196 protein-coding genes, 15 tRNA genes, 2 pseudogenes, 2 riboswitches and 2 other annotated features (2 of these 217 cut by a window edge) are annotated in these 230686 nt (G+C 27.1%); of the genes and pseudogenes, 193 read left to right on the top strand and 20 right to left on the bottom strand.

The window, feature by feature from the left end:
- The 13 genes from cls to CK556_RS03475 form a co-directional block, all read left to right on the top strand.
- Positions 1-338, top strand: partial view of a cardiolipin synthase gene (gene cls, locus CK556_RS03535; RefSeq protein ID WP_027875533.1) — the 3' end only. It extends 1222 nt beyond the left edge of the window; the window shows 338 of its 1560 coding nt (coding positions 1223-1560); its start codon lies beyond the left edge, outside the window; it ends in the stop codon at positions 336-338.
- Between the two features lie 9 nt (positions 339-347).
- The gene (locus tag CK556_RS03530) at positions 348-899 is read left to right on the top strand and encodes a hypothetical protein (protein ID WP_036246650.1); all 552 of its coding nucleotides are present in this window, start codon (positions 348-350) and stop codon (positions 897-899) included.
- Between the two features lie 100 nt (positions 900-999).
- Complete coding sequence (rpsL, locus tag CK556_RS03525) at positions 1000-1413, top strand: 30S ribosomal protein S12 (protein ID WP_011183521.1); 414 nt, start codon at positions 1000-1002, stop codon at positions 1411-1413.
- Between the two features lie 81 nt (positions 1414-1494).
- Positions 1495-1962 (top strand): 30S ribosomal protein S7, encoded by a 468-nt coding sequence (rpsG, locus tag CK556_RS03520; protein ID WP_027875534.1) that lies wholly within the window; start codon positions 1495-1497, stop codon positions 1960-1962.
- Between the two features lie 37 nt (positions 1963-1999).
- Positions 2000-4069, top strand: a complete 2070-nt coding sequence (fusA, locus tag CK556_RS03515) for an elongation factor G (protein WP_036246653.1) — start codon at positions 2000-2002, stop codon at positions 4067-4069.
- A gap of 138 nt (positions 4070-4207) precedes the next feature.
- A complete protein-coding gene (gene tuf, locus CK556_RS03510; protein WP_027875536.1) occupies positions 4208-5392 on the top strand; it encodes an elongation factor Tu in 1185 nt (394 codons plus the stop codon).
- 188 nt (positions 5393-5580) lie between these two features.
- A complete protein-coding gene (locus tag CK556_RS03505; protein ID WP_027875537.1) occupies positions 5581-6213 on the top strand; it encodes a PTS glucose transporter subunit IIA in 633 nt (210 codons plus the stop codon).
- Positions 6214-6672: 459 nt separating this feature from the next.
- Positions 6673-7416, top strand: coding sequence for a MurR/RpiR family transcriptional regulator (locus CK556_RS03500; protein WP_027875538.1), 744 nt, complete (start codon positions 6673-6675; stop codon positions 7414-7416).
- Between the two features lie 99 nt (positions 7417-7515).
- On the top strand, positions 7516-10104 hold the full coding sequence (locus tag CK556_RS03495; protein WP_027875539.1) for a glucose PTS transporter subunit IIA: 2589 nt from the start codon (positions 7516-7518) through the stop codon (positions 10102-10104).
- 25 nt (positions 10105-10129) lie between these two features.
- Positions 10130-11611 carry a sulfatase family protein gene (locus CK556_RS03490; RefSeq protein ID WP_027875540.1) on the top strand — a complete coding sequence of 494 codons (1482 nt, stop codon included), beginning with the start codon at positions 10130-10132 and terminating at the stop codon, positions 11609-11611.
- Positions 11612-11613: 2 nt separating this feature from the next.
- Entirely contained in the window at positions 11614-12417 is an 804-nt protein-coding gene (locus CK556_RS03485; protein WP_027875541.1) for an SUMF1/EgtB/PvdO family nonheme iron enzyme, read from the top strand.
- A gap of 3 nt (positions 12418-12420) precedes the next feature.
- Positions 12421-13239, top strand: coding sequence for a sulfite exporter TauE/SafE family protein (locus CK556_RS03480; protein WP_027875542.1), 819 nt, complete (start codon positions 12421-12423; stop codon positions 13237-13239).
- Between the two features lie 115 nt (positions 13240-13354).
- A complete protein-coding gene (locus tag CK556_RS03475; RefSeq protein ID WP_027875543.1) occupies positions 13355-14806 on the top strand; it encodes a glycoside hydrolase family 1 protein in 1452 nt (483 codons plus the stop codon).
- 1342 nt (positions 14807-16148) lie between these two features.
- On the opposite strand, the gene glpK is transcribed toward CK556_RS03475, so the two are convergent.
- From glpK to CK556_RS03460, 3 genes are read right to left on the bottom strand one after another with little or no spacing between them, the layout of a single operon-like run.
- Positions 16149-17657 (bottom strand): glycerol kinase GlpK, encoded by a 1509-nt coding sequence (gene glpK / locus CK556_RS03470; protein ID WP_027875544.1) that lies wholly within the window; start codon positions 17655-17657, stop codon positions 16149-16151.
- Positions 17658-17671: 14 nt separating this feature from the next.
- Positions 17672-18829, bottom strand: a complete 1158-nt coding sequence (glpO, locus tag CK556_RS03465; protein ID WP_027875545.1) for a type 2 glycerol-3-phosphate oxidase — start codon at positions 18827-18829, stop codon at positions 17672-17674.
- A 17-nt stretch (positions 18830-18846) separates the two neighbouring features.
- Positions 18847-19623 (bottom strand): MIP/aquaporin family protein, encoded by a 777-nt coding sequence (locus CK556_RS03460; protein ID WP_027875546.1) that lies wholly within the window; start codon positions 19621-19623, stop codon positions 18847-18849.
- 172 nt (positions 19624-19795) lie between these two features.
- Here CK556_RS03460 and CK556_RS03455 point away from each other — a divergent pair, with 172 nt between their 5' ends.
- From CK556_RS03455 to CK556_RS03445, 3 genes are read left to right on the top strand one after another with little or no spacing between them, the layout of a single operon-like run.
- Complete coding sequence (locus tag CK556_RS03455) at positions 19796-20509, top strand: glycerophosphodiester phosphodiesterase (protein WP_027875547.1); 714 nt, start codon at positions 19796-19798, stop codon at positions 20507-20509.
- 40 nt (positions 20510-20549) lie between these two features.
- The gene (locus CK556_RS03450; RefSeq protein WP_240504648.1) at positions 20550-21917 is read left to right on the top strand and encodes an MFS transporter; all 1368 of its coding nucleotides are present in this window, start codon (positions 20550-20552) and stop codon (positions 21915-21917) included.
- Positions 21883-23325 (top strand): MFS transporter, encoded by a 1443-nt coding sequence (locus CK556_RS03445; protein WP_206072620.1) that lies wholly within the window; start codon positions 21883-21885, stop codon positions 23323-23325. The genes CK556_RS03450 and CK556_RS03445 overlap by 35 nt, the downstream gene beginning before the upstream one ends.
- Before the next feature lie 57 nt (positions 23326-23382).
- On the opposite strand, the gene CK556_RS03440 is transcribed toward CK556_RS03445, so the two are convergent.
- Positions 23383-24237, bottom strand: a complete 855-nt coding sequence (locus CK556_RS03440; RefSeq protein ID WP_027875549.1) for a Cof-type HAD-IIB family hydrolase — start codon at positions 24235-24237, stop codon at positions 23383-23385.
- A 121-nt stretch (positions 24238-24358) separates the two neighbouring features.
- On the opposite strand from CK556_RS03440, the gene alaS reads away from it, so the two are divergent.
- The 3 genes from alaS (at position 24359) to CK556_RS03425 (ending at position 28413) form a co-directional block, all read left to right on the top strand.
- Positions 24359-27037 carry an alanine--tRNA ligase gene (alaS, locus tag CK556_RS03435; RefSeq protein ID WP_027875550.1) on the top strand — a complete coding sequence of 893 codons (2679 nt, stop codon included), beginning with the start codon at positions 24359-24361 and terminating at the stop codon, positions 27035-27037.
- Between the two features lie 80 nt (positions 27038-27117).
- Entirely contained in the window at positions 27118-27420 is a 303-nt protein-coding gene (locus CK556_RS03430) for a hypothetical protein (protein ID WP_027875551.1), read from the top strand.
- A gap of 81 nt (positions 27421-27501) precedes the next feature.
- Entirely contained in the window at positions 27502-28413 is a 912-nt protein-coding gene (locus CK556_RS03425) for a hypothetical protein (protein ID WP_156923128.1), read from the top strand.
- Positions 28414-29154: 741 nt separating this feature from the next.
- Here the strand turns inward: CK556_RS03425 and CK556_RS03420 are convergent.
- A complete protein-coding gene (locus CK556_RS03420) occupies positions 29155-29355 on the bottom strand; it encodes a hypothetical protein (protein ID WP_095761533.1) in 201 nt (66 codons plus the stop codon).
- A gap of 28 nt (positions 29356-29383) precedes the next feature.
- Here CK556_RS03420 and CK556_RS03415 point away from each other — a divergent pair, with 28 nt between their 5' ends.
- Complete coding sequence (locus CK556_RS03415) at positions 29384-32647, top strand: hypothetical protein (RefSeq protein WP_095761532.1); 3264 nt, start codon at positions 29384-29386, stop codon at positions 32645-32647.
- Positions 32648-33388: 741 nt separating this feature from the next.
- Here the strand turns inward: CK556_RS03415 and CK556_RS03905 are convergent.
- On the bottom strand, positions 33389-33544 hold the full coding sequence (locus CK556_RS03905; protein ID WP_156923126.1) for a hypothetical protein: 156 nt from the start codon (positions 33542-33544) through the stop codon (positions 33389-33391).
- A gap of 957 nt (positions 33545-34501) precedes the next feature.
- Here CK556_RS03905 and rplK point away from each other — a divergent pair.
- The 8 genes from rplK to rplL all read left to right on the top strand — a co-directional run bounded on the left by rplK (position 34502) and on the right by rplL (position 42361).
- Complete coding sequence (gene rplK, locus CK556_RS03410; RefSeq protein ID WP_027875493.1) at positions 34502-34930, top strand: 50S ribosomal protein L11; 429 nt, start codon at positions 34502-34504, stop codon at positions 34928-34930.
- Positions 34930-35613, top strand: a complete 684-nt coding sequence (gene rplA, locus CK556_RS03405; RefSeq protein ID WP_027875492.1) for a 50S ribosomal protein L1 — start codon at positions 34930-34932, stop codon at positions 35611-35613. Before rplK ends, rplA begins: the two co-directional genes overlap by 1 nt.
- 61 nt (positions 35614-35674) lie before the next feature.
- A complete protein-coding gene (locus CK556_RS03400) occupies positions 35675-36118 on the top strand; it encodes a GNAT family N-acetyltransferase (protein WP_027875491.1) in 444 nt (147 codons plus the stop codon).
- A 171-nt stretch (positions 36119-36289) separates the two neighbouring features.
- Entirely contained in the window at positions 36290-37219 is a 930-nt protein-coding gene (locus CK556_RS03395; RefSeq protein WP_169728207.1) for an alpha/beta hydrolase, read from the top strand.
- On the top strand, positions 37209-38579 hold the full coding sequence (locus tag CK556_RS03390; RefSeq protein WP_027875489.1) for an amino acid permease: 1371 nt from the start codon (positions 37209-37211) through the stop codon (positions 38577-38579). The genes CK556_RS03395 and CK556_RS03390 overlap by 11 nt, the downstream gene beginning before the upstream one ends.
- A gap of 90 nt (positions 38580-38669) precedes the next feature.
- Complete coding sequence (locus CK556_RS03385; protein WP_027875488.1) at positions 38670-41213, top strand: hypothetical protein; 2544 nt, start codon at positions 38670-38672, stop codon at positions 41211-41213.
- 37 nt (positions 41214-41250) lie between these two features.
- Positions 41251-41415 (top strand) — a sequence feature (ribosomal protein L10 leader region).
- Between the two features lie 20 nt (positions 41416-41435).
- On the top strand, positions 41436-41936 hold the full coding sequence (rplJ, locus tag CK556_RS03380) for a 50S ribosomal protein L10 (protein WP_027875487.1): 501 nt from the start codon (positions 41436-41438) through the stop codon (positions 41934-41936).
- A 56-nt stretch (positions 41937-41992) separates the two neighbouring features.
- On the top strand, positions 41993-42361 hold the full coding sequence (rplL, locus tag CK556_RS03375; protein WP_027875486.1) for a 50S ribosomal protein L7/L12: 369 nt from the start codon (positions 41993-41995) through the stop codon (positions 42359-42361).
- A gap of 58 nt (positions 42362-42419) precedes the next feature.
- Here rplL and CK556_RS03370 read toward each other — a convergent pair whose 3' ends face one another.
- The gene (locus CK556_RS03370; protein WP_027875485.1) at positions 42420-43532 is read right to left on the bottom strand and encodes a serine hydrolase domain-containing protein; all 1113 of its coding nucleotides are present in this window, start codon (positions 43530-43532) and stop codon (positions 42420-42422) included.
- A gap of 215 nt (positions 43533-43747) precedes the next feature.
- Here CK556_RS03370 and CK556_RS03365 point away from each other — a divergent pair, with 215 nt between their 5' ends.
- From CK556_RS03365 to CK556_RS03350, 4 genes are all read left to right on the top strand, one after another.
- On the top strand, positions 43748-44905 hold the full coding sequence (locus tag CK556_RS03365; protein WP_027875484.1) for a hypothetical protein: 1158 nt from the start codon (positions 43748-43750) through the stop codon (positions 44903-44905).
- Between the two features lie 16 nt (positions 44906-44921).
- Positions 44922-48776, top strand: coding sequence for a DNA-directed RNA polymerase subunit beta (gene rpoB / locus CK556_RS03360; RefSeq protein WP_095761531.1), 3855 nt, complete (start codon positions 44922-44924; stop codon positions 48774-48776).
- 9 nt (positions 48777-48785) lie between these two features.
- Complete coding sequence (gene rpoC, locus CK556_RS03355) at positions 48786-52550, top strand: DNA-directed RNA polymerase subunit beta' (RefSeq protein ID WP_027875482.1); 3765 nt, start codon at positions 48786-48788, stop codon at positions 52548-52550.
- 152 nt (positions 52551-52702) lie between these two features.
- A complete protein-coding gene (locus CK556_RS03350; RefSeq protein ID WP_027875481.1) occupies positions 52703-53656 on the top strand; it encodes an L-lactate dehydrogenase in 954 nt (317 codons plus the stop codon).
- Positions 53657-53896: 240 nt separating this feature from the next.
- Here the strand turns inward: CK556_RS03350 and CK556_RS03345 are convergent, their stop codons facing one another.
- Positions 53897-54352 (bottom strand): ASCH domain-containing protein, encoded by a 456-nt coding sequence (locus CK556_RS03345; RefSeq protein ID WP_027875480.1) that lies wholly within the window; start codon positions 54350-54352, stop codon positions 53897-53899.
- A 554-nt stretch (positions 54353-54906) separates the two neighbouring features.
- On the opposite strand from CK556_RS03345, the gene CK556_RS03340 reads away from it, so the two are divergent.
- From CK556_RS03340 to CK556_RS03315, 6 genes are all read left to right on the top strand, one after another.
- The gene (locus CK556_RS03340) at positions 54907-56034 is read left to right on the top strand and encodes a hypothetical protein (RefSeq protein ID WP_027875479.1); all 1128 of its coding nucleotides are present in this window, start codon (positions 54907-54909) and stop codon (positions 56032-56034) included.
- Complete coding sequence (locus tag CK556_RS03335) at positions 56021-56353, top strand: hypothetical protein (protein WP_027875478.1); 333 nt, start codon at positions 56021-56023, stop codon at positions 56351-56353. Before CK556_RS03340 ends, CK556_RS03335 begins: the two co-directional genes overlap by 14 nt.
- Before the next feature lie 31 nt (positions 56354-56384).
- Entirely contained in the window at positions 56385-56609 is a 225-nt protein-coding gene (locus CK556_RS03330) for an acyl carrier protein (protein ID WP_027875477.1), read from the top strand.
- A gap of 5 nt (positions 56610-56614) precedes the next feature.
- A complete protein-coding gene (locus CK556_RS03325; RefSeq protein ID WP_027875476.1) occupies positions 56615-57076 on the top strand; it encodes a Fur family transcriptional regulator in 462 nt (153 codons plus the stop codon).
- Positions 57077-57137: 61 nt separating this feature from the next.
- A tRNA-Trp gene (locus CK556_RS03320) sits at positions 57138-57213 on the top strand.
- A 31-nt stretch (positions 57214-57244) separates the two neighbouring features.
- Positions 57245-57320, top strand: a tRNA-Trp gene (locus tag CK556_RS03315).
- An 18-nt stretch (positions 57321-57338) separates the two neighbouring features.
- Here CK556_RS03315 and CK556_RS03310 read toward each other — a convergent pair.
- On the bottom strand, positions 57339-58193 hold the full coding sequence (locus CK556_RS03310; RefSeq protein ID WP_027875475.1) for a DegV family protein: 855 nt from the start codon (positions 58191-58193) through the stop codon (positions 57339-57341).
- Between the two features lie 8 nt (positions 58194-58201).
- Positions 58202-59041 (bottom strand): DegV family protein, encoded by an 840-nt coding sequence (locus tag CK556_RS03305; protein WP_027875474.1) that lies wholly within the window; start codon positions 59039-59041, stop codon positions 58202-58204.
- A 71-nt stretch (positions 59042-59112) separates the two neighbouring features.
- On the opposite strand from CK556_RS03305, the gene ytpR reads away from it, so the two are divergent.
- The 3 genes from ytpR to tyrS are packed head-to-tail and all read left to right on the top strand — an operon-like array spanning position 59113 to position 62009.
- Positions 59113-59694 (top strand): YtpR family tRNA-binding protein, encoded by a 582-nt coding sequence (gene ytpR / locus CK556_RS03300; RefSeq protein ID WP_027875473.1) that lies wholly within the window; start codon positions 59113-59115, stop codon positions 59692-59694.
- A 6-nt stretch (positions 59695-59700) separates the two neighbouring features.
- Positions 59701-60756, top strand: coding sequence for a nicotinate phosphoribosyltransferase (locus tag CK556_RS03295; protein ID WP_027875472.1), 1056 nt, complete (start codon positions 59701-59703; stop codon positions 60754-60756).
- 11 nt (positions 60757-60767) lie between these two features.
- On the top strand, positions 60768-62009 hold the full coding sequence (gene tyrS / locus CK556_RS03290; RefSeq protein ID WP_027875471.1) for a tyrosine--tRNA ligase: 1242 nt from the start codon (positions 60768-60770) through the stop codon (positions 62007-62009).
- A 259-nt stretch (positions 62010-62268) separates the two neighbouring features.
- Here tyrS and rpsD read toward each other — a convergent pair whose 3' ends face one another.
- Positions 62269-62895 (bottom strand): 30S ribosomal protein S4, encoded by a 627-nt coding sequence (rpsD, locus tag CK556_RS03280; protein ID WP_027875469.1) that lies wholly within the window; start codon positions 62893-62895, stop codon positions 62269-62271.
- 249 nt (positions 62896-63144) lie between these two features.
- On the opposite strand from rpsD, the gene CK556_RS03275 reads away from it, so the two are divergent.
- The 9 genes from CK556_RS03275 (at position 63145) to CK556_RS03235 (ending at position 77378) form a co-directional block, all read left to right on the top strand.
- Positions 63145-64932, top strand: a complete 1788-nt coding sequence (locus CK556_RS03275; RefSeq protein WP_027875468.1) for a hypothetical protein — start codon at positions 63145-63147, stop codon at positions 64930-64932.
- A gap of 19 nt (positions 64933-64951) precedes the next feature.
- Positions 64952-66154 (top strand): tRNA uracil 4-sulfurtransferase ThiI, encoded by a 1203-nt coding sequence (gene thiI / locus CK556_RS03270; protein WP_027875467.1) that lies wholly within the window; start codon positions 64952-64954, stop codon positions 66152-66154.
- Positions 66154-69108, top strand: a complete 2955-nt coding sequence (dnaE, locus tag CK556_RS03265) for a DNA polymerase III subunit alpha (RefSeq protein WP_036246609.1) — start codon at positions 66154-66156, stop codon at positions 69106-69108. The genes thiI and dnaE overlap by 1 nt, the downstream gene beginning before the upstream one ends.
- A 14-nt stretch (positions 69109-69122) precedes the next feature.
- Positions 69123-71807: a DNA polymerase I gene (gene polA / locus CK556_RS03260; RefSeq protein ID WP_027875465.1), complete on the top strand. Its 2685-nt coding sequence runs from the start codon at positions 69123-69125 to the stop codon at positions 71805-71807.
- A gap of 16 nt (positions 71808-71823) precedes the next feature.
- Entirely contained in the window at positions 71824-72651 is an 828-nt protein-coding gene (mutM, locus tag CK556_RS03255) for a DNA-formamidopyrimidine glycosylase (protein WP_027875464.1), read from the top strand.
- A gap of 163 nt (positions 72652-72814) precedes the next feature.
- A complete protein-coding gene (locus tag CK556_RS03250; protein ID WP_027875463.1) occupies positions 72815-74008 on the top strand; it encodes a DnaD domain protein in 1194 nt (397 codons plus the stop codon).
- A gap of 8 nt (positions 74009-74016) precedes the next feature.
- A complete protein-coding gene (locus CK556_RS03245) occupies positions 74017-74952 on the top strand; it encodes a DnaA ATPase domain-containing protein (RefSeq protein WP_027875462.1) in 936 nt (311 codons plus the stop codon).
- Between the two features lie 88 nt (positions 74953-75040).
- Positions 75041-76054 carry a type I glyceraldehyde-3-phosphate dehydrogenase gene (gap, locus tag CK556_RS03240; protein WP_027875461.1) on the top strand — a complete coding sequence of 338 codons (1014 nt, stop codon included), beginning with the start codon at positions 75041-75043 and terminating at the stop codon, positions 76052-76054.
- A 109-nt stretch (positions 76055-76163) separates the two neighbouring features.
- The gene (locus CK556_RS03235; RefSeq protein WP_027875460.1) at positions 76164-77378 is read left to right on the top strand and encodes a phosphoglycerate kinase; all 1215 of its coding nucleotides are present in this window, start codon (positions 76164-76166) and stop codon (positions 77376-77378) included.
- Between the two features lie 44 nt (positions 77379-77422).
- Here CK556_RS03235 and CK556_RS03230 read toward each other — a convergent pair whose 3' ends face one another.
- The gene (locus CK556_RS03230; protein WP_027875459.1) at positions 77423-78109 is read right to left on the bottom strand and encodes an ECF transporter S component; all 687 of its coding nucleotides are present in this window, start codon (positions 78107-78109) and stop codon (positions 77423-77425) included.
- Between the two features lie 81 nt (positions 78110-78190).
- Positions 78191-78304, bottom strand: a riboswitch (FMN riboswitch).
- 96 nt (positions 78305-78400) lie between these two features.
- On the opposite strand from CK556_RS03230, the gene CK556_RS03225 reads away from it, so the two are divergent.
- Positions 78401-78937: a hypothetical protein gene (locus tag CK556_RS03225; RefSeq protein ID WP_027875458.1), complete on the top strand. Its 537-nt coding sequence runs from the start codon at positions 78401-78403 to the stop codon at positions 78935-78937.
- Positions 78918-79172 carry a hypothetical protein gene (locus tag CK556_RS03220; protein WP_027875457.1) on the top strand — a complete coding sequence of 85 codons (255 nt, stop codon included), beginning with the start codon at positions 78918-78920 and terminating at the stop codon, positions 79170-79172. Before CK556_RS03225 ends, CK556_RS03220 begins: the two co-directional genes overlap by 20 nt.
- A gap of 25 nt (positions 79173-79197) precedes the next feature.
- Here the strand turns inward: CK556_RS03220 and CK556_RS03215 are convergent, their stop codons facing one another.
- The 3 genes from CK556_RS03215 to def form a co-directional block, all read right to left on the bottom strand.
- Positions 79198-80166, bottom strand: coding sequence for a hypothetical protein (locus CK556_RS03215; RefSeq protein ID WP_027875456.1), 969 nt, complete (start codon positions 80164-80166; stop codon positions 79198-79200).
- Positions 80167-80263: 97 nt separating this feature from the next.
- Positions 80264-82030, bottom strand: a complete 1767-nt coding sequence (locus CK556_RS03210) for a ribonuclease J (RefSeq protein ID WP_095761530.1) — start codon at positions 82028-82030, stop codon at positions 80264-80266.
- A 140-nt stretch (positions 82031-82170) separates the two neighbouring features.
- Complete coding sequence (gene def / locus CK556_RS03205) at positions 82171-82773, bottom strand: peptide deformylase (protein WP_036246604.1); 603 nt, start codon at positions 82771-82773, stop codon at positions 82171-82173.
- A 166-nt stretch (positions 82774-82939) separates the two neighbouring features.
- On the opposite strand from def, the gene CK556_RS03200 reads away from it, so the two are divergent.
- From CK556_RS03200 to CK556_RS03090, 23 genes are all read left to right on the top strand, one after another.
- The gene (locus CK556_RS03200) at positions 82940-83896 is read left to right on the top strand and encodes a glycosyltransferase family 2 protein (protein WP_027875453.1); all 957 of its coding nucleotides are present in this window, start codon (positions 82940-82942) and stop codon (positions 83894-83896) included.
- Positions 83897-83904: 8 nt separating this feature from the next.
- Complete coding sequence (locus CK556_RS03195; protein WP_027875452.1) at positions 83905-84738, top strand: RDD family protein; 834 nt, start codon at positions 83905-83907, stop codon at positions 84736-84738.
- A complete protein-coding gene (locus tag CK556_RS03190) occupies positions 84731-86899 on the top strand; it encodes an ATP-dependent helicase (RefSeq protein WP_027875451.1) in 2169 nt (722 codons plus the stop codon). Before CK556_RS03195 ends, CK556_RS03190 begins: the two co-directional genes overlap by 8 nt.
- 72 nt (positions 86900-86971) lie before the next feature.
- The gene (locus CK556_RS03185) at positions 86972-87241 is read left to right on the top strand and encodes an HPr family phosphocarrier protein (RefSeq protein ID WP_027875450.1); all 270 of its coding nucleotides are present in this window, start codon (positions 86972-86974) and stop codon (positions 87239-87241) included.
- Positions 87242-87322: 81 nt separating this feature from the next.
- Positions 87323-88273, top strand: coding sequence for a CPBP family intramembrane glutamic endopeptidase (locus CK556_RS03180; protein ID WP_027875449.1), 951 nt, complete (start codon positions 87323-87325; stop codon positions 88271-88273).
- Positions 88273-89181 carry a pseudouridine synthase gene (locus CK556_RS03175; RefSeq protein WP_027875448.1) on the top strand — a complete coding sequence of 303 codons (909 nt, stop codon included), beginning with the start codon at positions 88273-88275 and terminating at the stop codon, positions 89179-89181. The genes CK556_RS03180 and CK556_RS03175 overlap by 1 nt, the downstream gene beginning before the upstream one ends.
- Before the next feature lie 11 nt (positions 89182-89192).
- Positions 89193-91208 (top strand): hypothetical protein, encoded by a 2016-nt coding sequence (locus CK556_RS03170; protein WP_027875447.1) that lies wholly within the window; start codon positions 89193-89195, stop codon positions 91206-91208.
- Between the two features lie 205 nt (positions 91209-91413).
- The gene (gene rpsB / locus CK556_RS03165) at positions 91414-92214 is read left to right on the top strand and encodes a 30S ribosomal protein S2 (protein WP_027875446.1); all 801 of its coding nucleotides are present in this window, start codon (positions 91414-91416) and stop codon (positions 92212-92214) included.
- 19 nt (positions 92215-92233) lie between these two features.
- Entirely contained in the window at positions 92234-93127 is an 894-nt protein-coding gene (gene tsf, locus CK556_RS03160) for a translation elongation factor Ts (RefSeq protein WP_027875445.1), read from the top strand.
- Between the two features lie 2 nt (positions 93128-93129).
- Positions 93130-93690 carry an EI24 domain-containing protein gene (locus CK556_RS03155; RefSeq protein ID WP_027875444.1) on the top strand — a complete coding sequence of 187 codons (561 nt, stop codon included), beginning with the start codon at positions 93130-93132 and terminating at the stop codon, positions 93688-93690.
- A 70-nt stretch (positions 93691-93760) separates the two neighbouring features.
- A complete protein-coding gene (pyrH, locus tag CK556_RS03150) occupies positions 93761-94477 on the top strand; it encodes a UMP kinase (RefSeq protein WP_027875443.1) in 717 nt (238 codons plus the stop codon).
- A gap of 10 nt (positions 94478-94487) precedes the next feature.
- Positions 94488-95033 carry a ribosome recycling factor gene (gene frr / locus CK556_RS03145; RefSeq protein WP_036246599.1) on the top strand — a complete coding sequence of 182 codons (546 nt, stop codon included), beginning with the start codon at positions 94488-94490 and terminating at the stop codon, positions 95031-95033.
- Positions 95034-95087: 54 nt separating this feature from the next.
- Positions 95088-96749, top strand: coding sequence for an arginine--tRNA ligase (gene argS, locus CK556_RS03140; RefSeq protein ID WP_027875441.1), 1662 nt, complete (start codon positions 95088-95090; stop codon positions 96747-96749).
- Between the two features lie 2 nt (positions 96750-96751).
- Complete coding sequence (locus CK556_RS03135; protein WP_027875440.1) at positions 96752-98236, top strand: MFS cation transporter; 1485 nt, start codon at positions 96752-96754, stop codon at positions 98234-98236.
- Between the two features lie 8 nt (positions 98237-98244).
- The gene (locus CK556_RS03130; protein WP_027875439.1) at positions 98245-98814 is read left to right on the top strand and encodes a hypothetical protein; all 570 of its coding nucleotides are present in this window, start codon (positions 98245-98247) and stop codon (positions 98812-98814) included.
- Between the two features lie 15 nt (positions 98815-98829).
- The gene (locus tag CK556_RS03125; protein WP_027875438.1) at positions 98830-99669 is read left to right on the top strand and encodes a hypothetical protein; all 840 of its coding nucleotides are present in this window, start codon (positions 98830-98832) and stop codon (positions 99667-99669) included.
- 51 nt (positions 99670-99720) lie between these two features.
- Positions 99721-100554 carry a segregation and condensation protein A gene (locus tag CK556_RS03120; protein WP_027875437.1) on the top strand — a complete coding sequence of 278 codons (834 nt, stop codon included), beginning with the start codon at positions 99721-99723 and terminating at the stop codon, positions 100552-100554.
- Positions 100547-101170: an SMC-Scp complex subunit ScpB gene (scpB, locus tag CK556_RS03115; protein WP_027875436.1), complete on the top strand. Its 624-nt coding sequence runs from the start codon at positions 100547-100549 to the stop codon at positions 101168-101170. Before CK556_RS03120 ends, scpB begins: the two co-directional genes overlap by 8 nt.
- Positions 101170-101925, top strand: coding sequence for a pseudouridine synthase (locus CK556_RS03110; protein ID WP_027875435.1), 756 nt, complete (start codon positions 101170-101172; stop codon positions 101923-101925). The genes scpB and CK556_RS03110 overlap by 1 nt, the downstream gene beginning before the upstream one ends.
- A 12-nt stretch (positions 101926-101937) precedes the next feature.
- Complete coding sequence (locus CK556_RS03105) at positions 101938-102561, top strand: deoxynucleoside kinase (RefSeq protein ID WP_027875434.1); 624 nt, start codon at positions 101938-101940, stop codon at positions 102559-102561.
- Entirely contained in the window at positions 102552-103172 is a 621-nt protein-coding gene (locus CK556_RS03100) for a deoxynucleoside kinase (protein WP_036246595.1), read from the top strand. The genes CK556_RS03105 and CK556_RS03100 overlap by 10 nt, the downstream gene beginning before the upstream one ends.
- A 1-nt stretch (position 103173) precedes the next feature.
- Positions 103174-103887, top strand: coding sequence for a YebC/PmpR family DNA-binding transcriptional regulator (locus CK556_RS03095; protein ID WP_027875433.1), 714 nt, complete (start codon positions 103174-103176; stop codon positions 103885-103887).
- Positions 103888-103949: 62 nt separating this feature from the next.
- Complete coding sequence (locus CK556_RS03090) at positions 103950-104744, top strand: hypothetical protein (protein WP_027875432.1); 795 nt, start codon at positions 103950-103952, stop codon at positions 104742-104744.
- Positions 104745-104807: 63 nt separating this feature from the next.
- Here CK556_RS03090 and CK556_RS03085 read toward each other — a convergent pair whose 3' ends face one another.
- The gene (locus tag CK556_RS03085) at positions 104808-105371 is read right to left on the bottom strand and encodes an inorganic diphosphatase (RefSeq protein ID WP_027875431.1); all 564 of its coding nucleotides are present in this window, start codon (positions 105369-105371) and stop codon (positions 104808-104810) included.
- 111 nt (positions 105372-105482) lie between these two features.
- Between CK556_RS03085 and CK556_RS03080 the strand changes: the two genes are divergently transcribed.
- The 81 genes from CK556_RS03080 to CK556_RS02685 all read left to right on the top strand — a co-directional run bounded on the left by CK556_RS03080 (position 105483) and on the right by CK556_RS02685 (position 189077).
- Positions 105483-106340, top strand: a complete 858-nt coding sequence (locus tag CK556_RS03080) for a hypothetical protein (RefSeq protein WP_027875430.1) — start codon at positions 105483-105485, stop codon at positions 106338-106340.
- Between the two features lie 86 nt (positions 106341-106426).
- Positions 106427-106696 carry a 30S ribosomal protein S16 gene (gene rpsP, locus CK556_RS03075; protein WP_027875429.1) on the top strand — a complete coding sequence of 90 codons (270 nt, stop codon included), beginning with the start codon at positions 106427-106429 and terminating at the stop codon, positions 106694-106696.
- Positions 106697-106752: 56 nt separating this feature from the next.
- On the top strand, positions 106753-107253 hold the full coding sequence (locus tag CK556_RS03070; RefSeq protein ID WP_027875428.1) for a ribosome maturation factor RimM: 501 nt from the start codon (positions 106753-106755) through the stop codon (positions 107251-107253).
- Positions 107253-107984 (top strand): tRNA (guanosine(37)-N1)-methyltransferase TrmD, encoded by a 732-nt coding sequence (trmD, locus tag CK556_RS03065; protein WP_027875427.1) that lies wholly within the window; start codon positions 107253-107255, stop codon positions 107982-107984. Before CK556_RS03070 ends, trmD begins: the two co-directional genes overlap by 1 nt.
- 1 nt (position 107985) lies before the next feature.
- Positions 107986-108372, top strand: a complete 387-nt coding sequence (gene rplS / locus CK556_RS03060; RefSeq protein ID WP_027875426.1) for a 50S ribosomal protein L19 — start codon at positions 107986-107988, stop codon at positions 108370-108372.
- A gap of 86 nt (positions 108373-108458) precedes the next feature.
- Positions 108459-109406: a ribosome biogenesis GTPase YlqF gene (ylqF, locus tag CK556_RS03055; RefSeq protein WP_027875425.1), complete on the top strand. Its 948-nt coding sequence runs from the start codon at positions 108459-108461 to the stop codon at positions 109404-109406.
- Positions 109400-110026: a ribonuclease HII gene (locus tag CK556_RS03050; RefSeq protein ID WP_027875424.1), complete on the top strand. Its 627-nt coding sequence runs from the start codon at positions 109400-109402 to the stop codon at positions 110024-110026. Before ylqF ends, CK556_RS03050 begins: the two co-directional genes overlap by 7 nt.
- A gap of 70 nt (positions 110027-110096) precedes the next feature.
- On the top strand, positions 110097-110402 hold the full coding sequence (locus CK556_RS03045; RefSeq protein ID WP_027875423.1) for a single-stranded DNA-binding protein: 306 nt from the start codon (positions 110097-110099) through the stop codon (positions 110400-110402).
- 1 nt (position 110403) lies between these two features.
- Positions 110404-111183, top strand: a complete 780-nt coding sequence (locus tag CK556_RS03040; RefSeq protein ID WP_027875422.1) for a DNA-processing protein DprA — start codon at positions 110404-110406, stop codon at positions 111181-111183.
- Between the two features lie 88 nt (positions 111184-111271).
- Positions 111272-113242: an ABC transporter ATP-binding protein gene (locus CK556_RS03035; RefSeq protein WP_027875421.1), complete on the top strand. Its 1971-nt coding sequence runs from the start codon at positions 111272-111274 to the stop codon at positions 113240-113242.
- Positions 113229-115136, top strand: coding sequence for an ABC transporter ATP-binding protein (locus CK556_RS03030; RefSeq protein WP_051412748.1), 1908 nt, complete (start codon positions 113229-113231; stop codon positions 115134-115136). Before CK556_RS03035 ends, CK556_RS03030 begins: the two co-directional genes overlap by 14 nt.
- Positions 115136-116476, top strand: a complete 1341-nt coding sequence (trmFO, locus tag CK556_RS03025) for a methylenetetrahydrofolate--tRNA-(uracil(54)-C(5))-methyltransferase (FADH(2)-oxidizing) TrmFO (RefSeq protein WP_027875419.1) — start codon at positions 115136-115138, stop codon at positions 116474-116476. The genes CK556_RS03030 and trmFO overlap by 1 nt, the downstream gene beginning before the upstream one ends.
- A gap of 17 nt (positions 116477-116493) precedes the next feature.
- Entirely contained in the window at positions 116494-118080 is a 1587-nt protein-coding gene (locus CK556_RS03020; protein ID WP_027875418.1) for a hypothetical protein, read from the top strand.
- 83 nt (positions 118081-118163) lie between these two features.
- Positions 118164-118227, top strand: a riboswitch (nucleoside riboswitch).
- A gap of 122 nt (positions 118228-118349) precedes the next feature.
- Positions 118350-119372: a class 1b ribonucleoside-diphosphate reductase subunit beta gene (nrdF, locus tag CK556_RS03015; RefSeq protein ID WP_084545410.1), complete on the top strand. Its 1023-nt coding sequence runs from the start codon at positions 118350-118352 to the stop codon at positions 119370-119372.
- 3 nt (positions 119373-119375) lie between these two features.
- The gene (gene nrdI / locus CK556_RS03010) at positions 119376-119831 is read left to right on the top strand and encodes a class Ib ribonucleoside-diphosphate reductase assembly flavoprotein NrdI (RefSeq protein WP_027875416.1); all 456 of its coding nucleotides are present in this window, start codon (positions 119376-119378) and stop codon (positions 119829-119831) included.
- Positions 119832-119833: 2 nt separating this feature from the next.
- Positions 119834-121999 carry a class 1b ribonucleoside-diphosphate reductase subunit alpha gene (nrdE, locus tag CK556_RS03005; RefSeq protein ID WP_027875415.1) on the top strand — a complete coding sequence of 722 codons (2166 nt, stop codon included), beginning with the start codon at positions 119834-119836 and terminating at the stop codon, positions 121997-121999.
- Between the two features lie 180 nt (positions 122000-122179).
- Positions 122180-123748 (top strand): PTS transporter subunit EIIB, encoded by a 1569-nt coding sequence (locus CK556_RS03000; RefSeq protein ID WP_027875414.1) that lies wholly within the window; start codon positions 122180-122182, stop codon positions 123746-123748.
- 1 nt (position 123749) lies between these two features.
- Positions 123750-125192 carry a glycoside hydrolase family 32 protein gene (locus CK556_RS02995; protein ID WP_027875413.1) on the top strand — a complete coding sequence of 481 codons (1443 nt, stop codon included), beginning with the start codon at positions 123750-123752 and terminating at the stop codon, positions 125190-125192.
- Between the two features lie 145 nt (positions 125193-125337).
- Complete coding sequence (locus CK556_RS02990; protein ID WP_051412747.1) at positions 125338-127200, top strand: DEAD/DEAH box helicase; 1863 nt, start codon at positions 125338-125340, stop codon at positions 127198-127200.
- 127 nt (positions 127201-127327) lie between these two features.
- Positions 127328-127404, top strand: a tRNA-Arg gene (locus tag CK556_RS02985).
- 56 nt (positions 127405-127460) lie between these two features.
- Positions 127461-128195, top strand: coding sequence for a hypothetical protein (locus CK556_RS02980; RefSeq protein ID WP_027875412.1), 735 nt, complete (start codon positions 127461-127463; stop codon positions 128193-128195).
- Complete coding sequence (locus CK556_RS02975; RefSeq protein ID WP_036246590.1) at positions 128188-128490, top strand: hypothetical protein; 303 nt, start codon at positions 128188-128190, stop codon at positions 128488-128490. The genes CK556_RS02980 and CK556_RS02975 overlap by 8 nt, the downstream gene beginning before the upstream one ends.
- Positions 128491-128517: 27 nt before the next feature.
- Positions 128518-129816: a GTPase ObgE gene (obgE, locus tag CK556_RS02970; protein WP_027875410.1), complete on the top strand. Its 1299-nt coding sequence runs from the start codon at positions 128518-128520 to the stop codon at positions 129814-129816.
- Between the two features lie 18 nt (positions 129817-129834).
- The gene (gene nadE, locus CK556_RS02965) at positions 129835-130569 is read left to right on the top strand and encodes an NAD(+) synthase (protein ID WP_027875409.1); all 735 of its coding nucleotides are present in this window, start codon (positions 129835-129837) and stop codon (positions 130567-130569) included.
- A gap of 21 nt (positions 130570-130590) precedes the next feature.
- The gene (locus CK556_RS03900; protein WP_156923125.1) at positions 130591-130731 is read left to right on the top strand and encodes a hypothetical protein; all 141 of its coding nucleotides are present in this window, start codon (positions 130591-130593) and stop codon (positions 130729-130731) included.
- Between the two features lie 129 nt (positions 130732-130860).
- Entirely contained in the window at positions 130861-132582 is a 1722-nt protein-coding gene (gene ptsP, locus CK556_RS02960) for a phosphoenolpyruvate--protein phosphotransferase (RefSeq protein ID WP_027875408.1), read from the top strand.
- Positions 132583-132674: 92 nt separating this feature from the next.
- Entirely contained in the window at positions 132675-133427 is a 753-nt protein-coding gene (locus CK556_RS02955) for a hypothetical protein (RefSeq protein WP_027875407.1), read from the top strand.
- A 36-nt stretch (positions 133428-133463) separates the two neighbouring features.
- Positions 133464-133928 carry a hypothetical protein gene (locus tag CK556_RS02950; RefSeq protein WP_027875406.1) on the top strand — a complete coding sequence of 155 codons (465 nt, stop codon included), beginning with the start codon at positions 133464-133466 and terminating at the stop codon, positions 133926-133928.
- A gap of 169 nt (positions 133929-134097) precedes the next feature.
- Complete coding sequence (locus CK556_RS02945) at positions 134098-137433, top strand: glycosyl hydrolase family 18 protein (protein ID WP_095761527.1); 3336 nt, start codon at positions 134098-134100, stop codon at positions 137431-137433.
- 129 nt (positions 137434-137562) lie between these two features.
- Positions 137563-139242, top strand: coding sequence for a PTS transporter subunit EIIC (locus CK556_RS02940; RefSeq protein ID WP_027875609.1), 1680 nt, complete (start codon positions 137563-137565; stop codon positions 139240-139242).
- A 31-nt stretch (positions 139243-139273) separates the two neighbouring features.
- Positions 139274-139972: a GntR family transcriptional regulator gene (locus tag CK556_RS02935; RefSeq protein ID WP_027875608.1), complete on the top strand. Its 699-nt coding sequence runs from the start codon at positions 139274-139276 to the stop codon at positions 139970-139972.
- A 12-nt stretch (positions 139973-139984) separates the two neighbouring features.
- Positions 139985-141700 (top strand): PTS transporter subunit EIIC, encoded by a 1716-nt coding sequence (locus CK556_RS02930; protein WP_027875607.1) that lies wholly within the window; start codon positions 139985-139987, stop codon positions 141698-141700.
- A 3-nt stretch (positions 141701-141703) separates the two neighbouring features.
- On the top strand, positions 141704-143155 hold the full coding sequence (locus CK556_RS02925; RefSeq protein ID WP_027875606.1) for a glycoside hydrolase family 32 protein: 1452 nt from the start codon (positions 141704-141706) through the stop codon (positions 143153-143155).
- A 1-nt stretch (position 143156) separates the two neighbouring features.
- Positions 143157-144077: a carbohydrate kinase family protein gene (locus CK556_RS02920; RefSeq protein ID WP_027875605.1), complete on the top strand. Its 921-nt coding sequence runs from the start codon at positions 143157-143159 to the stop codon at positions 144075-144077.
- A gap of 85 nt (positions 144078-144162) precedes the next feature.
- Positions 144163-145008, top strand: a complete 846-nt coding sequence (locus tag CK556_RS02915) for a Cof-type HAD-IIB family hydrolase (protein WP_027875604.1) — start codon at positions 144163-144165, stop codon at positions 145006-145008.
- A 338-nt stretch (positions 145009-145346) separates the two neighbouring features.
- Positions 145347-146399, top strand: a complete 1053-nt coding sequence (gene potA, locus CK556_RS02910) for a spermidine/putrescine ABC transporter ATP-binding protein (RefSeq protein ID WP_027875603.1) — start codon at positions 145347-145349, stop codon at positions 146397-146399.
- A 5-nt stretch (positions 146400-146404) separates the two neighbouring features.
- Positions 146405-147400, top strand: a complete 996-nt coding sequence (potB, locus tag CK556_RS02905) for a spermidine/putrescine ABC transporter permease (protein ID WP_027875602.1) — start codon at positions 146405-146407, stop codon at positions 147398-147400.
- Positions 147364-150675 carry a spermidine/putrescine ABC transporter permease/substrate-binding protein gene (gene potCD / locus CK556_RS02900; RefSeq protein ID WP_027875601.1) on the top strand — a complete coding sequence of 1104 codons (3312 nt, stop codon included), beginning with the start codon at positions 147364-147366 and terminating at the stop codon, positions 150673-150675. Before potB ends, potCD begins: the two co-directional genes overlap by 37 nt.
- 60 nt (positions 150676-150735) lie before the next feature.
- Positions 150736-151713, top strand: a complete 978-nt coding sequence (locus CK556_RS02895; protein ID WP_027875600.1) for a hypothetical protein — start codon at positions 150736-150738, stop codon at positions 151711-151713.
- A 2-nt stretch (positions 151714-151715) separates the two neighbouring features.
- Complete coding sequence (locus CK556_RS02890) at positions 151716-152726, top strand: hypothetical protein (RefSeq protein ID WP_027875599.1); 1011 nt, start codon at positions 151716-151718, stop codon at positions 152724-152726.
- Positions 152727-152808: 82 nt separating this feature from the next.
- Positions 152809-152883 (top strand) — tRNA-Cys (locus tag CK556_RS02885).
- A gap of 141 nt (positions 152884-153024) precedes the next feature.
- Positions 153025-153101: transfer RNA gene (locus CK556_RS02880), tRNA-Arg, on the top strand.
- Positions 153102-153149: 48 nt separating this feature from the next.
- A tRNA-Pro gene (locus CK556_RS02875) sits at positions 153150-153226 on the top strand.
- 12 nt (positions 153227-153238) lie between these two features.
- A tRNA-Ala gene (locus CK556_RS02870) sits at positions 153239-153314 on the top strand.
- A gap of 10 nt (positions 153315-153324) precedes the next feature.
- Positions 153325-153401 (top strand) — tRNA-Met (locus CK556_RS02865).
- Between the two features lie 7 nt (positions 153402-153408).
- Positions 153409-153485 (top strand) — tRNA-Ile (locus CK556_RS02860).
- 36 nt (positions 153486-153521) lie between these two features.
- Positions 153522-153614: transfer RNA gene (locus CK556_RS02855), tRNA-Ser, on the top strand.
- Between the two features lie 9 nt (positions 153615-153623).
- Positions 153624-153699 (top strand) — tRNA-Met (locus CK556_RS02850).
- Positions 153700-153706: 7 nt separating this feature from the next.
- A tRNA-Asp gene (locus tag CK556_RS02845) sits at positions 153707-153783 on the top strand.
- A gap of 3 nt (positions 153784-153786) precedes the next feature.
- Positions 153787-153862, top strand: a tRNA-Phe gene (locus CK556_RS02840).
- Between the two features lie 102 nt (positions 153863-153964).
- Positions 153965-154663, top strand: a complete 699-nt coding sequence (locus tag CK556_RS02835; protein ID WP_027875598.1) for a hypothetical protein — start codon at positions 153965-153967, stop codon at positions 154661-154663.
- Between the two features lie 37 nt (positions 154664-154700).
- Entirely contained in the window at positions 154701-157268 is a 2568-nt protein-coding gene (locus tag CK556_RS02830; RefSeq protein ID WP_027875597.1) for a hypothetical protein, read from the top strand.
- A 106-nt stretch (positions 157269-157374) separates the two neighbouring features.
- Positions 157375-158121 carry a triose-phosphate isomerase gene (tpiA, locus tag CK556_RS02825; RefSeq protein ID WP_027875596.1) on the top strand — a complete coding sequence of 249 codons (747 nt, stop codon included), beginning with the start codon at positions 157375-157377 and terminating at the stop codon, positions 158119-158121.
- Positions 158122-158127: 6 nt separating this feature from the next.
- Positions 158128-158961: a Cof-type HAD-IIB family hydrolase gene (locus CK556_RS02820; protein WP_027875595.1), complete on the top strand. Its 834-nt coding sequence runs from the start codon at positions 158128-158130 to the stop codon at positions 158959-158961.
- Entirely contained in the window at positions 158962-160560 is a 1599-nt protein-coding gene (gene gpmI, locus CK556_RS02815; protein WP_027875594.1) for a 2,3-bisphosphoglycerate-independent phosphoglycerate mutase, read from the top strand.
- A 252-nt stretch (positions 160561-160812) separates the two neighbouring features.
- The gene (gene mgtA, locus CK556_RS02810; RefSeq protein WP_027875593.1) at positions 160813-163470 is read left to right on the top strand and encodes a magnesium-translocating P-type ATPase; all 2658 of its coding nucleotides are present in this window, start codon (positions 160813-160815) and stop codon (positions 163468-163470) included.
- A 57-nt stretch (positions 163471-163527) separates the two neighbouring features.
- Positions 163528-163944, top strand: a complete 417-nt coding sequence (gene tsaE / locus CK556_RS02805) for a tRNA (adenosine(37)-N6)-threonylcarbamoyltransferase complex ATPase subunit type 1 TsaE (protein WP_051412759.1) — start codon at positions 163528-163530, stop codon at positions 163942-163944.
- 1 nt (position 163945) lies between these two features.
- Entirely contained in the window at positions 163946-164515 is a 570-nt protein-coding gene (tsaB, locus tag CK556_RS02800) for a tRNA (adenosine(37)-N6)-threonylcarbamoyltransferase complex dimerization subunit type 1 TsaB (RefSeq protein ID WP_027875591.1), read from the top strand.
- 91 nt (positions 164516-164606) lie between these two features.
- Complete coding sequence (rplM, locus tag CK556_RS02795) at positions 164607-165059, top strand: 50S ribosomal protein L13 (RefSeq protein WP_027875590.1); 453 nt, start codon at positions 164607-164609, stop codon at positions 165057-165059.
- Positions 165059-165454, top strand: coding sequence for a 30S ribosomal protein S9 (rpsI, locus tag CK556_RS02790; RefSeq protein WP_027875589.1), 396 nt, complete (start codon positions 165059-165061; stop codon positions 165452-165454). Before rplM ends, rpsI begins: the two co-directional genes overlap by 1 nt.
- 98 nt (positions 165455-165552) lie before the next feature.
- Positions 165553-169014 carry an AAA domain-containing protein gene (locus CK556_RS02785; RefSeq protein WP_027875588.1) on the top strand — a complete coding sequence of 1154 codons (3462 nt, stop codon included), beginning with the start codon at positions 165553-165555 and terminating at the stop codon, positions 169012-169014.
- A complete protein-coding gene (locus CK556_RS02780; protein ID WP_027875587.1) occupies positions 168998-169498 on the top strand; it encodes a hypothetical protein in 501 nt (166 codons plus the stop codon). The genes CK556_RS02785 and CK556_RS02780 overlap by 17 nt, the downstream gene beginning before the upstream one ends.
- Before the next feature lie 76 nt (positions 169499-169574).
- Positions 169575-169651 (top strand) — tRNA-Ile (locus CK556_RS02775).
- Positions 169652-169746: 95 nt separating this feature from the next.
- Positions 169747-172152, top strand: a complete 2406-nt coding sequence (gene leuS / locus CK556_RS02770; protein ID WP_027875586.1) for a leucine--tRNA ligase — start codon at positions 169747-169749, stop codon at positions 172150-172152.
- A gap of 67 nt (positions 172153-172219) precedes the next feature.
- Complete coding sequence (locus tag CK556_RS02765; RefSeq protein ID WP_027875585.1) at positions 172220-173908, top strand: hypothetical protein; 1689 nt, start codon at positions 172220-172222, stop codon at positions 173906-173908.
- Positions 173909-174027: 119 nt separating this feature from the next.
- Positions 174028-174978 (top strand): DHH family phosphoesterase, encoded by a 951-nt coding sequence (locus tag CK556_RS02760; RefSeq protein ID WP_036246685.1) that lies wholly within the window; start codon positions 174028-174030, stop codon positions 174976-174978.
- A gap of 97 nt (positions 174979-175075) precedes the next feature.
- Positions 175076-175480, top strand: coding sequence for a PH domain-containing protein (locus tag CK556_RS02755; RefSeq protein WP_027875583.1), 405 nt, complete (start codon positions 175076-175078; stop codon positions 175478-175480).
- Between the two features lie 13 nt (positions 175481-175493).
- Positions 175494-176447: a tRNA (adenosine(37)-N6)-threonylcarbamoyltransferase complex transferase subunit TsaD gene (gene tsaD / locus CK556_RS02750; RefSeq protein WP_027875582.1), complete on the top strand. Its 954-nt coding sequence runs from the start codon at positions 175494-175496 to the stop codon at positions 176445-176447.
- 65 nt (positions 176448-176512) lie between these two features.
- On the top strand, positions 176513-177295 hold the full coding sequence (locus CK556_RS02745; protein ID WP_027875581.1) for a MurR/RpiR family transcriptional regulator: 783 nt from the start codon (positions 176513-176515) through the stop codon (positions 177293-177295).
- 12 nt (positions 177296-177307) lie between these two features.
- A complete protein-coding gene (locus tag CK556_RS02740) occupies positions 177308-178447 on the top strand; it encodes an alpha/beta hydrolase family protein (RefSeq protein WP_027875580.1) in 1140 nt (379 codons plus the stop codon).
- Positions 178448-178451: 4 nt separating this feature from the next.
- The gene (locus CK556_RS02735) at positions 178452-179297 is read left to right on the top strand and encodes an HAD-IIB family hydrolase (RefSeq protein ID WP_027875579.1); all 846 of its coding nucleotides are present in this window, start codon (positions 178452-178454) and stop codon (positions 179295-179297) included.
- Positions 179298-179306: 9 nt separating this feature from the next.
- Positions 179307-180671, top strand: a complete 1365-nt coding sequence (gene asnS / locus CK556_RS02730; RefSeq protein ID WP_027875578.1) for an asparagine--tRNA ligase — start codon at positions 179307-179309, stop codon at positions 180669-180671.
- Between the two features lie 89 nt (positions 180672-180760).
- The gene (gene ffh, locus CK556_RS02725; protein WP_027875577.1) at positions 180761-182104 is read left to right on the top strand and encodes a signal recognition particle protein; all 1344 of its coding nucleotides are present in this window, start codon (positions 180761-180763) and stop codon (positions 182102-182104) included.
- 18 nt (positions 182105-182122) lie between these two features.
- Positions 182123-182590 carry a 23S rRNA (pseudouridine(1915)-N(3))-methyltransferase RlmH gene (locus CK556_RS02720; RefSeq protein WP_027875576.1) on the top strand — a complete coding sequence of 156 codons (468 nt, stop codon included), beginning with the start codon at positions 182123-182125 and terminating at the stop codon, positions 182588-182590.
- Positions 182591-182640: 50 nt separating this feature from the next.
- Positions 182641-182730, top strand: a tRNA-Ser gene (locus tag CK556_RS02715).
- Positions 182731-182822: 92 nt separating this feature from the next.
- Positions 182823-183437 carry a hypothetical protein gene (locus tag CK556_RS02710; RefSeq protein ID WP_084545414.1) on the top strand — a complete coding sequence of 205 codons (615 nt, stop codon included), beginning with the start codon at positions 182823-182825 and terminating at the stop codon, positions 183435-183437.
- Between the two features lie 3 nt (positions 183438-183440).
- On the top strand, positions 183441-184862 hold the full coding sequence (gene proS, locus CK556_RS02705) for a proline--tRNA ligase (RefSeq protein WP_027875574.1): 1422 nt from the start codon (positions 183441-183443) through the stop codon (positions 184860-184862).
- Between the two features lie 18 nt (positions 184863-184880).
- On the top strand, positions 184881-185492 hold the full coding sequence (locus CK556_RS02700; protein WP_036246681.1) for a ribonuclease H1 domain-containing protein: 612 nt from the start codon (positions 184881-184883) through the stop codon (positions 185490-185492).
- Positions 185493-185497: 5 nt separating this feature from the next.
- Entirely contained in the window at positions 185498-186427 is a 930-nt protein-coding gene (locus CK556_RS02695; protein ID WP_027875572.1) for an alpha/beta fold hydrolase, read from the top strand.
- Positions 186428-186444: 17 nt separating this feature from the next.
- Positions 186445-188247: a translation elongation factor 4 gene (gene lepA, locus CK556_RS02690; RefSeq protein ID WP_027875571.1), complete on the top strand. Its 1803-nt coding sequence runs from the start codon at positions 186445-186447 to the stop codon at positions 188245-188247.
- 17 nt (positions 188248-188264) lie between these two features.
- Complete coding sequence (locus CK556_RS02685; RefSeq protein WP_027875570.1) at positions 188265-189077, top strand: hypothetical protein; 813 nt, start codon at positions 188265-188267, stop codon at positions 189075-189077.
- Positions 189078-189299: 222 nt separating this feature from the next.
- Here the strand turns inward: CK556_RS02685 and typA are convergent, their stop codons facing one another.
- Positions 189300-191138, bottom strand: coding sequence for a translational GTPase TypA (typA, locus tag CK556_RS02680; RefSeq protein ID WP_027875569.1), 1839 nt, complete (start codon positions 191136-191138; stop codon positions 189300-189302).
- A gap of 129 nt (positions 191139-191267) precedes the next feature.
- Here typA and eno point away from each other — a divergent pair, with 129 nt between their 5' ends.
- The 9 genes from eno to CK556_RS02635 all read left to right on the top strand — a co-directional run bounded on the left by eno (position 191268) and on the right by CK556_RS02635 (position 199962).
- Positions 191268-192629 (top strand): phosphopyruvate hydratase, encoded by a 1362-nt coding sequence (gene eno, locus CK556_RS02675; protein WP_027875568.1) that lies wholly within the window; start codon positions 191268-191270, stop codon positions 192627-192629.
- 81 nt (positions 192630-192710) lie between these two features.
- Positions 192711-193607 (top strand): phosphatase PAP2 family protein, encoded by an 897-nt coding sequence (locus CK556_RS02670; RefSeq protein ID WP_027875567.1) that lies wholly within the window; start codon positions 192711-192713, stop codon positions 193605-193607.
- Complete coding sequence (gene ruvX / locus CK556_RS02665; protein WP_027875566.1) at positions 193600-194034, top strand: Holliday junction resolvase RuvX; 435 nt, start codon at positions 193600-193602, stop codon at positions 194032-194034. Before CK556_RS02670 ends, ruvX begins: the two co-directional genes overlap by 8 nt.
- 67 nt (positions 194035-194101) lie before the next feature.
- Positions 194102-194674 carry a hypoxanthine phosphoribosyltransferase gene (gene hpt / locus CK556_RS02660; RefSeq protein ID WP_027875565.1) on the top strand — a complete coding sequence of 191 codons (573 nt, stop codon included), beginning with the start codon at positions 194102-194104 and terminating at the stop codon, positions 194672-194674.
- A gap of 236 nt (positions 194675-194910) precedes the next feature.
- A complete protein-coding gene (locus CK556_RS02655; RefSeq protein ID WP_027875564.1) occupies positions 194911-196383 on the top strand; it encodes a hypothetical protein in 1473 nt (490 codons plus the stop codon).
- Positions 196384-196639: 256 nt separating this feature from the next.
- Positions 196640-197392 (top strand): hypothetical protein, encoded by a 753-nt coding sequence (locus CK556_RS02650; RefSeq protein ID WP_027875563.1) that lies wholly within the window; start codon positions 196640-196642, stop codon positions 197390-197392.
- Positions 197393-197790: 398 nt separating this feature from the next.
- The gene (locus CK556_RS02645; protein WP_027875562.1) at positions 197791-198165 is read left to right on the top strand and encodes a hypothetical protein; all 375 of its coding nucleotides are present in this window, start codon (positions 197791-197793) and stop codon (positions 198163-198165) included.
- A 24-nt stretch (positions 198166-198189) separates the two neighbouring features.
- On the top strand, positions 198190-199098 hold the full coding sequence (locus CK556_RS02640; RefSeq protein ID WP_095761525.1) for a hypothetical protein: 909 nt from the start codon (positions 198190-198192) through the stop codon (positions 199096-199098).
- 21 nt (positions 199099-199119) lie between these two features.
- Entirely contained in the window at positions 199120-199962 is an 843-nt protein-coding gene (locus CK556_RS02635; RefSeq protein WP_027875560.1) for a hypothetical protein, read from the top strand.
- 59 nt (positions 199963-200021) lie between these two features.
- On the opposite strand, the gene CK556_RS02630 is transcribed toward CK556_RS02635, so the two are convergent.
- The gene (locus CK556_RS02630) at positions 200022-201095 is read right to left on the bottom strand and encodes a hypothetical protein (RefSeq protein ID WP_027875559.1); all 1074 of its coding nucleotides are present in this window, start codon (positions 201093-201095) and stop codon (positions 200022-200024) included.
- 572 nt (positions 201096-201667) lie between these two features.
- On the opposite strand from CK556_RS02630, the gene CK556_RS02625 reads away from it, so the two are divergent.
- Genes CK556_RS02625 through CK556_RS02610 form a run of 4 tightly spaced genes read left to right on the top strand, consistent with a single transcriptional unit; the run spans position 201668 to position 204611 of the window.
- Positions 201668-202618 (top strand): IS3 family transposase, encoded by a 951-nt coding sequence (locus CK556_RS02625; RefSeq protein ID WP_027875558.1) that lies wholly within the window; start codon positions 201668-201670, stop codon positions 202616-202618.
- Between the two features lie 50 nt (positions 202619-202668).
- Entirely contained in the window at positions 202669-202926 is a 258-nt protein-coding gene (locus CK556_RS02620) for a transposase (RefSeq protein WP_027875557.1), read from the top strand.
- Positions 202905-203873, top strand: coding sequence for an IS3 family transposase (locus tag CK556_RS02615; protein WP_051412757.1), 969 nt, complete (start codon positions 202905-202907; stop codon positions 203871-203873). The genes CK556_RS02620 and CK556_RS02615 overlap by 22 nt, the downstream gene beginning before the upstream one ends.
- A 9-nt stretch (positions 203874-203882) precedes the next feature.
- Positions 203883-204611: a Fic family protein gene (locus tag CK556_RS02610; protein ID WP_027875556.1), complete on the top strand. Its 729-nt coding sequence runs from the start codon at positions 203883-203885 to the stop codon at positions 204609-204611.
- A gap of 171 nt (positions 204612-204782) precedes the next feature.
- On the opposite strand, the gene CK556_RS02605 is transcribed toward CK556_RS02610, so the two are convergent.
- Both CK556_RS02605 and CK556_RS02600 read right to left on the bottom strand, forming a co-directional pair.
- Positions 204783-205319 carry a dihydrofolate reductase family protein gene (locus CK556_RS02605; RefSeq protein ID WP_027875555.1) on the bottom strand — a complete coding sequence of 179 codons (537 nt, stop codon included), beginning with the start codon at positions 205317-205319 and terminating at the stop codon, positions 204783-204785.
- 468 nt (positions 205320-205787) lie between these two features.
- Positions 205788-206294, bottom strand: a pseudogene (locus tag CK556_RS02600) (ClbS/DfsB family four-helix bundle protein).
- Positions 206295-206631: 337 nt separating this feature from the next.
- Between CK556_RS02600 and CK556_RS02590 the strand changes: the two are divergent.
- The 24 genes and pseudogenes from CK556_RS02590 to CK556_RS02475 all read left to right on the top strand — a co-directional run.
- Positions 206632-206964 carry a GNAT family N-acetyltransferase gene (locus CK556_RS02590; protein WP_051412756.1) on the top strand — a complete coding sequence of 111 codons (333 nt, stop codon included), beginning with the start codon at positions 206632-206634 and terminating at the stop codon, positions 206962-206964.
- Positions 206965-207072: 108 nt separating this feature from the next.
- Positions 207073-209922, top strand: coding sequence for a BspA family leucine-rich repeat surface protein (locus CK556_RS03995; protein ID WP_206072619.1), 2850 nt, complete (start codon positions 207073-207075; stop codon positions 209920-209922).
- Between the two features lie 388 nt (positions 209923-210310).
- Positions 210311-213418, top strand: coding sequence for a lipoprotein (locus tag CK556_RS02580; RefSeq protein WP_095761523.1), 3108 nt, complete (start codon positions 210311-210313; stop codon positions 213416-213418).
- Positions 213419-213494: 76 nt separating this feature from the next.
- Positions 213495-214247 carry a hypothetical protein gene (locus tag CK556_RS02575; RefSeq protein WP_027875698.1) on the top strand — a complete coding sequence of 251 codons (753 nt, stop codon included), beginning with the start codon at positions 213495-213497 and terminating at the stop codon, positions 214245-214247.
- A 131-nt stretch (positions 214248-214378) separates the two neighbouring features.
- Positions 214379-215119: a lipoprotein gene (locus CK556_RS03890; protein ID WP_027875697.1), complete on the top strand. Its 741-nt coding sequence runs from the start codon at positions 214379-214381 to the stop codon at positions 215117-215119.
- Positions 215120-215445: 326 nt separating this feature from the next.
- The gene (locus CK556_RS02565) at positions 215446-215718 is read left to right on the top strand and encodes a hypothetical protein (RefSeq protein ID WP_027875696.1); all 273 of its coding nucleotides are present in this window, start codon (positions 215446-215448) and stop codon (positions 215716-215718) included.
- Between the two features lie 56 nt (positions 215719-215774).
- Positions 215775-216062, top strand: a complete 288-nt coding sequence (locus CK556_RS02560; RefSeq protein ID WP_027875695.1) for a GNAT family N-acetyltransferase — start codon at positions 215775-215777, stop codon at positions 216060-216062.
- A 62-nt stretch (positions 216063-216124) separates the two neighbouring features.
- Positions 216125-216589, top strand: coding sequence for a lipoprotein (locus CK556_RS02555; RefSeq protein ID WP_027875694.1), 465 nt, complete (start codon positions 216125-216127; stop codon positions 216587-216589).
- A gap of 105 nt (positions 216590-216694) precedes the next feature.
- Positions 216695-217402 (top strand): ATP-binding cassette domain-containing protein, encoded by a 708-nt coding sequence (locus CK556_RS02550; protein ID WP_027875693.1) that lies wholly within the window; start codon positions 216695-216697, stop codon positions 217400-217402.
- A gap of 2 nt (positions 217403-217404) precedes the next feature.
- Positions 217405-218256, top strand: coding sequence for a hypothetical protein (locus CK556_RS02545; protein ID WP_027875692.1), 852 nt, complete (start codon positions 217405-217407; stop codon positions 218254-218256).
- Positions 218257-218396: 140 nt separating this feature from the next.
- Positions 218397-218543, top strand: a complete 147-nt coding sequence (locus CK556_RS03965) for a hypothetical protein (protein WP_169835743.1) — start codon at positions 218397-218399, stop codon at positions 218541-218543.
- Between the two features lie 422 nt (positions 218544-218965).
- On the top strand, positions 218966-220609 hold the full coding sequence (locus CK556_RS02535) for an ATP-dependent nuclease (protein ID WP_051412772.1): 1644 nt from the start codon (positions 218966-218968) through the stop codon (positions 220607-220609).
- Positions 220591-221673 carry a UvrD-helicase domain-containing protein gene (locus CK556_RS02530; RefSeq protein WP_027875690.1) on the top strand — a complete coding sequence of 361 codons (1083 nt, stop codon included), beginning with the start codon at positions 220591-220593 and terminating at the stop codon, positions 221671-221673. Before CK556_RS02535 ends, CK556_RS02530 begins: the two co-directional genes overlap by 19 nt.
- 155 nt (positions 221674-221828) lie before the next feature.
- On the top strand, positions 221829-225269 hold the full coding sequence (locus CK556_RS03960) for a hypothetical protein (protein ID WP_169835742.1): 3441 nt from the start codon (positions 221829-221831) through the stop codon (positions 225267-225269).
- Between the two features lie 96 nt (positions 225270-225365).
- The gene (locus CK556_RS02520; protein WP_095761522.1) at positions 225366-225551 is read left to right on the top strand and encodes a hypothetical protein; all 186 of its coding nucleotides are present in this window, start codon (positions 225366-225368) and stop codon (positions 225549-225551) included.
- A 96-nt stretch (positions 225552-225647) separates the two neighbouring features.
- Positions 225648-225833, top strand: a complete 186-nt coding sequence (locus CK556_RS02515; RefSeq protein ID WP_095761522.1) for a hypothetical protein — start codon at positions 225648-225650, stop codon at positions 225831-225833.
- Positions 225834-225929: 96 nt separating this feature from the next.
- Positions 225930-226682, top strand: a complete 753-nt coding sequence (locus CK556_RS02510; protein ID WP_095761521.1) for a hypothetical protein — start codon at positions 225930-225932, stop codon at positions 226680-226682.
- 129 nt (positions 226683-226811) lie between these two features.
- Positions 226812-227393 (top strand): hypothetical protein, encoded by a 582-nt coding sequence (locus CK556_RS03955; protein WP_027875610.1) that lies wholly within the window; start codon positions 226812-226814, stop codon positions 227391-227393.
- 65 nt (positions 227394-227458) lie between these two features.
- A complete protein-coding gene (locus CK556_RS02500; RefSeq protein ID WP_051412760.1) occupies positions 227459-227851 on the top strand; it encodes a hypothetical protein in 393 nt (130 codons plus the stop codon).
- Between the two features lie 77 nt (positions 227852-227928).
- Positions 227929-228008, top strand: a sequence feature (ribosomal protein L21 leader region).
- Positions 228009-228014: 6 nt separating this feature from the next.
- Entirely contained in the window at positions 228015-228314 is a 300-nt protein-coding gene (gene rplU / locus CK556_RS02495; RefSeq protein WP_027875611.1) for a 50S ribosomal protein L21, read from the top strand.
- A 3-nt stretch (positions 228315-228317) separates the two neighbouring features.
- Positions 228318-228632 (top strand): ribosomal-processing cysteine protease Prp, encoded by a 315-nt coding sequence (locus CK556_RS02490; RefSeq protein WP_027875612.1) that lies wholly within the window; start codon positions 228318-228320, stop codon positions 228630-228632.
- Between the two features lies 1 nt (position 228633).
- Positions 228634-228921: a 50S ribosomal protein L27 gene (gene rpmA / locus CK556_RS02485; RefSeq protein WP_027875613.1), complete on the top strand. Its 288-nt coding sequence runs from the start codon at positions 228634-228636 to the stop codon at positions 228919-228921.
- Positions 228922-229710: 789 nt separating this feature from the next.
- Positions 229711-229908 (top strand): annotated as a pseudogene (locus CK556_RS04095) (DnaJ domain-containing protein); the annotation flags it as partial.
- Between the two features lie 19 nt (positions 229909-229927).
- On the top strand, positions 229928-230686 hold the 5' portion of the coding sequence (locus CK556_RS02475; protein ID WP_027875615.1) for a M20 family metallopeptidase. The gene runs 594 nt beyond the window's last position; only the first 759 of its 1353 coding nucleotides appear in the window; its start codon is at positions 229928-229930; its stop codon lies beyond the right edge, outside the window.

Here is a 230686-nt window from a genome sequence, read left to right as displayed (position 1 = left end):
TTTTGTTATTGGAAGTATCTAAACATTGAACTAAGAAAATGTTTGAGAATGGAGTCAAAATTTACTCTATGAATGATACTTTTGTTCATGAAAAATCATATGTATTTGATGATGAGATTGTATTTAGTGGAAGCTCAAACTTAGATTATAGAGCTTTATTTTGTGATCAACAAACAATGGCTTTAATTAAATCAAAAGATACAAACACAATAGTTTCTAAGAAAATGTTAAATGACATGAAAAAATCATTTGAATACAAGTTTATTCCTAACAAGGATTTACCTATTTTAAAAAGAGCAGTTGTTAAAATATATAATGTAATGGCGCCATTATTGTAAGGAGGATAAATGAATTTTGAACAAATAATATATCAAAATATAAATAAAACTTATTTTGCCTTTAAAACATTGAATTTGTTTTCATTTGATAATGATGTCAAAAACTTTTGAATTGTTAACAATAAAATTGAAAATATAGCTCAATTAGAAGAAATGAGAAGGTTGCTACTAAAGTGTGTTGAATACAATTTAATAGCTGTAGAAGATGTACTAAAGCAATTAATTATTGAAAGTGATTTTTATGAAAAAATTGTAAAGGCATTTGTTAGCAATACTAATTTATTAAATAATATCATTGAGGAAAATATTCAAAAAATATTTGTTGTAGCATATCAAGAAAATAAGGATTTTGTTATAACTAATTCTTCAGATTTAACCAAAATTATTGCAAATTTCAATTCAGAAGAATATTCAAAATTAACAAAAAAGAATAAAGAAGAGTATTTGATTGATCTAATAAATTCTTTAAGAAAAACAAAGAATAGAGACAAGCTAACTTTAGAATTAAAATCAAAAGAAAATATAATAATTATGCTTATTGAATCAATTAAATTAATATAAAATGTACACTTTGCGAAAACATTTGAACTTTTGTATCATAGAGTGTATAATTTATTTATGTGAGTTCAACACACACGGAATTGTGAAAGGAGGAAATACAATGCCAACAATCAACCAATTAGTTAAAACAAATCGTAAAGCTAAAACTTGAAAAACTAAAGCTCCTGCTTTAAACAGAGGGGTAAACTCATTGAAAAAGAAAGTAACTAAAGTCTCAGCACCTCAAAAAAGAGGGGTATGTACTCGTGTTGCTACAATGACACCTAAAAAACCCAACTCTGCGTTACGTAAATACGCTCGTGTTAGATTAACAAATGGAATGGAAGTTAATGCATATATCCCAGGAGAAGGACATAACCTACAAGAACACTCAGTTGTTTTAATTCGTGGGGGGCGTGTAAAAGACTTACCAGGGGTACGTTACCACATTATTCGTGGGACATTAGATACTCAAGCAGTTAACAACCGTAAACAATCTCGTTCATTATACGGAGCAAAAAGACCTAAAAAATAAATCTAATTAAATTTAGAATTACCGTGAAATGAACCACAAATAAGTATCACAAAAATAAAAATTAAGAAAGGAGTCAAAACTATGCGTAAGAATAGAGCAGAAAAAAGAGATGTTTTAGCAGATCCAATTTATAACTCAAAATTAGTTACTCGTGCTATCAACAAAATTATGTTAGATGGTAAGAGAGGAACAGCTCAAACAATTATTTATGATGCATTTGACATTATCAAAGAAAAAACTGGTGAAGAACCAATTGAAGTATTTAACAAAGCAATCGAAAATATCAAACCACACTTAGAATTAAAAGTTCGTCGTATTGGTGGAGCAAACTATCAAGTTCCTGTTGAAGTTTCAGATGAAAGACAAGTAACTTTAGCTTTACGTTGATTAATTAACTATGCAAGATTAAGAAACGAAAAAGTTATGACAGTTAAATTAGCTAATGAAATTATAGATGCTTCAAACAACATGGGTGGATCAGTTAAAAAACGTGAAGACACACATAAAATGGCAGAAGCAAATAAGGCATTCGCACACTACCGTTGATAAGATTCAACAATATTTTATTTAGATAGGAGGCAAAATTATGCCAAGAGAATTTAGTTTAGAAAATACTCGTAACCTTGGAATTATGGCTCACATTGATGCTGGAAAAACTACTACTACAGAACGTATTTTATTCCACACAGGTAAGATTCATAAAATTGGTGAAACTCATGAAGGAGCTTCACAAATGGACTGAATGGCACAAGAGCAAGAACGTGGTATTACAATTACTTCAGCTGCAACAACTGCATTCTGAAAAAATAACCGTTTTAACATAATTGATACTCCGGGTCACGTTGACTTCACAGTTGAAGTTGAACGTTCATTACGTGTTCTTGACGGAGCTGTTGCAGTTCTTGATGGACAATCAGGAGTTGAACCTCAAACTGAAACAGTTTGAAGACAAGCAACTACTTATAGAGTTCCACGTATTGTTTTTGTTAACAAAATGGACAAAACTGGTGCAGATTTCATGTATTCAGTTAAATCAATCGGGGACCGTTTAGGAGCAAAAGCTGCTCCAATTCAATTACCAATCGGTGCTGAAGATAACTTTACAGGATTAATCGATTTAGTTGAAATGAAAGCTTACGAATTTGATGGAAAAGCAGAAGAAATAGCTAAAGAAATTGAAATTCCAGCTGATTTAAAAGATCAAGCAGAAATGCTAAGAGCTGAATTAGTTGAAGCAGCTGTTGAATACGATGAAGAATTAATGATGAAATTCTTAGATGGTGCAGAAATCACTATTTCAGAATTAAAACAAGCAATCCGTAAAGGGGTTATTGGTGCAGATTTTTTCCCAGTATTAGCAGGTTCAGCTTTCAAAAATAAAGGTGTTAAATTATTATTAGATGCTGTTGTTGATTATTTACCATCACCAATTGATGTTCCTTCAATTAAAGGAATTTTACCAAATGGTGAAGAAGCAGAAAGACATGCAAATGACAACGAACCATTCTCAGCTTTAGCTTTCAAAGTTATGACTGACCCATTTGTTGGAAAATTAACATTCTTTAGAGTTTACTCAGGTATCTTATCAAAAGGTAGTTATGTATTAAACTCAACAAAAGGTGAAAAAGAACGTGTAGGACGTATTTTACAAATGCACGCAAACAATCGTAACGAAATCGAAGAAGTTTATGCTGGAGATATTGCAGCTGCTGTTGGATTAAAAAATACTACAACAGGTGATACTTTAGTAGATGAAAAACATGAAATCATCTTAGAATCAATGGTTTTCCCAGAACCAGTTATCCAATTAGCTTTAGAACCAAAAACAAAAGCTGATCAAGAAAAAATGGGATTAGCATTATCTAAATTAGCAGAAGAAGATCCAACTTTCAGAACTTATACAGATGAAGAAACAGGCCAAACAATTATTGCTGGAATGGGTGAATTACACTTAGACATTATTGTTGACCGTATGAAACGTGAGTTCAAAGTTGAAACAAACGTTGGAGCACCTCAAGTATCATACCGTGAAACAATTAAGTTACCAGCTAAAGCTGAAGGTAAATATGTTAAACAATCAGGAGGACGTGGATCATATGGACACGTTGTTATTGAGTTTGAACCAAATGCTGACAAAGGATTTGAATGAATTGACAAAATTACTGGAGGACGTGTTTCTAAAGAATACATTAACGCTGCGCGTGTTGGATTAGAGAACGCATTACAAAATGGGGTTGTTGCTGGATACCCAATGATTGATGTTAAGGCAACAATTGTTGATGGATCAATGCACGACGTTGACTCAAACGAAATGGCTTACAAAATTGCTGCATCATTTGCTCTAAAAGAAGCATGTAAAAAAATGAATCCAGTTATTTTAGAACCAATCATGAATGTTGAAGTAACTGTTCCAGATGAATACTATGGAGATGTAATGGGTAACATTTCATCAAAACGTGGATTAATTGAAGGATCAGAACAAAGAGGAAACGCACAAACAATTAAATCTAAAGTTCCTCTAACAGAAATGTTCGGATATGCAACAGAATTAAGATCATTCACACAAGGGCGTGGAAACTATACAATGATTTTCAGTCACTATGCTGAAGCTCCAAGATCTATTGCAGAAGAAATTATTAAAAAATCAGGTAAGTAGTAATATATAATTGCACTTATTGTTGTAAAAAGTTAAAATATTCTTAATTAAAAGAATAAAAAACGCCCCTACGGGGGCGGTAAAGATACTAGAAAGTAAATCTAATATCGCTATATTTATATAAAGGAGAAATTAAAAATGGCAAAAGAAGCTTTTGACCGTAGTTTACCTCACGTTAACATTGGTACTATTGGACACGTTGACCACGGTAAAACTACATTAACTGCTGCTATTACTAAAGTTTTAGCAGATAAAGGTGGAGCAGAATTCAAAGATTACGCAAATATCGATAACGCTCCAGAAGAAAGAGAACGTGGAATTACAATTAATACTTCACACGTTGAATATAAAACAGAAAACAGACACTACGCACACGTAGATTGTCCAGGACACGCCGATTATGTTAAAAACATGATTACTGGTGCCGCTCAAATGGATGGTGGAATCTTAGTTGTTGCTGCAACTGATGGACCTATGCCTCAAACTCGTGAACATATCTTATTATCAAGACAAGTTGGAGTTCCAAAAATTGTTGTTTTCTTAAACAAATGTGACATGGTTGATGATGAAGAAATGATTGACTTAGTTGAAATGGAAGTTAGAGATTTATTATCTGCTTATGACTTCGATGGAGACGGAGCACCAGTTATTCGTGGTTCAGCTTTAGGAGCATTAAATGGAGAAGCAAAATGAGTTGCAGCTATTGAAGAATTAATGGCAGCTGTTGATGAATACATCCCAACACCTACTCGTGACTCAGATAAAACATTCTTAATGCCAGTTGAAGACGTTTTCACAATTACAGGTCGTGGAACTGTTGCTACTGGTCGTGTAGAACGTGGAACAATTAAAGTTAACGAAGAAGTTGAAATCGTTGGATTAGTTGAAGAAGCTAAAAAATGTGTTGTTACTGGATTAGAAATGTTCAGAAAATTATTAGATTTTGCTGAAGCTGGAGACAACGTTGGAGCATTATTACGTGGTGTTGATAGAGAAGGTATTGAACGTGGACAAGTTTTAGCTAAAACTGGAACTATTAAACCTCATACTAAATTAGAAGCATCAGTTTATGCTTTAACTACTGAAGAAGGTGGACGTCATAAACCATTCTTTAACAAATACCGTCCTCAATTCTACTTCCGTACAACTGATGTTACTGGAGAAGTAACTTTACCAGCTGGTACAGACATGGTTATGCCTGGAGATAACGTTGAAATGACAATTGAATTAATTAAACCAATTGCTGTTGAAGATGGAACTAAATTCTCAATCCGTGAAGGTGGAAGAACTATTGGTGCCGGAACTGTTATTTCAGTTAAATAATAACTAATAAACTTTAAAATTGCCTTACGGCAATTTTTTTATTTGTATTTAAAGTATTATAAAAACTAAATATACTTCAAAACTTTCCAAAAAAGAAATTTTTTCAAAAATAATTCAAAAGAGATTTTTCAATAGTTATTATTAGGAAATATTCTAGAAAAGAATTAAAAATGTGAAATTAAAATTTTATGCAACTATTGATTGTGAAATTGTTAATATTGATAAATTTTCAGATCGAACATTCTCACAAAAATGTTGGGTGAAGGTTTACTTATTTTACCGAAAAAAATAAATTTATTTCACCTTTTATTGAAGCCAAAACTATTATGATTTTTGAAACAAAACATTCCTATGGTTTTCATATTGAAGGTATAAATGTTCTCATCCATTGTGGTCTGGAAAATGTTAGATTAGGTGGTAGAACATTTAAAACAAAATTAGAACTTGATAAAAAATTAAGACTATGTGATGAACTTTTTGATGTTAATCTTAAATATTTAAAAGAAAAAAACATTTCCGCTGAAACACCTATTACTTTTGATAAACAAATTCAAATTAAGTCTTTTAAAGAAGGAAATTATAAACAGGGTGAATTAATTTGTACTATTAAATTCATTGAAGAAATTATTGAAAAAGATAACGCAAATTTAATAAATTTGATTCATATTACAATTGGCTCAGCTCTTGAACGCAGACTAATTATTAATAAAAATCTGTATAAAGGAAGCAAATTGGAGGCCTGTCCCTGTCAAGCATCAGGAATGTTTAGAATAAAGATAACAACTCTGCATATGCCCTTGATACTGGGTTGGGAACTTTAATTATAAAGTACAAAAAAATAGCAAAAATAAATAGGAAAATTAGCGAAAAAGAATTATCTGAAAAATATAATCAAAATGATTCCATTGTTATTGAGTTGGTTGATCAATGAACATCAACCATTGCAAAAACAATAATCAATTTTCATTAGTTATTAGATTTTGATTTATTAACAATAGGTGGTGGCATTAGTGAGAATGCTCAATTTATGTAAATGAGTATTGACAAAATTAAGCTGCATAGAAAGTTTGACGCAAATAATAAATTCTCAAAAAATCCTATTTTTAACATAGCAGAAAATTCAAAATTGAATAATGATACATGATGTTATCGAGTTTATTATAAGTTTTGTGAAAATAATAAATTTTTAAAGTACACTATTTTTTGGTGTACTTTTATTTTCTTGTTTTCTAACTTTTGATGTAATATTTAAGTAAGGAAGCAAAGAGCAAGGTTTAAAAATGGAATCAATTTATAAAAAAGTTGAACAGCTACAAAAAGATTATTCAAATTCTTCATATAAATTAATTGCCAAGGCTATATGGGCATCAATTAAAACAGGCGATTTTAAAAAGCAAAAAGATTTAGCAGTAGAGTGCTTTACGAGCGAAAGTTCAATTACGAAATTTGCTCAATATTTAGGTTTTTCAGGGTATAGAGAAATGATATTCTTCTTTAAACAAGATTATAATAGTTTTCATAATTTAAATGAAAAATTTAAAAGAACAAATTTATTTGATTCTATTATAAATTGAATAAATTTAAATGAAAAATTTATCGAAACATTATCAAGGGAAATTAAAAAATCTAAAAGAATTAACATTTATCATAGTTATCAATTAGAATTGAGTTCAAGATTTTTATATGAAACTTTAATAACATTAGGCTATAATGTTATTCTTGTTAATCATAATATTAATTTTATATCAGGTAAACTTAATAAACAAATCGATCAATTAAATATTGCTTTTGTATCAGGGCATGACTCAGATTTTTTAATTGATTGTCTAAACTCTTTAAACAAAAACAATGATCAGCAAAATGTTAAAAATTTTCTTTTTATATCTGAAAGACAAAAAAGCAAAGTTACTTATAAGCTAGACGGAATTATAGAATTAAATTTTGAATTTAACAATTCCCACTTTGTTCAAAGAAATGTTGCTGTTGAAATGTTCATACTTGAGTTATATAAAAAATTACTTTAAAAAATTACTTTCTTTTTTTTGAAATAACTTTCGTTTTCTTTAAAGCGAAGTTATTTTTAACTTTTATATTGGAAAATATTCTAGAAAGGAATAAAAAATATGGAAATAAAAATTTATGCTCCAGTTGATTGTGAAGTTTTTAGTATTGATAAATGTTCGGACCCAACCTTTTCACAAAAAATGCTTGGAGAAGGAATTCTAATTAAGCCAAAAAAAGGAAATTTTGTTTTGCCATTTGATAAAGCAAAGACTGCTATGATTTTTGATACGAAACATGCATATGGTTTTGATATTGATGGTATTGGTGTGCTAATCCATTGTGGACTTGAAACAGTCAATTTAAATGGTGAACCTTTTAAAACAAGTTTAAAACCTGATCAAATACTTTTTAAGGGCGATAAAATTTTTGACGTAGATTTAAAATTTTTAAAAGACAAAGGAATTTCAACAGAAACTTTAATTGTGTTTGAAGGTGAAATTTCAGAAATAAGCCTTAAAGAAGGAACTTTTAAAAAAGGTGAATTAATTTGTACTATTATTATTGAAACAAATTCGGATACTAATGATAACAAACAAAAGCCAATTATTTTAGAAGATGCATTAAAGCGTGGACTTGACACAAGAAGTAAATATGAAATTCTAGCTAATAAAATTTATGATTTAGTTGGTGGAAAAGAAAATTATAATAAGTATTATAATTGCATAACAAGATTACGTTTTGATATAAAAATGAAAGATTTAATTGATGAAAAAAATATTAAAAAATTAGAAATGGTAAAGGGAATTAATTGATCTGGCCAAGAACTTCAAATAATTTTTGGTAATGAAGTAAATAATGTTAGAAGCGCTTTTGACAAATACTCTTCAAATCCTATTAAAGTTGAATCTGATACAGATTTTAAAACAAAAGTAGTAGAAAAAAGTTTTGGACAACAATTTATGTCTATGATTAAGGGAATTATTTTACCGATGTTGCCTGTATTTATGGGTCCAGCGTTAATTACCGCTTTAAAAGCAATTTTAGAAATGACTGGTGCAATTAATGTTGTTACAACTTCTTCATTGTTTGCAAACTACACAATTTTTGAAGTTTTCCTTTTCACGTTATCATTAACAACAGGTTCTTTAATATTCATTTTCATAGCTTATAATTCAACAAAATATTTTGGGGGTAATGGAATTTATGGTCTGATGGTAGGACTTATATTATCGGCTCCATTACTTTATAGAGGAGTTGTTCAAGTTAATCCTGAAGGGGTTATAACAGGAATAGGTCCATGACAAGTTGTTCTATGATCAACAAAAAGTTTTGTAGAACCTTCTTCTCCAATTCCCGTTGTATGACTAAAAATTGGTGGACTTCCAACTTCAATGCTATCTGGTATTATGGCAGGTTATATAATAACTAAAGTTGAAAAAATTAGTTTAAAATACATACCCTCAAATGCGTTTATTTTAGTTCCGACTGCAATATTAGCTGTGTCTTCAAGTTTAATGTTCTTTATATTTGGTCCATTGTTTGGTTTAATTGAGACCTTCTTAGGACAAATGGTGGGATTGTTAATAAAGGTGCCTTTTGGATTAGATAAATTTATATTCGGATTATTATGACCAATGTTAGTAATAACTGGCGCTCACGTGTCACTAATTATGATTATTCAAATGCCTTGAATTTTAGACCCATCAAATGTGTATATTTCAATACCAATTATGGGAGTAATTTTCTTAAGTGCATGTGGTCAATTAGGTGTTGGTATTGGTACTCTTATTAAAACTAAAGATCCAAAATTAAAATCAACAATATATAGTGCTATTCCAGCATCTGTTTTTGGAATAAGTGAGCCTATGATGTATGGAGTTAATATACCAAATGGTAAATCATTCTTTTTAGGTTGTTTCTCAACAGCAATAGGAGCATGGTTCTTAGGAATAATAGGTGCTGAATATTATCGACAAGGTGGAACAGGAATTTTTTCAGCTATTAATGCCTTAGGTCCAAATGCAGATGTTTCTTCACTTATAGTCTATCTTTTAGCATGAGTAGTTACTATATCAATTGGTATTACATTAGCAATTTTATTTACAGAAACAAGAATAAATGAAAAATCAACTATAAAAAAACAAATGAAGTTTTACAAAAAAATTAGCCAAAAACAAATTTTTGATGTTGATGAAAAAACATTTGAAAAAATAGAAGAATTATTTAATTTATTTGACAAAAATAATATTTCCAAAATTAAAAATTTAGAAACTAAATATCAAGAAGCTAATAAATATGAAATTAAAATTAGTAAAATATTAAGTAAAAGAAATGAAAAAAGACTAAAATTATCTAATAAATTTAATAAAAATATAGATAAATTTGATAAAGATAAATTGCAGTCTTTATTAGATAAAATAAATTTATTAAATGATGAAACTGCTTTAAATGATTTAAGAACCAAAATTAAAGAAATAGAAAAAGAAATAAATATAGAAAAAGTTGAAATTAATAATTTTATTTTGGCTGCAGAAACTAAAATAAATAAAATTGAATTTAAAAAATTGCCTGATGAATTAAAAATCAACATAAAAAATAATTTATTTAATTCAATTAATTCACTTTACATTTCTTTAGATATAGAATCAAAAAAAGAAACATTAAATAAAAAAGAAATAAATAAAATATTACACAAAAAAACCAAATAGGTTTTTTTGTATATGGAGGGAAAATATGAAAGCTATAATTATTATGTTTGACACACTTGCTAAAGATTTTATGCCAATGTACGGAAATGAATGAGTGCATGCACCGAATTTTAAGAAATTATCTAAGAAAATGATAACATTTAATAATTTTTATGGAGGTAGCATGCCTTGCATGCCAGCAAGAAGAGAGATGCATACAGGAAAATACAATTTTATGCATAGAGGATGAGGTCCTTTAGAATATTTTGACTTTTCTGTTTTTGAGGAACTAAATAAAAACGGTATTTACACTCACTTAGTTACTGATCACTCTCACTATTGAGAAGACGGTGGTGGAACATATCATAATAGATATACAACTTGGGATGGATTTAGGGGTCAAGAAGGCGATAGATGAATGCCTAGAGAATTTGCTAATATAGTTGATAATAACAATGTTCTTAACAAAAAAGGTGATTCTGTTGTGCAACATTTTGCAAATAGATTTCAACAAATTGATGAAAGTGAATTTTCAACAGTAAAAACTATAAATGCAGGAGTAGAATTTATAAGAAAATATAACAAAAAGGATAACTGATTACTGCAAATTGAATGTTTTGATCCGCATGAACCATTTTATGTTCCAGAAAAATATAGAAAAATTTATGAATCGGTTCAAATAGATAATTTACCTTATTTTCCAAAATATACTGCAGTTAAAACTGATGAAGAAAGATCTCAGATATCACAAATGAGAAAAGAATACGCTGCTTTGATTTCAATGGTTGATAATCATCTTGGTGATCTTATAGATGAACTGGAAAAAAATAATATGTTTGAAGATACTTTAATAATTTTGAATACTGATCATGGTTTTCTTTTAGGCGAACATGACTGAATCGGAAAAAATATTATGCCTATGTATGATGAAATAATCCATACACCTTTTATGATAAATGTGCCTAACGTTAGAAATATTGAAAAGGTTGACACAATTTCGCAAACAATTGATATTGCACCAACTTTATTAGACTTTTTTAATATTAATTGTAAAAGAGATATAGATGGAAAATCTTTGTTAAAAGTAATAGAAAAAGAAGTTCAAAAAGAAAATGAAAAATCGCAAAATATACTTTTTGGTATTAACGGAGGACATATATGTATTTATGATGGAAAATATATATACATGAGAGGGTCTGAAAATGAAGAAAAAAATAAAAAGTTAACAGTTCAAACAACGACATTTACGAATATGAGAGGTTTCTTTTCTATAGAAGAACTAAAAACAATTAAGCAAATCCCTGGAAACAAGTATTCAGATTATTTACCAATATTTGAAGTTCAAAAATCAAATTATTTAAGAAGTGATTTATTAGGTAATTTATTATTTGATATGGAAAATGATAAAAAACAAATGAATCCACTTAAAAATCCGGATATTGAAAATGAAATGATAAAAAAATTAATTATTGAAATGGAAAAATATGAAGCACCACAATCAGAATTTGAAAGATTGGGGTTAAAATAAAAATGGTTAAGTTTGAATCAGGTTATTTTACAATGGGCAATCCAAAGAAAAATGGTTTTCCAACCGATCTAGAATTCCCTTTAAAAAAAGTTAAAGTCAATTCGTTTTTAATTGATGAAACATCAGTTACAAATAAAGAATTTTCATTATTTATCAAAGAAACTGGATATATTACAACAGCTGAAAAAAATGGTTTTTCATTTGTATTTCATTTACAGTTAACAGAAGCTGAAATTTCTAAAAATGAAAGGCATGAAAAGATGTTTTGATGAGTAAAAGTAAAAGGAGCAAATTGGAGAACACCTCTTGGAAGAAATAATCAGTTACATGAAATTGAAAATTTGCCTGTTGTTCATGTTTCCTACGAAGATGCTGTCAATTATTGTAAATGAGCAAATAAAAGATTGCCAACAGAGGCTGAATGAGATTATGCTTTTTTAAAATCAGAATTTCCTAATATTGGCTTTAATATTTTTGAAGGAGTTTTTCCTGAAAAAAGCAATAAAAATGTAGGCCCATGAGAAGTTAAAGCAATTAAATCAGCTAATAATAATATGTTTCAAATGCAAGGAAATGTTTGAGAGTGATGTGCTAATGAAAGATGATTAGAAATTGAAGAATTTAATCAACCTAGTAAAACTATTTGAGAAAGAAATATGAATAATTATTCTATTTCAAAAGCACTTAAAGGTGGATCATTTTTATGCCATGATACTTATTGCAAAAGATACGAGTTTGGCTCAAGAAATGGTACAAAACCACTATCAACATCTAGCAATATAAGTTTTAGATGTGTAAAGGATTAAAGAATGATTTTTCTTTTATTCTTTGCTGTTGCAACAATTTCAATATTAGGTTCTTTATCAGGAGTTGGTGGAGGGGTTTTATTTATTCCTCTATTCATGTTAGTTTTAAAAGATCAATCAAACGAAAATATAAAGTTTTTATCAACTTGGTTAGTTCTAATTGGAGCTCTAATAAATGTTTTAATAGAATTAGCAAGAAAAAGTGTTAATCCATTAGTTATTTTAGTTGGTTGTTGTTTTTCTCTTCCTGCAATATTTTTGGGAAATTTTATTAATTCAAAAATGGATCAAATAGTTTCACAAATTATTATTGTTATATTTTTGTCTATTGTTTGTATAGTTTTAATCAGTCAAGATTTATTTTTAAAAAATAAAAAAAGTTTTGAGTGTAATAAAAATAACCGTTCAAAATTTAAAATAAGAATTAATAATTTTAATGATAAAAGAATTAATTGAATTTTTTTAGGTATGATTTCTTTTATTGGCGGAATAATTACATCCTTAACTGGCATGGGGGGTGGGCCCATATTAATGCCTGCATTAATATTAATTTTTTCATTATCAATGAAAGAAGCTGCACCAATTTCTCATTCACTAATAATGGTTTCCAGCACTTTTTCAATAGCAACAAATTATGAAAAATTTAAAGATAGTGAATTTGCCATGAAATATATCCTTCCATTATCATTTGCAGTAGGTATAGCAATGTTTATTAGTTTTTTTGCTAAAAAAATAATAAAAAATGAAAGATATATAAAATGGTTACTAATAATTTTAATGATTTTCTCTATTATGAAAATGTTATTTGATATATTGAGTTAAAATGAAATAACTTGAAAATAACTTTTTATTTTTCAAAGTTGTTTCATTTTTTAATTCGCTTCTATTAAAGCAAATTGCATTTTGAGAGAATCAGAGTATAAAAGGAAGTGAAAATATGAAATTTATTAAAGACGATTTTTTATGAGGTGGCGCAACCGCAGCATCTCAAGTAGAAGGAGCATATAATGAAGGTGGCAAAACCTTAACAATGCTAGAAATGAAACCTTTTACTCCAATTAAGGATAGAACTGCTATTCATTTTGGGGGGAATACAAAAGACGATTACTTAAAAGCTATTGAAAACAAGGAAAATTTACATTACCCAAAAAGATTTGGAATAGATTTTTATCACAGATATAAAGAAGATATTGTATTATTTAAAGAAGCAGGAATGGGCATTTATAGAATGTCAATTGCGTGATCAAGAATATTTCCATATGGTGATGATGAAAAACCAAATCAATCAGGTATAGATTTTTATAGAAATGTTTTTGAAGAATGCAAAAAAGCAGGAATTAAAGTAATGGTAACTATGCACCACTTTGATACACCTTATGAAATTACAAAAAAATACGGTGGCTGAACAAATAGAATAGTGATAGATCTATTTGTTAAGTATGCTGAAACTTTATTTAAAGAGTTTGATAATGTTGTAGATTTTTGATTACCTTTTAATGAAATTAATGTTGCAATTTGAAGTACAGAAGTTGGTCTAGGAGTTTTTGAATCAGATTTTAAAAGTAAAAATGAAAGAGATCAAGCAGCTTATCAAGGACTACACCATCAATTTATTGCACAAGCAAAAGTTATTGAATTAGGTAAAAAGATGTGTAAGCCAGAAACTAAATTTGGGTGTATGGTTGCAAACATAACAACTTACTCACTAGACTGTAACCCTATAAATGAAATGGCAAACTTAAAATCACAACAATTGTCTCGTTGATTTTTTTATGATGTAGTTGCTAAAGGTGAATACCCTACTTACATTAAAAGATATTTTGCTGAAAATAACATAAATATCAAAATGGAAAATAATGATGAAAAATTTTTAAAAAACAATACTGTTGATTTTATTTCATTTAGCTATTACATGTCTGCTACTGTTGCTGTTCAAGGAAATGACAAGGCATCAGGTAATGTTTCAACTGGTGGAAAAAATCCATTCCTAGAAGCAACAGAATGAGGATGACAAATTGATCCTATTGGTTTAAGAGTCTCTTTAAACCAAATGTGAGATAGATATCAGAAACCCTTATTTATTTCAGAAAATGGTATAGGTGTATTAGAAAATCTGAATTCTAAAAATACTGTTGAAGACGATTATCGAATTGAATATTTGAGTAAACACTTTGAACAAATTAGTGAAGCAATCAAGGATGGTGTTGATGTGTTTGGTTACACAATGTGAACTCCTATTGATGTAGTGTCTGCTTCAACTAATGAAATGTCAAAACGTTATGGAATTATTTATGTTGATTATGATGATTATCACAATGGAACAGGTAATAGATTTAAAAAGAAATCATTTTACTGATTCCAAAATTTTATGAAAACTAAAGAATTATAAAAATAGTCTTAGTCTACTACTAAAAAAGTAAGTAATAAATAAAAAGACTTGTTTTAATAAAATTGGATATAATTCTCTAAGTATACAAAATGATAAAAGAAAGAAATTATCATTTAAAATGTATACAATGAGATTTTTTTCATATCAAATATTAAGTGAAATAAATAAAATTGCTAAAATTTAAGAAAAAGAAAATATAGTGAAAGAGCATTTTAGAAATCAAAATAACCTTTAAAAGTTTTAAAAAAAATATGAAGTTTCTTATTGGCAATTGAAAAGTTATTTAGTTTATGGAATTTACTTTCTTTTAGATTTAGAAAGTCAAACTGTAGACTAAATGCTAAAAACCTAAACCTTCTTTTAGATTTCTTGATTTAAAAGATAAAAAATAGCTTGCTAAAAAAATAACTTAAACAGGCAATTATGTAGCGCAATATTTGAAAAAAGTTTGATAAGTTGATGAGAGAAAATAAAAAAATAACAAGGAGAACATATTATTTATCAATTAAAAAAGCAATGCCAAAATTTAAAATTAAATTTGGCAAAACTTTTGCAAATGAAGTTCAAAGTATTTCTGAGGAAAATACTGCAAAGCATGGATATCCAAAAATTCAAATAGCGCTTTAAAATAGTTTTACTAATACTAGTTACTCTAAGGCTTAAAGATATATGAAACTTTTAAATTTATACTCGAATATAAAATTATGAAGTTTGCTAAAAAGCAAAAGAATTTAAAATTATAAATTGTAAATTTAAAAATATAGTTAATAGAAATTGAAATAATTTCAAATAAGATGAATTATAATTTACAGAATTTCATATATCACATGTAACAAAGGATATCTATTTTAAAAGATGTTTCATCTCGTTTTATTGTTTTACATAGCATTTCAAAAATAAATGAAAATAAAATATACAAAGCTACTTGAAAAAATCCAAAAGAAATCTCACCATTGAACTAAAACTAAAGTTATTAATTATAACAAAAGATATCAAAATGTATAAATTTTAGAACAAAAATTTGCTAAAAAAATAACTTAATTATCTCGCTATCAAATCCTACACTATCATTATATAATGCAGCTTGTTAAATACTCTTTTTATAGTTTAAAATAAAAAACACCAGAAGTACTTCAACAAAAAGATTTTACTAAAATTAAGTAAATTATAGAAAACTATATAAATTGTTACAACACACTAGAATTAGAGATAAATCTAAATAACGACCTGCTTATTTAAAGAAAACAACAGGTCATTTCACGAATGAAATGACCTGTTGTCAATAAAAAAACGTTTGTATACCTGCAAAAATATAGTCATTTATTAACTTAAGTTTTTTTGCTTATTCGATTTCTTTAATTCATCCAAATGTTCTTGAAACAGCACTATTTCACCCTCTAATTAGTTTGTCTGACTGTTGTTTTGATATTGTTGAGTTTAATTCAAAATCAATTTCATAGTTTTGCTTGATTTCTTCAATTGATTTTCAGTATCCAACAGCTAGACCTGCAAGATATGCTGCTCCCATCGCTGTTGTTTCAACATTAGTTGGTTTGATAACTTTAGCTCTACTTATGTCAGCTTGAAATTGCATCATAAATTTATTTTGACTAGCTCCACCATCAACTTTTATTTCTGTCAAAGGCTTTTTAATATCTTTTTGCATTGCACTAACAACATCATTCGCTTGATATGCAATGGCTTCTAAAGTTGCCCTAACTAAATGCTCTCTTTTTGTACCTCTATCAAGACCAAAAATTGCTCCACGAGAGTATGAATCTCAATATGGTGAACCTAATCCTGTAAATGAAGGAACAACATAAACCCTTCTGTCGTCATTTACTTGGGCTGCATATCATTCAGTTTCAATTGCGTTGTAAACAATTCTTAAATTATCTCTAAGCCATTGAACTGCAGCTCCTGCAACCATTACAGAACCTTCAAGCGCATATGTTATCTTATCTCCAATTGAAACACCAATTGTTGTTAAAAGACCATGAGTAGATATAACTTTTGCATCACCTGTATTCATTAGAATAAAGCAACCTGTACCATATGTAACTTTGGTTTCTCCAGGAGAAAGGCAAAGTTGTCCAAATAATGCCGATTGTTGATCTCCAATTGATGAAGCAATTTTAAATTGAGTGTCATCATTTTTTGAAAGTAGACCTTTAAAAGTCTTTCCATAAACTTCAGAGCAAGTTTTAATTTCTGGCAACATATTTCTAGGAACATCAAATAATCTTAAAAGTTCATCATCTCAGTCATTAGTATCAATATTATAAAATAATGTTCTTTGAGCATTTGTGTGGTCTGTTACAAAAACCTCCCCACCAGTTAAACGGTAAATTAATCAAGTGTTAATTGTACCAAACATTAACTTTCCTTCTTCTGCTAGTTTCCTTGCCCCTTTAACATTATCTAAAATTCACTTAACCTTTGTTCCAGAGAAGTAAGGGTTTATTATAAGTCCTGTTCTATCTTTAATTAAATCTAATTCTTTTCTTCCAAATTTTTCACAATAATCAGCTGTTCTTTGGTCTTGCCACACAATTGCATTATAAATTGGTAGACCTGATTCTCTATTCCATACAACAACAGTTTCTCTTTGATTTGTAATACCAATCGATTCTATTTGTGAAGGACTAATTCCTGATTTATTTAAAACTTGAATTAAAGTTGTTCTTTGAGTATTTCAAATTTCTATAGCATCGTGTTCAACTCATCCTTCTTTTGGAAAATGTTGAGTAAATTCCATTTGATCAACTGCAATAATTTCCCCTTTATAATTGGTTATAAGTGACCTTGCACTAGTTGTACCTTCATCTAAAGTAATAATATATTTTTCCATTTTTTAACTCCTTTTTAATTTTTGTAAATTAATGGATTCTTTTCATTTGGGTCTCATTTATTATTAATTTCTAATTTCATTTTATTTTTCACTAAATGAATAACTAAATCTGCAATTGCAGGTGCTGAAGACAACCCAGGAGATTTCATTCCAGCAACATTTATAAAAAATTCATCTTTTTTTGAAGGCTTTATTCAAAAATCATCAGTTTTAGGTTCAATAGGTCTACTTCCAGAAATACTCATACAAGTCTTATTCATATTGATTGAAGGAATTATTTTTTTTCCAATATCTCCAATCAAGTCATATTTTTCTTTAGTTATTAATCTTGTTTCATTTTTTGGAACAAAATCTTCACTTGTAGGACCAACAAGAACATGCCCATCTAATGTAGGAGCAACAATAACTCCTTTGCCATGTATTGTAGGAACCATAAATACAACTGAGTTAACAATTCCAAATTCTGTTTTTTCTAAGATTCTATATTCGCCTCTTTTTGTAACCAAATCAAATTCATCATGACCTGCCATTTTACTTATAACATCAGCATAATGTCCAGCGACATTTATTACAATTGTTGATTTTATAAGATCATTATTTGCAGTTTTTATTTGATAAATATTTTTATCCTTTTTAATGCTTATAACTTTTGAATTTAACTTTAGTTCAACTCCATTTTTAATAGCATTTTTCATAAGAGTTTCAGTTAAAGCAACAGGATCAACTGCAATTGATGAATTGCAAAGAAGAGCAGCTTTAACTTCTTGAGAAATATTTGGTTCTTTTTTTAAAACTTGTTCTTTATTTAAAATCTTCATTTCTTTTGGGTCAAGACCATTTGTTAAACCTCTTTGATAAAGCATATTTATATGTTGTAAATCTAAGTCATCAAATCCAACAATTAGTGAATCAATCCTTAAATAAGGAAATTCCATTTCTTTTATTCAATCTTCATATCTTTTTTTGCCCAAAACATTAAGCTTAGCATTAAGTTTTCCAGGAGTTGGATCAAAACCACCATGAACCAATCCTGAGTTTCCTGTTGTTGTTTCCATACCAACTTTTAAATTGGATTCTAAAACAACAATTTTTTTATTGTACTTGGCAAGCTCACGTGCAATAGATGAACCTATTAAACCTGCTCCAATTATACAAATATCATATTTTTTCATATTTTATACCTATCTTACTATATTAAAAAGAAAGCCCCAACAATTATTCCCGCTGCTAATGGAGCAACCACTGGAATTCATGCATATTTTCAGTCTGATGATCCTTTATTTTTAAATGGCATCAATTGATGAACAAGCCTTGGTGCTAAATCACGAAATGGATTTATCGCATAACCTGTTGTTCCACCTAAAGAAAGACCAATAGCTAAAATTACCATACCAACTAAAACAGGTGCATAGTATGAAGGTAGTCCATTACCTCCAATAAATTTACCAAATGATAAAATAGCTAAAATTAATACTGCTGTTCCAACAAATTCCATTGCGAAATTAAATATTCAATTTCTTTCAGTTGGAGCAGTTGAATGCATTGCTAGTACACTTAGTTGATCTTCTATTGAACCAGATTGTAAAGTTTTTTGAATATGTTTGTAATAAACAAAATTAACAATTAACTGCCCAATAATAGCTCCAATAAATTGAAATATTAGAACTAGGACAAACATACCAATTGGTGCTATTCCTGTGTAATTTCCAAAACCTAACTTTCCTGATTTATCAGCGATAGCTAAAGCAACAGTAACAGTAGGATTAAAGTGAGCTACTCCGCCTAATGCGTTTGCAATTAAAGCTCCTACAGTAACAGCCATAGCTCAACCAAATGTAATTGGCATTAATCCACTATTATTACCTTTTGTGCCTTTAAGAACAACATTTGCAACAATGCCATTACCTAAAATAATAAGTATTGCTGTACCTAAAAGCTCAGTTAATATTAATGTATATCAATTCATAAAATGTCAATATTCCTTCCATATGTCCAAGGGGACACAAATATTATCTATCAAATAATTTCCAAAGTAAATAAACAAATTTGGAAATTAATTATTATTGTGGTATTCTAAATTTGTAAATGCAAAGATTTTTATATACAAATTTTTATTAATTTTTTGAAAGGAAACAAATATGTTTTTAGTAGCACATAGAGGTTTCAGAGCTCCAGGAAGAGAAAATCGAATGATTGACTTTACTGATGCATTGAAAACTTGTAAAGCAGTTGAATTTGATATCCGCTTAACAAAAGATAAACAAATTATAATTTTTCATGACCACAATTTTAAAAGAATAGGAAATTTAGATAAAACTGTTAAAAGTATGACATTTAGCGAAATAAAACAAATGAAATATTTTAAAAAAAATCCTGAAAAATTACCACCTTTATTTGTTGATGATTTTGTTGAAAAAATTTCAAGCAAATATGATTTTATAAATGTGGAAATTAAACCTGATAGAAATACAAAAGAAGAATTTGAAATTATAAAAAAAGGACTAGAAAAATTAAGATCAAAAACAAAAGCAGAAATTGTTGTTTCTTCATTTGGGTATGAAGCTTTAAAATTTATATCTAGTTTAGATGAAAATAAGTTTAAAAAAGGTTATTTGACAGAATATGTTAAAAAAGTAGATTTTAAGTTAATTAAAAAATTTGATTATCTTCATCCATATGTTGGAAATTTAAAAAGTAAAGGTTCAAAAGAAATAGTTAAAAAAATAAACTTACCTATGAATGTTTGAACTTTTAAAAATGATAAAGATGCCAGAATAATTTGGAGCATGTATGAAAAAAGAGTAAATTCTTTCATTAGTGATAAAAAAGATCTAATGATTAAATTTGCATAGAAATGAAGTGATTTTTATCTTTAAAAAGAATAATACTATAATGGGTATTAGTAAAAAAACATTTTACATTATTGCGATTTTAGCAATGGCTGATGTTTTGGTTATGGCTGTGCCCTTTTATTTAAAAAATGTTATGTCATCAGTTGTTATAGCTGATTCATTGGGTATTTTACCATCACAGTTCTCACAAGCAAACTCAATATATGGTTATGTCTCATTACCGAGCTATTTCATTGGTGGATGATTAGCAGATAAAATTAGTCTAAAAAAATTAACATTAATTGGATTGGGCTCAATTGGAGTAATCTGTTTGTGATATGGATTTATTCCATTTATTGTGACAGCAAAAGTAATTCAAGTTTACCTTATTTTTGCATTATGAAGCTTTGTAACATGTTTCATATTTTGAGCAGCGTTATGAAAATTGTTATCTGAACAAGGAAAACCAGAAGAAAATGGAAAACTGAACGGTATTCATGGTAGCTTAAACGGATTAACAGGAACTATTATTATTGCAATTGCATATTTAGTTTTTTTCTTATTTGGAACTATTTGAAAAGACACATTAGGAAATTGAGCATTTTCAACATTAGTTTTTGTTTTTACAGGTTTTATAATATTGAACTGTATTTTAATATGGATGTTTGTACCAGAAGACAAAACCCTAAAAACTGATGGTGAAAGTGATTTCTCATTGAAAAGTTTTAAGAATATTTTAGGTAATTGAAAAATATGGTTAGTTTCTATATTAATACTAGGTGTTTATTTATACCAAAGTGGATTATCTATTTTTGTAACTTATATGCAAGATGTTTTATTAATAACAGCAGCTCTAGTTGTAGTATTTGGGATTATGAGAACATATTTATTTAGATTTTTCTTTTCAGCTTGGTTTGGAAAAATGGCTGATAAAAGTCAAAAATACATTTTATTTATAATAATAGGTTTAGCAGTTGCATCAGTTTTATGTTTGATTGCCGTAGTTGTTCCGGGGTTTGGACAAAATAGTTTTACTAACATGTCTAAAGGCTATAAAACAGTTGTTCAAATAGCTGTAGTTACAATGTACCTTGGTTTAGGGATAACTTGTTGAGCGTTAGTAACAAACAGGTGAGCAACAATTTATGTAATTAATATTAGTCAAAAAGATTATGGAATGGCTGTTGGTTTTATTTCATTGATCGCATTTTCAGCAGACGCTTGATTCTGACAAATTGATTCAATTTTATTAAAAAATTTAGGAACTGAAGCTGGCTATGCAGATAATAAATTAGCTAACCAAATAAGCATTGTTATAATTCTTGCTTTTGGCTTAATTGCTATGGTTTCTGGAGCAATTCTATTATATGCAACTAAAAAGGAAAAAGAAAGAAATGGAAGTAAAACAAAAACAGTTTTGAAAAAATAAAAGGCTATGAATAATATCTATATTAGCAACAGCTGATGTTTTAGTTTTTATTTTTCCTTCATACTTAAAAAATGTTATAAATACTGAAGTTATAGCATTAAATTTAGGAATAAATCCTGCACAATTAGCACAAGCTTCAGCAGTTTATGGTTATGTTTCACTTTGTATTTATTTTTTTGGTAGTGTTATTGCTGACAAAGTAAGTCTTAAATGGTTAACAATAGCTGGTCTTGCAGCTTTTGGAATAACAGGAACTTGGTATGGTAGTGTTGGTTTAACAGCAGGTGGTGGAATTATTTTTGACGTTGAAAATAATGTAGCAGTTTTAAACCCAATTGGACAGTCTAGTCGCTTTACACAGGTTCTAATAATTTATGTTATTTGAGCATTTGCAAAAATTATTTTTTGAGCTCCTTTGTGAAAATTATTATCTCAACAAGGAAAACCAGAAGAGAATGGAATTTTAAATGGTATTCATGGTAGTCTAAATGGATTAATAGGAACAATATTTGTGGCAATAGGATTTGCTATATTCACAATATTAACTCCATTCTTTGTAAATAAGCAAAATAGTTCAACTATGGCTTTCTCTATAATGTGCTATCTATTTAGTTCACTAATAGTTCTTGATGTTTTCTTACTTATTTTCTTTATTAAAGAAAAGAAAAATGAAACTATTAGTAAAGATTTTAATTTAAAAGAAGTTGGTAAAGTTTTAAAAAACTATAAAGTTTATTTAGTTGCTTTTTTAGTAATGGGCGTATATATGTATCAACAAGGATTAAGTGTTTTAATCCCTTTTATGAATAGTGCGTTATTAATAAGTGCAAGTGTTACATTTGTTGGTGGGCTTCTAAGGACTTACTTGTTTAGATTATTCTTTTCAGCACCTGCAGGTAAGATTGCAGATAAATCAGGAAAATATATAAAATTTTTAGTTATAGGATGCATTATATGTTCATTTATTATGACAACAATAATATTTTTGCCAGGATTTAAAATAGGAGGTTTTCAGAATCAATCAAAAGGAATAAAAATATTAATTCAAGTTATAGTTTATTCATTCTTCTTGTGTTTGGGCGCAATTTGTTGAGGGCTAGTTACAAATAGATGAGCAACAATTTATGAAATTGGTATTGATCAAAAACATTATGCTACTGCTGTTGGTTTAGTTTCTGTAATTGCTTTCTCACCTGATGCATGATTCTGACAATTAAACTCATTTTTCTTAAATAAGCATAAAGTTGAAACTGAAATACCTGGTGTATTTAATTATCAATTGGCATATCAATATTCAATGATTTTAATCGTTATTGGTGGAATTGTTGGTGTTTTGGCAGGATTAATTTTAATGCTTAAAATCAAAAAAGAAAGATCGATAAAGATAATTAAAAATAGCTTATCCTAAGTAGTTTAACCTTAAATTTAAAAAGCGTAAAAAAATTGGGAAAACCCAATTTTTTTATTATTTCTTCAAAAGTTTTTTAAGAGTATCTCCAACTCCACCATCTTCATTTGAAAGTTCAGTTATACCCCAAGCAATTTCTTTTAATTTTGGATTACCACTTGAAAGAGCAACTCCATGCCCAACAATTTTAATCATTTCATAATCATTCATTTGATCGCCAAATGCAATAACATCTTTGATATCTTTATTGTAGTATTGTGCAACCATTTCTGCTGCAAAACCTTTATTAACAAATTTATTTGTAATTATTAAAATAGGCTTTTCCCCTATATTTTCAATTCCATAAATTAAATTTGATTTAACCATTACAGAATTTCCAAATTCTGAATTTAAAGTATTAACAACATTGTAAAAATCTAAGTTAGTATTTAATTTAACAATTATATTACTGCATGGACCTTTTCAATCAGTTAAAATATTTCCTTCAAGAGGTCCTTCAGCATTTGAGTCAGCAACAAAAAAATTGTCAGATGCATTTTGAATCATATTTGAATGGTAATATTCAACAATAACATTTTCAATTTTATTTTTCAAAACTTTATGCACTAAAATTTCTTTCATTATTTCTTCACTAATTGGTAAAACAATTCTTTTAAAGTTTTTATGTACAGGGTCAGAAATGTGACCACCATCTAAAGTAACAAGCAAACTATCAAGTTCAAGTTCGTTATATATATGTAAAGTATCCTTTAAAGCTCTACCTGTGCATATACAAACAGTATGTCCCTCCTTAATAGCATCTTGCAAAGCATTTTTTGTAATTGGATTTATAGTTAAGTGGTCATCTTTAAGTGTTGTGCCATCCAAATCAATTAATATTAATCTTTTTTTATTTTTGTCATTTAATTTCATAGTTATTGCTTTCCTTTCCAGAATAAGAACACATAAATATATTTTATCAAAAATATGTTAGAAATCTTTTCTCTTTAATTTTGTTAAAGGTTATAATTAGAATTAAAGGACTGATATTTAAATGAAAAAATTAACAACAAATGAAATAAGAAAAATGTGATTAGATTTTTTTAAACAAAAAAAACATTATTTTTTAGAACCTGTAAGCTTAATACCTGTTGAAGATCCATCATTATTATGAATCAATTCAGGTGTGGCAACATTGAAACCATATTTTGATGGTAGAAAAACTCCTCCCGCACCAAGACTTACTAATTCACAAAAAGCAATTAGAACAAATGATATTGAAAATGTAGGAGTAACTGCACGTCACCATACGATGTTTGAAATGTTAGGTAATTTTTCAATAGGTGACTATTTTAAAAAAGAAGCAATTTCTTTTGCTTGAGAATTATTAACAAGTAAAGAATGATTTGATATTCCTGTTGAAAAGCTTTATATTACAGTTTTTGATGAAGATGTTGAAGCTTACGAACATTGAATTAACGTTATAGGAATTAAAGAGGATCATATTTTTAGATTAAGCAGAGATACAAACTTTTGAGATGTTGGTCAAGGACCATGTGGACCTAATACTGAAATCTTTTTTGACCGTGGTGAAAAATGGGATAAGGAAAATATTGGCCCTAGATTATTATCAGATGATATTGAAAATGATAGATACATCGAAATATGAAATATAGTATTTTCACAATTTAATAATGATGGTTTTGACAATTATTCTGAATTACCAAGAAAAAATATAGATACTGGTGCTGGTTTAGAAAGAATTGCGTCAATTTTTCAAGAAACACCAACAAACTTTGAAACAGATATTTTCTGACCAACTATTGAGGAAATTCAAAAATTATGCAGTTCAAAGTTTAAATATTCAATTGAAAATTACTTTAATGAAAATAAACATCAAACAAAAGTAAATACAGCTTTTAAAGTTATTGCAGATCACGTTAGAGCAACTTCTTTTGCCATAGCTGACGGGGTATTTCCGGGGAATAAAGACAGAGGTTACATAATTCGCCGTTTAATTCGCCGTGCTTTAATGAAGGGAATGGAATTAGGCATCAATGGCCCATTTTTAAATAAACTTGTAATTCAAGTCATTGAATCTATGAAGGAATTTTACCCTTACTTATTGGAAAAACAAAACTTGATTGAAATAACAATATTAAATGAAGAAGAAAAATTCCTAAAAACTTTATCAAAGGGTTATGAAGCTTTGAATAAGATGATTGAAACAGACCAAAAAGTAACAGGTAAAAATGCTCTACTTTTATTTGAATCATACGGATACCCAATTGAGCAGACAATTGAAATTGCAGAAGACAGAAACGTAAAAGTTGAAATTGATGAATTTAATTTATTATTAGAACAAGCAAAACAACAAGCTCGTGGAGCTAGAAAAGATTTAAAAGCTTGAGATAAACAAAATGAGATTTTTACAAAAATTAATGTTAAATCAGAATTTACAGGTTGAGAAGAGACTGAACATAAAGATGCAAAGATAGTTTACATTTTCACTGATGAAGAAATATTAACACAAGCTGTTGATAGTGAGGTTTATGTAATTTTAGATAAAACTCCATTTTATGCTGAAAAGGGTGGTCAAGCAGCGGATACAGGTTATTTAACTAATAGCCAAACAAGAGCTGAGGTAATTGATACTCAGCAAGGCCCAAACCATCAGCACATTCACAAAATTCAATTAGAAGGTTCAATAAAAATAGGTGACACTATTGATGCAATAGTAAACAAAGAAAAAAGAACTTATACAATGAAGAATCATTCAGGAACCCACTTAATTCATTCTGCTTTAAGAGAAATATTAGGCGAAACTGTAATGCAATCTGGGTCTTACAATGATGAGCATGGATTACGAATGGACTTTACCTACAATAATTCAATTAGTCGTGAGGAATTAAATAAAGCTGAAGATTTAGTTAATAAAAAAATTAAAGAAGAAATTGAACGTGAAGTTCATTTCTGTTCAATGCAAGATGCAGTTAATAAATATGGAGCGTTAGCATTTTTTACAGAAAAATATGATGAGGTTGTTAGAGTTGTGAAATTTGGTGATTTTTCAAGTGAACTTTGTGGGGGTACTCACGTAGATAATACAGTTCAGATTGAAGATTTCATGATAACAGGTTTAGAGTCAAAAGGTAGTGGAGTTTATAGAATTAAATGTTTAACTTCTAAAAAAGCTATTACTGAGTATTTAAATTTAGAATTTAACAAATTAAATTTAATAATTAGTGAAATTGAAAATAAATACCTATCTGTCAAAACAATATTAAAAGATGAAGATTTGGAGAGTTTATTTCTAAAGGCAAAAAATGAATCTATTTCAAAAGAGTCTATTATAAGATTAAAACTAATTATAGATGAATTAAAAAATTGTCAAAAATCTTTTGACAAAAGATTTGATGAAATAATTACAGCTAAAAAATTAGAAAAATTTAAGAATTTTGAACCAAAACTAAATAGCCAAAATTTATTGGAAATTAATGAAAGAGTTGATGGACTAAACATTAAGGATATGAAAACATTAGTTGATGAATTTAAAAATAAATTTAATGAATTAATTATTATTTTAACTTCAGAAAATACTGAAGGAAATTTTGTTGTAGTTGGTGTAAGTGAATCATTGCAAGAAAGCTACCCAGCTATCAAAATATTTAAAGAATTGCCCGTTTCACCAAAGGGTGGAGGAAATGCAAGCTTAGCACAGGGAAAATACTAAAAGAAGTTAAAATTTGTAATTTATACCACTATTGTTGTATAATTTTACTTGGACTATAGAGAAAGAAAGGATAGAATAATATGAAAGCAAGATTATTAGATATTTTGAAAAGAGCTTTATCAACAGCTATTAACTTATTTTTAGCAGTTATAACAATAGGAATTTTACCTTTAATTTTATGATTATGTAAAGTTCCTCAAGTAGGACAATTAATTTTCAAAACACCTAAAGCTGACACTAGAGGAAGTGGATTAATTTACTTCCAAATCTATATGCTATTAACTGGATTCATTATTTTTGGATGAATCTTAATGGCTATATGATGTTTAATGGGAAGACAACCATTAGCTTTAGAAATTACAAACTGATTACAATCAAAATAATTTAAAGTGTTTAAAGTTTGCTTCGGCAAACTTTTTTTTGTTAAAATAAAAAAGTAAAAATGGGGTGGAAATTTGTTTTATTTGTTTACTAAAAGCATTCTTATTGAAATAGGCTTTGCTGATAAGAAATTTTATATAGGAGATCAAGAATATTTTTCAATCCCAAATTCAGTTATTGAAAATAGCTATTCTTCTGCAAATTGGAATAGAACTTTAAAATACAAAATCTCTAATCAAGAATTAGATAAAAAATATTACATGTTGGATGTTGAAGTTTATTGAGATTTGCATAAAAATAACATTAAATTTACTAGTAAAATATTTTTCTTTAATAACATATTAAATTCAAATAACTTTTTATTAAATTTTGCTAATGTATTATTTAGTCATTATTTTAAACATACTTTAACTTTTGATGAAAACAAAAATATAGATATAAAATTTATTGAAAAATATAAACCAGAAATTAGTAGAGATGTACTTAGAATTAATAAAATTAATAATTTTGTAATATTTAATAATAAATTTGAATTTGAAGATAAAAAATTTAAACAGATCTGACTGATTTCAGAAAAAGAATTTTCATGAAAAATTAACAAACAAAATCAAATTATATATACTATTCCAAAAAAAGTTATACCAAAAGAACTAAGCAATAATATGATCGACTTTGTAAATCTTGAGACTGGAATATTTTATTTAAATTCAAAAAGTAAATTGAATAATAAATTGGTTTTAGAACTTTCTTTTCCTGAAACAAAAATTGCTAAAATTATTAGCGAAGAAATTATAAACATTATTAAAAAATCAAATGATAAATACAAAAATTGACATTTATTTAATTTGACTAATGATTTTAATTATATTCAAAGTGAACTTGATGTTATTGAAAAATCTGGTAAAAATATTGAGGTCTACTTAAAAAATGTTTACAAAGAGTTAAAAAGAAATTATAAAAATGAAATAAATAACAAGTTAATTAGTAAGTATTAAAAAAATATTATTATTTGAAAATATAAATTTGAATCTCAATAATGATTTTAATGAATTTTAAATTATTATTATAAATAATATATCAAATTCTACTTTAAAAGTAATATGAAATCTTTTTAAACTAAATAAAACCGCTTTTATAAAAAAGTAAATAAACTTATTGCAGAAAACCAAGGTTTATTTTCAAAATATTTCATAAACAAAAATATTTATGTAAAGATGTTAAACAACAACAAAAACAACAAATTGTAGAAGCACAATACAAAGAAGATATTATTTCTTTGTTTGAAAATAAAGAAACTGTAAAAGATTCATGAAGCACAATAGATTAACTGATCGCAAGTATGTAGTTGCTGCATTTTATTGTATAGACAGCAAGAAAAAAAGTATATAAAACCTTTGAGAATATCCAAAATGTGACTTTTTTTTTAAATCATAAATTCCTTTTTGATTTTTATGAAAAATAACAACATATTAAAATGATTAGTAGGGGTGGTATATATTTTTATGTTTTTTTTAAATTGAATAAGTTTAAAATTTATAATTTGGCGTTGACATAGATTATGAAAAACAAAAAGTAAGTATTAGTTCAAGACGAATACTGAATTAAGACATTAGCACTTTATTAAAAGCAAATCCAACATTAAAAACTGATGAAATCAAGTTAACAATTACAGTAGTTAAGGCTATTACAACAGTTAATTATAATGTTATTGTTGAACCAAAAACTGATTCAATAGTTTATACAGGTAAAGTTGAAGGAATTACTTTTAACACTCAAACAGGAGTTGAAGATGTTAAAGTTGTTAAATCAAATGTTGATGCTGAATTAGCAAAATTAAACAAAGCTCAATATGAAACAAATGAAAAAGCAATTGCAGCAATTAAAGCTGTTGATACTGATGAATTTAAAGTTGTTAGCGCAACACCAAAAACAAGCACAGATCAAATACGTGAATACAAAGATCAGTTGTTTAATGTTGTTGTTGAAGCAAAAACTGGTTATGTTTTAGCTGATGATATTAAAGATGGTAAAACAAGTATAACTTTATCAATTGGTAAAGCAGATATTGCAGTAGCAAAAGCTGATGTTGATCAATTATTATCAACTTTAAGTGCTGATGATAAACATTATGAAACAAATGAAAAAGCTGTTGAAGCAATTAAAGGCTTAACAAGTGAAAAATTTAGTATTAAAGATGCTACAGCAGTTACTCGTGGATATAGCAATGTTACATTTAATGTTGTTGTTGAAGCAAAAACTGGTTATGTTTTAGCTGATGATATTAAAGATGGTAAAACAAGTATAACTTTATCAATTGGTAAAAAAGATACTCCAATTAATAAAGATGAAGTTGTAGCTGCATTGGAAAACGAAGTTAAAGATCAAGAGTTTGCAACTTTACAAGCAGCTATTCATAAAGTTCAAGCAAAAACAATTGCAGGAATTAAATCAATTACAGCAATTGAAAAATCAGTATTAAAAAATTCAGAAGATAAAACTTTGGAAGTTACAGTTCTTGCAGATGATGGATATATTCTAGATAGCTGAGATGGTAAAACTGATATTGCTATTAAAGTAACTGTTGCTGATGATAGAGAAGAATTATCATCTGTTATTAAAACAAAAGCGTTAGAAGAGATTGAAGTAGCTCATGATGCAACATTGTCAGAGCAAAATATTTTAGATGCGTTAGTTGAAAAAAATTTAGGTTTAGTTACAACAGGTTTAAATGTTGAGGGAACTTTATCAAATGATTCAAAGTCAGCCATAATTAAAGCTGGACAAGATTCAGAATATAAAGATACATCCGCAGCAGGTGTTGAAGTTACTTTTACTGTAAAAGTTTTACCGGTACCTTTAATTGATTTAGCAACAGATTTATCTATAACATCTTTAGGAAATATTGATTTACAAGAAGCGGCTAAAGTTCCTTCTAAAGATCAAGTTTTAGGTGTTCTAAAAACTGAATCAGTTAATTCAAACTTAAAAACAAGTGAAATTGAAATTACAAATATTACTACAGAAGGTGCAACAGTAATTGTTAATGCTGAAAGTAAAGTTTACAATCAAGGCTCAATTGATGTTACATTCACTGTTTCAAATCCACAAGTTGATAAAGTTGATTTAGCAACAGATTTATCTATAACATCTTTAGGAAATATTGATTTACAAGAAGCGGCTAAAGTTCCTTCTAAAGATCAAGTTTTAGGTGTTCTAAAAACTGAATCAGTTAATTCAAACTTAAAAACAAATGAAATTGAAATTACAAATATTACTACAGAAGGTGCAACAGTAATTGTTAATGCTGAAAGTAAAGTTTACAATCAAGGCTCAATTGATGTTACATTCACTGTTTCAAATCCACAAGTTGATAAAGTTGATTTAGCAACAGATTTATCTATAACATCTTTAGGAAATATTGATTTACAAGAAGCGGCTAAAGTTCCTTCTAAAGATCAAGTTTTAGGTGTTCTAAAAACTGAATCAGTTAATTCAAACTTAAAAACAAGTGAAATTGAAATTACAAATATTACTACAGAAGGTGCAACAGTAATTGTTAATGCTGAAAGTAAAGTTTACAATCAAGGCTCAATTGATGTTACATTCACTGTTTCAAATCCACAAGTTGATAAAGTTGATTTAGCAACAGATTTATCTATAACATCTTTAGGAAATATTGATTTACAAGAAGCGGCTAAAGTTCCTTCTAAAGATCAAGTTTTAGGTGTTCTAAAAACTGAATCAGTTAATTCAAACTTAAAAACAAATGAAATTGAAATTACAAATATTACTACAGAAGGTGCAACAGTAATTGTTAATGCTGAAAGTAAAGTTTACAATCAAGGCTCAATTGATGTTACATTCACTGTTTCAAATCCACAAGTTGATAAAGTTGATTTAGCAACAGATTTATCTATAACATCTTTAGGAAATATTGATTTACAAGAAGCGGCTAAAGTTCCTTCTAAAGATCAAGTTTTAGGTGTTCTAAAAACTGAATCAGTTAATTCAAACTTAAAAACAAGTGAAATTGAAATTACAAATATTACTACAGAAGGTGCAACAGTAATTGTTAATGCTGAAAGTAAAGTTTACAATCAAGGCTCAATTGATGTTACATTCACTGTTTCAAATCCACAAGTTGATAAAGTTGATTTAGCAACAGATTTATCTATAACATCTTTAGGAAATATTGATTTACAAGAAGCGGCTAAAGTTCCTTCTAAAGATCAAGTTTTAGGTGTTCTAAAAACTGAATCAGTTAATTCAAACTTAAAAACAAATGAAATTGAAATTACAAATATTACTACAGAAGGTGCAACAGTAATTGTTAATGCTGAAAGTAAAGTTTACAATCAAGGCTCAATTGATGTTACATTCACTGTTTCAAATCCACAAGTTGATAAAGTTGATTTAGCAACAGATTTATCTATAACATCTTTAGGAAATATTGATTTACAAGAAGCGGCTAAAGTTCCTTCTAAAGATCAAGTTTTAGGTGTTCTAAAAACTGAATCAGTTAATTCAAACTTAAAAACAAGTGAAATTGAAATTACAAATATTACTACAGAAGGTGCAACAGTAATTGTTAATGCTGAAAGTAAAGTTTACAATCAAGGCTCAATTGATGTTACATTCACTGTTTCAAATCCACAAGTTGATAAAGTTGATTTAGCAACAGATTTATCTATAACATCTTTAGGAAATATTGATTTACAAGAAGCGGCTAAAGTTCCTTCTAAAGATCAAGTTTTAGGTGTTCTAAAAACTGAATCAGTTAATTCAAACTTAAAAACAAATGAAATTGAAATTACAAATATTACTACAGAAGGTGCAACAGTAATTGTTAATGCTGAAAGTAAAGTTTACAATCAAGGCTCAATTGATGTTACATTCACTGTTTCAAATCCACAAAATACAAGAAAAGATATTTCAAATATAACTTTCACTGAAGAAGAATTGGAAATATCAAATACAACATCTCAACAAGATGTACTTGATGCATTAAACACTAAATTAGATTTAACTAATGACGCAGATAAATTAGTTTTAAATACTGATGTAACAATTACAATTAATGCTGCAACTGCAGGTCAAAACGGAACAATAACTATTGCAGTTGTTGCAAACTCAGAAAAAGTTAAAGGGACTAATGTTGAATTAACTATTCCTGCATTGTCTGTAGAAAACCAATTCGCATTCAACCTATCAAACAAATACTTTAACTAATTAGTTAATTTATTAAAAAGATATAATTAAAGACTCATTTGAGTCTTTTTTGTATTTTTGTTAAATTCAAATTACGAAGAGCACACAACACTTTATAAAAGTTTAATTTGATATTATCATGTTATATTTTGTTTATAATATATTTGTTTTTTTGTGCTGAAGTTTTTATTTATAAATATCAAAATAATCTATAAATAAAATAACTTATTAATATTTCAAATTGCTCAGCCTTAACTAATGAAGTTTCTTCAATTAGATGTGTTTATAGCTTGTCATTCTGCGCAACACACTTTATATTGAATAAGGGCATTTTTTTTAAATTGGTGAAATTATTTAAACTTGAAAGTTAAGATTCCTTTTTTCATTAAAGTAAACTATATATAAAATGAAAATTCCTTGTTTTTTTGCTAAAAAACAAATAAGCAATTTAAAATAGCTTCGGCATTTTACTTAAGTTATTTTTTGTATATAAAAAATATACTTTTAAGATTTGTTAATTAAATAAAAACAAGAAAGGAGGCAATTTCGCATCTTTTCTAATATCTTATTTAATACTTGCTATTTTGGTATCTCTATAAAATGCTTTTTTTGCAATGATTAAGTTATAAAAAATAATAAAAAAATATGCAAAATTATAATTTAAAACCAATAAGTAGATTATTAACTCTAATCATTAACGCAGTTGCATCAGTGGGTTATTACTAAAAAATAAAAGGATGTGGGTCAAATTCTTTTAAATGTCTATGAACCAATTTCAAAAGTTAAAAAAATTTCGTACTGAATATTAATGGCATTATCTTTCATACCACCTGTTATTTTTGTAACATTTTTAATTGCTATTTTTAGTAGCAAGGGACTTTCACTTTGAGTAACAGAAATTTTAGTTCGAACAGACATTAATAGATAGGTAGAAAAAATTAGATTTTAAAGAAAAATTAGTATTAAATGATAATGCCATTGATGCTCTAGTAAACAAAATTATGCATCTTTTGGATAAATATAAATATAGAGTAGGTTCATGATTAGAACTACCAAAAATAATATTAAAGACTTAAAATTTATTGAAGAAATTAATTCCTTAACTTTTCAGATGTATAATGATTTTGTTGTTGAATTATTATTTAATTACAAATAAAAGTATTGATATTCATGATTATAAGAATTGCGTTAAACTGTCAGTAGATGATTCATAAGAAGAGTATGCCGAATTTTTTCAAAAGTTGAATTTCATTATATTTTAACTTGATATTTAAACTTCTAGTGAAAAAATTCCTCAAAAAATGCTTTTACTTGATTACAAAGAGCGTTATATTCTTGAATATTATGAAGATGATTTTGATAGAGAAAGTTTTATAGTACATTTAAAGATTATTTAGATGAGCTTTATTACATGATGCTTTCTTCTAAAACTATTAGCAACTTAACATCACCTAATGAAGTTAATAATAATTTTTAAGATCAGTTATCAATAAAGCAAATGCTTTTCTAAAAAATCAAATAATTAATGATGAGATAGCGGGGGGTGGACCTTTTCAAAGATAAACATTAAGAAAGGAAACAATTGCTAAAATAGATGATACTTTATAAATCCAAGTCTAGACTCTGAATTGTATGGCAAAACGCCTAGTTATTTGTCAAATTTATTTATAAAATATATTTATTCACAAATATCTAAAGAATTATTCGAGAAGTGCTTGAGGGCACTATTTTTTCTTTTTCAATTTATAATATTAAAAATTTATTAAAAACAAGGTATAATTAAAAATGACTGATTTTTATTGTGGGAGAAGTTCGCTTCATATGGACCACAGCGAGTAAAAGCAGCCGACTAACAGAAATTAGGAGGATAAGCCCGTGGCTAAAAGAATTACACGTATTGCCAAATTAGAATTTATGGCAATGCAAGCAAAACCAGGAGCAGAATTAGCTTCATTAGGTATTAACATGCCTGAATTTACAAAACAATTTAACGATGCTACTAAAGATCGTGCAGGAGACGTTGTTCCTGTAGTTATTACAGCATATGATGACAAGTCATTTGACTTTATACTAAAAACAACACCAGCAGCTATTTTATTAAAAAAAGCAGCAGGAATTGAAAAAGGTGCAAGTAATGCAAAAACTCAAACAGTTGCTACTATTTCAGCTGACAAAATTAGAGAAATTGCTGAATACAAATTAGTTGATTTAAATGCAAATGATGTTGAAGCTGCAATGAAAATTATTGCAGGTACAGCAAAAAACATGGGAATCAAAATTACTGGTATGGAGGAAACTAAATAATGGCTAAAATTTCAAAAAGAATGAAAAGCGTTAAGGGTTTAGTAGACAAACAAAGAGTTTACTCAATTGACGAAGCTATTAAGTTGGCTAAAGAAACTTCAACAACTAAGTTTGATTCAACTGTCGAATTATCATTTAACTTAAATATTGATCCAAGAAAAGCAGATCAACAAATCCGTGGAGCATTAGTGTTACCAGCTGGAACAGGTAAAACTCAAAAAGTTTTAGTTTTAACAAATACTAAAGTTAAAGAAGCTCAAGATGCAGGTGCAGACTTTGTTGGTGGAGAAGAATTAATTACAAAAATTCAAAAAGAAAATTGATTTGAATTTGACGTTATTGTTGCTACACCAGAAATGATGGCTAAATTAGGAGCGATTGGGAAAGTTTTAGGACCAAAAGGATTAATGCCAAACCCTAAAACTGGAACAGTTACAATGGATGTTGCAAAAGCAATTGATGAGATTAAAAAAGGTAAAATTGAATACCGTGCAGATAAAGAAGGAAACATCCACACAATTATTGGAAAAGCATCATTTACTGCAGAACAATTAAAAGAAAACTTTACTACAATACTAAATGAAATAAAAAGAGTTAAACCTCAGACTGTTAAAGGTGATTACATCATTAACATTACAGTTTCTACAACAATGGGTCCTGGTATTAAAGTTGAAATTAACTAATTAAAACAGCATTAGCTGTTTTTTTGTTAATCTATTATTAAAACAAAAAGGAGAATAAACTTTGAAAATAGAATTTAAAAAATACGACGAATTAAATAATAAAGAAATATGAGAAATATTTAAAAATAGAAGCGAAGTTTTTGTTGTTGAACAAGAATGATTAGCTTGTGATATTGATGAAAATGACTTGATTGCTACTCACATGATGATAAAAAATCAAGAAGATGAAATTGTTGCATACTTAAGAATCTTTAAATTGGATGATCAGACTATTACTTTTGGAAGAGTCTTAACACCTATTAAGTTCAGAGGTTTAAGTTATGGTAAAGATCTTTTATTTAATGCAACTAAATGAATAAAGGCAAATTATCCTCAAATGAACATAAAAATAAGTGCTCAATACAGACTTTTAAATTTTTATAAGAGTTTTGGATTTATAGAAGCGTCAGACGTTTATGATGACGATGGAATTGAACATATAAAAATGATGATTGAATTTAAATAAATAAAAAATTTCAAAAAAGTAAAATTTTTTGGAATTTTTTTATTTTTGTAATGTATAATTTTTTTATTATAAGTTTGAAAATTGAGGTAAATTTTGAAAAAAATAAACAAATATAAATATTCGTTTAAAACTATTTTTTTAAGTTTAATAAATTTTAAAAAAGTTTGTAGTATGTCAAGGAATCATTATTTAGAATATAAAGAGTTTTGCTATAACTACTATCGAAAGGGCTTGACAAAGTCAAATATTGAATTTAATTCAATAGAGTTATATTATGAAGATTTAGAAAATAAAAAACTAAAATATTTAAATAATACTTTTACTAAAAATGAAATTGAAAAAGTTGATTTAAATTCAAAAAAAGGAAATATTAGTTGTTTAGTTGCAAAAACAAATAACTCTAATAAATGAGTTATAGGTTTGCATGGATGAACTGAAAATAAATATTTAGCATTAAGATTAGTTCATCATTATTGAAAGCAGGGTTATAATATTTTAACTTTTGATGCTTTTGCTCATGGTTTGAGTTATGGCAAAAAAACCGATATAGGTTATTCATCAATTGAAATGTTAGATGAAATAATACTTTATTTAAAAAATGAAAATGCTGCTGAATCAATTGGACTTATAGGGAATAGCATGGGCGCTTCAACAAGTGTTTTATATGCTCAAAAAGGTAGTAATAAGGAAAAAATAAATTGAATAGTTGCTGATTGTGGATTTAATAGTATTAAATTGCAATACAGATACTATATTGAAAACAACTTATTCCATGTGCCATGGTGAAAAATAGGTTTTTTGTTTACTCATAAATTTAGTAAGGAAACAAAAACACCACAAAGAAAATATAACTTAGAAAAAAATATGAACAAAGCAAAAAAAATTCCTATTTTTTTCATTCATGCTAAAGGTGATACTTTTATACCTTATGAAATGAGCGAGTCAGTATTTTTGAAAAAAATTAAATATGAAAAACAAAAAGTAAGTGAAATATGAACTCCAGATGGTTCAGAACATGTAAACACAGTCGTTGACTATAATAAAGATTACATTCATAAAACTTTAGAATTTTCAAGAAAGAGAGAAAAAAATGAAACTTAATAGAAAATATGGTTTTTGAACAGTTTTAGCATCTACACTAGCAGCTATTGTTGGGTCAAGTATTATTATTTCGTTTAATATGGTTTTCTTTTTAGCAGAAAGCAACCCGCTATTAATGATTTTAGCTTGAGTATTTGGTGCATTAATTGTTTTGCCTGATGCATTTATAGTTATTGAACCGTCAATAGGCTATGGAGAAAGTGGAAGTGGTTATAGTTGAATTAGAAAGTGTAATTGAAGAATATTAGCATTCTGATTTGGATGAGTGTTAATTCTATTTGTCTCAGCAACTTCATTGGCAAGCTGTTGTTCAGCAATGAGTTCAATGATTACACAAATTTTAGAACTTGACCCAAAAAATGTTGGAGTTGAGACATTGCAAAAAGTTTTAGCAATTTTTATTTTGGTAGTATTAGCTGGAATTCAAATTATGATTAAAAATAGTAATAAATATACTCAAATATTTTTCTTATTTGTTAAAACTTTACCAATAATATTGGTGTTTACATTAGCTATAATGTATGGTTCAAAAGATGGATTGTTATCTAATACAGAAATGAATAAAGAATTGGGGAAAGCATATATTTCTTCTGCAATGCTTATACCTGCTATTACATATACTGGTTTTGCATATTCAGGTCATGAGTTTCCAACTTATATAACTGAAGAAATTGAAAATCCGAAGAAAACAGTTCCATTGGTAATTATTAGTGCTGTTTTAATTGTATTAGTAATTTATGTTTGTTATGGAATTGCATTGTTATCTTTAGCAACAAATGGGATTGACCCAGAGGGAACAACTTCAACAATTTTTGCTGAACATAGATGGGCTGTATTAACATTTAATATATTCGCAATATTCTTATTTATAGGTTCAGTTAATTCATTATTATTTTTCCAGTCAAGATTAATTCATAAACTATCTGAAACTGGAGATGTTCATTCAATTTTTGGTAAAGTCCATAAGAAAACTAATCAACCTTATATGGCAATTATATTATTAGGATTAGTTGCAGTATTTTACATTTTATTTAGTTCAATATCTGAAATTATATCTTCATTTGCATTAGCTACAAGTACATTAAAAATTTTACTTGACTGTGCAATTATAAAATTAAGATTAAAAGATCCTAATTACAAAAGAATATATAGCAATAAAATATTTTGAACATTAATGGTGTTAAGCTTGATAACTTGCGCAATGACTTTTGGTGGATCAATTTACTTAATGGTTATAATGCCACAAACAATGGGTCAATCTGCTTTTGCAGTTTTATGAAAACCAATTTTAATGATTTTTATAGCATTTTTAGTTTATCTATTTGGAATATTTAAATTCAATAATATTAAAATAAAATAATTCTTAGTTACTTTTGAGTTATTTTTTTTATTTAAAGTGATATCTTATATATATGAACTAATTGCAGTTCATTTATTAAAAAGGAGACATATGATAAGTATTATCAAAGGATTCAGAGATGAATTTACATCTCGAGTTATGTCTTCGATTAAAAGGATTTCTAAATTCATAGGTATTGGATTAATACCTATTTTGTATGGGGTCACATGTTTACTTGCATTTTGAAACCCAACAGCAAATTTAGGAAAGGCGCCTGTTGCTATTTTAAACGAAGACAACACAGTCTGAGTATATAGAAATAATGACATTGAAAATTTTGACTTTAAAATAGGTGTTTTAACTGATCAAAATTTTAAATCTATTGATTCATCAATAAGCAAAGAAAACGCAATTGAAATGTCTTATGATAGAGCAAACAAATTTTTATATACAAACACAGGTAAAATTGCTATTAATTCAGATAGTGATATTACTTCACACATTTTTCAATTTAATACTTGAGAAATAATTAAATCAGTTTTAAATCCAAAAACTGATTCTAATATAAAAGATGAAGATTATGTATTTTCATCTCCAGAATTAAAACAAGATATTGCTTTTACAAATATTAGATATGTGTCATCTCAAAATGAGATTTCTAAACAATGAAAAGGAAAAAAATATTTTGTTCAAGCTAAAATAGAAAAAGGATTTGGTGAATACTTAATTCAACAATTTGGTTCAATATTTAATAATGGGTCTGCTCCTCAAGCAAACAAAGCAAATCTTGATATTTGAACAACCTTTGAAAGAAACTTTATTTTTGGGTATTACTTAAATAGCATGATTGAAATGAAATCAGCATTGATAGTTTCAGCAATTGAAAATTTCTTAGGTGAAAATATACCTTCACTTATGACTATGATGGTAACTAAACAATTTTATCAACACATAACATATATTCCTGAGGAAGAACAGATTGTTGAAAAATCATTAGGGTTTGATTCACAGGTTGAATCTTCAATTGAGATTCAAAAAGGAAAACAATATGTTATTAGTGATGCTAAAAATATTAAAAATTTAGAAGATTCAGCAATTAAAGCTATTAGTTCTGAAAATACAGTTTTTGGAGATATCACCGAAGAAGTTAGTTTTTCAAAAGATGCATCAAAAAATACAAATGGAATATTTACAAATTTAATTTCAAATTTAATAAGTAGTCCTAAAATTATTGAATTAGCAAAAATTTTAAAATTTGACTTAAGTACTTCTAAAATACCTGGTGTTTTACAAATTTTGAATGATAATTCACATATTTTAAATAAATATTTATTTGACATAATGCACGGTATTAATCCTTTAACTGATACTCAAAAAATGTGAATCAATATTGACCATTTGAGTCTTTTAAAATTGGATACAAAAACAGAAGCAGCGATAAAAGTTATGGTAGCCGGAATAAATAACTTCAAACCATTTAATTTTCAAACATATTTACCAAAAATAAATGCAATTATGAAAGAAAAACTGGGATTTAATTTAAGTATAATTAAGCCATATGAAGTTTTTGCTTCATCAATCAATAAACTAAACAGAAACGCTGTAGAATTAGCTGAATTTCATTCAAATATGGATGAATTCGCAAAAGCAAATGGTTTTACAAATCAAACAATGTTTTTAAATGATTTGTCATCAAATATATTTAAATTAATTAAAAGTAAGCTATTTGATAAATATGAAATTGTAAACATTGAAATAGCTGGATTACAAAATGGAATATATGGTATAGGTATTGGTGAATTCTTTATCGTTATTGGTTTGTTTGTTGGAACATTTATGCAAACATTTATTTATGACAGAGCACGCAGAACTAAAAAACTAAAAACGGGAAAATGATATGTTTCTAAAACAATGTTAATGATTGTTACAGGAATAGTACAAGTTACAGCTTTAACCATTGCATTATCTTGTACGGGTTGAATAGCGATTGGTTCAGCAGCAATGTTTTCTGTATGATTATGATTATTATTTGTTGATTTAATCTTTGTATTAACAATTCAAGGATTCTGGTTCTTGATTAAAGATGAAACAGTTTCAAAACTATTAATAATAATTTACTTGGTTGTTAATATTTCATCTGGTTGAGGTACATTCCCTTCATTTATGCAATTTGAATTTTTCCATAAGTTAAGTTTTGTTGCAGAGTTTACATATATACTTCATGGATTAGGATCAATTGTTTATGGAGTTGGAGAAAATGGATTTAATTCGGCAGATACTCTATATATAATACAACAAGCTGGAATTCTCTTGATCTTTGCTCTATTCTTTGTATTAATCGGTTTATTTGGAGCAAAACATAGAAATAGAGAAATAAGATTTGGAAGTTTTAACGGAAAACATGTTATTGATGGAATGACTGTTTTAGGAATGCAAAATGAAATTGACGAATTTAAGTCAAATAGAAAAATATTTAAATATAATTGAAATAAAATGGATGATGATATTTACTTAGAACTAAGCAATAAAGTAAGGGAACTACACCCTTATGAGGGTCAGTTTGAGTGATATAAAAAACGTCAAAAAGATGGGGTTTTTGCACCGAATGAAACTGATAGAGATATTATTAAAAGAAATGATGATGTTGAAGTTTAAGTTTAATTATTGAATTAAGCAATGTATATGATATTATTAATTATGGCTATTAATACCAAAGACAGTAACTGGGATATTCCCTTAATTTGTTACCGAGGATTACATAAACATTTATTAAATAAATCAAAACATTAATTTAAAAAATGTATTTTACGTTTCCCTTGGTCCTTGTATTAAGAACCGAGGGTTTTGTTTTAAAATAAGAAAATAGGAGGAATACGAATGTCAACAAATAGACCTGCACATGCTAAAAAAGCAGAAATCGTTGCTGAGATTGTTTCTAAAATTCAATCAGCTCAAGGTGTTGCTATTGCAGAATACAAACACTTATCAGTTGAACAAATGTCAAATTTAAGAGTTCAAGCTCTAAAACAAGGTATTGAAGTTAAAGTTTATAAAGACTCACTTGTTAGAAGAGCCGTTGAAGAATTAAATTTAACAGAATTAAACGAATATTTAACTCAACAAAATGTTTTCATTTTCTCAAACGAAGATGCAATTGGAGCTGCTAAATTAGTTGCTAAATTTGCTAAAGAAAACGAAGCATTAAAATTAAAAGCCGGAATTTATGAAGGCGCAGCTATGGATACTGCAGCAATTACAGAAATTGCTACTCTACCATCAAAAGAAGATTTATACTCAATGTTTGCATCAAGCTTAATTTACCCATTACGTCAAGTTATGGCTGTAATTAATGCTGTTGCTGATACAAAAAAAGACTAATACAAACCCAAGTATTAATAGCAAATAAAAATCATAAATAAAAGGAGACCAAAATTATGGCAATCACAAAAGAAGATATTATTAAAGCATTAGAAGAAATGAAATTAACAGAATTAAACGAATTAGTTAAAGCAATCGAAGAACACTTTGATGTTGTTGCATCAGCAGGTGTTGCTGTTGCTGCAGGACCAGCTGCTGCTGATTCAGCACCTTCAGAAGTTTCAATTATGTTAACAAATGCAGGTGGACAAAAAGTTGCAGTTATTAAAGTAGTTAAAGAAGTAACTGGATTAGGATTAATGGACGCTAAAAAATTAGTTGATGGAACATTACCAGTAGCTATTAAAGAAAACGTTAAAATCGAAGATGCTGACGCAATTAAAGCTCAATTAATTGAAGCTGGAGCATCAGTAGAATACAAATAATATTTATTTAAAAGAATAAAAATTTAAAAACTACCTTTCATTTTGAAAAGTAGTTTTTTTATATTAAATTATTAGTTTTAAGATCTTCATAAATTGCTTTAGTAATTTTGTTGTAAGTTAATGTATTATTGCCAGGATAAACTGAAACCATAAAAGACATAACAATTTTATTTTTGGGATCAACAAAACTTGATGTACCTAAAATTCCGCCTCAACCTCATTCTCCAACTTCTGTTAAAGGGGCTATTTTATTTCTTATTCTTACTCTAACACCATAACCATATTGATAATCTTCATTTAAATCTCAAATTTTAGCATTTTCAATATGTTCTAATTGATTTTTAGTTATTTCTTTAATATATTTTTTTTGCAAAATTACCTTGTTTTTTATTTTTCCACTTAGCATAAAATTCAAAAATTTATTGTAATCTTCTGATGTGCTAAAAAGACCAGAACCTCCCAAACAGCAATTAGGAATGCTATCAAGTTTTTCAGGCATCATTCAGTGATAATTTTCATTTGCTTTTAATACATTATTTTTGTTCTCTTCAATAAGATCATATTTTATTGCTTTTCTTTTTAAATCTTTAACTTTAAAATCTGTATCAAACATTTTTAAAGGATTAAATACTCTCTTTTCTAAAAATGCATTTAATTTAGTATTAGTTATTTTTTCAATTATTCCACCTAAGATATCAATGTTCATTCCATATATTCACTCTGAACCTGGTTTACATGAAATTGGAATATTATTTATTTTTTCAATAATTTCATCTAAATTATATTTGTCTGATTCAATATCATGTTCAATCTTAATCATTTCATTTTCATGACTAGTGCTATTTCAGCTATAAGAAATTCCTGATGTCATATTTAACAAATGTCTTATTGTTATTTCTTCATTAAAATTTGAGTAAAATTCACAAACTTTTGTATCAAGAGATAATTTATGTTCTTGAATAAGTAAAAAGGTAGCTAAAACAATTATTGGTTTTGTCATTGAATAAATAGGAAAAATCGTTTCAACTTTCATTTTTTCATTCTTTTCAATATTATTTAATCCGAAGGCTTTATTTAGTAATACTTTTCCATTCTTTTCAATTTTTATAACAGCACCAGAAAAATATTTATTGTTTAAAAGATTATTAATTTCATTAATAGTTTTTTTCATTTTATTTAAATTTCCATTTTTTCTTTTAAGTTAATTATATACAAATATATAATCTATTCTCTTTATTTTTTTAATAAAAAATAGGCAAAGTATTTAGTGAATATTTGATTTTTTGAACACTTTTCTATATAATATATTAATCGAGTGTAGTTTAGTTAGTTAAGAGCTTCTACTATTCTCAATTTTTTGCAAAGAAATATTGGGAGGAAGTTTTAATGAGTCTGAATTATTTTCTTAATAAAAAGATTGTCTCTGAAATTGAAAGAATTCAAGAAGAGCAATTTCTTTTTTCTGTTAACTTCCCTTTATCAATAGGGCAAAAAATGAATTTTGAACCAATGAAAGAACTTCAAAGTGATATGTATTTAACAAATTACTTTGAAGCATACACAACTCCAAACAATAGCCTTCTTAAAAGCTTAGCTCTAACTAATAACATTGCTTCACTAATGTTCTTAGAATCGCTAGCAGAAGGAACATCATTGATTTCAATACACAATATGATTAGAAAAATTGAAAATGGATATAAACCCAAGACTAAAAAAGAGAAATTAGCTTTAAATTTAATTGAAGCAATTAGACTTGTTAAAAAGCCAAATTTTGAAATTAATGAAGATAACTTTGAATTATTAATTCACATCCTTTTTAGAAATACAGAATTCAATTTAGACAAAAAAACTAATTATTATCGTGTAGATAATAATAAGATGATTACAAATATTGATATTGATTTTAATTCGATTGATGATGAGTTAAAAGAAGTATTTAAGTTTATAAATGATGTACCAGGAAATTCTTTTGATGGTTTTACAAAAGCAATAATTATTTTCTTACAGATTTTAATTATTCAACCTTATCAAAAATTTAACATTAGTTTAGCTATATTAATGAGTCTTTGATTTTTACACAAAGATGGGTATAAAGAAGATAAACAATTAAGAATTTTTGATTTAGCAAATCAATGAGAAGATATGATTCTAAAAATTAATGAAGCTGCTCTCCAAGGTTTTAATCTTAGCGAAGCAATAGATTTTATTAAAAGCAAAATTAAAGAATCTGTTAAAAGCAATTTTTTATTAAGTTTGATTTACAGCTGAATTGATGAAGACTATGCAAAGCGTTCAGCATTCTTCCCAACTGATTATGAATATATTGTCTTGACTGCAATACTAACTGAAAGAACTAAAGAAATTTCAATTACTAAAATTACAGATAAGTTAAGAATCAATAATTCAACAACAATTAAGAAACAAGAAATTAAAAATGCTTTAGAAAATCTCAAAGGCGCAAATATTTTAAAAACAACCAAAAATGAGACAAACTATACAGTTGTTGATAAACAACTAAATAAATATAAATACATTTTAAAATAAAATGAAAGGAAACAACATGGCATATAAAATTAAAAAAATAAACCGTGGCGTTGAAAGACGTGATTATAGAAAAGTTTCAGGTAATCTAGAATTGCCAAACTTAATTGAAATTCAAACAAAAACTTTTGAATGATTCAAAACAAAAGGTATTGATGAAGTTTTAAATGAATTCTTTGCAATGAGTTCAAATGATATGAGTGCTTCTCTTTTCTTAGAAGGATGAGAAATTAAAGAAGCTAAAATATCTCCCGCAAAAGCAAAAGAACAATCAAAAATTTATGATGCACCAATTTATGTAGACTTACAGTTAATGTTTACAAAGACTGAAGATATTTCAAAAGAATTTGAAGAAATTGTAGAAAAAGATGTTAAGAAAATATTAACTAATTGAATTTCTAGTAAAACAGAGTCTAAAAATGTTACTTTAGTTAAAAATACAGAAAACATTTATTTCTTTGAAGCGAAATTAAAAGGTACAGAAAAAAATGACTTATTCCAAATAACAATTTTGGAAGAAAAAGAAGACATTATTGTAGCTGATGTAATTGTTAGAAAATGAGGCCAAGTATTCTTTGGTGATTTCCCATTAATGACTGACTCTGGAACATTTGTTATTAATGGTTCACAAAAAGTTATTGTTTCTCAATTAGTTAGATCTCCAGGATCATATTTTAAAACTGAAATTAACAACAAAACAGGGGAGAATATTTATAATGGAGATATTATTCCAAGTCGTGGTACATGATTAGAATTTGAAACAGATACTAAAAAAACAGCAGAAACAACAAATTCATTGTTTGTAAAGATTGATAAATCAAGAAAAACAACTGCAACTTCATTCTTGAAAATATTAGGTTTAGACAGAGATACAATCCTAAATATTTTTGATAAAGATACAGTTATTGTTGAAACATTGAAAAATGACAATGATACAGGTGATACATATGCTGACTGAGCACAACACGTTCAAGAAATTTATAAAAAAATTAGACAAGGTGAAACAGCTACTTCAGATGGAGCATCTAAATACATTAATGGATTATTATTTGACCGTAGAAAATATGATTTAACAAAAGCCGGAAGATTTAAATTGCAACAAAAATTATCAGTTAAAAATCGTTTAATTGGAAGAATATTGGCTGAAGATATTGTTGATGCAAGGGGAACAGTTTTAATTGCCAAAAATACAGAAGTTTCAAAAGCAAATATTAAAGAAGTTTCAGATGCATTATCACAAGAAGACGTAATGGTTTCTTCAATTGAATATAGAGAAGACATCCCAGGATCACGTAAAATTCAAAAAGTTAAAGTTTACAAAGATAACAATGCAAAAGATGAAACATTTACATTAGTTGGTATTACTTCTAATTCAAAAGAAGAACATATTACAGTTGTTGATATCGTAGCTACAGTTTCATACTTGCTAGGATTGGAATATAACATTGGTGAATATGATGATATTGACAACTTAGCTAACCGTCGTGTTAGAACAGTTGGTGAATTATTACAAAATCAATTTAGAATGGGATTAACTCGTATTGATAAAAATGTTAAAGAAAAACTCTCAACAAGTGATTTATACAAAGTTAAAGTTTCAACAATTATTAATGCAAAACCATTAACAGCAGTTATTGGTGAGTTCTTTAATTTATCTCAATTATCACAATTTATGGATCAAATTAACCCATTAGCAGAATTAACAAATAAACGTAGATTAACTGCTTTAGGACCTGGGGGATTATCAAGAGACCGTGCCAGCTTAGAAGTGCGTGACGTTCACCCTTCTCACTATGGAAGAATCTGTCCTATTGAAACTCCAGAGGGACCAAACATTGGATTGATTAACAACTTATCAACTTATGCAATCGTTGATGAATTAGGATTTATTCGAACACCATACTTAAAAGTAATTGATAGTGTTATCCAAGCAGAACATGAATACTTATCAGCTGATGAAGAAAAAGAATACATTATTTCTCAATCAAACGTTACAAAAGATGAAAATGGAAAAATTTTAGACGAAACTGTTGTTTCTCGCTACAAAGGTGATGATTACATTGCTAGAGTGGAAGAAGTTCAATTTATTGACGTTTCTCCTAAACAAATTGTTTCAGTTGCAACATCAGCAATTCCATTCTTGGAAAACGATGATGCTAACCGTGCGCTTATGGGTGCTAACATGCAACGTCAAGCAGTACCTACAATCGTACCTGAATCACCATTTGTAGGAACAGGAATTGAATTTGAAGCAGCAAGAGACTCAGGAGTATGTATTGTTGCAGTTGAAAATGGTATTGTTAAATACGTTGATGCAAAACAAATTACTGTTGAATCAAAATCAGGAATTAAAACATATACTTTAGCAAACTTTGAACGTTCAAATAACGGAAGTTCAATTGTTCAAAAACCAATCGTTAAAGTTGGGGATTCAATCGAAAAAGGGCAAATTATTGCTGATGGGCCTTCTGTTGATAATGGAGAATTAGCTTTAGGGCAAAACGTTGTTGTTGCATTTACTACATATAATGGTTACAACTTCGAAGATGCTATTGTTATGTCTGAAAGAGTTATCATGGAAGATAAATTTACCTCAGTACATATTGATGAATATGTTTTAGAAGTTCGTAATACAAAACAAGGTGCTGAAGAAATTACAGCAGAAATTCCAAACATTAGTGATAATGCTAAAAAATACTTAGATAGTGAAGGAATTGTTGCTATTGGAACTGAAGTTAAAACAGGAGATATTTTAGTTGGTAAAGTAACTCCAAAAGGACAAACTCAATTATCACCAGAAGATAAATTATTACATGCTATCTTTGGAGAAAAATCAAGATCAGTTAAAGATAACTCATTAAAAGTTCCAAATGGTGGAGAAGGAATTGTTCAATCTGTTCAAAGATTTAAAGCTAAATCAGCAGCAAATCCAGATGGTATTGATTTACCAGCAGATGTATTAGAAGTTATTAAAGTTTACATAGTTCAAAAACGTAAAATCCAAGAAGGGGATAAAATGTCAGGACGTCACGGTAACAAAGGGATTATCTCAAAAGTGTTACCAGTTGAAGACATGCCTCACTTAGAAGACGGAACACCAGTTGATATTCTATTGAACCCTCAAGGGATACCTTCACGTATGAACATTGGTCAAATCTTAGAAATTCACTTAGGAATGGCTGCTAAAAAATTAGGGGTTAAAATTGCAACTCCAGTTTTTGAAGGAGTTAACAGTAATGACTTAGATGAAATTATGGCTGAAGCTGGAATGGAAAATTACGGTAAAGTTAAATTAATTGATGGTCAAACAGGTGAAATAATTGATAAACCAATCTCAGTTGGAGTTATGTACATGTTAAAACTTTCACACATGGTTGATGACAAGTTACATGCAAGAAGTGTTGGACCTTACTCATTAATTACTCAACAACCTCTTGGTGGAAAAGCACAAAACGGAGGACAACGTTTTGGAGAAATGGAAGTTTGAGCCTTAGAAGCCTATGGTGCTGCGCACACTCTAAGAGAAATCTTAACTATTAAATCAGATGACTTAAAAGGTCGTACAAAAACTTATGAAGCAATCGTTAGATCAAGACAAATTCCTACACCTGGAACACCTGAATCATTTAACGTTCTTTCAAAAGAAATTATGGGATTAGGATTTGATATTTATCTATTAGATGAAAAAGGAAACAAATCTCAAATTAATGCTTATGATGATGATGTAGATTCAATCAATGATGAAGATATCAAACATGCATCAGTAGATAAATTAACTTTCGAAGAATCAATTTCACTTGTTGAAATCGAAGACTTAGATAGTTTTGAAGAAGTAGATGAAAGTGAAATTAACCTTTCATTTGAACAAGAATAGGAGGGCAAAATGGAAAACAAAAATAATAAAGTAATTAAAATTGAATTAGCTAGTGCTGATACTATTCGTTCATGATCACATGGAGAAGTTACTAAGCCTGAAACAATTAACTATAAAACATTAAAAGCTGAAAAAGATGGTTTATTTGATGAAAAAATCTTTGGGCCAACTAAAAACTATGAATGTTTTTGTGGAAAATTTAAAAAAGCTAACCCTATGAATAAAGGGAAAAAATGTGAAAAATGTGGAGTTGAGTTAACTGAGTCAATTGTGCGTCGTGAAAGAATGGGGCATATTGAATTAGCAGAACCTGTTACTCATATTTGAATGGTAAAAGTTTCTCCATCAAGAATTGCGTCATTATTAGACTTAAAATCTAAAGAATTAGAAGAAGTTGTTTACTTCGTTTCACATATTGTTTTAGACCCAGGAACATCAAAACATTTCGTAGCTAAAGAAGTACTAGATTTAGGTGTTTCAAAATCACAAAAAACTCGTAGTAAATTAAGACCAGCTATTGAAGAAATTATTGAATTAATTAATGATCCAGCTCATAGAGATACTTTAAAAGCTGAAAGATTATTAGAAGAATTAAATAATCCAACTATTCCATTTTCAATTGATGAAGCAACAGCATTGATTTCAAAGTACACTGATGCAAAATTTGGTATTGGAGCTGCTGCTATTGAAGAATTATTGAAACAAATTGATTTAGAAAAAGAAATCCAATTAACAAAAAATACTTTAGACGCTATTGGACCAAATGCTGATAACTCAAAATTATTAAAAAGATTAGATATCTTAGAATCATTAAAGCGTTCAAAACAAAAACCTGAATGAATGGTATTGCGTGTATTACCTGTCATTCCACCAGATATCCGTCCAATTATTCAATTAGATGGAGGAAGATTTACAACTTCAGAAATTAATGATTTATACCGCCGTATTATCATTAGAAATGAACGTTTAATGAAAGTTAAAGAAATGGGTGCACCATCAATTATTATTAACAACGAAAAGCGTATGTTACAAGAAGCTGTTGATGCACTTTTAGATAATGAACGTAAGCCACGTCCAATTCAAGGAAAAGACAAACGTCCATTAAAATCTTTAACAAGTGTTCTTAAAGGAAAACAAGGTCGTTTCCGTCAAAACTTACTTGGAAAACGTGTTGACTACTCAGGTCGTTCAGTTATTGCTATTGGACCAGACTTAAAAATGTATCAAGCAGGAATTCCTCGTGAAATGGCTTTAACATTATTTAAACCATTTGTAATTCAATGATTACAAGAACATGAATATGCAGATAACGTAAAAGTTGCTGAAAAAATGATCTTACAAAATGATCCAAAAATTTGAGAAGCATTAGAGCATGTAATAAAAGATAGACCAGTTCTATTGAACCGTGCTCCTACACTTCACAGACTTGGGATTCAAGCGTTTGAGCCAAAATTAGTTAAAGGTAAAGCAATTCGTCTTCACCCGCTTGTAACTACTGCTTTCAACGCCGACTTTGATGGAGATCAAATGGCTGTTCACGTTCCAATTACAAAAGAAGCTGTTGCAGAAGCTAGAGCTTTAATGTTAGGGTCAAATGCTATTTTGGGACCAAAAGATGGTAAAGCTATTGTTACTCCAGGACAAGATATTATTCTAGGTAACTACTACGCAACCTTCGAAGAAAAAGGTCAAAATGGTGAAGGAACTATTTTTGCAGATATAAATGAAGCAATTAATGCATTTGATACAGGAATGGTTTCGATTAATGCTGTAATTGGAATTGCAGTTGATGCATTGCCAATTCAAAAATTTAATGATGAACAAAGAAAAGGATACTTATTAACAACTGTTGGTAAAATTTTATTCAACCAAATATTTGATGATTCATTCCCATGAATTAACTCACCAAATATTTACAATGCAGTTGAAGCTGTAAACTCTTTCATATTTGATTTTTCACAAGACATTAATAGTGTTATTGAAAATTACACTGTTGTTGCTCCAATCAAGAAAAAAGAATTATCATTAATTATTGAAAAATACTTTAATGAATTTGGTGCAAGAAAGACTGCTGAAATGTTAGATAAAATGAAAGATTTAGGATTCAAATATTCTACAAAATCTGGAACAACTATTTCAGCTGGTGACGTTGTTGCCTTTAAACACAAATATGAAGAATTTGCAGAAGCTGATCAAAAAGTTGCGGAAATTACAAGTTTCTATAATGAAGGTATGCTAACTCAAGAAGAGAAAAAACACCGTGTTATTGAAGTTTGATCTGATGTAAAAGATGATATTCAAAAAAGATTAGAAGTTGTTTTAAAACAAGATGTTAAAAACCCAGTCTTTGTGATGGCGGATTCAGGTGCCCGTGGTAACGTGTCTAACTTTACTCAACTTGTAGGTATGCGTGGACTTATGAACGATACAAAAGGTGATATTAAAGAAATTCCAATTAAATCATCATTCCGTGAAGGTCTATCAGTTTCAGAATACTTCGTTTCAACTCATGGTGCTCGTAAAGGGATGGCAGACTTAGCCTTAAAAACTGCCGATTCAGGATATTTAACTCGTCGTTTAGTTGACGTTTCACAAGAAATTGTTGTAGTTAACGAAGACTGTAAGGCAAATAAAGGATTTGAAATTGAATCAGTTATTGATACAAAACATAACAACATTATTGTTCCATTAAAAGACAGAATTGTTGGACGTTATTCGTTTAACGATATTAAAGATGCTAAAGGTAATGTAGTTATTGCTAAAGATACTTTAATTGAATCAAATGAAGCAGAAGCAATCATTGCAGCTGGAATAACAAAAGTAACAATTCGTTCAGTATTAACATGTGATAACCAAAAAGGTGTATGTCAAAGATGTTATGGACGTAACTTAGCAACAGCATCATTAGTTAAAATTGGAGAACCAGTTGGAGTTATTGCAGCTCAATCAATTGGAGAACCAGGAACACAACTTACTATGCGTACTTTCCATACCGGAGGGGTTGCAGGGGATGCTGATATTACTCAAGGTCTTCCTCGTATTAAAGAATTACTTGACGTTACAACTCAAAAAGGTTCAGTTGCAATTATTGCTGAAAAAGCTGGAGTTGTTTCAGAAATTATTAATAAAAATGGCATTAATACAATTGTTGTTCTTGAAGAAATTAACGGAACACAAATTGAAAAACAATACAAAACAATGTATAACGCTGTATTAAGAGTTTCTAAAGGAGATGAAGTTAAACCAGGTAAAAAACTTACTGAAGGTTCAATTAATTTACATGATCTATTAGAAGTTGCTGGAACAACAGCTGTACAAAACTACATCTTAAAAGAAGTTCAAAAAGTTTACCGTTTACAAGGGATTGAAATTTCAGATAAATATATTGAAATCATTGTAAAACAAATGCTAAACAAAGTTAAAGTTATCCAAAGTGGTGAGTCACACTTACTACAAGGTGAAATTGTAACTCAACAAAAATTCAAAGAAGTAGTTACTCAATGTATCCGTGAAGGAAAAGTTCCTCCGGTTGCTAAAAATCAAATTTTAGGTATTAAAAAAGCTCCATTGAAATCTGAATCTTGATTATCATCAGCTTCATTCCAAGATACTGCACGTGTATTAACTGATGCAATTATTAAAGGTAGAGAAGATAAACTAGAAGGTCTAAAAGAAAATATTATGTTAGGAAATTTAATTCCTGCAGGAACAGGTTTAACTGGAATTGATGAAGTAATGCAAATTGCTGAAGAATATCACAAATCTGAATACTAATATTTAAACAAAAGTGTTGCTTATTTTACGAGCAACATTTTTTTATTTTCTTTAGTATAACTAAATTGAACTTTCTCATAAAAACACTTAAAATTTTATTTCTTAAAGTCTATAATAATTTTGTAGAGAGATTTTTATAAGAGGAAAATAATATGAAAAAAACTTCAAATAAAGTTGTATTAGTAGGTACTGGTGCTGTTGGAATGTCATTTATCTACTCAGCAGTAAATCAAGGTTTAGCTGAAGAGTATGTTTTAATTGATGTTAATACAAAAGCAGCTGAAGGGAACGCTATTGATATTCAAGATACAATGGCTGTTTTAGATAAACCATTTACAATTAAAGCTGGAACATATAAAGATTGTGGAGATGCTGACTTAATTGTTATTACTGCAGGACGTCCACAAAGACCTGGAGAAACAAGATTAGAATTGATTGCAGATAACTCAAAAATTATGAAGGGGATTGCAGAATCAATTAAAGCATCTGGTTTCAATGGAGTGACTGTTATTGCTTCAAATCCTTGTGATGTTTTAACTACAGTTTACCAACAAGTAACAGGTTATGAAGAGCATTCAGTAGTTGGTGCAGGAACAACTCTTGACTCAGCTAGATTAAGAAGATTAGTTGCTGAAAAATTAAATGTAGCTCCAAAATCAGTTAATGCTTACATTATGGGAGAACATGGAGATTCATCAGTTGCTGCTTATTCAAAAGCAACAGTTATGGGACAACCAATTAGTAAATATTTAACTGAAGGAAAAATTACTGAAGCTGATCTAAAAGAATGCTGAACAAGAGCTATTAGAATGGCCTATGAAATTATTGAACGTAAAGGCGCAACATACTACGGAATTGGTGTATGTTTAGCAGCAATTTCAGCAGCAATTTTAAGAGATGAAAAAACTACTTTCATGGTTGGTGCAAAATTAAATGGAGAATATGGACAAAAAGGATTCTACACAGGAGTGCCAGCTATTTTAGGAGCAAAAGGATGAGAAACAATCATTGAGTGAGATTTATCAGATGCTGAAAAAGAGGCATTTAAAAAATCTTGTGAAGCTTTAGATGCAACTTACCAAAAAGCAAAAGAAGCCATTGCTTAATTAAAAAAATAATAAGATGCTTGTAGAGTGCTGCCAAAAAAGTAAGTAATAATTAAAATGTAGACTTCAATCTACATTTTTTTGTATAGCTACAATTTGTGCCTTATTTAATACTTACTTTTTTTGGTATCCCTATATTGCGTCTTTTTTTGTTTTTTGTTCAATTAAAAAAATATTAAATGTAATCTTTTACATAAAAAATAACTTAAGCAAAAATGTTGTTTATAAATATAAAAGAATCTATCTATAAACAACTTCAAATTCTTCAAAAAGTATATCCATGTCTTCTGTGAAATTTAAATTATATCTTTTAAAAACACTTGTAAAAAATTTTCTATGTTCTTCTTTTCAAGATTCAATATTTTCATCTTCACCTTCTAGTTTACAAATATCATAAGTCATTTCATTGAATTTTATATATCTTACATTAGTTGTTTTAATGATACATTTTGGATTACGCAATGAATCAGTTACTATTGCATAATCACCTACCTTTGGTTCTTTTTCATTATCCTTTTCATATTGAAAAAGTGCTGATGAAGTAGCTCTTTTTGTTCCTTCTAGAACTAATTTAAGTAGTTCCTTATAAGTTCTTTCATCATAACCAAAACAAAAGTCTTCTGTAAAATTTAAATCTTTATCAGCATTTGTATCAAGTTTAAATTTCTCTCAATATTCTCTTATTTTTTGTTCCATTTTCTTAATTCTCCTTCATCTTATATTTTCAAGAAACTAAACTTCATCTGTATCAACAATATCAACTTTTTGACAGCTTTATTTATGGCATTAATTTCAATATGCCTTAATATTTTGTTTTTATAATGATTATTATAACTATAATCAATGATTTGTTAATCTTTAATAACACATGTAACAACAAGAATAACTTTTAATTTTATTAATATATTTTTTAGTTGTATCATATAATTATAAACAAAAAACTTTAAAATTTTTGGCATTACTTTACGAAAAATAAAACAATCCTCAAAGTTTTTTATTAGTTTTATAAGATGCTTTTTTTAAAATATAAGTTATTATAAAAAAACTTTGTTCTAATTAATAATTACTATCTTGGTAGCACTCTAAAATCCTTCATTATTTTCCTGGTATAGAACTAAATAAATTTTTTATAGATATACCAAAAAAATGTAGATTAAAGTCTACATTTAATTAATACTTACTATTTTGGTATCCCTATATTGCGTCTTATTTTTTGTTTTTTACCTTAATTATAAGTAGGAGGTAGAATAATGCAAATACAGAATAATAATTTAAATGATGAAATAGTAGTTAATACTTTTTTATCAATAAGTAATCAATCATTTATTGCACCAGAAATTTTATTTATAAATAAACCTTATACTGTAAGTAAAAGCACATATTTCAAAATGTTAGTTTCATTAAATTTAAATCCCGATATGAATAAAGATTCAATGTATGAAGAAATATATAACATATCAAATCTTGATTTTAAGCTTTATACTAATGATTTAAAAGAAATAAAGCCAGTAAATACTGTTTCAAAAAATTATATAATTAATAATCAAAATAAAATGTTTATAGAGTATGAAATCCCATATAGTGAAATTAAAAAAGAAAAATCAACATTTAACTTTGGATTTAGTCATGATTACAACGCAGTAAGTTATAAATCAAAAGGTGAAATAAATCTTAATCTTTTGTATGCAAGAGAAGATTTAAAGATTAATATGTCTTTAATTTCTTATCTTTCATATTATGATCTTTTTAATAAGAAAAAAACATTTAATTCCAAGACTTTATTATTTTCTAAAATTTCAATTTTAAAAAATGAATTGTCAGTAAACAAAAGACATACGGATTTAGTTCAATTAGAAATAAAGTACATACAAAAAGAAATTAATAATATTGGAATCGATAATAGAATTATAGAAGAAATAGAACAAGTTAAAAATAACACTATTTTTCCAGCAGTTAAAATTAGTCAAATTAAACTTAACGAAGAAAGCGATTTTAAAAAGTTTTATAAAGGAAGTTTAAATATAGTAACTGAATCTTATTCAGACAATTACAAGGTAAAATACAAAGGTAATTCTAGTTTAAATGAGGATACTAAAATCGTAGACTTAACTTCTGGTGATGAAGGGCTTTATCTAAACCCATTTATATGAACCAAAGATCAAAACTTAGAAATCATATTAGAAGTTTTTGGGAAAGAAATAAAATTAGAGAGTAAAATAAAATCTTATGCTAATTACAAATTCTCTGAAAATTTTAAGTTTATAATAGATGAAAGTAAATTTACAAAGTATAAATTTGATGAAGAGTTTTGGAAAATTATGATTTTTTTAAACTCTGAAGATTTAATAAAGGTAATAAAAGAATATGAAATATTTTAAGTCAATATGTATATTCATTTTAGTTATTTCAGGCGGAACAACTTTATTTTTTGCAGTTAAAGAAATGCAACTATTTAAAGTTAAAGAAAATTCGAATGAATTAAAAAAAGTAGAATTTACTGAAAATGAATGAAGACAATTTATAAGCAGAAATGGAAATATTGATGAAGATATGTTCAAATGTATATTTCTTTTAAAATTGCAAAGTCAAAAATTTATGGGGAATATAGACTTTATTTTTGAGAAAAATAAAATAGTTATAAAATTAAGCAATGAATTTACTAGTTATAAGTGATATTACAAGTTAGATAAAGAATAATAAATGTTATAATTTTTTTAGGTGATAAAAAATGAATATACATAACGAAATTATTAAAGAATTAAAAAGTAAGGGTGCAAAAGGAAATATAACTTCTGAAACACAATTTTCAAAAATTGGATTAGATTCATTGGATTTGATGGATATGATTACGGTTTTAGAAGAACGTCTTTCAATTTTCGTTCCAGATGACAAATTATTAGAAATCAAAACAATTAAAGATTTAGAAAATGTTATTGCAGAATTAACAAAATAGCAACTATGTTAAAGTTAAATAAAGTTCAACAAAAAAAATATGATGAAATCATAGACAATTTGAAATTAAAATCAATTAAGATAACAGAAATTAGATCTAACATAATTAAACTCATTATTATTTCAGAACATATAAATATTCAACAGTTAACATTGAAGCTTGAAAAACTTTTGGGCAATGTTAATTTGGCAAGTATCTATAATACAATTGATCTTTTACTAAAGGAACACTCAATTTCATCAAATACGTTTGATGGCAAAAATATTTGGTATGAGCTATCAACTAATAAATCAGCGCATATTAAATGTGATGAATGTGGTGATATTAAACATGTATCAGTAGATAAATTGAACAATATTAATTTTAATGAATTTGAAAAATTACTAAATGATAGAAATAAACATTTGGAACATGTAAAAATTGAGTTACATGTTATTTGCGAGCAATGCCAAACAAAAACAAAATAACATTTATTAAGATTGAAATGTAAACCTTTTTTATTTATAATAATTAAGTGTTTAATTTTTTAGGGGCATAGTTCAGTTGGCAGAACATCGGTCTTCAAAACCGAGTGTCGCGAGTTCGAGTCTTGCTGCCCCTGCCATATGAAAACCAGCGCAATTATGCGCTTTTTTAGAGGTATAGTTCAGATGGTAGAACATCGGTCTCCAAAACCGAGTGTCACGAGTTCGAGTCTTGTTACCTCTGCCAATAAGTAAAAAAATAGGCTTAGCCTATTTTTTTTGTAATTATAAATCCAATTGTATCAACACCAGCATGTGCTGTATAAATATTAGGTATTAATTCTTCTGAAAAATTTACTTTGTTCTCAATTAAAACATTTCTTGCTGCTTCATATATTTTTTTAGAAGTCAATGCTGTTCTAACAAAAACCATTTCATAACCATTTGAATAAGTGCTTGAGTAAACTTTTACAATTTTTTCCATTATTGAGTTTATTGTTCTACCTATTGCTTCTTTTTTGGGTTCAGCTTCTCATTTTATTAAAACTTTTGTTTTAAGTATGTTTAAAACAGTTGTTACAGCTTTTTTTCCTCTTCCACCACTTGTTAATCTTTTTAAATCTCCAGGTACTATTGCAATATACATTGATTTCTCATATTCATTAATTGCACTTGTTATTTCTTCAGGTGTACTAATTTCACCTTTATCCAAAAGATTTGAAATGTACAATGCTGTTTGTTCAATTGCTTGAGCAGCAATATTTAAGTTTTCATAAACTGTTACTTTTCCTTCATATTTTTCATCTCTTGAAACCATCATTGCTGTTTGTAACATACTTGAAAGATTTCCTGTAATTGGAATATGATATACATGATCATATTTTTCTAAAAGCTCGTCATATTTATTTTCAACTTCACCAGGACTTGCTTGACTTGTTTTAATGTCAACTCCTTCTGAAATTAACTTGATTATTTCTCTCTTTTCAACTTCAGCAGGAATGTCTAACATGTCAGTTCCATTTGGGAAAGTAAAGTGTAATGGTAAAACATCAATTGCTTTACCTTTAATTTTTTCAGATGAATTTGTACCTGAACTATCTAATAAAATAACTATTTTCATAATGCCCTCTATTTCTTTCATGCAGCTATTGCTATTGTTTCTTTACCTGTGTGTGCTGCTATAACACTTGTAATTTGTGAACTTAAATTAATTGTAAAACCTTTTTCTTCAATTATCTTAATTGCCTCAGCTAGAGTTTCGGAGTTCATTCTTGAATATGAGATATCAATTGTTTTAACTCCTTTTGCATTTTTCTTAATTAGATCTAATGCTTCATTAATTGCTTTTTTAAAAGTTCTAGCTGTAGCTTCTTTATCAATTTGTCCGTCGTATCTAAGTATCGGAACTATTTTTAACATTTTAGCTAAACTTGCAGCTGCAGGGCTAATTCTTCCTCCACGTTTTAGGATATCTAAAGATTTTGGAATTATGTAACTAATAAAATCTTCATTAGTTTTGGAAACTAACTCCATAATCTCAAACCCTTTTTTATTTTGAGCAATTCAAAATGCAACTCTTTTTACAAATTCTTGGTTAATTATACTTACACCATTTGTATCACAAACAAAAACTTTACCTTTATATTCTTCTTCAGTTTCACTTAACATTCTATAAGTGTTAAATTGACCGCTTAATCCTTTTGACAATGGTAGAAATATAATTTGATCATATTCTTTTAGTAATTGATCTCATATTTTAATCATTTCTCCTGGTGTTGTTTGTGCTGTTTTTAAAACTTGCTTTTCTAAAAGATCATAAAATAAGTTTTCATCCAAAGAATCGTCACTAAAATGTGTTGTGCCATTTTCTTCTACAATTAAGAGTGGGACTTGGTATAAGTCCTTAAAGCTTTTCAGATTTCCATCGAAAGATGAGTCTGTTAAAATTGCTATTTTCATATTTATAATCTCCTCAAAGTGCTTTTTTAATAAGTTAATTATATAATATTATTAAAATTAATAAAATAGGGGTGGATATAATGAATAAAAAAATGGGAGTGTTTTTTAATAAACAATTTAATTGCTTGTTATTAAGTTTTGATAATAAGCCAATAACAACAACAGAGAAGCACGCAAATATTGCAATCTTAAAAAATAAAAATGATATAGTAGGTATCAATATTTTTGATGTGAAAATCAAAATTGAAAAAAATTACATATTAAATAATGACGAAATTTATGAGTATATTAGCACCGAATTAAAAGACATAGTTAAAACAGAAAATTTGCCTCATTTTATTGTTGGTAAAATTATCAAATGTAACAAAATACCTGATACTCATTTAAGCTCTTGCGAGGTTGATATAAGCACGGAAGTGCTAAAAATTGTTTGCGGAGCTAAAAATGCTAGAGAAAACATATATGTAGTTGTTGCTACTGATGGAAGTTGAATGCCAAGTGGAATGCAAATAGTTAAAGGAAAACTTAGAGGATATGTTTCTGAAGGAATGCTATGTAGTGCTAGAGAACTTCAATTACAGTCAAACAAATTTAATGAAGAAGGAATTATTGAATTAGATGAAAGTTATCGCAGCAATTTAGGAAAAGCATTTTTAGGTTAATAATTTATGAAAAAATATAGTTTTGATCCAAGAATAAAGTCAGGTTATTACATTGCTGACTATTTCAAAAAAACAAGTAAAATAATTCAAAATGATTTACCCAATTCAGTTGTAACCATGCAATTTTTCCAAAGAAAAGACAATATAGTTTTATCAGGAATTAGCGAAGTCCTACAATTATTGGAATTTGCATGCCCAAATTATAGCGAATTAAAAATTTGATCATTAAAAGATGGAGATATTATTGATGCCCATGAACCAGTTCTAAAAATTGAAGGTAATTATGCTTCATTTGGATGATTAGAAGGAATGATAGATGGAATTCTTGCAAGAAATTCATGTATAGCAACAAATAGTAAAAAAATAGTAGAAGCAGCAAATGGTAAAACAATTTTAAACATGATGGACAGAGCTGATTCATATTTAACTTTAGCAAGCGACGGATATTCATCATGAGTTGGAGGAATTAAACTTTTTGTTACAGAAGCATCTATTGAATTAATCGATGATGCAGCTGTACTTAAACCTTCAGGAACAATGCCGCATGCTTTAATTCAAGCATTTGATGGTGATATAATAAAAGCAACTCAAGCTTTTTACAATAATTTCCCAAATAATAATTTATTATCTTTAATTGATTACAATAATGACTGTGTTAGAGATGCAGTAAAAGTTGCTAATTACTTTAAAGAAAAATTATGAGCAATAAGAATAGACACTTCAGGTAATTTAATTGATAAATATTTAGAAGAAAATAAAAATAAATACCCTAAAGATGCAAATTTATATGGCGTTAATGAGTATTTAATTAAAGAAGTTAGAAATGCACTAAATGAAGCGGGGCATAATCATGTGAAAATAATTGTTTCATCAGGTTTAACTGCTGAAAAAATACAAGAATTCGAAAAAAATAAAGTACCAGTCGACATATATGGTGTTGGTGGTTATTTAGCAAAAATAGATAATAACTTTACAGGAGATGCTGTTATTATTAATGGAAAAGAACAAGCAAAATTTGGAAGAAAAAACATTTATTCTAAAAGATTGCAAAAAATAAAATAAAGGGGTTTTTTATGAACATAATTAAAGAATTAGAATGACGTGGTCTAATTAAACAAATAACAAACGAAGAAAGATTATTAAAAGCGCAACAAGAAGGGGCAGCTGTTTATTGTGGATTTGATCCAACTGCTGACTCATTACATGTAGGGCATTTAATGATGATAGTTACACTTAAAAGATTTGATGATGCTGGTTTTCAAGCAATTGGCTTAATTGGCGGTGGAACAGGAATGATTGGAGATCCTTCATTCAAAGCGGATGAGAGAAAATTGCAATCAGATGAACAAGTTAAATACCATGCTGATGCAATTCAAAATCAGTTATTAAAAATAATACCTGATGTAACTTTTGCTAATAATGCTGATTGATTAGGGAAAATGTCTCTTATTGATTTTTTAAGAGATGTAGGAAAAGATTTTAATATAAGTTATTTATTAAACAAAGAATCAATTGCAACTAGAATTAGTACAGGTTTATCTGTAACAGAATTTTCATACACAATGTTACAAGCTTATGATTTTTATAATTTATATATTAATCATAATTGCAAAGTTCAAATTGGGGGAAGTGATCAATGAGGTAACATAACAAGTGGAACTGATTATATTTCCACAAAAGTGGGTTCTGCCAATACGCAAGCATCTGGCTTTACAATTCCATTATTAACAAAATCAGATGGACAGAAATTTGGCAAAACTGAGTCTGGAGCAGTTTGACTAGATTCAAGTAAAACAAGTGTTTATGATTTTTATCAATTTTGAATTAATCAAGATGATAATGATTGTATTAAAATGTTAAAATTTTTAACTTTCTTATCTAAAGAAGAAATACTAGCATTAGAAACAAAACACAAAGAAGCACCGCATTTAAGAATAATGCAAAAAACACTAGCAGAAGAAATAACAAGATTTGTACATGGCCAAGCAGAATTAGAAAAAGCAATTAAATTAACGCAAGCTTTTTTTGAAGGTAATTTATTATCGCTAGATCAAGAATTGTTAAATTTAGCAATTAAATCTATACCTACAATTGAACTTGAAAAATCAACAAAAGCTATTGATGCAGTTATAAGTGTTGGGGCTGCTACCTCAAAAAGAGAAGCAAGAGAATTTATTAATTCGAGAGCAATCTCATTTAATGATGCTGCTATTGAAGACGAAAATGCACAAATCGCAAGTATTAATCCAATTCAAATTAATAAAATAATTGTTAAAAAAGGTAAGAAAAAATATTATTTATTAAAATTAAAATAAAAATTTCCAAAAAAGTATTCCAATTTTGGAAATAAGATATATAATAAAAATAAGGGATAAGAATTTATCCCCCAAATAAGAAATGCAAAAGCATTTTTTAAATCTTTTCATTTATATATACTTTTATTATCAAATTTACATTTTATTTTTTCTCTCAAAACAAAAAAATTAACCCATCCTTAATGTGATGGGTTTTAGTTTATAAAAATATAAAAAAACACCAGTTTATTATAATGGTGTTTTTTGATTTGTCTAATTATTACTTAATTAAACGGTTGTATCATTCAACAATTAAAGCGTCGTTGATTTCTAAATTTAATTCTTGACGTTCAGGTAATCTAACAAATTGACCTTTTAAGTTAGCTTTATCTACTTTAACAAATTCAACTGTTGATTCATTGTTTTGTAATGCTTCAGCAATTTTGTCGTTTTTCTTCATAGATTCTTTAACTTCAATTTGATCACCTGGTTTTGCTTGGTATGATGGAATGTCAATTTTTTTGCCATTTACTAAAATATGACCGTGGTTAACTAATTGACGAGCAGCTTGTCTAGTCATTGCGAATCCAAGACGATAAACAATATTGTCTAATCTTGATTCTAATAATACTAGGAAGTTTGTCCCTAAAATTCCACCATGAACTTTTTTAGCTTTTGCAAATGTGTTTCTGAATTGTCTTTCAGTCATTCCATACATGAATTTAACTTTTTGTTTTTCTTGTAATTGAGCACCATATCCACTCATTTTTAAACGAGCTTTGTCTTTACCGTGTTGACCTGGAGTAGTTACTCTTTTTTTACCTTTGCTAAATTCTTTACCATTCTCAAGAATTGAGAAACCATATCTTCTTGCTTTTTTAAATGTTGATCCAGTATATCTTGACATACGTTATCTCCTTTTTAAAAATAGCGTTATTAAAAATAGTCTTTAATGAATTCCTTACTAATCAGTTTATTTATTCGCTCTTACTGCCAAGAGTTACTATTGTAAAATAATAAACAGTTTTTAGTAAATATTCATCCGCAGAATATAAACAATAACTTTAATATTATATATATAAACAACATATCTTTCAACAACAAATGAATTAAATATATTTGATATAATTATATATGGTAGAAAAGTGGTGGTTTCATGATATTATTTTCGACTTTAGTAAATAAACCAACAACATTGTTGATTTTAGGTCTTATCTTTGTGGTTATTTCTATTTTAGGTATTATTGGAACACTTATAACACTTGTTATTTATAAAAAAACTATTGAGTATACTTATGAAAGTTCAAGATTATTAGAATATGTTGATCATGCTCCTTTGCTTAAAAAAATAAGATCAGTTTATAGAATTTATATGCAAAACAAAACTAATAGAAATATTGAAAGCACATTTCTAATACTTCTTAGAAATTACTACGATATTTATGCAACAAGATTTTCAAATTTAACAACTGAAGCAGCGGAAATGCTTTCAGAAAATAATTATAGACCTAAACCTTCTATTAGCAATTATATAAAAGCTAAAAGAACTTATGATAAATGTTCATGTTTATATGTTGATACAAGAAATACAATTGATAATATTGAAAACATATTGGAAATGCAAAAAATAGCACGTGACTGATATATAAATGTTATTGAAGAAACAAATAATGTTTTAACTCTAATTAAAACTAGAAAAGATTCAAATGATATTTGGGGCCCTAAAACTTTAAATAGTAAATATATTCAAAATTTAAAACTTTATATTGAGTCTGCTAATTTACAAATTGAGTCTGCTAAATATAATGAAGCTGTTTCAAGTTTAAAAGAAGCATACGAAATAATTGCAAATTTAATTCAAATCATTGATCATACTGAAAAAATGTTGTACTTAACAGATTATCAATTAACTTCTAAAATGGAAGAAATAAGAGTAAGTATTTTACAAAATTGAGGTAGAAATGAACTTGAAAAAACGAATAAATCCTCACAATTTTCATCACTATTTAATGTTTACTCAAATATGATAAAAAATATAAAAAGTAATATTTATTCTTTAAATTTTGAAAAAGCATATGAAACTTCAAAAAGTATTTTAGATCAGATTAAAGATTTTGAAAAAAATATGAGATATGAAATGTTAATTATAGGCTTTGTTGAAACAAGTAAAATTAATATAAATAATGCTTTTTCAGGCTTGTCTAATGAAGTTATTTTAATTAAAGACACAATGTCTTTAAATGAAGGATTTGGCTTTGCAAAAAATATAAATTTAATAAAATCAAAAATGTTAAATGTTGAACACACAATTAAGGATATTCAAACTAAATATAATAGTTTATTGATTGAGTTTGATTTAAGAAAAACTTCAGTCCAAAAATTAAATTATGCAAAACAGGGAAGCCTTTTAATGGACATTTTTTCAAAAATTTTTATGTCTTTTGAAAATTTAAGAGTTATTAGAAGTGAACTAACAACAAAAGAAAATATTATAAATGAAATTGATTCTAGAAATATAAGTTTTAAAAAAATTCTTTCTATAATGGAAGTAATGATTGTTAAGAATTCAGAGATATCAATTTTAAAGACATACGAAAAACAAATTAATGAAGGTTTTAATAAACTTAATAGAGCTGAAAAAGAATTAAAGCAAGAACCTGAAATTTTTTATAATAGAGAAAATTATAATCTAATGATAAATTTCTTGGACTCAGAAATTATAAATTTTGCTATGTTAAGAAACGAAATGGCATCAGCAATTTACTTGGCCAAATTGGCTGAAATGTCTTTATCATATTTAAATAGATTTGGTGGAATTAAATCTATTGATGATCAAATAGCTTTGTGTTTAGCAGAGTTTGAGGCAGAAAATTATGAAGACTGTTTAAGAGACAATATTTTAATTTTAAATAAATTAACATCTCAAAATGTTTCAGTAAGTTAGAAATAGAAATTAGGTAAAAATGAAAAGTATTTTAGTAAGATATGGCGAATTAACATTAAAAGGAAATAATAAGCATATGTTTATTAGTAAACTTTTGGACAATATAAAATTTAAATTAAAAAGATTTGATCAATCAAAGATTAAATATATAAAAGATAACAATTCTTTGGTTATAGACGTTGCTAGTGAAATATTAGATGAAATATTAGATGAATTAAAAACAGTTTTTGGTATTTACTCATTATCAGTTATTGAAAAATGCGAAAAAAATGTTGAAGCTGTTGCTGAAAAAGTTATAGAAATAGCAAAAGCATCTGAATTTAAGCGTTTTAAATTGGAAGTGACAAGAAAAGATAAAAGTTTCTTAATGACGAGTGCAGAATTAAAACTTGTACTAGCACCAATGGTATTAAAAGCGGTTGGTGATTTAATTGTTGACGTACACAATCCAGATTTAAAAATAGAAATTGTTATTAAAAAAGATGGTATTCAAATATTTTCAAAAAGAATTGAAGGTTTAAAAGGATTGCCAGTTGGTGTTAGTGGGAAAGGCCTTTCTTTGTTAAGCGGTGGAATTGATTCACCTGTTGCATCATTTCTAACTATGAAAAGAGGAATGCGTGTTGACTTTATTCATTTTATGACTCCGCCTCACACTTCACCTGAAGCATTAAATAAAGTTTTTGAATTAGCAAAAATTGTATCTAAATATAATTCAAAAAAATTTAACCTTTATGTTTGTGATTTTTCTCTATTATTGCAAGAATTACAACATATGCCTGATGAAAGTTACAAAATTACTATAATGAGAAGAATGTTTATGAGAATAGCTAATATTTTGGCAAAAGCAAATGGCCAAGAAGCATTAATAACTGGTGAAAGTCTAGGTCAAGTTGCATCTCAAACAATTCAAAGTATTGATGTGATTAACTCAACAAGTGATTTACCAATTCTAAGACCTGTGTTGACTTTTGATAAGGAAGAAATTATATTAATATCAAAATTTATAAAATCCTATGAAACTTCAATTTTACCTTTTGATGATGTTTGTTCAATGTTTGTTCCAAAACAACCAGTGACAAAGCCAAAAAGATGAATGGCTGATCAACAAGAAAATGCAATATTATGAAATGAAATTTTAGATTTCACAATGGAAAACAAAATTCAAAAATTTGTATTTCAAAACGGAGAATTTATAGAAGAAATTAAAAAGGAGGATTAATGTCAAATTTTATACCCTTAGTAAATATACGTAGTGTTTATAATTTTCAAGAGTCATTAATTAAAATTGATGACTACATTTCTTTTGCAAAAAAAGAAAAGTTAGAATATTTATTTTATTGTGAAAATAAAACTATGTTTGGGGTAGCTGAATTTTTTAAAAAAGCATCTAGTCAAAATATTAAGCCAATAATAGGTTTATCAATTGAGCTAGAAAATAAAAAAATAATAACATTAATTCCTAAAAACAAGAAATCATATCAAGATGTATGTTTCATATCTTCTGAAATGAATAACGACTTTATTTTAAGTGAACTACAAATATTAGAATTATTACAATCTAAACTAGATCAAAATATGATTGTTATAACTAATCTTACAGAAGAGCATCAAATTTATTTTAATACTGCAGAGATTTATAACACTAATAGTGTTAATTTTTTCTTTAATAACATTAGATATATTTCAAATAATGAACAAGAACATTATAAGGGTGTCTTTGCTTTAAAAAATGGTTTAAACATAACTCAAGCAAATGAAGCTTATAAGATTGATGAATCTTACCCATTAGCAGAAGATATTTTAGAAATTTATCCTGAAACTTTGAAGATTTCAAATGAAATAAGTGAAAAAGTAAATTTAAATATTTTTGATAGTGAAGAAAAGCATATGGCAAAATTTACTGCTCCAGATAATATCCCAAGTTTTTCGTATTTAAAACAAAAATGCCTGAATGGATTGAAGCATTATTTTATTAATGTTAAACGACAACCAGTTTCACAAAAATATTATGAAAGATTAAATAAAGAATTAGAAATAATAGAACAAACAGGTTTTGCTGATTATTTTTTAATTGTTCATGATTATGTAGCATATGCAAGAAGAAATGACATAATAGTTGGGCCAGGGAGAGGAAGCGCAGCAGGAAGTTTAGTTTCATTTTTACTGAGAATAACAACAGTTGATCCAATAGAATATAACTTACTTTTTGAAAGATTTTTAAATCCTGAGCGTGTAACAATGCCTGATATAGATATTGATTTTCAAGATAATAGAAGAGACGAAGTAATTGAATATTTATTTGAAAAATATGGAAAATATAATGTTGCAACAATTGTTACTTATCAAACAATTGCATTTAAATCTGCATTTAGAGATGCATGCAGAGTATATGAAATTGATTTAGAAATTGTTAATTTAATTACTAAATCTTTAAATGAAGATTATTTAGATTTTACAGATATTCTAAAAACGCAAAGATTGATTAAAGAATATAGCGAAAAAGAAGAATTTAAAGCTATTTTTAGCTTAACAAATAAACTAATGGGTTGCCCTAGACAAACCGGAACTCATGCAGCAGGAATTATTATTAGTGACGTTGACTTGAGAAAAGTTTTACCTATTAGACAAGGTCTAAATGGAATTTATCAAACTCAATTTGATATGAATTATTTAGAAGATATTGGCTTAATCAAAATGGATTTGTTAGGTTTAAGAAATTTGACAACTTTGAAAGAAATAATAGATTTGGTAAAAATAAATCATAATAAGGAAATAAAATTATCTCAAATAGATGTAAATGATCAAAAGACTTTTGATATTTTAAAACAAGGTAATACAACTGGTATTTTTCAACTTGAATCTCCAGGTATGACTAATTTAATTATTGATATGAAAGTAAATAGCATTAGTGATATTTCTGCAGCGTCATCTTTGTATAGACCAGGACCGCAAGAGATGATACCAGAGTATATAAACAATAAGAATACAAAAAGGGTGTCTCTTGTTGATAAAAGTTTGGCAGATATTTTACTGCCAACTTATGGGGTTATTGTTTATCAAGAACAAGTAATACAAATTCTTCAAAAAGTTGCTGGTTTTTCACTAGCTAAATCAGATATTGTTAGAAGAGCAATGGGTAAAAAACAAATAGCTTATATGTTGCAAGTAAAGGAAGAATTTATTGCAAATGCAATCATAAACAATTATTCAGAAGACAAGGCAACTTCTATTTGAAATTGAATTGAAAAATTTGCAATGTATGGTTTTAATAAATCTCATGCTATAGCATATTCATATATTGGATACTGATTGGCTTGATTTAAAGCACATTATCCAGCAGAGTTTTACACAGCGCTTTTAAATGGAGCAATGGGTAATCCCAATAAAACAAGTAAGTATATTAAAGAAGTTAAACAGTTTGGAATTGAAGTAATTAAACCTTCTGTAAAATATATGAATGATAATTACATCATTTTAAATAATAGAATTTTTATGCCTCTTACTTTAATAAAAGGTATAGGTAGAGATTTTGTTAACTCTTTAATTAAAATATATGATGAACATGAGGATTTGTTTGAAGAATTAAATACATTTTTCTATTACATGAAAAATAAAGGATTAAATGAATCTAATTATACACTTCTAGCTAAGGCTGGAGGATTTGATTGCTTTGGATATAACAAATTAACAATGGTTTTAAATAGAGATTTTATTTTTAGTGCAATGATTGCTTTTAATGAAAATCTAAGCTTAGATAAACAAACTAAAATTGAAAACTTGTTTGTTGAAGAAATGAATGAAGAAATAGAATCAATGTATGAAAAGGAAGTTTTTGGATTTTATATTTCAGCAAATCCGATTACAAAATTAAAAAATGAAAATGCATATTTTAAACCAATTGATATATTAAAGTTAGTGGGAAATATGAATAATATTAATATTATTGGACAAGTGTCTTCAATAAAAATAATTAAAGATAAAAATAAAAAAGATATGGCTTTCATAACTGTTTTTGATGAAACAGATACAATTGATTTAACAATATTTGCATCAAACTTTGAAACAATGCAATACGATATTTTAACTAACAAGAATTATATTTTTAACATTAAGACGCAAACTTATAAAAATAAAATAACAGGTATACTAGAAAAAATAGTTAAGCCAATTTAGTAGAAGAGGGATTTATGAAAAAGATTTTATTAGTAGATGGAAATTCATTACTATTTAGAGCATATTATGCAAGTGCTTATGCAGGATCGGTTTTAAAAACAAGTAGTGGTATACCAACAAATGCAGTTTATTCTTTTGCAAATATGTTGACTAGTTTAATTAGTGAAAGAGATTATTTTGATGTCAAAGTTGCTTTCGATAAGTCAAAAAAGACTTTTAGACATGATAAGTTAGAAAACTATAAAGCAGGTAGATCAGCAACACCTGAAGATTTGATTCCTCAGTTTCAAATTGTTAGAGAATTTTTAGATTCAGCAAATATTTCATGGTGAGAAAAAGAAAATTACGAAGCTGATGATTTAATAGGAACAATGGCAAAAATTATTGAATCAAATTGTGAAGAATATGAAGTTGAAATATTAACAAGTGATAAAGATATGTTTCAACTTATAACTGATAAGACAAAAATTTTATTGCCTAAAACAGGAACATCAAATTTGGAACTTTTTGGTAAAGAAGAATTATTGATTAAATGAGAAGTTTCTCCTGAGAACGTTGTTGATTTAAAGGGACTCATGGGTGATCCATCTGATAACTTAAAAGGTGTTGAAGGTGTTGGAGAAAAAACAGCAATTAAACTTTTAAAGGAGTTTAAAACAATAGAAGGAATATATGAGCAAATTAACTCTATTGGTGGGAAATTACAAGAAAAATTAATTAATGGAAAAGAATCAGCTATTTTATGTAAAGAAATTGCAACCATAAATTGTGAAGTCGAAATTGAAAATTTAAATTTCGAATCAATAAAATTAAATTTAAGTGGGTTAGTAAGCTTTTTAGAAAAATATGAAATGATTTCATTAATTAAAAGACTTTCAAATAGAGTAGGTCTAATTAATAAAACAGAAGAATCTAATACAAAAAAAATAGATTTTAAAGTTTTGAATGAGTGAGATAATTCTTTAGCATTAAATGATAACTTCATATATATAGAATCTTTAGAAGAAAACTATCATAAAGGTGAAATTTTAGGAATGGCTATTTTGAATGAAAATGGCAATTTTTATTTAGAGAATTTAAAAGATGATGCAGAACTTGAAAAATTCTTTTTAAATAAAAAATTTAATAAGTTAACGTATGATTTAAAAAGAACAGCAACCTTATTAAGGAATTACGAAATTGATTTTGCTTATGATTCTTTTACCTATGATGCAATGGTTGCAGCATATGTCTTAAACCCAAATATAACTTCAAGAATTCAAAATTTAATTAACATAGTGCAAACTGATTTATTTTTAGAAGAAGATGAAATTATTTATGGAAAAGGTGCAAAATTAAATAAAGGCATTGAATTTGAGAAGAAAGCAATCTTTACAATTGAAAAAGCTCAAATTATAAAAGAGACTTTTGTTCCAATAATTGAACAATTAAAACAAAACAATCAATTTAATCTTTATCAAAATATTGAATTCCCTCTTATTGAAGTTTTATTTGAAATGGAAGAAAAAGGAATTTTAATTGATAAATTAGAGCTTGATAAACAAACTGCTAGAACTTTAAATAAAATTGAAGAGCTAGAGGCTAAAATGAAATTGATATTAGCTGGTGATATAGAAGAAAACTTTAATTTTTCTTCTCCAAAACAAATTAAAGAGTTATTATTTGATCAATTAGGATTGCCATCAAACAAAAAGCAAAGTACAGACAGAGAAGCATTAGAAAAAATTATTTATTTACACCCAATAGTTGCATTGCTTTTAGAACATAGAAAATTAACTAAGTTATATTCTACTTATTTAAGAGGATTTGAAAAATTTATTTTCGCAGATAATAAAGTGCATACTATTTTTAACCAAACATTAACAAACACAGGAAGGCTTTCTTCATCTGAACCAAATATTCAAAATATTTCAGTTAAAGATGAATTACAAAAAGAAGCTCGTAAAATTTTTATAAGTGGTAATCAAACCAAGTTTTATAGTTTTGATTATTCTCAAATTGAACTTAGAGTTTTAGCTCAGTTAGGGCAAGAAGATACTTTAATTGAAATTTTTAAAAATAAAAGAGATGTACACACAGAGGCAGCTCGTAAAATATTTGACCTTACTGTTGATTCAGAAGTTTCAAGCGAACAAAGAAGAATAGCAAAAGTTTTTAACTTTGGAATAATATATGGATTAAGTGATTTTGGATTGAGTAATGATTTAAAAATTTCAATTATAGAGGCAAAAAATTTTATTAAGGATTACTATAATTCATTTCCTAAACTAATAACATACAAAAATATTTTAATTAAAGAAGCCAGCGAAAATGGGTACGCTGCAACATATGCAAATAGAAGAAGACTAGTTCCTGAACTTGCTTCAGCAAATTTCCTTATTAAAAATTTTGGAAATAGAATTGCTGTTAACATGCCTATTCAAGGAACAGCGGCTGATATATTAAAAGTTGCAATGGTCAATATATATAAATCGTTTGTTATTGAGAATATGAAAAGTTTTATGGTTGCTCAAATACACGATGAAATCATTTTTGAAATATATGATGAAGAAACTGAAAAGGCATTAAATATAATTTCAAAAAATATGGAAAAAGCATTTAAAGATTTATCTAAGATTATTGGAAAAAAGCCTTCTGAGATAGTGGTAGAACTTGAAGTCAACGCTTCTAAGGGAGAAAATTGATTTGAATTAAAATAATAAAGGAGTGATAAATATGCCTGAATTACCAGAAGTACGAACTGTTGCAAACTTTTTAGATAAAAAAGTTTCTAATTTAAATATAGTTAAAGGCGAATGTTTCTTTTCAAAAATGATTTGGAGAAACTCGCTCAATGAATTTATGCAAAGTATAATAAATCAAAAAATAATTAAAGTATTTAATTATGGTAAATATTTACTTTTTCAACTTCCAAACAAGATGATAATAAGTCACCTAAGAATGGAAGGAAAATGAAGTGTAACTTCTAAAGAAATTCATATTTATAATAAGAATCATTTAAGATTTCAATTTAAATTATCTGATGGAAATTATTTAAAATATTATGATTCAAGAAAATTTGGAACTTTAGAAGTTTGGGATAACGAAGATTACATAAAAATGAGTGGTATGTATAAACTTGGCCCTGAGCCATTAAATAATCAACCAAATTTAAAATATCTTAAAGAAAAGGCAAATAAGTCAAGTATGCCTATAAAAGGATTTATATTAGATCAAACTGTTTTATGTGGAATTGGAAATATCTATGCAAATGAAATTTTATTTGCATCTAAGATAAATCCAGAAAGAGCTACAAAAACACTATCAGATGAAGAACTAAGCTCAGTTATAAAATACTCTAATAAAATACTAGAAAAATCAATTAAGCTAAAAGGCACTTCAATTCATAGTTATAAATCTGGTAATGGAGAAACAGGACAATTTCAACATGAACTAAAAGTACATTTAAGAAAAGATGAACCATGTTTTAAATGTGGTACATTAATTGCGAAAAAACAAGTTGCAGGTAGGGGTACTTTTTATTGCCCTGAATGTCAAAGATAACTTGTTGTGGAAATGTGGAAAAGTAGTATTAAACCTATTTTTTAATATAGGTTTTTTTATTGCTTATAAACACTACAAAAATATAAAAAAAAGTCCATACTTATTTTATTTTATTTAAAGTTTTTTTATTTTATATTTATATTTGTACACAGGAGGTATAAACATGAATATTTTAAATCGCAAATACTTAATTTATTGAAATAAAGAACTTGCCAAAGAAGATCATGAAGTCCTTTTTAACTTATACCAACCTATTATTGGAGCTTCAGCAATTGGACTCTATAATACTCTAATTATGGAGAGCAATTGAAGCAAAAAATTAAATTCTTCCCCATTTACTTTAGAAAGAATAGCTTTAATGACTTCTTCATCAGAAAAACAATTAAAGAAAAATTTGGGCAAATTAACAAAACTAAAATTAATTAGATGTTTGAAATCTAAAAAAAGTGGAAATATGGTTATTGTAATATCTTCACCTTTGTCTCCATCCCAATTTTTTCAAAATGAAACAATTAAAAACTGATTATTAAGAAAAATAGGTGAAGAAAATTTTGAACTAGCAAATATTCAATTTAAAAATAAAGAATTCAAAATTAATGATTTGGATTATGAGATTGAAGATTTATTTGAAAATAATGATGATAATGATTTTGACTTTGTAGATTTAGATTCAATTGTTGAAACAGCAAGAAAAGAAATTTATTTGTGTGATCAAAATTTAAATTTAGATGATTTACAACGTATGCTATATAAATCAGGAGTTATGATTGAAATTAATGAGAGTGTTAAATCAAATCTAGATGCTCTGTTAATGCAAAAAGAATTTAATGAAGAATTTATATTTGAATTAATGAAAGAAAATTACAGAAAATCTTTAAATGAAATTAATTGAATAAGTTTGAGTAAAGACTTTAAAGCAATTTTAAAAGAACAAACATTAAACAAAGCAAATATAGAACTGAGTGAAAGTGATTTAAATATTATAAATAGCTTTAATTCAACTGAGTGAACAAGTTTTTACTTTCAGTGCATGGGAATTGAAGCAGACGACAAAATTAGTGAAATTATAAACTCTTTAAAAGTAAAATATAATTTATCGGATGGAATATTAAATTGCTTAATAAGCTATTCTTACTTAAAAAATAATAAAAGATTTATATATAACTATGTTGTTAAAATAATTGAAAGTATAAAAGAAAAGCAAATAACAACAACAAAAGAGTTGTACACATACTTAAAAAAAGCAAGTAAAAAGCAAGTAAAAGGTTTTGAGAATAATGTTGAAAGAACAAAAAGTATTTTTAAAGAACAGAAAAATGAGTTTATAATGGAAGCAAACATAAATATAGAATGGTAGGTATAAACATGAATATTCAAGTTTTAAAAGAAAATAAAGTTATTCAAAATTTAATAAATCAAAATGCTGATTCTGATAATCCAATAACAGATGAAGTTTTACAAAATAATTTTATTAGTCTGCTTGAATTTATAATGGATTATACAGAATGTGAAAAAGGACCTTTAAAAAAATGTAATCAGCGAATAAGAGGAAGACAACTGAATCTTACATATAAAAATTCAAACTTTTATTTAAGTTCATCACATTGTTTACATTTTGAATATGAAAATAGAAATCAAAATATTAAAAATAATTACATTTACAAGGATTTTAGTGTTGATGAATATCCAAAAACAATTAAAGATTACATTAATGGTTTAAAAACAGAAGGATTTTTTACTGATGAAGAGATCAAAGAACGAGATTTGTTAATAAATAATGCAGGAAAACAAATTTTGAGATACATTGAAGTTAAAAATAATATTGATCGTGAAAATATAAAAGGTGTATATATTTACGGAAATCCAGGCATTGGAAAAACAACCATCATGAAAACTTTGGCAAATGAAGCAGCTAAAAGAGAACAAAAAGTTTTCTTTTGCACAGCAGCAGAACTTATAGAAAAATACAAAGAACAATTTAGTAATAATGGTTTTGGAAATGTTAAATATATGGATCAAATGAAAAAATGTGATATTTTATTTATTGATGATTTTGCTGGTGAAATGACATCACTATGAACTAGAGATAATTTATGATTTGGAATTTTAAATTATAGAATGAATAGAAAAAAACTAACTTTTATTTCTTCTAACTTTACAAAAGAAGAGTTAAACAAAGTTTATTTAATTGAAAAACAACCAAAAGATTTGGAAGTAAAAAAAATAGCTAGATTAAAGGAAAGAATATCGACTTTAACTTCATTTTATGCACTTTCTGGAACAGAAACAAAAAGACAATAGGTTTTAAAAAAATGTTTGAAAAAATTGTTCTTTTTTAATTAAGAGTGTAAAATTATTTATGTATAGATAACAAGAGAGGATAAAATATATGTCAAAAAAAGTTGCAATTAACGGATTCGGAAGAATCGGACGTTTAACATTTAGACAATTATTCAACCAAGGAGTTGAAATCGTTGCTGTTAACGATTTAACAGACACAAAAACATTAGCTTACTTATTAGAATTTGATTCAGCACAAGGTAAATTCCAAGAAGGAAAAATTTCTTACACAGAAAACTCAATTATTGTTGATGGAAAAGAAGTTAAAATCTTTGCTGAAAGAAATGCAGCAGACTTACCTTGAGGAAAATTAGGGATCGATTTAGTAATCGAATCAACAGGTTTCTACACAGATAAAGAGAAAGCATCAGCACACTTAACAGCAGGAGCAAAAAAAGTTATTATTTCAGCACCTGCTACAGGAGAAATGAAAACAATAGTTTACGGAGTTAACCACAAAAACTTAACTTCTGAAGACGTTATTATTTCAGGAGCATCATGTACAACAAACTGTTTATCACCAGTAGCTAAAATTATTGATGAAGAATTTGGAATTGTTAAAGGAAAAATGGTTACAGTTCACGCCGTAACTAATGACCAAAAATTATTAGACTTACCTCATGGAGACTTAAGAAGAGGTCGTGCAGCAGCATGAAATATTGTTCCTTCAACTACTGGAGCTGCTAAAGCTGTTTCATTAGTATTGCCAAACTTAAAAGGTAAATTAGATGGATATGCATTACGTGTTCCAACAATTACAGGGTCAATTACTGATGTAACTTTACAATTAAGTAAAAAAACAACTGTTGAAGAAATTAATGCTAAAGTTGAAGCAAGAATTAAAGGTGACGCTGACTTATCAAAAGCACTAAAATTCAACACACAACAAATCGTTTCAGGAGATACAATCGGATCATCATTCGGTTCAATATTCGATGCAACATTAACAAAAATTACTGAAGTTAATGGTGAACAATTAGTTACTGTTTGTGCATGATATGATAATGAATCATCATACGTTTCACAATTAGTAAGAACAACAGTTTACTTCATGGGATTATAATTATAATTAATTCTAAAAATACCTTAGGGTATTTTTTTTGTTTAATCTATAAATAAATTTATAAAAGAGTTAAAATATATAATGTAAGAGAAAAAAATAGGAGAATGAAATGAATTACAATACAAAAAAAACATTGAAAGATATTAATGTAAAAGGTAAAAAAGTTTTAGTTCGTGTTGATTTTAACGTTCCGTTAAAAGATGGGGTTATTACAGATGACAACCGTATTCAAGCTGCATTACCTACTATTAAATATTTAATTGAAAATGATGCTAAAGTAATTTTATTTTCACACTTATCAAGAATTAAAAGTGAAGATGATAAAAAAACTAAATCATTAGCACCAGTTGCAAAAAGATTAGAAGAAGTTTTAGGACAAAGTGTTCAATTTGTAAACCAAACAAGAGGAATAGAATTAGAAAATGCTATCAATGCATTATCTGACAAACAAGTTTTATTATTTGAAAATACTCGTTTTGAAGATGTTAAAAATGGTGAAGTTGTTAAAGCAGAATCAAAAAATGCTCCTGAATTAGGAAAATACTGAGCTAGCTTAGGTGAAATTTTTATTAATGATGCATTTGGAACAGCACACCGTGCTCACGCTTCTAATGTAGGAATTGCATCAAATATTTCAGAATCAGCTTTAGGATTTTTAGTTCAAAGTGAAATTGAAATGTTAGGAAAAGGAATCGATGCTCCTGAAAGACCATTCGTTGCAATTTTAGGTGGAGCAAAAGTTTCTGACAAAATTGGGGTTATCGATAATCTATTATCAAAAGTAGATAAAATCTTAATTGGTGGAGGTATGACATATACATTCCACAAAGCAATGGGATTAGAAATTGGAAACTCTTTACTTGAAGCTGATAAAGTTGAATTAGCAAAAGAATATTTAGAAAAAGCAAATGGAAAAATTATTTTACCAGTTGATAGTTTATGTGCTCCTGAATATGCAGATGTTGAACCTACATTGTGCGGTGAAAATGTTCCTGCAGGAATGATGGGACTAGACATTGGGCCTAAAACAATTGAAATGTATCAAAAAGCTTTAGCTAATGCTAAAACTGTTGTTTGAAATGGGCCAATGGGAGTTAGTGAATTTGAAAATTTTAAAGCAGGTACTGTTGCTGTTTGTGAAGCTGCTGCTAAACGTAAAGCTGATGGTGGATTTACTTTAATTGGTGGTGGTGATTCTGCTGCTGCTGCAATTAAATTAGGATTTAAAGAAGAATTCTCATGAATTTCTACTGGTGGGGGAGCATCATTAGAATACATGGAAGGTAAGGAATTACCAGGAATAAGTGCAATTCAAAATAAATAGTTTAATAAATAAAAAAATGTAGGTTTTTATCTACATTTTTTTATTTATGTTCTAGATTGTTTTATTAAAATTGTTATTACTTTAAAAACAGAAATAAACAATATTAAATTTACTACATATTTTGCTATTGTTACACCAAAACCAACTCATAAAAGCATTTCTCAATAACCTGAATTATCATTTTGTAATCAATACATTGCAAAAATAAATGAATCATTACATAACATTGAAATAAAACCAGATACTAACATTGAGATGATTGACGTAAATATTATTAAAAATAAAAAAATTAAATTTTTATTTTTAAATTTAAATTTAAAAAGAATAAATCTTTTTAAGAAAAAAATAATGATTGCAAAGGATGTCAAGAAAACTAAATCACTGATCATCATTGAAAGCAAACCAATAGGCTCACTTCCTAATAATAATCTAAACCAAATTGAACAGACCATTATAATCGAAGCATATAAATAATTTGAAGCGATGTAAATTATTAATATAACAAAAAATGAAATTTCAATAGTATAAACTCCAACTATCATGGGAATTGCTATCCCCATAACAACTTTTGATATTATGGTCATTACAATTTCTATTGCAAAAAGCATAGACAATAAAGCAATTTTCCTTATGCTCATTTTAAAAGTGTCTTTTAAAACATCTTTATAATTTTTAGTATTTATTTCAGCAAAATCATATTTATGACTTCACATTTTATAGTTTTTATCCATGCTACCTCCTTGCAATAAAAAAACCACTTGAGCTCAAGTGGGGCAACAACAAAAATTAAACACTAATTGTTTAATTTTTGTTGACATTTTCTCTCATCCGGACTATACCGTCGGTTTCAGAATTTCACTGAATCAGCTGTTCGCTCATGGACTTTAACCATCGGTAAGGAATCACACCTTGCCCCGAAAATGTTTATAATGTAATTATATAAAATAAACGTTATTTTTTAATGATTTTTATAATTTAAAATTAAAAGATGTAAAATATAAATAATTGAAAGAAGGAGTTTTATGTCAAGTTGTTATTTATGTAAAGGTTCGATTAAACCGTATCAATTAACTAGAACAGGTCATATTTCAACTGGAGCAGTTAATTATCCGAATCAATCAAATATAGGTTTTGTTGCAACAGGTGGTAGAACAATTACAAGCCATATGGGTTGTTACAAAACATTTAATAAAAAATATTGACCATGAGTTTTAATTGGAATAATTTTTGTAATTATTGCTTTCACTTTATTTATTATTGGTTTTTTAGATTTTTTCAATTCTAAAACTTATAATTATTGAGATTCACAAACTCATCAAAGCATTTATACGATTGATTATGTATTGCGAAGTAAAGCAATAATAGAACTTGTATTTTCAGGTATTTTCATGGTCTTAGGATTGTCTTTGTTTCTTATAGGTTACTATTATTGTAAAAAAATTGTTCAAGATGAACAACATGCTAATGATTATATTGATGAAGAAATCAAGCTTATTTATGATGTACAATTAAAACAAGCTAAAAAGGGGTTAAAAGAAAATGGCAAAAAATTTGAATAAATTAATCGAAGTTTTAGATATGAGTAATGCTGACATGCAATATTTAGATCAAAAGTTAAATGAAGGATACACAATTTTAGTTGCAGCAGAAAAAGGGAAAGCTGTTGAAAAATCTTTAGAAGATAAGTGAACAAATTTTTTAAATGCAAATGTTGAGCTAAAAGAGGAAAGAAGTGGTTGTGGAATTTGTGGTTGTGGTAAACCAGCAAATGTTTTGCTTTACATGTGAAGATAAAAAAAATACCTTTAAGGTATTTTTTTTATCTTGTTGCTGCGTTTTGTTCTTCACGTCTAATATCATCAACTTTTTCAAAGTTATTAATTTTAATAACTTGATCTTTTGCTCAAAGACCTGAAATAATTTTTGAGTACATTGAAACAATTCATGTAACATATCATATTTCAAATCCTATTCTTGAGAAAGCAAACATTATTGCAAATACTTTTAAGAATCCTTCATATCTGTTCATGTATCTAATTGAGTTAAATACAACCATTATTAATCGTATAATTGACATAATAATTAATACTATTAACTCAACTGTAGCAATTAATGTAAATATAACTCCAATTACTTGCATCATATAACCTTGAAGGTTTTTTTCTTTCATTAATTGAGATGAATTTTTTCTTGCAAATAACCCATATCCCAAAGTTCCAATTAAGAATCCAACAATACTAATTGTTATTGCTAAAAAACCAATCAATCCATAGCTTGTATCTGTGGCGATTAAGTTTTCAAAACTTATATAACCACCACTTGAAGTTAATGCTATGCTAACAAATGAAACTAAGAATAATGCAAAGCCAATTAGCATTGTAAAACCTAAATGCTTTGCTAAAAAAGCTCTTGGGTTTAAAGAAGACTCTGTTTCAATATTTGGTAAAGATGTAAGAATAAAGGGGGTAATAATTCCTCCAACCCCAACACTTAGAACCGCTAATATATATCTGTTAGCAATTATCTCTTCATCAGTTGCTGAGTTTAAATATGAAATAATCACATAAGCCGAATAGAGAGACTTTCACAAGAAATAAATTTCTATCCCTATTATTAGTGAGCTTGTTATAATTAATTCAGAATCACTTGATCCTAAATATGAGCTACTTGCAAAAAAATAAATTGTAAATACTAATATTAATGTTGTGACAAAAGTTCCTAAAATTTGAGCAAATTTAATAAATCCTCTATTTATATAACTTCTTCCATAATTTCTGTTTGTAACCATTATTCCTCTTCCTTTCTGGTTAAAATTAATTATAATCGTTTATATCAGTAAAACAAACATTTTTAAAATATAAAAAATAAGAGTCATTTTTAAACTCTTATTTTTTATTTAGAATAACTGGAATAATTAACGGATTTCTACGTTTTGTTTTGAAAATGTAAGGAGACAATGATTGCTTAATAGCTTTTTTAATTGCTCCAAATGTTGGTTTTGAAGAATTTAATACTTCGTTTATTGCTTCAGTAACAATTGTGATAGCTTCACTTATTATGTTTCCTGAATCTTTTACATAAAAACTTCCTCGAGAAATAATTCTTGGAGCACATAATAATTTATTAGTTTGAGAATCAATTGAAACAACAACTGAAATTAACCCATCTTTACTTAAAATATCACGTTCTCTAATAATATTTGAAGCATGAGCAGTCATATCTTTACCATCAACATAAATAGCATCTGCATCAATACGTTTACCAATTTGAGCTTTACCTTGAAGTAATTCCAGTTGATCACCGTTAGCCATTACAAAACCATGCCCTGATTTTAAATTAACTGATTCAGCAGTTTCAATGTGTTTTTTTAACATTCTAAACTCACCATGCATAGGCATAAAATAATTAGGCCTTAATAATGTAAATAGTAATTTTTGTTCTTCTTGGCTAGCATGCCCTGAAGTATGTATTTTGTTGCTTGGAGAAGATTCAATAACATTAGCTCCAATACGAGTTAATCTATTAATTAAAATTTCAACATCTGCTCTATTACCTGGAATTGGTGATGAAGAGAATATAACTGTATCTCCTGGAATAATTGAAATTGATTGGTGTCTATTAGTTGCAATTCTAGATAGTGCAGCCATTGGTTCACCTTGACTACCAGTTGAGATAATCATTATTTTATTTGCTGGATGTTTTTCAATATCATTAGCTTTAATGAACATTTTATCATTGATTTTTAAGTGTCCCATTTGGCGGATTATTTTAATTATTCTTTCAATAGATCTTCCTAAAATAACAACTTTTTTATCATATTTATTTGCTAATTCAACAATTTGTTGAATACGGTGCACGTTTGATGCAAATGTTGTTATGAAAATTCTTCCCTTTGCTTTTAAAAATAATTTATCAATGTTTTCTATAATTCCTTTTTCACCGGGAGTATAGCCCTCAACTTCAGCGTTTGTTGAATCAGCCATCAAAAGTTCAATTCCTTTATCACCCATGCTAGCTAATTTGCTTAACTCAGCAAAATGTCCTAAAGGCGATCAGTCAAATTTATAATCACCAGTTGAAAAAATATTCCCATTTGGCGTTTCAATTAAAATTCCAAAAGCATCAGGAATTGAGTGGTTTAAAGCTGCATAACTTACACGTAAGTTTTTTGTTGCTCAAATATCATCAGCCACGTATTCCTTAACAATTGTTTTATCAGTTAATTTATGTTCTTTTAATCTGTCTCTAATTAAAGCAGCAGCTAACTCAGGCGCATATATAACAGGTATATTTACTTGTTTAACTAAATAATGAATCCCACCAATGTGATCCTCATGACCATGTGTTATGAATAATGCTTTAATTTTTGATTCATTTTCTTTTAAGTAAGAATAATCAGGAATAACCGCGTTAATTCCTAACATTGAATCATCAGGAAACTTAACTCCAGCATCAATCATAATAATTTCATTTTCATGCTCAATACAATATGTGTTTTTACCAATTTCTTCTAGTCCTCCTAAAGCAAAAACTTTAGTTGGAGAATCAGTTTTAATATATTTTCTTTGGACTTCCTTTTGTTTAAATACAAAAGGTTCAAAATCTTCTTTTTCAATAATTTGATTTGAAGAATTATTTTTTTCTTTTTCCATTTTTTCCTCCATTTTTATAAAAATAAACATACATAAATGTAACTTATGCTTCTAATTATTAAGTTGTTATTATTTAACACATATACAATTTTAAATATTTAAGTATGTTTCGATTTTTGTTAAGTTGATATTAACATATTTTAAAGAATAACTCAATCTTCTGCTATAAACTCAGGTTCATTTTTATTAATATGATCATAATATAATTTTCCAATATTGTGATCCATTTCATGTTGAAAAACAATTGAACGGTAATCTTTTAATTTTAATTCTACTCATTCTTTTTTTAATCAATCATATCCTTTAACAGAAATAATCCAAGATCTAGGAACTATACCGTGTTTATCTTCATCAACACTTAGACACCCTTCTCCTTCTTCAAGACAAGCCAATCTACTTGATTTTGCAGAATATTCTGTATTAATCATTGCATATTCTTCTATTTGATTATTTGGCAAATTAAATCTAATATAAAACATATCTTTGTTAATTCCAATTTGTGGAGCAGCTAATCCTACAGCAGGTCGCAAATAATCATCTTTACCTTCATAATTGAATTCTTCGTCTTGGCTTGCCACAACAAAATCTATTAACTTTTTCATTGTTAATTCTTCTTCTTCTGTTAAATTATCTACATTTTCTATTTTAGTTGATACTGATCTAATGACTGCTTTATTATGGTCTTTTGTTAATCATTTGTTTGTTGGTATTTCGTCTTGCAATAAATAATTTTTAATTTTCATTTTACTAATTTATCTCCTCTATTAAATAATCAGTTTGGTTTTTTAATATTATATCTTAAATTTTTATAATTATTTTAGTTGGAATTACCAACATCTTAAATTTAAAAATAACAAAAAAATACCTTTTAGTGTAAAATATATATAGTTATGTCAGGAGAGTGAGAGAATGCTAGTTTCATTTATAATTTCTAGTCAAGCTAGAGAAGATAAAATTTTTAAAACTATTAATACATTAAAAAAACAAACTAATGATTCATACGAATTAATAATTATCGTTGACGAACCAAATGTTGAAAAAGAAGCATTAGATTTTATTAGAGATCAATTTATTGAAAATGATAAGATTGTGTTCGTTCTAAATTCAAAAGGTCAAGGGGAATCATTAAACTGAAACAATGGAATTGAAATGGCGCGAGGAGAATATGTTTCTTTCTTAAAAGAAGGTGACTTGATTGATGAGCGTTTTGTAGAATCAATTCAAGAAATAGTTGAAGCAAATAATAAAATTGATTTAATTGAAGTTCAATATGAGCAATCAAATTTATTTGAAGGACCAACTAAACCATTGCTACAACAAAATAGACTTTATGATTTACAAATAGACAAAGAAGTATTTGCATATATATCTCAAGAAATATATGGAAAATTATTTAGAAGTAAATTCATTAAAGACTTTAGAATAACATTTAAAAAGAATGTTAGATTTGACATGTTATTCTTATTTATGTCTTTAGCACATTCAAGAAATTTTTATTTATCTGGAGAAGTGCTATTTAAACATAAAGTCTCAGTACCTAAGTATTCAATATTTGATATAGTAAATCAATGACCACATGTACTGAACTATTACAGAAGAATTGGTACTTACAAAGAATTTAAAGATGAGCTTAATTTTGCAGCAAACTATTGTATGGGTTATACATTTTTAAATTTAGCTAAATGTATTAAGAATAATTTAATTTATAAAAAATCACTTTCTTTTGTTGATACAAAATTAGACAGAAAAGTAAAAGAATTCACAACACAAAATGCAATTTTCTTAGAAAATGTAAATCCTGACTTTACAGCAAGAATGCAAAATTTTAGTAGCTTTATTAATGAACAAATTAAAAAAATAGGTTAGTTTAATTAATGATGGAAATATCTAAGACTGTTGATAAAAATTATGGGGTTTCTAAGACTAATGAAAATTCATTAAAAGATAATGAATTTTATATTCCCAGTTTGTGAAGAGTATTCTTTGCTAGGCTAACAGATCTTTTTATCAGTTCAATACCGTTTTTAATAGTTGGTTTTGTTTTAAGAAACCAAGCTAATGACGGTGACTGAATAAATTTATTTGTAATTTTTACTTCAGCTTTAATATGAAATTTTTCCTACTTTGTTTTACTTACTCATTTTTTAAAGGGTAAAACAGTAGGAAAAATTATTTTTAAAATAAAGCTTGTGAAATTCAATATAAATGAAAAAATAAAGTTCATTGACATTTTAAAAAGAGAACTTTGATTTATATTAATGCCTTGATGTTTCTTATATTTGGGCAATATATTATTCTTATTATTAATGTCAAAATATAACAAGACTGAGAATGCAACTTACTTTAATGTCGGGTATATTGTGTATCAAATAAACTACTGAATTTTTTTAGTATGAAACTTAGCAATAGGTGTTTCTATAAGACTACAAAAAAATCATCAATCGGGAGTTGATATGAAAAGCAAAATTTATGTTGTTTCTGAAAAACCAAAAAAAGTTGTTTTATCAAAACCTAAGACAAGTAAACTAGTGCTGGAACAAACACCAGGAAAATTTGAACAAGAAATATTAAATGAAATCGGTAATTCTGATGAGAAAGAATTTTATGAATCAATAAATGTTGATAAACCGAGTTTAACTGAAAACTTAAAATTAGAAAATAAAAATAAAAAACAAATTGAACAGAAAGAAAGGGAAAAAAATGAATAATTTACTTTTGGAATTAAATGAGCAACAACTTGCAGCAGTTACAATTACTGATAGACCACTTAGAATAGTTGCTGGTGCTGGTTCTGGTAAAACAAAAGTTATTACAACGAAAATAGCTTATTTAATTGAGGAAATGAAAATCCCTGCATACAAAATTTTAGCAGTTACTTTTACAAACAAGGCTGCTAGAGAAATGAGAGATAGAGTTAATAATATTATTCCAAATTTAACAAGTAATCCTCATATTTCTACTTTCCATGCATGATGTTCAAGAATTTTAAGAGAAGAGTTTGAATTAATAAATTTGTCCAAGAATTTTTTAATTATTGATCAAGGAGATCAAGTTGCAATTATACGGAATTTAATAAATGAACATTTTAGTCATTTACCAGAACTAAAAAAATATACTGAGAAAAAAATTATTTATAGAATAGGTAATTGAAAAAATGAACTGATTTCTCCTATTGAAGCAATAGAAGATTGTTATAGTGGACTTGAAAGAGCTATTGCAACTTTATATCAAAAATACGAAGAATACTTAAAAACAATTAATTCTATCGATTTCAATGATCTTCAAGTTTTAGTTTTCAAAATATTTAACGAAAACTCTGAAACATTAGAAAAATGAAGAAATAGATATGATTATGTCATGGTTGATGAATTTCAAGATACAAATGATTTACAATTTGATTTAATTAAATTTTTAACAAGAGACAAAAATAATTTAACGGTTGTAGGTGATCCAGACCAAACAATTTATTCTTGACGTGGAGCAAAAGTCGATATTATTTTAAATTTTAATAAAACATTTACAAATGGTGTAAGTATAACACTAAATGAAAACTATAGATCTACACAAAAAATATTGGACTTAGCAAATGACTTTATTAATAACAATAAAAATCGAGAAGAAAAGGAAATTTTCACCAATAATCAAGCTGGTGATGCTCCTGTTGTAAAAGAGTGTGAATCGAGAAATGACGAAGCAAGATATGTAACTTTAAAAATTAAAGAATTAATCCAACAAGGTTATGAGTATAAAGATATATTTGTGCTTTACAGACTTAATGCATGATCACAAGAGTTTGAAAAAGAGTTTCAAAATAACAAAATCCCATTTCAATTAATTGGTGGGATTAGATTTAAAGACCGTAGAGTAATTAAAGAAGCAAATGCTTTTTTAAGAACATTAGCAACTCAAGATGAGCAAGCTGTTGAAAGAGTTTTAAAAAGCATTCCAAAAGTTGGAGACGTAACTATTAAAAAACTTAAAGAAAAAGCAATGGATATGAATGTTTCTTTATATGACTTAATTGTTAATGAAGATGAATTACATATAAATCAAGTTTCAAAACATTTAAATAATATTAGAGAAGTTCTTGCAAAATCTGTTGATGTTTATAAAGAAAGCAAAAATATAAGAATGACTTTACAGTTTATGCTGATTGAATCTGGTTATATCAAAAAGCTTACTGATACTGAGAAAAAAGAAGATATAAGCTATATTGATTCTTTATATGATCAATTAGAAAACTTTGACAAATCTTATCAAACTGAAGTTAATGAAGAGGGAACTGAAAAGATTATTTCATATTTACAAGAGGAAGCTTTATTAAATTCAGATGCCGATGATATTGAAGCACAAAAAGTAACATTGCTGACTGTTCATGCGGCAAAAGGACTTGAAAATAAAGTTGTATTTGTTGTAGGACTTAACCAAGACATTTTCCCTGGGCGTCTTTCATCTAATTCAGCTAGAGAAATTGAAGAAGAAAGAAGAACTCTTTATGTTGCAGTTACTCGCGCAGAAGAAAAATTATTTATAACTTATATTAAAGGAGAGTTTTCATTCATTTCACAGGCAGAATTAGCACCGTCTAAATTTATTAAAGAATTTAATCAGGATTTATATAGTTTTGAAGGAAGATATCAAAAAAGTATTAATCCGTTTGCTAATATGAATTCAACAACAAATGCTTTACATCAAAAACAGGCAAAAAATGTTGATGGCTATGAAAAAGATGATATTGTTGAGCATATGATTTTTGGTGAAGGGGTCGTAATAGAAGTTAATGGTCCTACAATGAAAGTGGCCTTTAGTTCAAGTTATGGTGTTATGCCAATGTCAGTGCATGATGCTACTATTTCAAAGAAAAATTAACTAAAAAATTGATTATCAAACTTACTTATTGATATAATAAAAAGGTATTAAAAAATACAGGAGGAAAATTAAATGGCACAATTTACAGCAGTTATTACTGACAAAATTGGACTACATGCTAGACCAGCTACTGCAATTATTTCAGCAGCATCAAAATTTGAATCAGAAGTTAAAATCGTTTGCGGTTCAAAATCAGGAAACTTAAGATCAATAATGAACATCTTATCAATGCAAATTAAAACAGGCGATGAAGTAACTATCATTGCAGAAGGATCAGATGCAGATGCGGCTGTTGCAGGAATTAAAGAAGCAATGATTTCAGCAGCTTTAATTGAAGGTTAATTACAAAAAATAATTAAAATTGCTATTAAGCAATTTTTTTATATGTTTTAATTAATTAGACAATGTATGAAAGGGAGAAATATGAAACTAAACATAGAAAAATTTAAAAGCAAATATGATTTACCAGATGAAGCAAAATTTAAATTTAATGTTTTCAATCCGTTAGTTGATGGTATTATTTTTGCTACATCTATCCTTTTTGTGCCATTATTAATTCTTATAATTTTAAAATTTACTATTAAAGCAGAAAATAGTGATGAAATTATTAATACAATTTTTTCAACTGTTCAAATAGTTTGCGCTGCAATTGGTTGTTTTATTTTAAATAAAAGAGATAATGAATTATTTTCGAAAACTAATGCTTTTGGAATTTATGCATTTATTGTATTGCCATTTTTATTTGTAATTATTTTAGGAAGTTTAATTTTTGTAATTGCAGGTATTAGTGCAAATAATAATTCAATTGCTGTCCAATTTATTTCAATAATTTTACAAACAATTGCAGAAATTGCTATTGCTGTTATTTTGTTAATTAAATTACCAACATTGAAAGAAAGAATTTTTTTAACATTAAAAAACGAGTGGAAAAGAATTCTTGTAATTTGTATTCTAATGACAATATTATTATCAGTAGTATCAGTTGGCTTAGGCTTTTTATCAAATGGAACAAAGAATCAAGAACAACTAGAAAACGTTTTGCACAACTCAAGTGTTTTAGTTAAAACATTCTATATAATTCTATTATTTATATTTAGTGTTATTGTTGCGCCGTTTGTTGAAGAGCTAGCATTTAGAGATTCAATTTTTACTGGAATTGGAAACAAATGATTTGCTCTAGTAATTTCAGCTTTAGCTTTTGCAATGGTTCACGTAAGTTTGGGTGACATTGAAAATATTTATATTTACTTCATTCCTGGTTTAGTTTTATCAGCAACTTTTATCTTTACTGAAGGTAATGTAACTTATACTTGATTAATACACGCAGGATCAAATTTTATAGCATTAATAATAATGATAGTAGGGATGGCATAATGAACCAGTTTAAAGCAAATCAAAATGATGATAATCAAACTCTTTTTAAGTTTTTAAAGAAAAATTATAAAACTACGCCTTTATCAGTTATTTACAAATGGTTGAGAAAAGGGGACATAAAAATTAATGATAAAAGAATCAAGGATAAGGACTACATTATAAAAACAAATGACGTAATTGTTGTTTATGACAATAATAAGCCTGTTTTAAGAGATGAATTTAAAAAAATCAATGATTATGAAATTGATGTAATTTATGAAGATGATAATTTATTAATTGTCAAAAAACCATTTAATTTAGAAGTTCATTCGCCTGTTAAAGTAAGTATGGATGATATTGTTAAGAATTACTTATTTGACACAAAACAATATAACCCTGTGGAAGAGAATTCTTATGTAATAAGCCATGTACATAGATTGGATAAACTTACTTCTGGATTAATAATGTATGCAAAAAATAAAAATACTCATGATATTTTAGTTGAAGCAATTCAGGATAAAGATAGAATTGAAAAGTATTATCGCTGTAGAATTGATATTCCGGTAACTGAAAGTTTAACAGCAAAAGGATGAATAAAATATGACCCGATAATCCAAAAATCTGTATTTAGTGAAGAATTTAAATCAGATTACAAAGAAGCTACAACAATTTTTAATGTTGTTAGCTTAGATGTTACAAATGAACAGACAGAGTTAGAAGTACAAATTCTAACAGGTAGAAAACACCAAATTAGAGCAACTCTTGAATACTTTGGTGCTCCTATAATTAATGATTTTAGATATTCAGGAAGAATTATTAATAATGAAAAAATGATATATCTGTTTGCTAACAAACTTGTATTTAATGGGTTTGAAGGAAATTTAGAAAATCTAAATGGTAAAATTATAGAAATAAACCCAACTTGATAGGAGGTGGAGAAATGCAGCTTGAAACTACTGAAAATATTGTTATGAAAACTTCAACTAGATCTAGTGTTTGAAGCGCATTAGTAGGAGTTGCAATTTCTCTTACAAACACCCTAATCCAAATTCTTATGATTTACTGAATACTTAGTGCTTATGGTACTGAGTTTAATGGGTTCGTAAGAATTTCTATGTCAATGGCAATTATTGGTGGAACTTGTGAAGGTGCATTGGGAATAACAACTGTTATTTTAATGGCAAAACCAATAATGGAAAAAGATTGAATAAGTGCAAATGAAATATTTTCAACTTCAAAAAGAAATTATAGAAATAAACTTTGAAGAGGTTTGTTCTTAGTTACTTTAGTTTCAATTCTATATCCTCTTGAAATTGCTTTAGCACCGCATTTTTTACAAGGAGAGGAAATTGTAACAAGTTTAACAAGCCCTAATGGATTAATGTCAATTCATTTATGAGAGATGGGATTAGTTTGTTTTTTCTTTGGATTTAAGCAAGTTGTTAGTTCATCAATATTTGGTATTTATGAAAACGTTTTAGAAGCAGACAAACAAAATTATTTAAGAAGAGCGATTATATTATTTACCGATGTATTAATTTATACAATAATTATTACTTTACTTAATATTGTTAATTATAGAGAATCAACAATATCACCTGTTGTGGTATTTTTACCAATTATTGTTTATCCATTTATACGTGGTTTTATGATTATGTGATACGTCAAAAGAAAATATCCATGAATTAAATTTTATTCTGATTTTAACGACCATAACATTGTTAGAAAATCATCAAAATTATTTTTCTCATCTTTAGGAACAAATACTTTGATGAATGCAGACATTATTATTCTTTTTGTTGTTTTGGGTACAGCTGGCTTGAGAACAACATCTATGCTTTCTATTTACATGATTGTTGGAATAAATATTCGAATCATTATGCTTAATTTTATAGTTTCTTTTAGAGAATATTTCATAGCTCAAATTTTAAGAGAAGGAAGAATTGAATGAAAGACTTATACAAACTATGAATTGTATACATATATTGTTGCAGCATTTAGTTTTGTTATGATTTCAATTTTAACTCCATTTATCGCTACTGGACTTTTTGGGAATGTTATTGCTAGGGATTTTGATGGCAGTGATATTAGTGCATTTTATCAAGCTCAAGCATTACAATATATATTTTCAGGATCAACATTTTCAATTTTGTTTGGTCTATCAACTGGAGCAATTATTATTGTACAAGGGCAATATGTTTTAATTCAAGCAAAAGGCGTTGAAAAGAAAACAACTAAATGATTAAACTTAATAGCAACTTGATATGTTTTAACATCTGGTATAACTCTTTTATCTTTATACTTTTTTAAATTTAATTCAGGAGGTACTGATAATTGGATTCCACAGATGATTCAGTTTTTTTACATAATAAAACTTATTTTTATGATGATAACTTATTTCTTTTTATGGTCATTTACTTGAACACATGTAACATATAATTCATCACTTAAAAATGTCATTCCAAATTTTATTTTTCTATTAGTTCCTGTTGTTGCAACTTCGTTATTTATTCAGTTTGGTTTAAGTCAATTTGCACTAATTAGTATTGAAGTAAAACCGGCTAATGAAATTATAAGTGTAGTAATAAATCCAATAAATGTAGCTACCCTAATAAGTGTTTTTGTAATTACAGGAATTGCCAGTTTACCTGTTTGTATTATATTGCCAATTATTTTTAGGCCGAAAATTGGGTTGAATATTATTGTTAACTTGCCAATTATTAAACAAATTGTTGAAAAGAATGCAAGTAAAATTAAAATTGCAAGATTTATTGATGCTGGAATAAATGCTGAAGAAGAGGCCATTCAAAGTGAAGAAATTATAAGATCACTGTATGAACAAATTCAAGAAAGTAATGAAATCATCGATAATGAAAGTCATTTTGAAAAACGTTATAAATATAAAAATACACCCAAAATTTATACACTAACACCTAAGGAAAAAAAGAAAAAATAATATTTCACTATATTGTAAAGTTTAAGCGCTTTTAAAAAAGTGCTTTTTTTGATATAATCTTAAAAGTTGATTATTTAACAAAATATAGATATTCAATCACAGACGAGAATTCATTTACCCAGTGCCCAAATTTAGTAAAAAGGGTGGTAGTGTTCGAATCGTTTGGAAGCCTAACAAATACAAAATAAAAGAAGGAGTACAGAAAATGGCATACAAAGAAGTAACAAGAGATGAATTATCTGCTGCTGGTGTTCAATATGGACACCAAACAAAAAGATGAAATCCAAAAATGGCACCATATATTTATGGTTCAAAATCAAAAAACCACGTAATTGATTTAGAAAAAACTTTAATTCAATTAAGACAAGCTGAAAAATTATTACAAACAATCGGAGCTAAAGGAGAAAAAGTTTTATTCGTAGGTACAAGACGTTCAGCTAAATTAGCTGTTAAAGAAGCTGCTTTAAGATCAGGCAACTACTATGTTAACCAAAGATGATTGGGTGGAACTTTAACAAACTTTAAAACTATTGTAAAAAGAATTAAAGCTTTATGAGAAATTGAAGAATCAGAAAAAAATGGACAATTAGCTTTAAGAACTAAAAAAGAACAAATCTTAATTTTAAAAGAAAAAGCAAACTTAGAAAAATCATTAGGTGGAATCAAACAAATGCGCAAATTACCTGCAGCATTAGTTGTAGTTGATCCTAAGTCAGACGAAATTGCTGTTAAAGAAGCAATTAAATTAAAAATTCCAGTAATTGGATTATGTGACACAAACGTTGATCCAGATATTGTAAACTTACCAATTCCAGCAAATGATGATTTACAAGAATCAGTAAACATTATGATTAATGCATTGGTTGATGCATTCGCTGATGGAGCAAACTTAAAAATGGCGCCTTCAGTTTTAAAAACAGTTGTTGTTAAACGTGAAAGAACAGAAGGCGAAAATCACTACTCAAACAACAGAAATTTTAACAGAACAGAAAATACAACAAACTAATTAAGAGGAGAAAACATATATGGCTGTAAACGCACAATTAATTAAAGAATTAAGAGAAATTACACAAGCTGGTATGATGGATTGTAAAAAAGCTTTGGAAGCAACAAATGGAAACATTGATGAAGCTATCGTTTGATTAAGAGAAAATGGATTAGCAAAAGCTGCTAAAAAATCAGACCGTGTTGCAGCAGAAGGTGTTTCATTAGCAAAAGAAGATGACAAAAAAGTAGTTATTCTTGAAGTTAACTCTGAAACAGACTTCGTTGCTCAAAACGAAAAATTTATTGGCTTAATTGATGAAATTGCTAATGTATTGTTAGCATCAAATGCCAAAACTTTAGAAGAAGGTTTAGCATTAGTAACATCAAATAATGAAACAATCGAACAAGTATTAGTTAATGCAACTGCAACAATTGGAGAAAAAATTCAATTAAGAAGATTTGCATTAATTAATAAAGAAACTGGGAATACAACGACTTTATATAACCATGCAAATAAAAGAGTTTCTGTAGCATTGAATTTTAAAGGTTCAATTGATGCTTCAGATGCATACAATCTTGCAATGCACGTTGCTGCAATGAGCCCACAATACAAAAGTATGGAAGAAATCCCAGCTGAATTTAAAGAATCAGAATTTAGCATCATTAAAGCTGAAGCTAAAGAAGATCCAAAATTACAAGGTAAACCAGAAAACGTTTTAGAAAACATCTTAAAAGGTAAATTATCAAAACGTTTATCAGAAATTAGTTTAGTAGACCAACAATATGTTGTAGATGAAAGTTTCAAAGTAGGGCAATTTTTAGAATCTAAAAAAGTTGTTTTAATAGATATGATTAGATATGAAGTTGGAGAAGGAATTGAGAAAGTAGTAACTGACTTCGCTAGTGAAGTTGCTGCTCAATTAGGTAACTAATTATGAGTTCAAAATTTTTAATTATGAGTATCGTGTTAATTGCAGTTTCATTATTGTTAGTATTAACACTTGCATATTACTATTACCAATTTAAAAAAATTGATAGTAAAGCTAAAAAATATGGTTTACTATTACCAATAGTAACTTTAGTTTTAATTTGTGCATCTGAAATAATGGGAATAGTTATTGCTATTGTACATGAAGATGATTTAACAAGTAAAAATATACCATCAATTATTTTGACTACAATTGGTATGATTTGTTTAGTAATAGCAGTTATTGCATTATTCTTCTTTATTCCATATTTTGGTGTCGCCTTATCAAAAGACTCAATTAATTTAATTGGAGAAAAAATTGATAATAAAAACATTACAAAAATTATTAAAGATACAAAGACATCAAATATTTATGTATTTTATAAACAAGGAAAAAGAGTGACTAAAAAAATCAAATTTAGCAAAAAAATGGTTGATGCTTCATTTTTCGATGAAAAAATCATAGGTGTTAAAGTTGATAATGAAGATGCATTAGCATACCATAATAAAACAATTAGAAATAAATAATTAAAGCATTCTTAGGAGTGCTTTTTTTATCAAAATTTGGGTATAATAAATAAGATGAATGAGGTATTACATGAAATATAAATATAATACAGTTTTACTGAAATTAAGCGGTGAAGCTTTAAAGAGTGAAAAAGAAATTTACAACAAAGATAAATTAGAAGACATTGCAAAACAAATTGTTGAACTTGCAACTAATGGATTAAAATTAGGGATTGTAATTGGTGGAGGTAATATTTGAAGGGGTAAACTTGGTACAGATATTGATATGCCACAAATTAATGCAGACTACATGGGTATGTTAGCAACAGTTATGAACGGTTTGGCATTAGAATCAACAATTAAACGTTTGGGTTATGATAAAGTTAACGTTTACTCATCTTTACCAATTGAAACAGTGACAGATGATTACAATTTTAAAAGAGCTAGATTAAAAATGAATGAAGGATACATTTCAATTTTTGTTGGTGGAACTGGGTTTGCCTACTTTACAACAGACACTAATTCTGTAATTCGTGCAATTGAGATTGATGCTGACGCTGTTTTAATGGCAAAAAACGGTGTTAAAGGAGTTTATGACTCAGATCCAAACAAAAACCCAAAAGCCAAATTTTATGCAAAATTAACTCATCATGAAATAGCTGAAAAACAATTACGTGTAATGGATTTAACAGCTGCAACATTAGCAAAAGATGCAAAACTTCCAATTGAAGTATTTGACATGCAAGGTAAAAATAACATAATTAAAGTTATGGAAGGTTCATTAGAATCAACAATTATAGAGGAATAGGAGAAATATTATGGACGAAATTTTATTATTAGCAGAACAACAAATGGAAGATACTGTTGCTGCTTGACAAGAACATATTAAAACAATTAGAACAGGTAGAGCTAGTGCTTCAATGTTGGACAAAGTTATGGTTAATTATTATGGAACTCCAACACCAGTAAACCAAACTGCACAAATATCAACACCTGAACCTCAACTATTAGTTATTAAACCCTGAGACAAAAGTTTAATTCAAGAAGTGGTTGCAGCAATTAATAAATCAGATTTAAATTTAAATCCAATTTCAGATGCAGAAGTTGTAAGAATTAATATACCAGCTTTAACAGAAGAGATAAGAAAAGATTTAGTTAAAAAAATGAATAAAGAATTAGAAAACTTTAAAGTTCGTATTAGAAACATTCGTAGAGACAATATTGACATTGCTAAAAAGGATAAATCAATTAGTGAAGATGTTGTTAAAGGGATTGAAACAGATATTCAAAAAATAACTGATTCAAGCATAAAGAAATTAGATGAAATTTCAAAAATAAAAGAAAAAGAATTAATGGCAATATAGAAGAAAACATTTGTTCAAACAAATGTTTTTTCCTTAGAAAGTGGAGAATAAAAAATGAAGAATATTATTAGTATCGTTAAAGAGGATTTAAAAGAAATCGCTAAAAAATTAAATATCGAAAAAGAGCCTATTGTTGAAATTAATAAAAATAATGTTAATAGTCATTTTTCAACTACTTTAGCATTAATGAGTGCAAAGGAATTGAAGCAAAATCCAATTGCTTTAGCTAATGAAATTAAAAATTTACTAATAGAAAAAACTTATTATGATGAAATTGAAATTGCTGGTCCAGGTTTTATTAACATTAAACTAAGCCCAGAATTCCTGAGTTCAACAATTACTAATATTACAAATTTGAAAGAATCTTATGGTAAAAATGATAAGAAAAATAAAATTATTAATATTGAATATGTATCAGCTAATCCAACTGGTTTTTTACATGTTGGTCACGCAAGAAACGCAGTCACTGGTTCAGTTTTAGAAGAAGTTCTGAAGTTTGATGGATATGATGTTCAAACTGAATATTACACAAATGATGCAGGTAATCAAATTAATATTTTAGCAGTTACAGTTTTTGTACACTACTTATGAGCATTAGGTATTGAAGCTGAAAAACCAGCAAATACTTATGGTGGAACATTTTATGATGATCTAGCAAGTTCTTTAATTGACAAATATGGTGATAAATTTAAAAACTTCACTTTCACTGAAAATGCAATTTCAGATTCTAAAGTACATCAAATTTTTAGAAAAGAAGCAACAGATTATTTTTTAATAGAAATTAAAAAACAATTAAAAGATTTTGGTGTTGTTATTGATCATTATTCAAGTGAGCAAGAAATGTATGATACAAATCAAATTGAAAAGTTATTAGAAGAATATAAACAAAAAAATGCAGTATATGAATCTGATGGGGCATTATGATTAAAAACAACAGAATTTGGCGATGACAAAGATAGGGTTTTAATTAAAAAAGATGGATCATTAACTTATATTGTTCCAGATCTTGCTACACATAATATCCGAATTGATAGAACAAAAGCAGATACATTAATTAATATTTGAGGTGGAGATCATCATGGTTATATTCAAAGAATGAGAGCTGGTTTACAATTACTAGGCCACAATCCGGATATATTAGAAATTGAAATGGTTCAAATGGTTAGATTAATTAAAGACGGCCAAGAGTATAAAATGAGTAAAAGAAAAGGAACCGCTGTTTGATTAGTAGATATTATGGAAATGGTTGGTAAAGATGCACTAAGATATATGCTTGCATCAAAATCAAGTAGTTCACATATGGATTTAGATTTAGATTTAGTTCAACAAAAAAATGCAACCAACCCTGTCTATTATGCACAATATGCAACTGCTAGATGTCATTCAATTATCAATCAGGCAAATCAAAAAAATATTAAAGCTAATTTAGTAAAAACAAATCTATTAGATAGTAAAAAAGAAATCGAATTATTATTAACTTTAGATAATTTTAATCAAGTAATTCAAATGGCGTCAAAAAATAGAGCTCCACAATTAATTTGTGAATACATTCAAACAATATGTAAACAATTCCACTCATACTATGCAGATACAAAAATTCTTGACGAAAACGAAATCAAACTTAGTGAAGCAAGATTAGGTTTAGTATATTCAGTTTTACAAGTTTTACAAAATGCATTTTCTATAATTGGTGTTAGCGCACTAGAAACAATGTAGTTATGCTTAACTGAGATTTATTCATTGTTGTACCATTAATAATAGTTTTAGGTTTTGCAATTTTATATGTAATTTATAAAAAGAATAAATTTGAAAAGAAATTATTTTGGTTTTACATTCAGACTTTAATTGTATGACTAGTAGTTGCAATACTAACACAAGAAAATACTAATTTAATGAGTAATGTGTTTGAAAAATCACCACCTGCAATTGTTGTAGCATTATTGATATTTGGCAGCTCAATGTTATTTGCAGTTTTCCTAAAACCTGTTGCTACTTGATTAACAGGCAAAATGAAAAATAGAAGAATTTGAATTAGAGCTGCTATCTTAACTTCAATTGTTGCAGCATTGTTGTTATTAATACCAGAAAATAATACAACATTATTTAAGTTTGTTATTATTTTTCAAGCAGTTATTTTAGCGCTTAGTATTTCATCACAAAGTTTATATTTTTTATTTTTAAATGAACAAAAATATAACAAACTTTTTCCATTAAAAGTTTCATTTTCAGTGGGTCTTGTTATAACATTCTCTACATTTATAGGAAATTGAATTTTTAATTTAAATACTTTAGCTGATAATAAGTTTTGATTTTTAAATGCATTTTGTATTATTTTATTAATTTTTGGCGGAATTCTAAGTTTTAAAAATTTTGGTGAAAATCCAAATAAGATTGGCGAATTTAAAATTGTGTTAAAAGAAGAATTAATTAAATTTTCAAAGTCAACTTTAATTAAACTAATTGTATTAACTTTAATTATGGGAATAATATATGGTTTTGTACAATCACCTATTTTTAAAATGTATTTTGTTGCACACTTTAAAATTACTAATAATGATATTGAATGATTACATTCATTAGATAGAAAATATCAAGCGGTATTCATATTTGGGCAATTTGCATTAGGCTTCTTTTTATATAAGTTTTTGCTTCCAAAAGTAGGAGTTAAAAATTTAATTATGGGTTTAATTTTAATATCTGGAGTAACTTTGCTAATATCAACATTTGTTATTAATAACATTTGAATTATTATTGCTAATTTATTATTTGGATCATCATATTTTGTATTGTTTTATATGTGGTTTGCATTTGCAATAATGTGAAACTACAGAGCATCTAAAGGAACTCCTGTAACTGGATACATTGCATCAGCATTAATACTAGGGCAATTTCTTGTCATAACTGTATTTAATTCTATAATTTATACAAAGACAGGATTATTCACTTATCAATCAATCAATTCAATTATTAATGAAACAAATATGGAAAATATTATTCAATTTGAAAAAAATATAACACAAATAATTAAAATAACTTGTGCTTCACTATTTTTCATTAATGGTATTTACTTGTTTTTAACAGTAATTTGAATAGACCAGGTAATAGCAGAATTTGTAGACTATGCAAACATTAGACAAATATTCTCTGAATATGAAAAACAATCAATTGAAAGAAAAATAAATTCAAGAATTATTATAGAATAGAGGAACAAATGAATCACGATTTAAAGTATATAAAAAAAATTAAAATTAACAATAAAATTAATGATAAAGTATTTCGTGATTTCATTAAGTACTTTGAAGTAAAAAATAGTTTAAAGATTGAAGTTCAAACTTATGAACTATTTTCTAATATTGTTAAAAAAGTAGCAACATATAATGATCACTTATTCGTTACTCAATCAGATCTTTTTGCTATGTTATTTATTGAACAAAATCAAATAACAAATTTTGAGGAAAAATTTTATTTAGCAATGAAAGACACAATGTTTAAAGAAGCACTTTATTATCAAAGTTTAAATTCAGATACAAAGGATCAATTTGAAAATAAATTTAATAAGCAAACATTAAGTGTAGAAGAAAAAGAGCATGCTAAAAAATTAGTTGAATGAATAAAAAAACAAATAGTAGTTTTTTCAAATGAAAAATTGATAGAAGAGAACCCACAGTTATTAAACAAAGTAACAGGAAATTTAGCAATAGACTTTTTTAAACAACAAAATGAAATTATAATAAGAATATATAAATGACATGCTAATGTATTTGAAATGATATCAAAATAAAAGAAGGACAATAAAATGAATGAGTTAAAATTAACAGAGTATTCAGTAAAAATTAAGCAGCTAATTAAAGTTGTTAAAAATAAAAAAATTAAACAATCTGAAGCTGATGACATTTTATTCTTTATAGCCAACATGATTGATGATGTTTTACTAAAGGATTCAACACTAGCATACAGGTTGAATTTAAATTTAATTAAAAATAATCGCATTTTAGATATTGATATCAAACCTAGTAAAAAAATTGTGGCAACAAAAGATACTCATGAATTTTTATATTTGTTAAAAACTCTTTTGTCTTTAATGATGATAAAAAATTATTTATTTAATATTTATATTTATTCTGAAATCAAAATGATTGTTAATTATTACATTAACAGATCTTCAAAAACAAAATATTACGATAGTGTTAATGAAAGATTTGGAATTAATGAATTAGAATTTCATGATCAAATTTTAATGTTTAAATATTTATATTCTATTTTTGATAAACTAATGTTTATTAATGTATTTATTGTTGATAAGTATAATTTGAAGTCTATTGATACAAAAACTAACTATATTTTTGCAAAAGATTTTGATTCCATTTCAATGCCATTATTTAAAACAACAGTTAGAAAATTAGCTTTTAATGATTATTTAAAGCTTTTAAATAAATCTGTTTCCTTTCATTATATAAGAAAACTAAGAAATAATTTAGAACACTCATTTACTGATCCAAAATCTAAATACAATATTTCTTTAGAAACAGAGTTGTTATTTATATTGGTAATAAGAACACTAATACAATTACATAAAGATTTAAAAAACGATAATGAATTATTAAAGCTTATAAAATTAAATCAAATTAATAAATAGGAAAAATAGTCTTATTTATTATAAAATAATAAATAACTAAGGAGAAAGAATATGCAACATTGAGATGAATTAAATATTTCTAACTTTTCTGGCCCATTGGACTTATTATGAAACATGGTTAAAGATAAAAAAATTGATATTTTTGAAATTGATTTAAGTGAAATTATTGATCAATATTTAAAATATATTGAAGGTCAACAAAAATTAGACATTGAATTAGCAAGTGAGTATTTAGTGATGGCTGCTCAAATGATTGAAATGAAATCAAGAATTTTGCTTCCTAAAGACGAAGAAGAATTGAATGATGAATTTATGTTTGAAGATTTATTAGAACAACTTAATCAATATGGTCAAATTAAAGAAGTTAGTGAATATTTTTATAATAAGCAAGATGAATATTTGAAAACTTATTCAAAGCCAAAAACAAAGAAATCATTTGTACAATCAATTGCAGATAGAAATGATGAGTTAATGGTTAACCCACTAGATATTGGAATTGATGAGTTTGCAGAAATTTTTCAATCAATATTGCAACGTGCACAAAATTTCCAAGAAGATTTCTATTATGATGAAGATATGTTGTTAGAAGATGCCTACGCTCCTATTCAGAATGAAATCATTTCTCCTCAAGTAATCGCAAAATCAATTGTTGAAGTTATGAAAACAAATAAGCACAAAGAATGAAAACTTGAAGAAGTAATTAGTGGATATGAGTTAAATCTAATAAACCTAATTTCAACTTTTCTAGCCGTATTAGATATGGTTAGGCATCAAGTTGCAGTAATTAATCAAAAAAATGATACTTTAGAATTTAGATTTACTACTGAGGTATTAGAAGATGAATCTATATTAAGAAGAATAGAAGAGGTAGAAGAATATGAATAGTAATATTAAAGCAGTTATTGAAGGTTTATTATTTGTTTATGGAGATGAAGGAATTAGTTTACTTGAATTACAAAATGTATTAGAAGATGCTAGACCAGTTACTATCCAAGAAGCAATTTTAGATTTAGAAAAAAAATATTCTTCAGATCCTGAGTGTGCATTTTCAATTCAAAAATTTAGTAAAAACAAATATAGACTTCAAACAAAACTTGAATTACACGAGTACTTTGCAAAATTGGAACTGGAAGTTAATAATTCAAGATTATCAAATTCAAGTATTGAAGTATTATCAATTATTGTTTATAAGGGACCAATTTCAAAAAGTGAAATTGAAGCATTGCGACAAGCTGAATGTTCTTATCAAATTTATAGATTAAGACAAAAAAAATTAATTAAAGCTGTTGGTAAAACTTCAACTGGAGCAAACTTATATACAATTACAGATAATTTCTTTAAATTATTTAATATAACTGGTGGAATGGAAGCACTACCTCAAATTGATTTTGCTTCTTATAAAACTGATGAAGAAGAAAAAGATTTTGAAGAAAAAGTCACTGAAGAAATTATCACAGAAGAAGATGTTTTTAATGAAGAAGAAACTGAAGGTTTGTTTTAATGGAAAGATTGCAAAAAATTATTTCAGCTAGAGGTGTAACTTCAAGAAGAAATGCGGAAAAATTAATTTTAGAAGGAAGAGTTAAAGTTAATGGGGTTGTAATAACAGAACTTGGATATAAAACTACTACTGATGCTGATATTGAAGTTAATGGTAAGTCAACAACTAAAAATAATGAGAAGTTTTACTATCTATTCAATAAGCCAAGATTAGTGTTAACAACTATGCGTGACCCAAAACAGCGTAAAACAGTAGCTGACTATTTTAAAGATACACCAACAAGAGTTTATCCAGTTGGAAGACTTGATTATGATGTTAGTGGTTTAATCATTATGACAAACGATGGTGAATTTGCTAACTTCGTTATGCACCCAAGATATGAATTCTTTAAGACATATCAAGGTTTGTGTAAAGGCAAAGTTAGTAAACAACAAGTGAATCAATTGCTTAAAGGTGTAAAAATTGAAGGCGATTATTTTACAAAAGCAATTGAAGCTGAATTATTAAATTATGATCAAGAGAAAGATCAATCAATTGTTCAAATGACAATTGCAGAAGGAAGAAAACATCACGTTAAACAAATGTTTTTAGCTATTGAAGCAAATCTTATGAAATTAAAAAGAACAAAGATTGAGTTTTTAGAAATTGGCGATTTAGAAATTGGTCAATATAGAGAATTAAAACCTCATGAAGTTAAAAAATTTTATGGTATATACCAATCAACAAAGAGAAAAGAAGATTTAAAAAATAAATAGAAGAGGTTTTGCGTGAGAATTGCAATTTTTGGAACAACTGGTGCTGGCAAGACAACAATTTGTAATGAGCTTTCTAAAAAAACAAATTATAAACTTGTTTTAGAACCAACTGATAAAAATCCATATTTTGATGAATTTTACAAAGATATCAAACAAAATGGATTTAAGATGCAAATTTTTATGTTAATGCTTAGAACTGAACAATTATATAGTACGAAAAATGAAGACAATATTATTTTTGATAGATCAATTATAGAAGATCCAATTTTTATGAAATTAAAGTATGAAAATGACTTAATATCAGAACTTGATTACCAAACATATTTGAGATTTTTTAAAAATGTTATATTTGAAACAGTTGATAATTCAAAACATAGAATCAGTTTTGATTTAATAGTTTATTTGAAAGTGAGTTCTAAAGTTGCTTTTGAAAGAATTAAAAAAAGAGGAATTCAAAAAGAAATTGATTTAGGGCCAGATTTTTGAAATAAACTAAATTATTTATATGAAGAAAAATATCAAGAATATAAAAATCAATTGCCTTTTATAGTAATTGATGCTGATAACTTAGATTTAAATTATAAAGTAGACATTATTTTAAATGAAATAGAAAAAGGTAAAATAAAATGAAAATAGCAATTTTTGGAACTGTTGGAGCAGGTAAGTCATCAATATCACAAGAATTATCGAATAGATTAAAATTTGAAATTTTCCCTGAACCTATAGATGAAAATCCATACTTTGAAGATTATTATAAAGATATAAAATCTTATGCATTTAGAATGCAAATCTTTATGTTAACTGCAAGATCAAAACAGTTATTTGCAGCAAAGGATTTAAAAAATAAAATTTTTGACAGAACAATTATTGAAGATCCCATTTTTATGAATGTAGGTCACAAAATGGGAAATGTTGATGACACTGACTACAAAACATATTGTGACTTTTTTCAATATGTTGTATCTGAAAATCTAAAATACCCAAATGATAGATTAAAATTTGATTTAGTAGTTTATTTAAAAGTTTCAGACGAAACATCAATTAGAAGAATTAATGAGCGTGGGAGAAGCGCTGAATTAAGTATTGATAATGAATATTGAAGAGTTTTAAATGAATCATATGAAGAATATTATCAAGAACACAAAAATGATTTTCCATTTTTAGTGATAGATGCTAATAATGATGACTTAAATTGTAAAGTTGAAGAAGTCTTAGCACATATAGAAAAAATTAGTAAGGAGATTTAATATGGGAAGAGCACACGAAGTCCGCGCTGCGTCTATGGCAAAAACAGCAGCTAAAAAATCAGCTGCAAACGGTAGAGCAAGTAAAGAAATTTATATGGCTGCAAAAGCAGGTGGAGCTGATCCATCTTCTAACCTAGCTTTAAGAACTTTGATTGATAAAGCAAAATCAAATCAAATTCCAAAGGATGTTATTGATAGAGCAATTAAAAGAGCAAGTGGTGGAGATGCAGAAAACTATGTATCAAATAGATATGAAGGAATGGGCCCAGGAAACATAGCTATTATAGTTGATGCTTTAACAAGTAATGTTAATAGAGCAGCAGCAAATATTAGAGAAGTATTTAATAAAAACCATGGTAATCCTGAAGGTAAAGTTGCATTCATGTTTGAAGAAGTTTCAATGTTTGCTTTTAAAAATAAAACTGAGGAAGAAGTTTTAGAACAATTAATGATGAACGAAGTTGATGTTAATGATGTTGAAGCTGATGAAGATATGATCATTGTTACAGCGCCTTATAAATCATTTAACACAGTTAAACATGCTTTAGATGAATTAGGAATTGATGAATATCTAATTTCAGAAATCAAATTAATTCCAAATGATGATTATATTGAAATAACAGATGCAGAAGTTAAACAGCAATTACAAACTTTACTAGATAAATTAGATGAATTAGAAGATGTGCAAAATGTATATCACAATGCAAGTTTATAATTAAATAGTTTTTTATTAACACTTAGGTGTTATTTTTTTTATAATCAATGTAGGGTGATATTATGTCAAGTTTATACATTATAAATTTAATGCTTTTAATAGTTAACTTTATTGTTTTAATAACGTTGCTTTTTTCAATGTTGTATTTTAGTAGAGCATATTATTCATATCAGGTGCCAAGAATTAACTCTTACAATGATGTAATAAGTTCAAAAGAAATTGAAAGAATTATTAATCAATTTAAAAAAGTGTATAATTTAGCTGATTATGACGTAATTTACAGTAATACAGAAAGCTATATAAGTTTATTTAAAAATTTAAATAAACGCAAAAAGCAAATTATAATTTCTAAAAAAATCTTTGAATCAGTTGGGTATGAAATTGATTATATAATTTCAAGACTATGGATATCTGCACAATTAAAAGAAAAAAATAATTTAATTCGCGGATACAAGGCATTGCTAGTTTATGTACCAATTCTTTCATTAGTTACTATTTTAATTTGTCTATTACTAAATTGCATTTTATTTGGTTACATGAGTGGAAGAGAATTAGAACAATTAGACGATCTTTTAGTTTGATTATGAAAAATACCACTTTTTTCAATATTATATTTCACAGCATTTCTTTCATTACTATTTGGATATTTAATTTCTTTCAAAGTTAAAGAAACAATCGAATATAACTATAATAATGAAATGTCTGGTTTAGTAAAAATAGCCTTAGAGGAGTATGTACAAGATTTTGTAAGTGCAAGAACTTACTCTCAAAATATTAGAATTAGTTATATACCGTTAATAAAATCATCAGATTTTTGAGAAAACTCAAAATGAATGGGGCCTTTTGTTTATATTTAAAAGAGCTTTTTGCTCTTTTTTTATTTTTATAATAAAAAAACAACCCAAAGGTTGTTAAATTAATTATCCTTGTCCAATACCTTTTTCTTTTCACTCAGCTAAGATTTGATCTCTTTCACCAGCTTCAAGTCTATCTTTGTATTCAATAAATCTTTCTTTACATTCATGCAATTCTTCAATAGCTTCTTCTAAAGTTCCTCATCCGTTAATTTTTACAGATTTTTTTTGTAAAGCTTTATATTGTAAAAAGAAGTTCTCTATTTCATCACGCAAGTGTTGAGGCACATCTTCTAAAGTTTGGTATGAACTAAATCTTGGGTCATCATTAAATACTCCAAATAATTTAGTATCAATTTCACCAGCATCAATCATTTTAATTGAACCTAAAATTCTAACACTAACTTGAACTCCTGGTAAAGTTGGATAAGTACATAAACTTATAACATCTAATGGGTCTCCATCTCAATCTAGTGTGTTTTCAACCATTCCATATTCACCTGGGTAAAAGTTTGCACCATATAAAACTCTATCCAAAATTATTCTTCCTGTTTTTGCATCAACTTCATATTTGTTAGAAGAACCTTTAGGAATTTCAACGATCATATCTAATACATTGTTTTTTGACATAATTAATCTCCTTATTTCTTTTTTTATTTTATCTTATATTATTCTTTTTTTTAATAATTACTTGAAAAACTTAAAATTCTTATTTATAATTTTTATAAATTAGGAGTTAAAATGAAAAAAGATAAAAAAATGTTTGGTTCATTTATTAATGAAATTAATTTGCCAGACGAAGAAGAATTAAATAAAAAAGATCATAGGAAAGAAGACCACTATCATGGTATACATCATTTTGATAAAAATGGTGGTCATGATCATATTGAAAAAGATGAATTTAAATTAAGTATTGAATTTAAAATGACTAGAAGAAAGTTAATTTATAAAATGGTTTTAACATCAATATTTTTAGCTTTAACAGCAACAGTTAGTGCAATTGATATTTTCTTTGAAAAAATAGCACTCCCAGTTGGTTCTGGACAATTGTGAATAGATTTTAGATTTTTGGATATCGCCTTTATATGTATTTCAATTGCGACACTAGGTCCTATATTCTCATCAATTATAGGAATATTAAATCCTTTTATTCATTTTGGTATTCACGGTGGAGAACATGGAATATTAACAACAGTAATAGAAGCCCCACAAAACGTGATTATAATATGAATGGTATGAGTAGTATTTAATATCATATTTAAAAATTCGCCTATTCATAGAGATACAAACAAATCAACAGCACATTTTAAAAGATTTGTTCCAATTCCAATAATGATATTATTAGCTTCAATAATAACAACAGCTATGTTTATTTTTGGAATGTACTTGGACGGATTAACAAGTGGAAAAGTTCACACACATGGTATTCAACTTTTTCATGAAGGCCATGAAGAAGGTAAGCTAGAACATATATATGATTTAAATTTTGTGGTTGTTTTGTCAATATTTGCATGAAATATTTTAAGGTATCTTTTTGCATTTTCAATATTTAGTATTATTGAGTGAAGAATGCGACCAATAAATCATAGATATAAATAAAAAAAGGAAGTTAAGTATTTTTACTTGACTCCCTTTTTATTTTTAGTAAAATTAAATAAGGTTTTAAAAATTTATAAGGAGGAAACATGGTAAAAATTAGATTAAAAAGAATTGGAAAAAAACAAGCTCCATTTTACAGAATTGTAGCAGCTGATTCAAGAGTTAACCGTAACGGTCAATACATAGAATTAATTGGAACATTTGATCCATTAAAATCAGAAGTAAAAATTGATAACGAATTAGCATTAAAATGATTACAAAATGGTGCTCAACCAACTGAAACTGTTAGAGAATTGTTATCACAACAAGGTGTAATGAAAGCTTTACACGAAGCAAAACTTGCTAACAAAAAATAATTCTAACAGAATTAAAACTTTGTTTTAAAACCACTAAAAATTAGCAAGGAAATAAAATGGAAAATAAAAATTTATTATCTATTGGAAGAATTGTAAATACATTTGGTATAAAAGGTGCTGTAAAAATTGCATTGGATAAAAACGTTAAATTAAATGATATAAACAAAATTAAACTTTTATTTATTGAAAATGCAAACAATATAATAATTCCAAAGCAAGTTGAATCAGTAACTATGCAAAAAAGCCATTTAGTAGTTTATTTTAAGGAACATATACATATTAATGAAGTTGAAATCTTTAAAGGTAAAAATGTTAAATACTTAAATGATGATGGAACATTTTCAATTTATTATGATTTAACACATTATACAATTATGTATAATTTACAAAAAGGCCAAGTTACTGACACAATGTTTAACGGGCAACATCATTTAGTAAAGGTTTTACTGGAAAATGAAAATAAAGCATTTTGAGTTCCTTTAGTAGATGTGTATACAGAGAACATCGATGATGAATCAAGAGTTATAACTTTAAAAAACATTGAAGGATTAAAATAATGAAATATTCTATTCTAACTTTATTCCCTAACATTATAAAATCTTATATTTCAGAATCAATTATTAAAAAGGCTTTAGAGCGAGATAAAATTGAACTTGAAATTGTAGATATAAGAGAATTCACAGATTTATCCCACAATCAAGTTGATGAATATCAATTTGGTGGAGGTAGAGGAATGGTATTAATGTGTGATCCAGTTGTAAAAGCAATTGAATCAGTGAAATCAAAAAACTCAATTGTAGTTTTAACTTCACCACAAGGGAAAACTTGAAATCAGGAAATTGCAAAAAAATTTGCAAGAACATATGATCATATAATTATTGTTTGTGGTCATTATGAAGGTTTTGACGAAAGAATATTAAAATATGTTGATATAGAAATTTCTATTGGAGATTATGTATTAACTGGTGGAGAATTACCTTCATTAATAATGCTAGATTCTATTACTAGAATCTTACCAGGAGTTATAAATACTGAATCTCATGAACAGGAAAGTTTTGAGAATGGATTATTAGATTATCCAGTTTATACCAAACCCCATGATTATAGGGGAGACAAAGTTCCTAAAGTCCTATTAAGTGGACACCATGCTAATATACAAAAGTGAAGAGATGAACAACAATTAATGTCAACTTTTAATAAAAGACCTGATTTAATTGATGAATCTAAATTAAACAAAGTACAAATTGAATTATTAGAAAATCTTAGAAGATCGAAAGGAGATAAATAATATGGCATCAAAAGCAACAAAAACAACACAATCAAAATACGCTATTATTAACAATCAATTACGTAATGACTTACCAGATTTTACATCAGGAGACACTATTAAAGTTGACGTTAAAATTAAAGAGGGAGAAAAATTCCGTATTCAAACTTTTGAAGGTTTAGTAATTAAAACTCAAGGTTCAGGAATTACTTACTCTGTTGTTGTTAGAAAATTATCAAACGGTGTGTTTGTTGAAAGAACTTTCCCATTACACTCACCAATCATTGATAAAATTACTGTAGTTAAACGTGGACGTGTACGTAGAGCAAGAATTTACTACATTAGAAAATTATCAGGTAAAGCTGCAAGAATTAAAGAAATTTTACCTACAAAAGCTGACAAAAAATAGTTGTCATTTATTAAACAATATAACTCTCATATAAATGAGGGTTTTTTTATTTGTTATAATATAAAAAGATTAAAAGGAGAAAAAATATGAGCGCAGAATTTAATTGATTTCCAGGTCACATGAATAAGACACTAAAAAACATTGAAGAAAAAATTCCTGTTGTTGATTTAGTTATTGAAATATTAGATGCAAGAGCTCCATATTCTTCTCGTAATTTAACTTTTTCAAAACTTTTAAAAAACAAACCAGTACTATATGTATTTTCAAAGGCTGATATCGCAGATTCAAAAGTAACTCAGGAATGAGTAGAATACTATCAAAAGAAAAATAATAAAGTCATGGTTTTGGATGATAAGCAAAAAAATATAGTTAAACCGCTTATTGATTTAATTAATCAATCTACGAAAGAAAAACAAGAAAAAGATAAAGCAAAAGGAATGGTTAATTCATTAATAAATGTTTTAGTTATTGGAATCCCTAATGTTGGTAAATCAACTTTCATTAACAGATTAATAAAAAATAAAAATGTTAAAGCTGGAAATAAGCCAGGTTTAACTAGAGGAATTCAAATTATTCAATTATCTCAATTTATTTCATTGTGAGATACACCAGGAGTTTTACCTGCAAAATTAGAAAATGAAACTGTTGCTACAAATATTTGTGCAATTAATTCTATTAAAGAAGATGTTTATCCAAAAGAAAGGGTAGCAGGAAAACTAATGCAGTATATTTTTAATCATTATGAAAGTTTAATTGAGCAACATTATAAAATTTCTCCAAGATTGCAAAGACCTATCCAAGTTGCTGATACTTTTATAATTTTTGAAATGATTGCAAAGGTTAAAAAATGATATTTAAATGATGATCTTCCTGACTATGATAGAGTTATTGATTTATTTTTGAGAGATTTAATTCAAAATAATTTTGAAAAAATATCATTTGAAAGAATCTTAGAAGTTGTACCAGAGGCTATGGAAAAAGCAGCTAAAACAAAAAATGAAAAAGAGACTGAGGATATTTCAGATTTATGATAGATAGATCTAGAATTTTATTTGATTTAAACATTAAAAAAGAGTATAAAGTAAATTTAATAAGTGGAAGTGATGAAGCTGGTAGAGGAGCCATGGCTGGTCCAATTGTTGCAGCTAGTGTAATACTTCCTGTTGGATATGAAAATCCCTTAATTAAAGATTCAAAAAAGTTAAACAAAGTTCAAAGAAGTATTCTTTCTGATGAAATTAAAAATATAGCAATTAGTTATAATATCCAAGTTTTAGATAGCAATCTTGTTGATGAAATTAATCCTAAAAAAGCTAGCCAAGTGGGGATGATTGAATCAATTAAAAATTTAACGATAAAACCTGAAATATCTTTAATTGATGCTGAAAAAATAAATATTGATGATTTTATCTGCTTGCCTTTTATTAAAGGTGATGATTTAAGTCAATCAATTGCTGCCGCAAGTATTTTGGCTAAGACTGCAAGAGACCAAATAATGATTGATTATGCAAAGATTTATCCAAATTACAATTTTGATATTCACAAAGGTTATTGTGTGAAAGATCATCTAACAAGAACTAAAAAATTTGGTGTATTACCAATTCATCGTAAAAGCTATAAACCAATTAAAAATATTTTAGAAGATAACCTTTAAAGTTATTTTTTTTATTTTTTTCTTAATAATATTGTGTCAGATGTCTGACGCCAGAAAAAAAGAGGGTAATATGAATCTAGTAAACATAATCGGTCAAATTGAAGGAGATGCAGAAATTGCATACACTTCTAAAGATGGTAATGCTAAATTGTATAAATTTACAGTTAGAGTACCAAACACTTATAAATCAAAAGCAGGCAAAAATGAAGATGATTTAATTAACATAAAAGCATGGTCTTCAGCAATTAATGATGAATTTGCATTGCATGACCAAGCTGTAGTTGGAATCGAGGCAAGAGTTCACTCTTCAACTAATAAAGAAAACACAAATGTCTTTAATGAAATTATTGCAAATAGAATTACCTATTTAAATTAATATGGACAATGTACTATTATATTTTTCTTTAAAATACAATGGTAATTGAGAGCAAATTTACAATGCTCTTGATGTTAAAGAAAAAATTGAAACTCAAGAACTAATACAGATTCCAGAAACAATACCAAATAATTACATTTCCATAATTAATCCTATTTACCCAAATAGTTTAAAGCAAATATTAAGACCTCCATTTGTTTTATATTATTTAGGTAATCCAACAATATTGGAAAACTATTATCAGACAATACATTTTAATAGTGGTAATTTTAATGATAGCTACAACTTAAAGATGGCAAAAGAAATTATTTTTGATTTAATTAAAGAGAAAAGAACAATGCTCTTTAGTCAAAATACTAAAGTAGATGAAGAATTAGTTGATTTTATAATTAAGAACAAAGGTAGATTAATTTTATTAGTAAACGAAAATTTACAAAATTTTATTAACAGTGAGTTTTGGTCAAAATATAAAGATATTGATTATAGCGAATTTATTGTTCTTAGTGAATATGAAACATCAAGTATATTTAAGAATGAAAAAAGTAAAAAAGAAAGTAGTGAATTTATAAGATTAATTAACGGTTTATCAAAAACTACAGTATTCTTAGAAAACAGTGAGTGAAACAAAATTGAACCAGTTTTAAATGCAATAATTAATGAAAATAAAATTTATTTTGCAATACCTCAAAGTATAAAAGAAAGCAATTCTTCAAGTAACAAAATTCTAAAAATGGGAGGAAAATTTTTGGAAAGTGCAGTTGATATTTTAAATCAAATTTAAAAACACATTTAGTGTTTTTTATTTTGTTTTTTGATGGTAAAATATTTTAAAATAAAGAATAAATATTTATTTAGAAAAGAGGGAAATTATGATCGATAGAGAAGAACAACAAATGCTTGATAATGAAAAAATCAACGAGTCTTCATCACCTCAAGTTAGAGTTTCAAGATGACTAAAAAAATCAGATTTAAATACAGAACTTGAAGCATCAAAGTCAAAGAAAAAATCTAAATCTTATATAGCTTTGATTTTAAGATATATGGGAAAAAATAAAATGTGAACTACCCTTATGCTAGTTTCAGTTTTAATACTTTCAGTAGCAACTGCTATGACCCCAAAAATAATAGAACAAATGAGCACAGCTGTAATTGTTGATAAATACTCAGGTCTTCCAGAATTATCAGAAGCCTATAATACGGCTTTAGAAAAATGATGAGGAATTGATTTTACAGGATTGCTTTGAATAGAAGTAGGAATTGTAATTGCAATGGCAATAGCAACTTTTGTTTCTCAATGAACAGCAGGAATGCTAGGTAAAAAAATTGAGGTTGATTTAAGAAACGATTTAAATAAAAAATTAGTTTCAATGGACATGTCATATTATTCAGATAAAAAAATTGGTGAAATTTTAACAAAAGTTGTTTCTGATACTCAAATCATAGGAGAGCAAACTGGTATCATTCCAATAACTTTCTTAAATGGTATTTTAACAACAATTGCAGCTATAATAGTTATGACTACAATTAGTGGATCTCTAACAATAGTTTTAGTTTGTGTATTTTTAGTTTTATTTTTAATATTTTTTGTTTTATTTATTCCAATGAAACCAATTGCATACAAAACAAGAAAAATTGTTACTGAGGTTAATGGAGATGTAACTGACAGAATTAATAATGTTAAGTTAATTAAAGCTTCAGGTACAGAAAAATATGAAGAAGATCGTTTTATTGAAAAACATATACCTTATTTTAAACAATCATCATTAATGAACTACTACCAAGCTATTGTTTTATCATTAATTTTCTTAATTATTAATGCAATTGAAACAGTTATGATTATAGCGACAGTTTTAATTTATGATTCAAACGATGTTGTTGCTGTCTTACCTGGTATGATTTCAGCTTCATCATTAATGATTGGTCCCTTAATGTCATTCCTAAGAGTTCTTGTTGGATTAACACAATCTAATGTTGCTTCAAAAAGAATTGGTGAAATTCTTGAACAAGAACCAAGATTTAATAATCACTTTGAAGATAAAGAAGGTGTTATTATTGAAAAAATTAAAGGTAATATTTACTTTAAAGATGTAGCTTTTGCTTATCCAGAAAAACCAACAGAATTAGTTTTACCAAAATTTGACTTTACTTTTGAACAAGGTAAATCATATGCTTTTGTAGGAACTACAGGAGCAGGTAAATCAACAATATCAAAGCTTTTATTAAGATTTTATGATCCAACAATTGGTCAAGTTTTAATTAATGAAAATATTGATTTAAAAGATGTTGTACTTTCATCATACTTAGACAAAGTTGGTTATGTAGAACAAGAACCAGCAATATTCTTAGGTAATGTTTATGATAATGTTAGATACGGAAGATTTGATGCTACTGACAAACAAGTTATTGCAGCATGTAAAAAAGCTGAATTGCACGAATTAATTATGACTTGACCTGATGGGTATGACACAATTCTTGGTGAAAGAGGATTTATGTTATCAGGTGGTCAAAAGCAACGTTTAGTTATTGCAAGAATGTTTTTAAAAGATCCTCAGTTATTAATTCTTGATGAAGCAACTAGTGCTTTAGACAATATTGTTGAAAAAGAGATTCAAGCAAAATTGAACGAATTGATGAAAGGTAGAACTAGTGTAACTATTGCTCACCGTTTATCAACAATTAAAAATGTAGATGAAATTTTAGTATTAGCACCAAAACAAGGTATTGTGCAAAGAGGAACATTTAATGAGCTTAAAAAAGTTCCTGGGCATTTCAAAAATTTATATGATGCAGGTAATTCAAAAAATGATGGAAAGGAAATAGCAATTAATGAGCAACAATAATTTACAAACTGGTAAACAGTTAAATAAACATGGTTTTGATGTTAACTTAGAATTTTCATGAAAAAAAATGGGTGTATTCATGCGCCAAATCTTTGAATCTGCAAAAGATAATAAAGCTATATTTTGAGCAATGTGTTTATTTACAATGTTTGACGCATTAGTTGCAACATTCCTTCCAGTATTTGCAACAATGATGATTTCAGCTATAACTAATCCAGGCGCAGAAACGCTAACTTTCTTAGCTTGAGAAGTTGGTTTAACTGAATGAACAACTTGACTATATATTACTTTAGGAGCTTTAGTTTTATTATTACTTTCAGAGTATGTAGTTAACTGAAGTATTGCTCAATTTTCACTTCATGTGGAAATTAATCAAAGACAAAAAATGTTGATTAGGTTAGCTCAACAAGATGTTGATTTCTTCTTTGATCATGTGTCAGGTAATATTTTAACAAGACTTGTAGGAGATACTCAATCATTAGCATTTGGTATTCAACAATTTTTTACTAATATCATTTACTTTTTAACAGGTATAACAATGTCTATTATTATTATGTTATTATCTGGTCTTTGATATGTTGCTGTTATTTTGGCAGTTTATATGTTCATTTCAATTGCTATTGCAGTTTTAATTTTCATTCAAAGTAGAAGAAAATTAATTACAGCATTTGATCAAAAACGTGATGTTGATCAAGATATGACAGATAGAATATCAAATATTTCATTAATCAAGTCATCAGGTTTAGAAGAACATGAAATTGAAAGAATTGAAGAGTTAAATGAAAAATATAATAGAGCCGGTGATGCTGCAATTACATGATCAGCTATCTTAACTCAATGAATTCAAGTTACAGCTTCATTAATGATGCCAATGTTTGTTATTATTTTTTGTATTATGTTTACAAAAGAAAGCGACATTAAATTAGCAGTTGAATTATTAAGTGTTAAAATGCCTCTAGCCCAAGTTTTAGTTTCATTTGTTGTTGGTGCAATTGCAATGTTAATTCCAACATTGAGGTCAGCAACAAGGGCACAAAATGCTGCGCAAAGAATTTCTGAATTAACAGATCCAGAGCCAACAATAAAACCAAATTCTGATGGACCTATAATTGAAAAAATAAATTCAATTAGCTTTGAAAATGTTCAATTTGCATATCCTAAAAAACCTGAAAAAACAATTTTGCCTAAAATGAATATAACTTTTGAAAAAGGTAAATCATATGCGTTTGTTGGTGAAACGGGCTCAGGTAAGTCAACAGTTGCAAAATTATTATTAAGATTCTATATGCCAACTGAAGGAAAAATATTGGTTGAAGGTAAATACAGAGATGAGAACGATATAGTAAAGGATTCTCACGATTTAAATGAAATTAATTTACCAGCATTTTTAAATAAAGTTGGTTATGTTGAACAAGAGCCACAAATTTTATTTGGTGATTTTTACGAAAATATTAGATATGCAAAATTTGATGCAACAGAAGAAGAGATTATTAGAGCATGTAAAAAAGCAAACTTACATGACTTTATTGTTTCACTAAAAGATGGATATAGTACAATTCTAGGTCAAAGAGGTTTCTTACTATCTGGTGGTCAAAAACAACGTTTAGTTATTGCTAGAGTATTCTTGAAAAATCCTGATTTCTTGATTCTTGATGAAGCAACAAGTGCTTTAGATAATATTGTTGAAAAAGAAATACAAGCGGAATTAGACAAATTGATGAAAGGCAGAACTAGTGTAACTATTGCTCACCGTTTATCAACAATTAAAAATGTAGATCAAATTATTGTTTTAGGAGCAAATGGTAAAGGTATAGTTCAACAAGGAAGTTATGAAGAATTAATATCAACTCCAGGTCGTTTCAAAAAATTATATGAAGCAGGTTTAATGAATTAATGAAAAATAGAACAGTAAATATTATTGGTGCTGGTTTGGCAGGCAGTGAGGCTGCTTACCAATTAGCAAAAAGAAATATTAAAGTTAAACTTTATGAAGTAAAAAGAATAACTAAAAATCCCGTCCAATTTTTGGACGGGTTTGCTGAATTAGTTTGTTCAAATTCTCTTAGAAGTAATGAAATGACAAATGCTGTAGGAACCTTAAAAGAAGAAATGAGACTTTTAGATTCACTAATTATTAGAGCCGCTGAATATGCTCAAGTTCCAGCAGGTGGAAGTTTAGCTGTAGATAGAATTATGTTTTCAGAATATATAACTAATGAGCTTCAAAATAATAATTTAATTGAAATTATTGACAAGGAAGTTATTAGTATTGATCCAAACGAAATAACACTAGTAGCATCTGGACCTTTAACAACAGATAATTTGCAAAATGAAATAAGCAAGCTAATTGGAACTGATGATTTTTATTTTTATGATGCCGTTGCGCCAATAATAGAGAAAGAATCTATTAACATGGAAATTGCATATCAAAAAAATAGATATGACAAAGGAGAAACAAGCGATTATATTAATTGCCCAATGTCAAAAGAAGAATATTTAAATTTTTACAATGAACTTATTAGAGCAGAAGTAACAATTGGGCATTTGCCAGGTGAAGCAGAATTAAAATATTTTGAAGGTTGTATGCCTGTTGAAGCAATGGCTAAAAGAGGAGAAGAAACACTTCTTTTTGGACCTATGAAACCTAAAGGATTAAATAAACCAGATGGTACAAGGAATCATGCAGTTGTACAATTGAGACAAGATGACGCAAACAATAGATTGTACAATATTGTTGGTTTTCAAACTAATTTAAAGTGGCCTGAACAAAAAAGAGTATTCTCAATGATTCCAGGTCTTGAAAATGCAAAGTTTGTTAGATATGGTGTTATGCATAAAAATAATTTTATTAATTCTCCAAAAGTTTTGAATAAATTTTTACAATTAAAATCAAATGAAAATATTTTCTTTGCTGGCCAGATAACAGGTGTTGAAGGGTATGTTGAATCATGTGTGACAGGACTAATAACTTCAATAAATATATTTAATTATATTAATAATAAAGAAATGAAAATACCAACATCAAAATCAGTAACAGGAGCTTTGTTGAACTACATTAATAAGGCTTCAATTACAAATTTTCAACCTATGAAAGCAAATTGAGGTATAGTTGATGAAATTTCTTTTGATAAACCAAATAAAAAAATAACAAAACAAGAAATTAAAAAACTTAAAAATGAAAGAATATCTAATTTAGCAATTGAAAACATCAAAGAATACATAAAAAAAATTTAGAAGGAAGATGGGTTATAATGATTAATCGTTTTGATACAATTTTTTGAGCATATTTTGACGAGTACATTAAAAAAGACTCATCAGCAATTTTTAAAAAAATTAACAATGATTTAAAAGAGAAAGTTAATGAGATATATGATGTTACTTATTATTCGTTATTTCAATATCAATTATTAAAGAACGAAACTTTAACAGGTATTGATCCTGAAAATTTTAAAGATATATCAAATTATATTAGTGAAAATTATAATGAACTTTTTGCATTTACATATCAAGACAAAAAAATTGAGTCTAAATTTAGCATTGAATTAAGTGAAGAAAACAAGTTTTACATCAAAGAAGTCATTGAAAAATTTATTCTAAATCATATAGTAAGAACTTCTTTTATAAATTCTGAAGAAATTAATTCAAATTATTACTGAAATTATTCTCTTCTTTGTGGATTAGCAAGTAAATTTGAATATGATATTAATTTTAAAATTGAAGGTAAAAATAAATATTATTATTCGATTGCTTATCCTTTTTTAATAACAATGATAATGATTGATGTTTTAAAACCTAATGAAATGGTTGATAAAATTAAAAAAATATTCACAAGAAAAAATATTTCAGAAGCATATAAAAAGGGAAGAGAACTAAAATCTTTTGAAAAAGAATGATTAGCACCTTTAATAACAATTTTAAAAAACGAAGATGAATCAAATGCGTTTATTTTAAACTTCAAAAAAGAAAATTGAGAAACTTTAGACGTTAAGCAAAAATTTAAATTGATTCATGAACTTTCTAAATTAACTACTATATTTTTAAGAGATGGTTTAAAAAATATATCAATACTATCTGAAGGGAATGAAGTGTATGAATTGCTTTATTCATACCTGCCACACTATTTGAGTTCTTCTTTGGAACAAAGAAAAATAAATGTTAAAACTTTTGAAGGCCAACTTAAATATACAAACTCGTTAATATCAATTAATCAAAAGGATTTTAATCCTTCATGAACTATTAAACATATTAAAAAATTTAAAGAATTTAAAAAAATTAAGTATAAATCAGAAAAATTATATGATTTTGTAGCAAGAGTAAGATATGCAACCTCATATATGGAAATAATTAATAAAACAAAAAGAAATAATGGTATTCTTGGGGATTGTCTGATTTCATTTAAAAAAGTCGGAATTGTAAAAACATTAGGCTTTTATTCTGAAAATGATGGGGTTTATGAATTTGTTTATAAGAATGTTAAGTTTAAATCAATCAATTTGGATACTAAAAATTTTGTAAAATTGACTACAAAGGTTGATAGATTTGAGGAAATAGCTGATTACAATTCACAGATGTCAATTTTATTAAAAATAATTTCACTAACAATTACAATTGATCCAAAAGCTCCAAAGACTTTTGAATATTCTTGAGAATCTCTTTTAAAGTACTACATCATTGCATTTGGTCCTTATAAGAAGAATATGATGGCTTATACTTTAAAAGACATGGAAATGGTAGAATTTAAGGTTAACAGGCTATTAACTCAATATAAAAGACTTCAGCAAAAGGAAAAAGTAGTTGACTCGATAGGCATTTTCTATAAATTGCATAATTTTAAATAGAAAAAAATAAAAATCAAGATAAAAAGAATTTGTTTTTTAAAAAAATAAGAACTATTATTATCTTACAACTGAATATAAAAGAAACTTATACAGGGTAGCATAATGGGCTACTGACCCCGCCTCAAGACCAATCTCGAGACTATAAGCGAATCGTTACTCTTTAAATTATTAAAGTTTCTTTTTTTATTGCTCTTTGAGAGCTGATTAAAGGAACTTTTTTATTTTAGTTCAAATTAAGTTGCAAAATAAAAAAATGAAAGGATATATGTATGGCAAAAATTAAAAATCAATATTATAATGAATCAGTTTCACCTATTGAATATGCTCAACAAGGTTTCAAAGGTAAAATGCGTTCAGTTAACTGAAACGTTGTTAACGACGAAAAAGACTTAGAAGTTTGAAATAGAATTACACAAAACTTCTGATTACCAGAAAAAATCCCAGTATCAAATGATATTACATCATGAAGGACTTTAACTCCTGAGTGACAAGAGTTAATTACAAGAACATTTACAGGTCTTACTTTATTAGACACAATTCAAGCAACTGTAGGCGATGTTGCTCAAGTTCCAAACTCATTAACAGATCATGAGCAAGTTATTTATACAAACTTTGCTTTCATGGTTGCTGTTCATGCTAGATCTTATGGTTCAATTTTTTCAACTTTATGTTCAAGTGAACAAATTGAAGAAGCGCATGAGTGAGTTATTAATTGCGAAACTCTACAAGAAAGAGCTAAAGCTTTAATTCCTTACTATGTAAACGATGATCCATTAAAATCAAAAGTTGCAGCTGCTTTAATGCCAGGGTTCTTATTATATGGAGGATTCTACTTGCCGTTCTATTTATCAGCTAGAGGTAAATTACCAAACACTTCTGATATTATTAGATTAATTTTAAGAGATAAAGTTATTCATAACTACTATAGTGGTTACAAATATCAAAAAAAAGTTGCGAAACTTTCACCTGAAAAGCAGGCTGAAATGAAAGAATTTGTATTCAAATTGTTATACGAATTAATAGATTTAGAAACAGCATATTTAAAAGAATTATATGATGGGTTTGGCTTAGCAGATGACGCAATCAGATTCAGTGTATACAATGCAGGTAAATTCTTGCAAAATTTAGGTTATGATTCACCATTCACAGAAGAAGAAACAAAGATTGAACCAGAAATATTTACACAATTATCAGCTAGAGCAGATGAAAATCATGATTTCTTTTCAGGTAATGGATCATCATATATTATGGGTGTATCTGAAGAAACAGAAGATGAAGATTGAGAATTTTAATTTATGCATGATGACATAAAATTAGTTTCAAGTGAAGAAGTAGTTAAACCTAAAGGAGAAGTTCATGTAGTTTACTTCTCATCAATATCAAACAACACACATAGATTTATTCAAAAACTTGGTGTAAATAATTCAAGGGTGCCATATGATTTAGAAGAAGAATTAAATGTAAACTCTGATTATGTGTTAATCACTCCTACTTATAGTGGTGGTGGTGAATTTACTTCAGGAGCAGTTCCAAAACAAGTTATTAAATTTTTAAACAATGAAAGAAATAGAAGCTTTTGTAGAGGCGTTATCGCTTCAGGTAACACAAACTTTGGTAATACTTTTGCCATGGCTGGACCAATACTTTCAAAAAAACTTAATGTACCATTGTTGTACCAATTTGAACTTTTAGGAACTCAAAGTGACGTAGAAAAAATCAATGATATATTGAAAGATTTTTGAAGGAGATAAAAATGGAAGATAAAAAAATAAATACATTATCAGGTACAGAAGAAAGTGACGAGTATGTTACATTAAATGCTAGAGCTAAAATTTTAGCAGCTGGATCAGATAATTTTAAACTAGATGTTGAAGCTGCTAAAGCTTATTTAAAACACCATGTTGAACCAAGATTTGTTAAATTTAATTCTGTAAAAGAAAGAATTGAATACTTAGTTTCAAATGGATATTATGAAGAAGAAGTAATTAATAAATATACAATTGAACAAATTGAAGAAATAACTGCTATAGCTTATGCGTTCAAACGAGAATTCCCAAGTTTTATGGGTGCTTTAAAATTCTATAATGCTTATGGTTTAAAAACTTTTGATGGTCAAAAATATTTAGAAAATTTTGAGGATAGAGCAGTTATGAATGCGCTATTTTTAGGAAATGGAAATTTTGATGCAGCTAAAAAAACATTAAAACAATTAATGCTAGGTAGATTCCAACCAGCCACTCCTACATTCTTAAATGCAGGTAAAAAACAACGAGGTGAGTATGTATCTTGTTACTTATTAAGAGTTGAAGATAATATGGAATCAATTTGTCGTGCTGTAACAACATCATTACAATTATCAAAACGTGGTGGAGGAGTTGCTTTATGTTTAACAAATCTACGTGAAATGGGAGCACCTATTAAACAAATTGCTAATCAAGCGACAGGTGTGATCCCAGTAATGAAAATTTTAGAAGACTCATTCTCATACGCAAATCAGTTGGGTCAAAGACAAGGCGCTGGTGCTGTTTATTTAAATGCTCACCACCCTGATGTTATGTCATTCTTAGATACTAAGAGAGAAAATGCTGATGAAAAAATCCGTATTAAGTCATTATCATTAGGTTTAGTTATTCCAGATGTTACTTTTGAGCTAGCTCAAAAAAATGAAGATATGGCTTTATTTAGTCCTTATGATGTTGAAAAAGAATATGGAAAACCAATGTCAGACATTTCAATTACTGAAGAGTATGATAATATGGTTAAAAATCCAAACATTAAAAAAACATATATTAATACAAGAAAATTCTTTTTAACAATTGCTGAATTACATTTTGAAAGTGGATATCCATACATCTTATTTGATGATACAGTAAACAATAATAATGCTCATGCAGCAACTGGAAGAATTGTTATGAGTAACTTATGTAGTGAAATAGCTCAAGTTTCAACTCCAAGTACATTTAATGATGATTTAAGTTTTAAAACTATGGGAGATGATATTTGTTGTAACTTAGGAAGTGTTAATATTGCAAAAGTTATGGAAGCAGGAACTGAATTTGGTGAAGTTATTGAACAATCAATTAATGCACTAGATTTAGTTTCAAGAACAAGTGACTTAAGTAGTGCTCCATCAATTCAACAAGGAAACAAAAAAAATCACGCTGTTGGTTTAGGAGCAATGAATCTACATGGGTTCTTGGCAACAAATTTTATTTGATATAACTCAATTGAAGCTGTTGATTTTACAAACATGTTCTTCTATGCAATGGCTTATAATGCTTTTAAAGCTTCTCACAAATTAGCTTTACAATACGGAACTTTTGCTGGATTTAAAACATCAAAATTTGCAGACGGAAGTTGATTTAACAAATATACAAAATGTGCATCAGATAAATGAACTCCTGAAACAGAAAGAGTTAAAGAGTTATTTGCTCAATATAATGTAGATATACCAACTCAAAAAGATTGAATTGAATTAGTTGAATTAATTAAAAAAGATGGAATTGCGAATTCACATTTAATGGCTGTTGCTCCTACAGGATCAATTAGTTATTTATCTTCATGTACTCCAAGTTTACAACCTGTTGTAGCTCCGATTGAAGTACGTAAAGAAGGTAAATTAGGTAGAATTTATGTTCCAGCATACAATATTAATTTTGACAACATGGCTTATTATGCATTAGGTGCTTATGAAGTTGGACCAATGCCAATTATTGATATTGTTGCTGCTGCTCAACAACATGTTGATCAAGCAATTTCATTAACATTATTTATGACAGATCAAGTTACAACCCGTGACTTAAACAAAGCTTACATTCATGCATTTAAGAAAAAGTGTGCATCAATTTATTATGTTCGTGTAAGACAAGAAGTACTAGAAGATAGTGAAAACTATGAATGCGATGCTTGTGTAATTTAATACTCAAAAATTAAAGTAGCTAATTTAGCTGCTTTTTTATTTTTAAAAGCTAACTTATGATTATAGGTTTTTATTTAATCACTCATTTTGTATAAAACTATAGTCTTATAATTTAATTAGAATAATTTCTAAAAATAAAAATAATAATAAGAAATTATTATCAAAAGAAAGGTTAGAAAAATGAGAAATGTAAAAATTAATAACAGCTTTTATGATGAATGCAAAAAAATTAGAGAAGCTTTGGGTGGAGTAAAAAACATTGAATTAATTAACAGATGCTCAACAAGAATCAGAATAAAAATAATTAATAAAGAAAAACTGAATTTAGATATTTTATATAATTCAAAAATTTTTGTAAAAGCATTGTTAAAAGATGATTTTGTTCAATTAATAATTAGTGAAAACATAGAACAAGTTTTTTTAAATTTATTAAAGACTTTAAAAATATCATATGATGAAGTTCCAAATGATTTTGAAGTAAGAGTAAATAAGTCAGGTAGCTTTTTTAAAGTATTCACTGATGGAATAGCAATAATTGTTAAGCCATTAATACCTTTACTTATAACAATGGCTATTGTTGCTACACTATCAAACGTTTTTAACGGTATTAATTTTGGTTTTAATACTCAAGGTAATGAAGATTTAAACATTGCAGCAGGAACATTATCTAGTACAGGTCAAGTTGCAGCAACAATAGGTTTAATGTTTAGAACATTGTCTGATAGTCTAGTATTAGCATTTTCAATTATGATTCCATGATCAATATTTAAATTAATGAAGGGGAGCCAAGCAATTGGTATTTCAATTGGTGTTGTTTTATGTTTTCATAGTTTATTAACAACTAATGCTATAATGGATGGAACTCATGGAAACTTATTTAATTGAGATGAAACGGTTTCATTTATTAAAGCAGGATACCCTTGAAAAATTTCATTTGAAGGTCAAATTTTACCAATTGTTGCAGTTAGTTTTTTAGCAGTATATATTGAAAGAATTGCAAACAAATTTGACATCCCTGTTTTTAAAGAAATGATAGCAATTCCAATGATTACTATATCTACATTCTTTATCTCTCTATTATTAATAGCACCAGTTGGACTATTATTAACATACGGGATGAATGTTGGTATAGTTTGAGCAACAACTAACCATATTGCTAAATATATATTCAATCCCATTTTGGGATTAGCATTACCTTGATTAGTAATAACAGGTTTAATTCAAGTACTTGTTGTTATTAACTTGCAACAATTTACAAACTTTGGTGGAACAACAATGATGCCACTGTTTACTCAACTAAATATTGCTGTGGCAACTTCGATATTAGCTGTTTCACTAATTAACAAGCAGAATAAAGAATTAAAAAGAACAGCAATTCCTTCTTACTCACTTGCATACGTTAGTGGTTCAACAGAACCAGCATTGTTTGGTGTAGGATTAAAATTTATTTACCCAGTTATAGCTGCAAGCATTGGAGCTACAGTGGGAATTATTATTACAACATTTGCAGGAATTATATGTACAAATGGTAATGCTTCATTGCTAATATTTCTATCAATAACAACAGACAAAGAAATATTAAATAATTTCAATATAAACACTATTGCTGGGGGTCCTTACTTATGAATGGGGATTGCAATTATTGCAACTTTTATAACAACATTCTTCACTACAATAGGATTATCAAAATTAAAAGTGTTTAAAGAAATGAGCAACAAAGTTTTAGAAAGAGATTTTTCGGTGAATTAACATGAAATTAAATAAAGAAACAATTTTAAATTTAATAACAGAACATAAACAAGAAGATATTATTAGCGCAAATAAATTAGTAGAAAAAGACATTTACTATAGACCAGAATATCACATTGCACCACCAAACGGTTTACTAAATGATCCAAATGGATTAGTTTACTTGAATGGTGAACACTACATTAACTATCAATGATCTCCATTGCAGCCATACCATGGTATGAAACATTGAAGATTAGTTAAAACTAAAGACTTTTTAAATTATAATGATTTAGGAATCTCAGTTATTCCAACAGAAGAATTTGAAAGAACAGGCGCATTTTCAGGTTCAGCATTTAAAGAATCAGATGGTGTGAAAATCTATTACACAGGTAACATTGAAGAAAATGGTGAAATGATTGAAGAGTGTCAAATTAAAGCAGACTTCATTGATGAACAAATTGTTAATAAAAGGGTTGTTGTTCAACACGACGCAAATTTATTTACACCACATGCAAGAGACCCAAAAATATTTGAATATAAAAATAATAAATACATGATTTTTGGTGTGCAATGTAAAGATACTTTAAAAGGTGGTTTAGCTTTATACAAAACAAAGGATTTTGAAAAATATACATTTGATAGAATTTTAAGACCATCTATTAAAGAAGAAACTTATGGTCATATGTGAGAGTGTCCAAATTTAGATTACCTAGATGGAAAAATGCTATTTATGATGTCTGCAGAAGGATGATTTAATGTCAAAAATGAATATGAATTGAATAATTCTAGAAATGTTGTTTATACTCAGTTGGAAGAAATTGATTTAGAAAATAACAAACTAAATGAGAAATCGGTTTTAAAAACAATGGATTATGGTCATGACTTTTATGCACCACAAACTTATTTTGCAGATGATAAACTAATTATGATTGGATGATTGGGAGCAGTTGATGTTCAATATCCTACAGATGAGTATTCATGACACTCAATGTTGACAATACCAAGAGAGTTAAGTTGATCAAATGATATACTAGTTCAAAAACCGTATAGTGTATTTAAGCAAAGCGTTATATCTAATACTAAAATTATTAAAACAAATAAAATTGATATTAAAAAATCTATTCATTTTGAGTTTGAACTTTCAGATGATTTAGAGTTGAAATTATTAAATGATCAAAATGAATTTATTGAAATTAAATTCACTAATGATGAAATTATTTTTGATAGATCGAATCAAGGTGCAGAAGTTGATTGAGATTTTGAAACTTTAAGAAAAGCTATAAGAAAATATAAAAGACAAAAAGTTGAAATATTTATTGATGCATCAGCAATTGAAATATTTGCAGATAATTATGAAACAATATTTACTTCAAGATTCTTTGTTAAAGACTTTAATAGAATTGAGTTAAACAAGGAAACTCAATTAATTGTTTCTGAAACAAATAAAATGATTATAAAATAATTAACTAAGCAGAAAATTTATCTGCTTGTTTTTTATTTAAAAAGAAATAAATTTAATTTTATACAACTATGCTATAATATATAAATGACTTGTGATTTTAAAATATTAATTTAATGTCCTAAGTATAGAAAACAGAGGACAAAAAATGACATTTAAGGAATTACAATTAAACAGTAAAATTCTTACAGCTCTTGAAAAAGCTAATTTTAATGAAGCTACAGAAATTCAAGCAAGAGCAATACCTTTATTTTTAGAAAGTAAAAACATATTTGGTAAATCAAGCACAGGAACTGGAAAAACAGCTTCTTTTGTATTACCAATTTTACAAAATATCGATCCAAACAAAAGAAAAGTTCAAGCAATTATTATGGCCCCAACTAGAGAATTAGCTATGCAAATAGTTACTCAAATTAGATTATTTGGTTCAAGAATTGAAAACATAGTTATTGCACCTTTAATTGGTGGAGCAGATATGAGAGACCAAATTAAAAGATTAAGGGACTCACAAATAGTTGTTGGAACTCCAGGAAGAGTTAATGACCACTTAAATAGAAAAACTTTAAAATTAGATGAAGTTCAAACTATTATTTTAGATGAAGCTGACGAAATGCTGAAAATGGGATTTAAAAATGAAATTGATGCGTTATTTGAAAAAATATCACCTAATGTTCAAGTTGGATTATTTTCAGCTACAACTTCACCAAAAGTTATGCAAATAGCTAATGATTATATGAAAGACTATGAAATTATTGAAATTCAAAATCAGGTAGAAGTAAATGCTAATATTACAAACACTTTTATTTTTACAAAAGGATATAGCAAAGACGAATTGCTTATTAAAGTTTTTGAAAAGCATAAGCCAAAAAGAGCGATAATTTTTTCAAATACAAAAAATCACACAGATAAAATTGCAGATGATTTAAAAGATGCAGGAATTAAAGCTATTGTTATTAATGGAGATAAAAGACAATCTCAAAGATCGCGTGCTATTGCAAAATTTAGAAATAGTGAGATTGATGTTCTGGTTGCAACTGATGTTGTTGCCCGTGGAATTGATATAAATGGTGTAGATTTTGTTATTAATTATGATGTTTCAATGGAAGATGAGCATTTTATCCATAGAATTGGAAGAACAGGTAGAAACAATACAAAAGGTGATTCAATAACTTTTGTTCAAAGTCAGAATGTTTTAAGACAAATCAAGGGAATTGAAAAAGAATTTAATTTAACAATTGATGAAATGCTAATTTCAGAATATGGAGAATTAGAAAAACAAGCAGGAAGAGCAAACTCAGGCAGAAATGAGCGTGCACGTGGAGATAGAAGAGATTCAGGTCGTCAAAGAGAAGACAAAAGAAATGCAGGTCACAATGATAGAAGAGGTTCAAATCGTGGTGAAAGAAAAAGAACAAGCGAGAGATTAAATACTTCAAGAAACAATTGATCTTCACAATCATGAGAAGAAAGAATTTTAAATTTATCGCCTGAAGAAAAAGAAATTGCTAAAAAGGCTTTATCTTTGGTTGATGACTATCCAGGAGAATTTTCAAATTCAGTAAGTGCTAGAGAAAATTCAGGTGGTAGAGATAGAAAAAAATCAGGTCGTCAAAGAGATGACAGAAGAAATTCAGGTAATAATGATAGAAGAGATTCAAATCGTGGTGTAAAAAGAGATTCAGGTCCTAGAGATAGAAGAGAATCAAACAAAAATTTATCTAATAAATATGAAGGTAAAAGACATTCTTCATGAGATGTAAAAACAGATTATTCTAAACAAGACTCAGATCGTTGAGAAAGAGTAACAGGAAAAGAAAAACATCCAGAGTTGTCTGATAGAAGAACAAATAAATCTTCAGGTCGTAGAGATGATAAAAAAAATGATAAGAGAAGTTCAGGTCGTGGTGAATGAACTCATTCAGGACCAAAACAAAACAAAGGTTCTGGTACACGTGGAAGAAGAAATTCTTCAAGTAATTCATCAGGAAAAAACAGTAGAAGTAAATGATAATTTTAAAGGAGACTACTTTATTTAGAGAGTCTCTTTTTATTTTGGGATACAAAATTAACCTTTTTTAATAAAAATATTTTTAACATTTAAATATTATGATATATTTATATATGTAACAAAATTATTTGCCCATGTAGCTCAGTTGGATAGAGCACGCGCCTTCTAAGCGTGAGGTCGGAAGTTCGAGCCTTCTCGTGGGCACCACTCGAAAACATCAATCATGCTATTAAGCATGATTTTTTTCTAGAAAAGGAGTCTTTATGAATTTCTATGATGAATTAATTATTGAAATAAAAGAGTTTATTTCTGAGCATGATTTTGATAATGCTTTATTAAAAATAAATCAAGAATTAACCATGCCCTATGTGCCAAGTGATATTGAAGAAAAATTAACAAAATTTAAAGTTGAAATATATGAAAAAATATCAACAAAAGCAAATATAAATAATTCTGTAAATGCTGAGTATATTTTACAATTACTAAAGTCAAGTGATAGAGAACAACAAGCATTTGGTATTAATTATTTAAATAAAATTAATTTAAGAGAACACGTTGAAGAAATATCTGCAATTTTGAAATTGGAAAATATTGATAATTCAATTAAAACTTTAATTTTGTTTACTTTAAAAGAGCAAGAAATAAATAAAGAATTTGATGTTTTATATAGTGGTGCTCAAATAACTTGAAAACCTATAGAAATTGATTTTGAAAGTAATTTTAAATTCATAACTGAAATTGATGAGTTAATAACAAAAAGCATAGAAAATGAAAATCCTGGGATTGCTTATGATGCAAAAATGTTAAATATAAATTTTTACTTAAATAATTTGGATATTTTTAAGCCTGAAAATAAAAACGAAAAGGCAGCTGCTTTCATTTTATATGCAATTGAAATGCTAGATGAAATAAGAAATTTTTCATATTTAAAGCAGTGATTTAATTTTAATGAAGAATTAGCTGCAAAAATTTTAATGGAGATTAAAAATTATGAGTAAAATAAATTTTGATAAAGACAATTATTTACAATTTGATGATTATAATGACTTAATGATTCAAGCTTTTGGAATTGGTTGCTCACTTTGTTATGAACCTCAAATAAGTTTTGTTTTAAAAGGCCATCCAAAACCAATAGGGACATTAATTAAGCAACAAAACAAAAATTTAACTGATCAAGAAGTTGATAAGTTAATTCAAAAACCAATAGAAGAATGACAAAAATTTGAAGATATAAACTTTGAAAACCAAAAACCAACATTTTTATGTGATGAATGTTGAAATCAAATGATTTAAAACAATTAAAGAAAGGAGCTGGAATAAATGAAATTTATTGATACAGCCAAATTTACTATTAAAGCTGGAAATGGTGGAAATGGAGCAGTTAGTTTCCATACTGCACTTTTTGTTCCTAATGGTGGACCAAACGGTGGAGATGGAGGAAATGGCGGAAGCATTATATTTGAAGCAGATGGTGGTAAACATTCTCTTTTAGATTTAAAACTTCAAAAACAATTATCTGCTCAAGATGGTTTTAAAGGTGACATTAAAAACATGCATGGTGCCCAAGGTAAAGACTTAATTATTCGAGTTCCTGTTGGAACTTTGATAATTGATAATAAAACAGGAAACATTTTAGCTGACTTAGATGAAGATAAAAAAAAGATATTAGTTGCAAAAGGCGGAAAAGGTGGAAAAGGAAATGCAAGATTTGCAAATTCAAGAAATAAAGCTCCAACTATTTTTGAAGCTGGTGAACCAGGGCAATTTTTTGAAGTAAAAGCTGAATTAAAAGTTTTAGCTGATGTTGGATTTGTAGGATTGCCAAATGCAGGTAAATCTACATTGCTTAGAGCTATATCAAACTCAAAACCTGAAGTCGCAGATTATGCTTTTACAACTTTAAATCCTCAACTTGGTGTTTCAAGAGCAAAAGATGGATCAACATTTATTGTTGCTGATTTACCTGGTTTAATTGAAGGGGCAAGTTTAGGAAAAGGTTTAGGTCATCAATTTTTAAGACATATTGAAAGATGTAGAGTAATTTGCCACGTTTTAGATATGAGCGGAAATTATGGACAAGAAGATGTAATTAAAAATTATGAATTAATAAGAAGCGAACTAGTTAAATATAATTATAAACTTGATGAAAGACCTGAAATAATCGTTGCTAATAAAATGGATACAGATGAAGCACAATTAAATATGATGGAAGAACACAATAGAAATTATTTCAAAGATAAAAAAGTTGTATTTGTTTCTGGACTATTGAAAGATAATGTTGATGAATTATTATTAAAAATAGCAAAAGAATTAGAAACTGCAAAATATATACCATTATGAGAAATGGAACAAGATATATATGATGGTATTAAAGTGTATCGTTTAGAAGAAGATCAAGAAGATATTCAAATCATAAACAAAGGAAATGGAAAGTGAGAGGTTGCAGGGGACACAATTTACAAAATTTATCAAAAGTTCCCAATTACAACTGATGACAACTTGTTGTTATTTAACGAAAAACTAAAGAAAACAGGAGTTTATGACATGCTAAGAGAGCGTGGTGTAGATGCTGGTGATATTGTTAAAGTATTTGAATATGAATTAGAATGAATGGATTAATTTTTAAAGGAGATATTTATGGGATTAAAAGACTATTTAGATTATTTGGTTGATTTTATTAGAGAAACTGTAAAGAATGCAAATGCAAAAGGTGTCGTAATTGGAATTAGTGGTGGAATTGATTCTGCTGTAGTAGCCTGTCTAGCTAAAAAGGCGTTTCCAGATAACTACATAGCAGTTTGAATGCCAATTGAATCAAGTAAACAAGACTATATATGTAAACAAGAATTAATTGAGCAATGCGGAATTAAAGCTATTGATGTTGAATTAAAAGAAACTTTTGAATCATTTAAAAAAGCTATTAAAAATTCAAAGACCCCAGAACATAAATTAGCTATTGCAAATGCAAAAGCTAGATTAAGGATGACATCTCTATATGCAGTTGCTCAAACAAATTCATATTTAGTTTTAGGAACAGATAATATGGATGAATGACATATTGGATACTTTACAAAATTTGGAGATGGTGGAGTTGACATGGTTCCGCTAGTTCATCTATTAAAAAGAGAAGTTAGAGAAGCTGCAAAAATTTTAGGTGTTCCCAAATCAATTATTGAGCGCGCTCCAACAGCAAGTCTTTGAGAAGATCAAACTGATGAAAGTGAATTAGGAATTACTTATGATCAAATTGATGCTTATTTAGCTGGAGAAATTAATGATGAAGTTGTTAAAACAAAAGTTGATTATTTACATAAAATAAGTGAACATAAAAGAAGCGGGGCTGTAGCACCTAATGAGTTTAAAAAGGTATAAGAAGAAGGAGTTATAATAAATATGAAAAAAGTAATAATGCAAGGTGCTGAAATTATATTTACAGCCGAAGGCGATAACCCACAAATGGTTGATCAAATGCTAATTGAATATTGTGTGGGAAATAATATCCCTGTTGATTCAGTAGTATTTAAAGAAATTTAATGATGGATACCCATCATTTTTTATTTTAAAATTAAGAATATTTTCCGCTTTTAAAAATCTTTTATATAAAAATTATTAAATAAATATTATAATTATTAATGTTATTAGAACTAACTATAGGAGAAAAATATGAGTAAACAATTTAAAGGAATCGGAGCTAGCGAAGGTATTGCTGTAGCAAAAGCCTTAGTATTAGCTGAAGAACACATTGAAATTAAAAAAACTAAAATTTCTGATGTAGAAGCAGAAGTTACTAAATTACAAAATGCTGTTAAAAAAGCAATTAATGATTTAGATAATTTAAGAGTTACAACTTTAGAAAAATTGGGAGCAGAAAAAGCAGCAATTTTTGATGCACATAAAGAGATTGCATCAGACCCTGCTATTACAGATGAAATTATTAATGTTATTAAGTCAGAATCAGTTTGTGCTGAATTTGCAGCAAATCAAGTAACAAATAATTTTTATGAAATGTTTGCATCAATGGATGATCCATATTTCAAAGAAAGAAGTGCTGACATTAAGGACGTAGCTTCAAGAATTATTAAACATATTTTGGGAATTGCAATTGTTGATCTTTCAACAATTAGCGAAGAAGTAATTATTGTTGCTGAAGATTTAACACCATCTCAAACAGCTCAATTAAATAAACAATTTGTAAAAGGTTTTGCTACGAACATCGGTGGAAGAACATCACACGCTGCTATTATGGCAAGAAGTTTAGAAATACCTGCAGTATTAGGGTTAAGAACAATTACATCAGATGTTAAAAACAATGAAGTATTTGCTTTAAATGGAACAACAGGAATTGTTGAATTAGATTTAACAGAAACAATTAAAGCCGAATATGAAAAGTTAGCAAAAGAATTTGCAGACTTAAAAGCAGAGTTGCAAAAATTTAAGGACTTGCCATCAAAAACAGCAGACGGTCAAGAAAAATTAATTGAAGCAAACATAGGTTCACCTTCAGACGTTGAATCAGTTATTGAAAATGGTGGAGAAGGAGTTGGTTTATTCCGTTCAGAATTTTTATACATGGATAATGACCACTTCCCAACAGAAGAAGAACAGTATTCTGCTTACAAACAAGTAATTGAATCAATGAAAGATAAATTAGTTGTTATTCGTACTTTAGATATTGGTGGAGATAAAAAATTATCATATTTTGAGTTCCCTCATGAAATGAATCCATTCTTAGGATATAGAGCTGTTCGTTTTACATTGGACAGAAAAGATATATTCAAAGATCAATTAAGAGCTTTATTAAGAGCAAGTGCACATGGAGAATTAGGAATTATGTTCCCAATGATTGCAACTGTTGATGAATTTAAGCGTGCAAAAGCATTAGTTGAAGAATGTAAAGAAGAGTTAAGAAAAGAAAAAATTGCATTTGATGAAAATGTTCAAGTTGGAATGATGGTTGAAATCCCTGCTGCTGCAGTTAATGCAGATAAATTTAGCAAATATGCAGATTTCTTTTCAATAGGAACAAATGATTTAATTCAATACTCAATGGCAGCTGATCGTATGAGTGAAAATGTTTCTTACTTATACCAGCCTTTAAACCCAGCAATTTTAAAATTAATTGATTTAACAATTAAAGGAGCACATAAAAATAATAAATGAGTTGGAATGTGTGGAGAAATGGCTGGTGACATTCAAGCATTACCATTACTTTTAGGAATGGGATTAGATGCATTTTCAATGAGTGCAACATCAATGTTAAGAGCAAGAGCTTTAATGAGCAAAATTACTATGGCAGAAGCACAAGAATTAGCAAGTAAAGCACTAAATGCAGATGATACTCCTGAAGTAATTGAGTTAGTTGAAAAATTTTTAGAAAATAAATAAATATTTAAGGTAACAAGCATTAATTGTTACTTTTTTTGTACTTTATATAAGTACTTTTTTGTTATTATATATTTATATGAAAAAGGAGAATTATGAACCGTAAAATAAAAATTATTTTTTTAATATTTTTTTCATTTGTACCATTTTTTTGCATAATTTTAGATATATTTATGACAATATTGCAACCAACGGAAACTCACAAAGAATTTTTTCAAAATTTATTTGACATAACTATAGCAAGTGAAACAATTTACTTTTCTATTTGAACATCAATATTAACTACTGTTTGAGCAACTTGCTCAATAATCAACATTTATAGAAAAAAGGATAATCAAATTAGATGAGCTGAATCAGAACATGTTTTAACAATGATTGTATCCTATCAATTTTTAACATTTTTCATTTACACAGGTACTACATTAATAGCACCATCTAAAATAGTAGGCTTTAATACTTGATATAATATTTTAAAATCTATATTAGAACACTGAGTGGTTCCAATAGCAATTATTTTCTATTACTTTTACCTTTCTAGAGAAGTTAAAATGAATTCAAAAGAATATGCTAAAAAAATTGGTTGAAAAAATTGTATATTGCCAATTATTTATATTGTTTATGTAACAATGAGAGCAGGATTCCTACACTACCATTATGGTGATTTTCCAGAAGAACATATTTATCAACCATTTCCGTACAAAGGTGGAGATCCTTTTGTAGATAAACCTTATGTTTGAATACCTGGATATATAGTAACTGCAATTAGTGGATTATTGTTAGGTACTTTATTTAATTATTTAAGTATTAAATCAACAAATTACTTTCAAATAAAGAAAATTAAGAAATAAATGATATTATAAAATAAAATAGAATAGAGTTGAATTATGAAAAATTTTAAAAAAGTTATTTTAAATATGGCTGTTTGTGTAAATGTTATGATTTTTGGAATTTTAACACTAGTTGCATTTTATAGTATAGGATTTAGTAGAGACATAATACTTTCTAATGTAAAAAAAGAAGAAAATGGAATTCAGTATTTTGCATTAGCATTATCAGGAATGATTTTAGTTTGATGTTCTATGATATTACCATTACTTAAATTATTTTTTAGAAAAGAATTTCAAACAAAAATAATCACAATCACAATTTTAGCTGTTTTAACAGCAGCAACAGCTATGATGATGGCTTCAGTAATTACTTTTGCAATTAATGCTGAAAATGGTTCAACATTCTGAAATTTATTTGGTGTAATGCTGTTATTATTTGTTGGATTTGGGATCACTGTTCAACCTCAAGTAAAATTATTAATATTTAAAAAAGAGTCAACAAAACCAGCTGAAATTAATTAAATGTAATAAAAAAAGTAAAACTTTTTCAAGTTTTACTTTTTTTATACACTAATGAAATTACTTATAACACTTTTAATTTGATTATTGTCTTATCACACTTATGTTTTATTTATTTAAATTTTAACCTAACTTATAATATTTCAAAAGAAAAGTAAGTGAGGTTAAAATTATGAAAAAGATATTAGGCTTACTAGGAGCAATCTCATTAGTTATTCCATCAACAACTTTGACTATATCATGTGGAACAAATAATAAAAAAATTAATATTTCTACAGTTGTCGAAAAAAAGGCACTAGGAATTATAAATGAATCAACGGAAATTCAAATAAGAAATGCGGTTATTTTAAATAATCCAAATTTAGTAGCAACAGATTTTGAAATTGAAAATATCATTGCATCTGAATATTCAGGAACTGCAAAACTAATTGGTAAAGATAAATATAATGGTGAAGTTCTAGTTTCCTTTATAATTGTTCCTTCATTGGAAGAAAATGTAATAAATACTAATCTAGGAATTATAAATAATAACTCTGAAACAACTATTAGAAATGCTGTATTAACAAAAAATCCAGATATAAATCAAAATGGCTTTGAAATTATTGAAATAACTACAACATCAGCAATCCTAAAAGGAGATGATATTTTTTATAATGGTACAGCACCGGTTGAATTTACTATTGCAGCGCCTAAACCATCTTTAAATAGTGCTATTACTAAAAAAGATTTAGGAACATTAATTGATAATAGTGCAACAACAATTAAAAATGAAGTTCTTGCTTTAAATCCTTCACTAAGACCAACAGATATTAGTATTTCTTCAATAACTCAGACTTCAGCTAGAGTTAATTCAACATCATCAGGTAGATATACTGGTTCTGTGAATGTAACATTTACTACTCAAGTTGTTAAACCTGAATTAAGCTCAGCTTTAAATACTACTAATTTGGGAAGTTTGCAAAATAATAATGCAACAACAATTCAATCAGCTGTTTTGGCTAAAAATTCAACTTTGTTAGCATCAGATATTTCAATTGATTCAATAACTCAGACTTCAGCTAGAGTTAATTCAACATCATCAGGTAGATATACTGGTTCTGTGAATGTAACATTTACTATTCAAGTTGTTAAACCTGAATTAAGATCAGTTTTAACTACTACTAATTTGGGAAGTTTGCAAAATAATAATGCAACAACAATTCAATCAGCTGTTTTGGCTAAAAATTCAACTTTGTTAGCATCAGATATTTCAATTGATTCAATAACTCAGACTTCAGCTAGAGTTAATTCAACATCATCAGGTAGATATACTGGTTCTGTGAATGTAACATTTACTATTCAAGTTGTTAAACCTGAATTAAGATCAGTTTTAACTACTACTAATTTGGGAAGTTTGCAAAATAATAATGCAACAACAATTCAATCAGCTGTTTTGGCTAAAAATTCAACTTTGTTAGCATCAGATATTTCAATTGATTCAATAACTCAGACTTCAGCTAGAGTTAATTCAACATCATCAGGTAGATATACTGGTTCTGTGAATGTAACATTTACTATTGATGGAACAAAACCACCAAAAACTGATTTAGAAAATGTTATTACAAATATAAACATTACAACAGTTTTACCAAGTGCAGATTCTCAATTAATATTAGATGCTTTAATAATTGATAATCCAAATCTAAATCCTAATTATGTAAGAATATATGAAGCAGGTTTTAACCAAAGCAGTGGTTGAGGTTGAGCCAAAGTTACTTCAACTGATGAAAATGTTTATATCAACCCTGAAAAAGGATATCTTGATTTAACCTTTAAAGTAGATGAAAATCTTTTAGCTACTGATTTAGCATCAGTAATTACAAATACAAATTTAGGAACTTTAGATAAATTAGACGAAATTACTATTAAAAAACAATTATCTAAATTAAATCCAAAATTAGAAACTAATTATGTTGATGTTAAGAATATAACAGAAACATCAGCAACAATAGTATCAAATAATTCAACTAAATATAAAGGTAGTGTTAATGTTAGTTTTGAACTTGACACTTCAAAAGCTGTTCCTTTATCATCAGTATTAACAAATACTAATTTAGGCGAAATAAATTCAACTGATGAAAATACAATTAAGCAAGCAATTAAATTAAAAAATCCAAATATAGATGTTAATGCAATAGGAATAGAACCTCAATCAATTACAACAACTGGTGCATCAGTAAAGTCAATTGATCCAACAAAATATAGTGGAAATTCAATTCAAGTAAAATATTCTATTGATACATCAAGTGCTGTTGACATAAATACTTTAATTAAAAATAAAAATTTACAAGGTATTTCTGATAATTTAGATTCTGGAATAATAAGAAACACTTTAAAATTTAATTCTACATCAGGAATTAATGAACAAGACTTAAAAATAACTAGTAAGTCAAATGAATCAGCAATAATTGAATCAAATAATTTAGCTAAATATAAGGGCAGTGTTCAAGTTCAATATGAAGTTAAAACTTTAGTTGGATATCATTATGATTGAGGTGGAAATTTTGAAAATAAAATTGCACTAAATGATAAGGAATTATTGAATTCATCTTATAATGTTGTTAATTTATCATTTCTTTACTCTAATGTGGAATATCAAATGCCAACTTATAGCCCTAATAATCCTGCCGCAATAAAAGAAGGAATTAAAGCTTTACAATCTCAAGGTAAAAGAGTACTTATATCAATGGGGGGGGCAACAGCTGAACATATGAAATTTAGAAGTGATCAAAAAGACGAATTAAAAATGGCAATTAAAACTGTGGTTGAAGAATATGGTTTTGATGGACTGGATATTGACTGAGAATCCCTTTCTTTAAAAAGTTCAGAAAGTAAAAAAGTAACAGCCTTAGCACTTAAAGAATTAAAAGATGAATATAAGGCAGAAGGCAAGGATTTCATAATAACTATGGCTCCTGAATTCCCTTATCTTAGACAAAATAGTGAAGGTGAAGGTAAAGGTAACTATAAAGAATTCTTAGAAGAACTTGATGGTTATTATGATTGAATAAACCCACAATTTTATAATGGATGAGGTGATGGTGTTCTAGTAGAAACAGCAGAAGATTCATTAAAAACTGGTGTTCAACAAGACTCATATATTACAAATGATGATGTTAGCAAACGTGGTGAATTTTATTATTTAATGTCAAAATATATCACTTCAAAACCAAATAATACAAATGCATTTTATCAAATACCAGCAGATAAATTTATTATTGGTGCTTCAACTAATGAACCAGCTGGAAGAGGTGCAGGTTCAAAAGAATCGTTTAATAGAGCTTATAACTTATTAAATTCAGATGGAATTAAAATTAGAGGACTAATGACATGATCAATTTTATTTGATGCATTTGAAGGCATGATACCGACTTCTTATGGAGGAACAAATCCTGAAATTATGTGATACAGATGATCATATAGTAAATGATTTGATGAAAGTTTTGGAAAACTAAAAACACAAAAATAGAATAAACAAAAACTCAAGTTTTGAGTTTTTTTATTTTTTACATATAAAACACACTAAAAGTTATAATTATAGGTATTTTTTAAATATGCTTATTTTAATAAAATTAAAAAGCAAAGGAAAAGGAGATTTATGAAGAAAATAAATTGAAAAACCTATGCCCTAGAAATTATTGAATTAATAGGGGGTAAAGATAATATAGTTGAAATTTATCATTGTGCAACAAGATTACGTTTCATACTTAAAAACGATGAAAAATTTAACTTAGAAGGTATTAAAAAAATTGAACTTTTTAAAGGCTACAAGAAACAAGAAAATCAACATCAAATTATTATTGGTGCTGGAGTAGTAGACAAAGTTTATAAAGAAATTGATTTAATACTTAATCAGGGTTCATTAAAAAATGATGACATGAAACCAGAAAATAAACAAAAATTTTGAAATAAACAACTATCAACTAAATCAAACATGTTAATGATTACTAAAAGAGGAATGAATTCTTTTGCTTCAATATTTGTTCCATTAGTTCCTGTATTTATTGCAGGTGGAATGTCATTAGCAATTATGTCTTTAGTTAATCAGATTTCACCAAATACAGGTTTTGCAAAATTACTTGATGTAATAGGTGGAGGAATAATGGGATCAATCCCAGTTTTTGTAGGATATACAGCAGCAAAAAAATGAGGTGGAAATCCCTTTTTAGGAATGGCTATTGGACTAGTTCTAGTTTCACCAGCACTTCTTAATAGATATTCAACAAACACGCCTGTACAACTGGAATTTGATATAAATACTGATTTTGAATCAGTAATTAAGCCTGCTATGGAAGCAGCTTTTAAAGACTATTTAAATTCTTTAACACTTGCACCTGGTGCAAAAATACCTGAAATGTCTCAAGTTGTTGGAGTTTACTATACAATATTTTCAGGATTTTTCAAAATTAAGTTAATTGGTTATCAAGCACAAATAGTGCCTGTATTATTGGTTATTGGATTATCAATAAATATTGAAAGAGTATTAAAAAAATACACTCCTCAAATTATTGCAATTATTGTTGTACCACTGGGAACAGTATTATTATCATCATGATTAGCTTTTTGAGCTATAGCTCCATTAGGGGAAATTATAGGAAAAGGAATATCATTAGGATTATCAGGATTATTTAAATACACTAACTGAAACTTTATTGGCTTTGGAGGAATGATATTTGCAGGATTCTATCCATTCTTAGTTATAACTGGATTACATCAAGGATTCTTGCCAATTGAAACACAATTACTTGTTGATAGTAATTTACAATTTGGTCATTCATTCTCATTCATTACTCCAGTTGCCTGTGTTTCAAATATTGCACAAGGAACTGCAGCTTTCATGCTTATCTTTTATACAAAAGATAAAAAAGAAAAATCTAAAGCAATATCATCAACTTTTGGTGGTTACACTGGAATAACAGAACCAGCAATGTTTGGAATAAATTTACAAATAAAACCATTATTTATTGCTGCAGCTATAGGTTCAGCTGCTGCAGGTTGATGATTAGGTATGACTCACACTGTTGCCAACTCATTGGGTAGTGCTTCATGAATTGGTTTAGTGCAATTTGATTGAAATACAGTTGATACTAAAAAATACTTTGCTGATCAAAATATTCATGCTATTTTAACAAGTGTTCCTATGGGAGTTCACATTACAATAGCAATGTTAATTTCAGCAGCTACAACAGCTGGAACATCAGCTTTATTATTAAGAACAGATTGAGGAAAAACATCATTAAAAAATTACTTAAACCCATCTGAAAATCAGTATAATTAAAATGATTAATTATAGTTTGGGGTAAAAGTACATGAATAAAAAGTGAGAGATTGTATTTGACTACTTGATGCACTTAATAAGAGAAAATAAAGTAAAAGCAGGTGAAATATTACCAAGCCAAAATATGCTTAAAACAAAATTTAAGTATAGTGAGCAACCAATAAGAATTGCTTTTAATAAATTAATTGAATTACAAATTGTTAAGCCAGTTAATGGTAAAGGGTATGTTGTTCAAGAAAAAATTCAAAATAACTTATTATTTAGTTTTAGAGAGTTATTCCCTAATTCAATTAATAGATATTACGAATTAAAAGAATTAACAATTGATAAAAAACTTTCAAAAGAAACTAATTTTTATGAAGGAACACAAGTATATTCTTTTAAATGCATAAGAAAAGATAAAGATTCAAACGAAGTTATTTTGTATCAAGAAAGTATCGTGCCAAAGAATATATATAAAAAATTGTCTTTAAATTATTTAAATGAAAATGGCTTAATGAAGTTTGTTGAAAATGAAACATCATCAAAAGTTAGTCACTCTTCAAAAAAAATATATTTTGAAGGAACTAGTAATAAAGAATTATTAAATATTTTTGAAGATCAAAGTTTAAGTGGTTTTATTGTTGATAAAGGAAATGTTTATGGAATATTTGGGGAATTACTCGAATATAGAATTAGTAGATACAAACCCAAATATTTTAAATGAGATTTTATAGAGTGAAGAAAATAAAAAGAGGAAAAAATGAAAAGGAAAGATTATGCATTAGAAGCAAAACGTTTTGTTGATGCAGCTGGTGGTAAAGAGAATATTGAATCTTACTTACACTGTGTTACAAGACTTAGACTTAATGTTATAGATAAGACAAAAGTTAATGAAGCAGAGATTAAAGATTCACCTTTAGCAAAAGGAATAAACTGAACACAAAATCAGTTGCAAATTATTTTAGGAACTGGTGTAGTAGAAGCTGTTTATGCTGAAGTACAAAAAATAATGGAAGTAAGCAATGCTTCAATGGATGAAAAATTAGATAATTCTAAATTAGAAGATTTTAAATTACAAGTAAAAGCAAATAAAGAAACATTAAGAAATAAATCATGATTTTTTGGGGAAATTCAAAAGGGAATGAGAGTTTTAGGAGATATATTTGTTCCAATTATTCCAGCGATTGTTGCAGCTGGATTGGCAATGGGAGTATCAGCTCTTTTAAAGCAAATATTAAATCCATCAGGTGAACAATTGAATTCATTATTATGAATTATTGTAGACATTGTTACTAAAACAGCATTTGACTCACTAGCAGTTTTAGTTTGTTGATCAACAGTTAAAAGATTTGGTGGTAATCCTGTATTGGGGATTATTATTGGATTAATGTTAGTTAATCCTCTATTACCAAATAAGGGATCAATTGCTGCATATAATGCGCAATTAGATTTTTATAATAATCAATTGATTGAAGGATTATCAAAAAACGAAATATATAAAGCTTGAGTTGAAGCAGGATTAAAATGAATAGGTCAAGCACCAACATTTGATGCAAATGGAAATGTAATAACAAATGCAGTAATGGGTGATCCAATAACTGCTATTAAAGTTTGAATTATTCCAATTACAGGCTACCAAGGTTCAGTTTTACCAGCATTAATTATTGGTGTTGCAGTTGCATATTTAGAAAAATGAATAAAAATTTGAATGCCAAAAGCTGTAAACATTATTTTTACACCATTTCTAACAATAACAATTGCTTTTTTAGTTGCTCTATTTATTTTTGGACCAATCTTATTAATGGTAGAACAAGGAATATTAATCGCTACTAAAGCAATTCTTGGAATTAAATATGGATTTGGAACAGCAATTATTGCAGGAGTATTGCAAGGAATTGTTATCACAGGTTGTCATCAAGTCTTACAAGGACTTGAAATGCAATTAGTTATTGATGGAAGTTTACCAGGTGCTAATGGTGCAGCTGCTACAGGATCAATCTTTAATGCAATTTGAACAGCTTCAATTATTTCACAAGGTGGTGCAGCAATGGCTATTGCAGTAAAAGCAAAAGATAAATCAGATAAAGAATTGGGATTTTCTGCTGCAATATCAACACTGTTTGGAATAACAGAACCAGCAATTTTTGGAACAAATTTGCCAAAAATTAAACCATTTATTTACGCATCAATTGGAGGATTTTTCGGAGGTTTATTTGCTGGAATTTTAAATGTTACATGTCCAGGTATGGGAGTTACAGTAATACCAGGATTGTTGTTATATACAGGTAATTGAACTAAACTACTAGGAATTATTGGAGTAAACATAATTTCATTTGGTGTGGCTTTCTTATTAACTTTATTTCTATTTAAAGACGGAATTCAATCTAAAAAAACAAAGTTAGGATTAAAATTTGAACAATTAAAAAATAAAATAAAATTAGATAAATTTAAAATTAAAAGAAAAAGTGCGGAGTAAAATATGCAAAAAGAAAAATATAGTTTGATAACTGAACAAGACTTAAATGATATTCAAAAATGACATGATAAAAAGCAAAGTGATTGGTACAATAATCAATATCACTTAGCTGGTTATTCAGGTTCAACAAATGATCCAAATGGGCTAACTTTCTTAGACGGAAAATACTATATTTTTATGCAAAGTTGTCCTTTTAGTATTCAACATTTCAATAAGTCATGAGCTTTATATACAACAACGGATTTTATTAATTATACATATGAAGGTTTAACTTTAACTCCTTCAAATAAGTATGACAAAAATGGTGTATTTTCAGGAAGTGCAAGAATTAATAAAAATAATGAAATTGAAATTTATTATACAGGTAATGTTAAATTTAATGATGTAGATAGAACAGCTTATACATTAAAAGCATTTATTGATTTAAAAAATAAAATAGTAACAAAAGAATTTTTATATGAAACAGATTTAACAAAATATTCAGGTCATTATAGAGATCCAATTGTATTTGAAAAAAACAATGAGTTATTTATGTTAAATGGTGCTCAAACTAAAGATATAAAAGCTGTTTTAAATATTTACAAATTTAATGGAACAAGTTGAGAAAACTACAAGGATATAAAATTTGATGAGAATGATGAGCAAAATGCATACATGCTTGAATGCCCAAACTATTTTAAATTGGATGGAAGAGAATATGTATTCGCTTGTTTAGAACAAGAAGCACCATTAAAAGAAGGTAGTCATTTTGTTAAGTATCGTGAAGTAGAAATTGACAATGAAATGAATTTTAAATACAAAACAGATTTATTGAAAATAGATTTAGGTTTTGATTTTTATGCGCCTCAAGTTTTTAGTAATACTGGTAATCGTGTAATAATGCTAGGTTGATTAGGAAATTCGAAGTCTAATCCTTTTCCACCAGAATTAACAACATGAAGCAATCAATTGACAGTTCCTAGAGAATTGTTTGTTAAAAACGATTGCTTATATCAATTGCCTATAAAAGAACTTGATAACTTAAGAACTTTTGAAATTAAAGAAGTTAATAAGACATTTAATTATGAAAATGGATTAAGTGAAATTATTATAAATAATATTGAAAGCGATTTTGAAATTATTGTTTCAAATGAATTGAATAAGAATATTAAAATATTAAATAAAAATAATGAATTTATTATAGATAGAACAAATATGACTTTTAATGATGAAGAAAATTTACCTTCAATAATTAATAACGGTACTTTAAAAGTTAAAAGTTTAAGAATATTAATTGATAGAAGTACAATGGAAATTTTTGTTAATGAAGGTCAGCACGCAATTTCAGTAAGGTTCTATATTAACAAACATAATCAAATTAAAACAAATTTATCAAATGTTAAAGTAAACCAATTAAAAGGTAATGATTACATTTGAAATAACATAATATTTAAAAATGAAATAAAGGAAAAGTAAAATGAAGAATATAGTTTCAATCGGTGAAGTACTAATGGATATTTATTCAGAAGACAACAATATAAAAGCAGAAGTTGGTGGTGCATCTTTTAATGTAGCATGTTCAATTGGCGCAATTAACACAAATAATAGTTACTTTATGGGTAGTTTAGGAAATGATCAATATGTTGAATCAATTTCAAAATTCATTAAAAAATTTAATATTAAAAATGATTTTATTCAAGAAAGCGACAAGGCTACAACAATTGCAAAAGTTACTTTAGATGAAAATAAGGAAAGATTTTTTCAGTTTATAAGAAATAGCGATGCTGATTATGATTTAGCGAAAGAAGATAAAGAAAAATTAACAAAAATTGACTTTATTCATTTTGGGAGTGCAACTGGTTTTTTACCAGGCAATTTAAAAAAATCTTACAGTGAATTATTAGAAATAGCTTTACAAAATAACATAAAATTTTCTTTTGATCCAAATTTTAGAGACAAATTATGAGTAACAGATGAAGAAATTTTAAATTTTAAAAATCATTGTAAAAAATATATGGAAAATGCAGATTTAATTAAATTATCAGAAGATGAACTACTATTGTTAACGGATATTGAAATTCAAGAAGAAGCTATTAAATCTATTATGTTAAAAAATCCAAAATCTTTAATTTGTATAACTCGTGGATGTAATGATACAATATTTGCATGAAAAAATGAACTATACTATGTTCCAACAATTTTAGCCGAAAATTTAGTTGATACAACTGGAGCAGGGGATGCATTTATTTCAAATTTAATTAATGATTATGTTTCATTAGAAATTAATAATGAATCTTCTGTTGATCAAATTACAAAAATTATTAAAAGATCTAATATGTTTGCTAATAAGACAGTTCAACATTTAGGAGCATTAACTTTTTTAGAACATTTAAATTAGATGACTAGGATTAAGGTCCTAGTTTTTTTCATATCAAAATCATATTAATATATAATTTAAATAAATAGCTATTAAGAGGTAATTTATGATAAAAATGATAATTATAGATATTGATGGAACTGTTTACCATCATGTATATGGAATTCACAAAAAAACAAAAGAAGCAATTTTAAAGGCAAAGGAATTAAACATACCTGTAATTATTGCAACAGGCAGAAATATAACAACAATTTATGATATAGCTAAGGAGCTTGAAATTGATGATTCAAATAATCCATTTGTTTCACAAAATGGTGGTCAATCATTTACTTTTAAAGACAAAGAAACAAAAGATTTAAAAATACATTATACATCTACTTTTGATATTTCACTTACAAAAGAATTGTTTGAAAAAGCAAACAAAAGTAAAATTAAAATTTTTGCATATTCAGAACAAGAGAAATATGCCTATTGTAATAAAAAAATAAGTGCATTTAGAACATTTATGAAATTTAAAACAAAGCGACAAAAATTGATTAACTATTCTAAATGAACTAATTTTGAAAAGTTAAAGGTAAGTAAATTTATTTGCTTTGGTAAGACTAAAAATATGGCTTCTTTTAGAAATTTTGCAGAGGATAATGATGTATCTATTTTCGCTTTTAGTTATGTTTCAGAAGCACGTGCAAATATTGAACTAAATCCAAAAGGAATAGATAAGTCATATGGTCTACAATTTGTTTGTGAAAAGATGAATATCGATCCAAAAGATGTAATTTATTTTGGAGATGGAGAAAATGATATTGCTGCATTAAAATGAGCAGGTAAAGGAATTGCTATGGCAAATGCTAAAGATGAAGTAAAAGCTGTAGCAAATGATGTAACGGATTTAACTGTAGAGCATGGTGGAGTTGGAGATTATTTATTTAAAAATGTGTTTAATAAACAATAATTAAAGAGATTTTAAATCTCTTTTTTATTTGTTAAAAAACAAGTTTTTTAACATTTTATAAATTAATAATATAAAATTTATTTAGTTGTTTTCAAAAGGAGTAAAAGCTATGAATTTATTACAATTTAAAGAAATTTTAAATTCGCAACAATATCTAATTCTTGAATGATTAGATGTTGCTTTTAGTCATACCCAAATTTTTGAAACTATTTTAGAAACTGAAAGTCTCTCCCTTAAGTAGGAAGTCAAATTAATAACGACTTCTATTTTGTCATATTTTGACATGCTTTTTTGAGTTTTGTACTCACATAATCAATATGAAAAACAAGGAGAACTAAATGGAAAATAATATTATAGAGTTACGTAGTGTAACTAAAGACTATGATGGTAAAGTTGTTCTTAAAGGAATAGATTTAAACGTTAGAGAAGGAGAATTTATAACTCTTTTAGGACCATCAGGTTGTGGAAAAACTACAACATTAAGAATCATAGCAGGTTTTGAAAAACCAAATAGTGGACAAATTATGTTTGAAGGTAAGGATTTATTACCAATACCAATTAACAAAAGACAATTTAATACAATTTTTCAATCATATGCATTGTTCCCACATTTAAATGTGTTTGATAACATTGCATTTGGTTTAAGAACTAAAAAAACAAAAAAAGATATTTTGCAACGTGAAGTTTTAAAACAAATTAGACAAGTAGGTCTAGAAGGATTTGAAGATAGAAACATTAATGATTTATCTGGGGGACAAAAACAACGTGTTGCTATTGCCAGAGCATTAGTTATGAAACCAAAAGTTTTATTACTAGATGAACCATTAGCTGCACTAGACGTTCAGTTAAGACAACACATGCGTGAAGAATTAAAAAGATTACAAAGAGAAATCGGAATTACTTTTTTAATGGTTTCTCATGATCAAGAAGAAGCATTGAGTATTAGTGATCGTGTTGTTGTAATGAACGAAGGTTCAATTCAACAAATTGGAACACCTGAAGATATTTATAATGAACCAGAAAATTTGTGAGTTGCTAAATTCATAGGGCAATCAAATATTATTGAAGACGGAATATTTGTTGAAGATAATAAAGTTAAATTTGATGGAAAAGAATTTGTTTGTAATGATACAAACTTTGGAAAAAATGAAAAATCAATTGATATTGTAATTCGACCTGAAGATATTGAAATCAAAAAAGCAAACACAGGATTTTTTAATGGAACAGTTATGCATACAACATTTAAAGGTGTGCACTGAGAATTGTTAGTTGAAACTACAAAAAAAAGAATTTGAAAAATACACACAACACAAGCATTTAAAGTAGATGATAAAGTATCTATTAAATGAAATGACGAAGCTATTCACGTTATGTGAAAAGAAGTGGAATAAGTCTAATGGCTAAAAAAGAAAAAGAAATTTCTGTTAATTTTGATCAAGAACAGCTTGAGACAGCAATTGATAATGAAATTGCTCGTGAAAACAAAGTAAAAGTTCGTCAAAAAATTAAAGAAATTAATAAAACATTAGGAAAAACTAAAATGTTTAACTTTGCAAAAGGTAAAGCATGACCAATATTATTACCTTTCTTTGTGGTAATGATTGCGTTAGTTATAATTCCTATTGTTTCAATCGTTGTGTATTCTCTAGTTCAACCAAGTGGAGACTTAAAAATGTTTGAAATAAGTCTAGAAAAATTTATTAGACTATTTAAAAATGGAAATATAATGATGTCAATGGGATTAACAATTGCTTATGCATTTATAGCATCACTATTTTGTATAATTTTGGGTTACCCAATTGCCCTAATTATGTCTGAAATGAGATCAAAAATATTGGCTAAAAACATGTGATTATTAATTACAATGCCAATGTGAATATCAATGCTATTAAAAGTATTGGGGCTAAGAAGTTTATTTCTAATAATGGCGCCTAGTGCATTAGGAACTCAAATAGCAATTATCATAGGAATGACATACATGTTTATTCCTTTTGCAATTACTCCTATTTATGATGCGTTAGACTCAAGAAGAAGAGATATTGAAGAAGCAGCAATGGATTTGGGATGCTCAAAATATAGAACATTCTGAGGTATTACTTTTAGATCTTCAATGCCTGGAGTTATTACTGCTATTACTCTTGTATTATTACAAGCTGCAACATCATTGATTGTTGTTCAATATATGGGTAATGGAAAAATTAACTTAATTACAACAATTATTGAGTCATATTTCTTTAAAGGAAGTGACTTTGGGTTTGGAGCCGCAATTAGTGTAGTATTGGCAGCAATGGTTTTCTTACTAATGATGGTATCTAAATTCTTTACAAATAAATTTGAAAAGAAAGGAGCTAAATCATGAAAAGATTCGTCAGATCAACTTACTTTGCTTTAATTTTATTAGTTATCTATGTGCCTATCGGGGTTATGATTTTGTTTTCTTTTAACAGTGGATCATCAGTTTCAAACTGAATGGGTTTTAGTACAAGGTGATATGAAGAGTTTTTCAAAAACTCACCTTTTATTAAATCAATTATTACTTCACTATTCGTAGCGGTTGTTTCAACTGTAATTAGTGTTGTTATTGGAACAATGGCTGCAATTGGTTTAAGTAGATTAACAAAAAGAAAACAAAGCAAATGAATGTCAGTTGCTAATATACCTTTAATTAACGCAGATATTATTACAGCAGTTGCTTTAATGGTAGTTTTCTTAATTAGTGGTTTAAAATTTGGTATTTTTACATTAGTTATGGCCCATGTTTCATTTAATGTGCCTTATGTATTAATAACAGTTATGCCAAGACTAAGAAAAGTAGATAAATCAATTATTGAAGCAAGTTATGACTTGGGTGCAAAAACAAGCACTGTAATCTTTAAAATTATTTTACCTATTTTGAAACCTGCGATTATTATTGCAACAGTTATTGCATTTGCAATGAGTTTTGATGACTTTATCATTTCTTATTTTACTGGTGGAGCTCAAACTAACGTTTCATCATTCATTTATTCAGCAAAAAGAATTAAACCATACATTTTTGCATTTGGAACTATGATGGTTGGAATTATTGCTTCAGGAGTTGTAATTTGAAATGCTTTCTTATTTGCAAAAGAGAAAAAAGAAGCAACAAAATTACAAATTAAAAATGGAACTTATAAATCAAAAAATATTTATAAATTAGAAAAAGAAATTAATGAGTTAACAAATTCTTTAAATACAGCAACAAAACGCAAAAGAACTCTTAATTTATCAATTTGAGTTAAGTATTATATTTTAAAATGAAAACTGAAATTTGCTAATTCAAAAAACTATGATAAAAAAATTGCTAAACTTGAGTGAAAAAGATATAAATTGCAAAATACAATTAACCGTGAAAAACGTTATGCTTCAAGATTAAAAAAAGCTGAAGCAAAGCAAAAACAACTTGAAAAACAATTAGCAAAAACAACAGAGGTTAAAAAAGCAGCTAAAATTTCAATTCAGTTAGAAAAAATTATTGAAAAAGTAACTTTCTTATCTGAAGAGATTGCTTGACTAAATGAACAAGAAAAAGAGGCAAAAGAAAAAGCTGCTTCAATTAATAAAAAAATTAAACAATTAAAAAAGGATTTTAGAGCAGAAGTTGATCCTTCAAAAAGCACAATCAACTGATACAATAAAAAAATTAAGTATTATGAAGAATGAAAAATTGAAGTTGAAGAAGGAAAAAATAACTTTAAATTAAGAATGATTGTTGAGAAACTTAAAGATATTAAACAAATTAATGATAATAAAATTAATGATCTATCAAGTAGATTAGATTTAGTTGCGACACAAGCATTTAGAAGAGTAAATATTTCTGAAAATTTAAATAAAAAATTGCAAGAAAATCCAAACAATACTAGATTGATTGAATTAAAAAAACAAAGATTTGAAAAGTTTGAAATAACTCAATCAAAAATGATTCAATTAAAAAATGAAAAAATTGATCAAATTAAAGTAATTGTTGCAAAACAAAAAGAAAAATTCTTCCCATCAAATATTGATGAAGCTAATTTTACAAAAGGTTTCTTTGCTAGAAGTTGAAAAATTATAATGGTTTCTTTATTAGTTTTAGTTTCATTTACTGGTCTAACAGTAGCATTCGTTATGAATAATATTTATGACTTAGTTATTGGTAACTGAGGTGAATATATTGATCCTTCACTAATAAAAGAATTTGAAAAAGAATATGATGTTAAAGTTAATTATCAAGAATATGATTCAAATGAAACTTTATACAATAAGTTATATACTTTTAATTATGATTTAATGGTGCCAAGTGATTACATGGTACAAAAATTAGCAGAAGAAGGAAAATTAGAAGCTTTAGATTATTCAAAAATTAATGCATGATCAGAAGAATTTGGTGATGATGAAAATAAAACATCAATTAACAAAAAGCCTGAAGATCCAACAAAAGCATTAGTAAAAAATGAAGAATTTGAAGTAGAATCAGAAACAAAAGAAACAGAAGCTTTAGAAATCAGTAATGAATTGTTAAATGTAATGTACAAATCAAAAGTTGAACTAAAAGAAGGTGAAACTGAAGAGGAAGGTTTACAAACAGGAACTATTATTGATTATGCTATTCCTTATTTATGAGGAGATTTAGTTATAGCTGTTAATCCAAATTCAAAAGGTACAAGTAGAACAAGTTCAAATCCTGATGCATCAAATATTAAATGATTACTTGAAACTCATCCTGAAACATTATTGAAAAAAGAAAAAGGTAATGAAACAGCTAAATGAGAAACAGTTACACAATCTGAACAATATGATAATAATTATGATTATGCTATGAACAACTCAGAACTTTCATGAAGAATATTATGAGATGCCGCAAAAGATGGAAAAGAAGTTGTTTTAAATGAAGATCCTAAAAATGTTTTTGCAATTGCAGGACAAGTTTTATATGGAACAGGGAATTTAACTAAACAAAGTGAAATTGACGGAGCCGCAAAAGAATTGAAAACTTTACTTGGTTATAAAAATGTGGGATTACAAGGAGATTCATTGATTTCAACAGCAAGCGAAGGTCAATTTGACTTTGCAGTTATGTATAATGGAGATTTATCATATGCAAATGTTGTTTATAATGGTGAAGATACTCTTGATGGTGATGAGGATGAAGATGACGACTTATATTCACTAGCCTCAAAAGCAGAAGATGAAGATGAATCAAAAGTTTATTTCTTATATGGAAGACCTAATGCAGAAATTGAATCAAAAGATGATTATACAGAAAATGGCGAAGATCCTTCAACTCCAACACACCAAACAACAAATATTTATTCTGATAATTTAGTAATGTCTAAAAATTCAAATCATAAAGATATTGCATATGATTTTATTAATTTCTTTATTGAACATGCACAAGATATTTCAGATTTTACAGGAACTCCAACAGGATTTGTTGAAACAATGGAATCAGCAACTGCTGAACCTGAATATGATGAAAATGGTAAATTAATTGAGGAAGAGGGAACATACTATAGATATGCAGAAATGTTTAAACCTATAATATTACATGAAGATGATGGTAATGGTAAGGTAGCATACAATGATACTTTCCTTCAGCCGTTCTTTAATAATAAATTAGACCCTAAATTAATTGACGCTTTCAACACATTACGTGCTGGTAAACAATAATTTAAAAATAAGTATATAATCTTAAAAAGGTTATATATTTTTTATTTAGAAAGGTTAAAAATGAATTATTTTAAATTAAAAAAAGAAAGTCTTAAGAATTGATTTAGTAATTATTCTCTAAAAGACTGAAGATTTTGATATAAAGCAATATTTGTTTTAATAATGACAATTGTTGTTTTATATAGTTATATCCAAGCTTTTGTTTCATCATCAAATAATGTTGCTGAACTTAATAAGTTAATTAATAATAATCAAGAACAAACTTGGACAATTCAAAGTATTTTGCAATATGGAATTGATAATAATTCCAATTGAATTAGTACAACAAAGAATGGTGTAACTTCTATTAAAGGGGTTATTGTATTTACAACAACTACTGATGGTGTTTTAAAGGCTAGTTATCAGCCATTTGAACAATTAGTTTACATGTCATCATTTTTTACATTAATAAGTAACTTGTTAATACTAATTTGAATGTATGTTGCATTATTGAAACCCTATAATGAAGGTAAAAAAGGGATTTTAAATAATAGGGGAGCATTAATTTTCACTACTTATATAACAATCACATTTTTACTTTACAATATTATCTTAAGAGCAACAGTTTCAATGGTTGACAATAATTTTATAAGTCATCTAATTAATGAAATGTTCCATACAGTAGCACCAATTGCTTTTGTTGGATATGTTATTTTTGGAATTAAAAGAGAAACAAAAGACTTACTAAGTTTTAAAGATTTAAAATTAACATGATTATATGGAATTAGCGGTTTAATCGGTTATGGTGTTTATGCAATAATTAGAGGTTTAATTATGGTTGCTGGTGGAACTCCTGGTTCAAGTCAACTAGCTTTCCCATATCCATTTTTACAAATAACTGAAAAAGCAGTTAAAATGGGAAACATTGAACTTCCAGGAATAGTTTTATTTTTAATATTTGTTGTAGTTATAGCGTCTATATGTATTGGATTTACATCTTTATATAGAGTTATAATGTTAAAAATAATTAATGTAAAATTAAAGAAAAAAGGAGAATAAAAATGCATAATAATTTTTTTAAATTAAAAGCAGATCAAACAAAAAATTGATTTTCAAATAATTATTCTTTAAAAGATTGAAAATTTTGATATAAGTTTTCTTTTGCTTTAATTTTGCTTGCAGTATTATTAATGAGTTACTTAAAACCGATGATTAATACAAGTCTTTCAGTAAGCGAAATCAACCGTCTTATTCAAGAAAATGGAATAAAAACAATTGAAGAGTTAATTAAAGTAGGTAAAGAAGGAGACTACAGTTGAATAGTACAAGTTAAAGTTAATGGCGAAATGGTGGATCAAATTACTTCATTGATAAATTTTAATGTAGATCAAAATAGCTTATTGCATGCTAACTATCAACCGTTTGAAGATATTTGATTTAGAACGTCATTCTTTACTTTACTAAGTAATATATTAGTTCTAGTATGAATTACAAATGCATTATTAAAACCTAACAATGAAGGTAAAAAGGGATTAATTAGTTCAAATGGAGCAATTTTAACTGCAACATTTATAACAATTACTTTCTTGATTTATCAACTAAGTCTAAGACCAACAGTTATTTCAACAGGATTAGCAGCTAATAAAACAATTTTACAAGCCTTGTTCCCTAACGTTACATCTGTAATTGAAAATGAAGTATTTCATACTTTTGGTCCAATTGCTTTTGTTATTTATGTTATCTTTGGAATGAAACATGAAAGTAAAGAAAATATTTCAGAATTTAAGTTTTTAAAGAAAAATTGAATTCAGGGAGTAGTAATTTTAATAAGCTATGCTTTATATGCAATAGCTAGAGGTTTAATTAAAGAAGCTGGTGGAACTTCTCCAACTTCTATGTATGCTTATCCATATTTCTTTTTACAGGTAACAACTCCAGCAAAAGATGGTTTACTTGGTGTTCCAGGAATTGCGTGATTTTTTATATTTGTTGTTATAATAGCAAGTATTTACATTGGTTTTTCAACACTTTACAAAATGGCTATTATAAAAAGAATTGATAAAAATAAATAGTTAATTAAATCAAGGTAAAACTTGATTTATTTTTTAATTTACTTATGTAGTTTTTTTATATATACTAATATAGTGAAACTATGGCGGCATAGCCAAGTGGCTAAGGCATGGGTCTGCAACACCCTGATCATCGGTTCGAATCCGATTGCCGCCTCCAATAAAAATAAAAATCGCTTAATACTACATTAAGTGATTTTTTTATTCTATTTCAAATTTATAAAAAATCTATTGTTTTTTTTCTAAAACTTATTTATAATAAAAAAGTCCCTTAAATTAAGGTGTACCAATAATAACAAATGCGCCCGTAGATCAATTGGATAGATCGTTTGACTACGGATCAAAAGGTTGGGGGTTCGAGTCCCTCCGGGCGCACCAATTAAAATCTTTAATGTTATTATTGAAAAAGTAATAACATTGTCGTATCGGGAAGTGGCTCAGCTTGGTAGAGCATTCGGTTTGGGACCGAAGGGTCGCAGGTTCGAATCCTGTCTTCCCGACCATTATATTTTTGTGGGCCCTTAGCTCAGCTGGGAGAGCACCTGCCTTGCACGCAGGGGGTCGTCGGTTCGATCCCGATAGGGTCCACCATTTTTTTTACGGCGGGGTAGCTCAGTTGGTTAGAGCGTTCGGTTCATACCCGAAAGGTCGCGAGTTCAAATCTCGCCCCCGCTACCATAATTAAGGACCTTTAGCTCAGTTGGTTAGAGCATCCGGCTCATAACCGGACGGTCATTGGTTCAAGTCCAATAAGGTCCACCACTAGTTAATAATATGGTTGCAACTTGAATATTACATGGAAGATTACCCAAGTCCGGCTGAAGGGATCGGTCTTGAAAACCGAGAGTCGGGGAAACCCGAGCGGGGGTTCGAATCCCTCATCTTCCGCCATTTTTTTATCGCGGGGTAGAGCAGTTGGTAGCTCGTCGGGCTCATAACCCGAAGGTCGTAGGTTCAAGTCCTGCCCCCGCAACCATTTTAATGGCCCCATAGCGAAGTTGGTTATCGCGCCTCCCTGTCACGGAGGAGATCACGGGTTCGAGTCCCGTTGGGGTCGCCATTCGGTTGTGTAGCTCAGTTGGTAGAGCAGCAGATTGAAGCTCTGCGTGTCGGCGGTTCAATTCCGTCCACAACCACCACTTAAAAAATAAAATAAAAAGCACAAATGTGCTTTTTTTATTTATTCTAATTTTAAAAAATGTAAAATTATATTATTAAACAAGAAAAGGGGGAAGAATAAAATGTTAAATAAAATAAAAATAAAAAAGATAATAAAAATAACTTTATATTTAAGTGCTATTGCATATTTTGTTCTATCCTTTATGGCTGCATTTGGTTCTATTTCAATTAATTCAACAAGTTTTTTAAGTCGTGAGTATGAAAAATTAAATAACCTATTTTCTATAATTATCATTATTTGACTAATAACTGAAATATTAAGATTTTTTTCAAGAAATGATGATGAATTAATTAATAAAAGAAAACTTGTAATTTTATCAAGAAAAGAAAATGTTCATTCAATTATTAAACTGATGTTTTTAATTGTTCCATTATTATTATTAAGAATGACAAAATTTTTGTTTTCAAAAACTTTTAATAGCAATTTACCAGTAATGACAGAAATGTTGTCAATTGCAATTATAGTTATTTCATTAGCTATAGTAATAACAGCTATTTACATTATAACAATCTATATATTCAAGAAGGATTGATTAACAGAAGAAACAGGAGATATTAACTTATCAACTTGAATTGATACTTATAAACCAAATAATACTAAAAATAATGAATGTGATGAAATAAACACTATTGTGTTAATTGAATTTATCAAGCATTTTTTAGCATGTACAACAAAGGAAATTAATTTAACAATTCAATCTAATAAAACTAAAGCAATTGTTAATAATAGAATGAGAAATATGCCACCAATAAATAACTAATCTTTTATTAATTTTTAGAAGAAAGAAGGTTAGAAAAATGAAAAAAACAATAACATTACTGGCAGCAGTTGGAATTGTTTCTGGAGCAAGTACATCTATTGTTTCTTGTTCATTTATGGGTGATAAGGACAAAGGCAAAACAACTGATCCTAAAACAAAAGATATAGAGGTAAGTCAGGTATTATTAAAAAAAGAAGTTCAAGATTTATTGAATAATCAAATTTTTAATAGCAAAGAAGATGCAATTAAAGTAATTGAAAATAAAAAAGATTGAGATTTTAAAGGATTAGAAACAATCAAAGCAAGTATCTATGGTTCAAATAAAGAATCAATTAATATTAAAGCTAAATTAAAAAATGGATATGTTTGAATGAAAGCAACCAGTGGAGAATTTAGTGTAAGCATAGGAATTGATAATACTGTAAAATTAAAACAAATTTCAGAAGAAATAAGTAAAGCCTATTTTGATGACATAGATAGTGCTAAAACAAATATAATAAACAAATTTGAAGAAGTTAATGGAATAAAGACTGTTGAAATTATTGAGCAAACAAAAATGAAATCACAATTTAGTTTTGAAGTTGAATTAACTTATGAGGGAAACATAACAGGCCCTAAAAAACAATCAGTTATAATTAATTTAAAAAATAATTTAGCAACAGATGTTTACGCAGTAAATGAATCTGTAAGTAAAAATAATAAAAAATATAATAATAAACTAGAAGCTGAAAGATATATTATTTCTTCGTTAAAAGCAATTAATGGAGTTTCAAATGCTTCGGTTTCATGAGATCAATATGCACCATTGCGATATACCACAAAAATTTCATACGATGAATCTGCATATGGGCCAAAAACACAAGAAGGAAGCATTGTTTTACGTAAAAACTTGGCATCATCAATTAATAGCATTAAAAATAAACTTGAAGCTGTTGAATATAAAAATAGTGTTGATCCAAAAGCTAATTTTATTAATGAATTAGATAAATTAGAAGGTATTGATAAAGTTGAGTTTATTTGGGTTAACGAAGATACTTATGAATATAAGATTAATCTAACTTACAATAATGATTATTTTGGCCCAAGTTCTATTTCAGGAACATTAACAAAATATAAATCAGCGCAATTTGAAGAAATTCAAACTCAACAAATTGATATGAGATTAGGTAGTTCAATTATTGTTGATGTAAAAGGAAAAAATCTCGAATCTAAAAATCTTCAAGCAACATCAAGTGATGCTTCAGTAAAAGTTAGTTATAGCGATCAAAAACTAACAATTACAAGTAGCAAAAATGATAACTTTGAAACAGTTATAAAATTATGAGATACACAACAATCAGATGAGTCAGTTGAATTTAAAACAATTGTGGTTCCAAAACCAGAATTAGCTACAACTATTAATTCTGAATATGGTTGATATTTAAATCGTGAAAAAGTTGAAGAAATTTGAACAAGAAATTTTGACAACAATAAAAATGATAACTTTGAATATGTTACTCAACTAACTGGAATAGAAGGAAATGTTGAGGACTATATAGATATTTCATTAAAACATGATGGAGAAGATCAACAAAAATTCTACTTTAGATATAAATTTAAAAAAATGTTGCCAGTTGAAGCTAATATTCAAATTGGTTTAAAAATAAATAATCAGGTAGTTGCTTCATTTAAGTTGAAATTATGAGATGAAACAAATATATCAACAAAAATAAATTCTATATTAGAAGAAATAAAAGAAAAAAATGTTTATAAAGATCAACAAATTGATGAACTGAAAAATAAAGTAATTTCTGAAGTAAATAATATTGAAGGTGTCAACAACTCAATATTTGAGTGAACCAATAAAGATGATTTTGAATACAAAATTTCAATAACTTATGAAGTTGGATACACAGGTTCTTTTGTGTATACAAATAAAGGTACTAAATACTTACCTGCTGAATTTAAAGAAGCAAGTGATATAACTTATGATATGAGAAAACCAGAACAAAATACATATAAGGTTTATGGTAAAAATTTAAAAGGTAAGTCATTTGGAATTAAAATGAATAACAACGACGTTCAAACTGAAATAATTGATGGAATTGGAGTTGAAAATGATTTAGAATTTTTAACTATTAAAGTAGTTTCATCAAAAATTATAGATAATACAAGGATTAAAATAAATATTTATGAAATAGATGATGAATCTAAGGAAGTTGAAATTTATGCAAACATTGAAGCATTTCCTTATATTCCTCTTCCATCGTGAGAAATGAATAAATACAATAGATTAAGACTTGAAATAAATCAAGTGAGAACACTTAGATTTATAGTCAAAAATTTTAATCCTGAAAAAGACATTTTAAACGTTTATCAAGATGATGAAAAAGAAACAAATATTAAAACAATTCAACAACCCATTTTAGTAAATGATAAAACAGGAGAATTTGAATTAAAACTTGAAGGTAAAGCTGTTAATGGTTATATACCTAGTTGAACTGTTATTTCAATAGATATTAATAATAAAACTAAATTAAAGGTTGTAACTCAAGTTTCAGAAAAAACAGGTTGAGGTGCAGGACCTGGATGAACTTGAAATTCTGAAGGGATAACTTTATTATAAAAAATAGATAAGTTTAATTAAAACCATTTAAAATGGTTTTTTTCTTTAATGATTTTAAGGTTTGTTGTATAATTTAAAATGTATAAAACACAAGAGGAGAAAAGATATGAGACAAAAAGTAATTTTCGGAAATTGAAAAATGAACGGAACAAATGCTGAACTTGTTACTTTCTTAAAAAAAGTTGATAAAGCTGCTAAGAAAACTGACGTAGTTGCAGGATTAGGGTTACCATTTACATTATTAGAAACAGGAATTGCAAAAGCAAAAAATGTTAAAGTTGCTGCACAAAATGTTCACTTTGCTGAAAAAGGTGCATTTACTGGAGAAGTTTCAATTTCAATGTTAAAAGAAGTTGGAGTTCAATATGTAATTATTGGTCACTCAGAGAGAAGAGAAATGTTTGCTGAAACTGATGAAACAGTTAACAAAAAAGCAACAGCATTAATTGCTGCTGGAATTACCCCAATTATTTGTTGTGGTGAAACTTTAGAAACAAAGGAAGCTAAAAAAACTGTAACATTTGTAAATGCACAAATTAAAAAGGCTTATAAAGGAATTAGTGCAGAAGATGCATTAAAAACAATTATTGCTTATGAACCAATTTGAGCAATTGGAACAGGTAAAACTGCAACAAGTGAAGATGCTGAAAAAGTTTGTGAAGCCATTCGTAAAAATTTAACAAAAATTTATGATGAAAAAACTGCACAACAAATTACTATTCAATATGGTGGAAGTGTTAACCCATCAAACATTGCTGAATTAATGTCACAACCAAACATTGATGGAGCACTTGTTGGAGGAGCTTCATTAAAAGCTGATGATTTTATTGCATTAATCAAATATAAAAAATAATTATTAATGAATGATATCAAGCTTTTAGTCTTAGACATGGATGGTACTTCTTATCACAAGATGGGGAATATTGTTGAGTCTAACATTAAACCATTACAAGATGCAATTAAAACTGGTACTAAAGTAGCTTTTGTTACTGGAAGACCAGTTTTAGCAAAACCAAATAATTTAAAGGCACATAATTTGGCCGAAGAGAATGCAATTTTAATTGGATGTAATTCAGGATGTATTTATGATTTAAATACTCAAACTGTTATAAAAAGTAATCCAATTAAATCTGACCAAGCTAAACAATTATTTGAAGAAGTTAAAAATACTGAAACAATTCTTTGAGGTTATGTTGATGATCTTAATACTGTTGTTCTATCAAGAAAAATTAAAGATGTAAATAATGAAGAATGTCACTGAGAAGGTAGATTTTTTGATGGCGAATATTTAATTTATGAAGATGTTAAGGAAAAATTTGATTTTAACTTTTTTAAAATTTTAGGTTTTAATGGAAACTATAATCTTTATAATAAATTTGAAAATGAATTTAAATTAAATATTGCAACAAATGATGGAAAAATAGCAGAAATTAATGCAAATGGAATTAATAAAAAATTTGCAATAGATTGATTATCTGAATATTTTAAAATTCCTTTAGATAACATTGCTGCAATGGGAGATGGAATGAATGATTTACCTATGATTGAGCATGCAGGTATTGGAGTAGCATTAAAAAACTCAGAACCAAAAATAAAAGAAGCAGCTCAAATCTATATAGACAAAGATAATACTGAAGGTGCTGTTGCAGAATTTGTTAACAAGTACATTCTAAATAAAGCGGAGGAAAATTAAATGAACGTTAAAAAACCTGTTATCTTAGCCATTTTAGATGGTTGAGGAATTGAAGAAGCTAGTGCAGGAAATGCTGTTACTAATGCTGATCAAAAATTTGTTAAGGAAATGATGGAAACTTATCCTTGAGTTAAAGCGCATGCTTCAGGAGAATGAGTTGGATTACCTGAAGGACAAATGGGTAACTCAGAAGTAGGCCATATTCACTTAGGCGCTGGAAGAATTAATATGGAATCTTTAGCTAAATTAAATCATGAAGTTAAAATTGATGGTTTTTCAACTAATGAAGTATTAGTTGACACATTTAAATATGTTCAAGCAAATAATAGTACTTTACATTTAATGGGTTTATTTTCAGATGGTGGAGTTCACTCACATATGAATCATATGATTTCAATGTATAAAGCAGCTGTTAAATTTGGATTAACAAACATTAAATTTGATTTAGTTACTGATGGTAGAGATACAGCACCAAAAGTTGCAGAACAATATATTAATCAATTATTACAAGTTATTAAAGAAAACAACAATATTGGTGAAATTGCTTCAATTAGTGGAAGATACTATGCAATGGACCGTGACAAAAGATTTGAAAGAAGTGCTGAAGCTTACAAAACAATGACTGAAAGAAAAGTTGATCAACCTAAATTTACTGATCCAATTGAATATGTTAAACAAGCATATGCAGCTGGTTTAGATGATGAAATGATTGTTCCTGCTTATAATGCAAGCGTTGTTGATTCAGAATTAAAAGCAAATGACGCAATGATCTTTACAAATTTCCGTCCTGACCGTGCTATTCAAATGGCATCAATTATGACAAATAAAACTTATGCAGCATGAAATGATGAAGCATTTCAAGGAATTGAATTTATTGGAGATAAAATTAGATTTGTTTCAACAATGAAATATGCAGATAGTGTAACTTCACCTTTTGTTGCATATCCACCAACTCCTTTAACAAATACATTAGGAGAATATATTTCAAGTTTAGGTTTAAAACAATTAAGAATTGCTGAAACTGAAAAAATTGCTCATGTTACATTCTTTTTTGATGGAGGAAATGATTACTTTAAAAATGGTCTAGCTAAGCAAGAAGAAATCACTTTACCTCATGCAAGCATTGATTTAATTTCTTCACCAAAAGTTGCAACTTATGATTTAAAACCAGAAATGTCTGCTGTTGAAATCACTGATAAATTATTAGAAGAAATTAAAAAAGACGAGTTTGACTTAATTGTTTTAAACTTTGCTAACTGTGATATGGTTGGACATACTGGTAATAATGAAGCAACTGTGAAAGCTGTTAAAGTATTAGATGAACAATTAAAACGTATTCATGACGAATTTGTTTTAAAACACAATGGTGTAATGGTTATTACTGCTGATCATGGTAACGCTGAAATTATGATTGATGAAAACGGGGGACCAAATAAAAAGCATACAACAAGTTTAGTACCAATTATTGTAACTGACAAGGATATTCAATTAAGTGAGTTTGAACCTGCAATTGCAAAAGTTGCGCCGACAATTTTAGATATTATGGGATTGGAAATTCCAAAGGAAATGACTCAATCTTCAATGATTATTAAAAAATAGTCAGGATTTGAAAAATAAATAATTAAAAATTTTAGAAAGTCACTTCAATAGTGATTTTTTGTTTTTTAAACTACATTTTATTATAGTAGTTGTTTTATGCTATAATTTCAAAAGATAAGAAAGAGGTGATTTTATGAGTATTCCATCCCAGAGTTTATTAAATAGATTAGATTTCATTACGAGTGCTTATATATCACTAATTTTTAAACGTTAAAGATTATTTATATTTAGGCATTCATAGATAGGGGATTTATGAAAAAACTAAAAAAATTAAATAATAATACAAAATTTGAATTAATCAATTATGTAGACTCTGATAATAATAAGTTATTAAAACAATTTGAAATAAATAAATTTGGATTAGATGATGAGCAAGTAGAAATAAATAGAGAAAAGTTTGCTGGAAAAGAATTAAAACCAGCAAGATTTAATGTTTTTCTTGTATTTATAAAAGCATTTTTTTCACCATTTAACATTATACTAATTGCAATTGATGCATTTAACTTTTATGAATATGCAACTGCTCCAGATACTTTTTCATTAGTAGCAGCTCTTATTGTGCTAATAATGATAATTGCTAGTGGAACAATGGCATTCGTTCAAGAAGTAAGATCTCACATTGTTATTAAAAAAATGATTAAGGAAAGTAAAAAAACTTCAAAGGTAATTAGAAATATTTCATATAATTACAAAGCTTTGGATAATGCTAATTCAATAAGAATGATTAAAGAAGCTGAAATGATTGAAAATGATGAATTAGTTCCCGGAGATATAATATATTTAGTTAATGGAGATATTATCCCAGCTGATGTTAGAATTTTATGATCAAATAATTTATATGTTAATCAATCATCATTAACAGGGGAAAGTTTCCCTGTTCAAAAAAAAGATTCAAATGATCATGAATTTGAATCACATCTAAGTTATCAAAATATTGGATATATGGGAACTGAAGTAATGTCTGGTAGTGGTTTGGCTATTGTTGTAGCTACTGGACAAAAGACTTATTTTTCATTAATTGATAATAAAGTAAAAGAAAAAAGAAAAAGTTCATCTTTTGAAAAAGGAATCAAGAGAATAACATTATATTTAATTGCATTTATGATTGCTGTTATACCTATTGTATTCTTAATTGCTGGATTTCAACAAGGAGATTGAATAAAAGGGTTATTATTTACTATTGCTATTGCAGTAGGGATAACACCTGAAATGTTGCCAATTATTGTTACTTCAAACTTAACAAGAGGTTATAAACAAATTGAAAAAGAAGAAATTATTGTTAAAAATTTAAACGCAGTGCAAAATATTGGAGCTATTGATATTTTATGTACAGATAAAACCGGAACTATTACTAGTGGTGAAATTAGTTTAGATAAAGTAACTGGAGTTAATGGTGAAAAATCTGAGTTTTTAGAAAACGTTTTATATTTAAATAGTTATTTTCAATCTGGATTTCAAAATCCTATTGATAGTGCTGTATTGTCATCAAAAATTAAAAAACCCGACGTTGACAGTTATACTAAAGAATGAGAAATTCCTTTTGATTTTGAAAGAAAAATATTATCCGTTATTTTAACAAGTAAAAAAGATAAAGAAATTTTTACAAAAGGTGCTGTTGAAGAGGTTTTAAAAGTATGTAATAGAATTTCAATTAATGGTAAGATTGAAAAACTAGATGCAAAACAGAAAAAAATCATTATTAAAAGAACACATGATCTAAACTTAGAAGGTTATCGTGTAATTGGAATAGCGCATAATGTTTTACAAGATGAAAATGTTGAAGAAGAACTAATCTTTTATGGATTTGGAACTTTCTTTGATAAACCTAAAAAAACATCTAAAAAATTAATTAAAAATTTAGCTGCAAAGGGTATATCAACAAAGGTTTTAACTGGTGATAATGAAGTTATTACAAGAGCAATTTGTAAAAATGTAGATTTTGAAATAACTAAATTATATTCAGGTAGTGAAATTGAAGCTATGGATGAAAGACAATTATTCAAAGCAGTAAAAGAAGCAAACGTTTTTGTTAAGTTATCTCCAATTCATAAATCAACAATCATTGCTGCTTTACAAGAGCAAGGGCATGTTGTTGGGTTTATGGGTGATGGAATTAATGATGCTCCAGTTCTTAGAGAATCAGATGTAGCTATTTCATTTAGTGAAGCATCAAATATTGCTCAAGATGCAGCAGATATGATTTTAACTGGAGAATCTTTAATGGCTATTGAAAAAGCTGTTGTTGAAGGACGTAAAAGCTTAGCTAATATGCTTAAATATATTAAAGTTACGGTTGCTTCAAATTTTGGTAATGTTATATCAGTTATTGTTGCATTGTTCTTAACAAGAGAAGAACCAATGTTAGCATTACACTTATTATTACAAAACTTATTATATGACTTTGTAATGTTTGCTCTAGTATTTGATAATGTTGATGAAGAGTACTTAGAAAAACCAAGGCCTTTTACAACAAAAAATATAATTTGATTTGCTGTAATTAATGGGCCTATAAGTTCTATATTTGATATTTCTACTTTCTTAGTATTAATATTTGGATATAAGCTTGTTCCATTCCAAGGAAGCGTCCCAGAAGGAAGCACAAACGCAATGCAATTCCATGCATCATGATTTGTTGTTGGCTTGATGACTCAAACTGCTGTTATGCAAGTTTATAGAACAGAAAAAATACCATTTGTTCAATCAAAATGTTCATTATCAATGTTAATTGCAACTATTGTAATTTGTTTATTTGCTGTATTAATACCATTTACACCAGCAAATCAACTAGTTCAAATGTCAACACCACCATGAACATTCTTATTTGTAGCACTAGGATTCGTAGGACTTTACGTAGTTCTGGCTCAATTAGTTAAAATACTATATATTAAAAAATTTAAAGAATGACTTTAATATAAATCAACTTGCTATTTAATGGCAAGTTTTTTTTAAAAATATTATAATGTATTTATGATTAAAACAATTATTTCAAAGTCAACTCAAGACACAACTAATATAGCAAAAGAAATTGCTCTTGACACAAAGGGAGAAATATTTATATTACTAAGCGGTGATCTAGGAGCTGGAAAAACAACATTTACAAAAGCGTTATTAAAAGAACTTGGAGTAACTGAAACTGTATCATCTCCAACTTTCACAATTTTAAATCAATATGATCTTAAAAGTAAAATAATAAATCACATGGATGCATATCGCTTAGACAAACATAGTGATTTAGAAATGTTTTTAGAACAATTTGAAGATTCAATTAATATTATTGAATGATGAACAAATTTGAATTTAGATTTAAAAACTAAAAAAATAATTAAAATAGATATAAAAAAAATTAGTGAATTTGAAAGAGAATTCATGATAGAAAGAAATTAAAGTGAAACTATTTATTGATACAACCAATTGACAATTATGTTTAATATTAATTGATGATAATAATAATATTGTTGAAGAATTTATTCAAAAGAATACAAAAAAAATTAGTGATATTACAATGACTAATATTGTTAGTCTTTTGGAAAAACATAATTTAAAGCTAAATCAAATTTCTAATTTTTATGTAACTAGGGGACCAGGAAGCTATACAGGTGTTAGAGTAGGTTTGACCATTGTAAAAACACTTAAAACCTTAAATAATAATATAAACGTTTTCTTAATTGATTCACTAAAATTACAAGCAGCTAATAAAAAATCTATAAGTTTATTAGACGCTAGATCAAATAAATGATTTTGTGGTGTTTATGATAAAAATAAAATTATTAAAGAACCGTATTTAATTGATGAAAATGAACTAAAAGATTTAGAAAAAAAACATTCAGATTTTCATGTAATTAAAGATTATGAAAATATTGATTTCAAAGTAAATGTTTTAAAATGTTTAGAACAATTTGAAAAAGTTAAAGAAGTAAACGAAATAATACCAATTTATATAAAAAATTTCATTTAGGAATTTAAATTTACAAGCAAATGTATTATAATATTTTTGCTTACTACATTTATAAGACCCCGGACAAGTCAAATAAGAGGAGAAAAAGCACATGAAACAAACAACATTAATTGCTGCAAAAGATATCAAAAAAAACTGATATATTGTTGATGCAGCAGGACAAAATGTGGGGAGATTATCTACAGAAGTAGCTAGAATCTTAAGAGGAAAACATAAAGTTGACTTCACACCTCACATGAATAATGGTGATCACGTTATCATCATTAACGCTGAAAAAGTATTATTTACTGGTAAAAAAGAATCAGATAAAATGTACTACCACCACTCAATGCACCCAGGTGGACTAAGAAGAAGAACTGTAGCAGTTCAAAGAGAATTAGATGCAACTAAAATTTTAGAAAGATCAATTCGTTTGATGTTACCAAAAAATGTTCAAGGAAGAAATCAATTTAGAGCTTTACACGTATTTGTTGGTGAAAACCACCCTTACACAGCTCAAAAACCAGAAGTTTTAACATTTGTAAAAAAAGGAGATAACAAATAATGGCAGAAAAAGTTATTTATAGAGGAACTGGAAGAAGAAAAACTTCTGTAGCTCAAGTTATCTTAACTCCTGGAAAAGGTAACATTACTGTTAATGGATTACCAGCATTAGAATTCTTCCCATATCCAACATTAGTTCAAGATTTAGAACAACCATTGGTTGCAACTGGAACAGAAAAAGATTTCGATATCACTGTTACAGTTAAAGGTGGAGGATTCACTGGTCAAGCTGGAGCAACTCGTTTAGGAATTGCTAGAGCATTGTTAGCAGCTAGTGAAGACTACAGAAAAGGGTTAAGAGCTGTTGGGTTATTAACTCGTGATGCACGTATTAAAGAACGTAAAAAATACGGATTACGTGGAGCACGTAGAGCACCTCAATACTCAAAACGTTAATCATATATTTTCAGCAAAAAACTCTTCAAGGAGTTTTTTTTATGTTTTTTAGTTAGAATATATTTAGCAATAGCAAAAAAAATAAGACCGGAGAAATTATGAATAATATAGAGTTAATGAATGAATTTAAATCACGTTTATTAAATACGACTAGAAGAGGAAGCACATTTTATAATAGTTTTTTAAAAAATTCACAAACAATAAACTTATATAAATTTGAAAAAAAAGGATTATTGACAGAATTTGAAACTTTAAACCAAAAGATTTCTAAAAATAAAATTGAAATTGATTTTAGAAATAATACTGAAGAATTTAAATCAAAAAAATATATAGAAATTAATAGTTATATAAAAGAGCTTAAAAATATAATAAGTAAAAATAAAAGTTTAGCATCAGAGAAAAATCAAGAATGTATGTACTTAGGAAAGTATTTTATTCATGGGCTTTTAGGAAATGAAGAAAAAGACTACTTTAGAGCACCCATTTTATTAAATAAAGTATCAGTCGAAAATTATGGCCAAACATTTATTATTGAAATTCAAAATGAATTTGTAATAAACAACGCCCTTTTTAATTTAATAGCAAATAAAAATAATCTTAAATGAAATTTTTATGAATACAATTCAGAAGATTTTTTAGATTATGAAACAACAATACAAACAATAAAAAGATTGCTAAACTTTGCTGGATTAAATTTCGAACTTAATGATCAAGTATTTTTAAATACATTTAACAATATTTTTTCAGATATAAAAGGTTACACAAAAAAAGAAACCAAGGAAAGATATTTAGAGAACGGTTTTAAAAAAGGCTTCAAAGTATACCCATTAGATATTTGTGCTATTGGTATTTTTGATTTAGCTGCAGGTAACATTTTATCAGCATATTCAGAATTCGAAAATGATCATAATTTTCTTAAAGAAATATCAAATGAAGTATTTGATATTTTTAATGCTAATGTCTCTGAAACAAAAGACAATGAAATTAAAACAATATCAATTTTAGATCATTCACAAAAAGATGCAGTTAAAAATTCTTTAAAACAATCAACTTTCATTTTTGGCCCACCTGGTACAGGAAAATCTCAAACAATAGTTAATTTAATCGCAAATATAATTAGTATGAATAAAATTGCAAAGAAAGCAATTTTTATTACAGAAAAAAGAGTGGCATCAAATGTAGTTTATGATAAATTAAATAAATTAAACAATTTTGTATTAATGCTACATAACAATGAAAGTGCAAAAGAAATACATGAAAAAATTTCTGCTTTTTACAATGTAGTGAAAAATGATATACTTAAGAAAAAACAATTAGGAATCTATAACACTTTTAATGATATATCAAATGAATATGATGATAAACTTGAAGAAATCATTGAAAATCTTAAAACTTATAAAAAAGTAATGGGTAGTGATAAAGGTAAAAATTATTTAAAAAGCTTAAAAATAATTTCTAACAAAAGTATTGATAATTCTTTTGAACTAAACAATATTTTGTATGAAAGAGTTTTTCAAAATTTTAATTTAATAACAAATAAAGAAATATTAAATGCGCTCAAAAGAGTAAGTAAATGTTTTAATGTGCCTTTTGAAGAAACAAATATTTTAGTTGATTTAATTTTTAAATTAGCCAAATTTAGAGAAATAATTTTCAATTCAAAAATTAAAAACAAAGTTTCATTAAAGATTGGTATTTTCTCAAAAAAGAAATTTAATAATTTCATTAATTCAAAAGAATTTAGTGATTCAATAAGTGAATTGGACAATTGTTCTGAAATCATGGGTTACATCTCTAAAGAAGAATTATTTGACTTAATCCAAACTATAAGTTTATTCAAAAACGAAAATGTTTGTGTAGAAGACATTTATAATTTTTATAATAATAATTTCGAATCTGAAAATTTAAGTATTTTAGAATGAAATAAGACTGATTGAATGAAAGAATTTAAAAAGCAAATGAAATTAAAAAATGAAAATGATCTAAATGACATACATGCAAAAAGAATTAATTATATAAGCAATACAATTTTAAACGGAAGATACTATGATATAAAAACAGAAACAGAAAAAGAACTTTCTTCATTATTTAATTTGATGGGAAAAAAAATTGAATCCGTTAAAACAAATGTTAGATTAAAAACTTGATTTGATAATTTCTACCCATTAATTGAATTGATGTACCCAATTATATTTGCATCACCTGAAACAATTTCAAATATAAGAATTATACCAATGGAAAAAGAAGAGTTTGAATATTGTATTTTTGATGAAGCTTCACAAATTTTTATTGAGAAATGTTTACCAGCAATGTTCAGATCAAAAAAATTCATTATTGCTGGAGATGACCAACAATTAGAACCAACAGATTTTTTCTCAACAAGAAATAAAATAGAAAACGAATATACAGAAGGCATATCTAATGAACAAGAAGAATTGTTAGAATTTTCAAATAACGAATCACTAATTGATTTCGCCAAAGGAAGATATAGAAGATACATGCTTAATTTTCATTATAGAAGTAAGTATGAAGAACTTATTCAGTTCTCTAATTATAAATATTATGAAGGTAAACTAAATGTTGTTAGTGACCCATGAAATCCTTATTCAAAACCTATTGAAGTTATTGATGTTAAAGGATATAAACAAAATGATGTTAATATTGTTGAAGCTGAAGAATGTATCAAATTATTAAGAAAAATTGTTAAAACTGAAAATGAGAAATCAATAGGTATTATTACATTTAATCAACACCAACAAAAATATATAGAAGCTTTAGTTGAAAAAGAAATTGAAACTAATGCAGATTTAAATGAAAACTATAATAGAAAAGATAAAGATAAAGCTTTGTTCATTAAAAATATAGAAAATGTGCAAGGTGATGAAAGAGATATAATTATTTTTTCAATAAGTTTTTCTAAAGATTTGCAAGGTTCATTTAGAAATAATTTTGGACCAATAAATCAAGTTGGTGGAGAAAAAAGATTAAATGTTGCAATATCAAGGGCAAAAGAAAAAATGTATATAATTAAATCGATCCAATCCGAAATTATGAATCCAAAAAAAGAATCAATTGGTGCAGTAAATTTTAAAGCATTTTTAAAATATTCTGAGTTATTGCAAAATCATGAAATTAATGATCGCAAAATCCAACTATTGTTAAATAATAAAAATGATATTAATATAAAAGCAGAAATGAGTGAAATATTGCAATTTGATTCAGACTTTGAAGAAGAAGTTTACAATGAAATAAACAAGAAAATAGAATCTAGATATATAATTAAAACCCAAGTTCCTTGTAGCGGTTACAAAATTGATCAAGCAATTTATGATTTGAAAGATAATAAATTTGTATTAGCAATTGAGTGTGATGGCTGAGCATATCATTCGTCAGCATATGATAGACAAAGAGATGTCGAAAGACAAATTTTCTTAGAAAATAGAGGATGAAACTTTATAAGAATTTCATCAACTGATTGATGAAACAAAGATAAAGTGAATAGAAATAAATTCTTAAATGAAATAAATTATAGATTAAAGGAGAATGAAAAAAATGACTAGCTTTTTGCCAATAATAATATTTATAGTTATTTTTGGCTTTTTTGCTTTATTTTTATTAACAGCATTAGCAAGCAAAAAAGCCAGAGAAGATTTTGAAATAGAAATAGAAAATATAATTGCTTTGTCTCTTAATTCTTTGGGTAGAAATGGTTATGAATGAAAAAATCTTGATAATAAGGCCCACTTAATTAGTAGTATAAGAAATGAAATTGTAGATCAAAGAAAAGGTGGTTATTCATTGAAGCCTTCTGTTAAATCAAGGGGACCTAAAAAAATGAATCAGTTAAAGAACTTAGTTGATTATTGAGTTAAGCAAGATTTATCTGAAAAAAACTATTTTAAAACAGAAATTTCAGATGCAATTAAGGAATATGAAAACAAATCTAATTCATATGAAAATAAAGTTAAGAGGCAAACAAATGTTTCTCAAAATTTATCTGATGAAGAAAGAAAAAAATACAAAAAAAGTAGAGTAGTTGAATAAAAAGAGATATACTTCTTACTTTTATTCTTTTTTCTATTGACTTAATATTGTAAAAATAATACAATATTTTTGTTTTCGGAATATAGCTCAGCTGGTTAGAGCACTCCGCTGATAACGGAGAGGTCGTTGGTTCAAGTCCAATTATTCCGACCATTAGATATCACAAGTAATAATCATTTGATTATTACTTTTTTTATTTTTTAAAAATAGTAAAATTAATAATAGTTTATATTTACAAGGAGTTTAAAATGGAATTTTCACATAAAGCAATTGAGAAAAAATGAAAAAAATATTGAGAAGAAAATAATACAAATAAAACAACTAATACATCTGATAAAAAATCTTATGTATTGGATATGTTCCCATACCCAAGTGGAGCTGGTATTCATGTTGGTCATGTTAAAGGTTATACTGCAACTGATGTTTTTTCTCGTTATAAAAAAATGAATGGATATGATGTTTTACACCCAATGGGTTGAGATGCATTTGGATTACCAGCAGAACAATATGCATTAAAAACAGGTAATGATCCAATTGATTTCACTTTAGAAAATATTAAAACATTTAAACGCCAATTAAAAATGATGGGATTTAGTTATGACTTTGATAAAGAAATATCAACAGCTAATCCAAACTATTACAAAATAACACAATGAATATTTAATCAATTATATAAAAAAGATTTAGCAGAAAATCGTGACGTTGAAGTTAACTGATGTCAAGAATTAGGAACTGTTTTAGCTAATGATGAAATTATTGAAAAAGATGGATTAATGGTTAGTGAGCGTGGAGAACACCCTGTGACTAAACGTAAAATGCGTCAATGAGTTTTAAAGATTACAGAATATGCTGATCGTTTATTAGAAGGATTAGATGAGCTAGAATGAAATAGTTCAATTAAAGATTTACAAAGAAATTGAATTGGTAAATCAACTGGTGTTGAATTAGACTTTTTAGTTAATGATATTAAAGTATCTGTATTCACTACTAGAATAGATACTATTTATGGAGTTAGTTATATTGTTTTGGCTCCAGAGCATGAACAAGTATTAAATATTACAACTCCAGAACAATTAAAAGAAGTACAAACATATATTGAACTAGCAAAAAACAAATCAGAGATTGATCGTAAAGATGAATCAAAACCAAAAACTGGAGTTTTCACTGGAAGCTATGCAACTAATCCACATACGAATGAGTTAGTTCAAGTTTGAATTAGTGATTATGTTCTAGCAAATTATGGAACTGGTGCTGTTATGGCTGTGCCTGCTCATGATAAAAGAGATTGAGATTTTGCAACTAAATTTAATTTAGAGAAAAAATTTGTTATTGAAAACAAGACTGATGAAAAAGCTTTTGTTGGAGAAGGTAAAATTATCAACTCAGATATTTTAAATGGGATGGATAAAAAACAAGCTATTCAAACAATGACAAAAATTGCCATTGATCAAGGTTGAGGAAGAGAGCAAACAAACTATAAACTAAGAGATTGATTATTCTCACGTCAAAGATTTTATGGTGAACCATTCCCAGTCTTATATGGACCAAATCAAGAAATAACACTAATTGAAGATTTACCAGTTGAATTACCAAGAATTACAAACATTAAACCAAGTGGTACTGGAGAATCACCTTTAGCAAATGTTGCAGAATGAGTTAATGTTGAAATTGATGGTATTAAATATAGAAGAGAAACAAATACAATGCCACAATCTGCTGGTTCAAGTTGATATTATTTAGCTTACATCTTAGCTGATGGAGAAAATGATTTTATTAATATAGATAGTGAAGAAGCGAAGAGACGCTTTGAAAAATGAATGCCAGTTGATTTATATGTTGGTGGACAAGAGCATGCAGTTGGCCACTTATTATATGCAAGATTTTGAAACTATGTTTTATTTGACTTAGGTATAACAAATGTAAAAGAACCATTTAAACAATTGTTTAATCAAGGAATGATTTTAGGACCAGATGGAAGAAAAATGTCAAAATCATGAGGTAATGTAATCAACCCTGATAATATTGTATCTACACATGGTGCTGATAGTTTAAGATTGTATGAAATGTTTATGGGACCTTTGGATGCTTCTTTGCCTTGAAATGAAGAAGGTTTAGATTCAGCATTAAAATGAATTCACAGAGCATACAGAATGGTTGTATCAAGTGAACTAACTGATATAAACGATAATAAATTAGACTTTGTTTATAATGATGTTGTTAAAAATGTTAGTGAAATGATTGAATCATTAAAATTTAATACAGCTATTTCACAATTAATGATATTTGTTAATGCAGTTTATAAACATGAAGGACCAGTTTATCGCCCTTATATTGAAGGTTTTGTAAAAATGTTAAGTATCTATGCTCCATTTATTGGAGAAGAATTGTGAGAAAAATTAGGACACTCACCTTCTATAATAAAAGAAGCTTGACCAGTGTTTGATCCAACTAAATTAATTTCAAATACTGTTGTTGTTGCTTTACAAATTAATGGAAAATTAAGAGCAACAATTGAAGTTGAAAAAGGAACTATAAAAGACAAACTATTAGAGTTAGCTAAAAAGCATGAAAATATTATTAACTACATAAAAGATAAAGAAATTATTAAAGAAATTGCTGTTGTAGATAGAATAGTTAACATAGTAATTAAATAAAAGTAAAAAACGAACAACTTTCGTTTTTTTTGTTATAATATTTTGGTTACAAGAAAGGATAGAAAAAATGAGAAAAACAGTTAGATTAGTTATTTTATTACTAGTTGTTGCAGTTATTTACTTTGGTTATTCTGCTTGAATTGACTCAGTTGCTATTTATAACATTGGTGCAGTTCAATTAGGGTCAGGTACAAACTGAAACAAAACACTAGATGAATTATTAGCTGTATCAGGAATTACAAATTCTACTCAGTTAGATGAAATTTTAAATGCTGCTGGTTCAAGCTTAAAAGCTATTGATCTTTTAGTTGCAGTTCCTTCTACTGGAGGAACTGGAAGTGGAACATCAAGTTTTCTAACTTCAAGTGCATTTACTCTTGGAGGAGCTACAAATGTAGAATTTGTTAAAATTCTTATTGCAGATGCTAATACAAAACTTGTTGATGGAGCAACACCATATGTACTAAAAGGATTTATGGCAGCTAACTCATTATTAAAAACATTATTGGATCCATTCAAAATGATTTTAGTTGGGGGAGTATTCGCAATGTTTGTTCCATTAACAAAACAATTATTATTTGGAACAGTTATTGGTATGAAATCATACATGAAAAATCGTCAATCAAATGTTTTATATAATTACCAAAAAACAATTCAATTTACAGAAGAATTACAAGTTAAGTTAGCTGAAGGAAACTATGATGCAGTTAAAGCAGCATATGCTTCATACTCAGGATTAGCTTTCAAACCAGAATTCTTAAATACAATGATGGATGAAATTTGTTCAGTATTGATTAAAGAAGGAGATTTAACAGTTTTTGCTGAAGCAGCAAAAGTTATAACTAAATCAATTAAAGAAATGTATGAAAAAGAAAGAAGACGTTCAATTAATGGTCGTGGAGATGAATTATTCTTTGACTTAAAACGTGGTTATGAATATTGTGCATCAGGTTCAAAATACTCAATCGCTTATCATAAAGCATTGCAAAAGAAAGCAGATAACAACTTAGGGTGAAAAATTTATAGTTTAGAAATTTTTAAATTTAACTTCTTCTTAGTTGCTATGTTTATTCCTGCAGTAATTATTTCAGCATTTATTGGTGGATTAGTTAATGGATTAATTAATAACTTATCAGGAGACGTTAAAACATTAGCTGTTGCTGCAACATTCTTTATTTCTTGAGTTATTTTAACTATTATTGCTCATGCAGTAATGATTTTTAGAAATGAAAAATACAAAAATATTAAAAATATTTTAGTTAAACCAGCTTTAGTATTCTACTCATTATACTTATTAACTTTTATTACAATTTCAGCTGGAATTGTTGGAGTTTCAAAAGTTGATATAGTTGCTCCAGGATCATCAGCTCAAATTTGAGTTTGATTCTCAGCAGTAGCTTACTTAGTATTATCAACAAGTTTAATTTTCTATGTTATTGCTACATTAGTTGATAGTTTTAAACAACACAATACATTATCTAAGAAATTATTAGTTGATGGTATTATCTTACCTTCAATTGCTTGAACTATCGCAACTGTTTCAAACTTTATGTCATTATATGGACCATCAGATCATAATCTAGGTACTATATTTGCAGCTATTAATGGAGTTACATTAGTTGGATTCTGAATTTACTTATCAATTTCAAGTTTCTTAATCAACAACCTAATTTCACCAAACATGGCTAGAGAATTACGTAAAGCTGTTGAAGCAGACGCAATTAAAAAGAAAAAATCTTCTAAAGCAACTAAATAATCAGTTTCTTAGAAACATAATAATAAAATTAGTAATTCTTATGAATTACTTTTTTATTTTTTAATATAAAAGTTCAAAAGATTAATTTGGTAAAATATATTTATTAAATAAGGAGAATTATGAGTATTTATAAACAAATAAAAGAAATAATTGAAAAGTATCAAAAAATAATAATATTGAGACATGTTATTCCAGATGGAGATGCATATGGCTCACAATTAGGACTAAAAGAGTTAATTAAAACAAATTATCCTAATAAAGAAGTTTATGCTTTTGGAGAAGAAATCGAATATTTAAAACATGCTGGAAAACCTGATCAATTTAAAGATGAGGCAATATTTAAAGATGCTTTAGTTATTGTTACAGATTGTGGTAATGTTGAAAGAATCGATAATCAAAATTATGATAAAGGTGCTTATTTAGTTAAAATTGATCATCATCCAGATGTAACACTTTATGGTAATTTATCTTGAGTAGATGTAAGCTATACAAGCGCTAGTGAAATGATTGGAGATTTAGCAATTCAATTAGGATGAAAAATAACTCCTGAAGCAGCTAGAGTTATTTATCATGGTATTTGTACTGATAGTGGAAGATTTTTATTTGGAGGATTATCAGCAAGAACATTTGAAGTATGTGCTAAATTAATAGATACTGGATTTGATGTATTTGAAATGTATAAAACAATGTATAAACGTTCATTTCCAGTATTAGCATTGCAATCAGAATTAATTGCATCAGCAAAAATCACTGATCACAAGGTTGGGTATGTGATATTGCCTGATGAGTTAATGAAAAAATATAATTTAAGCTATGATGAAAATGGTAAATTTTCGAATTTATTAAAAGACATTGAAGGAATTGATATTTGAATTACATTTTCAATCAGAGAAGATACTAGATGAAGAGTTGAATTCCGTTCTAATGGAATAGCAGTTAATTATTTAGCGGTTAAATGAGGTGGAGGCGGTCATAAAATGGCCGCTGGTGCTATAATTGATAATTTAGAGCAAGCAATGCAAATTGTTGAAGACGCTAATCAAATGATTAAAGACAGCGAAAATAATTAATAAGTAAAAAATAGACAATAAATATAATAAGAAAGTCAAACTATAAGGGCTTTCTTTTTTAATATTTTAAACATTTTAAATTTGTTATAATCTATATATGAATAATAAAGAATACTTAAGCAAAATAGACCTTTATAATTTTAACGAGCCTGAATTATTAGATAAAAAAGAATTTAAAGAAGTTGAAAAATATTTTTTATCAAATGAGCATGTAATAGATATAGTTGTTGGAGAAATAAATGCATTTGCGCATATGGTTTTGCTAACAGATAAACGAATCTTTACTATAAGCAAATTTATTCAAACTGGTTCACAAATTAAACAATATGGTTTAGAACAGATTGATGATGTTAAATTAGGGGTAATGGGTGATATTGCTGATTTAACAATATTCTTAAAAAATGGAGTTTTATTTAAACTAGATTATTTACATACAGAGATTGCAAAAAGATTTGGTTATAACATTTCTAAAATGTACAAAGATTTTTTAAACTGATTTTAATAAAGGAGGAACAATGAAAATATTAGCTATTGAATCAAGTTGTGATGAATTTTCAATTTCTATTTTAGAAGATGGAAAAATACTATCTAATGTTATTTCTTCACAAATAGAACAACACGTTGATTTTGGTGGAGTTGTTCCTGAATTAGCGGCAAGATTACATCTTGAAAATCTTTCGTGAGTTATTAAAGTTGCATTAGAATCAACAAGTATTAAAATTGAAGAAATTGACTATGTTGCATACACAGAAAAACCTGGATTAATAGGTTCACTAATAATTGGAAAACTTGTTGCTGAAACAATTTCACAATATATACAAAAACCTTTAATGCCACTTCATCACATTGAAGGACACATTTATGGTGCATTAATTGATAATGAATTTGCATATCCAGTTTTGGCAATGGTTGTTAGTGGTGGTCATACTCAAATTGAAGTTGTTAGATCTGCAAATGATTTTGAGGTTATTGGTTCAACACTTGATGATGCAATTGGAGAATGTTATGACAAAGTTGCTAGGGTGATGGGATTAGGATATCCTGGTGGGCCTAAAATTGATAAATTAGCAAAAGAGGGCAACCATTTTGCTTTTAACTTACCAATACCTAAAAATGATGAAAGTTATGATTTTTCATATTCAGGTTTAAAAACAGCGATTATCAACATAATTCATAATTTAAAACAAAAAGGTGAACAAGTACCTATTGCTGATATTGCAGCTAGTTTTCAATATGCTGCAACAAAAATCATTGAAAAAAAACTAGAAAAAGCAATTAAACAATATAATCCTAGAACACTTACTGTTGCTGGTGGAGTTAGTGCAAATAGAGAAGTAAGAAGAATAATTTTAGAGTTGGGTGAAAAATTTAATATTGACAATACATTTGTTCCAAAAATGGAATATTGTACTGATAATGGTGCAATGATAGCCAAATTAGCATATGAAAAAATAAAAAGTAATAATTAAAATATGAAAAAATGATAAAATATAATAAATATTTTTATGCTTAAGCATAATATAATGGAGGAAATATGAGATCTTTTTTAGCAAAACTTTCAACAATTGAAGAAAACAATTTAACTTCGCGTGAATTAATAATTGTTGACTATATTAAAAGTAATTCAAAACAAATTGTAGAGGAAAATATTAAAATTGATGAATTAGCAAAACGTGCTAAAACAGGTTTTAGTGCTATTTATAATCTTCTTAAGAAAATGAACATTGATGGTTATAGAGATTTTATGATTTGTTTAGCAAATGATGTTGAACATGCAGAACTAAACATTGCAAAAAATGATGAAAATGTAGCAAATGGATACATTAATTTAATTAAACAAAACTACACTTTAATTAAGAAAGCAAATTTAGTCAAATCAATTAACCTTGTTGAATCTTCTCCAAGAATTGTTATATGTTATTGAGAAGCAGTTTTAAGAGGACCAGCAATGGATCTATCAAACTTTTTCTATAATCAAGGTTTAAATGTAACTTTATTAGACTCAGATTGAGATTCAATAAATAATAGAATTAAAAATACACAAACAAATGATTTGTATATATTTTTAACAAAATATGGAACTTCAACTCATTTAGCTAAAGTTATTCAATCTATTAAAAAAAATAAAGGTAAATCAATTTTCATTTCAGGAAAAGTGCCTTCAAAAGAAGTTGAAGCAAGTGCAAGCTTAGTGCATACTTTAATTGTTGACGGAGTTGAAATAAATGATGAGAATGTGTCAATTTCAAAATCATTACCTTTCCATTATTTTAATGATTTACTAATTTATCATTACTTAAACAGCGAGAAAAAATAGGGAGATTTATATATGTCCAAGAAAAAAAATCATAACAAATATAGATCAAAATTAGGAACGAAGATATTTAAAAGGGTTAACTTAAGGTTTAAATTTTTCTACAAAACCTTAGAAAATCTAATGGGGAATTCCAATAAAAATAAATATCATTATCCAGAACTAAGACGTATGAATAAAATCATGCGTACATTTTATAAAGCACCTCAGTTACAATTAAAAGCAACTGATAATTTAATTCCTTTTAATTTTGAAACAGAAGACGGAGTAGTAATTTCAGGATTGAAATATATAACTAGTCCTAATTCTAAAAAATGAGTAGTTTCACTGCATTGATTTGCTGGACATAAATATTGAGCATTATTTGAAGCTAGACCATTTATAGAATTGGGTTATAACGTTTTAGTTTTTGATTTTAGAAATCATGGAGAATCACAATCTACTGAATTTGTAACAATGGGCGCAAGTGAAGTAAAAGACTTTAGAGCAGCTATGAAATGGCTTTATGAAAATCATAAACCAGAAGCTATAGGTTTAATGGGCATGAGTATGGGTGGATTCACAATGCAATATGGTATTGTAAAATACAATGAAGAATTTTCAAAATATAATATTAAATGAGCTATATCAGATTCTTATTATGGAAGCATTAAGACACTTTTAGTTCATACAAGAAATGTTTGATTAAAAAACCTTATGAGTTACAAAAACGTAAGAAAATCAATTAATAAAATAATTAAAAGTCAAATACAAGATACAGATTTGGATTGAGCAGATTTAGATGTTTTTAAATACTATGATCATAGTTTAAAAACTGTATTCCCAATGTTTTTTATGCACTGTAGAAATGATTCAATAACACCTTTTGATGATTCAATGAGATTATTTGTTAAAAGGTCTATTCACTCAAGAGATGATGAAATTTTAATTTATGACTATTCAAAGCATTGTTTATCACTAAAATATCATTACTATCAAACTGTTTATAGATGACTACAATTTGAAAACAAGGTTATGAAAAACGATGAGGCTACTGAAAAAGCCTTAAAAAACCTTGGAATCAGTAATGAAGCTATTCAAGAAAATTTCTTTGAGAAATATGAGGTAAATACTTTTTATTTAAACTCATCAAACAATAGAAAAAAGGAAAAATAAAGAAATGAAATTAACTAATATCAAATTAATTGCTACAGACTTAGATGGAACAATCTTGGAACATGGAAAAATATCAAATGAATTTGATTTAAAAATGTTAAAAGAAGTATCAAAACAAGGAATTCAAGTAGCTGTTGTTACTGGACAAGGGTGATCAAGTGGATCAGTTAGAGCAAAAATGTTTGACGTTGATAAGTATGCAGACGTTTCAATTTTCTCAAATGGTTCAGTAATTTCAAAAGTCTCATCTTTTGACCCAGTCTATTGTGAAACAATAAACAATGAATTAGTTAAAGAATTTATGATTAAAATGTATGAATTAAATATTCCAGCATTAGCTTACACAAAAATACCTGCACACTGTTATTGAAACCAATTGGACATTGATGTTAGAACATTGAAAGAAAGAGATTGAATTAGTAAATATGATGTTGAAGTTATTGATGTAAATAATTTTGATAAGTATAAGGATGTAATTCAATTGATGATATTTGTAGAAGAGAGTGAAGAAAACGCAATGTTGAATTGATTTGAACAATCTAATAAATCTGCAGTTTTAAATAAAATGAGAAGTAATGTAGAGTCAACACCAATTTATGAATTTATCAATTCTAAATCAAGTAAGGGAAATGGAGTTATTAAACTAGCTGAATTATTAAACATAGATATAGAAGATGTTTTAATTTTTGGAGATAACATGAATGATATTAGCATGTTTGAAGTAATACCAAATTCAGTTGCTATGGGAAATTCTGTTCCTGCAATTAAAGCCATTTCAAAATATGAAACTGATACTAACTTAAATGGTGGTGTTGGTAAGTTTATAGAAAATTATGTATTAAAAAAATAAGGAGATAATATGGACATTAAATATTTATATGACAATTTTGAAAGTCTAAAAGAACAAAAAGTAACTGTAATAGGTAGAGTTCGCTCAAATCGCCAAGGAAAAGCAGTTAGCTTTATGGTATTGAATGATGGAACTATTTTAAATGATTTACAAGTTGTTTATAAAAATGAAACAATAGGATTTGATGAAGCATGTAAATCAAGAGTTAGTTCAATTGTTGAAATTGAAGGAATTTTAATTCCAACTCCATCAAGACCTCAACCGTTTGAAATAAATGCTATTTCAGTAACTTTGTTAGATCAAGCAGTCGAAGAATACCCACTGCAAAAAAAAGAGCATTCACCTGAATTTTTAAGAGAAATATCTCATTTAAGAGCTAGAACAAAAACTTTTCAAGCTATTTTTAGAGTACGTTCAACAGCAGCATACGCTATTCATAAATTCTTTCAAGAAAGTAATTATGTATATGTTACAACCCCTATTATAACCTCAAATGATGCTGAAGGTGCTGGAGAACAATTTGTAGTTACAGTAAATGAAGATAAAGACTATGCAAATGATTTTTTTGGTAAAAAAGCAAGTTTAACTGTTTCAGGGCAGTTAAACGGTGAATCATTTGCACAAGCATTTAAAAATATTTATACTTTTGGCCCAACATTTAGAGCTGAGAACTCACATACAACAAAACATGCTTCAGAATTTTGAATGATTGAACCAGAGGTAGCATTTGCAGATATTAATGACAATATTCAATTGATGCAAAATATGTTAAAAAGTGTTGTTGGTTATGTTTTAGAAAAAAATATAATAGAATTAGAATTTTTACAAGAACAATTAGAGCCAGGATTGATTGAAAAAATTACTGGAATTGTAAACGCAGAATTTAAAGTTAATACTTATGAAGAGGTATTAAAAACTTTACAAGACGCAATTGATAAAGGTCATAAATTTGAAGAAAATAATATTCATTTTGGTTTAGATTTAGGAACAGAGCATGAAAGATTCATTTGTGAAGAAGTAAATAAATGTCCGACATTTGTTGTAAATTATCCAAAAGACATTAAATCATTTTACATGAAACTAAATGATGATGGCCAAACAGTTGCTGCAGTAGACTTGTTAGTTCCAGGAATTGGTGAATTATGTGGTGGTAGTGAACGTGAATCTAACTTAGATAAAATCTTGGAAAGATGTGAATTCTACGGAATAAATCCAGAAGAATTAGATTGATATATTGGATTAAGAAAATATGGATTTTATAAATCAGCAGGATTTGGTTTAGGATTTGAAAGATTAATTATGTATATTACAGGTGCTTCAAACATTAGAGATGTTATACCTTTCCCAAGAACACCTAAAACACTATTGTATTAACAAAAAATATTTAAAAATGCCAATAGGCATTTTTATTTTAATTATTTAGTTTGATATAATAAATAAAGATTAAAATTGGAGGTATGCATATGGCATTTGGTGATTTTTTAACAAAAAGAATGAAAAAATCAATGGAGAAGAATATTAAAAAATCTACATTGACAGAAGAAAACATTCAAGAAACACTTCGTGAAATTAGATTAGCTTTATTGGAAGCAGACGTTAATGTTGAAGTAGTAAAAGAATTAATAAGTAAAATTAAAGAAAAAACTGTTGGGGAATATATTCAAGAAGGAGTAACTTCTCACCAACAAATGTTGAAAATAGTTCATGAGGAACTAATAGAAATTTTAGGAACTGAAAAAGCACCATTGAATTTGTCTAAAAAACCTTCTGTAATTATGATGGTTGGTTTGCAAGGATCAGGTAAAACAACATCTTCATCAAAACTTGCTCATTTTTTAGCAAAAAAGGAAGCTAAAAAACCTTTACTAGTAGGTCTAGATATTTATAGACCGGGGGCTATTAAACAATTAGTTGAATTAGGTAACAAAAATAATATACCAGTTTTTGAGCAAGGAAAACAATCACCATTAAAAACAGCAAAACAGGCTTTAGAATTTGCTGAAAAAAATGGACATGATGTAGTTATTTTAGATACTGCTGGTCGTTTACAAATTGATAAAGATTTAATGAAAGAACTAAATGATTTAAGAAAAATTGCCTCTCCAAACGAAACTCTTTTAGTTGTTGATGGAATGATTGGTCAAGAAATCATTAATGTAACAAATGAGTTTAATACACAATTAAAATTAACTGGAGTTATTGTTACTAAACTTGATGGAGACGCTCGCGGTGGAGCAACTCTATCAATTAGATATATGACTAAATTACCAATTAAGTTTATTGGTGAGGGTGAAGGAGTATCTGCACTTGCACCATTTTATCCAAAAAGAATGGCAGATCGTATTCTTGGAATGGGCGATATTGAAACTTTATTTGAAAAAGTTGTAGATAACATTGATGAGCGTTCAATGCAAAAAACAATGAAACGTATGTTTATGGGTCAATTTGATTTAGAGGATCTAAGAAATCAATTAGTTCAAGTTTCAAAAATGGGTAATATAGGTGGAATAATGAAAATGATGCCTAATGCAAAAATTTCTGATAATCAAATTTCAGATGCACAAAGAAAATTGGTTGTATTCTCAATCTTAATGGACTCAATGACTTTAAAAGAAAGAAGAGAACCAAAATTATTAAAATCACTAACTAGAAAAAATAGAATAATTGGTGGTTCAGGTCGTACTGAAAAAGAATTAAATGAATTAATTAACTCATTTGAAAAAGGTAAAAAACAAGTTCTTGAAATGGCAAAAATGATGAAAAGCGGTCGTATGCCAGGAATGGGAAAAGGAGGATTTGGTTTTTAATTAAATCAAATCAAATAAATGAACATAAAAATAATTTGTTTTGGAAAGCTAGACAAAAAATTTTTTCTTGAATCTTTTAATGAATATGCTAGTAGAATTTCAAAATATGCTAATTTGCAAATTATAGAACTAAAAGAAGAATATCAAAAAGAAGATAGTGTTAATAAAAATATTAATTCTGATTTGCTAATTGAGAAACTTAAATCTTATGCTGATCATGAAATAATTTGTATGGATGTAAGTTCAAAAAATATTTCAACTGAAGAGTTTAGTAAAATAATTGAAAATAACAAAAACTTAAAACAAGCAAAAATTGTTTTTGTAATTGGTCCAAGTGATGGGTATAGTGATAAATTTTTTAAACTAAATTATCAAAAAGTTTCATTCGGAAAAATAACATTGCCACATCAATTATTTAGAGTTATTCTATGTGAACAAATATACAGATCTTTTAAAATTATTAATAATGAAAAATATCATAAATAATTTTTTGAATAAACTGCACTTAATTGTTATAATAATTAAGTGTAATTAATGGGTTAATACTCAAGTTGGTGAAGAGGACACCCTGCTAAGGTGTTAGGTCGGTTTCCGGCGCAAGAGTTCGAGTCTCTTTTAACCCGCCAGTAAAAATAATAAGCTACCTTATTAGAGGTAGCTTTTTTATATCAAAAAGGGTTAAAAAATTATATAATATTATATAGTCTGGGGTGGTATGGTGAAGACAGATAAAAAAAAGTTAACTGACAAACTTTTATTTTGAAGAGCTGATAAAGATGACATTTTAAATGAAAATGAATTAGATAGTTTTTTTAAGTCATTATTTGTTAATGCTGGATCAGAGAAAGAAATAGTTTTAGACTTAATTAAGAAAAGAGGAATTAAAAATTTCTTATTTTATACAGATATTAGAAATATTGGATATATTTTAAAAAATGGAATTCAACCAACCCAACAAATAGCTTTAAACGAGAAAGAAGAATATCATGTTTGAGGTTACCATCAAAAACAAGATTCAATAAATTTAGATTTTGACATTTCATCAAGAGCTCACTTTTGAAAATGAGCAAGCGATGTGACAATTGATACAAACAAATTTTGTGTAATAGGAATTGATCCTGAAAAATTAGCAAAGACAACTACGAAAGATTGAATTTTTGATAGATCGTTTGCAATGATAAATATTATCGAACCAATACATTTCGATACAATTAAATGGATTTTAATTAGAGATGAACAGTATTACAATTATGCAAATAAAATTATTAAAGAATTAGGATTAGAAATAGAATTATACTTAAGCCAAGATGGCTTAGTAAAAATAGGAGAGTAAACAATGAAACAACTTGATAAAATAACACCAAGAGATGTCGATTTTTCACAATGATATACAGATACAGTTATAAATGCTAAATTAGCAAGTTATGGCCCAGTTAAAGGAACAATTATTTTCAGACCTTATGGTTATGCAATTTGAGAACTAATACAAAAATATTTAGATGGTAAGTTTAAAGAAATCGGAGTAGAAAATGTTTATTTCCCATTATTAATCCCTCAATCACTATTTCAAAAAGAAAAAGATCACATAGAAGGATTTTCACCAGAAATAGCAACTGTAACAAGAGTTGGAGATACCGAACTACCAGAACCATTATTTATTAGACCTACTAGTGAAGTATTAATGGCTAACTACTTTAAAAATGAAGTAAAGTCTTATCGCGATTTACCATTAATTTATAACCAATGAACAAATGTTATGCGTTGAGAAAAGACAACTAGACCCTTTTTAAGAACTAGTGAATTTTTATGACAAGAAGGGCATACTGTTCATTCTGACAGAAAAGAAGCGTCAGATTTAACTTTAAAAATTTTAGATATTTATACTGAGTTTGCTAACAATCTTTTATTGCTACCAGTTATTTCAGGTAAAAAAACTGAAAGAGAAAAATTTGCTGGTGCTGATTCAACTTATACAATTGAATCATTAATGCATGATGGGCAAGCATTGCAATGTGGAACATCACATTACTTTGCTGATAATTTCTCAAAACCTTATGAAATTAAATTTCAAAATAAGGAAGGAAAACTTGAACATGCCTATTCAACAAGTTGAGGAGTTTCAACAAGATTAATTGGAGCTATTATTATGACTCACTCAGATGATAATGGTTTGGTTTTACCTTCAAGTATATCACCAGTTCAGATTAGAATAATTCAAATTAAAGAAACTGAAGAAGTATTAAAAGTTTCAAATGATATTAAAAATTTATTAAGCAATAAATATCGTGTTGATACTGATAAAACTGATAAATCATTTGGGTTCAAAATTAGTGAAGCAGAAATTAAAGGTATACCACTAAGAATAGAAATAGGACCAAGAGATTTAGAAAATGATCAAGTAACTATCTCAAGAAGAGATACAAGAGAAAAAATTCAAGTTAATGTACGTGAAATAGAGCAAGCAATTGATCAAATGATAAAAGAATATGATGCTAATTTATATGCTAATGCATTAAAAAATCGTGAAAATAGAACTTCAAAAGCAAAAACAATTGAAGAATACAAAAAAGTATTAGAAAGTAATCAAGGATTTGTTTTAGTTCCATTCTGTGGTGAAGTTGAATGTGAAGAAAAAGTTAAAAAGGAAACATCAACAAATTCTCGTTGTATTCCGTTTGAACAAGACAATAAAATTGAAAATTGTTTTAACTGTAATAAAGAAACAAAATTAAAAGTTTATTTTGCTAGAGCTTATTAATTAGAAAGGAGTTATTTTATGAAATATTATGCTGTTAAAAAAGGTAGAAAAATAGGTATTTATGAAAATTGAGATGACTGTAAACAACAAGTTGAAGGTTTTACAGGAGCTGTTTATAAATCATTTTCAAATAAAAAAGATGCTGAAGTTTTTATAACAGGTGATGCTTCAAAAACTAAAAAAATAATTTCTGATGATAATGTGGCAGTTGCATATAGTGATGGAAGTTTTATTAAGGAAAATAATACATACTCTTATGGTGCTGTTGTAATGTGAAAAAATAAAGAATATCATTTTTCAAAAAGATATCGCGATGATGAATTAAAATCAATGTGAAATGTTAGTGGTGAATTGCAAGGTGCAAAAAGAGTAATGTTATTTGCTTATGCTAATAACATTCCAAAGTTATATTTATATCATGATTATGAAGGTATAGCTAAATGAGCAAATCATGAGTGAAAAGCTAAATCTGAAGAAGGAAATGAATATATTAAATTTGTTGATCAAATAAAAACAAAAGTAGAAATTGAGTTTATTTGAGTTAAAGGACACAGTAATGACTATTATAATGATTTGGCTGATCAACTAGCAGCTAAAGCAACATTTGAAGAATACGCTAAGGAGGTTTAAATAAAATGAGAAAATTTCAATTACAAATGATTGATGGTAAAGAATTAATTAATTTTGAATGAAAATCTACTAAAAAACCCGTTGCAGTTATTCAAATAATTCCAAGTTTTGATGAACATATGTCAATGTATAATAACTTTGCAAAACTGATGTGTGAAAAAAGCATTTTAGTTGTTGGAACAGATTTGAGAAGTCTTGGTGAAAGTAGAATAGATAGTGAAACCCAAAATATTTACTTTGACAAAAAACAAGGTTGAAATAAAATGGTAGAGGATGTAAAAAATATCAACACTTGAATTAAAAGATATCATCCAGACTTGCCAATATTTATGCTTGGACAAGGATTAGGTGGAAATTTGGCAAGAGCTTTTGCAATTAAATATTCAGAAGAGATTGCTGGTATGATTTTAATTAATACACGGGATTACAATTATCATATTTCAAATTTATTTTTAAAATATATGAATATTAATCAGATTTTATTTAATCCAAAGGCTGATGCAAAGATGTTAAATAAGATAAGAAATAAAAGATTCAACAAAAGACATAATGAAATGTTAAAGATTGAAAATCAATGATTATCAAACGATATAAAATATGTTGAAGAATTTAATAATGACCCCTTATGTTATTTAAATTTTAGTTTCAGTGCTTTTAAAGACATTGCTTATGGAAATAGATTTATAACAAAACCCCAAAACAATGAATTTATTTCAAAAGAGTTACCGCTCTTAATTCAAAGTGGTGGTTTAGATAACTATACAAAATTAGGCAAAGATTCACAGAAGTTGTTTTACAGATTTACAAAACTAGGGATTGATACAGATTTTAAAATATATCAAAATTTAAAAAATAAATTATTACATGAAATTGTTAACGAACCTGTGATAAATGACATTTTAACTTTTATAGACAAATTTAAAGAAAATTATTAATAATAGAAAGAAAAGACATGGATAAATCAAAAATTAGAAATTTTAGCATTATTGCACATATTGATCACGGTAAGTCTACATTAGCTGACCGTATTTTGGAGTTAACTAATACTGTAGCAAAACGCGAGATGCAAGAGCAATTACTAGATTCAATGGATATTGAAAGAGAACGCGGAATTACAATTAAATTAAATTCTGTTCAATTAAACTACAAAGCTAAAGATGGAGAAGAATATACTTTCCATTTAATTGATACTCCAGGGCATGTTGACTTTACATATGAAGTATCAAGAAGTTTAGCAGCTTGTGAAGGAGCCATTTTAGTTGTTGATGCAACACAAGGAATTGAAGCACAAACACTAGCAAACGTATATTTAGCAATTGAAAATAATCTTGAAATTATCCCTGTTATTAATAAAGTTGATTTACCAAGTGCAGACCCTGAAAGAGTTAAGGAAGAGATTGAAAATACAATAGGAATTGATTGTAGCGAAGCTCCTTTAATTAGTGCTAAGACAGGATTGAATGTAGAAGATGTTTTAGAAGCAATTGTTAATAAAATACCGCCTCCTTATGATGCAGATGATGCAAAACCTTTGAGAGCATTAATTTTTGATAGCTACTATGATAAATATCTTGGAGTAGTTATGTCAATTAGAGTAAGAGAAGGTTCAATTAAAGTTGGTGACCGTATTAAACTAATGGCGAATGGAATCAGTTATGAAGTAACTGAATTAGGTGTTAAAAATCCTAAAATTATTAAAAGACAAGAATTAAGTGCAGGAGAAGTAGGGTGAGTTGCTGCTTCTATTAAAACAATTAAAGATATTAATGTTGGAGATACTATCACTACTGTTTCTAATCCAGCACTTCATGCATTGGAAGGTTATAAAAAACTTAAGCCAATGGTTTATTGTGGAATTTATCCAGTTGATACAAACCAATACCAAGATTTTAAAGAGGCTTTAGAAAAAATGGAATTGTCAGATTCATCACTAGTATATGAGCCAGAAACATCTCAAGCATTAGGATTTGGATTTAGAGTTGGATTCTTAGGATTGTTACACATGGAAGTAGTTCAAGAAAGATTAGAGAGAGAATATAATTTAAATCTAATTGCAACTGCACCATCAGTAATTTATCGTGTTCATTTAACAGATGGAACAATGATTGAAATTGATAACCCTGCTAAATTACCTGATCCTCAAAAGATTAAGTTTATAGAAGAACCGTTTGTAAATGTAAAAATTATGACACCTAAAGAATCAGTTGGAGACTTAATGAGTTTATGCCAAAACAAATTAGGGACATATAAAGATTTACAAGTAGTTGATGATAATCGTATGATGTTAGTTTATGATATGCCTTTAGCTGAAATAATTTTTGATTTCTTTAATAAATTAAAATCAATTTCAAAAGGTTATGCATCATTTGAATACGATATGATTGGATATCAAGAATCACAATTAGTAAAAATGGATATTTTATTAAATGGTGATATGGTTGATGCATTCTCAATGATTGTTAATAAACACTTTGCTTATCAAAGAGGAGCTGCTTTAACTAAAAAACTTAAAGAACTAATTCCGCGCCAAAACTTTGAAGTGCCTGTTCAAGCAACAATCGGTAATAAAGTTTTAGCTCGTGAAACAATTAAAGCTTATCGTAAAGATGTTACTTGAAAGCTACATGCCGCTGATAAGTCAAGACGTAAAAAACTTCTAAATAAACAAAAAGAAGGTAAAAAGAAAATGAAAGAAATTGGTAGTGTTGAAGTACCACAAGAAGCATTTATTGCAGTATTAAAACTTGATGACTAGAAAAGGGAGTTCATAATATGAAAGAATTCAAATATGAAAAATGATTGATGCAATTCATTAACGATGATTGATACATCCAATCAAATACTTCAGAAAATAATGTTATATATGAAGAAGTATCAAATTTAAAAGATGTTTGATTTGAGTATATGAACTATGACACTTTTTTATCAGATAATGAAGAAGAACTATCATTAGATGAACTGCCAGGTTTTTTTGAAAACGAAGATGTTTGCAAAACAGATAAGTACATAAAAGAATTTATTAGTGGAGTTTTCCATTTGAGAATGGTTGGTTTATATACTGTTGTTAAAGAATATGTTGAAAAATTTAATTTAATTAGCGAAGAATCATTTAATGCAATTGATGAAAACGGAATTGATGTGTCAATTAATAAAACATTTGTACAACTAACAGAAAAGTATTATGAAGAACTAATCAATATGGTTAAAAATTTTATAATTCCTGATGAATTTAAATATTGTTGAAAAGATTTACTTAAATTAGTTGAAAGAATCGAAAGTTACACAAAAAAAGAAGATAAACTTGATGTGGCTTATCAAATATTGGAATTTCTAACTAATACTATTGACGGATTTGATGATTTAGAAATAGATTTACCAGATCAAATGATTGAGAGCGCAAATAAGTTTATTTGCATATTAATTAAATATGAAATTATTTTTGATAGATTAATCTTATTAAAAGAACACCTTGAGTATCAATATGTTGAAACAAAAAAATTACCTGAAAATTTATATCGTGCAAATATAATGGATAGATATCAAGAAATTAACACTTTCAAAGCAATTAATGAAGAAGAATTTTAAATAACGCTTGTGCGTTATTTTTTTAAATTTACCAAAAAATACATTTTTTCGCTAATTTAGAATAGGCTTTTTTGTTTTAAAAGAAATTTTGCAGGCAAAATCTAAAGGATAATACATTTAAAGAAAACTAAAATTAATGCAAAATATAATATTTTCAAAAAAGGTTGTAGTAACTAGAAAATTAAAATAAAAAATGAACTCAATTAAGAATTCATTTTATTTTTAATCAAAAACTTTTTTATTATCGTTTCTGTGTTGACGTCTTTCAGTATTTGTTAATCATCTTTTTCTTAGACGAATATCATCTGGAGTTACTTCAACTAATTCATCTCATTCGATGTATTCTAATGCTTCTTCTAAAGTCATAACTTTTGGTGGAGTTAGTTTAACTGAATCATCACTGCCACTAGCACGAGTGTTAGTTAATTTTTTACCAGTTGTTGGGTTAACTTCTAAGTCGTTATCTCTTGAGTGTTGTCCAACGATCATTCCATCATAAACTTCAACTTGAGGTCCTACAAATAGAATTCCACGTTCTTCTAAGTTATTTAAAGCATAAGGTAATGTTTTACCAGCTGCCATTGAAATAAGAACACCATTTTTGCGTGATTCAATTTCGCCTTTGTATGGTTCAAAACCATTTGAACTTCTAACCATGATTCCTTCACCATGAGTATCATTAGTAAATTCACTTCTAAATCCAATTAAAGCTCTTAATGGAATGTTGTAAACGATTTTATCTCTAACTCCATCAGAATCCATATCTGTCATTAAACCTTTACGTTGGTTTAATTTATTAATAACAGTTCCTGAATATTCAGTAGGAATGTTTAGGATAACTCTTTCCATAGGTTCTAATAATGTTCCATTATCACCTTTTCTGAAAATTACTTCAGGTTTAGAAATAGCTAATTCAAAACCTTCTCTTCTCATTTGTTCAATTAAAACAGATAAGTGAAGTTCTCCACGTCCTAAAACTTTGAATCCTTCAATAGTTGGGTTATCTAATGGCTCAACTTTTAAACCAACGTTTACTTCTAATTCTTTTTCTAAACGTTCTTTAATATTTCTTGAAGTAACAAATTTACCAACTTTACCAGCAAAAGGAGAAGTATTAACTAAGAAATTCATACTCATTGTAGGTTCTTCAATTGTGATTGGTTCCATTGGATTAATATTATTTAATTCATTAATTGTATCTCCGATTGAAATATGTTCAATACCAGCAAATGTAATAATATCTCCAGCAAAGGCTTCTTTAACAGCAACTTTGTTTAATCCTTGGTAAACTGTTAATTTAGAAATTTTAGCTTGTTTAACTTCACCATCATTTTTAACAACACTAACTGTTTGACCTTCAGCAATTTTACCCTCAAAGATTCTTCCGATTCCTAATCTTCCAATAAATGAATCATAAGCTAATGAACTAACTTGCATTTTTAATGGTTTTTCAGCTAGTTCAATTGGGTATGTTCCAACTTGTTCAATAATAGTATCAAACATTGGTGAAAGATCAACTCCTTGATCGTTTAAATTTAATTGAGCAATACCTTCACGAGCAATTCCATATAATGTTGTAAAGTCTAATTGTTCATCAGTAGCATCTAATTCCATAAATAACTCTAATACTTCTTCTACAACTTCTTCTGCTCTTTGATCTTTTTTATCAATTTTATTAATCATTAAGATTGGATTTAAACCTAATTCCAATGCTTTAGATAAAACAAAACGTGTTTGAGGCATTGGTCCTTCACTTGAATCAACAAGTAAAATAACAGTATCTACAGTTTTCATAATACGTTCAACTTCACTTGAAAAATCGGCATGGCCTGGAGTATCAACAATATTTATTTTTGTTCCTTTGTACTCAATAGCACAGTTTTTTGAATAGATGGTAATCCCACGTTCTCTTTCTTGATCGTTTGAATCCATGATTTGTTCTACAACTTCTTGGTTATCTCTAAATGCTCCACCTTGTTTTAAAAGTGCATCAACTAATGTTGATTTTCCAGCATCAACGTGAGCGATAACCGCAATGTTAATAATTTTTTGATTTGACATTTTATTCTCCTTTTATATAACTTTTAAATAATATCATATTTTCACCAATAATTTCTATTTAATTTTTTTAAAAAAGAGAATATAATATAGGAGTTAAGTACACAATTTATATAAAAGAGAGGAAATTATATGTCAAGAATTGAGAAAATTATTGCACGTGAAGTATTAGACTCACGTGGTACACCAACTGTTGAAGTTGAATTATGAACTGAATTTGGTGGATATGGAATTGCAAAAGCACCATCAGGAGCTTCTACTGGAGAAAACGAAGCTTTAGAATTAAGAGATGGAGATAAAGCACGTTACAATGGCAAAGGTGTTTTAAAAGCAGTTGCAAATGTAAATGATAAAATTTCACCAGCTTTAATCGGACATGATGTTCAAGACCAATTAGGAATTGACAGAATTATGATCAAATTAGATGGAACTGAATTTAAGAAAAAATTAGGAGCAAACGGAATGTTAGCTGTTTCATTAGCAGCAGCTCACGCAGCAGCAAGTGAATTAGAAGTTCCTTTATACAGATACATTGGTGGAGTTCAAGCAAAACGTTTACCTGTTCCAATGTTAAATGTTATTAATGGTGGAGAACATGCTGACTCAGCAATCGATTTCCAAGAATTTATGATTATGCCAGTTGGAGCACCAACATTTAAAGAAGCATTAAGATGATCATCAGAAACTTTCCAAGCATTAAAATCATTATTACACGATAAAGGTGATATTACTGCTGTTGGAGATGAAGGTGGATTTGCACCTCACTTCTCATGAGCATACGCAAAACAAGATTTAGCTTCATTTAAAGCTAAAACACCTGCAGAAATTGCATTAGACTTATTAGTTGAAGCTATTACAAAAGCTGGTTACAAAGTTGGTAAAGATGGAATCATGATCGCAATGGACTGTGCTTCATCAGAATTATACTTTGAAGACAAAAAATACCACTTCAAAAAAATTGAAAAAGTTACAGGTCAAGAATGAGCATTTACTACAGACGAAATGATCGCTTACTTAGAAAAATTAGTAAACAATTACCCAATTATTTCAATTGAAGATGGATTAAGTGAAAAAGACTGAGATGGATTCGTTAAGTTAACTTCAAAAATTGGAGATAGAGTTCAAATCGTTGGAGATGACTTATTTACAACAAATCCAAAATTCATTAAAGAAGGAATTAGCAAAGATGCTGCAAACTCAACTTTAATTAAATTAAATCAAATTGGAACTTTATCAGAAACTGTTGAAGCTATTACAATGACTCAAAAAGCTGGATGAACAGCTGTTGTTTCACACCGTTCAGGAGAAACTGAAGATGCAACAATTGCTGATTTAGCTGTAGCATTTAACGCAGGACAAATCAAAACTGGATCAATGTCACGTTCAGATAGAATTGCAAAATACAACAGATTATTACAAATTGAAGATCAATTAGGTGAAGATGCTATCTACGATGGATATGCAACATTCTATAACTTAAAAATCAACAAATAATTCAAAATAAAATAATTACTTAAACCAAGCTTTGCTTGGTTTTTTTATTATTTAAAGTAAGAATTAAGTATAATAAATAATATGAAACTAAAACTAGATAAGAAAATACTAAAAACTCCCTATTTATATGTAACAGCAACAATTTTTGCTCTTTTGATTATTGTTTTTTTATTAGGAACATTCTTAGATGCACAAATTGCACAAAATATTTACAAAGAAAACTCATGATATGGATACGCTTTTGATAAATTTGGGCAATTAACATTCTTAATTCCAATAAACTTTTGTATTATTGGAATTTTTGTTTTTTTAAGCGATAAAAGAAAAGAATGAGATGTACAACTAAACATCTTTAAAATAGTTTACTTTACATTAATTTATGCAGGAACAATAATGTATATATTTTCTCCATTAATCAGAAAAAACAGTAAACCTTATGAGTTGAGCATTGATATTGTTAATACTATTATTTTTTATTCAATATTTATTTTGACTATTGTTTTTTATAAAATGAATCCTAAATTTACAGAACAAAAGAATTTTATTTTCAAAGTTTGTTTAGTAATTGGATTTGTAATCACAATATCATTAACAACAGAAATTTTAAAAAATGTTTTTTCCAGACCAAGACCAATTAATTCTGTAATTAGTGGAGAACTTGAATATCGTGAATGATGAAATATAACTTATGCAAATGGATTTGGTAAAAACAAATCTTTCCCTTCAGGTCATACAACAAGTGCGATTACTATTTTAGGTTTGGCTTTATTATTTAAGAAAGATTCACTATATTATTACGGAATTATTTTAATTTCTTTCATTTCTGCAATTTTAGTTGGAACTTCAAGAATGGTATTAGCAAAACATTTCTTAACTGATATTACATTTGCATGCATTATGGCGTATAGTTGATTCTTATTTTTTGAAAACTATTTAGTTAAAGTAATAAGCAAAAAATTTGGAGGTAACAATGAGTAATATTTTAGGTTTAGATGTTGGAAGTAAAACAATTGGTTTAGCTTCTTCAACAGGAAGTGTTGCTAGAAAAGAAATTAATTTAAGATTTGAAGAATGAGATTTTGAAGCTGGAGTTGAAACATTAACTGAATTTATTAAAGATAAAAACTTTACAACCTTTGTATTTGGTTATCCAAAGAACATGGATGGATCTATTGGTGAACGAGCTGAAATGGTAGATTATTTTATTGAAGGCTTTTTAGTTTACAACCCTGAAATTTCAACTGATCAAATCATTCGCATTGATGAAAGAAGAACTACTAAAATGGCTAAATCAATTATGATTGAAGCTGGATTAACTAGAAAAAAACAAAAAGAAAATAAAGACACTTTAGCAGCACAATTAATTTTAGAAACATATTTAGAACAAATTAATAAATTAAATTAATAATACCTATTGATTAACAAGTCAAATATAGTATTATTTTTTTATATGCAAATTAAAAAGGAGTAACATGAAAAAGCACCCGTTAGCAAAAGAAATATTATTTACTGACAAACAAATTCAAGAACGAACAATAGAGGTTGCACAAGAAATTAAAGCCTTTTATGAAAAAACTCCAAATGAAACTAACAATAGTTTATTAGTAATTGGATTATTAAAAGGATGTATTCCTTTCTATCAAACATTTTGTATGAACTTTGATTATGAAATGGAAATGGACTTCATGGTTATTAGTTCTTATCTTGGTGGAACTAAAAGCAACGGAGAACCAAAAATTAACTTAGATGTTAATTCTCCAATCAAAGATCGTGATATCTTAATTGTTGAAGATATTATTGAATCGGGTGTTACTTTAGAATATGTTAAAAAATACTTACTTAACAAAGGTGCTAAATCAGTTAAAATTTTAACTATGTTAGATAAACCAACTGAAAGAAAAGTTGATATACATGCTGATTGAACTTGTTTCTCAATTGAAAAACACTTTGTAATTGGTTTTGGATTAGACTATCAAGAAAAATTAAGAAACTTACCATATGTTGCAATTTGTGACACAGATAAATTAGCTGATTGAAAATGATAATAAGTTAAAAAAGCACTAGTTGCTTTTTTATTTTTGAAGATTGAAATTTAGTATAATAAATAAATTCAAGACTCCATGAGTGTTTTTTTTGTATTTATCTTAATTACTTATCAAAACAAGTTTGTTAATATTTAATTTCACGTTCATGCTTATTATTTTTTATAATGGTTCTATAGTGTTATTTAGTAAATTAAAATATATAATATTTTTTAAGAAAGTATAAAAACAAAAAGCTTATGATTGAAATTTTATTTAATTTAGAAAAGAAAAAAATCGTAAATTTGGCTAATATTTTAAAAGAATATCAGGATAATGATATTTTAGATGAACTTATTAACTCTTTAGGTTATAAAAAAATAATGCTGACAGTTAGAGAGAATATAAAATTAAAAGAAACTCAAGATGCAATTAAAAACTTATTTAAAGACATTGAATCATTTAAAAATATCGAATATATTTCATATAAATATAAAAATGATCTTAAATACCATAAAACAAAGAACTTGTTAAATCAAGAATATAATGAAATCGAATGTATTGTATTGATAGATATTTTTCATAAAATAAAAGCAAATATAAAAAAATATGAAAATTCTTTAAAGTTTTCTTGGGCTAAGCAAAAAAAGTACGATTCATTTGAATATGATATTATTAAATTTAAAAAACTTACAAAAGAGCAATTTTTATTTGAATATTTACTTGAAATTAATAATAATCCATTTTTAACTAATCACTACACAAGTTTTGAAGAATATAAAAGTGCTAAGGAAAAATACTTAGAATGTTGTTACAAATTAGATTCATATTGTAAAAAGTTTGAAATTAAACGTAACTATTTAACTAGATTAAAATATAAAGATACTGAGTTTAATAACATAAAAATTGAATTTAAAAAAATATGTAAAAAGAAAATTGCTGATTTATCAATTAAAAATGTAGTTTACTTAATTTATATTGATGAAAAATTAGTTAATAAGAACAATTATTCTTTAATTTTGCCTTTTTATGTAGGACAAACATCAAAGCCAATTTCAAAAAGGTTCTCTGAGCATAAAACAGAAATAGAAAAAAGTTTAGACTTTTTTAAAACGTACGGAATACATAGTAATGATTTAAGATACTCGTTATATGATAAGATGGCTAGTTTCTTATACGCAAATGGATTAGATACTAAAGATCTTAAAGTTACGATTATTGAACATGTTTCTGTTTTAGAAGATTCTGATGCTAATAAGAAAGAATTGTATTCAAGAGAGCATTTTCATATTAAAAAATTAAAAGCCTATAAATATGGCTTTAACGCAACTCCTTTTATAGAAAATTTTTATAAAATAGACAAAAAACATCAAAGGATGTTACACAAAAGGGAACCTAATATATCTCTCGAACAAAAGAATGAAATATTTAAACAATATTTCCTTAAATATTTCTTAATATCTAAAGAGGAGTTTAAAGATAATTTAAATGATTTAGTTGGTTTTGGCTATTTCAAGTTAAATATAGAAAGCTTAAGCAAAATTTATAATCTAATGTATAATTGCTTTAACAATTGTGAATCTTTTAAAAAGTACAATTGATTTTTCAAAAATGAAATCAATAAAATCAATAAAATAAAGAAATTAGATCAATTTATATTTTGTCCTGATTTTGTTTATATGGGGAAAAGACAATTACCAGAATTTATAAATACTTATGTTAATAATAGCTAATTGAATTAAAAGCAAAAAATATAGAATCATCGATAAGTAATATTAAATGTGGTTATTAAGTTATTGACAATATATAGGTAACTACAAGTATTCATAAAAAAACTCAATAAACTTGTCGCAGAAAATCATTAACTGCTCAAAGATCTTTTAGTAATAAAGGAATTGCATTTTTAATTGCTAATAAAATATTATTAAAAAGCTTTTATCTTTTTTTTATTTCTTAATAACAATATGAACGTTATGAAAGGAATAATGTATGAAAAAATTAATTTTATTATTATCAAGTATAGCATTACTAGCTTTAACAACAACTAGTCTAATCGCTTGTGATATCAACCAACAAGATAAAGAAAAGCCTTCAAAAGCTGAACCTGTTGATTTAATAACTTTAGAACTAAATACGACAATATATTTATCAAGTTGATTAGATATTAATAAAACAAGTATATGATCTGAACTTAAAAATATAAATAGGCCTTTAGATATTAAATGAGAATATTTAACAATTGTTAAAACTAATGAATATGTATTAACTAGTTTAAATCAACAAGTATATACAAATAGTCAAATTCTTAGTGTTAAACAAAAAACAAATATCAATACTTTAAATAAAGATGTATTAATTAAAACTGCAGAAATCAATGCTAATAATTTAATAAGTATTTTTAAACAAAATAATCAAGAACTAATTGATTATGAACTTATATGTATAAATCAAACTAAAAATTGAATAATTAAAATAAAAGCAAATAATTTATATGATGGAGAAATTAATTTAAATATTCAAGAAATTAAACATATTGATGATGTAATCAACAATAAACTGTTTCAAGTAGAAAAACTTGATTTAAGTACAAAAGAATTAAATGAGTTAGTTAAACAAGCTTATGTAGAACTTATTGAAGTTAACATGCATTTTATGTGAGTTGATGATAACACATGAGAAATTAATGTTAGTCCAAAAGAAAGACTTTATTATGGTTCTTGTTTAATACAACTTTATATTTAATTTATAAATAACAAAAACAAAAAAAGACGCAATTTTGCATCTTTATAATACTTTGTTTAATACTTACTTTTTTAGTATCCCTATAAATTTTCTTAAATTTTTTTAAGTTAAACTTAGCTAGAGCATTATATTTTATTCAACCTGATAATATTGTTGATGTTGAAGATGAAAATGGCAATTTTTTATACAAAAAAAATGCTAAATCTACAATTGGAATAAAATTAAACTCAGACGAATACTTTGAAATTTTTAGTAATATAGAGAATATTGATAAACTAATTAAAACTAATCTTGATTTTAGCTTTGAGGACTTTAATATTTATCCTGTAAGGTGAAGTTTTAAAAATGTAATTTTCACTCCAAATACTTTATTAGATTTTAAAAATAAAAACTTTTTTTTGATAACAGAAACAGGAATTACCGATTATTCTTTTCTAGGAATAAGATACGACAAAAAAATTGGATTAGATAGTGAAGGCAATTTAATTTTTAAACAAAATGATGGTAATGAAGGTATGCAAATTGAATTAGAAATAAACTCAGACGTGTCAAATACATCAAAATTATTTTTAATAATGAAAGAGTATTTTGAAAAAATTATAGGTCAATATGTTTATAATAAAATATGTTTAGAATATATTTACAGACCAGTAAATTCTAAAATTTACGAAGATGAAATAAAAAATCAAGTTTTTAATCAAAAAGAAACACAAAAGCAGTTTTTTGAAAATTTAATAGATGATAGTGAAAAAAAACTAATAGTTAAAAAATAAGGAATTAAAATAAAAAGAGTAATTATGGAATTTAGAGAACAAATAAAAAAAATATATAGATCATTGCCTAAAAATAAGTTAGATGAGATAAATTGAATTAAGTATGAAAAAAGTTTAATTAGAATTTTAAATTTAAATCAAGAAAGTTTAATTAGTTTTAAAAATACAAAACCTTTTATTTTAAATATATCAGATTTAATTTTTTTTCAATTAAAGTCATTAAAAGATTTAGAAGAAATTGAAACTCAATGGGATGTTTGAAAGTTAATTGAAGGAAATTATTCAGAACTTAATAATGTAATAATTTTGGCTTATAAAATTTTAGAATTTAAAAATAGGAAAAAAGACAATATCTATGAATATTCTAATTCAATATCTAATGATGCTGATTTGGAAAGTCTATCTTTTATAGAACTTTTTAGACATTTTTTAGTTCATAGATTTATTGAAGTAGAAAATACAAGATTCCCTTTAGGATACCAACATTTTTATGATTGAATTAGAATTGGGAAAAAATTTAATTATTTTCAAATTGAAAATTTAAATTCATTAAATAAAATGTTTACAACTAAAAATGATGAAATTCAAATAAGCAATTTTATTTTAACAACAGAAGATATTTCAAATGACATTTATTCACAAATAAAATATACAATATTGAATACAAATATTAAAAAGCAATATAAATTTTTTTTAGAATCTCCTTCAGGAGAAATAATTATAAGTCCTCAAATGTATTTTAATAAACAAATACAAAATATTAGTTCATATCCTTTTTATGAAATATACTTTAATATTTACAAAAATAATTTAACAGAACAGTTACAAGAGCCTATCACAAGAATTAAGTTTCTTTTTTATACTAAAAATTTACTTAACTTATTTGAAGATATTAATAGATTAATATATAACACTTTAATAATGAAAACATAGCAATGAATAAATGGAGTTTAAATGAAAATTGAAAATATAAATAACGAAATTAAGAAAATTGAAATAGAAATAAATAAAATTGAATTTAGCAATTGTAATAATATTGAAGATGTTGATAAAATTACTTTTTTTACTGAAAGCATAAAAAGTAAAATAAATAATTTGTTTATAACTTTTGAAGGTTTAAATAAAGAATTAGACTATGATTTGATAGAACCTTTGTATAAAATGGATAAATTTACAAGCGAAATATTATCATGGTGCAAAAGAAATATTGCTACAAGGAATGAAGTTTTTAATTCTGATAACTCATTTAAAAAATTATTCTTTTTTAATTTATTTCTAGTTTTTGATTCTTTACAATATTCATATGAAAAAATAGATAAGTTAAATGACTTTAAAATTAAAAATAAAATTGATGAAAAAATTAAAAAAATGGAAATAAAGGATTTAAAGATGTTTGAACTTTATTGTGAGGAAAAGAAAAATGTTTTAAAGAAAATAAAAGATGCAAAAAATCCGAGACTTAAAATTCATAATTATTTTTTGAAAGAAGCAATAAATGACATAAAACGATTTAATAACATGTGAATTGATGTTATAAATTTACCAAAATCTTCTGAAGATAAAATGAAATTAATATTAGATTTAAAATTTGTTTTGATAGAAATAATTGCTTTTGACTATGCCTTTGGATATTGAAAAAATAAGAAGTTGAAAGATGAGATTTTAAAATCTTATAAGCTAATTAACTTTGAAAAAATTAATCCCAAAATTTATGATGATATTTTTTATTTAATTAATTATATTTGCGAGATTTATACTGAAGATATTTTAAAGGGTATTAGAAATATAATTAAGTAAGAAAGATTTTGGAACTTAAATAAAAATAGTAAGTAAAATAAAGTCATTTAAACTCTCTTTTACTTACTATTCGATTTCATTTTTAAAGCATATTCCCACAATTTATTTTGTTCTATTTCCAATTGCTTTGTTAATTCTTTTATTTTATTACATATTTCAAATATATTATCTTCCTCTTGATTTGCAATACTAGATAATGTTTGAGATTTCATTGCTCTATCCCTTTCAGCTTCAAGTTTAGCATAATATGCTTCTTCTTCAGCTTTTTGTTTAGATAATTCTTTTTCAATCGCAAATTTTTCTAACGTATGCTTACGATAATTTTCATCATTATATGGTTGTTTGTGTTTATCAAAGAAAGCCCCAGCATAATAATCAATTTCTTCGTCAACAATTTTAAGAATTGCTTCTTCTTCAGCTATTCATCACTCTTTTGGATATCTAGTTACTCAATCAGTAGATCACTCTTGTTCTTCCTCAGTTCACTCATCTTCTATTCAAGTAATAGATTCTTTTAATTCTAAAAGGTTTATAGGACCATTTTTGATTAGACCACCATAAGTTTGTAAATTTCACTCTTCTTCTCGAGCGGGATTATTTAAATATCTTTCTGGTTGTCCAGCACCATCAAACGTTCATCAAGCATCTCTCATTGATTGTAAATATTGTTTATCTAACTCTTGCTCAAGTTCAACTTTATTCATTCATGATTTACGCATATCTAAAAGTCTTTGAGCAGCTCCTTTTGGATTTGCAAATTGAACATCATTTGCTATTAAACTATTTCAATAAAGATCATAAATTCATGAATCTTCAGGAAGTTTTCTAATTATTTTGTCTCCATCTTCACGAAATTCATCAGGTCTATAAAAGTACGGTTCGGGATTTGTCGCCTCAATCTTGTTTGATTGTTCAACATCAGCGGGACTAAACAAAGGATTTTTCTTTTGTTTTTCGGTTAAAATTCGATCTTCTTCTCAAATTGCATTTCTTTTTAGAAATCATCATCAAAATCTTAATTCAGTCAATTTATCTTTGTTTTTACCATTAACTTTTCCACCAAAAGTTTCATTAAATTTGGATCAAGCAATATCAGCTTTTGGGTTTTTATATTCATATAGTTTTTTAGGCATTACTTTATCTCCTTGTTTGTTTATATATAGATTATATGAAAGTTATTATTTATTTTCCTTTTTTAGTTTTTAAAATTTTGAAAAATAGTGAAAAAAACATTAAAAAACTAGTAAAAAAAGCTAAAAATTAAGCAAAATAGTTAAAAATTTTGTGAATTTACTATTTTTAGCTATTAAATTTAAAGATTTTCTTAAAATATTTAAAAAATAGTTGGGTTTCAACTATAAAAACAGCGTTTTTCACAACAAAGTGACGCCATTTTTTTGGGTTAAAAACCCTTTAAAATGGGAATTATTTTGTTTTTTTAAGTATTTAAAGTCCTTAAAAATGAAAAGCGTAGTCACTTTTAAAAAGTGACGCTGTTTTTTGACGTTATAAAATGTAGATTTTATTTAGGTTTTTTGATGGTTTTCCACAAAAAGCGTAGTCACCCCTTATCCTGCTTACCATAAAATGGTAAAAAATAGCTTTCAGAAAATTAGTTTAGTTTTAGATGGTATAATATTTATAACAGCATAGGGTGTCCTATGCTTTTTTTGTTCTTTTTCTAGAAGGCTAGAAAGATAATAATATGAAAAGAAAAATGAATAGTAAAGATAAACTGGCATTTTTAAAAAATAATATAGATGTTATAAAATATAAAAAAATAGATATTGTTGAATTTATAGTTAAGAACAAATTAAATGAAAAATATTACATTTCAGATTTACTTGAAATTTTTTCTGTAAAAAGATCTTATTGAGATAAATATAAAAATAAGGTGAGTTACGTTAAAAATAAAGATTATAAGCTAGTTAAGTTAATAAAAGAAATATTTGACAATTCTCTAAAACAATATGGAGTAAGAAGAATTAAAAAGGAATTAGAATTAAAATTCAGTTTAACTGTGAATCATAAAAAAATTAGAAGAATATTGAATGAACATGAATTACTCTCTGAGTATGTTATTAAAATAAAATCTAATAGAGCTAAGAGATATGATCATAGAAATTATAGAACTGAAAATCCTAGATTTGCAAAAGACTTAATAAACAGAAATTTTAGAAAAAGTGAAAAGCCTAATCAAATATGATACACAGATGTAACATATTTAATATCTGAAAATGGAAAAAGATATATGTCTACTTTCATAGACGATTTTGATAAAAGAGTAGTGGGTTATCATATATCAAACATGAATAATACAAAATTAGTAATTGAAAGTTTAAAAAATTCAATCACTAATTCGTGTATAACAAAAGAAGAATGTAAAAACCTTATAATTCATTCTGATAGAGGCATTCAATATGTTTCTAATGAATATAAAGCATATTTAAAATTTTTAGGAATAAAAAGTTCGATGGGGCAAACAGGAGTTACTCAAGATAATATAGAAATTGAAAGATTTCACTCAGAACTTAAAAAAGGAACAATACACAATAATTCATATTTTAAATTTGATATAAATTCTTATGTAGATTTTGTTAAAAATGAATGAATCCCTTGGTATAAAAAGGAAGTTCAAAAAAGAAACAAAAACTAGCTTAAAAATGTTTTAGGTTACGATATTATCCAGATGTAAGTGAGGATAATATGGCAAATAGAAAAAACAAAAAATATTCAGCTGAGTTTAGAATTCAAATATTGAAACAAATAGATAATGGAATAAATCCTAAAGTTTTAAGTCAAAAAAATGAAATTAACATTAATACAATATATTCATGAATTAATAGTAGAAACGAAGGTAAATTAAATAAACCGGTAGGAAGAACTAAAGAAAACTTTTCAAGTTTAGAAGAGGAAAATATTTTCTTAAAAAAGTACTTAGCATGACTAAAGACACAAAATTAAAAAGAGTTGAGTTTATTAACAATGAAATAGATTCAAACAATTTAAGCATAAAAATTATGTTAGATATACTACAGTTAAAAAGATCTTATTGAGACAAATATAAAAATAAATGAAAAGAAATTAAGGGTAAAAAGAATTTTGAATTTAATGTTGTTAATTTAATTTATAATGAAAGTCTTAAACAGTTTGGGTATAGAAGAGTAAAAAATGGTTTAAAGTTTAAATTAGACATTAATTATAGCAATCATAAAATAAGACGAATAATGAAAGAAAATCATTTAATTCCGCAATATCATTTGAAAGCAATTAAAAGTGCAAATTTAAGAAAAGGTATTATTAATAGTCAATGTATTTATGAAGATAAAATAAAAAGACAATATAAGTTAGTCAATGAACCTTACAAAGTTTTTTACACTGATGTTACTTATCTTATATCTAAAGATGGAAAAAGATATATGTCTACAATAATTGAGGGATATTCTAAAAAAGTTATAGATTATAAAATATCAGATAAAAATGATCAGGAATTAGTTATAAATAATCTAAAAAGTTTCATCAAAAAAATGAGAAAAGATGCCATTGATTTAAATGGTATAATTCTACATTCTGATAGAGGAGTTCAATATCAAAATATTCAATATCAAAATCTAGCAAATAAAAATAATATTGTAATTTCTATGGGTAGAACAGGTGTTTGTTATGATAATGTTGTTATAGAGTCATTTCACTCATTATTAAAGAAAGGGACTATTTATAACAATAAAACGATTATAAACAGTATTAGTGAATATCAAACACAAGTTAAAAAATGGGTTAATTGATATAATCAGAATAGAGATTTTGAAATGCAAAATAACATTGCTAAAAGAAGACAAAATAAACATTATAAATCTAAAGCACTTTTAAAACCAAAATATTCTAAATTACAAAATAAAATAATATATTAAGGAGTTAAAATGAAAAGTAAAGAAGACATCTACAGTGAAATATATAATAAGCATGTGTTTAGTTCTATACCAGAGAACAATGAAGGCTTTTGTTTAGAATTTTTTGAGTGAGAATTATTTGAATCTGAACACATTCCTAATATAGATAGTTTTAAAATTATTGAAATGATTGAAAAAGTTTCAAAGAATTTATTATTATTTGAAAATATAAATTTAAATCTTAATAAAAATTTTGATGAATTTGAAATGATGACAATAAGTAATATGTCAAAAGCTGCTTCAAAAGTGATCTGAAATCTTTTTAAACCAAATAAACCTGTTTTTATAAAAGAACTTAATAAACTTGTGACAGAAAATCAAGCCCTAGTTCCAGGATCATTCAGAAACAAAAATATTTTTGTCAAAGGAGTTAAAAAAGAGTTTAAATTCTTAAGTGAAGAGAGAATTGATGAAAAACTAAATAAACTTTTAAGCCAAGCTAATACCTCTGAAGAAATAGCGTTACATCTACTATTATTTATAATTACACAGCAAGTTTTCTTCGACGGAAATAAAAGAACTGCATTTTTAATAGCTAATAAAATACTATTGGAAAACTTTTATAAATTTATTTTGTTAGGCGAAACTAACATTGATAAGTTTAATCTACTACTAAATGACTTATATAATAATTTTAAATATGAAAAATATAATAATATATTCAACTTTCTGAAAGAACAAATAAAAGACTTAAAATAGTTTAAGGATTCTAACTTAAGTTATTTTTTATGCAAAAAGTCACTTTTAATAATTTCTTAATCAAAAAAAGCTAAAAAAAGATGCAAAATTGCACCTTTAATAATACCTTATTTAATACTTACTTTTTTGATATCCCTATAAATTTCACTAAAATAAAAAATCTAAAAATTTTTATTTTGTATAAACTGTATAAACCAAACCATTAATTATTTCTGTTGTTTCAACTTTTAATTTTAATTTGTTTATTTGATTGAATAAATAAATACCTTTTCCCAAAATTATTGGAATTGTAGTAATCCTATATTCATCTATTAAATTATTTTCAATTAAAGGATTTACAACAGATGCACCACCTAAAATTCAAATTCCTTTGCCTTTTTTAATTTTTAAATCATTAACCAATTTTATTGCATCTGTATTTAAAAATTTAATATCTTTTTTATTTTGAATTGTTTTTGAAGTTAAAATAATTGTTTCCTTCTCGTTATATGGTCAATCATTTGGTGAAAGTTCTTCAGATATCTGACTATAAGTTTTTCTACCCATTAAAATTGTGTCTATATCTTTCATTAACTTTGAATAACTATAATCTTCTTTATTTTCTGCATTTGCATCTATATCTGTATTTAAAAGAAAATCAATTTTACCATCTTCTTCAGCTATAAAACCATCTATTGATTGTGCAATATATAAAATAATTTTTTTCATAACTTCTATACTCCTATTTCAACATTTTAACAAAAATATACAAAAAATAGATCTTTAAAATTATATTTTTTATAAAATTAAGTTTCAAAAAACAAAGAATAATTAAACATCTAAAATAAAATTGATATAAAAAAATAAGTAACTAATTTATACTGTAAAATTTTATGGAAAGGTATTTTTTATTATGGCAAAACATTGAAGAAAAACAATAAAAACTAAGAGAGTCAAGAACTCTTAACGTTGTTAGGATCTCTTTACTTATTAGAACAAAAAAAATTATACAAGAATACCTAAAATAGTTAGTAGAAAAAATATGGTTGAAACTTTTAAAATCAGAGTATACAGTTAAATATGTTGGTAAACTTCGAGAACAATTATTATTTTTAAGAAAAGCAAATGTTATGGTTACTTTTGAAAATAATTAAAATATAAGAACATAGTTATTAAAAAAGATTCTTATAAACATTACTATATCTCTTTTTTTCATTTTCTTATTTTGACTCTAAAATTTGTAAATGGAGCAACTGTGTTTATATGAATTCATTTCTATAAAGGTCAGTTAGCATTTGTTTTTGCTCATTTTCGTTTATTAGGACAGAAAAGTTCATCATCTTCTAATGTACAAATTCAATCACAAAGTTTGTATACTAAATACTTTAGCTCATCTCTTTGCTCTTTTATTGAAGAAAATGAATATTTTTCATAAAATGAATTATATAAATTTCCAAGATTATTTCATTTATATTCAGGAGTTGGGGTTTTAACCTCTTTTCCATTTCTTTCGTCTTCATCTCAACTTAAAAGTAGACTAATTCAACCAATTTGATAAGCTAAATTTTCAGTTGGGGTTTTTTCTAATTTATTTGTCCTTGTATTTCTTTTTGATTCTGAAATTGAATTAAACTCTAAATCATATTTTTCATATTTACAAAATATTTCTTTAATTAATTCTTCTTTATTAAGATATTCTTTCATGAATAACATCCGTGTTTTAATTGTAAAAATTCAACTTGCTTTGAATATATATTCTTTCGTTTATTATAACAAAAAACAAGAACTGATCCTGCAAGAGCAATTAAAAATAAAAATAAAATTAGTTTTCAATTAGACTTTAAATGAGTTTTTATTATTTGAAACCCTGAAACTTTTTTTATCATTATAAAATACTCTCCTTAATAAAAACACTTTTAAATTTTTCTCTGAAACAAATGGTATAGAGGAAGGCATTCCGGGTTCTTCTGAAATAGTTAACTTTAAGCAGTTATCTGAATGAGTTGATTTTGTAAATTTAGGAATTGGTAGAAAGTTTGGAATGCCTTTTAAACAATATTTAGCAGTTGATGAAAACGATAATTTTGTTGGTATTATAAACATAAGATTAAAACTTAATGAATATCTCTTAAATTATGGTGGACATATTGGTTATTCTGTTTCACCAGAAAACAGAAATAAAGGCATAGCGACTGAGATGCTTTCTCAGGCATTAGAGGTATGTAAAAAGGAAGGGATTTATGAAGTATTAGTTACTTGTACCAACCAAGCATCTGAAAAAGTTATTATCAAAAATGGTGGATTGTTTGAAGACATTAGAAGTGATGGCAAAACAAGTTTTAAAAGATTTTGAATAAAACAAAAAAAATCATAATTTTAATTGCAATAAAATATCATTTAAAATTTTTATAAATTTATTTTTTAAACGAAAATGATATTAATAATTTTAATCAACTACTATAATGTAATAGAGGTGAAAACTATGAAAAAACTTTTAACTTTTTTGGCTTCAATATCTTTAACAACAAATTTAATAATTTTAGCCGTTTCATGTAGTAATGAAACTGTTCATTTTGAAGATCTATCAAGTGTAATTTTGAATAAGGATTTAGGTAAACTAGATAATAATGACGAAACTACTGTAAAAAATGCTTTACTAAAACAAAATCCTACATTAAATATTAATGAAATTAAATTAACAATTGCACCTGTTACAAAAGAGATAGAAACAAACAACTATACAGTAACAGTAGAACCAATTGAAAATTCAGCTGTTTATTCTGGAAAAGTTGAAGGTATCACTTTTTACAATGAAACTGTTCATTTTGAAGATCTATCAAGTGTAATTTTGAATAAGGATTTAGGTAAACTAGATAATAATGACGAAACTACTGTAAAAAATGCTTTACTAAAACAAAATCCTACATTAAATATTAATGAAATTAAATTAACAATTGCACCTGTTACAAAAGAGATAGAAACAAGCAACTATACAGTAACAGTAGAACCAATTGAAAATTCAGCTGTTTATTCTGGAAAAGTTGAAGGTATCACTTTTTACAATGAAACTGTTCATTTTGAAGATCTATCAAGTGTAATTTTGAATAAGGATTTAGGTAAACTAGATAATAATGACGAAACTACTGTAAAAAATGCTTTACTAAAACAAAATCCTACATTAAATATTAATGAAATTAAATTAACAATTGCACCTGTTACAAAAGAGATAGAAACAAACAACTATACAGTAACAATAGAACCAATTGAAGATTCAGCTGTTTATTCTGGAAAAGTTGAAGGTATCACTTTTTACAATGAAACTGTTCATTTTGAAGATCTATCAAGTGTAATTTTGAATAAGGATTTAGGTAAACTAGATAATAATGACGAAACTACTGTAAAAAATGCTTTACTAAAACAAAATCCTACATTAAATATTAATGAAATTAAATTAACAATTGCACCTGTTACAAAAGAGATAGAAACAAACAACTATACAGTAACAGTAGAACCAATTGAAAATTCAGCTGTTTATTCTGGAAAAGTTGAAGGTATCACTTTTTACAATGAAACTGTTCATTTTGAAGATCTATCAAGTGTAATTTTGAATAAGGATTTAGGTAAACTAGATAATAATGACGAAACTACTGTAAAAAATGCTTTACTAAAACAAAATCCTACATTAAATATTAATGAAATTAAATTAACAATTGCACCTGTTACAAAAGAGATAGAAACAAGCAACTATACAGTAACAGTAGAACCAATTGAAAATTCAGCTGTTTATTCTGGAAAAGTTGAAGGTATCACTTTTTACAATGAAACTGTTCATTTTGAAGATCTATCAAGTGTAATTTTGAATAAGGATTTAGGTAAACTAGATAATAATGACGAAACTACTGTAAAAAATGCTTTACTAAAACAAAATCCTACATTAAATATTAATGAAATTAAATTAACAATTGCACCTGTTACAAAAGAGATAGAAACAAACAACTATACAGTAACAATAGAACCAATTGAAGATTCAGCTGTTTATTCTGGAAAAGTTGAAGGTATCACTTTTTACAATGAAACTGTTCATTTTGAAGATCTATCAAGTGTAATTTTGAATAAGGATTTAGGTAAACTAGATAATAATGACGAAACTACTGTAAAAAATGCTTTACTAAAACAAAATCCTACATTAAATATTAATGAAATTAAATTAACAATTGCACCTGTTACAAAAGAGATAGAAACAAGCAACTATACAGTAACAGTAGAACCAATTGAAAATTCAGCTGTTTATTCTGGAAAAGTTGAAGGTATTACTTTTTACACTGAAAAAGAAATTCAAGACAATTTAACTTATTATATAGATGAAAAAACAGGTGAAGAATTAAATGTTGCTGGATCTGCTCCTGAAGGAACAAAAGAAGTAACACACATTGGATATGATTTAAATTTCCAAGCTTATAAAATGCCACCTACTATTGAAAAAGTTCCTAATGAAATTAGTCAAGAAATTCTAAGTTTACATAGTTTATTTGAAGAAGCTGAAAGTTTTAACCAAGATATAAGTAGTTGAGATACATCAAATATAACAAGTATGAGTGCAATGTTTTCAGGTGCAATTTCTTTTAATCAAGGTTTAAACGATTGAAATACTTCAAAAGTAACTGATATGTCGCAAATGTTTAAAAATGCAAATTCATTTAATCAAGATTTAAATGATTGAGATACATCAAAAGTAACTAATATGAGTGATATGTTTAATTCATATGGAGAATTTCAGGGTAAAATTTCAAATTGAAATACATCAAATGTAGTTAATATGTCTGGTATGTTTGGTTGATTAAAACTTTTTAATGGTGATATTTCAACAAAAGAAGTAGAAAAAAATAATGAAAAATATGTCGCATGAGATACATCAAAAGTAACTAATATGAGTGGTATGTTTTATTCGGCTTATAATTTTAATGCGAAAATAGGTAATTGAAATACATCAAAAGTAACTAATATGCAAGGGATGTTTTGGGGTGCATCAAATTTTAATCAAGAAATTCATACTGTTACTGTGCCTAATGGGTCAAATCCTTCAATAATTTATTGAGATGTTTCTAATGTAACTGATATGTCCAATATGTTTCGTGATACTGAAAAATTTGAACAAGACATTTCAACTTGAAATACTTCAAATGTAATAAACATGTCTTACATGTTTTATGATGCAATAAAATACAATAGAAACTTAAGTAATTGAGACGTAGCAAAAGTAACTAATCATAATCAGTTTGACACAGGCGCTAAAATTTGGGAAGATGGATTTAAACCTATTTTTAATGTATAGAATAATAATAAACATTTATATAATTTGTTGGATTCAATTACCCATTTTATTTAAAACCATTCGAATGTTTAATTAAATACATAAAAATGAATTTAGAAAAAAATAAATAAAATAAAAGCGCAGTTTATATTAGTACTGCGCTTTTATTAAATATTGTTTCCCTTTATTTATACTTACTTTTTAGGTATCCCTACATAAAGCCTCTTTTTTTAAATAACTATTACTAAAAATGAGCAAAACATCCTAAATAATGAAAAAAAACCCTTAAAGTTATCTTTTTTCATGAAAAAACACTCATAAAAGTATTTTTTCTTTATAATAAAATGGTAGTAAAATAGTTCTTATTTACTATCAAAATATAGAATATTCTAGGAGGACACACAAAATAATGAAAAAATTATTAGGTATTTTAGCTGCAACCGGTATAGCAGCAAGTAGCGCAAGCCTAGTAGTAGCCTGTGGGTCAAAAGAAAATGGAGCAGTAGACTTAAGTAATGCACTTACAGGTTATATTGCTACAAACGACACTGACGAAGAGGAAATTATTAGCTATTTAAAAGAAACTAAGGGAGTAAAAGACCTTAAATCAAGCGAGATTGCAGTTGTTACAACAATTGCAACAGCAAATACAGAAGGAAGTGTATGAATTCACGCTTCTGATAAAGCAAAATCAGTAACAGGGGAAATCGTTTTAGAAATTGTTAAAACACCAGCAGTTAACTTAAAAACTGCTTTAAAAGATGTTTACTTTGATAAAACACCTACTGTTCAAGAAGTTATTAGTGCTTTAAGACAAGTTAAGGGACTAAAACATTTAGAAGCATATGAAGTTGAATTTGACTTAGAACAGATTAATCCTGGAGAAATAAACAGCGTTGAAGTTAAAGCAACAAATTCAGCTAAAATTGTTGAAGGTGAAGGAAACATTATTGTTGACTTGTCACTAATTAATTTAAATGAATTAAATGTTGAAGGATTAACTGATAAATCAACTGAAGAAGAAGTTGCAGCAGCAATTAACGCAGCTTGAAAAGCAGCAAATACAGAATCTAAAAAAACTATTACAAAAGATGATGTAACAATCAAACAAACTACAGGTAAAATTGGATCAAAAGGTTCAATTACTGTAACTGCAAAAGAAGACAGTGAAAAAGTAATTGGTCAAGTTACAATTGAAACTGCTGCATTAGATGCAATTGATTTATCAACAGCATTAAATGGATTAAAATTAGAAACTCCTTCAGTTTCTTCTGAAAATAATGGAAATGGATCAACTGATCCTGAAACTGGAGATGCTTTAAGAGAAAATGAAGTATTAGCATTAGGAGATATCACAATAGCTGGTACACCAGTTAGAAATCAATATAAAGCTGATGCAAAAAACTTAGAAGGTAAATCAAATCAAGATGTTATTGTTGATGCATTTAAAGAAAAAAATACAGGAGCTATTGCTGAAGATGCAACAGTTGTTGTTAAAGGAATTACTTTAGATGGAGCAAAAATTATTGTTACACCTGCTGCTGATGAAGCAACAGACGTAGTTTACAATGTAACTTATACAGGAAAAAATGAAGTAATTATTCCTTCATATGAAGAACAAATTATTTCATTCTTAAACAAAAAATATAAAGGAGAATTATCAAGAGAATTAGTTACTTCAGATATTAAATTAGAAGAAATAGCAAAACCTCAAATTAATAAAGCTGGTTCAGTTAAAGTTGAAGCAACTGAAGATGCAAAAAATGCTGGATTATTAATTAATTCAAAAGAATTAGCAACTCCTGCTTTACCAAAAATTGAATTAGAAACTGTATTAAGTAAAGAGGATTTATCTAATAAAGCATTAAATGATGTTGTTATTGAAGACATTGTTGCAGTTATTAATACTAATTTAAATAAAGTAAAAGAAGAATCAGAAAATTTATCAATTACTAAAGATGATATTACTTTCAAACAAACATTAGCAACTTCAACTAAAGAAGGATCAATTGTTGTAACAGCAAAAGACTCAGCTAATTTAATTACTGGAACAGTAACAATTACAATCGAAAAAATTGAAAAAGTTAACTTAAATATCTTTAATGATGCACAAGGTGTATTTGTTGACTATAAACCAAAAGATGGTTCAACTCAAGAATCAATTCAAGCTGATGTTTTAGCTAAATTACAAACTGTAAAAGGTTTAAAAAAATTAACTGCATCAGATGTTGATATTAAAGCAGTTCAATCATCTCCAAAACTTTCAAAAGATGCTTCAAAATACTGAGATATTAGTATTAGAGCAAACGAAAAATCAGAATTAGTTAAAGGATCAGCTTCTATGTTAATTCAAGAAGCAGATATTCCAACTGTTACTGAAGAAACAATCACGAATGCATTAAATGATGCAGTTCAAGGTAAAAACTTTAAAGATGATGCAGAAGCTATTGCAGCTGTTATTGCAGTTGAAGTTGAAGGTGTAAAATCATTTAAAGCTGAAGTTAAAACTGATGGTAATTTAGTTGAAACTGCAAACGAAGAAGGGGCAACTCCTGAAACTGAAACAAAAATTTTAAAAGTTACTGCAGAAGCAGCTGAAGGTTATCAATTAGCTAAAACTGAATTTGAAGTTGAAGTTAATATTGTTAAAGAGGCAGCTTCTGATAATAAAAAAGATATTACAGGATTAACAGCAGATGATTTAAGTTTGGAAATCTCAAACACAACATCTCAACAAGATGTACTTGATGCATTAAACACTAAATTTGGTTTAACTGAAGACACAGATAAATTAGTTTTAGATACTGATGTAACAATTACAATTAATCTTGCAACTGAAGGTCAAGCTGGAAAAATAACTATTGCAGTAGTTGACGGATCAACAAAAGTTAAAGGAACTAATGTTGAGTTAACTATTCCTGCATTGCATGCTGATACAAAAAAAGATATTACAGGATTAACAGCAGTTGATTTAAGTTTGGAAATCTCAAACACAACATCTCAACAAGATGTACTTGATGCATTAAACACTAAATTTGGTTTAACTGAAGACACAGATAAATTAGTTTTAGATACTGATGTAACAATTACAATTAATCTTGCAACTGAAGGTCAAGCTGGAAAAATAACTATTGCAGTAGTTGACGGATCAACAAAAGTTAAAGGAACTAATGTTGAGTTAACTATTCCTGCATTGCATGCTGATACAAAAAAAGATATTACAGGATTAACAGCAGTTGATTTAAGTTTGGAAATCTCAAACACAACATCTCAACAAGATGTACTTGATGCATTAAACACTAAATTTGGTTTAACTGAAGACACAGATAAATTAGTTTTAGATACTGATGTAACAATTACAATTAATCTTGCAACTGAAGGTCAAGCTGGAAAAATAACTATTGCAGTAGTTGACGGATCAACAAAAGTTAAAGGAACTAATGTTGAGTTAACTATTCCTACATTGGCTGAAGGACAACTATTCGCATTCAACCTATCAAACAAATACTTTAACTAATTAGTTAATTTATTTAAAAGATATAATTAAAGACTACTCTATGAGTCTTTTTTTATATTTATGCTAAAATCAAAATATGAAAAAACACACCCGCTTTTATGAAAACTGAATTTGATATTATCATTTAATAGCATTTTTAATATTTGCTGGTTTTTTGTGTTGAGGATTTTACTTATCAAGTTTTGTTGAACACTGATACAGTAATAATGCATTTACTAACTATGATATTTTAATGAGTTTCTTTTCTGTACAAGTTAATATAATGACTATTGTTTGATTACTTATTTATATTATTAATTTTGATAATAAGAAAAGCGGAATAACTACTGATCGTTTTAGAATGGTTATTATGAATTTAAATATGCTGGTATTTTTAATCTTTTGAATGGGTGTTGTTTATTACATTAAAACTGGACAAGATAGTATAGTTAACTATACTAATAACCAAATCTTATGTACTATAATGACTCATATGATCTGTCCTATATTACTATTTATTATTTATCAATTTAGTATGGGTAATGAAAAGTATTCATATAACTTTTATAAGAAATGAGATATCTATCTAGTATTTATTTATGCAATTAGTTATTTAGTATATGTATATATTAGAGGAGAATTATATTTACAAAATGGCAGAACTGGAAGATATCCTTATCCCTTTGTTGATTTTCAAAATTTATTTATTGGTAATTCAGTATGGTTATATTGTTTATATTTAGCTATAGCGTTTTTTATTTGATTTTCTTTACATCATGTATGATTAGTATTTAATAATAATTTAATCTTTAAGCGTAAAGAATATAAAAGAGTTATTAATTTGATTTAGTTATAGCTTAATTTTTACACTTAAATTTGAGAAATTTTTCCAATTTTAAGTGTTTTTTTATTTTTTTAGTAAAATCATACTTATAGTGAACAAATTTGTTTGCTGTTTATAAAATTAAAAGGAGAATTAATATGAAAAAATTATTAGCTATTTTAGGAGCAGTTGGTTTAACTGCTACAGGAGCTTCAGTTGTTGTTTCATGTGGAAATGGTGAAGTTACAGAAGATAAAGTAGATTTATCAAAAGTAACTTTAACAGATTTCAAAGCAACAAATGATACAACAGATGCACAAATTATTGAGGCATTAACAAAAGTTGAAGGATTAAAAGAATTAAAAGCTGAAGATGTAACTATTGTTAAAAAAGATGCTACAAAAGACGTAACTGGAACAATTACAATTACAGCTTCTGCTAATTCAAAATTAGTTTCAGGTACATTAACTTTAACTATTGATAAATTAGTAGATGAAGGTAACAAGATACCAGAAGGAACTAATGTTTCAACAAGAGATATGAACGGATTAGTAAATTCAACAAGAGTAGGTGTTGATGGACAAAATTCAATTAAATATAGAATAACAAAAGAAGTAATGAGCCCAAATTCTATTGGTTGAAATGTAAAACCTTTAACTCAAGAATTTTTTAGTGATAACGGAATATCAGGTGATGTTAAATATGTTAATTCATCAGATAAAGTAAATCTTGTAAATGCAGAATATACACTTGTAATTTTACATGGTGCAACTCAAGCAAAAAATGTTCAAAGTGATAACGGACACTATGAATTTGTAAAAATCACTGTTATTGATGGAACTGTTCATGCAAACACAAACAATACTCAAAAAATTTGAGCAGAAAATCACTGATACTAAAATATAAAACTATTTATTAAACTATGAAAACTAGCGCCAGCTAGTTTTTTTATTTTTCCATCAATAGTTTGATAAATTTGCTCTTTATATTATAAACAGTAGAATCTACACTAAGGAGCTAATCTCTTAGAAAAGAGCAATAAATATGAAAAAGACATTTAAAACACGTACGCAGTATGCTGAAAATTTAATAAATAATTTTATTAAATATTATGCTAATGCAAATTCAGCTTATATAAAATGAATGCTTTGATTGAATCAATGAAAATGTTTGTGTTATTAATGGCAATGAAAAAGATAATTTAATTAATATAGTTTCAAATGAATTGAATAAATTATCATTAGAAAAAATTACCAAAATCAAAAATAAAGTTTCGTGAATTAATTTTTCTCATGGCAGCAATAAACTGAAGCATGAATATTTATTGAAAAAAAATTTTAAATTATTACACACTTATCAGGGAATGGTATTAGATCTTAAAAATTGAAATATTAAGGATAGTTTAGACAATGACCATATTAAAGTAGTAGAAACTAAATCTGATGTTGAAACCTTTTCTCAAATATTATTAAAAGTAGTTTTGAATGAGAAACAATAGTTTTAGACAAATATTCACCAATTTTTAAATATAACTTAAAACATAATGTTAATTTAATGGTCTTAGTAAAAGATTATCAACATAATATTGTTGGGGCAGGCAATATCTACTTTGATAATGAAAATGCAATCATTGATGATATAGTAGTATTAAAATCAGCTTGTAATCAAGGTTTAGCTAAAATGATTATGTTTTATTTAATTTCTTATGTTAAACAGTTAAATAAGCAAAGTGTTCTATTATTTGGTACAGAAATTGCAACACCTATTTATAAGAAGATTGGATTTAAACCAAAGATATTTATATGCAAGTATTTTATAAATTATAGTTGGTTGTTAATTTAGTTAAAAATCATATTATTAAAGTATCCAATTTAACAATTTGATTGGTGGGAAAGGGTTTTAATATGAAAAAATTATTATCAATACTAGGAGCTGTTGGATTAACAGCAACAGGAGCCTCAGTTGCTGTTTCATGCAGTGGTGAAAAACCTGAATCAATAGTTTTAGCTTTAGGAGAGTTAAACAATAAAGAATCAACAACAATTATTGCAGCGTTTAATGCTAAGAATCCAAATAATAAGGTTTCTGACAAAGCAACTGTTAAGGATATTACAGATACAAGTGCAACAATTGTAGATGGGACTACTGAACATAAAGTTACTTTTACCATTAAAGCAACTGTTATTGAACTTAAATTAGGGGAACTTGCTGACAAACAACCAGCAACAATTATTGCAGCGTTTAATGCTAAGAATCCAAATAATAAAGTTTCTGAAGAAGCAACTGTTAATGATATTACAGATACAAGCGCAACAATTGTAGATGGGACTACTGAACATAAAGTTACTTTTACAATTAAAGCAGCTTAAACAATTAAAGATAAACAAATAACCATTTGGGAAATTCCAATGGTTATTTTTAATTTTCTTTGCTATATATGTATAATTTAATGTAAATAGGGAAAAGGTGTACATATGATTGAATTTAAAAACGTTGAAAAAATGTTTACTTTAAATAAAGGTTTAAAGGAAGTAAATATTATCATTAAGCAAGAGCATATTGGATTAGTAGGGCCAAATGGTGCTGGTAAAACTACTTTTATTGAATTATTATTAGGATTACATTTACCAAGAAAAGGTGAAGTTATAATTAATGGTGTAAAAACTACAGATAAAGATTTTAATATTAGTAGAATAGGGTATATTTCAGCTAATCTTAACATCCCTAAAAAACTAAGTGTTTTTGAATATGTTAATTATGTTAAAGAATTAGAAAATAATGAAAAATTTAACATAAACATTGATATGTTTGCTAGAGCTTTAGCGTTCGATTTAAATGATCTGTCTACAATTGGCAGTTTGTCTTCAGGAATGGTGCAAAAATTAAAAATTATTTTAGCAATATCTGGAGATAAAGATATTTTAATTTTTGATGAACCAACTAGAGGATTAGATCCATTAGCAGTAGAATTATTTGAAAAAATTATGGATAAATTAAAAACTAAGAATTTAACTATTATTTATTGTAGTCATATATTAGAAGAAATAGAAAAATTTTGTGAGCGTGGATTAATCATTAAAGATAACAAAATAGTTAAAGATGTAAATATTAAAGATCATAAATCAAATTTAAGAGAAAGCTTTAAATCATTTTATGAATTTACTGAAATAGGGGATTTTTAATTATGAGATCAAATAATAAAAAAATGCATTTAAGTGCAAAATTTCCTACTAAAAATAAATTTGCTATTTATTTTAAATATAACTTCTTTAATGGCTTCAAATCTGGTTTTGTAATTTTATCTTTATTTACAATAGCTTTAATTGGAACTATTAGTTTATTAAGCTATGTTGCTGTTAAAGTACCTTCATTTGATGAACCAGATAAAACAGAGTTAACAGTGGGTGTTGTTATGATGATAGTTGGTGCTTTAATGCTAGTTTGTTCAATCACAAGTATGAAAAGCACACTTAATGATAATATAAGCAAAAAAGTTAACCGTATATTCTTATTTGGTGGAATCAAAAGATACCAAATTAAAAACTTTGGTTTAATCTATAATGCAATATTATTAATAGCACAAGCAATTATAGCAACTCTAATAATAATTATTATATTTGGTTTAACTACAGCTATTTCGTCAGTTAAAGTTATTGAACTAATGAATTTACAATTCTTTGCAACTTTAGTATTAAAAGTACTATCAGCTTATTTCTTAGGTTTATTACTATCAGTATTAATTCAAGCTTTACCAAAAAAAGGAGCTATAAAAGTAATTATTATTATCGCTTTCTTTTTCATTCAATATTTATTAGTTAGTGCTAACTTTTCGTTAATTCCGTTATTATTAGTAGACAATTTTTATCGAAGTATAATTGGTTGAATTTTATTTATGATTCCATCAGTTTCATCAGGGTCAAGTTTTTGATGAAATGCTAATAACTGATTAATATTTGCAGGGTATGCATATAATATTGCATTTATCATTTTATTCATTTGATTATGAACATTACAAAATCGTAAAGCAACTTACTAGAAATAGTAAGTTTTTTTTAATTTTACATGATTTTTTGGCTTAAAAAAAATACACTTTTAAATGTATTTTAAGATAAAATAAAAAAGTATATTTACAAATAGAAAATAAGGATTATTTAATGGCAAACACTAAAAAAATAAATGAATCAGCAGCAAGCAAAAAACCTGTTAACTTTAGTTGATAATTTAGAAAAAGATTTAAAGACTAATATAGAGAAATTAATCAATGTTGTAATACAAACAATTAAACAAATAAAACTAATCCCGAAGAGATTTATCAAAAATTAATAGAAAATATAAATACAGCAAATATTACAATTGAAAGGCTGCTTTAAGTTCAGATAAGTTAAAGATTTATTTAATCAAGTTTTACCAGAAGAAAAATTTGTTTAGTTAATCAATGACTTCTTAGATTTTGGTGAAATTAAAATTCCTGATAATGTTAATTTAGATTTCTTAAGAGATTTAATTAAAAAACTAAAACTTGATGACTATAATCAAATAATATTAATTATAGTAATTGTTGCAACTAGTTTAACTGCGATTAATTTATTAAATATAATCTTTGCGTGAAGGTTAATGTTGTCTAAAAATAGAGTTATTCATTATAAATTCAATTTTATCAATTAATATATTTAGTTTAATTGGAAGCTTAGTATATGTAATTAATGATAGGAAAGAAGTATTTTAGAGTATAAGGAGTACAAATTATGATAAAAAAAATAGTAATTGAAAACTTTAAAGGCATAAAGGAAAAATTTGAAATTTATTTTAACGATAAAATAAATTTGCTAGTTGGAGACAATGGCGCAGGAAAGTCAACTATTTTAGAAGCTATAAATCTTGCTTTAACAGGTTTATTTAGAGGAAAATCAATAAAAAATAATTTACATCAATATTTATTTAATTCATTTTCTGTTGACGAATACATAAATAATATAAAAGAAGGCTATATTGTAGATCCGCCTATTTTATTGATTGAAATTTATTTTAAAGATGAATTACCTGAATTTCAAGGAGATAATTTTTCTAACTCCCAAACTTCCCAAAAAGAACAAGGAATTGTTTTAACTGCAAAATTAGATGAAAATTTTAGAAATGATTACAATATTTTTGTTCAAAATAAAAATGTTGCATCAATACCAGTTGAATACTATGAAGTTATATGAGAATCTTTTGCTAGACAAAGATTAATATCTCAAAAAATACCCTTTAAGTCAGCTTTAATTGATTCAGGTTTTAGTAAATTCCAAAACGGATCTGATATGTATTTATCAAAAATTCTTCAGGAAACTTTATCAAATGAAGAGGAAATTGGAATATCTCAAGCTTTTAGAAAAATAAAAGAAGATTTTTCGAGAAATGAATTAGTTGAAATTGTTAATAAAAAAATATCAGGTGCTTCTAAACTTAGTGATAAGACTATAAGATTAGCTGCTGATTATGGTATAAATTCAACATGAAATGGAAATTTAACGGTGGAGTTTGATAAAATACCTTTTGACTTTATTGGAAAAGGAGAACAATCAATAATAAAAACTGAATTAGCACTAACAGCAAAAAATACAGAAAGATCTTCAGTTATTTTAATTGAGGAGCCAGAATCACATCTAAGTCATTCTAAACTTAATGAAATGTTAAAAAAAATTAAAGATAATTTTGGTGATAAGCAAATTTTTATTTCAACACATAGTAGTTTAGTTACTAACAGATTAGGTTTAGATAATGTTATTTTGTTAAATAAAAATAAAGCAATAAAATTTACGAATTTAGAATCAAAGAAATTTTTTGAAAAAATGACGGGTTATGATACACTTAGATTGATTTTATGCAAAAAAGCAGTTTTAGTTGAAGGTGCTTCTGATGAACTAATATTTCAAAAAACATATATGAATTTAAATAATGGAAAGCTTCCTATTGAAGATGGAATAGAAACTATATCAGTAGGTACTTCATTTAATAGATTTTTGGAAATATCTCAATATTTGGATTTAAAAGTTGCTGCAATTTATGATAATGATGGTCAAATTGACAAAAAAGAGCGATGGTTTAAAGATTTCACAGGTGAAAACACTAAGAATAACATCAAAATGTTTTGTGATTCTCAAATATATGAACCTATTAATGGGCACCCCAAAATTAATAATAATACATTGGAACCTGCAATTGTTAGAGCTAATAATGTTGAAAAATTACAAAAAATTTTAGGTAGAAAAAATATGACGGAAATCGATCTTATTAAATTTATGCAAAAAAAGAAAGTTGAATCAGCATTTTCAATTTTTAATTCTAATGAAATAATAAATTGTCCTAAGTATATAGAGGAATCAATTGAATGAATAACAAAATCTTAATAGCTGCAGCTGGTTCAGGGAAAACAACATGAGTTGTTAAAGAAGCACTAGATTCAAGTAAAAAAATTTTAATAACTACTTTCACAGAAAAAAATAATGAAGAAATTATTAAAAAAGTTAAAGAATTAAATAATGGTATTATTCCTAAAAATATAAAAGTTCAAAGTTGATATAGTTTTTTAATTGAACATGGAGTAAAACCCTATCAAGGGAAAATGTTAAATAAGCAAATAAAAGGTTATGTTCTAAAAAGTAAAGATTCTAAAAATAGATATTCAAAAGAAAACGCAGAATTTTTTTATTTAACTAAAGATAAAAGAATGTATTTACAATTACTTTCGGATTTCACTTTTGAATGCAATAAAAAAAGTGACAATGCTGTAATAGAAAGAATATCAGATATTTTTGAAACCATTTTTATAGATGAAGTTCAAGATATGGCGGGTTATGATTTAGAAATTATCAAACTTTTATTTGCAACAAAAACTTCTATTGTACTAACTGGTGATCCAAGACAAGCTACGTATTCAACAAATAATGCAAGAAAAAATAAGAAATACTTAGATGGTAAAATTATAGATTTTATTGAAAAAGAATGTCCAATTAATAGTTGCATAATAGATTCAACGCAGCTTAAAAATAGTTGGAGAAATAATCAAAAAATTTGTGAATTTGCTAATAAATTATTTCCTGAATATGAGGAATGTTTATCTTTGCAAACTACAAAAGAAGAACATGTTGGATTTTTTTATGTTAGAGAAAAAGACGTGGACATATATTTAGAAAAATATTCAGCAATACAATTAAGGTATGATTCTAGAACAAAAAATATCAAAGAAAAATATGGATGCTTGAATTTTGGTGAATCAAAAGGTTTGACTTTCGATAGAGTTTTAATTTATCCTAATCCACCAATAAAACAATATTTGGAAAATGATGTTATGTTTAAATCACCTCGAACTAAATGTAAATTTTATGTAGCAGTCACTAGAGCAAAATTTAGTGTTGGAATAGTGTGTAATAATAATTTAAAATCTGAAAAGTTTCCGTTTTTTAATGAATAATTTTCAAGGTCAAAAAGGATTGTTTTTGGCTTTTTTTTTTTTTTTGCAAATCACACTTAAAATAGAAAAAATTTTCCCCATTTAAGAGTATTTTTTGGAGTATTAATCTAAAATTAAAGTAATTATTTGAAAAATTAATTAAATGGAGGGTTTATATGAAAAAACTATTAGCACTATTAGGAGTTGTAACGTTAACAACAAACGTTGTTGTAGCAGGTGTTTCAATTGCTAATGCAGACAAAAACAAGCAAAATGATATTATAGTCTTGCAATCTAAATTGCAAGCAATTTTAAGTTCAAAAACTGATGCTAGATGAGAAGTATCAGAGCTACAAAAAAAAGTAGATGAAGAAATCGGTCAAGGTGAAATTACAGTTTCATTCAAAGACTATACTAAAGTAACAAGCATAGCTAAAGCTGAATTTATATTTAAAGCAAATAATAAAAAATATACAGGTGAATTAACATTAACTCAAACTTATGAAATAAAAGATAATATAGCTGAAGATATTTCAACTATTTCATCAAGCCTAACAAGCATTCTAGTTGGTAAATCTCATGATGAATGAACTGTTGCTGTTTTACAAACAGAGATAAATACTAAATATGGAGATGGTGAAATTACAGTTTCTGGTGGGAATTATAGTGACGATAATAACTATACTGGTGAAACAAAGAAAAAAGCTGAATTTACATTTAAAGGTAATGCAACAACAGACCCACAAAATACATTAAAGTATAAAGGCGAAATAACATTAACTCATACATATACAAAACAAACTGTAATTAGCAATGATCAAATAAATACTGTTGTTACTAATTTAGCAAACCATGCTAAATTTAATAATAAAGAAGAAGCTAAATCAACTATTGAAGCAGCTTTTGCTTATAAAGAAGCAGCAAGTGATGCAGAACCAACAGGAATTAAAGGTATTAAAGAAGCTGAGGCTGTATATAATAAATCTGTTGTAGGTGATAAATCAAGTTTCACAGTTACTTTAAAATTATCAACTGGTTATGTTTTAGAACAAGCAACTAATATAGTAGAAGTTACTGTTAATTTAATGTCAAGAATAGATATTGCAAATGATGACACATTTAAATCTGATATTGAAGCATTAATAAAAAAAGATGAATACAAAGATAAAGCTTGAACTGTTGATGGACTACAAACTGAATTAAAAACTAAATATGGTTCTGATGAATTTGTTGTTACTGTAGATGATAATTCAACTAATACTTTTGATAATTCTGAACTAGGTAAAAAAACAGAGAAATTTGTTATTAAAGGTCAAGGTTCAAGTCAAAACGACAAACAATATCAAGGAGAACTTAAAGTTACTCATGATTATAAAGTTACTGCTAATATAAGTACTATTAGAACTGGTTTACAAGAGATTTTAAATGTTAAGGATTATGAAGAAAAAGCATGAACTCAAACGGCATTACAAGATGCTGTTAACACTAAATATGGTGATAACCAAATTATTGTTGAAGAAGCAAATATATTAAAAGAAGACAATCCAAATGTTGTTAAGCATTCAAAAGAATGAAAATTTATTGGTAATTCTACTGATTCAAATGATTTTGTTTATACAGGAGATGTGACTTTAACTCATACTTGAAAATCATATAAAGTTTTAGCTAGTGATATTCAAACAGCAGCTGAATTTGCTGTTAACGGAAAACCATATGCAACAATTGAAGCAGCTCAAGAAGATATTACAAATGCAGTAATAAGAGCTGTTACTGGTGTTGCTAGTGTTATTTATCCAAAAGAAATATCAAAAGACTGAAGTGATGAAACAATTAAATTTACTGTTAAACTTAAAGAAAATTATGTAATTGAAGGAAAAAATGATTTTAGTGTAAAAGCTAAAGTTGGATCAGATATAACAGTTTCAACTGATGCAGTTAATGCTGCGATTAAAGCAGTTGTAAATGCTACAAATGTTACTTATGCTACAAAAGAAGAAGCTAAATCAGCGATTGAAGGAGTTTTATTAAGTGATGCTTGAAAAGATCAAGTTACTGGAGTTGTTACAACTACAGGTGAAGCTTCTAGTGAGAAAGTTGAAAATGGTACATATTCAGTTGTGTTAACTGCTAAAAATGGATATGAATTGGATAAAACTGATGCTATTACAGGAAATTTTGAATTAACTCAATTAAATAAAATAGTTTCAACTGATGCAGTTAATAATGCAATTAAAGCGGTTGTAAATGCTGATGGTGTTACTTATGCTACAAAAGAAGATGCTCAAACAGCAATTCAAAATGTTTTTGCAAGTGATGCTTGAAAAGATCAAGTTACTGGAGTTATTACAACTACAGGTGAAGCTTCTAGTGAGAAAGTTGAAAATGGTACATATTCAGTTGTGTTAACTGCTAAAAATGGATATGAATTGGATAAAACTGATGCTATTACAGGAAATTTTGAATTAACTCAATTAAATAAAATAGTTTCAACTGATGCAGTTAATAATGCAATTAAAGCGGTTGTAAATGCTGATGGTGTTACTTATGCTACAAAAGAAGATGCTCAAACAGCAATTCAAAATGTTTTTGCAAGTGATGCTTGAAAAGATCAAGTTACTGGAGTTATTACAACTACAGGTGAAGCTTCTAGTGAGAAAGTTGAAAATGGTACATATTCAGTTGTGTTAACTGCTAAAAATGGATATGAATTGGATAAAACTGATGCTATTACAGGAAATTTTGAATTAACTCAATTAAATAAAATAGTTTCAACTGATGCAGTTAATAATGCAATTAAAGCGGTTGTAAATGCTGATGGTGTTACTTATGCTACAAAAGAAGATGCTCAAACAGCAATTCAAAATGTTTTTGCAAGTGATGCTTGAAAAGATCAAGTTACTGGAGTTATTACAACTACAGGTGAAGCTTCTAGTGAGAAAGTTGAAAATGGTACATATTCAGTTGTGTTAACTGCTAAAAATGGATATGAATTGGATAAAACTGATGCTATTACAGGAAATTTTGAATTAACTCAATTAAATAAAATAGTTTCAACTGATGCAGTTAATAATGCAATTAAAGCGGTTGTAAATGCTGATGGTGTTACTTATGCTACAAAAGAAGATGCTCAAACAGCAATTCAAAATGTTTTTGCAAGTGATGCTTGAAAAGATCAAGTTACTGGAGTTATTACAACTACAGGTGAAGCTTCTAGTGAGAAAGTTGAAAATGGTACATATTCAGTTGTGTTAACTGCTAAAAATGGATATGAATTGGATAAAACTGATGCTATTACAGGAAATTTTGAATTAACTCAATTAAATAAAATAGTTTCAACTGATGCAGTTAATAATGCAATTAAAGCGGTTGTAAATGCTGATGGTGTTACTTATGCTACAAAAGAAGATGCTCAAACAGCAATTCAAAATGTTTTTGCAAGTGATGCTTGAAAAGATCAAGTTACTGGAGTTATTAGTGTTGAAGGAATGGCTTCAGAAACTGAAGTTGTTCAAGGTAAATATTCAGTTGTTTTAACAGCAAAAGAAGGACACCAATTAAGTGGTGAAAAAACTATTGCAGGAACTTTTGATTTAACTAAAGCAGATATAACAGTTTAAACTGATGCAGTTAATAATGCAATTAAAGCGGTTGTAAATGCTGATGGTGTTAATTATGCTACAAAAGAAGATGCTCAAACAGCAATTCAAAATGTTTTGGCAAGTGATGCTTGAAAAGATCAAGTTACTGGAGTTATTAGTGTTGAAGGAATGGCTTCAGAAACTGAAGTTGTTCAAGGTAAATATTCAGTTGTTTTAACAGCAAAAGAAGGACACCAATTAAGTGGTGAAAAAACTATTGCAGGAACTTTTGATTTAACTAAAGCAGATATAACAGTTTAAACTGATGCAGTTAATAATGCAATTAAAGCGGTTGTAAATGCTGATGGTGTTAATTATGCTACAAAAGAAGATGCTCAAACAGCAATTCAAAATGTTTTGGCAAGTGATGCTTGAAAAGATCAAGTTACTGGAGTTATTAGTGTTGAAGGAATGGCTTCAGAAACTGAAGTTGTTCAAGGTAAATATTCAGTTGTTTTAACAGCAAAAGAAGGACACCAATTAAGTGGTGAAAAAACTATTGCAGGAACTTTTGATTTAACTAAAGCAGATATAACAGTTTAAACTGATGCAGTTAATAATGCAATTAAAGCGGTTGTAAATGCTGATGGTGTTAATTATGCTACAAAAGAAGATGCTCAAACAGCAATTCAAAATGTTTTGGCAAGTGATGCTTGAAAAGATCAAGTTACTGGAGTTATTAGTGTTGAAGGAATGGCTTCAGAAACTGAAGTTGTTCAAGGTAAATATTCAGTTGTTTTAACAGCAAAAGAAGGACACCAATTAAGTGGTGAAAAAACTATTGCAGGAACTTTTGATTTAACTAAAGCAGATATAACAGTTTTAACTGATGCAGTTAATAATGCAATTAAAGCGGTTGTAAATGATGATGGTGTTACTTATGCTACAAAAGAAGATGCTCAAACAGCAATTCAAAATGTTTTAGCAAGTGATGCTTGAAAAGATCAAGTTACTGGAGTTATTACAACTACAGGTGAAGCTTCTAGTGAGAAAGTTGAAAATGGTACATATTCAGTTGTGTTAACTGCTAAAACTGGATATGAATTGGATAAAACTGAACCTATTACAGGAACTTTTAAATTAACTCAAAAAAATGAAAAAATAGAATTAAGCGAATTAAATTTAATTACATCAATCACAGTTCTTGATATTAATTCTGAAACTATAATAGATGATATATTAGATGGTGTAATTGATCAAAATTCTTCAGCTATTTTAGATAGAACACAATTAACTGTTAAACAAGAAAACAATGATTTCTTTTTAGAACCTAATAATGATCAATCTAAATATTCTGGAAGTATTAAATTAAATGTAACAGAAGCAGAACAAAAAACTAATAACCTTTCTATCTTCTCATACTCAATAATTTCAGATAAATATTCTAACTAATTAGTTAACTATTTATTCAAACTAACATAAACTATTTATGTTAAAATATAATAATTTATTAAATTAAAAAAGGAGTATATATGATTAACAATTGTTTTAAATAAGCCTATTACATCAAATATTACAGGTATGCATTTTTATGTTAATGATATTCCTGTTGATTGTATGATTAAAACAATTGATCAGTTTTATTTACAAACTAATAATGTTTTTGATTTAATGCATTTAAATGGAGTTATTATTTATGATACTAATAATGAAGTTAATCAAGCATTAGATTATTTTATTAAACATCATAAAAAAGTTATTAATAATCAATTGCTAATAGATAAATACCGTTATAAGTTTACTCATTTAAAATATAAGTTATTTAAAAGATTAAATACTAATGATTTAACTACTAAGTATTTATTTAATGTTAGCTTTATTACATTTATGGATTTTTATATATTAACTAGAGCAATACAATCAGGTAAGTTTAAACTTGCATTTGATATGATGCAAGTAAAAGATAAAAAATTATTTAAGCTAGTACAAGCATATCAGACTACTGTTGATGAAAAGATAATGTATGAATTAATTGATCAGATCTTTTCATATATGTTAGAACCTTATAATGGTTATTGAAAAAATGAAATTTTATTTAGAGAAGATATTAATACTAAAATAGAAGATGAAGAGATGCTAATTAACTATAATTTTAATAAATAATTATTTTTTATTAATTTTTTGATTTTATTTTGTAATAACAATATGAAGTTAGAAAAGAGGTAATTATGCAAAAACTAAAAGTTGATAAATTAAAAGATATAAAAGGTGGGGCTGCTTCAGGAGCTTTATTAAATGGAATAGGTTCTATTATTGGTAAAACAGGAGATTTTATTATTGATGTAGCAATGTTACCATTTGCTTATATAGAAGCTGCTAAAGGTCATGATAAAGCAAAGTTTAAAATAGGTAATTCAAGTTTTGAATTTGATGATACAACTTCTGTTAAGTTAAGTGCTAATAATAATATTTCAGATAATGTCATTAAACTAGAAACTATGAAATCATTTGATAATAGTGTGATTAATCAAAATAATAATTTAGAAATACTACAACCTGTTAACACTACTTTAGATGCTAATATAGCTAAAGATGTTGTATTTAATAAGTTTTTTGGTTAAAACAATCAAGTAACATGATTTAGTTAAACTCTTTAGTTGAATTATAAATTGGTTTGTAGTATCATTTAAATGTTGAAATCAAGTTTCAACCGCTCTTATCTAATACGTATTTAAGCAGATATACATCTCACGTATGAAGGCGAGTCTAGACTGGAGGATAAATATGTTCGCAATTATAAAAACAGGTGGAAAACAAATTAAAGTTGAAGCTGGAATGGAAATCTTTATCGAAAAAGTAAATGGTGAATTAAACACTGAAGTTACTTTTGACGAAGTATTAATGGTTGATGGAAAATTCGGAAGCCCATTAGTAGAAGGTGCTAAAGTTATCGGTACAATTGTTAAACAAGGTAAAGGTAAAAAAATTCGTGTAGTTAGATACCACCCAAAGAAAAATGTTAATAAAGTTTATGGTCATAGACAACCATATACAAAAGTAAAAATTGAAAAAATTGAAGCTTAATTTATGATTAAAGTCAAAATTAAACATGAGGGTGAATATATTAAACAATTTGAAATATCAGGACATGCTGAATCAGGACCTTATGGACAAGATCTTGTGTGTGCAGCTGTTTCAGGAATAGTTTTTGGAGCATTAAACGCTTTGGATATTCACTTTAACAAAGATGCAGATTTAAACGTTTTAGAAAATAAAATTATTATTAAAAGTCAAAACAGTGAAAATCAATCTTTACAAATAATGTTAAAAATGTTGAAAGTTCAATTATCAACAATTCAATCACAATACAAACAATTTATAGAAATTATGGAGGTATGCTAATATGCGTTTTATATTAAATTTACAATTCTTCGCTTCTAAAAAAGGAGTAGGTTCAACTAAAAACGGCCGTGACTCAGAATCAAAACGTTTAGGAGCTAAAAAAGCTGATGGACAATTTGCAAACGCAGGTTCAATCATCTTTAGACAAAGAGGAACAAAAATTCACCCAGGTCAAAATGTAGGTCGTGGTGGAGATGATACTTTATTTGCTTTAGTATCAGGAACTGTTAAATATGAAAAATTCGGAAAAGGGCGTACAAGAGTTAAAGTTGTACCTGCTGCTGAATAATAAATTCATAAATAATTAATTAGTCGATTGTATCGACTAATTTTTTTTGTTATTTTGTTAAAATATTATAAATGTTTGAAAGAGGTAGTTATGGTTAAAATGTTAATTATTATACTTTGTATAATTATCGCAATTTTTATAATAGGTTCAATTACGTTTTTATTAACTTTTAAAAAAAATAGAATTGAATCAGTTGATACACAAATTAAAAAGAACGAAGAGTTATTAAACACTAATCGTAAAGTATGAATGCGCAATACTAAAAGAACAGTATTAGTTGATAAATACAACTATTATGAACACTTTGAGGAATTTCCTTTTAATTCAGAATTTATAAATACAAAAGAATATTTAGTTAATAATAGTTTTTCTTTTACAACTACAAATGATGTTATTAAAGAACTAAGTGATGCACAATCAAAATTGCTAAACTTTTGACTAGTTGAACAAAGGAAATTATTAAAAGCTTTTGATCAAACTGGTTTAGAAGATACATATGAAAATAGAAATTTTTTGATGAAGTTTTACAATGAATCATTAAATATATATATGAAAATAATGAGTCAAGGGTTTGTGCCAAGAATTTTAAAAGCTAAAATAGATTTTTTAAAAGGGGAAAATCTTTTAGATGTAAATAGTCAAATATCAACAATGCAATCTTGAATAACAAAAGCAATTGCTGATTTAATTAATGAATTATTTAAGCAATCAGGAGTTTATCAACAAACTCATCAAAATACACAAAGTCAATACAATCAATATACACATCAACAACAAAAACAAAGCAGAATGTCAGATCAGTTCAGTGACATTAACTGAGCATATCAAACTTTAGGTGTCTCACCAAAAGCTACAAGTGATGAAATTAAAAAGCAATATCGTAAATTAGCGATGACTTATCATCCTGATAAGAATAAAACACCCGAAGCAAAAGATAAGATGGTTGAAATTAATCGAGCATATCAATTTTTAAAATCAATTAACAAAGTTAATTAAGGAGAATATTATGGAAATTAACAATAAATTATTATTAGATAAATACTTTAATGAAGCATTAGAAAAAACAAAAGAGTTAATTAGTATTCCTTCAGTACTAGCTGAACCTATTGGGAATATGCCATTTGGAAAAGGAGTTAATGATGCATTAGACTATATTATTAACTTAGCAAACGAATTAGGTTTTGAAACATATCGAGATGAAACAAATAAATATGGATTTTTAGAATATGGTGAGGGAAAAGAATTATATGTAATTCTTTGTCATTTAGATGTTGTGCCTGCTGGAGATATGTCAGAATGAGTTACAAACCCATTTGAACCAATTGAAAAAGATGGTAAATTGATTGGACGTGGAAGCATTGATGATAAAGGACCAACTATGATGAATCTTTATGCATTAAAATACTTAAAAGACAATGGATGAAAATCAGAGAACTACAAAATTAGAATGATATTTGGTTTAAGTGAAGAAACAACTTGAGAATGTATGGAAAAATATGTAGCAGATCATGGTATTGCATCTGCTGGTTACGTTCCAGATGGATTATTTCCTTGTGTTTATGCAGAAAAGTGAATTAATAATATGGATGTAATCGCAAATGTACCTTGTGATTTTGAAATTAAAGGTGGAGAAGCATATAACATGATTTGTGATAAGGTTACTTATAAAGGACCAAGAATCAATGAAATTAAAAATGAATTAGATGCAATGAAAGATATTCATACATCAATTGATAATGAATTGTTAATTGTTAAAGGAAAACCA

This window comes from Mesoplasma chauliocola, assembly GCF_002290085.1.
In the GTDB taxonomy this organism is placed as follows: domain Bacteria; phylum Bacillota_I; class Bacilli_A; order Mycoplasmatales; family Mycoplasmataceae; genus Mesoplasma; species Mesoplasma chauliocola.
This window is presented reverse-complemented; position numbering and strand designations above follow the sequence as displayed.